The following is a 230686-nucleotide window of genomic DNA, read 5'->3' as shown; positions in this document are numbered from 1 at the left end:
TGGCCATGTTTGTGGCCACGGAAACGGGCGAGCTGCGCTCGGTTGAACACTTTATCAAACGTGTCGCGGGCGCAGAGCTGAACGTAGCAACCGGCCTGGCGCGCCTGGGACTCAACGTTGGCTGGGTCAGCCGCGTGGGCGACGACAGTTTTGGCCACTTTGTGTTGGATTCGCTGAAAAAAGAGGGGATCGACGCGGCGGGCGTCACTCTCGACAACCGTTTCGCGACCGGCTTTCAGCTCAAATCTAAAGTCGAAAATGGAACCGATCCCATTGTGGAGTATTTCCGCAAAGGTTCTGCCGCCAGCCATCTTTCCACGCAAGATTTTCATCCTGCTTACTTTTCTTCAGCGCGTCACCTGCATTTGAGTGGCGTCGCAGCGGCGCTATCGGCCAGTTCATACGATCTGCTCGATCACGCGGCCAGTTCCCTGAAAGCCCAGGGTAAGACGATCTCTTTCGATCCGAACCTGCGCCCGGTGCTGTGGAAAAGCGAAGCCGAGATGGTTGAAAAGCTCAATCACCTGGCCTTCCAGGCAAACTGGGTTCTGCCCGGTCTGAAAGAGGGCATGATCCTCACCGGGCAGAAAACCCCGGAAGGGATCGCCGATTTTTATCTGGCGCACGGCGTGCAGGCCGTGGTGCTGAAAACAGGCGCTGACGGAGCATGGTTCAAAACCGCCAGCGGCGAGAAAGGTGCTGTCGCTGCGGTGAAAGTCGATAACGTTGTCGACACCGTCGGCGCAGGAGATGGATTCGCAGTCGGGGTGATTAGCGCCCTGCTGGAAGGCAAAACGCTACAACAGGCCGTCGCACGCGGGAATAAGATCGGATCGCTGGCCATTCAGGTGCAAGGCGACAGCGAAGGATTGCCGACCCGCGCACAACTGTCCGAGTAACAATAATCAGCCACCGTGTACCCTACAGACAACGGCGGTATAAACCTCAACAACAGAGGCAAGCCCATGAACACATCGACCAATGCAGTTAAACGCTGGTGGTACATCATGCCTATCGTGTTTATCACGTACAGCCTGGCGTACCTTGATCGCGCGAACTTCAGCTTCGCGTCTGCCGCAGGGATCACCGAAGATTTGGGGATCACCAAAGGCGTTTCGTCCCTGTTAGGCGCCCTGTTCTTCCTTGGCTATTTCTTCTTCCAGATCCCTGGAGCGATTTACGCCGAACGCCGCAGCGTGCGCAAACTGATCTTTGTCTGCCTGATTTTGTGGGGCGCCTGCGCATCCCTCACCGGGATGGTCAATAATATCCCCGCACTGGCCGCCATTCGCTTTATTCTCGGGGTCGTTGAAGCCGCCGTGATGCCTGCGATGCTGATTTACATCAGCAACTGGTTTACCAAATCTGAACGCTCACGCGCCAATACGTTCCTGATCCTCGGTAACCCGGTGACGGTCCTGTGGATGTCCGTGGTTTCGGGTTATCTGATTCAGTCATTCGGCTGGCGTCACATGTTCATCATCGAAGGATTCCCGGCGATCATCTGGGCATTCTGCTGGTGGGTGCTGGTGAAAGATAAACCGTCGCAGGCGACCTGGCTTTCCACCAGTGAAAAAGCCGCTCTGCAGGCCGAGCTGGATAAAGAACAGCAGGGGCTGAAAGCGGTGCGTAACTACGGTGAGGCTTTCCGTTCGCGCAACGTTATCCTGCTGTGTATGCAATATTTCGCGTGGAGCATCGGGGTGTACGGTTTTGTGCTGTGGCTGCCGTCGATTATTCGCAGCGGTGGCGAAAACCTCGGCATGGTGGAAGTGGGCTGGCTGTCGTCGGTGCCGTATCTGGCGGCAACGATCGCGATGATCGTGGTGTCGTGGGCCTCGGATAAGCTGCAAAACCGTAAATTATTCGTCTGGCCGCTGCTGTTGATTGCCGCTTTCGCCTTTATCGGTTCATGGGCGGTAGGCGCAAACCATTTCTGGGTCTCTTACACGCTGCTGGTGATCGCTGGTGCGGCCATGTACGCGCCATATGGTCCGTTCTTTGCCATCATCCCGGAAATGCTGCCGCGTAACGTAGCCGGTGGCGCGATGGCGCTGATCAACAGCATGGGAGCGTTAGGTTCGTTCTTCGGCTCGTGGTTTGTTGGCTATCTCAACGGCGCCACCGGCAGCCCGTCGGCCTCGTACATATTTATGGGGGTGGCACTTTTCGCTTCTGTGTGGCTTACTTTGATTGTTAAGCCTGCTAATAATCAACAAATTCCTGCTGGCGCACGTCACGCCTGAACCTTTTAAAATCAACGGAGATTAGCATGAAGCCGTCCGTCATTTTGTATAAAGCACTGCCCGACGATCTACACAAACGTCTTGAGGAACATTTCACCGTCACGCAGGTGAAAAACCTGAGCCAGGAGACCGTGGCGCAGCACGCGGAAGCCTTTGCCAGCGCGGAAGGGCTACTGGGCTCAAGCGAAAAAGTGGATAGCGCATTGCTGGAGAAAATGCCGAAGCTTCGTGCGACCTCGACGATCTCTGTCGGCTACGACAACTTTGACGTCGAGGCGCTTAACGCACGCAATGTTCTGCTGATGCACACGCCAACCGCACTCACCGAGACGGTTGCGGATACGCTGATGGCGCTGGTGCTGAGCACTGCGCGTCGCGTTGTGGAAGTGGCTGAGCGCGTGAAAGCAGGCGAATGGACTAAAAGCATCGGTCCCGACTGGTTTGGTGTGGACGTTCACGGCAAAACGCTGGGGATTGTCGGCATGGGCCGGATCGGGCTGGCGCTGGCTCAGCGCGCGCATTTCGGCTTTAACATGCCGATTCTCTACAATGCACGCCGTCAGCATAAAGAAGCTGAAGAGCGTTTCAATGGCCGTTACTGTGAGTTAGATACACTGCTGCAGGAAGCGGATTATGTCTGCCTGATCCTGCCGCTGACGGATGAGACGCATCATCTGATCGGTAAAGCTGAGTTTGAGAAAATGAAAAAAACGGCCATTTTCATCAACGCAGGCCGTGGGCCAGTGGTGGATGAGAAGGCGTTGATTGAAGCCTTGCAACAGGGTGAGATCCACGCGGCGGGTCTGGATGTGTTCGAGCAGGAGCCGCTGCCGATCGATTCGCCGCTGCTGACATTGCCTAACGTGGTTGCGCTGCCGCATATCGGTTCGGCCACTCATGAGACGCGATACAATATGGCGTCCACGGCGGTGGATAACCTGATCGATGCGCTGAACGGGAAAGTTGAGAAGAACTGCGTGAACCCGCAGGTAAAATAATCACAAAGCCTGAAACGAAAAAAACCCGCCAGAGGCGGGTTTTTAAATTCTTGTGCTGCTGGGTTGGAAGCTTACAGGCTTACAACGTTACCAGCTGCTGGGCCTTTAGCGCCGCTTTCGATGGTGAAGGAAACTTTCTGACCTTCGTCCAAAGATTTGTAGCCTTCGTTCTGGATAGCAGAGAAGTGTACGAATACATCTTTAGAGCCATCGTCAGGAGTGATGAAGCCGAAGCCTTTATCAGCGTTGAACCATTTTACCAGACCAGTCATTTTACCAGACATAGAAATTACCTTTTTAAAATACGTTTTGCCTTCCGGCGCGATGATGGAATGTGTTACAGATTTTTAAGCGATGAAGGAAGGGTCACTACGAAGGTATCTTTGGATAACTCATCTGGACTACTTAACTAAACTGCTTTAGGTCTGTGTAACAAACCGACAGGAATAGTTATACCGATGTGGTAGATGAATGACAAGCATTATTTTTATCAGCTTGTAAAAAACCCCGCACCAGGCGGGGTTTTCTTTTATTCCGTCGCGGTGACTGCCGCGCTCCACGCCTGGCTAAAGGCCTGGTGCTGAGAGGCAAGCGGCCCAATCAGCGTGTTGTACTGGCTGGCTTGCTGAGACGTTGGGAACTGAATGCCGTTAGAGACAAAGCTCACCTGCGTCCCCTGCTGGGAGATAAAATCGCCCACCTGCACCAGTTGCTGGCTAAAGATCTGCGCGGCTGGGATCAGCGGCTGCATTGCATCTGAAGGTTTGGTGACAACTTTCTCGTACACCTGATCAAACACAGGTTTCAGATCTTCACCCTGTTTCAGCGCAGAACGCGCCGCATCAGCCTGCATTTTCGCATTCTGTAGCTGCTGGCTCAGCACCCCGAGCGCACCATTAGACTGGCGCAGCGGTTCACGCTGAGTCATATAGTCCTGTGGAACGCGGATTGCGTTAACGCTGTCCACAACCGGACGCAAACCGGAATCCATCGCCTGATTCACCTGCTGTGAATAACCATAAAGGATGGCGTAATCGGAAACGAAGGGACCAAACTGTTTTTTCTGATCCGCAGTCAGCGTCGGCAGATGCTCGCCACTGCGCATCACGGTATTTTGTAGAAAATCGATAAACGCTTTACGCTGATCGCCTTCTTTATCGAAACACCCACTCAGGCTAACTACCATCAACAACGCCGCAATAGGCGCAAACCAGCGAGAGCAGGACTTTCCTGTCGCCATTTTAATACTCCTTTCACCCAAAAAACGCACACCGGCACACGCGTGCCCGACGCTGATTAGGATAGTCCAGGTCAGGCCGTCAGGATACTCTTTTCATGCAAAACGGCTATTGCCGGTTTATTTCTTACGATTTACAAAAAAATACTGCGCAAAGCCTGTTTCGATTAATCAGGTAATTAGCGTCACGCTCTCTTTTGCTGAAACGAATAAGGCAATCGTTACCGCACGATTAATCACAGACGTGACAATCTTTTGCACTCTTTTGAGGCTATCCTTAATTGGCTCTCTGATGTTCACGATCCCGCTGTGTGATTTAAGAGGAGTTCTTAATGGAATCTAAAGATCCTATGCTTGAGCTGTTAAGCAGCCTGGAACAAATTGTTTTTAAAGATTTATCGCAGACCGTTACCCCGTCCCAAAAGACGAATCCCTTTACTGAATTTGAGCGATTACGCAAAGGGACAGGGTTAAAAATTGATGATTTCGCCCGAGAGATGGGCGTCAGTGTGGCCTTGGTCCATGAGTGGGAATCAAAACGTGTAAAACCCTCCACGACCGAGCTGAAACTGATGCGCATGATTCAGGTCGCTCGAACAGTCAGTACGCAGTAAGTTAATACGTTCATCTTATCGCCCCCGCAATTGCGGGGGTTTGTATTCTAGAGCCCTTCACAACGCCATCCTTTCTCATCCCACACCATCTCATGGGTCAGCTGGAGTCCATTAAGGAAAGCCTGATCGTGGGACACCACCAGCAGCGCACCGGGAAAACCGGCCAGCGCCGCTTCAATCGCCTGTACAGAGGCCAAATCCAGATGGTTCGTCGGTTCATCCAGCAGCAACAGTTGAATAGCCTCTTCCCGCCACAGGACGCATGCCAACGCCGCTTTCAGACGCTCGCCGCCGCTCAGCTCCCTCAGCGGCAGGGAGACTTTATCCGCACCCAATTGAAGCTGCGCCAGACGACTGCGCAGCACGCCCTCTTCCAGCGGCGTGTCATGCAGGTTGAGATGCGTCATGACGGACTGTGTAAGATCCAGCTGCGACAGGTGCTGATCGAGATACGCACTTTGCACCGACACGCGACAGGTTCCTGAAACAGCTTCCAGCTCACCGAGAATAATCTTCAATAATGTCGATTTCCCGCAGCCGTTTGGCCCGCGTAGCGCCACGCGCATCGGACCGTCCATGCGCCAGTTAACAGGGGGCATGTTCACGTACGGAAGAACCAGCTCCTGCAGGACGATCGCCTGTTTGCCCTCGGCAATGCGACTGCCCGGCAGGGTAAACATCACCGGATTCTCTTCCTCCACCCGCTCACGAGCCTGTTTTACGGCAGTATTCAGGGCGTCAGTTTGTTCATGATGCTGCTTGCGCCACGTACCGGGCCGCTCTTTCGCCGCCATTTTATATTTAATCCGTTCAAAGGAGGCGATGTTCATGGAATCAACCGTGCGCAGCGTTTGCGCCGACCGCCGCTGGCTGGCGTCATGCTCTTTGTGCATACGGGCGCGGGTGCGTTTGCGCTCTGTGGCAGCATGGTCCAGCGCCGCACGCGCCGCCTGCTGTTCGGCATCCCGCTGGCGTTCATAGTCGTCGTAATTGCCGCCATAAACGCGTAGCCCGGTACCGCTAAGTTCCAGTATGCGCGGCACCTGCGCCAGTAATTCGCGATCGTGAGTCGCGACCATCACGCCGCAGCTACAACGCGCGAGCTGGGCGTAAAACCATTCACGCCCCTGTCTGTCGAGGTGGTTCGTCGGCTCATCAAGCAGCAGATAATCGGCATTAGCGGTAAAAGCCCCGCACAGCAAAGCCCGCACGCGTTCGCCGCCGCTAAGGGAAGACGCGAGGTGTTCGGGATCAAAAGGAGGAAGATTGGCCGTGAGAAACGCCGCGGTTAACCGTTCAGCTAAGTCCCAGTAACCGTCGAGACGTTCCAGATCGTCTGGCTGATAGTCACCGCTGTCGATGCGTCGGCGGGTCGCGAAAATGTCGTCGTAGCCAAGCAGTTCCGCCAGGGTGGTCTGCGCAGAAATATCATGCTGCTGCGCGACGTAAACATGCGACGCGCGACGCTCGATATGACCACTCGTCGGGGAGTCCAGCCCGGCCAGCAGGCGTAAAAGGCGTGTTTTGCCGCTGCCGTTACGCCCGACCAGCGCACAAAGCGACGGTTCCAGCGCTAAATTCAGCGGACCAAAAAGGGTATCGCCCGTCGCAAACTGACAGGTGACCTGATGCAAAATAAAAGAGGGGGATTGCGCACAAAAATGAGCCATAAGCACTCCTGAATGAAATCAAAACATCCCCTGCCGACGCACAAGCGTTTAGCAAGGATCGAAATTCATCAGTCGTGATTGTTCATTTTTCGTTATGTGCTCCAGAAATGACGAGGGGTTCGTCGCGACAAAGGATAGCCGCATTCGGGCCAAGGTTTCAAGGTTAAAAGTTAGGCAGTGATTAACCGGTTTCTTCCGGGGTTAGAGATCCAGCCGATTGGCAACCTGCAACAGCAAGAAAGAGTGAAAGAAAGAACCGTTTGCCAGATTTCATTTATTGCCATCCAAGGAGTTAAACGTGAGTTCACAGCCTCACCAGTTGCCGTAAGGGTAGGTTTTGTCTTTGATAAAGTCTTTTGTATCCTGATCATATCCCTCCGGAATTTTGTAAGACATATCAAGCCGACTTATCCCTTTACATCCCTCCAGTTTATCGCCTGACAGCGTTGTGATTTTTTAGGCTCTATCGGCAGGTTGTTTCCCCCGCCGCTGTTTTGCAACCAGACTCTAACCTTCCCCTCGGGAGCCAGACCAAACAGAATTGTACTGTACCAGGCCTCCTTACCCAGCCAGTTGAGGTGTTCATTTTTTCCCTCATGGACGCCGGGAAAATAATACGCGTTTCATAGGTTTTTTTATCGATAATAGAATCCCAGCAAAAAAGCATAGCCACCGGTGGATGGCGCGCTTTGTTAAATTGCGCGAAATTCATGTAGCGGTTATTCCATAACCCGATGCTTGAAGCATCATCCTCAACCCGATCAAGCGTTCTAAATGAGTAGAGAACTTTTTTATCATCGATGATGCCAACATAATTGACAAAAGCCGGAAGCGCTTTCGGCGTAAAAAACACAAATCCCCATAGCCCATAAGGCATCTCACCGGTTTCTTCTGGGGTTATAGGTCTAGCCGAGTGGCAGCCTGCAACTGCAAGTAAGAGTAAAAGAAAAATCCGTTTGCCAGATTTCATTTATTGCCATCCATGGTGTTAAACGTGAGTTTCCAGACTCACCAGTTGCCATATGGGTAGGTTTTGTCTTTGATAAATTCCTGCGTCGTCTTCGAAGAACGATATCCTTTTGAATGTTTGGTGATGCCTTTACAACCATCCAGTTTGTCGCCTGACAGCGTTGTGATTTTTTTAGGCTCTACCGGCAGGTTGTCTCCCCCGCCACTGTTTTGTAACCAGACTTTGACCTTCCCCTCGGGAGCCAGACCAAACAGGATGGTGTTGTACCATGCCCTTTCTCCTAAGCGGTCTATCCCTGTAGATATCCTCATTTTTTCCCTCATGAATGCTGGAAAAATAATACGCGTCTCATAGGTTTTTTTATCAATACTGGAATCCCAACAAAAAAGGATGGCTACAGGCGGATGACGCGCTTTGTTAAATTGCCCATGCCGACCGACCTTGTCATTCCATGTGCCGACGGTCAGGTAGCTATCCTGAGTACTGTCCAGCGTTCTGAATGAGTAGAGAATATTTTTATCATCGATAATGCCGACATATGTCACGAGGGCCGGAAGTGCTTTCGGCGTAAAAAATGCAAACTCCCACAGCCCATAAGGCATTTCACCGGTTTCTTCCGGGGTTAGAGATCCAGCCGAGTGGCAGCCTGCAACTGCAAGTAAGAGTAAAAGAAAAATCCGTTTGCCAGATTTCATTTATTGCCATCCATGGTGTTAAGCGTGAGTTCACAGTCTCACCAATTGCCGTAAGGGTACGTTTTGCCTTTGATAAATTCCTGCGTCGTCTTCGAATACCGATACCCTTTTGAATGTTTGGTGATGCCTTTGCAACCATCCAGTTTGTCGCCTGACAGCGTTGTGATTTTTTTAGGCTCTACTGGCAGGTTGTCTCCCCCGCCACTGTTTTGTAACCAGACTTTGACCTTCCCCTCGGGAGCCAGACCAAACAGGATGGTGTCGTACCAGGCCCTTTCTCCTAAGCGGTCTATCCCTGTAGATATCCTCATTTTTTCCCTCATGAATGATGGAAAAATAATACACGTCTCATAGGTTTTTTTATCAATACTGGAATCCCAACAAAAAAGCATGGCTACAGGCGGATGACGGGCTTTGTTAAATTGCCCATGCCGACCGACCTTATCATTCCATGTGCCGACGGTCAGGTAGCTATCCTGGGTACTGTCCAGCGTTCTGAATGAGTAGAGAATATTTTTATCATCGATAATGCCGACATATGTCACGAGGGCCGGAAGCGCTTTCGGCGTAAAAAATGCAAACTCCCACATCCCATAAGGCATTTCACCGGTTTCTTCCGGGGTTAGAGATCCAGCCGAGTGGCAGCCTGCAACTGCAAGTAAGAGTAAAAGAAAAATCCGTTTGCCAGATTTCATTTATTGCCATCCATGGTGTTAAGCGTGAGTTCACAGTCTCACCAATTGCCGTAAGGGTAGGTTTTGCCTTTGATAAATTCGGGTGTTTCACCAAAATACACATAACCATTTGGATGTTGGGTTATCCCCTTACAACCATCCAACTTATCGTCTGATAATGTGGTGATTTTTTTTGGCTCCACTTCGATGCTTCCATTACCCCCAACGGTATTTTGCAACCAGACCTTTACTTTTCCCCCGGGCGCAAGCCCAAACAACAGAGTGTCATACCATGCTTTTTCGCCATAGCGATCAACTCCTGTCGAAACACTCATTCTGCTCCTAAGTGATTCAGGAAATATAATGCGCGTTTCATACGTCTTTTTATCGATTATTGAGTCCCAGCAAAACAGCATAGCGACAGGGGGATGGCGGGCTTTGTTGAATTGTGCATGCCGTCTTACCTTATTATTCCATGTGCCAACTGTTACCCAACTATCCTTAGTACTGTCCAGCGTTCTGAATGAGTAGAGAATATTTTTATCATCGATAATGCCGACATAAGTCACATCAGCAGGTAATGCCTTGGGCGTAAAAAATGCAAATTCCCACATCCCATAAGGCATTTCACCGGTTTCTTCGGGGGTTATGGCTCCGGTCGAATGGCAACCTGCAACTGCAAGCAAAAGTGAAATAAAGAACCGTTTGCCCATTTTCATTTTTTATTCCCATCCATGTCATAGGTTGTCCGTTTCCATCCCTCATCAGGGCGATTTACAAAACCAATTATCTTCGAGGGTGACATACCACCATAAATCTTCCTGTGTGAGTCGAGCGTGATGCTGTTCCAGTTTGCCGAGCAGTGGATATACTTCTCAGCAATAATATCGATTTCAGTCGGCGTAAAGTGAATGAGTGATAAACCAAGACGTGCTGCTTTTCCTGACTTTATCGCTGTTTCACAGAGAGAAGATAATTCTTGGGGAAGTGCCAGTCCCGGTTTATTTGAGTCAAGTGGATCAAACACGACTCCCGCCTCCTGCGCCGCATCGAGCATGACCCGTAGTACCACTTTGGACCAGTCGTTCTTCACCAGTCTTTGCTTCATGGTCAGCGCAGCAAATGCCCGTTTTTGCATCCCCTCGATGTGATGGGCTGGCATTCGCTCGTCTTCCCACACATCCGCGCTAATGTCGTTGGTGCGGATAAGCGGGGCCACTACTGCGGAAGCCTCAAGTACAGACAATTGTGCTACGGCATGACGGTACGCCCGCGACTTTTGAGGAGGTGTGTTGAGTGGCACCGTTTCACCCTCGGGGCGTGTAAGGAAGATATTTTCGCGCACCACTGGCAAATAACCTCCGCCGATATCGGAGTGAGCGCCGGGCAGCGCCAGTTCAGGCCAGGCGGGCTGGACACTGTTCAGCGCAAAGTTAAAGCGGCATTCGTTCTGTGCCGTGATATGAAAGACTTTTTCCGCCACGCCAGGACGCAGCATGATATTGACCTCGCCGGTGTTCGCCGTGTGCGGGTTCAGGCCGTTCTGTGGCGTGCCGATGGCGGCGACAGTATCGAAAATGCCGATGAAACGCGTTTTCCCGGCTGGCGCACCGACATAATTGACCTCTCCCATTCCGTAGCGAATGGCATTGGCGATCACTCTGTCTTTATCCTGAATACGGTTGGCAAAATGGCGTGCGGCGGCGGCTCCACGGCTAAAACCAAAGATATCAAACCTCAGCTCTGTGACCTTAAGTGAAGGAACCGAAATAAATTCGCTCAAATCATTGAAGAATTTTCTTAAGCCCACCGCAATCTGCTTCACCGCAAGGTCCGTCTTCGCAATCACCCCGGTATCCGCCACGCCTAAGGTCAGGCCAAGCATACTGTCCGGTTTGCCCGCTTCGGTACCAATCCCTTCCACATAAATTGCTGCCTGCACTTGCCCTGTATCAATGGGGATATCCGTTTTGTACAACGTATTTAACCAGTGAATATTTGTATAGCCCCCGATATAGCTGGTAGCGCTGGTACCTGAAATGCCCATCTTTTCCTCGGCAGTACGGGCCAGAATAATTTCAGCATCCGGATCGGAGAGTTCGAAATGGGCAGCGGTACAGGCAGCTAACATATTCTGCGTGTTCACGGCATTATTACCGGTTCCATCAAAAAAGACGCCCAGTGTCAAAATAATATGACGTATTTCTGGCTGCGGCTTTTCATTCGGCGGAAACAGCTGTTTATAGTTATCCGGTAGGATCAGGTCACTGTATTCCGTGTTAGCGCTAAGATGTTTGCTGCGAATATATTCATAACTCACAGTGATATTTTCACTATCGAGAACACCCGGATTTATAGAATGCATAATCCCCTGAACAGATGCCCCACGGAGTTCTATCTGATAGTATTTCTCCTGTCGCCCGTAGCGATTGGTGCGATAAAAATCGAAGATCAGCTGCAGCTTTTCATTCTCATTAATCGCGGTCGTCAGTAATGGCGTGCTTTTATCTATCGGTTTAGTAAATCGCAGGCCCGGGTGGTTCATGCCATATGCGGTGCTCGTCATACTGGAGGCAAGCTGGTAAACAAGAATTTCATCCCGATGCTGATACTGGTAGCGATTACCAATGGATTTTTCTGTTCCGCAGCCTGAAGATATTTCACCCTGACGTTCGCCTTTCATCCTTAAATAAACGGTATTACTCATATGTTGATGTCCTTATCTGGCAACATTCCCTGAGCCAATTAAATGAGCATCATTATATTACTCTTTCTCACACTGAATAGTGTCTGACAGATCATATATTCTTTAAAAGAGAACACGTTTAGAAAATAAAAAACCCGCCTTTCAGCGGGTTTTTTTATATCGATAACCGATTACTGCAGCAGCGAAATATCCGCCACGCGCAGGAACAGTTCACGCAGTTTTTCGAGCATCGAGAGGCGGTTAATACGCAGCTCTTTATCCTCTACGTTTACCATCACTTTTTCGAAGAAGGCATCGATCACTTCACGCAGTTCTGCCAGTTCCACCAGCGCTTCCTGGTAGCGGCCTTCCGCGAAGAACGGCTCCAGCTTGTCGCGCAATACCACAACCTGCATCGCCAGCGCGATCTCTTCTGGTTCTTTCAGGGTGGCAGCGTTGACACGTTCGGTGAGCTGTTCATCGGACTTCGCCAGGATATTGGAAACACGCTTGTTAGCCGCAGCCAGCGCAGACGCGGCTTCCAGCGTACGGAAGTGCGAAACCGCCTTCATGCGTGCATCAAAATCTGCCGGACGCGTTGGACGGCGTGCCAGAACGGCCTGAATGGTATCGACGGTGTAGCCTTCGTCCTGATACCAGGCGCGGAAACGGCCAAGCATAAAGTCGATAACGTCATCCACTACTTTGGCGTTGGTCAGCTTGTCGCCGTACAGACGTACCGCTTCTTCAGTCAGCGTCTGCAGATCCAGATTCAGGTTCTTCTCAACGATGATACGCAGCACGCCGAGCGCCGCACGACGCAGTGCAAACGGGTCTTTGTCGCCTTTTGGATGCTGACCGATACCAAAGATCCCCGCAAGGGTATCCATTTTATCGGCAATCGCGACGGCACAGGCCACCGGATTAGACGGCAGTTCATCGCCCGCAAAGCGTGGCTGATACTGCTCATTCAGCGCAACCGCGACATCTTCCGCTTCGCCGTCATGACGTGCGTAGTGCATGCCCATAACGCCCTGGGTGTCGGTAAATTCGAACACCATGTTGGTCATCAGGTCGCACTTGGAGAGCAGGCCCGCGCGAGTCGCGTGGTTAACATCAGCACCGATTTCACGGGCGATCCAACCAGACAGCTCCGCGATACGATCGGTTTTGTCGCGCAGCGTGCCGAGCTGTTGCTGGAACAGAACGGTTTGCAGGCGCGGCAGGTGATCTTCCAGACGTTTTTTACGGTCGCTATTGAAGAAGAACTCAGCATCCGCAAGACGTGGACGAACCACTTTCTCGTTACCGGAGATAATCTGGCTCGGATCTTTCGACTCAATATTCGCCACAAAGATAAAGTTTGGCAGCAATTTGCCGTCCGCCGCGTAAACCGGGAAGTACTTCTGGTCACCCTTCATGGTGTAAACCAGCGCTTCAGCCGGAACGGCGAGGAATTTCTCTTCGAACTTAGCCGTCAGGACCACTGGCCATTCCACCAGCGAGGTCACTTCTTCCAGCAAGCTTTCGCTCAGATCGGCATTACCACCAATTTTGCGTGCCGCTTCTTCCGCGTCTGCTTTGATTTTGGCTTTACGCTGCTCGTAATCGGCAATGACTTTGCCGCGTTCCAGCAGGATCTGCGGATACTGATCGGCGTGCTCGATGGTGAACTCAGGCTCGCCCATAAAGCGATGGCCACGGATCACGCGATCGGACTGAATACCCAGGATTGTCGCAGGGATCAGCTTATCGCCCAGCAGCAGGGTCACGGTGTGAACCGGACGTACAAAGTGCACGTCGCTCGCGCCCCAGCGCATCAGTTTCGGGATTGGCAGTTTAGCCAGCGACGTGGCAATCATGTTTGGCAGCAGCGCTTCTGCGCTTTCGCCTTTCACATGGGCGCGATACAGCAGCCATTCACCTTTGTCGGTCGCCAGACGCTCAGCCTGGTCAACGGTGATACCGCAACCACGCGCCCAGCCTTCGGCGGCTTTGCTCGGTTTGCCTTCCGCGTCGAACGCCTGGGCAATGGCCGGGCCGCGTTTTTCGACTTCGCGGTCTGGCTGGGAGGCTGCGAGATTTGCAACTTTCAGCGCCAGACGGCGTGGAGCCGCAAACCATTCGATTTTGCCGTGCGCCAGGCCAGCGTTATCCAGCTCAGCCGTGACATTTGCAGCGAAGGATTCCGCCAGGCTGCGCAGGGCTTTTGGTGGCAGCTCTTCAGTGCCGATTTCCACCAGGAAAGTATTCTCAGACATGGCCGCCTCTTATTTATTTCGATTGCACATCGGGAAGCCAAGAGCTTCACGGGACGCGTAGTAAGCTTCTGCAACGGCTTTGGTCAGCGTGCGAATGCGCAAAATATAGCGCTGACGTTCAGTCACGGAGATGGCTTTACGGGCGTCGAGCAGGTTAAAGCTATGGGCGGCCTTCAGAATACGCTCGTAGGCTGGCAGCGGCAGCGGAGTTTCCAGCGCCAGCAGCTGCTGCGCTTCTTTCTCGTACTGCTCGAAGCAGGTGAACAGGAAGTCCACATCCGCGTATTCGAAGTTATAGGTGGATTGCTCCACTTCGTTCTGATGGAACACGTCGCCGTAAGTGGTTTTACCCAGCGGGCCGTCGCTCCAGACCAGGTCGTAAACGCTGTCTACGCCCTGAATGTACATCGCCAGACGTTCCAGACCGTAGGTGATCTCACCGGTGATTGGCTTACACTCAAGGCCACCAACCTGCTGGAAGTAAGTGAACTGCGTCACTTCCATGCCGTTCAGCCACACTTCCCAGCCCAGACCCCAGGCACCCAGCGTTGGGTTTTCCCAGTTATCTTCCACGAAGCGAATGTCATGAATGGTTGGATCCACGCCCAGCTCTTTCAGGGAACCGAGGTACAGCTCCTGGATATTATCCGGAGAAGGCTTAATCACCACCTGGAACTGGTAATAGTGCTGTAAGCGGTTCGGGTTTTCGCCATAGCGGCCATCGGTCGGACGACGGGATGGTTGCACATACGCGGTTGCCATAGGTTCAGGCCCCAGCGCACGCAGGCTAGTCATCGGGTGTGAAGTGCCGGCGCCAACTTCCATGTCCAAAGGTTGAACAATGGTGCAGCCCTGACGAGCCCAGTAATCCTGTAACGTCAGGATCAGGCCCTGGAAGGTCTTGGTATCAAACTTTTGCATAGTATTTCGTGCTGGATACGTGTGGTTTTAAATGGAAGGGATCAGTATACCCGCTGACTGCAAGATATACAGTACGAAACGGGTTTGTTTAGGGAAAATTGGGGAAATAAGGCGCTTAGCGCATTGAGAGATGCAAAAACTGCCCGTCTGCGTCAAAAGAGCAGACAAAGCCCTCTTTACGTGCCGTAGACCCGCGCATCTCATAGCTGCCCTGAAATTGCTCAAAGCCTGTCACATCAATTTTCTGAGTGCCGGTATTATAGCGATGGGCGGCCTGATCCTTACACAGCTGCTCCATATTTAACGAGCGTTCCGGGCTGACTTTGCTTTTTTGCGCCCGCTGTGCCGGAGCGTCTTCCTGTGAGCTGCACCCTGCAAGTAAAACCAGCAGAATCAGTGACGCAGCGCGCGTGATCATCATTTTTATTACCGCCCTATTTTCTGGCTGTTATTTTTAGTATTAAAACTTTATAGATTATGGCCCGGCATTCTGCGAATCTCGCGACTTTCGTTCAAGCGCGCCCAAGCAAACTCAGAATTATCCAGTGAGAGGCTAGCACACAATGACAGTCAGACCGTATTTACCACCAACACAGAGGAACTGATGCAGTCAAAAATTAGCTGGATTGATAATTTGCGAGGGATAGCCTGTTTGATGGTCGTGATGATTCATACCACGACCTGGTACATCACCAATGCCCACAGCATCAGCCCAATGAACTGGGATATCGCCAATATCCTCAACTCGGCATCGCGCGTCAGCGTCCCGCTGTTTTTCATGATTTCCGGTTATCTGTTTTTCGGTGAGCGCAGCGCACAACCGCGCCATTTCCTGCGCATTGGCCTGTGCCTGCTGTTTTACAGCGCCGTGGCGTTGCTTTATATCAGCCTGTTTACGTCGATAAACGCCGAACTGTCGCTGAAGAATTTGCTGCAAAAACCCGTTTTCTACCATCTGTGGTTTTTCTTCGCCATCATCGTAATTTATCTCGTCTCCCCGCTGATTCAGGTCAAAAACGTCGGTGGGAAGATGCTACTGGCGCTGATGGTGGTGATTGGCCTGCTTGCCAATCCTAATACCGTTTCGCAGAAAATAGGCGGCTTCGAATGGCTGCCGATCAATCTCTATATTAACGGCGACACGTTTTACTACGTGATTTACGGAATGCTCGGGCGAGCAATCGGTATGCTGGATACGCGCAAGCCCTGGCTGACGTGGCTTTGCGCCGCGCTGTTCATCGGGGCGGTGTTTGTGATCTCACGCGGAACCCTCTATGAGCTGCGCTGGCGCGGGAACTTTGCCGACACCTGGTATGTGTACTGCGGCCCGATGGTCTTTATCTGCGCCGTTTCGCTGTTGACGCTGGTCAAAAACACTCTAAACACGCGCCCACTTCCGCTACTGGGGCTGATTTCACGCCACTCCCTCGGGATTTATGGCTTTCACGCATTGGTGATCCACGCCCTGCGCACGCGGGGACTTGAGCTGAAAAGCTGGCCGTTGCTGGATATCGTCTGGATTTTCACCGCGACGTTGCTCATCAGCCTGCTGCTGTCGATGCTGCTGCAGCGCGTGGACACGCGCCGGTTTGTCAGTTGATTGCACGCTGCTTTGCCCGGTGAAACTGGCGTGGAGACGAAAACCCTGCGGCGATGGACGCCTGCTCCACGCCGCGCCCCTGCAACAGCCATTGCTGTGCAATCGCCAGCCGCAGCTGCTCCAGATAATCGCGCACGCTGATCCCCAGATGTTCCTGAAAAAGACGTGTTAAATGCCGGGGGCTGACATGCGCCAGAGCCGCAATATCGGCCAGTTGCCAGCCTTTTTGCGGTTCGGCGGTCAGCGCATCCTGCGCGCGATGGATGGCCGGGTGCAGATGATTGCGATAACGCAACCACGGCGAGAGCTGAGGATCGTCGCCCGAACGTCGGAACCACACCACCATTTCTCGGGCTACAGCCAGCGCCTTTTCCGGCCCACACAGGCGGCTCATCAGGCGCAGAGCGAGATCAATCCCTGAGGTGATCCCGGCACTGGTCCAGATGTTACCGTCCTGCACAAAAATACGATTCTCTTTGATTAGCGCACCGGGGGCCGCGTCGCGAAGACGCCCGATAACATCGTGATGCGTTGTGCACTGCTTGCCATTGAGTAAACCCGACTTCGCCGCCAGCAGTGCTCCGGAGCAAACGCACATAACCGTGATGGCCTGACGGTGAATTTCGGGCTGCAGGCGCATCAGCCAGTGCTGAACGCTCTGTGCCTGAGGCGTCGAAAACTGATGGCGCGAATCACTCACGCCCGGTAAAACCAGCAAACTGCCTTCGGGCAGCGTCTCGGGAAGAGGCGCAATTCCGCCCATCGTCAGGCCAATCGAGGTGGGGACCTCCGGCTGCGGGCCGATGTAGTGCAGGCGAAACGCATCGCCTGCCAGCACAAAGGTTTCTGCCGGGCCGGACATATCCAGCGCGAGTACTCCCGGCAACATCACAAACCAGACGTCGATACTCATCAGAGCGACTCCAGCGTCTCCGCCACAGTTTTAATTTCTGCAAAACGCCCGGCCAGAACCGTTTCGGTACGATGGCGCAGCTCGTGGGTATCGAGCGTGATGCCCTTCCAGGTCATCGGGAAGGTCAGCGTCGCTTCACTGACGAAGGTCACCGCATAGCCCAAATCCGAGGCCACTCGCGCGGTGGTTTCGCAGCACTGTTCCGTACGCAGACCACAGATGATCAGACGATTAATATCCCGTTCGCGCAACCAGTGGTCAAGGCCCGTATCGGTAAAGGCATTATGCACATGCTTCTGGAAAGCGACCGCAGGCTGATGACGTAAAAAGGACATCGGGGTGACATAACCGCTTTGCAGTGAGAACGGCCCGGCATCGTCGACATGAAAGATATCCACAACGGGGATATCGCGCGATTCACAGGCTTCAATCAGCCCCAGCATGGCCTGTTGAAATGCCTCAAAACCCTCTTCCTGCCAGTATTCACGGTGATGGAACGACTGCTGAGTATCGATATTGATTAATGCGGTGCGCGACATGGTGATTCTCCTCGCCAGTGGGTATAACCCTATACTGACGAGGAGACGGCTCCACGAGAAGACCAAAAAAGGACATCCTCATGTTCCATTGGGACAACGTCGCCTTACGACATTAACGGCAAGAGCTGCTGATAGATTTTGCGGAACACTTCGCGCCGTTCGGCGTAGCGGCTATGACGCGCCGCATCCGGCTTATGTTCCTGCTCAAGCGTGAGCTGCGGAAGTAGCTGCGAAAGCGGTTGGTCCGGGTTCAGCGCAATCTGCGCCAGACGAGCTGCGCCCAGTGCAGGCCCAACGTCGCCACCGGTGCGGTAATCAAGCTGCAAGCCGCTGATATCCGCCAGCATCTGCCGCCAGTAGCTGCTTCTCGCGCCTCCGCCGATGAGGGTAATGCTGGTCGGTTTAAGGCCGCAGTCATGAACCACATCCATCCCGTCTGCCAGCGCATAACCAACACCCTCCAGCACCGCACGCGCCAGCTCGGCTGGGCCATGCTGATGCGTCAGACCAAAGAACACGCCTTTCGCCTCTGGGTTGTTGTGCGGTGTGCGCTCACCGGAAAGGTAGGGTAAAAACCACACGGCACCGGCATCCTCATTGGCCTGCTGGGCCGCCGCGATCAGCGCCGGAACGTCCTTAAGACCCGTTAGATTTGCCGCCCAGTCAAGGCATGACGCGGCGCTGAGCATCACCGACATCAGATGCCATTTCCCCGGCAACGCATGGCAGAAACTGTGTACGGCGCTTACCGGATTGCTGCGATACCCGTCGCTGACGGCAAAATAGACGCCCGAGGTGCCTAACGACAGCATTGCCTGCCCGGCATCCACCATTCCCACGCCCACCGCCCCCGCCGCATTGTCGCCACCGCCCGCCACTACCGGCACGGCAGGCATATTCCAGCTTTCCGCAATCGACGGATTCAGCACGCCGGTGATTTCACTGCCTTCGAAGAGCGCAGGCATGTGATCGCGTGTCAGCTGGCAGGCATCCAGCATCGCCTCGCTCCAGTCGCGTTTAGCGACATCGAGCCACATCGTCCCTGCGGCGTCCGACATGTCGCTGGCGAAATCACCCGTCATGCGAAAACGCAGATAATCTTTTGGCAGCAAGACCTTCGCCACCTGCTTAAAAACGTCCGGCTCATGACGCTGGACCCACAGCAGCTTCGGTGCCGTAAAGCCCGGCATCATCAGGTTACCGGTAATTTGCCGTGACGTCGGCACCCGTTCTTCGAGGATGGCACACTCTTCGGCGCAGCGGCCGTCATTCCACAAAATCGCCGGACGCAGCACACGGTGCGCGCTATCCAGCAGCGTGGCGCCGTGCATCTGCCCGGCAATCCCCAGCGCTTTTACCTCACGCAGACTGTGCAGTTCGCCCAGCGCTTTAATCACGCGATCCGTCGCCTGCCACCACTGTTCGGGGTCTTGTTCTGACCATAGGGGATGTGGGCGCGAAACGTGCAGCTTCTCAGTGTGTGAGGCCAGTACGTCGCCCTGCTCGTTTAACAGGATGGCTTTCACACCCGATGTGCCAAGATCAATCCCGATATACATTGCGGTGACTCCTTTAACAGAAACGCCCGGTGGCGCGAAGCGTACCGGGCCTACAATACCAATATTTTCCGTAGGCCGGGCAGGCTCAGCACCGCCCGGCGACACTGACTATTTATCGAACAAATAGTGATTGACCAGGTTTTCCAGCAGTTCCTGGTGGCCACTCTGATGGCTCGGCGCCAGGCTATGTTGTTCAGCGTACTTCGCGATCTCGGCAAGGGATAACTGCCCTTTCAAAATTTGCTGGCCGAGTTCACTGTTCCAGCCGGAATAGCGCTTCGCAACGCGTTTATCCAGTTCACCGTCTTCAATCATGCGGGCCGCCACTTTCAGCGCCAGCGCCATGGTGTCCATCGCGCCGATATGGCCGTAGAACAGATCGTACTTATCGGTACTCTGACGGCGCACTTTGGCGTCAAAGTTCAGGCCGCCGGTAGTAAACCCGCCTGCTTTGATGATTTCGTACATCACCAGCGCATTCTCTTCCACGCTAATTGGGAATTGGTCGGTATCCCAGCCGAGCTGCGGATCGCCACGGTTGGCATCGACAGAGCCAAAGATGCCCAGCGCGATAGCAGAGGCAATTTCATGATGGAAAGAGTGCCCCGCCAGCGTGGCGTGGTTGGCTTCGATATTCACTTTGATCTCTTTTTCCAGACCAAATTGTTTGAGGAAGCCGTAGACCGTCGCCACGTCGTAATCGTACTGGTGCTTGGTTGGCTCCTGTGGCTTCGGCTCAATCAGCAAGGTGCCACGGAACCCGATTTTGTGTTTGTGATCGACCACCATCTGCATGAAACGGCCAATCTGCTCACGCTCCTGACGCAGGTCAGTGTTAAGCAGGGTTTCATAGCCTTCGCGACCGCCCCACAGCACGTAGTTTTCACCACCCAGCTGATGGGTGGCGTTCATAGCCGTTACCACCTGAGTGGCAGCCCAGCTGAACACTTCAGGATCAGGGTTGGTCGCCGCACCGGCACCATAGCGCGGGTTCGTGAAGCAGTTCGCCGTCCCCCAAAGCAGCTTGACGCCACTTTTCTGCTGCTTCTCGCCCAGATATTCCACCATCTGCGCAAAGTTGTTCAGATACTCCTTCAGCGAGGCCCCTTCCGGCGAAACGTCCACATCGTGGAAGCAGTAGTACGGGACGTTCAGCTTGTGGAAAAACTCGAATGCCACATCGGCTTTGCGCTTCGCCAGTTCCAGCGCTTCGCCAGGCTGCTGCCATGGGCGGTCAAACGAGCCGACACCAAACATATCCGCGCCATTCCAGCAGAAGGTGTGCCAGTAGCAGGCAGCGAAACGCAGGTGATCTTCCATGCGCTTACCGAGTACCAGCTCATCCGGGTTGTAATGACGAAATGCTAAAGGATTGGTGGATTTTGGGCCTTCGTAGCGAACGCGATCGAGTTGGTCGAAATAAGCTTGCATATTGAACTCCATAATCAAGAGGTGCGGCGAGTAATCGATAATGGAGTAATAGTGAATACTCATTGCAGCTTGCTCAATTACGTTATTTCACACTGCTATTGAGAGAATGCACAAACGTGCGCTGGCTCGCAAAAATAATACGCAAGCAAACGATTTTTCGGCGCTTATTCCAGAATCATGTGTAATTAATAAGTTGCACATTTTAAAATCAGATCACGGTCATAAATTCGCAAATAAACCAAATATCGTAATGAGAAGATAAAAATCTGTAATTGCCAGTTTGCCTTTCCCCGTTAAGAATTTGCTGCGTATCTGGCAGTGAATGATTCTTTTGTCTCAGCCTTACCACCCTACAGAAAAAGGTAAAATAATTATGACGATAAGAAACCTGTGCCTTACTCTCTGTGCTTCGCTACTGCTAACCAGCTTTGCGGGGCATGCAAAAGAAGTCAAAATCGGAATGGCCATTGACGACCTGCGCCTGGAGCGCTGGCAAAAAGACCGCGATATTTTTGTGAATAAAGCGGAATCTCTCGGTGCAAAAGTGTTTGTTCAATCTGCGAATGGCAATGAAGAAACGCAAATGTCGCAAATCGAAAATATGATTAACCGCGGCGTAGATGTGCTGGTGATAATTCCTTACAACGGCCAGGTGTTAAGTAATGTGGTAAAAGAGGCCAAACAAGAAGGAATTAAAGTCTTAGCCTATGACCGAATGATTAATAACGCTGACATTGATTTTTATATTTCCTTCGACAACGAAAAAGTCGGTGAAATTCAGGCGCAAAGTCTGGTCGATAAAGTGCCGCAGGGGAATTATTTCCTGATGGGCGGCTCCCCTGTTGATAACAACGCCAAATTATTCCGTGAAGGGCAAATGAAAGTCCTTAAGCCGTATATCGACGACGGTAAAATTAAAGTGGTGGGCGATCAGTGGGCCGACGGCTGGCTGCCGGAAAATGCGCTGAAAATTATGGAAAACGCGTTAACCGCGAACAATAACAAAATTGACGCTGTGGTCGCTTCCAACGATGCCACTGCGGGCGGTGCAATTCAGGCGCTGAGTGCGCAAGGTCTGGCCGGTAAAGTCGCGATTTCCGGTCAGGATGCGGATCTCGCGGGCGTAAAACGTATTATTGCCGGCACCCAGACCATGACGGTCTACAAACCTATCACCGAACTGGCCACTACTGCTGCGGAAATCGCCGTTGAGCTGGGCAACGATCAGCAGCCTAAGGCCGATTCCAAACTGAATAACGGCCTGAAAGATGTCCCTGCCCGTCTGCTGACGCCAATCGAAGTCAACAAAGAGAACATTGATTCCACCGTCGTGAAAGACGGTTTCCACAAGAAAAGCGAACTGTAATCCCGCATCGCCCCTGCTTTGCGGGGGCATGTCGACTTGTACGATTTGACTCGGGTCATGTGGAGCAGTTATGCCGTATTTACTTGAAATGAAAAGCATTACCAAAGCTTTTGGCGCGGTGAAAGCCGTCGACAACGTGAGCCTGCGCCTGAACCCTGGCGAGATTGTCTCGCTGTGCGGTGAAAACGGATCTGGCAAATCCACGCTGATGAAAGTGCTGTGCGGCATCTACCCGCACGGCAGCTATGACGGTGAAATCGTCTTTGCCGGTGAAACGCTGCAAGCCACGCACATTCGCGACACGGAGCGCAAAGGGATCGCCATCATTCACCAGGAGCTGGCGCTGGTGAAGCATCTCACGGTGCTGGAGAATATTTTCCTCGGTGCCGAAATCTCACGCTTCGGCGTGCTGGACTACGACACCATGACCCTGCGCTGTGAAAAGCTGCTGGCTCAGGTCAGCCTTCAAATTTCGCCCAATACCCGCGTCGGCGATCTGGGGTTAGGGCAGCAGCAACTGGTCGAAATTGCCAAAGCACTGAACAAACAGGTGCGCTTGCTGATCCTCGATGAACCTACCGCATCGCTGACTGAGCAAGAAACCGCGGTCCTGCTGGATATCATCCGCGACCTACAGCATCACGGCATCGCCTGCATTTATATTTCTCACAAACTCAATGAAGTGAAAGCCATCTCGGACACCATCTGCGTTATCCGCGATGGGCAACACATCGGCACACGAGAAGCTGCCGGGATGAGTGAAGACGACATCATTACCATGATGGTGGGCCGCGAACTCACCGCGCTCTACCCAAACGAGCCGCACACCACCGGGGACGAAATCTTAAGAGTCGAAAACCTGACCGCCTGGCATCCGGTTAACCGCCATATCAAACGCGTCAACAATGTCTCCTTCTCGCTGCGGCGCGGGGAGATCCTCGGCATTGCCGGTTTAGTCGGTGCAGGGCGAACCGAAGCGGTCCAGTGCCTGTTTGGCGTCTGGCCGGGCCGCTGGGAAGGCAGCATTTATCTCGACGGCCAGCTCGTACAGATCAACAGCTGTCAGCAGGCCATCGCCAAGGGCATCGCGATGGTCCCGGAAGACCGTAAAAAAGACGGCATTGTGCCGGTCATGGCAGTGGGGAAAAACATCACTCTCGCGGCCCTCAACCAGTTTTCGGGTGCGCTAAGCAGCCTGGACGATGCGGCGGAACAGCAGTGCATTCTCCAGTCTTTAGCGCGCCTGAAAGTTAAAACATCATCATCTGAGCTGGCCATCGGGCGGCTGAGCGGGGGCAATCAGCAGAAAGCGATTCTGGCGCGCTGCCTGCTTTTGAATCCACGCATCCTGATTCTGGATGAGCCGACGCGTGGAATCGACATCGGCGCAAAATATGAAATCTACAAACTCATTAACCTGCTGGTGCAACAGGGCATCGCGGTCATTGTTATCTCGTCCGAACTGCCCGAAGTGCTCGGCCTGAGCGATCGCGTTCTGGTCATGCATGAAGGCAAACTGAAAGCCAATTTGATCAACCAAAACCTGACCCAGGAACAGGTGATGGAAGCCGCCCTGAGGAGCGAACGTCATGTCGAAAAGCAACCCGTCTGATATCAAAGTCCCTGTGTCTGCGCCAGGTTTGTTCTCGGGATTTAAAGCGTTGAACCTACAGGTTTTCGTCATGATCGCAGCCATTATCGCCATCATGCTGTTCTTCACCTGGATGACCGACGGTTCGTATTTAAGCGCGCGCAACATCTCCAACCTGCTGCGCCAGACGGCGATTACCGGCATTCTGGCAGTCGGAATGGTGTTCGTCATTATCTCTGCCGAAATCGATCTGTCGGTCGGTTCGATGATGGGGTTACTGGGCGGTGTCGCCGCAATCTTTGACGTCTGGCTCGGCTGGCCGTTGCCGTTGACGGTGGCTGTCACGCTGGTGCTCGGCCTGCTGCTCGGCACCTGGAATGGCTGGTGGGTGGCGTATCGTAAGGTGCCTTCATTCATCGTCACCCTGGCGGGGATGCTCGCATTTCGTGGCATTCTGATCGGCATCACCAATGGCACAACAGTTTCACCCACCAGCGCGTCGATGTCGCAAATTGGTCAAAGTTATCTCTCCGATGGCGTTGGTTTTACCTTCGGCGCTATCGGCCTGATGGCATTCATCGCGTGGCAGTGGCGCGCCAGAATGCGCCGTCAGGCGCTGGGACTCGCCTCAACACCTTCAACGTCGGTCGTCGGGCGGCAGGCGCTGACCGCCGTCATTGTGCTGGGCGCGATCTGGCTCCTGAATGATTATCGTGGCGTGCCGACGCCCGTGCTGATTCTGACCCTGCTGTTGCTGGCCGGTATGTTTATGGCGACTCGCACCGCTTTTGGCCGACGCATTTACGCCATCGGCGGCAATATAGAGGCCGCACGTCTTTCAGGGATCAATGTGGAGCGCACCAAACTCGCCGTGTTTGCGATTAATGGTCTGATGGTGGCCATCGCCGGGCTGATTTTAAGCTCGCGCCTCGGCGCCGGTTCTCCCTCTGCCGGTAACATTGCCGAGCTGGATGCTATCGCCGCGTGCGTCATTGGTGGAACCAGCCTCGCAGGAGGCATCGGGAGCGTTGCGGGCGCAGTAATGGGGGCATTTATTATGGCGTCGCTGGATAACGGAATGAGTATGATGGACGTTCCGACCTTCTGGCAGTATATCGTTAAAGGCGCCATTTTGTTGCTGGCGGTCTGGATGGACTCCGCGACCAAGCGACGGGCATGAGTCACTGATTTGGGAAAGATAAACCATGTTTGAGAAGCGTCACCGCATTACGTTGTTATTCAACGCCAACAAAGCCTATGACCGTCAGGTAGTTGAAGGCGTGGGTGAATATTTGCAGGCGTCGCAATCGGAGTGGGATATTTTTATTGAAGAAGATTTCCGCACCCGCATTGAAAACATCAAAGACTGGCTGGGCGATGGCGTGATCGCCGATTACGACGATCCCGTGATCGAGCAGTTGCTGACCGACGTCGACGTCCCGATTGTGGGCGTCGGCGGCTCATATCACTCGCCCGAAAAGTACCCTCCGGTCCACTACATCGCAACGGACAATCACGCGCTGGTCGAGAGCGCCTTTTTGCATTTAAAAGAAAAAGGCGTACACCGCTTCGCCTTTTACGGCCTGCCCTCCTCCAGTGGCAAAGGCTGGGCGATGGAGCGCGAATATGCGTTTTGCCAGATCGTCGCGCAGGAGAAATACCGGGGCGTGGTCTATCAGGGGCTGGAGACCGCACCAGAGAACTGGCAGCACGCACAAAATCGACTGGCCGACTGGCTGCAAACCCTGCCGCCGCAAACGGGCATTATTGCCGTCACGGATGCCCGCGCGCGCCACGTGCTGCAGGTCTGCGATCATCTGCACATTCCGGTTCCTGAGAAACTGTGCGTCATTGGCATCGATAACGAAGAGCTGACGCGCTATCTGTCGCGCGTGGCCCTGTCGTCGGTGGCACAAGGGACGCGTCAGATGGGCTATCAGGCCGCGAAATTACTTCATCGTCTTCTGGATAACGAATCCTTGCCTCTTCAGCGCCTGCTGGTGCCGCCGGTTCGCGTAGTGGAGCGCCGCTCCACGGACTACCGCTCGTTAAACGATCCGGCGGTCATTCAGGCCATGCACTACATCCGTAACCATGCCTGTAAAGGCATCAAAGTGGATCAGGTGCTGGACGCGGTCGGTATTTCTCGCTCAAATCTGGAGAAGCGCTTTAAAGAAGAGGTCGGGGAGACAATCCACGCGGTGATTCACGCCGAAAAACTGGAGAAAGCCCGTAGCCTGCTGATCTCAACTTCTCTGTCGATCAACGAAATTTCACAGATGTGCGGCTATCCGTCACTGCAGTATTTCTATTCGGTATTTAAGAAAGAGTACGACACCACGCCGAAAGAGTATCGGGAGCGGTATAGCGAAGTGTTGGTATAACGCTGTTGTAGCGCTGATTCAGCAAAGAAAAACGCCTTCCGATGGAAGGCGTTTTTTAGAGAAGGCTTACATGTGTGCGGCAATTAAGCGCTGGTTATCCTGGTACATCGCAAACAGGTAGTTGTTGTAGCTCTGCCCCTGCGTTGAATACCCTTTTAGCTTGTGAATCATGGTACTCGCCGTCACTTCCTGGTCCGCTTTACGCAGCTGAGCGCGTGACTTACGGAACGAAGAGTAGGCCGGATGCGTGTTCAGGTTTACCACGTAGGCATTCACGGAATCTTTAACCGATTCGAACTGCGAATAGCCTTTCACTTTGCCTGGCGCGTTGTTACAGCGGCCTTTGGCGCACTTCATGCCGAAGAGATTGTTGTTGTTACGCGCCAGTTTTGACGTGCCCCAACCACTCTCTGCGGCTGCCATGGTCGCGACCATGCTGCCTGGAATAATATCCACGCGCTCAAGCAGTGAGTTCCACGGCACGCGGCGGGTATTACCATTCCAGCTCACCTTGTAGCGCTTCGCGATGTCTTTAAGACGTGCGCGTTCGCTGGGTGACCAACGGCTTTCGTACTGTTTTGAAACCAGCCAGTTACGATCTGCAGTAATTGCAGAATTTTGGCTTGTAATATAAGGCATTACCGTCCGGAGAAACGCTTTTTTCCTTGGTGTCCCGGAAGGGTATTTTCGCAAATCAGGAAGTGAACTGCTCTTTACACTATTGCGAGAATACTCTTGTTTACTGCTAACCTTAATCTTACTGCTACTGCTGGTCGTCTTTATGACGTGGGCTTTTTTACTCGTTGTATCCGTGTGCGTCTTCGCAAGCACCTCACCTGAAAACGTCACGGTGAGCAACATGAGTATCGTAGCCCCAAATCGTCGTATGGGAGTCGATATCATTAGTTCTCCTGGTCGGATATATGCATTCCAACACCTTATTTTTTTCACAAAATTGAGAGCGGAATCTCAAATCATATCAAAAATAGTCTTCAAGAGCATCCAAAGAAATAGTCTAATTCCGAAACTATGTCACCTGAAACTTGCTCACTTAACCATCATTTCTACAAATTTGTGTGCGATATCGCAGATAAACGCCTAATTTTGCGCGAGATCACTCACCCTTTCGACTCATCCCGCCATAAAGCTCAGAGGGAGGAGTCAGCGCGATAAACCTGATGGCACACTGGTTAAAATTGCCGCGACAGGAAAATGGAATGAAACGCTCCGCTTTAGCTCTTTTGCTACTGCCCGCGATAGCGAATGCAGACTGGTCATCTCCCGGCTTTTCTACCTTTAACGCCGAAGGCGCTGGGGTGTTCACAAGCCATGCAAAGCTCGCGAAGGGTACTCGTCCTCTGACCCTCAATTTTGACAATGCGTGCTGGCAGCCCACAAATCCCATTAAACTCAATGAGATGATGTCGCTTAAGCCCTGCGAGGGAACGCCACCTCAGTGGCGCCTGTTCCGCGAGGGTGATTATCAGATGCGCATTGATACGCGCTCTGGCACGCCAACGGTGATGTTGACGGTGCAAAGTGCCGCAGAGAAACCCATCGCAGAGGTCACTCGCCAGTGCCCGAAATGGGACGGTAAACCGCTCACCATTGAGGTGAAAGACACTTTCCCGGAAGGCTCCGTGGTACGGGATTTCTACAGTCAGCAGACGGCCACGGTGCAGCAAGGGAAAATCACCCTGCAACCCGCCGCGAACAGCAACGGTCTGCTCCTGCTAGAACGGGCAGAAACAGATAAAGCCGCGCCATTCAGCTGGCAAAACGCCACCGTCTACTTTGTGCTGACAGACCGCTTCGTGAATGGCGATCCGTCTAATGACAACAGCTATGGCCGTCACAAAGACGGCATGCAGGAAATTGGCACCTTCCACGGCGGCGATCTTAAAGGACTCACCAGCAAGCTCGATTATCTCCAGCAGCTTGGCGTCAACGCCCTGTGGATTAGCTCGCCGCTGGAGCAAATTCACGGCTGGGTAGGCGGCGGCACCAAAGGCGATTTCCCGCACTATGCCTATCACGGCTACTACACGCAGGACTGGACAAAACTCGACGCCAACATGGGCAGCGAAAACGATCTCCGCCACCTGGTCGACGAGGCGCACAAGCGCGGTATCCGCATTCTGTTTGACGTCGTGATGAACCACGTCGGCTACGCCACGCTTGCGGATATGCAGGAGTATCAGTTTGGCGCATTGTACCTGCAGGGCGATGAGTTGAAAAAAACGCTGGGCGAACGCTGGACCGACTGGAAACCCGCGCCCGGGCAAAGCTGGCACAGCTTTAACGACTACATCAATTTCAGCGACAAAGCCGGGTGGGAAAAGTGGTGGGGCAAACACTGGATCCGCACCGATATCGGCGATTATGACAATCCTGGGTTTGACGATCTGACCATGTCGCTGGCCTTTTTACCCGATCTCAAAACCGAATCGACCACCCCTTCCGGTTTACCGAATTTCTACCGCCATAAGCCGGACAGCCACGCCGAAGCGATCGCCGGTTATACCCCGCGCAATTATCTTACCCACTGGCTCAGTCAGTGGGTGCGCGACTACGGCATTGACGGTTTCCGGGTGGATACGGCTAAACACGTTGAACTGCCCGCCTGGCAAGAGCTGAAGGATAAATCCACTCAGGCACTGAAAGCGTGGAAGCACGCTAATCCGGACAAAAAGCTGGATGATGCCCCGTTCTGGATGACGGGTGAATCATGGGGCCATGGCGTGATGCAAAGCGACTATTACCGCCATGGTTTCGATGCGATGATCAATTTTGACTATCAGGAGCAGGCCGCCAAAGCCGTCGATTGTCTGGCGGATATTGATGTTACCTGGCAGCAGATGGCGGAAAAGTTACAGAGCTTCAACGTCCTGAGCTATCTCTCGTCTCACGACACGCGCCTGTTCCGCGAAGGTGGCCAGCGCGCGGCAGAACTGCTGCTGCTCTCTCCGGGGTCGGTGCAGATCTATTACGGTGACGAATCAGCACGGCCATTTGGCCCAACCGGTTCCGATCCGCTGCAAGGCACACGCTCAGACATGAACTGGCAGGACGTCACCGGCAGCCAGGCTTCGGGCGTCAAACACTGGCAAATTCTCGGGCAGTTCCGGGCGCGCCATCCGGCTATTGGCGAGGGTACGCAAACCACCCTCTCCCTCGCGCAAGGCTACGCTTTTGTGCGCCAGCACCAGGACGATAAAGTGATGGTGGTCTGGGCCGGAAATCACTAACGCCTGCGGCGTCCCCTTCAAGCGGAGGGGACGATCTTCAACCAGAATAATTCACCAAACAAATACAAATCAGCAAAACAAAACAACGATCCTCCCCTCTTCCCTCGATTTGCACCCGCACGATGCTAGCGTTATGGTTACCCACTTTCATTATAAGAATGCCAGATCACCTGTTATGACGTTTTCACTTTTCGGCGATAAATTCACCCGCCATTCAGGCATTACCCGCCTGATGGAGGATCTCAACGACGGGCTGCGCACACCGGGCGCCATCATGCTCGGCGGGGGAAATCCGGCCCAAATCCCGGCCATGAACGACTACTTCCACAACCTGCTGGCGGAGATGCTGCAAAACGGCAAAGCCACTGATGCGCTGTGCAATTACGATGGCCCGCAAGGCAAAACTGAGCTACTGACGCTGCTGGCAGATATGCTGCGCGACGAACTGGGTTGGGATATCGAACCACAGAATATTGCACTGACAAACGGCAGCCAGAGCGCATTTTTCTACTTGTTTAACCTTTTTGCAGGACGTCGCGCCGATGGCAGCACCAAAAAAGTGCTGTTCCCGCTGACGCCGGAGTACATCGGCTATGCCGACTCCGGGCTGGAAGAGGATCTGTTCGTCTCCGCTCGCCCTAATATTGAGCTACTGCCCGAAGGCCAGTTCAAGTATCACGTCGATTTTGAACACCTGCACATCGGCGAAGAGACCGGCATGATTTGCGTCTCACGCCCGACCAACCCGACGGGCAACGTCATCACTGACGAAGAGCTGATGAAGTTGGACGTGCTGGCCAATCAGCACGGTATTCCACTGGTGATCGATAACGCCTACGGTGTGCCGTTCCCCGGCATTATCTTTAGCGAAGCCCGTCCGCTGTGGAATCCGAACATCGTCCTGTGCATGAGCCTCTCGAAACTGGGCCTGCCGGGCAGCCGCTGCGGCATCATCATCGCCAATGAAAAAATCATCAGCGCCATCACCAATATGAACGGCATCATCAGCCTGGCGCCGGGCGGAATGGGCCCGGCCATGATGTGCGAAATGATTAAGCGCAACGATCTGCTGCGCCTGTCGAATGACGTGATAAAGCCGTTTTACTACCAGCGCGTGCAAGAAACTATCGCGACAATTCGCCGCTATTTGCCCGAAGATCGCTGCTTGATCCACAAACCTGAAGGGGCGATTTTCCTCTGGCTGTGGTTTAAGGATCTGCCGATCACCACCGAGCTGCTGTATCAGCGCCTGAAAAAGCGCGGCGTGTTGATGGTTCCGGGGGATTACTTCTTCCCGGGGCTTGATAAGCCGTGGCCGCATACGCATCAGTGTATGCGAATGAACTACGTGCCAGACCCAGAGAAAATCGAAGCCGGGGTGAAAATCCTGGCCGAAGAGATCGAGCTGGCCTGGAGTGAAGGCGGCCACTAACCGCGTACCCGCAGAACAACAAAAAAAGGCCAGATTCTACATCTGGCTTTTTTTTAGCACTTATCCGCGCACGGTGAACCCAAGCTCTTGTGAAATCGCTTCAGCGGTTTCGCGCAGCGGTTTAAGCAGATTCTTTTCCCCCACCTGCTTCATGCGCGAGGTCGAAAGGGAAATAGAAATGGCATACGGCACCCGCCCGTGAATATCGAACACCGGGACCGCAATGCAGGACACGCCCAGTTCGTTCTCTTCTTTATCCATCGCCATGCTGCGGGAGCGGATCTCCTCCAGCTCGTCGTACATCGCGCTCAGCTCGGTGATGGTATTACGGGTCAGAGGCTGAATCTGCTCCTGATGGCTCTGCCAGTAGCTCGCCACGTAATCCTGATGGCCGAACGCCATGTAGATTTTCCCCATTGCAGAACAGTAGAGCGGCATGTGCTGGCCGATATAAGCGCGCGTGCGCAGCATTCCGGTCGTCGGTTCCAGCTTGTAGATCAGAATCGCATGGTCGTCTTCCCGGCTGGAGAAGTTCACCGTTTCGCCCGTCACGATATTCAGATTTTCCAGATGGGGCGCCGCCACGTGAATAATATTGAGCGACGACAGCGCTTTTTGCCCCACGGCGATAAATTTCGTGGTCAGACGATAGCTGCCCGCCGCAGGCGCGGGGGTAACGTAGCCGCACGACTGCAAACCCTGCAGTAACCGATGCACGGTGCTTTTATTCAGGCCGGCAAGTTCAGATAAATGCGCAAGCGGACACCCGTTCGGATAGTTACTGAGAATTTCAATCAGCATCAGGCCGCGAAACAAGCTCTGGCTGCCTGCTGGCCTCTCTTTTTCTTGCGTCATCTCGCTCTCTTTCATGCTCATTACATCGTTCTCCGTTAATCGCGTCCTGATGGTAGCGCAAAGTGTGGTTCAGTTCACGATCTCAGCATTAAAAACACAATTCGTTGATTTTACTACATTTTGAAAAACATGAATGTCGTTGATCTGACAAAAATTGATCGCTATATTTGAAATCAGATTTCGCAATGTGAAATTTAGAGATAAAAAAGCACTCACACGCGCCCCTCATACGAACAGGAGAACAGGGATGAAAGTGACCTTTGACGAGTTGAAAGCGGCATTCAATCAGGTGCTGCTCAACCGTGGCGTCAAGGCAGAAACCGCCGATGCCTGCGCAGAGATGTTTGCGCGCACCACCGAATCAGGCGTCTATTCACATGGCGTTAACCGTTTTCCGCGTTTCATTCAGCAGCTGGACGCCGGGGACATCATTCCTGACGCGCAGCCGAAGCGCATCACCACGCTGGGAGCCATTGAGCAGTGGGACGCCCAGCGCTCCATCGGCAATCTGACGGCCAAAAAAATGATGGATCGCGCAACCGAACTGGCCTCGGATCACGGAATTGGTCTGGTGGCACTGCGCAATGCCAACCACTGGATGCGCGGCGGCAGCTACGGCTGGCAGGCCGCTGAAAAGGGCTATATCGGAATTTGCTGGACCAACTCTATCGCCGTCATGCCGCCGTGGGGCGCGAAAGAGTGTCGCATCGGCACCAACCCGCTGATCGTCGCCATTCCATCAAATCCCATCACCATGGTGGATATGTCGATGTCGATGTTCTCCTACGGCATGCTCGAAGTGAACCGTCTGGCAGGGCGCGAACTGCCGGTAGACGGCGGGTTTGACGACGAAGGCAATCTGACCAAAGAGCCGGGAGTGATCGAGAAAAACCGCCGCATTTTACCAATGGGCTACTGGAAAGGTTCGGGTCTGTCTATCGTGCTGGACATGATCGCCACCCTGCTGTCCAACGGTTCGTCCGTGGCGGAAGTGACGCAGGACAATAGCGATGAATACGGTGTGTCGCAGATCTTTATCGCCATCGAAGTGGACAAGCTGATCGACGGCAAAACCCGTGATGCCAAACTGCAGCGCATTATGGATTTCATCACCACCGCTGAACGCTCTGACGACGACGTCGCCGTGCGCCTGCCGGGGCATGAATTTACCCGTCTGCTGGAAGAGAACCGTCGCAATGGCATCACCATTGATGACAGCGTATGGGCGAAGATCCAGTCGCTGTAAGGAGTGACGTATGATATTCGGACATATTTCACAGCCCAATCCTTGCCGTCTGCCGCAGGCGATAGAACGGGCGCTCGCGTTTTTACGCACCACGGATTTCACCACGCTGGAACCCGGCGTGGTGGAGATCGACGGGCGCGCTATCTTCGCGCAGGTTCTCGATCTCACCACCCGGCCGCATCACGAAAACCGCCCGGAAGTCCATCGCCGCTATCTGGATATTCAATTTCTGGCGTGGGGCGAAGAGAAAATAGGTTTTGCGATCGACACCGGTAATAACGAAATAAGCGAATCATTACTGGAACAGCGCGATATTATTTTTTATCACCAGATGGAAAATGAATCGCTGATTGAAATGATTCCAGGCAGTTACGCCATATTTTTCCCGCAGGATGTTCATCGCCCGCAATGTCATAAACACAAGGAGTCGGCCATTCGTAAAATTGTCGTCAAAGTGGCTGTCAGCGAATTAATGTAATTTTTCTGAATTAGACAGGAAAGCCAAATGACTCACACCGGTTTTATTATTGGTGCGTACCCCTGCGCACCCTCGTTTCACCAGAAAGGGGAACAGGAGGAGCGCGATTTCTGGCGTCAGTTAGCTGATACACCCGATATTCGCGGTCTTGAACAACCGTGCCTGGATAACCTCCACCCGCTGGGGGATGAGTGGCTGTTTCGCCACACGCCGGGGGACTGGCAAATCGTGGTCACGGCGGTGATGGAAACCATGCGTCGGCGCGGCGCCAACGGCGGGTTTGGCCTGGCCTCCGCCGATGAAGATCAGCGTCGTGAAAGCGTGACATTTTATCGTCACCTACTTGAGAAAATTGTCGCCGTTAACACCCGCTTCCCCGGGAAAGTGATCGCCCTGGAAATGCAGGCCGCGCCGCAGTCTGGCAACCCCTGCGTAGCGCAAGCCACCGAGGCGTTCTCTCGTTCGATGAAAGAAATCGCCGCCTGGTACTGGCCATGCGATCTGGTGCTGGAACACTGCGATGCCATGACAGGCCGCGCGCCACGAAAAGGGTTTCTCCCTCTTGAAAACGTTCTGGAGGTGCTGGACGACACAGATATCAGCGTTTGTATTAACTGGGCGCGCTCAGCCATCGAAGGGCGCGACACTGCACTGCCTGTCGCGCATGTTCAGGCCGCGCAGAAGGCAGGAAAGCTCGGCGCACTGATGTTTTCTGGCACCACGGCGACGGGCGATTACGGCGACTGGCAGGATCTTCACGCGCCATTTTCGTCGTTCTGCCCCGACAGTTTAATGACGCCTGAAAAAGTCACTGAGCTATTTACTGCGGCGAGCGCCGCAACATTGAAATTCTCCGGTATCAAATTACTGGAAATAAATGCTAATGCTGACGTCAGCCATCGCATTGCCATTTTGCGCGACGGTATTAGCGTTATAAAAAAAGCAGCACAATAAAAATAAAAACCTGTATTCCCGAGCCGATTACCTTAATGAGACATTAATTATGACTATTTCTTCTCGTGCTCTACATGCGGATATTCCGCGCCAACGCTGGTTAAGAATAATTCCGCCTATTCTTATCGCCTGTATTATCTCTTATATGGACCGTGTCAATATTGCCTTCGCCATGCCAGGCGGTATGGATGAGGAATTAGGGATTACCGCCACCATGGCGGGGCTGGCAGGCGGAATATTCTTTATCGGGTATCTGTTCCTGCAAGTTCCCGGCGGCAAAATCGCGGTGCACGGCAGCGGTAAAAAATTCATCGGCTGGTCGCTGGTGGCCTGGGCGGTGATCTCCGTGCTGACGGGCATCGTCACCAATCAGTATCAGCTGCTGGCACTGCGCTTTTTACTCGGTGTCGCCGAAGGCGGAATGCTGCCGGTGGTGCTGACCATGATCAGCAACTGGTTCCCGGACGCCGAGCGCGGTCGCGCCAACGCGATCGTGATTATGTTCGTGCCCATTGCCGGGATCATTACCGCCCCGCTCTCCGGCTGGATCATTACGGCTCTCGACTGGCGCTGGCTGTTCATCATTGAAGGCCTGCTGTCCCTGGTGGTGCTGGTTCTCTGGACGCTGACCATCTATGACCGCCCGCAGGAGGCGAAATGGATTTCCGCCGCCGAGAAAAACTATCTGGTTGAAACGCTGGCCGCCGAGCAGCGCGCCATCGCAGGCAAAGAGGTGAAAAATGCCTCGCTCGGTGCGGTGCTGTCGGACAAAACCATGTGGCAGCTGATCGCCCTTAACTTCTTCTACCAGACCGGTATTTACGGCTACACCCTCTGGCTGCCAACCATTCTGAAGGAGCTAACCCATTCGACGATGGGCCAGGTGGGGATGCTCGCCATTCTGCCGTATGTCGGCGCGATTGCCGGGATGTTCCTGTTCTCTTCCCTCTCTGACCGCACCGGCAAGCGCAAGCTGTTCGTCTCCCTGCCGCTGATCGGTTTTGCTCTGTGCATGTTCCTCTCCGTGGCGCTGAAAGAAAACATCTGGCTGGCCTACGCCGCGCTGGTGGGCTGCGGTTTCTTCCTGCAGTCGGCAGCGGGCGTCTTCTGGACCATTCCGGCACGTCTGTTCAGTGCAGAAATGGCCGGTGGTGCGCGCGGTGTGATCAACGCGCTTGGCAATCTTGGCGGCTTCTGCGGCCCTTACGCTGTCGGCGTGCTGATCACCCTTTACAGCAAAGATGCCGGGGTTTACTGCCTGGCGATCTCCCTGGCACTGGCCTCGTTGTTAGCGCTGCTGCTGCCGGCGAAATGCGATGCCGGCGCACAGCCCAATCCAACGGTGAATCCGCACAAACGTGTGGCCTGAAAACGCCGGGTGGGCTGCGCTCACCCGGCAACGACAGAGAATCGCAAAGATGAGTGAAAAAGAGCCCTTCTGGCTGGGTATCGATTGTGGCGGTACTTATCTGAAAGCCGGTCTGTACAACAGCCAGGGTAAAGAACAGTGCATCGAACGATGTGCGGTCGCCACCCTTAGCCCGCGTCCGGGCTATGCGGAGCGCGATATGTCCCTGCTCTGGCAGCGCTGCCACGAAACCGTCGCCGCACTGCTCAAACGCACGGGTGTCCGTGGCGATCAAATCAAAGGCGTAGGCATTTCTGCGCAGGGTAAGGGGCTGTTTCTGCTGGATAAACAGGATCGCCCCCTGGGCAACGCCATTCTCTCCTCCGACCGACGGGCGCTTGCGATCGTGCAACGTTGGCAGCAGGACGAGATCCCCGAAAAGCTCTACCCGCACACGCGGCAAACCCTGTGGACCGGGCACCCGGCCTCGTTGCTGCGCTGGGTTAAAGAGCACGAGCCGAAGCGCTACCAGCAAATCGGCTGCGTAATGATGGCGCATGACTATCTGCGCTGGTGCCTGACGGGCAAAAAGGGCTGCGAAGAGAGCAACATTTCCGAATCCAATCTCTACAACATGAACACGGGCGCCTACGACCCGCAACTGACGCACTGGCTTGGGATCGCTGAAATCGACGGCGCCTTGCCGCCTATCGTCGGTTCAGCAGAAATTTGCGGTGAAATCACCTCTCAGGCAGCCTCCCTGACCGGTCTTGCGGCGGGTACGCCCGTCGTGGGAGGCCTGTTTGATGTGGTTTCCACCGCGATCTGCGCCGGGCTGCACGACGAGCACACGCTCAATGCGGTGATGGGCACCTGGGCTGTCACCAGCGGTATTGCGAATGGTATTCGCGATAACGAACCTTTCCCTTACGTCTATGGCCGCTACGTTCATCCGCAGCAGTACATCGTTCACGAAGCCAGCCCGACCTCCTCCGGCAATCTTGAATGGCTCACGGCACAGTGGGGCGAACTCTCTTTTGACGAGATCAACCAGGCCGTCGCCAGCCTGCCGAAAGCGGCAAGCGACGTGTTTTTCCTGCCGTTTCTCTACGGCAGCAACGCCGGGCTTGAGATGACCAGCGGCTTCTACGGCATGCAGGCGATCCATACCCGCGCCCACCTGCTGCAGGCGGTTTATGAAGGAGTGGTGTTCTGTCATATGACCCACCTCAACCGCATGCTGGAGCGCTTTACCGATGTGTCTGCCCTGCGCGTCACCGGCGGCCCGACCCATTCCGATGTCTGGATGCAGATGCTGGCAGACGTCAGCGGCCTGGCGATTGAGCTGCCTCAGGTCGAGGAGACCGGCTGCTCCGGCGCGGCGCTGGCCGCCCTCGTCGGCACCGGGGTTTATCCCGACTTCTTTACCGCGCAGCAAAATATCAAACACGCCATCCGCGTCGTTGAGCCGGATATGCAGGCTCACGCCGCCTATCAGCATAAATATCACCGCTATCAGCAACTGATTTCAGCATTGCAGGGTTATCACGCCCGAATTAAGGAGCACGACCTATGAGCCGACCATTACTGCAGCTGGCGCTCGACCACACCAGCCTTCAGGCCGCCCAGCGCGATGTCTCGCTGCTGCACGACCACGTCGATATCGTCGAAGCGGGCACCATTTTGTGCCTGACGGAAGGCCTATCAGCCGTCCGCGCGTTGCGCCAGCAGTGCCCGGACAAAATCATCGTCGCCGACTGGAAAGTGGCTGACGCCGGTGAAACGCTGGCGCAGCAGGCCTTTGATGCGGGCGCAAACTGGATGACCATCATCTGCGCCGCACCGCTGGCAACCGTTGAAAAAGGCCACGCGGTGGCTGCCGCACGCGGGTGCGAAATCCAGATGGAGCTGTTTGGCAACTGGACGCTGAACGATGCGCGCGCGTGGTACCGCGTTGGAGTTAAACAGGCGATTTATCACCGTGGGCGCGACGCCCAGGCCAGCGGCCAGCAGTGGGGAGAAGAGGATCTCGCGAGAATGAAAGCCCTGTCGGATATCGGCCTGCAGCTTTCTATCACCGGCGGCATCACCCCAGCGGATTTAACGCTGTTCCGGGAGATTAACGTCAAAGCCTTTATCGCCGGACGGGCGTTGGCAGGGGCCGCTAACCCACCACAGGTGGCACAGGCGTTCCACACGCAACTCCGCGAAATCTGGGGAGAATAACCATGCGTCAGCATCCGTTAGGGATTTATGAGAAAGCGCTGTCGAAGGATCTCTCCTGGCCGGAGCGTCTGGTGTTAGCCAAAAGCTGCGGCTTTGATTTCGTCGAAATGTCGGTGGATGAAACCGACGAGCGCCTCTCACGGCTTGAATGGAGCACCACGCAGCGCGCCTCGCTGGTCGAAGCCATGCTGGAAACCGGCGTCGCCATCCCGTCCATGTGCCTGTCGGCGCACCGCCGCTTTCCGTTTGGCAGCCGCGATGAAACCGTGCGCCAACGCGCCCGCGAGATCATGACTAAAGCGATCAAACTAGCGCGGGATCTGGGGATCCGCACCATCCAGTTGGCGGGTTACGACGTCTATTACGAAGAGCACGACGCGGGCACGCAGCAGCGTTTTGCCGAAGGGCTGGCGTGGGCGGTGGAACAGGCCGCCGCCGCGCAGGTGATGCTGGCAGTGGAGATCATGGATACCGCGTTCATGAACTCCATCAGCAAGTGGAAAAAGTGGGATGAGATGCTCGCCTCGCCGTGGTTTAGCGTCTATCCGGATGTGGGCAACCTGAGTGCCTGGGGCAACGATGTCACCGCCGAGCTGACCCTCGGCATCGACCGAATCGCCGCCATCCACCTGAAAGACACGCAGCCCGTTACCAAACAAAGCCCGGGACAGTTTCGCGATGTGCCGTTTGGCGAGGGCTGCGTCGATTTTGTCGGCGTGTTCAACACCCTGAATCAGCTCAACTATCGCGGGGCATTTTTAATCGAAATGTGGACCGAAAAAGCGAAAGAGCCGGTCCTGGAAATTATCGAAGCGCGGCGCTGGATCGAAGCCCGCATGCAGGAAGGAGGCATGACATGCTAGAGCAACTCAAAGCGGAGGTCCTGGCCGCTAACCTGGCGCTGCCCGCCCACCAGCTGGTGACATTTACCTGGGGCAACGTCAGTGCAGTCGATCGCGAAAGCGGTCTGATGGTCATCAAACCCTCTGGCGTCGAGTATGACGTCATGACCGCAGACGACATGGTGGTGGTGGAGATCGCCACCGGCAAAGTGGTGGAAGGCAGCAAAAAGCCATCGTCCGACACGCCGACGCATCTTGCGCTCTATCGCCGCTACCCGGAGATTGGCGGCATCGTCCACACCCACTCGCGTCACGCGACTATCTGGTCCCAGGCCGGGCTGGATCTCCCCGCCTGGGGCACCACGCATGCGGACTATTTCTATGGCGATATTCCCTGCACGCGGCTGATGACGCCCGCAGAAATTGCGGGCGAATATGAGTATCAGACCGGGGAGGTGATCATCAAAACCTTTGAAGAGCGCGATCTAAGCCCGATGCAGATCCCCGCGGTACTGGTCCACTCCCATGGTCCGTTTGCCTGGGGTAAAGATGCCGCCGATGCGGTCCACAACGCCGTGGTGCTGGAGGAGTGCGCTTATATGGGCCTTTTCTCGCGCCAGCTGACGCCGCAGTTGCCGGTCATGCAACAAGAGCTGCTGGATAAACACTATCTACGCAAGCACGGGGCGAATGCCTATTACGGCCAGTGATCAGCCGGAATTGATATGCTCCTTACAATACCGCCGTTTCCAGACGGCGGGTGTTAGTCCGGTGTGTTTGCGAAAGATCTGGCGAAAATACCCGACATCATTAAAGCCGCAGCGATTGGCCACCTCCGTGAGTGAGGACGCGTCATCAAGCAGCAGTTTCTCCGCTGAGCGGACGCGCTGGCGATGGATCGCCTCGGTCAACGTTAAATGAAAGGTGCGACGAAACACGCGCCCCAGATAATCCGCATTACAGTGCAGCTCTTTTGCCAGCTGCGAGGTCGAAAGGGGGAGATGAAATTGCGTGCGGATAATTTGTTTGGCTCTCCACGCGATCGACGTGCCTGCTTCGTCCTGAATTTCCTCGTTTCCCACCGAAAACGAAATTTGCTGCAAAATCAGCAGCAGCATTAATTCCAGCGCCACGCTTCGCTGTAATTTCTCCTGCTCCGTCAGGAACTGACGGAAAAGAGACACCACATAAGAAGCCTCGCGAACACGGCAATGTTGTTCGATGGCGAGCTGCGCAAAAGCGTCTGGTCTGTGCGGCTCAGCCTCAACGTCAAAATGCAGCCAGTAAAACCGCAGATCGGCCGGGAAATCTTCGGTTCCCACGTGGCGACGGTTCGGCCATAAAACCAAACTCTCCCCCGCTTTCACCTCGAAAACCGTATTTTCCTCCTGAATCGTTAACGTCCCTTTTTCGACAAAGATGATTTCCCACGAGGTTAATTTACGGGCGGGATGACGCCCAACGCCCCGGGAAATAAATAACCCGCCGTTTTGAACGTGAATCGGAAGCGCTATGGATAATTCGAGCATCGGTATTCAATTTCCCGCTTTAAATCATATTAATATTCATCTTGCACGTTGATTATTAATGAATAATTGTATTTACGCCCGATCGAAATCACATTTTCATCATCAGGTCGGAATCGTCATCTTTTTATACTTTTCCCTTCCCTTGTTGGCGCTGACTTTCAGTGCAGAATGAATTGGGTACCTTGCAGAACATAATAAAATCCCCTTCACGAGGAGTTATCGAATGACTTCCACTCCGATTACGCAAACCGATGTCGTACAACAGGCCGCCGACGAGCGCCTGTCAGTGCGCGAGAAGATTGGCTACGGCCTGGGTGATGCTGGCGGGACGGTAATTACCTGCCTGATCATGAACTTCCTTACCTTTTTCTATACCGATGTCTTTGGCCTGACGCCAGCGCTGGTCGGTACGTTGTTTATTGCCCTGCGCGTATTTGATGCCGTTTCTGACCCCATCATGGGGGTGATTGCCGACCGTACCCAGAGCCGCTGGGGGCGCTTTCGCCCGTGGCAGCTGTGGATCGCCTTCCCGATCGGGATTATCGGCGTCCTGACGTTCACCGTGCCGGAAGCCAGTATGGGGGTGAAAATCGCCTGGGCGTTCGGCACCTATCTGCTGCTTTCCGTCGGCTATACCGCCATCAACGTGCCCTACTGCGCGCTGATCAACACCATGACCACCCGCCACAGCGAGGTGATCTCCTGCCAGTCCTGGCGCTTTGTGCTGTGCGGCGTGGCAGGCTTTTTGGTCTCCGTGGGCCTGCCGTGGCTGGTCGCGGCGCTGGGCCAGGGCAACGTTGCGCAGGGCTATCAGCTGGGTGTCGGCGTGCTGTGCGCCATCGCGGTGGTGATGTTCCTGTGCTGTTTCTTCTGGGTACGCGAGCGCGTCCCGCTGGCCCTGATGGGGCGCTTTACCCTGCGCGAACATCTGGCCGGGCTGCGTAACAACGATCAACTGCTATTGATGCTGGTGATGTCTTTCCTGCTGATTAACGTCTTTAACATTCGCGGCGGCGGGTACATGTACTTCATCACCTACGTGCTACAGGGCAGCACTGCCTATACGTCGCTGTTCTTCACCATGGTGACCTTTGCCGCCATTCTCGGTGCGGTGATCGTCAGCCCGCTTACCCGTCGTATTGATACGGTGAAACTGTACTACACCACCAATCTGGTGCTGGCCGCACTGGCATTCGCCATGTGGTTCCTGCCAACTGGCCCGGCGTATCAAACCCTGTGGCTGGCAGTGATTTTGGGCAACGGCGTGATCCTCGGCTTTACGCTGCCGTTGCACTTCTCGCTGATGGCCTTCGCCGACGACTACGGCGAATGGAAAACCGGCGTGCGCTCGTCAGGGATGAACTTCGCCTTTAACCTCTTTTTCATCAAGCTGGCGTGGGCCTCAAGTGCCGGAATTATCAGCCTGGTGTTTATCTTCGTCGCCTATCAGCCCGGTGCGGGCAACCAGACCCCGGCTTCGCTTTCTGGCATTACAACCATGGAAACGCTGCTGCCCGCCCTTTTCCACCTGCTGCTGGCCGTTTCAATACGCTGGTGCAGACTCACTAATCCGATGATGTCGCGCATCTCTACCGATCTGCGCCAGCGTCACGTTCAGTCCTGAGGAGAACAACATGTCCATCATGGAACCCGACCTGCATAAGCTCAAAATTAACGATCCGTTCCTCGGCCAGTATCAACAGCTGGTACGGGATGTGGTCATTCCCTATCAGTGGGATGCGCTGAACGACCGCATCGCCGAAGCGGAGCCGAGCCACGCCATCACCAATTTCCGGATCGCTGCCGGGCAGGAAGAAGGGGAATTTTACGGCATGGTTTTCCAGGACAGCGATGTCGCCAAATGGCTCGAAGCCGTGGCGTGGTCCCTGTGCCAGAAACCCGACCCTGAACTTGAGAAAACCGCCGACGAGGTCATTGAACTGGTGGCCGCTGCCCAATGCGACGATGGCTATCTGAATACCTATTTCACCGTGAAAGCACCTGGCGAACGCTGGACTAATCTCGCAGAGTGCCATGAACTGTACTGCGCCGGGCATATGATCGAGGCGGGCGTGGCGTACTTCCAGGGCACCGGAAAACGCGCGCTGTTAGACGTGGTCTGCAAACTGGCAGATCATATCGACCGCGTGTTTGGACCCGGAGAAAACCAGCTGCACGGCTATCCCGGCCATCCGGAAATCGAGCTGGCGTTAATGCGCCTGTATGACGTCACCCAGGAGCCACGCTATCTGGCGCTGGTGAAATATTTCGTCGAAGAGCGCGGCGCGCAGCCGCATTTTTACGATATCGAATACGAAAAGCGCGGCAGAACATCGCACTGGCACAACTACGGCCCGGCGTGGATGGTCAAAGACAAAGCCTATAGTCAGGCGCATCAGCCTCTCGCGGAGCAGCAAACCGCCATCGGGCACGCCGTGCGTTTTGTCTATCTGATGACCGGCGTTGCGCACCTTGCGCGGCTGAGCGGTGACGAAAGCAAACGTCAGGACTGCCTGCGTCTTTGGAATAATATGGTGCAACGGCAGCTCTATATTACGGGCGGAATTGGCTCGCAGAGCAGCGGCGAGGCCTTCAGCAGCGACTACGATTTGCCCAATGATACGGTCTATGCCGAAAGTTGCGCCTCGATTGGTCTGATGATGTTTGCCCGCCGGATGCTGGAGATGGAAGCGGATAGCCAGTATGCCGACGTCATGGAGCGCGCGTTATATAACACCGTGCTGGGCGGCATGGCGCTGGACGGTAAACACTTTTTCTACGTGAACCCGCTGGAGGTCCATCCTAAAACACTGGCCTTCAACCATATCTATGATCACGTCAAACCGATTCGTCAGCGCTGGTTTGGCTGCGCCTGCTGCCCGCCGAATATCGCCCGCGTGCTGACTTCGCTTGGGCACTACATCTATACCGCACGCCCCGAGGCGCTGTTTATCAACCTCTACGTTGGCAACAGCGCGGCCATTCCGGTCGGAAATCACGAGCTGCAACTGCGTATTAGCGGCAACTATCCGTGGCAGGAGCAGGTGAAGATCGACATCACCTCGCCGGTTGCGGTTGAGCACACTCTCGCCCTGCGTCTACCGGACTGGTGCGCCAGCCCGCAGATAGCGCTGAACGGTGAAGCGATAACAGGCGACGTGCGTCAGGGATATTGTTATCTCACCCGTCGCTGGCAGGAGGGGGATTCTGTGACCCTCACGCTGCCGATGCCGGTGCGCCGCTTATACGGCAATCCACAGGTGCGCCAGCAGGCAGGCAAAGTAGCGTTGCAGCGCGGCCCGCTGGTCTATTGTCTGGAAGAGGCGGATAACGGCGCGGGGTTACATAACCTGTCGCTGCCCGCCGACAGCACCTTCCGCGTGTTCGAAGGGAAAGGATTGTTCTCGCATAAGATGCTAATTCAGGCTGACGGCATCTCACAACGCGCCGTTGAGACCGAGCCGCAACCGCTCTGGCAATATGACCGCACGCCCACTGCGCCACACACTCAGACATTAACGTTTATTCCGTGGTTTAGCTGGGCCAACCGCGGCGAGGGCGAGATGCGGATATGGGTGGATGAGGTGTAAATCCTGACCATCTTCCAGGCAGCACACGCCGTGCTGCCTCGGCAAGAAAGGCGCTTCGGGTGCTGAACTGCGGATGCTCGCTAATAAATGCGTCAATTTTCACTAATAAACGGCGGGGGAGCGTGATATTGATGCGCTCTGCTCTGCCGTCAAATTGCTGCATATTGATCTCCACCAGCATAAGAACACCCCGGCACATCCGGGAAAAAGCCGCTCGCACGGCCATCGCGGTCGGTATGAATATAAGCCGGGTAGAACATTACCCCTCCTGCAAATTGACTGTTTGATATCCCTCGACTGTGACACACCCAGCCAGGTGCTTGAGATCACGATAACGTATTGGCTAAGCGACTTCAGTGGCAAAAAATCAAAGCGGGAAAGGAGATCGCAAAGAGAACAGGCAAAGGAGAGAGTTACAGCAGATTGTGGAGGCAGGCTCGTAATACCCGACGACGCTAAACCTGCCCGGCCTGACTACCGCAGGCCGGGCAAGCACAGCACCACCGGGAAAAGAGGTGAAGCAGCCTCATCCTTGAGGACCGCTTTTTGAACTCAGAAGCGCCAGCTCATGCCGGTCATCAGCACGAAACTGTCTTCACGGTCGATCATTGGGCTGTTTTTAACGTCATCCGGCAACACGGTATAAACCGCGCTGGCATTCAGGAAAAGGTTATTGGTCAGTTTGTATTTCGCGACCAGTCCCACGTACGGGTTCCAGCTATCGCCCGCGGTGTATTCGTTCATACCACTGTGGCGAGACTCTTTGCCGGAAACACCGTAGTAGTAGTCGTTGAAGCTTTCGTCATAGTAAAACACACCCACGGACGGAATCAGGGTCAGGCGCTCCATGCGGATCGGGTGGAAATAGGAAATTTCACCCACCACGCCGCCACTTTCGTCCATGGCATCCGCCGCGACGCCAAACTTCAGGCTACCCCAGCGCTCGTGGCGATAGTAGGCGCCTCCCAGGAATGCGGATGCTTTGCGCTCATCGAGCTGCTTCATCGCGTGGTCGTCATTGTCATCGGGATCAAAATGCAGCGGCATCCAGGACGCCGTCAGGCTCAGTTCATTCTTACTGTCTTTCCACAACGCCCAACCGGCGGTGGTCTGGCGCACGTAGAAATTATCGCCTTCATAACTAATGAGTGGAACCGCAGTCGTATTTTCGTTATACCCTTTGTAAGGCGATTCATTGAAAACAGCGCCCGCACCCAATGAAAATTCACCCGCCATTGCTGATGAAGCGAAAAATAAGGCTGTGGTGATGAGCAAATTCTTTTTAGTAATCATTCCCTGTATCCATTAAATGCCTAACAAACGAGGCGAATAATAATGGTTACAAATTTGCCGATGCAATGAATGTGTTTATATAATATTATATATGAAATCATATAGATGAGCGTACGTGATGAATAATTTACAGATTAAGCCGCGTGAGTTAAAAATCATTTCTGTTATTGCCGCCACCGGCAGTATCGGAGACGCCGCCGCGTTGTTAGGCATGGCGCAGGCCAATGTCAGTAAATATCTCGCAGATTTTGAAACCCGCGTGGGTTTGAAAGTTTTTGAACGTACCACCCGTCAACTGGCGCTCACGCAGTTCGGCGAGGTGCTGCTCCCTTATATCAACGCATCACTTGATAAAAATAATCAACTCATTAATTTTATTGCCGATTATAAACATGAAAAAAGCGGACGCGTCACGATTTACGCGCCTACAGGGATCAACACCTATCTCGCTCGCCATGTGATCCATCTTCTCGAAGAGATCGGCGATATTCGTATTTGTTTAAAAACCTATAATCCTAATCGTAATGAATTATCTGAAGGCGTCACCTTTCCTGACGACTGCGATATCTTAATTACCTATGCACAACCCAAAGATGAAAGCCTGGTTGCTTATCAGCTAACAAAATATTCCGTTACCGCCTTCGCTACGCCAGAATATATCAAAAAGCGTCCCATTAACGGACCCGATGATTTAATTAAACACTCCTGTATTTTGCTGGATTCCATATTAGTGGATGATGCTAACATCTGGCGCTTTCGCGTTCATGGCAGCGACGAAGTGCGCGATTATAAAGTCACCGGTAATTATATTTGTGATAATACACAAACTGCGCTGGAGCTGGCGCGCAACCACCTTGGTATCGTGTTTGCGCCAAAAGAGAGCCTGAAAAGCGAGATTGAGCAGGGCATCTTAATGCCCTGTTTTTCTCATCAGGAGGAGTGGTGGCTGGATCTGACGGCTATTTTCCGCAAGCGCGAATATCAGCCGTGGCGGGTTCAGTACATTCTGGATGGCGTGCTGAACAGTCTGCGAGAGCGAATTAAGCAGGCCGTCCCAGGGGCGACCCGCTCTGATTAATTAGAACAGTCCCAGCGGCTTGTCGGAATAACTCACCAGCAGGCATTTCGTCTGTTGATAGTGATCCAGCATCATCTTATGGGTTTCACGTCCGATGCCCGATTGTTTATATCCCCCAAATGCCGCGTGGGCCGGATAGGCGTGATAACAGTTAGTCCAGACACGCCCGGCCTGAATACCGCGTCCCATTTTGTACGCCAGATTACCGTTGCGACTCCAGACCCCGGCACCCAGCCCGTATTGCGTATCGTTGGCCAGCTCAAGCGCGTCCTCCATGGTTTTAAAGGTTGTCACCGCCAGCACCGGGCCGAAAATCTCTTCCTGGAAAACGCGCATGTTGTTTTGACCAAACAGAATGGTCGGCTCCAGGTAATAGCCTTCTTTCAGATCGCCTTCCAGCACTTTGCGTCGGCCACCCGTCAGGACATCCGCGCCCTCTTTTTTGCCGATATCGATATAGTTCAGAATGGTTTCCAGCTGCCCATGAGAAACCTGCGCGCCCATCTGCGTCACGCTGTCCAGTGGGTTTCCGCTGCGAATGGATTCCACACGCCGAATAGCGCGTTCCATAAAGCGTTCATAAATCGATTCCTGAACCAGCGCGCGGCTCGGGCAGGTGCAGACTTCGCCCTGGTTGAAGGCAAACAGCGCAAAGCCTTCCATCGCTTTATCAAAGAAGGCGTCCTCTTCGTCCATCACATCGGCGAAGAAGATGTTCGGCGATTTACCGCCCAGCTCCAGCGTCACTGGAATGATGTTCTGCGTGGCGTACTGCATGATCTGCTGGCCGACTTCCGTGGAGCCGGTAAACGCCACTTTCGCGATACGTTTTGAGGTCGCCAGATATTCACCGATTTCGCCGCCCGCGCCGTTCACCACGTTTATCACCCCTGGCGGCACCAGATCGCCGATGATTTCCATCAGCAGCAAGACCGACAGCGGCGTTAAGCGCGCCGGTTTGAGCACCACGCAGTTACCCGCCGCCAGCGCGGGGGCCATTTTCCAACTCGCCATCAGCAGCGGGAAGTTCCACGGAATGATTTGCCCGACCACACCCAGCGGCTCCTGGAAGTGATAGGCCACGGTGTCGCTGTCCACTTCGCTGATCCCGCCCTCCTGGGCGCGAATACAGGAGGCAAAATAGCGGAAATGGTCAATTGCCAGCGGGACATCCGCGGCGGTGGTTTCGCGGATCGGTTTACCGTTATCCCAGGTTTCTGCCGCAGCCAGCAGCTCGAGATTTTGCTCCATTCGGTCGGCGATTTTGAACAGGATCGCGGCGCGGTCCTGAACGGAGGTGTGCGCCCATTTCTCTTTCGCTTTGTGGGCCGCATCGAGCGCCAGATCGATATCTTTTTTGCCGGAACTGGCAATTTCGCACAGCGGCTGCCCGGTCACCGGGGTCAGGTTGGAGTAGTATTCGCCGTCGACCGGCGCGACCCAGCCGCCGCCAATGAAGTTGTCATACCGGGGTTTTAGCTTGAGAGGATAACCATACTCGCCAGGCTGCATACGCGTTGAGGGAGGATTGTTCGTCATGACCGTCTCCTTGCTGTTGGTGTCTAACAAGGGTAGTCACAGCTGGCGATTTTCTCGCCAGCCGCTTACAGCTTTACGACAGGTATCACGGATTATTTGCGCGGTTATTTTTCGATCTGCGGGAACAGCAGCGAATCGCGTAACAGGTGGTCATTACCCCGACGGCGCGTGAAGCCAATACGATTGAAATACTCCAGAATTTGTATCGCCAGTTTGCGGCCCACGTTCAGGCGATCGCGGAAGTCGGCAGCACAGGTCGATCCCTTTTCCTGATGCAGATCGCGGATCAAACTGGCAAAGGTGACGATGCGATCGTTACGGTAATAGCGATCTTTGACGATCGCGGTAATCAGCCCCTGCTGCGCGGCGTGGCGCAATACCTGACGCATCACCACTTCATCCGTCGCAGTTTCGCGGGCTAAATCGCGCAACCACCAGGGTTCATCGCCAAACAGCGGGGCGGCTTTTTGCCAGATGGCGTCCTGTTCCGGGGTAAATCCGGCTTTGTGATCCGGCAGATGCAACCAGCCGTGATGGCTGTGGATCATGCCGCTTTCGCGCATCTTTTCTATCAGCAGCAGCACCAGCGCGTCGTCTTCCATCGGCAGCGCCATACGGCGCAGGCGTTCGCGGCCTGGGCCTGGCTCGTCCTGATGCTGTTCGTGGTAGGTCGCAAGCGTAGAGAGCACCTTGCGCTGCCAGTGGGCGGCAACCGGTGCGTTAAGCAGGCTGTATCCGGCCTGAATAAAGCCCGGCTGCTGCGTGAGCTGGCGCAAACCGTCACCGCTCAGCTGACGCCCCCAGGCGAAATCAGCGAGATTCACCGCACCGCGCTCGAGATGCACCGCCAGCGCAGCCTGGTCGTCTTCTGCCTGTGCCAGCGCCGCCAGCCACTGCAGATATTCAGGCTTACGTTTTCCGCGACGCGGCGGATTGAGCGTCACCACGCGGGCACCCGCCAGGGTGACGCGCGCAGAGATATCGCGCAGCACCAGCCGGTCGTTATCCGCCAGCCACAAAGGGGTATCCAGCACCAGCTCAGCCAAATCGTTTTCCAGCAAAGAGACACGGCCCGTCACGTGGCTGGCGGCGTGGTGGATATGCAGCGGCTGCCACTGGGTGAGCGGCGCGTGGGTGTGCAGAGAGACAATCACCCGCGTGGAAGGCTCCGGCGGCGCGTCGGCCAGCAGCCAGTCACCGCGATTGAGCTGCTCTTTTTCCGCATCACCGGCGATATTCAGGGCGATACGCTGCCCGGCATGGGCCTGTTCCGTGGGCTGGTTCTGTGCGTGCAGCCCGCGCACGCGCATCGGTTTATTCACGCCCGTCAGCCACAGGCTATCGCCCACCTTCACTTCACCGCTGAGTGCCGTCCCGGTCACGACCAGTCCAGCCCCTTTCACGGTGAACGCGCGATCAATTGCCAGACGGAAGCTGTGATCGCTGGCCGGTTCGCGGGAGGAAAGATGCTGTAAATGGTCGCGTAGTTCGTCGATTCCGCGCCCTTCTGTCGCTACAGTGACAAACACCGGCGCATCGAAGAAACCGTACTCCAGCAGAGTGGAGCGAATCTCTTCGCGCACTTCGTCAATGCGGCTCTCGTCGACGCGATCCGCTTTGGTGAGCGCCACCGTCAGCTGCGGCTGGCCCGTCAGCTGTAAAATCGCCAGATGCTCACGCGTTTGCGCCATCACGCCGTCGTCGCAGGCCACCACCAGCAGAGCGTGATCGATACCGCCGACCCCGGCCAGCATATTGGCGAGAAACTTTTCATGGCCTGGCACATCGATAAAGCCGAGTACCCGACCGTCTGGCAGCGGCCAGTAGGCGTAGCCAAGATCGATGGTCATGCCGCGCTTTTTCTCTTCCGGCAGACGATCGGCATTCACGCCGGTAATGGCATGTAACAGCGTCGTTTTTCCGTGGTCAACGTGACCGGCAGTGGCAATAATCATTTCAACAACATCTCCAGAAACCGTTCTTCATCTTCAAGGCAGCGCAGATCCAGCCACAGGCGACCATCGTAAATGCGCCCAATAATCGGCGTAGGCAGCGCACGCCAGCGCGCAGACAAGGCGTCGAGCTGGCTTCCGCGCCCGTCGCGCGGCGTCAGAGTCAGCGCGGCGCTGGGCAGGCGGTCAACGGGCAGCGATCCGCTGCCAATCTGCGACTGACAGGATTCCACGCGCACGTCGAAATCGGGGAAGTGTGCGGTGACTTGCGGCAGTAGCAGTTCCGCCTGAGCGCGAATCGAGGCCGCATCGCGCGCCAGCAGACGCAGCGTTGGCAGGCGTTCGGCCAGTTTCTCCGGATGGAGATAGAGCCGCAGCGTGGCGTCCAGCGCAGCGAGGGTCATTTTATCAGCGCGCAGGGCGCGTTTCAGCGGGTGCTGCTGGAGCTTCGCAATCAGTTCACGTTTACCGACCACAATTCCGGCCTGTGGGCCACCGAGCAGTTTGTCGCCGGAGAAGCTCACCAGGCTCACGCCTGCGGCGATCATCTCCTGTGGCATCGGCTCTTTCGGCAGACCGTAGAGACTCAAATCCACCAGCGAACCGCTGCCCAGATCGGCAATGACCGGTACGTTCAGTTCGCGGCCAATCTCCGCCAGCTCCGCCTCTTCCACCGTTTTGGTAAAGCCTTCAATGTGATAGTTGCTGGTGTGGACTTTCATCAGCAGCGCGGTGTTTTCGTTAACTGCCGCGCGATAATCTTTCGCATGCGTGCGGTTGGTGGTCCCGATTTCATGCAGCTCGCAGCCCGCCTGACGCATCACGTCAGGAATGCGGAACGCGCCGCCAATCTCCACCAGCTCGCCGCGCGACACCACCACCTCTTTGCCGCTCGCGGTGGCCGCCAGCATCAGCAGAACCGCCGCCGCGTTATTGTTCACAATGCAGGCATCTTCCGCGCCCGTTATCTGGCACAAAAGATCAGCCAGCGCGCGGTCGCGGTGTCCACGTCCGGCACCGTCCAGATCGTACTCCAGCGTCACCGGGGATCGCATCGCCTGCGTGACCGCCGTTATCGCCTCTTCCGCCTGTAGCGCGCGGCCTAAATTGGTGTGCAGCACCGTTCCCGTCAGGTTGATCACCGGGCGCAACGCGCTTTGCGTATGCGCAGTCAGCCGTTTCTCCACCTCGTTCGCCCAGTCCTCGCACCACTGCGGCAGCGTATTTTGCGTCTGAATGTGCAGGCGGGCTTCATCCTGCATCACATTCAGGAGCGCCACCATGCGGGTGTGCCCGGACCGTTCAAGAAGAGAAGTGAATCGCGGATCGCGCAGCAGGCGATCGGTCGCAGGGATCTGGCTGTAGAGGGAACGATGAGTAGTCATTAACATGCCTGGCGGTTGGAGTTCTACCCCCCTCCCGACGGGAGAGGGAGTCAACGTGCAGAGGGATTGTACAGCGTACAGAGGTGAAGTGTTATAACCCGCGTCAAGCCTTTGGTGGTTCGGTGCGGGCAAAGCTTTCGCGGCTAAAGAGCGTTTCGGCCAGTTTGACCAGCAGCGGGCGATCCACGCACCAGCCGGGAGAAACGCGGCGGAAATTGAGATAGCCAATCGCGCAGGCGATGGCGATGGTCGCCAGATTGAGCGCGTCGGTTTTGAGTTTTCCGTCCTGAAGCAGCTGTTCGCACATATCAAGACTGCGGCTGATTTTTTCCCGCTGACGCACCAGCTCCGCTTCGGATTGCTGCGCGGCAGGTCGCGCCTGTTCACGCACCGACACCAGCGCCGCATCCATGATGCCGTCGGCCAGCGCTTCGATCTGTTTAATCGCCAGTGCCGCTTTCGGCTCACGGGGCACCATCGCTGGGGCAATCCCAAGCAGCTCGATGTACTCGGCAATAATCGGAGAATCAAACCAGGTTTCGCCATCATCGGTTACCAGCGCCGGCACTTTCCCGAGCGGATTGTACTGTGCCACGCCGGTTTCCGCGTGATAGGGCTGTTCGTTCACAAACTCGAACGTGATGCCTTTTTCCAGCAGGAGAATCGAAATCTTACGTACGAAGGGGCTGGTGTAGCTGCCGATGAGTTTCATTGCCTGATCCTTTACGCCAACAAAAGTGTAAGTATGGATCAGGCAACAAAAAAAGCAGAACGTTAATGGTCGAGATACAGGTAATGCATCCAGCTGGTCATGCGCAGCAGCACTTTCCTCATGACGGAGACGTGCGCGAAGTGGTCGGAATAGACCGCCACCTGGGCATAAATACCGTCAGGGAGGGCATCGACGTCCGCGCTAGGGTCCAGATCGATAGTGGCAAGCACGCCGTCTGTGCCAGGTACCACCGTCAGGGATTGCAGCGAACCTTGCGCCTGGTAGGAACCGCCCGGTACGACCGGCAGAATGCTGCTCAGTTTGCCGTGGAATACTTGCCCCGGTAGCGCGTTAAAGACCACTTCCGCGTCATCGCCCGGTTTCAGGCGCAGCAGAGAGTTCTGGCGGAACTGAGCGACAATCTGGCGTTTTTGGTCAGGAATAAAGACCATCACCGGGCGCAGCGGAAGTGCAGCGGCATAGGTGCCGGGGCGAATCAGCACCTGAGTGACATAACCATCGCTCGGCGCACGCACCACCGTTTGTTCGAGGTTGTACTTCGCCTCGGTCAGCTGTGCCCGCAGGCTGGCAATCTGCGACTGCTCGCCGTTGACCATGCTGTCTAACTGGCTTTTGATTTGTGCCTGATCGGCCACCGAGGCTTTCACCATCGCATCCTGCGCCAGATAGTTTTGCTGTGCGTTGTCGATATCGCTTTCAGAAAACGGGTTTACCTTCGCCTGGCTGCCTTTCAGATAGCGCTGGTAATCCTTATACAGGCGGTCGCGCTCTGCAGAGACGCGGGTGGTATTGGCCTGCGCTTCCGACAGCTGGCCTTTCAGCACGTCAATATTGTAGGTGGCGGTGACCAGATCAGCCTGCAGTCTGTCGACTCGGGCCTGATAGCGAACCGGATCGATTTTAAATAACACGTCGCCTTTTTTAATTAGCTGGTTATTTTTATCCGTGACTTCACTCACCACCCCGGTCACTTGCGGCGTGATCGGAATAGAAATCACCGCTTTTTGCGCCGTAAATGTATAAGGGTGGTTATAGTTCATTAATAAGATCAAACCGGCGACGATAAATACCCCACCTAATGCGGCGGTGGCGAGCGTCCATTGGTTAACCGGAATACGGAAGATTTTAAAGATCGCCCAGGCAAACGCGACATAGGTCAGAATAATTAGCAGATCCATGATTAGCTCTCCGGCGTATTTTTTTCTGCGGGCGTTGGCTCCGCGCCTAGCCGGTGTTCCAGCTCGGTAACGCGTCTGGTGAGGGCATCAATATCGGGTTGCTGCGGGGGCTGCGCAATGTGATTTTGCATCCCCCATCCGCGCTCGGGCTGGTACAGCGTGGCCCAAATCCACAGAAATGGCCAGATGATATGCAGCGTAAACAGGCTGACCCAGCCCGCTGTATGGATCGCATCGGCATGGGGATGATTACGCTTTTTCGCCATCAAATAGGGGATATCATGAATCGCAATGATCCCATAAAAAATGACCAGAAAAACGAAAATCAATACGCCCAGCGCGAAATAGTTAAGGAACATATTTGCCTCACTAAAATAGCTTCAACTCTTTAAAAATATTAAATGGTAAGCAACCAAATTAATTTCTTACAGTGCAATTTCTTTGCACATATAAATTAGAGCCGTGGAGTATTATTATTAAAATATCTCCGCGCAAGTTTAATAGCGTGACAAAATATATCCTGACTAATAATCTACTTAATCTTACATTAGCAGATTAATCCTCATTACGCTTTTTCTCCATAACACTAAGGGATGAAACCATGTTGAGGAAAATCAGTGACTGGATTACAGCCTGGCTGAATTGACAAAACAGAAGTGGGCGGCGATCACACCTGGAGAATTCTGCCTTCAAATTTATTGTGAAGATGATCACAAACATCCAACAAACCCGCCAACACAAAATGTGATTATGATCACATAAAAGCGTCAATCCTGGCGGATTTTTCCCCTGTGTATTTTTTTTACACACCACATTTGTGACGAAGATCACTTCAATTTTAGCCCCACCCCCTACATTTACGTGATTGAGATCACACAAAATTTCGCTGTCTGGACAGTTGAACGATTCAGTGCCAGATTTCACAGCATCAGAACAGGGCTCGGCTACCTCTGCCGCCGCACATTAACGATAAACCTCGGGCCGCAAGCCTAAGCGTAAACAGAAGAAGGGGTGTTTTATGTCATCCGATATCAAGATCAAAGTGCAAAGCTTTGGTCGTTTCCTGAGCAACATGGTGATGCCAAATATCGGCGCGTTTATCGCGTGGGGTATCATCACTGCGTTATTTATTCCGACAGGGTGGTTGCCGAACGAAACGCTGGCGAAACTCGTTGGCCCAATGATTACCTATCTGCTGCCACTGCTCATCGGTTATACCGGTGGTCGTCTGGTTGGCGGCGATCGCGGCGGTGTGGTCGGTGCTATCACCACCATGGGCGTTATCGTCGGTGCGGATATGCCGATGTTCCTCGGTGCGATGATTGCAGGTCCTTTAGGCGGCTGGGCAATTAAGAAATTTGACGTCTGGGTTGATGGCAAGATCAAATCCGGCTTCGAAATGCTGGTGAACAACTTCTCCGCTGGCATCATCGGTATGATCCTGGCGATTCTGGCGTTCCTGGGTATCGGCCCTGCGGTTGAAGTGCTGTCGAAAGTGCTGGCTGCGGGCGTTAACTTCATGGTCGTTCACGACATGCTGCCGCTGGCCTCTATCTTTGTAGAACCAGCGAAAATCCTGTTCCTGAACAACGCGATCAACCACGGTATCTTCTCACCGCTGGGTATTCAGCAGTCCCATGAACTGGGCAAATCCATCTTCTTCCTGATCGAAGCTAACCCAGGTCCGGGTATGGGTGTTCTGCTGGCGTACATGTTCTTCGGTCGCGGTAGCGCTAAACAGTCTGCTGGCGGCGCGGCTATCATCCACTTCTTGGGCGGTATCCACGAAATTTACTTCCCATACGTGCTGATGAACCCACGTCTGATCCTGGCCGTTATCCTCGGCGGTATGACTGGCGTGTTCACTCTGAGCGTGCTGGGCGGCGGTCTGGTTTCTCCTGCATCTCCGGGTTCTATCCTGGCGGTTCTGGCGATGACGCCAAAAGGTGCCTACTTCGCTAACATCGCGGCAATCTGCGCGGCAATGGCTGTCTCCTTCGTGGTTTCCGCAATCCTGCTGAAAACCAGCAAAGTGAAAGAAGAAGACGATATCGACGCTGCGACCCGTCGTATGCAGGATATGAAAGCCGAATCCAAAGGCGCTGCAACGCCGCTGGCTGCGGGTGACGTCTCTAACGACCTGAGCCACGTGCGTAAAATCATCGTAGCCTGTGATGCCGGTATGGGTTCAAGCGCAATGGGTGCTGGCGTGCTGCGTAAAAAAGTCCAGGATGCGGGCCTGACCAACATCTCCGTAACCAACAGCGCAATCAACAGCCTGCCACCGGATGTCGACCTGGTCATCACGCACCGCGATCTGACGGAACGTGCAATGCGTCAGGTTCCACAGGCACAACACATTTCACTCACGAACTTCCTCGACAGCGGCCTGTACTCTAGCCTGACCGAGCGTCTGGTGGCGGCACAGCGTCACACCGACAACGAAGTGAAAGTCCGTGATAGCCTGAAAGACAGCTTTGATCCAAACGACAGCCACCTGTTCCGTCTGGGCGCTGAAAACATCTTCCTCGGCCGCACCGCGAGCCACAAAGAAGAAGCGATCCGCTTTGCAGGTGAGCAGCTGGTGAAAGGCGGTTACGTCGAGCCAGAATATGTTGATGCGATGCTGGCGCGTGAGAAACTGACGCCAACGTATCTGGGTGAATCCATCGCGGTGCCACACGGTACGGTTGAAGCGAAAGATCGCGTTCTGAAAACCGGCGTGGTGTTCTGTCAGTACCCGGCAGGCGTGCGCTTCGGTGAAGAAGAAGACGACATCGCCCGTTTGGTGATTGGTATCGCCGCTCGCAACAACGAGCACATCCAGGTGATTACCAGCCTGACCAACGCTCTGGATGATGAATCCGTCATCGAGCGCCTGGCGCAGACCACCAGCGTTGAAGAAGTGCTGGCGCTGCTGAACAAGTAACAGCGTCCTATCCCCTCTCCCTTTCGGGAGAGGGTTAGGGTGAGGGAAATGCCTCACCCCAGCCCTCTCGGGTAAAAACATTGATGAAGGTTAATACTATGAAAGCATTACATTTTGGCGCAGGTAATATCGGTCGTGGCTTTATCGGCAAACTGCTGGCAGACGCGGGCATTACGCTGACATTCGCCGATGTGAATCAAGTGGTGCTCGACGCCCTGAATGCCCGTCATAGCTACCAGGTTCACGTCGTGGGCGAAAACGAGCTGGTTGAAACCGTCTCGGGTGTGAATGCCGTCAGCAGCATTGGCGACGACGTTATTGATCTGATCGCCAGCGTTGATCTGGTGACCACCGCCGTCGGTCCGGTTGTGCTTGAGCGTATCGCCCCTGCCGTCGCGAAAGGTCTGGCAAAACGTAAAGCCCAGGGCATCACCACGCCACTGAATATCATCGCCTGTGAAAACATGGTGCGCGGTACCACGCAGCTGAAAGGCCACGTTCTCGCCGCCATCGCCGATGAAGATAAAGCCTGGGTCGAAGAGCACGTTGGCTTTGTCGATTCCGCCGTGGACCGTATCGTCCCGCCGTCTGAATCCGCCACTCACGATCCGCTGGAAGTAACCGTTGAAACCTTCAGCGAGTGGATTGTTGATAAAACTCAGTTCAAAGGCCCGCTGCCGACGATCCCGGGTATGGAATTAACCGATAACCTGATGGCATTTGTCGAACGCAAACTCTTCACGCTGAACACCGGGCATGCTATAACCGCGTACCTCGGAAAATTGGCCGGTCATCAGACCATTCGTGATGCGATTCTCGATGAGAAAATCCGTGCGGTGGTAAAAGGTGCGATGGAAGAGAGCGGCGCGGTCCTGATTAAACGCTACGGTTTCGATGCCGAGAAGCATGCGGCATACATTCAGAAAATCCTCGGTCGTTTTGAAAACCCGTATCTGAAAGATGACGTTGAGCGCGTCGGTCGTCAGCCGCTGCGTAAACTGAGCGCCGGCGATCGCCTGATCAAACCGCTGCTGGGCACGCTGGAGTACGACCTGCCGCACGCCAACCTGGTAAAAGGGATTGCGGGCGCCATGCACTATCGCAGCGAGCAGGACCCACAGGCGCAGGAGCTGGCTCAATTGATCGATACCAAAGGCCCGCAGGCGGCACTTGCCGAGATTTCAGGGCTTGAGGCCAATAGTAGCGTGGTTGTGGAGGCGGTTAACGCATATAACGCAACCAAATGATTCAGGATCAGGCGCAGGTTCTCCTGCGCCCGAACGACAGATTGTCAGATATGCAGGCAATAATGGAACAAACCCAGGCCTTTGAAAACCGTGTGCTTGAGCGTCTGAATGCTGGCAAAACCGTACGAAGTTTCCTGATTGCCGCCGTCGAGTTACTCACCGAGGCGGTGAATATTCTGGTACTTCAGGTGTTCCGCAAAGACGACTACGCGGTAAAATATGCTGTAGAACCGTTACTGGACGGCGACGGACCGCTGGGCGATCTGTCGGTGCGCCTGAAGCTCATTTATGGCCTCGGCGTCCTCAGCAGGCCCGAGTATGAAGACGCGGAACTGCTGATGGCCCTGCGCGAAGAGCTAAATCACGACGGTAATGAGTACGCTTTTACCGACGATGAAATTCTCGGGCCGTTTGGTGAATTACACTGCGTCACCGCCCTGCCGCCGGCCCCGCATTTCGATAACAGCGATCCTGAACTGTATGCGATGCAAAAGCTTCGTTATCAACAGGTTGTGCGTTCTACGATGGTCCTTTCCCTGACTGAGCTGATTTCACGAATCAGCTTAAAAAAAGCGTTTCAGAAGTAACCCTGCGCACATTGGTGTATCCTTCCCTTAATTCCCCCGTTTTTAGAGCTATATGTGATGAAAGAAGTCGAAAAGAACGAAATTAAACGCCTGAGCGATCGCCTGGATCTGATCCGCCACCAGCAGGCTGATATGTCGCTGGTTGAGTCCGCTGAGAAATACGCTGAGCTGGAAAAAGAGAAAGCGACGCTGGAAGCGGAAATCGACCGTCTGCGTGCCGTAAAAGGCCACAAGCTGAGCAAAGAAGCGCAGAAGCTGATGGACATGCCGCATCGCCGTGCGATCACCAAAAAAGAACAGGCCGACATGGGCAAGCTGAAAAAAAGCGTGCGCGGCCTGGTGGTTGTGCACCCGATGACCGAGCTGGGCCGTGAAATGGGCCTGAAAGAGATGACCGGCTTTTCGAAGACGGCGTTCTGATTTAGCTGCCGGGTGGCGCCATGCTTACCCGGCCTGCCCCCCTCCCCTTAAAATTGGCCCAACCAATCCCCTGACCAATACTTCCCTGGTTCACACTTCCATTATTTCTGCTCACAAAATCATTGCCCATCCATAACATTTGATTAACCATTTGTTGTCATTACCCCTACATCACACTATTGGCAGGACCACTTTTACACAGACTGTGACGCCGAGATGAGCGCAGACTCACCGCGAAGCGGAATGTGTGGTCCTCAGGAGACCTGCAATGAGCCTCTGGCAACAAAACTACGATCCGGCCGGAAACATCTGGCTGTCGAGCCTGATCGCATCGCTACCGATTCTGTTCTTCTTCTTCGCGCTGATTAAGCTCAAGCTGAAGGGCTATCTCGCCGCAACCTACACCGTCGCGATTGCGCTGGTGGTGGCGCTGTTCTTCTACAAAATGCCGGTCGATCACGCGCTGGCGTCGGTGGTGTATGGTTTCTTCTACGGATTGTGGCCAATCGCCTGGATCATCATCGCGGCGGTGTTTGTTTATAAAATCTCGGTGAAGACCGGGCAATTCGACATCATTCGCTCGTCGATTCTCTCCATTACCCCGGATCAGCGCCTGCAAATGCTGATTGTCGGTTTCTGCTTCGGCGCGTTCCTCGAAGGGGCGGCGGGCTTTGGTGCGCCGGTGGCGATCACCGCTGCGCTGCTGGTGGGTCTCGGCTTTAACCCGCTGTATGCTGCGGGCCTGTGTCTGATCGTCAATACCGCGCCGGTAGCCTTCGGCGCGATGGGGATTCCCATTCTGGTCGCCGGGCAGGTCACCGGTTTAGACAGCTTCGAAATCGGCCAGATGGTGGGCCGTCAGCTGCCGTTCCTGACCATTATCGTGCTGTTCTGGATCATGGCGATTATGGACGGCTGGCGCGGTGTGAAAGAGACCTGGCCTGCGGTGGTGGTTGCAGGTGGTTCGTTTGCTATCGCCCAGTATCTCAGCTCGAACTTTATCGGCCCGGAACTGCCCGACATCATCTCGTCGCTGGTATCGCTGGTCTGTCTCACCCTGTTCCTGAAGCGCTGGCAGCCGGTGCGCATCTTCCGCTTTGGCGATATGGGCGCGGCGCAGGTCGATCAGACTCTGGCACGCACCCATTACAGCGTCGGCCAGATTGTGCGTGCCTGGTCGCCGTTCCTGTTCCTGACCGCGACGGTCACCCTCTGGAGCGTCCCGCCGTTCAAAGCGCTGTTCGCCCCTGGCGGTGCGCTCTACGACATGGTGATTAACATCTCCGTGCCGTTCCTCGACAAAATGGTTGCCCGCATGCCGCCGGTCGTTCACGAAGCGACGCCGTATGCTGCGGTCTATAAATTCGACTGGTTCTCTGCAACCGGCACGGCGATCCTGTTTGCGGCGATTCTTTCAGTAGTGTGGCTGCGCATGAAACCGGCGGTGGCTATTCAGACCTTTGCCAGCACGCTGAAAGAGCTGGCGCTGCCGATTTACTCTATCGGTATGGTGCTGGCGTTCGCGTTTATCTCGAACTACTCCGGTTTGTCATCGACGCTGGCGTTAGCCCTGGCCCATACGGGGCACGCCTTCACCTTCTTCTCGCCGTTCCTCGGCTGGCTGGGCGTGTTCCTGACCGGTTCCGATACGTCATCCAACGCCCTCTTTGCCGCGCTTCAGGCAACCGCCGCGCAGCAGATTGGTGTTTCGGACGTGCTGCTCGTCGCGGCGAACACCACCGGCGGCGTGACCGGCAAAATGATCTCCCCGCAGTCCATCGCCATTGCCTGTGCAGCGGTGGGACTGGTGGGTAAAGAGTCGGACCTGTTCCGATTTACCGTCAAACACAGCCTGATTTTCACCTGCATGGTGGGCGTGATTACCACGCTTCAGGCCTACGTCTTAACCTGGATGATTCCATGATAGTGATGCCCAGACGCCTGTCCGACGAGATTGCCTCTCGCGTGCGGGCGCTGATTGAAGAACAACAGCTGGAAGCGGGCATGAAATTGCCCGCAGAACGCCAGCTGGCGGCGCTGCTTGGCGTGTCGCGTAATTCACTGCGCGAAGCGCTGGCGACGCTGGTCAGCGAAGGCGTGCTGCTCAGCCGTCGCGGCGGCGGGACCTTTGTCCGCTGGCAGCATGACGACTGGTCCGAGCAAAACATCGTTCAGCCTCTTAAAACGCTGATGGAGAACGATCCGGATTACAGTTTCGATATCCTCGAAGCCCGCCATGCCATTGAAGCCAGCACCGCCTGGCACGCGGCGATGCGCGCGACGGACGCCGACAAAGAGAAGCTGAAAGCCTGCTTCGAGGCGACGCAGAGCGATAACCCGGATATCGCCTCGCAGGCGGACGTGCGTTTTCATCTCGCCATTGCCGAGGCCTCACACAACGTGGTGCTGCTGCAAACCATGCGCGGCTTTTTCGATCTGCTGCAATCCTCTGTTAAGCAGAGCCGCCAGCGCATGTATCTCGTCCCACCGGTCTTTGCCCAGCTCACGGAGCAGCATCAGGCCGTGCTCGACGCCATTCTGAAAGGCGACGCCGACGCCGCGCGTAAAGCGATGATGGCCCATCTCGGTTTCGTCCATACCACCATCAAACGATTCGATGAAGATCAGGCCCGACAGGCGCGCATTACCCGCCTGCCCGGCGATCATGATATTTCCAGGGAGAACAAAGCATGATTATTTCCGCAGCCAGTGACTATCGCGCAGCGGCGCAGCGCATCCTGCCCCCATTCCTGTTCCACTACATCGACGGCGGCGCGTATTCCGAATACACCCTGCGCCGCAACGTGGAGGACCTGTCCGAAGTGGCGCTGCGCCAGCGTGTGCTGAAGAACATGTCCGATCTGAGTCTGGAAACGAAGCTGTTCAACGAGACGCTGTCGATGCCTGTGGCTCTGGCACCCGTTGGCCTGTGCGGCATGTACGCTCGTCGCGGTGAGGTGCAAGCGGCGGCGGCGGCTGATGCCAAAGGTATCCCGTTTACGCTTTCGACAGTCTCCGTGTGTCCGATTGAAGAGGTGGCACCGACCATTAAGCGCCCGATGTGGTTCCAGCTGTACGTCCTGCGCGACCGTGGCTTTATGCGTAACGCCCTGGAGCGTGCCAAAGCGGCGGGCTGTTCAACGCTGGTGTTTACCGTCGATATGCCGACGCCGGGCGCCCGCTATCGCGATGCCCACTCAGGTATGAGCGGCGCGAACGCGGCCATGCGTCGCTACTGGCAGGCGGTTACCCATCCGCAGTGGGCGTGGGATGTGGGCGTCAACGGTCGGCCACACGATCTGGGGAATATTTCGGCGTACCTCGGTAAACCGACCGGGCTGGAGGATTACATCGGCTGGCTGGCGAATAACTTCGATCCGTCGATCTCGTGGAAAGATCTGGAATGGATCCGCGAGTTCTGGGACGGCCCGATGGTCATCAAAGGCATTCTCGACCCGGAAGATGCACGCGATGCGGTGCGTTTTGGCGCAGATGGCATTGTGGTGTCGAACCACGGCGGGCGTCAGCTTGACGGCGTGCTCTCCTCCGCGCGCGCGCTGCCGGCCATCGCCGACGCGGTGAAAGGCGATATTGCGATTCTGGCCGACAGTGGCATCCGCAACGGGCTGGACGTGGTGCGCATGATTGCCCTCGGCGCTGACAGCGTGCTGCTGGGCCGGGCGTATCTGTATGCGCTGGCGACGCATGGCCAGGCGGGCGTGGCGAATCTGCTGAACCTGATCGAAAAAGAGATGAAAGTGGCGATGACGCTGACCGGGGCTAAAACCATCGGTGAGATCAGCAAGGATTCGCTGGTGCAGGAGCTGAGTAAATTACCGGCGGCGCTGGCACCATTGGCGCGAGGGGACGCGGCGTAGGGAAAGTGGTATCCTGCCCCCGCATTTTAAGGGGGCAGCATGCTTAACATCGTTTTATTCGAACCAGAGATTCCACCGAATACCGGAAATATCATCCGCCTGTGCGCCAACACCGGTTTTCGTTTGCATATTATCGAGCCAATGGGTTTTGCGTGGGATGACAAACGCCTGCGCCGTGCCGGGCTGGATTATCACGAATTTACCGCCGTGGTCCGCCATCACGATTACGCCGCGTTTGTGGAAGCCGAAAAGCCGCAACGTATGTTTGCCCTGACGACGAAAGGCACGCCTGCACACAGTGCGGTGAGCTATCAGGAAGGCGATTATCTGATGTTTGGTCCGGAGACGCGCGGGCTGCCTGCCACTATTCTTGACGCCCTGCCTGCTGAGCAAAAAATCCGTATTCCGATGATGCCGGACAGCCGGAGCATGAACCTGTCGAATGCAGTGTCGGTAGTGGTATACGAAGCCTGGCGCCAGCTGGGATATGCTGGCGCGATATTACGAAGCTGATGTTGTCGGGAAGCGTTTAAATCCCGTCGCCATACTCAAAGGTATGGTGGATACCGTTGAAGTGCTGATCCATATCCATCGCGGGTTTATCGCTCTCTGGCTTGCCAACGATACGCGCTGGCACGCCAGCGGCGGTGGTATGCGGTGGAACAGGTTGCAGCACCACGGAACCGGCGCCGATTTTCGCGCCGCGCCCCACTTCGATATTGCCGAGAATTTTCGCGCCCGCGCCAATCATCACCCCTTCACGGATCTTCGGATGGCGATCGCCGCTGGTTTTACCGGTACCCCCGAGGGTGACGGACTGCAGAATCGACACGTCATCCTCGATCACCGCCGTCTCCCCGACGACAATCCCCGTGGCGTGGTCGAGCATGATCCCGCGACCAATTTTCGCCGCCGGGTGGATATCGACCTGGAAAGTGACGGAAACCTGGTTCTGCAAGAAGATCGCCAGCGCGCGGCGGCCCTCATTCCACAGCCAGTGGCCGATACGGTAGGCCTGCAAGGCGTGGAAGCCTTTCAGATACAGCAGCGGCGTTGAATATTTATCGACGGCAGGGTCACGCGTGCGCACGGCCTGAATATCACAGGCGGCGGAGGCGATCATTTCAGGGTCAGCGGCATACGCCTCTTCCACCACTTCGCGAATAGCGATCGCGGGCATAATGGAGGACGCCAGTTTATTGGCGAGCATATAGCTCAGGGCGCTGCCGAGGTTTTCATGCTTGAGTAGCGTCGCGTGGTAGAAACTGGCCAGCATTGGCTCGCAGTCGGCCAAAGCCCGGGCTTCGGCTTTAATATTGTTCCAGACGATATCCAGTTCTTCACACGGCATTGCATACTCCAGGCGGTATCATAATGACCGGCCAGTTCTGCGCCAGCCGGGTCATTCAGGTGACTAAGGTTCCCTGCGATTAACTACTACTGCGCTCGTCCTTGCGTGAGCGACCTAACAGCGTTAATGCTGCCTCGCGCGCATTTTTTCCGCAATACAATACCTGATAAATTTCCTCGGTTATTGGCATTTCGACACCAAAACGGTGCGCCAATTCCCGAACTTCCTTGGTATTGCGATAGCCTTCAACCACCTGACCAATCTTCTCCTGCGCGCCGATCACGTCCATGCCCTGTCCAAGCATCATGCCGAAACGGCGGTTGCGAGACTGGTTATCAGTGCAGGTCAGCACCAGATCGCCTAAACCGGCCATCCCCATAAAGGTGGCAGGATCGGCGCCCAGCGCGGTCCCGAGACGGGACATTTCAGTCAGCCCACGGGTGATCAGCGCTGTACGCGCATTGGCGCCAAAGCCGATACCGTCGGACATCCCGGCACCAATCGCGATGACGTTTTTCACCGCGCCGCCCAGCTGAACACCGATAAAATCGGGATTGCTGTAGACGCGGAAGCTCTTACCGCAGTGCAGCAAATGCTGGAGATCGTCGGAGAAGGTCTGATCGGTCGATGCCAGAGAGATGGCCGTTGGCAGGGCTGCGGCCAGCTCTTTGGCAAACGTCGGCCCGGAGATCACCGCGAGCGGAATGTCATCACCCAGAATTTCGCGGGCGACATCCTGCAAGAGACGTCCGGTTTCCGCTTCCAGCCCTTTCGTCGCCCACACAATGCGCGCATCCGGGCGCATCAGCGCCTTGATCTGGTGCAGTACCTGGCCAAAGACATGGCTCGGCACAACCACGAGAATATTGCGGCTGGCGGCAAGCGCGGTGGCAAGATCGCTTTCGAGATGCAGCGAATCAGGGAAAGGCACGTCAGGAAGAAACGCCACGTTGCAGCGGTCGTGTTGCAACGTCGCGATATGTTTGGGATCGTGGCCCCAGAGAACCACTTCGTGACCATTTCTTGCCAGAGTGATGGCAAGAGCGGTGCCGTAAGAGCCGGCACCGATCACAGTCATTGACGCATTAACTGTACTCATCAGGCATCCTGATGTTGGTCAGTACCTTCGCCAGCTTGCTGCTGCAGATAGTTCATGAACAGCGCATCAAAGTTTACTGGCGCAAGGTTCAGTTGCGGGAATGTACCGCGGGATACCAGGCTGGTGATGCATTCGCGAGCATACGGGAACAGGATGTTCGGGCAGTATGCACCCAGGCAATGCGCCAGCTGATTACCTTCGATACCGCCAACGGAGAAGATACCGCCCTGCTGTACTTCGCACAGGAATGCAGTTTCTTCGCCCAGCGCAGCGGTAACGGTCACGCGCAGCACAACTTCATACACGTCTTCTGCCAGTTGGGTAGAAGCAGTATCAAGATCAAGTTTAACCTCTGGCTGCCAATCTTTCTGGAAAACGTGTGGCGCATTTGGAGCTTCGAAAGAGACATCTTTGGTGTAGATGCGCTGGATCTGGAAACTCATTTCGTTGTTGTTTTGTTCTGACATGGAAATACCCTTTTTAATTGTCCTAAAACGCTATCACAGCAGGGGATCGAGCCCGCCGCGTGCATCCAGCGCATACAAGTCATCACAGCCGCCAATGTGCTGCGCATCAATAAAAATCTGCGGAACCGTCGTGCGGCCACTACGTTTGATCATCTCTTCACGTTTTGCCGCATCGCCATCAATGGGCAGTTCCTGGAAAGTTACCCCTTTGCTGTTTAGCAGCGCTTTTGCACGATGGCAAAACGGGCAGGTCGCTTTGGTGTAGATTTCAATATTGGCCATCACGTCGTTCCTCTTATTTACCGCGAACTAAAGGCAGATTCTCACCGCTCCAGCCAGAGACGCCGTCTTTCAGTACGAAGACTTTATCGAAGCCAGCTTTGGTGAGTGCGCTCGCTGGGTCCTGAGCCTGCATGCCGGTACCGTCAACCACGATAATCGGTTTGTCTTTATGCTTTTCCAGTTCGCCAAGATTGTTGGCTTTGATTTCTGTTGGCAGCAAGTTAATAGACCCTGCAATGTGCCCTTTACGGAAATCATCACGCTGGCGCAGATCCACAACGACCGCGTCTTCTTTGTTGATGAGGCGCGTTGCTTCGCCACGGGTAATAACCTTAACTTTAGACGTAAGGCCTTTAAACGTGGTGAACAGCACAGCGGCCAGTAAACCAATCCACGCGATACTGAGTACTGGGTGGCGGCTAACAAATTGCATAATTTCTTGCATGGGGGGTAACAACTCCCGACGTAGTGATTAAAAAAACCAGGACAGGAGTATACCTGTGCGTTGTGGCAAATACAGCCAGCGAGAATAAGCTAATCCATTTTCTGCGGCATGCCACGAAAAAAAAGCGTCAAAATGAGCATACCCGCCGCCTGTCCCCTCCCTTTCTTTGATCTTCTGCGGCTATTTTATCGATTCAGCTGTAGTAAAATTACGCAAATTTTTTGTCTCTTGAGCATGAGGTTGTCGCAATGTCGGTTTCTAAAAAACCTATGGTACTGGTGATTCTGGATGGTTATGGCTATCGTGAGGACAGCCAGGATAACGCCATTTTCAACGCTAAAACCCCGGTCATGGATGCGCTGTGGGCAAAACGTCCGCATACCCTGATTGACGCTTCTGGCCTGGAAGTTGGCCTGCCAGACCGTCAGATGGGCAACTCCGAAGTGGGACACGTCAACCTGGGCGCCGGTCGTATCGTCTATCAGGACCTGACCCGCCTGGACGTTGAAATTAAAGAACGTACTTTCTTCACCAACCCGGTGTTGACCACCGCCGTTGATAAAGCAGTCAACGCGGGCAAAGCCGTCCACATCATGGGCCTGCTCTCTGCCGGTGGTGTTCACAGCCACGAAGATCACATCCTGGCGATGGTTGAGATGGCCGCCGAACGCGGCGCAGAAAAAATCTATCTGCACGCTTTCCTCGACGGCCGCGACACCCCACCGCGCAGCGCGAAATCCTCCCTCCAAACCTTTGAAGAGAAATTTGCTGAACTGGGCAAAGGCCGCGTGGCGTCTATCATTGGCCGCTACTTCGCCATGGACCGCGACAACCGCTGGGACCGCGTTGAGAAAGCCTACGACCTGATGACCCAGGCAGCAGGCGAATTCCAGTTTGATACCGCTGTTGCCGGTCTGGAAGCCGCTTACGCGCGCGATGAAAACGACGAATTCGTAAAAGCGACCGTGATCCGTGCTGAAGGCCAGGCCGATGCCGCAATGGAAGACGGCGATGCGCTGATCTTCATGAACTTCCGCGCTGACCGTGCGCGCGAAATCACCCGCGCTTTCGTGAACGCGGATTTCGACGGTTTTGCCCGTAAAAAAGTCGTGAACCTCGACTTCATCATGCTGACCGAATACGCCGCAGACATCAAAGTCCCTTGCGCGTATCCACCGGCATCGCTGGCAAACACCTTCGGCGAGTGGATGGCGAAGAACGACAAAACGCAGCTGCGTATTTCTGAAACCGAAAAATATGCGCACGTGACCTTCTTCTTCAACGGCGGTGTTGAAGAGCCGTTCAAAGGCGAAGACCGCATTCTGATCAACTCTCCGAAAGTAGCGACCTACGATCTGCAGCCAGAAATGAGCTCTGCTGAACTGACCGAGAAACTGGTTGCGGCAATCAAAAGCGGTAAATACGACACCATCATCTGTAACTACCCGAACGGCGATATGGTCGGGCATACGGGCGTGATGGAAGCCGCGGTGAAAGCGGTTGAAGCGCTGGACCACTGCGTTGACGAAGTGACCAAAGCGGTCGAATCCGTCGGTGGCCAACTGCTGATTACAGCTGACCACGGTAACGCAGAACAGATGCGCGATCCGTCTACCGGACAGGCGCACACAGCACATACCAACCTGCCTGTTCCGCTGATTTACGTGGGTGAGAAATCTCTGAAAGCAGTGGAGGGCGGCAAGCTTTCTGACATCGCACCAACCATGTTGACGCTGATGGGTATTGAAATCCCGCAAGAGATGACTGGCAAGCCGCTGTTCATCGTGGAATAATCCCTCCCCATGAGGGGAAAGGCGATTTTTTCAATCACATGGGTCGTGAAGCCGTTACGGTTATCAGTCAGGCCTCTGCTTTACGCCAGCGCACTCAGCGCTGGCGTATTGCTGTGCGCCGCATCCGCCCACGCTGACGATCGCGATCAGCTCAAATCTATTCAGGCCGATATCGCCGCCAAAGAGCGCGCGGTACGCCAGCAGCAACAGCAACGCGCCTCACTGCTTGCACAGTTAAAGCAGCAGGAGGAAGCGATCTCTGCCGCCGCGCGCAAACTGCGCGAAACGCAGAACACCCTTTCCGTGCTGAACAAGCAAATCGATGAGATGAATGCGTCGATTGCCAAACTGGAACTCCAGCGAGCCACTCAGGAACGTAACCTTGCAGCACAGCTCGACGCTGCGTTTCGTCAGGGCGAGCACACCGGCATTCAGCTGATCCTCAGCGGGGAAGAGAGCCAGCGCGGGCAGCGCCTGCAGGCCTATTTCGGCTATCTGAACCAGGCTCGTCAGGAGACCATCGCGCAGCTTAAACAGACGCGCGAAGAGGTCACCTCGCAGAAAGCCGAGCTGGAAGAGAAGCAAAGTCAGCAGCAAACCCTGCTTTACGATCAGCAGGCGCAGCAGGCGAAGCTGGAACAGGCGCGGAACGAACGTAAGAAAACCCTCTCCGGGCTGGAATCTTCCATTCAGGAAGGCCAGGCGCAGCTGGGTGAAATGCGCGCCAACGAATCAAAACTGCGCAACAGTATTGCTCGCGCAGAAGCCGCCGCCCGGGCACGCGCCGAGAAAGAGGCCCGCGAAGCGCAAGCCGTAAAAGACCGTCAACAGGAAGCCTCTCGCAAAGGCTCGACCTACAAGCCAACGGAAAGCGAGCGCTCGCTTATCTCACGTACCGGCGGATTAGGCGCCCCACGCGGACAAGCCTATTGGCCCGTGCGCGGCTCTATTTTGCATCGCTATGGCGAACAGCTGCAGGGTGAGCTACGTTGGAAGGGTATCGTGATTGGCGCGTCGGAAGGGAGCGAAGTCAAAGCGATCGCCGATGGCCGCGTGATCCTCGCCGACTGGCTGCAAGGCTACGGCCTGGTGGTGGTGGTTGAGCACGGGAAAGGCGACATGAGTCTTTACGGCTACAACCAAAGCGCGCTGGTCAGCGTCGGCACTCAGGTCCGTGCAGGACAACCCATCGCCCTTGTGGGCAGCAGTGGCGGTCAGGGCCGCCCGTCACTCTATTTCGAAATTCGTCGCCAGGGTCAGGCGGTCAATCCACAGCCGTGGTTGGGAAGATAAGTTTTGCTTCAATTTCGTCGTATTGTTCTCTCCGTCGTCAGTGCACTGGCGCTGGCTTCACCGGTTTACGCAGGCAAATTAGCCATCGTCATTGATGACTTTGGCTATCGTCCGCACAACGAGAATCAGGTGCTGGCGATGCCGTCGGCCATCTCCGTCGCCGTTTTACCCAATGCGCCGCACGCGCGTGAAATGGCGACCAAAGCCCACAACAGCGGGCATGAAGTGCTCATCCACCTGCCGATGGCGCCGCTGAGCAAACAACCGCTGGAAAAAGACACCCTCCGTCCGGAGATGAGCAGCGACGAGATCGAGCGCATCATTCGCGACGCCTACGGCAAAGTGCCGTTTGCGGTCGGGCTAAATAACCACATGGGCAGCGCCATGACCTCGAGCCTGTTCGGGATGCAGAAAGTGATGCAGGCGCTGGAGCGCTACAACCTCTATTTTCTCGACAGTATGACCATCGGCAATAGCCAGTCTATGCGCGCCGCGCAGGGCACGGGCGTGAAAGTGATTAAGCGCAAAGTGTTTCTTGATGACACCCAGAACGAAGCCGATATTCGCTTCCAGTTTAATCGCGCCGTCCAGTTGGCTCGCCGCACGGGCTCCGCGATCGCCATTGGTCACCCGCACCCGTCCACGGTGCGTGTCTTGCAGCAAATGCTGCCGACGCTGCCCTCAGACATCACGCTGGTCCGCCCAAGCAGTCTGCTGAACGAACCGCAGGTTGATACGTCACGGCCAGACACTTCCACGCCAGGCAGCAAGCCACGCACGGAGCCTAAAAATCCATTCCGTGGCGTACAGATTTGCAAACCGAAACAGCCGCCTGAGCCGGTCTATGCGACCCGATTCTTCACAGTTATTGGTGAGAGCGTCAGCCAAAGCTCGCTGGTGACTTACTTCCAGCACCAGTGGCAGGGCTGGGGTAAGAAAGCGTAATTATTCTGTGAGATGAGAGTCCGCTGGCTTTTTCGCCACGGACTCTTTTTGATCCTGGTGCTGATACCAGGCTTTGAAATATTTCAGGAAGCTGTACGAACTGGCATACAACCCCGTCACGATCCCCACTTTTCCCTGCCGCCATGCGCCACTCAGCAGATACCATTTGAAGAACGCGCCGATACCGCTGACCACACCGCGCACGATAGAAGGCCGCACATTCTGATATTTCACCAGCCGGGACGTATAGCTATTCAGCTTATTGAACACTTCATGAAGAGTGTAAAACGTGTCGTGACGAACCCGTCCTGGCATTTTGATTGCCTTAAGCGTGCCTTCCACTTTGTCATCGACCGGACGGTGATTAAACCGGCCATGTGTACGATTGAACAGACGCACCGGGAAGTCTGGTGAAGAGACGGGATAAATGGTCCGGACTTCTTCACCCAGTACGTGCCAGTAGCGCGGAATACGCCAGGCCTGATCAGCGGCAGGTTCATCGCCCGCTTTGAGCGCCAGAATGAAATCAACCAGCTCAGCGTCGAGGATCTCATCGCTGTCCATGCACAGCACCCAGTCGTTTGTCGCCAGATCAATCGCATGATTCATCTGCGCGCCGTGCATTGCATAGGGGTGGTAGTGGGTGGTAAGGCCGTATTCACGGCAGATATCCAGCGTGGCATCCGTACTCCCGGAATCAACCACGACGAATTCATCCGCCACGGTGAGCAGCGGTGGCAGGACTTCACGCAGCAGACGCGCTGAGTTACAGGTCAATAAACAAACGGTAAGCTTGAACATAGGCACTGTAAAAGTAAATGAAACCTAAACAAACTTTATAAGCGTGTGGTTAAAAAAGCGAAGTAAAAATCGAAATAATCTGATTGCGGATACAAGAAGTGTGAATGAGTCGAAAAAAAAGCGCCCGCAGGCGCTTTCATGGTTAATCCCAGCTCAGGATCACTTTCCCGGACTGGCCCGAGCGCATCGCGTCGAAACCTTTCTGGAAATCATCGATGCCGAAATGGTGCGTAATGATTGGCGTCAGGTCCAGACCGGACTGGATCAGCGCGGCCATTTTGTACCAGGTTTCAAACATCTCACGGCCATAAATACCTTTGATGAACAGACCCTTAAAGATGACTTTGTTCCAGTCGATAGACATATCTGACGGCGGAATACCCAGCATCGCGATACGGCCACCGTGGTTCATGGTATCGAGCATGGTGCGAAACGCAGGCGGTGCGCCGGACATCTCCAGTCCCACATCGAAGCCTTCGGTCATGCCAAGCTCGGTCATCACGTCGCTCAGGTTCTCTTTCGAGACATCCACTGCGCGAGTCACGCCCATTTTGCGCGCCAGAGACAGGCGGTATTCGTTCACATCGGTGATCACGACGTTACGCGCACCCACATGTTTCGCCACCGCTGCGGCCATAATACCGATCGGGCCTGCGCCTGAGACCAGCACATCCTCGCCCACTAAATCAAACGACAGCGCTGTGTGAACCGCGTTGCCGAACGGGTCGAAGATCGAAGCCAGGTCATCAGAGATGTTGTCCGGAATTTTGAAAGCATTAAACGCCGGGATCACCAGATATTCAGCGAAACAGCCCGGACGGTTAACACCTACGCCCACGGTGTTGCGGCACAGATGGGTGCGTCCACCGCGACAGTTACGGCAGTGACCGCAGGTGATATGGCCTTCACCGGAGACGCGATCGCCGATTTTGAACCCCTTCACTTCCTGGCCGATACCGACCACTTCGCCGACGTACTCATGACCAACCACCATCGGAACCGGAATGGTTTTTTGCGACCACTGATCCCAGTTGTAGATGTGAACGTCGGTACCGCAAATGGCGGTTTTACGAATTTTGATCAGCAGATCGTTATGACCGACTTCCGGCTCCGGCACGTCGGTCATCCAAATCCCTTCTTCCGCTTTCAGTTTGGATAACGCTTTCATCACACGTCCTCAGGCAATCACGCCCAGTTGTTTGCCGATGCGGGTAAAGGCTGCCACCGCACGCTCGATTTGCTCAGGTGAGTGCGCCGCAGACATCTGGGTGCGGATACGCGCCTGACCTTTTGGCACCACCGGGAAGAAGAACCCAGTGACGTAAATCCCCTCTTTTTGCAGCTCGCGGGCAAAGTTTTGCGCCACAACCGCGTCGCCTAACATCACCGGGATAATCGCGTGGTCGGCACCTGCCAGCGTAAAGCCTGCAGCGGTCATTTTTTCGCGGAAAAGACGCGCGTTAGACCACAGGCGATCGCGCAGCTCAGCGCCCGATTCCACCATCTCCAGCACTTTAATGGAGGCAGAGACAATCGCCGGTGCCAGAGAGTTAGAGAACAGATACGGACGGGAGCGCTGGCGCAACCATTCGACCACTTCCTTGCGCGCTGCGGTATAGCCGCCGGACGCGCCGCCGAGCGCTTTGCCCAGCGTACCGGTGATGATGTCCACGCGACCCATCACGTCACAATATTCGTGGGAACCGCGACCGTTTTCACCGACAAAACCGACCGCATGAGAGTCATCAACCATCACCAGCGCATCGTATTTGTCTGCCAGGTCGCACACGCCTTTCAGGTTGGCGATCACGCCGTCCATGGAGAACACGCCGTCGGTGGCGATCAGCACGTGACGCGCACCGGCTTCACGCGCCTCTTTCAGACGCGCTTCCAGCTCCTGCATATCGTTGTTGGCATAGCGGAAACGCTTCGCTTTACACAGACGCACGCCGTCGATAATCGAAGCATGGTTCAGGGCGTCAGAGATAATCGCGTCTTCCGCACCCAGCAGGGTCTCAAACAGACCGCCGTTGGCGTCGAAGCAGGAAGAGTAGAGAATTGCATCTTCCATCCCGAGGAACGCCGCCAGCTTGCTCTCAAGCTGTTTGTGGCTGTCCTGCGTGCCACAGATAAAGCGCACGGAGGCCATACCAAAACCGTGGGTGTCCATGCCGTTTTTGGCAGCGGCAATCAGCTCAGGGTGATTCGCAAGACCTAAGTAGTTGTTCGCGCAAAAGTTGATCACCTTGCTGCCGTCAGCGACGGTGATATCCGCCTGCTGCGCAGAAGTGATAATACGTTCTTCTTTGAACAACCCTTCCGCGCGGGCGGTCTCCAGGTCGTTGTTTAACTGTTTGTAAAAATCACCACGCATTGCAATTCTCCAGACTCGGCAAATTTCGGCACATATTACCCAAACCTATACGTCGATACGAGATGACGCATCATCAGTTATCGTTTTTGCAGCATAAATCACGTGTACCCCTGCTGCATATCGGTGAATGGCTGAAGGGGCGCCATACTAATGATATGATATGAATATTAGTGTTCGGGACTGGCCCCGAACTCCACACTACAAAGGTTACCGTTATGATCATCGTTACCGGCGGCGCGGGCTTTATTGGCAGCAATATTATCAAGGCCCTCAATGACAAAGGCATCACCGACATTCTGGTCGTGGACAACCTGAAAGACGGCACCAAGTTCGTGAACCTGGTCGATCTGAACATCGCCGACTACATGGATAAAGAAGATTTCCTGATCCAGATTATGGCAGGTGAAGAGTTCGGCGAGATCGAAGCCATCTTCCACGAAGGTGCCTGCTCCTCCACCACCGAGTGGGACGGCAAGTACATGATGGATAACAACTATCAGTACTCCAAAGAGGTTCTGCACTACTGCCTTGAGCGTGAAATTCCGTTCCTGTACGCCTCTTCTGCGGCGACCTACGGCGGCCGTACCTCCGACTTTATTGAATCACGCGAATACGAACAGCCGCTGAACGTATACGGCTACTCCAAATTCCTGTTCGACGAATACGTGCGTCAGGTTCTGCCGGAAGCCAACTCCCAGATCGTGGGCTTCCGCTATTTCAACGTCTACGGACCGCGTGAAGGCCATAAAGGCAGCATGGCGAGCGTGGCGTTCCACCTGAACACGCAACTGAACAACGGCGAAAGCCCGAAACTGTTCGAAGGCAGCGACGGCTTCAAACGCGATTTCGTCTATGTGGGCGACGTGGCGGCAGTCAATCTGTGGTTCTGGGAAAACGGTGTCTCCGGCATCTTCAACCTGGGTACCGGCCGTGCGGAATCCTTCCAGGCGGTAGCTGACGCGGCGCTGGCCTACCATAAAAAAGGCAGCCTCGAGTACATTCCGTTCCCGGAAAAACTGAAAGGCCGTTACCAGGCGTTCACTCAGGCCGATCTGACCAACCTGCGTGCTGCGGGCTACGATAAGCCGTTCAAGACCGTTGCCGAAGGCGTAACGGAATATATGGCCTGGTTAAACCGCGATTCACAAACACATTAAGCGGTAACAAGGCTGCATCTGAGTGCATCCCCAGGAACATAGGATAACTATGTGACTGAGGTGAAGAAGGCAGCCAACGCTGAGACCGTTTGAAGGATGAAGTGAATGAAAATACTGGTGATTGGTCCGTCATGGGTGGGCGACATGATGATGTCGCAAAGTCTCTATCGCACGCTCAAGGCGCGCTATCCCCAGGCGATAATCGACGTGATGGCACCCGCGTGGTGCCGTCCGTTATTGTCGCGGATGCCGGAAGTGAACGAAGCGATCCCCATGCCGCTCGGCCACGGGGCGCTGGAAATTGGCGAGCGTCGCAAGCTCGGGCATAGCCTGCGCGAGAAACGCTACGACCGCGCGTTTGTTCTGCCGAACTCTTTTAAATCTGCCCTGGTGCCTTTCTTTGCGGGCGTTCCACACCGCACCGGCTGGCGCGGCGAGATGCGCTACGGTCTGCTCAACGATGCCCGTGTGCTGGATAAAGAGGCCTGGCCGTTAATGGTCGAGCGTTACGTGGCGCTGGCGTATGACAAAGGCGTGATGCGCACAGCGAAAGATCTGCCGCAGCCGCTCCTGTGGCCGCAGTTGCAGGTGCACGACGGCGAAAAATCGCAAACGTGTAATGCGTTTGACCTTTCGGCGGAACGCCCGATGATCGGCTTCTGCCCTGGGGCAGAATTCGGCCCGGCAAAGCGCTGGCCGCACTATCACTACGCCGAGCTGGCAAAACAGCTGATCGACGAAGGCTATCAGATCGTGCTGTTCGGTTCGGCGAAAGACCACGAAGCGGGCAACGAAATTCTCGCCACCCTGAGTAACGAACAGCAGGCCTGGTGCCGCAATCTGGCAGGGGAAACTCAGCTGGAGCAGGCGGTTATCCTGTTGGCGGCCTGTAAAGCGGTCGTCACCAACGATTCGGGGCTGATGCACGTCGCCGCCGCGCTAAACCGCCCGCTGGTCGCGCTGTACGGCCCAAGCAGCCCGGATTTCACGCCGCCTCTGTCCCATAAAGCGCGTGTGATTCGCCTGATCACCGGCTATCACAAGGTCCGCAAAGGCGATGCGGCAGAAGGCTATCACCAGAGTCTGATCGACATTACGCCCCAGCGTGTCCTCGATGAACTCAACGATCTGCTGTTGAACGATGAAGGATAACGAATGCGGGTGTTGATCGTGAAAACTTCTTCTATGGGCGATGTCCTGCACACGCTGCCGTCTCTGACGGACGCGATGCGCGCCATCCCCGGTATTCGTTTTGACTGGGTGGTGGAAGAGGGGTTCGCGCAAATCCCCACCTGGCACGAGGCGGTAGACCGCGTTATCCCGGTGGCGATTCGCCGCTGGCGCAAAGCCTGGTTCTCCGCACCGATTAAAGCTGAACGTAAAGCCTTTCGCGAGGCGGTGCAGGCGCAGCGCTACGATGCAATCATCGACGCCCAGGGCCTGGTTAAAAGCGCCGCGCTGGTGACGCGCCTGGCGCATGGCGTCAAACACGGTATGGACTGGCACAGCGCCCGCGAACCGCTGGCGAGCCTGTTCTACAACCGCCGCCACGCCATCGCTAAACAGCAGCACGCCGTTGAGCGCACGCGCGAGCTGTTCGCTAAAAGCCTCGGCTACGCCAAGCCTGAAATCCAGGGCGATTACGCTATCTCGCAGCACTTCTTAACGGGATCGCCCCATGACGCTCAGCCCTACCTGATCTTCCTCCACGCCACAACACGCGACGACAAGCACTGGCCAGAATCTCACTGGCGGGAACTGATCGGGCTGCTCGGCCACACAGGCTTGCGCATAAAACTCCCGTGGGGCGCGCCACACGAAGAGGCGCGGGCCAAACGGCTGGCGGAAGGGTTTGATTACGTCGAGGTTCTGCCACGCATGAAACTCGATGGCGTCGCACAACAGCTGGCGGGGGCGACCGCGGTGGTTTCCGTGGATACAGGGCTAAGTCACCTGACGGCGGCCCTCGATCGTCCTAATATTACGCTTTACGGCCCAACCGATCCGGGCCTTATCGGCGGCTACGGAAAAAATCAAACTATCTGCCGCCCGGAACATTCATTGCAGCTGAGCGACCTCAGCGCCGCTGCGGTTTTTGCGCAATTAGAGCCTTTGCTGGCAGCAGAGAGAGCCTATGTCTGATTTTTTCTCAGCGGAGCGTCCGCCAAAACGCGTGCTGATCATTAAGCTGCGTCACCACGGTGACGTCCTGCTGACCTCACCGGTCTTTACCGTATTGAAAAAAAACTGGCCGGACGTGGAAGTCGATGCCCTGGTGTATGACGATACCCAGGCGATGCTCACCAGCCATCCGTACATCGACCAGGTGCATACCATTGGCCGCAACTGGCGCAAGCAGGGGTGGTTTGCCCAGCTCCGTCTGTACCGTGCGCTGCTCAAAACGCTGAAGGCGCGCCACTACGACGTGCTGATTAACCTCACCGAACACTGGCACGGCGCGCGTCTGGCGCGTCGTCTGAAACCGCGCGTCTCCGTGGGCTTTAAGCCGGAGAAACGCAGCGGGCTGGCGCGTCGTCGCTGGGTGAAATCCTTCACCACGCTGTATCCGGCGATTCAGGACAACAGCCGTCACATGGTGGAGGTGAACCTCGACGCCCTGCGCCGGATCGGAATTCATCCGCAAAACGATGACGATAAACATACGCTGTTTGTGCCAGGCGACGCGGCGGAAGCCTCAATCGCGGAAAAACTGGCCGGTTTTGGCCTTGCCAGCAAATCCTATATTCTGGTGCATCCAACCTCCCGCTGGATGTTCAAAGCCTGGGATATCAAAAAGCTGGCGGCCACCATCGACAACCTCGCCTCGCGCGGGCTGCCGATTATCCTCTCGGCTGCACCGTCGAAAGAGGAGTCGGCCTATATGGATGAGCTGCGGGCTGCGCTCAGACAACCGGTGTTTGATTTAAGCGGGCAGCTGAATCTGAAAGAGCTGGGCGCCCTGATGAAACATGCGCGGATCTACTTCGGCGTCGACTCAATGCCGATGCACCTCGCGAGCGCCGTTGGCACGCCAACCGTGGCGATTTTCGGCCCGACAGGGGCGATCAAATGGGCGCCGTGGGGCGTGAACTATCGCGTCATCACCGCCGGAATGACTTGCCAGCCGTGTGGCAAAGCAGGCTGTGGCGATGGCGGCGTGTCGGACTGTATTACGGCGATTACGCCTCAACAGGTCCTGAGCGCCATTGATACGCTGCTGCTGGACTCTCCGGCATGAAACTGGCGATCGTCCGACAAACCTATAACCCCAACGGCGGCGCAGAGCGTTTTGTCTCCCGTGCGCTGAACGTCCTGGCGCAGGATACGGCGCTGGATGTGACGCTGATTGCCCGCCAATGGGAAGACGCTGCTGGCTGGAACACGCTAACGGTAAATCCGCCGTTTCGTAACCGTCTGACCCGCGAATCCGGCTTTGCTGACGCCGCCGCCGCGCAGTTTGCGATGTTCGATATCGTGCAAAGCCATGAGCGCATTCCGGGCGCGACGATTTTCCGCGCGGGCGATGGTGTTCACGCCACCTGGCTTGAGCAATACAGTCGCATTTTGTCGCCGCTGGCGCGCTGGGCGCAGTCCCTGAGCCGCTATCATCGCTATATTTTGCAGGCAGAAACGCAGATGTTTACCCATCCGCAGCTGCGCAAAGTGATCTGCAACTCGAAGATGGTGCGCGACGATATTGCGCGCCGCTTTGCGCTGCCGGACGATAAATTGACGGTGATTTATAACGGCGTCGATACCCAACATTTCTCGCCCGACGTGCGCGCGCTGTCTCAGCGTGATGCGTGGGGCATTCCGCGCCATGCACCGGTGCTGGCGTATGTGGGGTCCGGCTTCAGTCGCAAAGGGGTGGCTACTGCCCTGCGGGCCATTGCGCCGCATCCTGACGTCTGGCTGGTGATCGCCGGGCGCGATAAACATGCCCGTAAATTCGAAAAGCTAGCCCAGACTCTTGGCGTGGCATCCCGCGTACGTTTTCTGGGACCGGTTGCCGATGTTCGCCAGGTGTACGGCACCGCCGATGCGCTGATCCTGCCGACCCTTTACGATCCATTCCCTAATGTCTGCGTCGAAGCGCTGGCCTGCGGTCTGCCGCTGATGACCAGCCACGGCTGCGGTGCGGCGGAATGGATCGAAGAGGGCATTAACGGCTGGGTACGTGATGCCCTCGACAGTAACGGCTATCAGCAGGTCGTCGGCAAATGGCTTAAAGGGCGAGAACTCGGACGGGATTATTCAGCAGCGGCGCGCGCCACTGCTGAACCCTACACTCTTGAGAGAATGGCGAAAGAGCTACAGTCGCTCTATCACGATTTGCTGCGCTGAGCGGCATTAGAGAAAACTTTCTCCATCGCATCCAGCATGCATTCGCGCGTAAAATGGGCGCACAGGTAGTCATATCCCTGCTGCGCCAGCGTCTCGCGAAGATTCGCGTCGTTATACAGTTTCTCAATCGCCCCTTGCAGTGCAGACTCATCACGCTGAGCAATCAATAATCCCGTTTTGCCGTCGATCACCGCATCCGCTGTACCACCCGCATCGGTGGCTATGGTCGCGATACGTGAGGCCAGCGACTGCAATACTCCCTGCGGCACCCCTTCCATATCGTGCGATGGGCTAAGGGCAATATCAAATGCCGGGAACCAGCGCTCCGGGTCGCTGCGATGCCCGGCCATGAGCACGCGCTGCTGCAACCCCAACGCGGTGATTTCCTGCTCCAGCGTCGCCTTGTGTGGCCCCTCACCGACGATCGCCAGTTTAATACGCGGGTTATCGATCTTCGCCAGAGCGCGCAGCAACACGCTGTGGCCTTTGTTCGGGCGCAGATGCGAGACCACACCGAGCCAGAAATCATTCTGCGTCAAACCGCAGTGCTCACGGGCCTGCTGTTTATCAGCAGGATGAAAACGCTGAGTATCTACCCCACTGGGCACCGACGTGCTCTGTGCCATCGGCACACCAATATCAGCCACCTGATGGCGAAGCGCCTCGCCCGTGGTCACAATATGGGCGCAGGCTTTGCGAAACAGCCAGCGGGTCGTCCAGTTGTTACGTGGAACACCCGATGCATGGCGAGTACGTACCAGCGGGACGGGATTCGAGAGAGTCAGGTTGGCGAGCGCCACCAGCCAGGTATCGGCAGAATTGTGACTATTGATGACATCTATAGATTTTCGGTTATCTTTCAACCAGCGGCGCAGCAACTGCAGATTTTTGAAATTTTTGCGCTTCAGCGGCATTGTCACTACCGTCAGCCCAGCTTCACGGGCCAGGGCGTGCAGCGGCGCTGTTTCCGGGCAGAGAATGATCACCTGATGGCCGCGATGAATAAGCCCTAACGATTCGTTGATGATGCGCAGCGGCTGCCCGCCTTTGCCACCATCTGCTTCAGTGTGAACAATATGCATACATTTCCTGTGAATGGGCTGTAACCGGACTCATACGGGCATTATATACATTGCCAGCAACGGAATGCACAAAGTCAGCATTAAGCGGGAAATCACGGATTATTCTTGCTTACAAACATAGTCCTTCTGTAGTTAAGGTATTTGTGGTACTTTTCCCACGCTTTTATTCCCATCGGATATCCGTGGAATTATCGTATAGCATTGTTAACTAACCGGTATAAAAGCCTAAATCCTTAACCAGTACCATAAATATGACAAATATTCGCAACATCCTGACGGGCCTTTTAGTACCGGCTGTACTGGCTTTGTGTTTTGTCTGGCCAATCCCGAATGACCAGCTTCCTTTTCACCGCAATGGCCTGATCTATCCCATCATCGCTGTGACCCTGGGTCTTTTTTTTAGCTCAACCTCGGCGAAGAAAAACCTTGACGTCAGCAAAATCAAGTTCGTTCTCATCGCGATATGGATATTAACGTTCTATATCTTGATTAACGGCTTTTTTGTCGCGCCTGATATTAAAGAGATGGTGTCGACGTGGGATGGGCAATGGTTGCGCCCGGTATTACTTTTCTGCGCAGGTCTGGTGTTAATCCCGGCCATTCAAACCCAGTATCCTTCTATTTCAGCCGCCCGCTATTTCACGCTGATCGTTCTCTTTTTCTGGGGCGTAGTCTGTATTCATTTACTGGATACACTCTGGCTCTACTGGCGCGACGGTGTGATCCATTGGGGCGAAACGCGGATTGTATACAACCGCACGCGTATGAGTTTCCAGGTGAACATGATCACTGGATTCCTGATTGCGGAACTGTTAGCGCGCGGCTTACTGCATCAGCGTTTCTTACGCCTGAAAACGCCGTTCCTGGCCTTCATGCTGATCTGCAACCTGATCTGCACAGCGCTGGTTGATACACGTTGGGGCACCATCGGCCTGGTCGGCAGTCTCTTCTCGACCTTTGTCCTGCTGAGCCTGCACAGCATGCGTCGTAGTCGGGTGATAATCACCGCTGGTGTGTTATTTATTATATTCATCGCGTCATTGTTGCTAGGTTACACATCCTGGAAAACCGACCCACGCTGGCAGAATCTTGAAACCGATGCTATTACGGGCTGGAACGCCCCTTTAACAAGTTTCTGTTATAACAAAACAAACGGTAGCGTTCCTCGCAACGATGAAGGCCGTGCAATGAACCATTCCAATGGTTGCCGCGCCAGTTATTTCCATCAGGGCTGGAAACTGATTGCAGAACATCCCGCAGGGATGGGGCCGCGCAAAGAAGCGTTCCGCTACGTGCTGCGCCGCGATACCCAGGACAATCGCATTAACATTCCGCACAGCCACTACGGCCTGATTGAATTCGGCATCCAGAACGGGATTGCCGGGATTGCGGGCTGGCTGATTCTGCTGGCGGGCTGCTGGTACGTTGGCTGGCGTGAGTTCCGTCATGGCAATACCATGGTCGGGATGTTCCTGCTGCTGTTTACTATCGGTTTCTTCTCCCGAACCATGGTCGATCACAACCTGAAAGACCACTATCTGGAGCAGTATCTACTCTTGACCGGGCTACTTATCGGGATGTGCGCACTGCGTACGACTAAAGGCACAGAGCCCCTCTCCTGAGTACAAATACCGTGCGCCAGTGCCAGTCCGCATCGGCGCACGTATTTCCACCCGAACTCTTTAGCCTGTCGGCTGTCGAATTGCCATCGCACGTTACGGTTGAATACGCTGATCGCTGCAGCACCGCAGAATAATACGGAGTAAGCATGTCTGGAACGCCTCAATTAAGCCTCATTGTCGCCGTATATAATGGTGAATCTTTCCTGAGCGCTTTTTTTGACAGCATTAAGAAACAGAATCTGGAAAGCCTGGAATTGATCGTGGTGAATGACGGCTCCACTGATAATTCTGCGGACATTATCACGCGCTACTCCAGTGAATTTAGCGATTTTCAGGTCATCGATCAGCCCAACGGCGGCGTCTCTGCCGCCCGTAATACTGGTCTTGCGGTCGCGAAAGGCGAGTATGTCGCTTTCCCGGATATCGACGATGTAATCTATCCCGGCATGTATCCGCGACTGCTGGAGCTCGCCTTTGCCGGAAACCTCGACGTTGCCACCTGTAACGGCACCTACATTTACGATGATGGCCGCCCGTCGAAGAAGATTTTTCCGTCCGATAAGCTCGCATCCACGGGCGTTCTCGATGGCCCTACATGGCTACAAATGGCGCTGGAATCGCGTAAATTCCTGCACGTCACCTGGCTGAATATCTATCGCCATGCCTTTATCAAAGAGCAAGGGTTTACATTCGAGCACGGTCTGCGCCATCAGGATATTCCGTGGACCACGGAAGTGCTGCTGACCGCCAAACGCGTTCAGTATGTGGATGAAGTCTTTTACGATTATCTGATTCACTCAGCGTCGGTTTCCCATACGCCGGGCACCGACGATACGCGGATGCGATCATCTCGCCATTACATGAAAATACTGGAGATGCTGGAGGCAATTAATCAGCGCCATCCAGAACAGGTTAAGCGCGTCCCGGCCTGTCACTGGCAAATCGCCAAAGAGGGTTTAGGCATTCTGCACAGTATTAACAACATCGAAGACAAAGCGAAAAAGCGCGAGATCACCCAGGAGCTGTTCGATCGCGGTATCTGGTCAATGATCTGGAAAAACGCGCGCGGCTTGCGTCAACGCTGGCGTCTGGGACGTCGCTACTTCCGTCTTAAAAAAATTCTCGGCTAACGGACATTATGAGCAAACTCAAACTACACGCGGTTTCCCGCGCTGATTTTATTGCTAAAAATTACGCAGATTTCCAGACATTGCTGGATAACCGCGTAAACCCGGACAGCATCCCTGAGCGTTTTTATTGTGGTGGCCGCGGCGGATGGACTTTCCAGACGACGCTGGCGCTGAAACACTATTACGGCGATGAGATTGAGTGCTCGTTTGGCTCAGAGTGTCGGGCAGATGCCATCAACCTGATGCATAACGATGACTTTGGCTCACGCGTAAAACCGTGGCGCGGTGTGACCGTGGTAGCGCGTGCCGACCGTCCGCCGGTCATCGGTGCTGATGTCGTGGTGGATCAGAACCCGGAGGTCGACGGTCACAGCAATCGTATTTTCGTACCGTACTGGCCGCAGCCCGGTGTAAAACCTCGCGAACGCACGGATGAAACCGTCAAAACCGTGGCCTTCTTTGGTCGCGTCGACAGCTTCCCGGAGGCGTATCGCGAAGGCAATTTCAAACAGCGTCTGGCGGAACAGGGTATCGAACTGCGCATTTCATTCGATAACTGGACGAACTACCAGGACGTGGATGTGTGCATCAGTTTCCGCAAATCGCACGACCACAAACTCGCCCGCAAACCTGCCAGTAAGCTCATCAACAACTGGCTGGGTAAAACGGTCATGGTCTGTGACGACGAGCCCTCTTACCGCGCTATCCGTGAGTCTGAACTGGACTACCTGATCGCTAAAACCCCGGACGAAGCATTCGAGGCCATTATGCGCTTAAAAAATTCTCCTGAGCTGTATCGTCAGATGCGTGAACAGGGTGATAAACGTCTGCAGGTCTATTCCCGCGAAGCGGTTGCCGCCCGCTGGTATGCCCTGTTTGAGGATATCTGGCGTAAAGGATTGCACAATCGCCCCACACTGGTTCGCGCACTGCGCTTTGGATTTGGTAAAGCCATTCGTCCGCTGACTAAAAAGTTCTGAGTTAGATTGAGTCTGAACATGTTTAAAACATCTACACAATCATCACTCACACCGCGCCGCAATCTCCTGCGCACGCTGGTGTTGACGCTGGCTTTCCTGGTGCTGTTTTCGCTTTCCGAAATCATCATTCTGTTAAAAGACCACGTTTACCAACCCAAAGCCGGGGATATCTCGCTTTATCTGATCATTTCGCTGTTAGCGGCGGTGAGCGCTCGATTCTTCCTCACGCGCCTGCTGCTGGCGGTGACGTTTATCGTGCAGATCTCAGAAGCGGTCTACTATCAGTTCTACGGTCAATTCTATGGCCCAAGCGAAGTCTGGCTGGCGTTCGTTGAAACGAAAGATATCGCCAGCGGGATCACCGACAGCCTCGGCTCGCTGGGCATCTACTTTGCGATCATGATCGTGGCGGTTGTGTTTGCTCTGGTCTTTACCCGCCGGATGGCACCGCAGTGGCATAAATGGCTGGCAATGCCGTGCCTGCTGGCTATCGTGGTGATGTTCGCGGGCCAGTTCTACAAAGCGATCGACGGGCAGATGTATAAATTCAACCCGGATCTCCGCCACTCGCTGCTGCGTAATGGTCTGTCTGCCATGAGCTTCAGCGCCATACGCCTGATACCGGAAGCCCTTTCCGGTGAAAACCAGAGCGTCACCCATTATGAGCCGTACCAGGTTAAACCGGTAGAAGGCACCCAGGCGGGCAAATACTCCATCATTCTGGCGATTGGCGAGAGCCTGAACCCGCACCACGTTAGCGCGCTGGGTTACGATCGTGATACCACGCCGGAACTGAAAGCGCTGATGCAGCAGTATCAGGGGTCTGGTCGTCTGATCGTCTCTAACGCCGTCTCGACGCGCGTCGCCATTCCGATGCTGGTGAATAACCTGCGCGAGCCAGATAACTACGGTGCGTATAAATCGAAATCGACCAATATCTTTGCCAATGCGAAGAAACAAGGTTATCAGACCGCATTCATCTCCGCGCAAGGTCTGGAGGGGCTGAGTAACTGGATCGGCATCCACGATATTGATCTGTGGGAAGACACGCAGATCCGCCCGGCTCCTGATGTCGGTGCAGACGTTGTGCTCACACCGTCAGTGGAAAAAGCGACGCTGGACTGGAACAAACCCTTCCTGATGGTACTTAACAGTCGCGCGCCGCATATTCCTTACGAGCGCAACATTCCTCAGGGCTTCGCCAAATTCTCTTCGCCGCGCCTGAACGATGATGTTGCACAGAAGAAAAATGAGTACGACGACGCCGTTCGTTTGTACGATAAAGAGTTGGCCTCTGCAATTCGCACTACCATGGCAAAATCCAAACTGCCGGTGCTGGTGTTTATCACCTCGGATCACGGGGAGCGCGTGGGCGATGGCGGATTGTTCGGCCACTCCGTCGTTGAGATGCCGATCGCTCAGGTGCCGTTCCTCTATTTCAGCAACGACCCGGCCTATTCCATGAAGGCGATTAGCCCGCAGATCCCGCTGAACCACTTCCAGGTGGCGACGCTGATCAACAAAATGCTGGGCTACTCGGTGAGCAACCCGAATCAGAAAGACGACAGCTTCTTTATCACCGGCGGCGATATTCGCGGCCTGTCGGAGCGGGTGACCTATCATCTGAATGCGCTCCCTGAAGCAGAGCGTTAATTCGCAAGAGACAAAACGGGCAAGCAATTGCCCGTTTTTTTTTGGGAAAATGAACGTAACACAGCCAAATGCACGAGCAAAAACGCCAAAGAGATAGCTTTAAACCGCCTAAATGCTTAGAATTTGCCCGCCGAAACTAAAAAACGGATAATCGCTTGGAATTGTTGTATACCGCCCTGCTTTACCTCATTCAGCCACTGGTGTGGCTGCGACTGCTGCTTCGTAGCCGTAAGGCGCCTGCGTATCGAAAACGCTGGGCTGAACGTTATGGCTATTGCCGCAATAAAGTCGCCCCGGACGGTATTTTACTGCACTCCGTATCCGTCGGTGAGACGCTGGCGGCAATCCCGCTGGTACGCGCTCTGCGCCACCGCTATCCGTCATTGCCCATCACCGTCACAACGATGACCCCGACTGGCTCCGAACGCGCCATGTCGGCCTTCGGCAAAGACGTGCATCACGTCTACCTGCCGTATGATTTACCCTGCGCCATGAACCGCTTCCTCAACACCGTGCGTCCAAAGCTGGTGATCGTGATGGAAACCGAACTGTGGCCAAATATGATTTCCGCCCTGCATGCCCGTAAAATTCCGCTGGTCGTGGCGAACGCCCGTCTGTCGGAGCGTTCTGCGAAGGGCTACGGCAAGCTGGGCAGCTTTATGCGCCGCCTGCTGTCAAAAATCACGCTGATCGCCGCGCAAAACGAAGAAGATGGCGCGCGCTTTATCTCCCTTGGGCTGAAGCGCAATCAGCTCGCTGTCACCGGCAGCCTGAAATTTGATATTTCCGTCACACCGGAACTCGCCGCCCGCGCAGTCACGTTACGTCGCCAGTGGGCGCCGCGTCGTCAGGTGTGGATTGCCACCAGTACTCACGACGGCGAAGAAGAGATTATCCTGCAGGCCCATCGCCAGCTGCTGGCGAAATTCCCGGACCTCCTGCTGATTCTGGTCCCTCGCCATCCGGAGCGCTTCAAAGATGCCCGTGAAATGGTGCAGAAAGCCGGATTTAGCTTCACCCTGCGTAGCAGCGGTGAGATCCCGTCTGGCAGCACTCAGGTGGTGATTGGCGATACGATGGGCGAACTGATGCTGCTGTACGGAATTGCCGATCTGGCCTTCGTCGGCGGAAGCCTGGTGGAGCGCGGCGGTCACAACCCGCTGGAGCCGGCCGCACACGCGATTCCGGTGCTCATGGGTCCGCATATTTTTAACTTCAAAGATATCTGCGCTAAATTGCAGCAAGCCGACGGCTTAATTACCGTAACGGATGTGGATTCTGTCGTGAAAGAGGTTTCTACTCTGCTCACCGACGAAGATTACCGCCTGTGGTATGGCCGCCATGCCGTCGAAGTGCTGCATCAGAATCAGGGCGCCTTGACCCGTCTGCTGCAACTTCTGCAACCTTATCTGCCTCAGCGGAGCCACTAATGTCGACGCGTCTGTCGGTCGTCATGATCGCCAAAAACGCCGCTGACCTGCTTCCGGACTGCCTGGCGTCTGTCGCCTGGGCCGACGAGATTGTCCTCCTCGATTCAGGCAGCGAGGACAACACCACGGAAATCGCCCGCGCTGCGGGAGCGAAAGTCTTTGTCGATACGGACTGGCAGGGTTACGGCATTCAGCGCCAGCGCGCGCAATCTTTTGCCACCGGTGACTACGTGCTGATGATCGATACCGACGAGCGCGTCACACCGGAACTTCAGCAATCCCTGTTATCTGTTCTGGCTGCGCCCCAGCCTGGCGCCGTTTACAGTATCGCCCGCCAAAACTATTTCCTTGGTCGTTTCATGCGCCACAGCGGCTGGTATCCAGACCGCGTGATGCGCCTGTATGAGCGCGAGCGCTACCAGTACAACAGCAATCAGGTGCACGAGTCGCTGGAGTGCGCGAGCGCGAAGGTCATCCCGCTGGCAGGCGATTTACGCCATCTCACCTGCCGGGACTTTGCCAGCTTCCAGCGCAAACAGCTCAGCTACGCAACCGCATGGGCGCAGGAGCGTCATCAGCGCGGCAAGAAAGCCTCGATTGCCGGAATCTTCGCCCACACGCTGGGGGCGTTTCTCAAAACGCTGATACTGCGTGCAGGTGTGCTGGATGGTAAACAGGGCTGGCTACTGGCGGTGGTGAATGCGCAGTATACTTTCAACAAATACACCGAGCTGTGGGCTTTGAACCGCGGCTACTCAGAGAAAGCGTGAGCCATGAGCACAAAAGCGATTTATCCGGGTACCTTCGATCCGATCACTAACGGTCATCTTGATATCATCACCCGCGCAGCGAGCATGTTCGATCGGGTGATTCTGGCCATTGCCGCCAGCCCAAGTAAAAAGCCGATGTTCGATCTGGATGAACGCGTCGCGCTGGCGACCGCTGCGATTGCGCATCTGCCAAATGTGGAAGTGGTGGGTTTTAGCGATCTGATGGCGAACTTCGCCCGCGCACAGCAGGCTACTATCCTGATTCGCGGGCTTCGCGCCGTGGCCGATTTTGAATATGAAATGCAGCTGGCGCACATGAACCGTCATCTGATGCCGGAACTTGAAAGCGTGTTCCTGATGCCGTCAAAAGAGTGGTCGTTTATCTCATCGTCTCTGGTAAAAGAGGTGGCGCGCCACGGGGGCGATGTGACGCACTTCCTGCCAGCGAACGTCCATCAGGCGTTGATGGATAAGCTCAAATAATTCACTTCTGGCACTGGCGGCAGTAAAACGTCGCCCGCTGCGCATGTTTCGATGCCACTATCGGCGTGCCACACACTCTGCACGGCTCCCCTTTTCGGCCATACACCTGCAGCTCCTGCGCAAAATAGCCCGGTTTACCGTCGCTTTGCAGGAAATCCTTCAGCGTGGTTCCTCCTTGCTCGATCGAGCGCAGCAGGACCGCTTTAATCACCTTCACCAGCAATGTGAACTCTTGATCGGAAAGCGAAGAGGCGAGCCGATCGGGATGGATCCCGGCAGCAAACAGGGATTCACTGGCATAAATATTACCGACACCCACCACCAGCTTGTTATCCATCAGCCAGGGTTTAATCGGGGTTTTCTTCTTCGCGCACTTCGCCTTCAGGTAGTCGGCGTTGAAATCCGAACTGAGCGGCTCAGGGCCAAGATGGGCCAGCACGTTGTGCCCTTCCAGCTCTTTGGTCCATAGCCATGCGCCAAAGCGGCGGGGATCTGTGTAACGCAACACTTTGCCGTTGCTCATCACCAGATCGACGTGGTCGTGTTTTTCGGCGGGTAATTCTTCAGTGAGAATTCGCAGGCTCCCGGACATCCCCAGGTGGATAATGATCCAGCCATCGGGTAATTCCAGCAGCAGATACTTGGCGCGACGCTGCACGCTGAGCACAGGCTTATCACTGAGGGCGTGGATCTCATCGGAAACGGGCCAGCGCAGGCGGCCATTACGGACGACAGCGTGAAGAATGGTTGCACCCACCAGATGAGGCTCAATTCCACGGCGGCTGGTCTCTACCTCAGGTAATTCAGGCATGTTTCCTCCATTGAGATACACAGAATGCAAAAAACCCCGCTATTGCGGGGTTTTTCTTCAAAGAAAACTAAAATTATTTGATTTTAGCTTCTTTGTACAGCACGTGCTGACGGACAACTGGATCGAACTTTTTCAGTTCCAGTTTTTCCGGCTTAGTACGCTTGTTCTTCGTGGTGGTGTAGAAGTGACCTGTACCAGCAGAAGAAACCAGCTTGATTTTCTCACGAATACCTTTAGCCATGATTTATTTCCTCGTTAAGTACTTAGTACTTTTCGCCACGGGCACGCAGTTCGGACAGAACTGTATCGATGCCTTTCTTATCAATAACACGCATACCTTTAGCAGATACACGCAGGGTGACAAAACGCTTCTCGCTCTCAACCCAAAAACGGTGAGAGTGCAGGTTCGGCAGGAAACGGCGTTTAGTCGCGTTCAGTGCGTGGGAACGGTTGTTACCGGTCACCGGACGCTTGCCAGTAACTTGGCAGACTCGGGACATGTCTATTCTCCAAAAATCAAATTAGCTCGAGCTTCGTATGGGGTATCGGCGCCTCGTCAGGCTTTACAGCCCGGTCATCGCGGTTCTAAGCGAACTCTCGATTGCCAGGCCCAAATGCCAAACCCGAGATTCTCAAAGGTGGCGTAGTATACGCTGACTCGACGATGTGCTCAAGTCCCGAACAGACAAAGATCCCGATGGATCGCGCGAAATGGTCTAAATCCAACCATATTCGGCAAAAGAAACATACTCTCCCCGACCGATAACTAAATGGTCAAGCACACGAATGTCCATGAATTGACAGCATTTGATGATACGCTCAGTGATCTCTTTGTCGGCTTGACTTGGTTTAGCGCAACCCGAGGGGTGATTATGCGCGAGGATCACGGCGGCTGCATTCACTTTTATCGCTTCACGCACAATTTCTCGCGGATGCACCTCCACATGACTCAAGGTACCCGAGAATAAACGGCAATGTTTTAGCACCCGGTTTTGGTTATCGAGGAAGATCACCATAAAGATCTCGCGCTCAACATCAGAAAGCTGGCTCTGCAAAAAATCCCGCGTCATTTCAGGGCTTATCAAGGGATTATCTTCAAGCATCCGCACGCTGTGATAGCGCCTCGACAGCTCGGCAATCCCTTTTAGCTGGGCAAATTTAGCCAAGCCTATTCCCTCGACATGCTTAAATTCTGCAAGCTCGGCGTTGAGCAGGCCGTAGAGAGAGCCAAAATGCTCAAGCAGCTGCTGCGCCAGTACAAAAACAGTCTTCCCGGATGTGCCGGTGCGTAAAAAGAGTGCCAGCAGCTCGGTATCCGTCAGAGACGTAATGCCGGAGTGCAGCATTTTTTCTCGCGGCAAGAGCGGCAATGTGAAATCCATATCCCTTCTCCTTTTTTCTTTCATCCTGACACAGGATTCGTGGCCGCTCGACAGGCTCTTTTCGTTCTTGCGTAGCGCCTCGCAAAGGGAGGCACGCACAAAATCACGCCACTTTTGGGATTGTGATAAAATGCCCGCTCTCTGGTGAAACCCAACAGGAAAGAATCATGATGAGCCTGGCCGGTAAAAAAATCGTTCTTGGCGTGAGCGGCGGCATTGCCGCCTATAAAGCGCCAGAACTGGTGCGCCGTTTGCGCGAGCGCGGGGCCGATGTGCGGGTCGCGATAACCGAAGGCGGCAAAGCCTTTATCACGCCCCTGAGTTTGCAGGCAGTTTCTGGATACCCGGTCTCTGACAGCCTGCTGGACCCTGCGGCAGAAGCCGCCATGGGCCATATTGAGCTTGGCAAATGGGCAGACCTGGTGATCCTCGCCCCCGCGACGGCTGATTTAATCGCCCGCGTCGCCGCCGGTATGGCAAACGATCTGGTCTCTACCATTTGCCTGGCCACACCCGCTCCGGTCGCCGTGGTGCCTGCCATGAACCAGCAGATGTATCGCAACGCCGCTACCCAGCATAATCTTGACGTGTTGGCCTCTCGCGGCCTGTTGATTTGGGGCCCGGACAGCGGCAGTCAGGCCTGCGGTGATATCGGCCCAGGCCGTATGCTGGACCCTCTTGCTATTGTCGATATGGCGGCGGCCCATTTTGCCCCTGTCAACGACCTGCAACATCTCAACATCATGATTACCGCGGGCCCCACGCGTGAACCCCTGGATCCGGTGCGTTATATCACCAATCACAGCTCCGGTAAGATGGGCTTCGCTATCGCCGCAGCGGCGGCAAAACGCGGGGCGACGGTCACACTGGTGAGCGGGCCAGTCTCGTTGCCCACGCCATCATCTGTGCAGCGAATCGACGTAACCACAGCGCTGGAAATGGAAGCCGCTGTCCAGGCGCACGCGCAAAAACAGCACATATTTATCGGCTGCGCCGCCGTTGCGGATTACCGCGCAGAAACCATTGCTGATGCAAAAATTAAAAAGCAAGGCGATGAATTAACGATAAAAATGGTGAAAAACCCGGATATCGTTGCGGGCGTTGCTGCATTAAAAACCCATCGACCTTACGTCGTTGGATTTGCCGCAGAAACGAATAATGTGGAAGAATACGCCCGGCAAAAACGTACCCGCAAAAATCTCGATTTGATTTGTGCGAATGATGTATCGCTGGCGACACAAGGATTTAATAGCGACAGCAATGCACTGCACCTTTTCTGGCAGGATGGAGAGAAAGTCTTACCGCTTGAGCGCAAGGAACTCCTGGGCCAACAATTACTGGACGAGATCGTTACCCGTTATGATGAAAAAAATCGACGTTAAGATTCTGGACCCGCGCGTTGGCCAGCAATTTCCGCTGCCAACTTACGCCACCACCGGCTCTGCTGGTCTTGACCTGCGTGCCTGTCTCGATGACGCCGTAGAGCTGGCACCGGGTGCCACTACGCTTATCCCAACTGGTCTGGCGATTCACATTGCCGACTCGTCACTGGCGGCGGTGATCCTCCCTCGCTCAGGTCTTGGTCATAAGCATGGTATCGTGCTGGGCAATCTGGTTGGGCTTATCGATTCTGACTACCAGGGTCAGCTGATGGTCTCTGTCTGGAACCGTGGCCAGGATAGCTTCACCATTGAGCCGGGCGAACGTATCGCGCAGATGGTTTTTGTGCCAGTGGTTCAGGCGGAATTTAACCTGGTGGAAGATTTTGATGCCACCGATCGCGGCGAAGGCGGCTTCGGCCACTCAGGGCGCAAATAAGCCTAACAGTACGCATCTCACAGCGTAATAACGCGATAACACACCGCAAACAACAGTTTGCGGTCGCTGTGTGGATGCCAGCCGTAAAAGCGCGTATTTTCAGGGGTATTTTGTAACATGGCAGAAAAACAAACCGCGAAAAGGAATCGTCGCGAAGAAATACTTCAATCTCTGGCTCTGATGCTTGAATCCAGCGATGGCAGCCAACGCATCACCACCGCGAAACTGGCCGCCTCTGTTGGCGTATCAGAAGCGGCGCTCTATCGTCATTTCCCCAGCAAAACGCGGATGTTTGACAGTCTGATCGAATTTATCGAAGACAGCCTAATCACCCGCATCAATCTGATTTTAAAAGACGAAAAAGACACGACCGCGCGCCTGCGTCTGATTGTGCTGCTGATTTTGGGTTTTGGTGAACGCAATCCGGGTTTAACCCGCATTCTGACCGGTCATGCTCTCATGTTTGAGCAGGACAAACTTCAGGGGCGCATCAACCAGCTGTTCGAGCGCATTGAAGCGCAGCTGCGGCAGGTTTTGCGTGAAAAGAAAATGCGTGAAGGCGAAGGTTACGTTACTGACGAAACCTTGCTGGCCGGGCAACTTCTGGCTTTCTGCGAGGGGATGCTTTCCCGCTTTGTGCGCAGCGAGTTCAAATATCGCCCGACGGACGATTTCGACACTCGCTGGCCGTTAGTGGCTGCTCAACTGCAGTAAATCTTATCCGGCCTACGTGATGCGTAGGCCCGGTAAGCACAGTGCCACCGGGCAATTCACTCAAACGCCAAACGCTTCCCGATACGCCTGCACTGACGCCAGGTGATCCGCCATTTCAGGCTTCTCTTCCAGATAGGCAATCAGGTCTTTCAGCGTGATGATCGACGTCACTTTGCAGTGGTAATCGCGCTCCACTTCCTGAATCGCCGAGATTTCGCCACGGCCACGCTCCTGACGATCAAGAGAGATCAGCACGCCAGCAAGCGTTGCGCCGTTAGCCTGAATGATCTCCATGGATTCACGGATCGCGGTTCCTGCGGTGATCACGTCGTCCACCAGCATCACCCGACCCTGCAACGCGCTGCCGACCAGGTTGCCGCCTTCACCGTGCGTTTTGGCTTCTTTACGGTTGAAGCAGTACGGCAGGTCACGATCGTGGTGTTCCGCTAACGCCACCGCCGTCGTGGTCGCAATCGGAATCCCTTTATAAGCCGGACCAAACAGCAGATCGAAATCAATCCCGGAATCCACCAGCGCTTCGGCGTAGAAACGGCCTAACAAAGCCAGATCGCGCCCGGTATTAAACAGGCCGGCATTGAAGAAATAGGGGCTTTTGCGCCCGGATTTCAGCGTAAATTCGCCGAACTTAAGAACCTGCTTGTTAAGCGCAAACTCAATAAACTGGCGCTGATAGGGTTTCATGGATTTGCTCCTCATCTTACTTATCATCATTTTGGTTTACGCTACATCATTCACGCCCTATCGGCAGCCGACAAAGAGACGGCGCTCAGGATGAAGCATAAAAAAAAGGGCGACAACGTCGCCCTTACATCAATTTTCTAACGCCGCTTTCTGCGCCGCGACAATGGATTCGATTCCCCCTCGGGCTAACGCCAGCAAGGTAAGAAGCTCTTCGTGGGTGAACGGCTCGCCTTCTGCCGTGCCCTGCACCTCAATAATGCGACCGTCTTCGGTCATCACGACGTTCATGTCGGTTTCTGCGGCGGAGTCTTCAACATACTCAAGATCGCAAAGGGCTTCGCCTTTTACAATACCAACGGAGACAGCGGCCACCATCCCTTTCATTGGGTTGATTTTCAGTTTACCGGCGGCAACCAGTTTGTTCAGCGCATCGGCAAGCGCCACGCAAGCGCCGGTGATGGACGCCGTACGCGTGCCGCCATCAGCCTGAATCACGTCGCAGTCCAACGTGATGGTGAATTCGCCCAATGTTTTCAGATCCACCGCCGCACGAAGTGCGCGAGCAATCAGACGCTGAATTTCCATCGTGCGGCCACCCTGCTTCCCTTTTGCCGCTTCGCGAGCGTTACGGGTGTGGGTCGCACGAGGAAGCATGCCATATTCGGCAGTGATCCAGCCTTGGCCCTGACCTTTCAGAAAACGCGGAACGCCTTCATCGATAGAGGCGGTGCACAGCACTTTGGTGTTACCGAATTCAACAAGCACGGAGCCTTCAGCGTGTATTGTATAGTTACGGGTCAGGGTGACGGGGCGCACCTGATTGGCGCTACGGCCTGCTGGACGCATGATGATATCTCCGGCTTGAAACGAATGTGGCTGCGCATTATACGGATTAAACGCGCTTATTCCTATCCTGAGAAAGCCCCGAAAGCTATAATCCCCCCATCTCTCCTCTAAAAACGGACATGTTTATGATTCGCAGTATGACCGCCTACGCCCGGCGTGAAATCAAGGGTAGCTGGGGTAGCGCTACCTGGGAAATGCGCTCGGTAAACCAGCGCTATCTGGAAACGTATTTCCGTATGCCGGAGCAGTTTCGCAGCCTCGAGCCGGTTGTTCGCGAACGCATTCGGGCTCGCCTGACGCGCGGTAAAGTGGAATGCAACCTGCGTTTTGAACCCGACGCGAGCGCGCAAGGGGAGCTGATCCTCAATGAAAAACTGGCCAAACAGCTGGTGAATGCCGCGAACTGGGTCAAGATGCAGAGCGACGAAGGCGAAATCAATCCTGTTGATATCCTTCGCTGGCCAGGCGTGATGGCCGCAGGAGAGCAGGATCTGGATGCAATTACCACTGAAATTCTGGGTGCGCTTGATGGCGCATTAGATGATTTTATCGTCGCCCGTGAAACCGAAGGTCAGGCGCTGAAAGCGATGATTGAGCAGCGTCTGGAAGGTGTCAGCGCAGAAGTTCTGAAAGTACGCGCACACATGCCTGAAGTCCTCCAATGGCAGCGCGAGCGCCTGCTTGCCCGACTCGAAGATGCAGAAGTTCAGCTGGAAAATACCCGTCTGGAGCAGGAACTGGTCCTGATGGCCCAGCGTGTTGACGTGGCCGAAGAACTGGATCGTCTGGAAGCGCACGTCAAAGAGACCTACAACATTCTGAAGAAAAAAGAAGCCGTGGGTCGTCGTCTCGATTTCATGATGCAGGAATTCAACCGCGAGTCGAACACGTTGGCGTCCAAATCAATCAACGCCGAAGTGACCACATCTGCGATTGAGCTGAAAGTGCTGATTGAGCAAATGCGCGAGCAGATTCAGAACATTGAATAATCGCCAGGGTAGCTCAACGTGAGCTACCCATTATTTTTTCTCATGCTGTTAGCGCTTTCTCATTCAAAAAAACCTTTCATCCCACTGATAAAAAACTCAGCGATTAATTAGTTTAACTAAGCCAAATCGCTTCACTTTAGAAAATATCAATCGTGATCTAAGCCACAAAAGGCTACTCTGCCACCAGTTTCTCTGGAGGCGATAATGCTTTTACACATTCTCTATCTGGTCGGTATCACCGCTGAAGCCATGACCGGTGCGCTGGCTGCTGGGCGCCGTCGTATGGACACCTTCGGTGTCATCATTATCGCCACCGCTACGGCACTCGGTGGAGGATCTGTCCGTGATATCTTGCTGGGACACTATCCACTCGGTTGGGTCAAGCATCCTGAGTATGTTGTGATCGTAGCTGTCGCCGCGGTTCTGACGACGATTGCCGCCCCAGTGATGCCTCATCTGCGCCGTCTGTTTTTGGTACTGGACGCATTAGGGCTGATCGTGTTTTCCATTATTGGTGCGCAAATTGCGCTGGATATGGGTGAAGGCCCGATCATTGCCATCATCGCCGCTGTGGTCACGGGCGTGTTTGGCGGCGTGCTGCGCGATATGTTCTGTAAACGCATTCCGCTGGTGTTCCAGAAAGAGCTCTACGCTGGCATTTCGTTCGCCTCAGCCGTGCTGTACATTGCGCTACAGCATTATGTGTCGAGCCATGATGTCGTCGTCATCGCCACCCTGCTGTTTGGTTTTACCGCGCGCATGTTGGCGTTGCGCCTAAAACTTGGACTTCCGGTGTTTCATTACACCCATGACTCGCACTAAGTAACGTAATAGAGAGGCAACAAGTATTAATCAGCACGTTTCGTAGGCTTATATTAAATCGAAAAACGATTACAATAACCGCCTGTAACCATCCTGGAAATATGCGTTAAGAACCGATGTCACTTGCTAAAGCCTCTGCCCTCATCCTGGATAAAAAACTCAGCAGTCATTTTTTAATCCTGTTGATGATCTCTGTATTGATACAAGTGTGGCCAGTGTACTTCACGCAGCCTGCACGCTTTGTTGTGCGCATTGCGATTTGCAATGGCCTGCTTTTACTTGGCGCGTCAGCCCTTTATCGCTACCTTCCCGGTAAAATTATTGCCTTTCTTCTTACGGCCCTCCTGACGCTTAATTTTGCGATCGCATTCAGTACCTGGAATGTTTATCAGAGCGAATTCAACACCGTTTTTGCGATGAGTATTCTGGCGACCCACCTGGCCGAAGCAAAAAGTATGTCCGGGCTGTATTTAAACAGCTTCCCTGTCATCGCGGCCTATTTTGTTATCACCTGGTATGCCATTAAGTCACTGAGCGAAAACCTGTCAGACAGGGCAAAAATCATCAGCATTGTGTTGTTGGTTGGCTATATAGGCTGGTATTCAACTGCTAACTGGTTGAAAAAACGTAAAGACCTGGAAGTTTATTACCCATTGAGTGCACGCATCCTGACGAACACGCCATTTTACACAGGCTCGGAATTTATTATTGCCCACCGAGATAGCGCACTGGCTGAAAAAATTAGCCAGAAGCAAGTGCACTATCCCGCCCTGCAGTACCATCAGACGGGTATCGAAAACTATGTGGTGATCGTTGGAGAATCTGCTCGCCGCAGTAATATGCAGCTTTATGGTTTCAACCAGGAGACCACGCCAGTTGAATCAGCGTATGCAAAGAATGCTCTGATCTTTACCCACGCTATTGCTCCGGCGTCAGCCACGGTGCTGGCAGTCCCAATGATACTGAGTAAAGCCGATCCTGATAACTTTACGGTCGACAAACTCGCCGACAATATCGTCAGCATTGCCAAAAAATCTGGTTATTACACGGAATGGATCAGCGCGCAGGGCAACTCAGGAAAGAGTAATAATTATATTGTCGCGATTGCCTCTGCGAGCCATAAAGCTCAGTGGATTAACACGCAGTATGACACCGAACTTTTACCTGCACTGGATGAAGCGCTGAAAAAACCGGGTAAGAAATTCATCGTATTGCATATTAATGGCAGTCATGAGATGGCGTGTGACCGCTATCCCGCGTCCGCTCAGGTACTAAACACGGGAAATAAGTACGAAGATTGCTACAACAATGCGATTCGCTTTACCGACGCCTTTATTGGTGAGGTGGGAAAACGCCTGCAAAATAGCGCCTCTTCTCTTCTCTATTTCTCCGACCATGGGCTGGAAAAAAACCCACAGCTGGAATCCCTTTACATGCATGGCTCACGTAATCCTAGCAAAGAGGCGTACGAAGTCCCGCAGTTTATCTGGTACAGCCAGCCAGCGCTCTCCAGCCAGCAACGTCAACTGGGCTGGGTACCAGGATTCTGGTCCACCGCAAACAATTATTGGCTTATGCTGAGTTGGCTTGGCATCTCCACGGGCGCTGAGAACTGCCGTTCGGTTCTGGAAACCTGCTATCAGGAATCAACATTGCTTCCGGTAATGGATGGTGGTCGACATATCTTCGATTACGACCAGCTACGGGATACTTTTAGTTCACCAGACAAAAAAACACCATGGCGTAAGGCTAAGGCCGGTTCGCTCTAAAACCCCTGGATGCCTTGCGTTCGCAGCCAGGATGCCATGGCCGCGATAGCTGGATCGTGAAAAAATTCGACCAGCTTTCGCGCTTTCTCCGGGCCGATACCGGGAAGCAGGCGCCAGCTCACCGCCTCTTTGTCGCGTAATTGCTGCCATGAATGTTCTGTCAGCGCTTTTGCTGCAGCTTGCGGCAGCGGCACACTTAGCGCACCAATCCATCGCATAAAAGGCTGATGACGCACCCGCTCAAAACGATGCCATAGCTGTAATCCCCGCGAAGCATTTAAGCCTGGCGTATTCTGGAGCTGCTCCTGAGTCAGCGACAGCCAGGAGAAAATATGTTCGAAATGATGAGCCTGATGTAATAGCCGCCAGCCTGACTCACCCAGTCCTTCGATATCGAGTATTTGCTTCGAACTCAGCCAGACTAACCGGGCAAAAAACTGTTCCAGACATTCTGGCGACGCATAAAAGCAGGTCAGCGGGCTAAAATGTGAGGACGGTGGCGTCGGTTTTACACGGTCAAAACCCCGCCACACAACCTTATCCAGCCGGGGTATGCCCTGCCCCGCCAGACTCACCAGTACCTGATCGCCAGGCGCGATATCAAGCGTCCGCCAGCGCCCTACGGAACCGAGACTCACTCGCTGTACCCGTTTGTCATCCAGCTGTACAGGTTCAAGAGAGGCGACAACAGAGATCTTGCCCGTTCGCCCAACGGCAAACTGAATGGCTTTAACTTCTGCAAGCTGTGAGACGGGCGAATACTTCCATGCAACCACCCAGTCTCCTGCTCCAGGCTGCCAGTGCTCACCCGCAGGTTCGATTGCGGAACGCACCACAATGCCGTCAGTGGCAAAGGGCAAAACGGATGTCAGCCATTCGGTTTTGTTTTGCTCCACCTCTTCTACGGTTCGGACTGCGCGCGTATAACGCCTGGTCAGAGAAAACCCCGCTTTCGCCAGTTCAGCGACACGCTGCGGCATTGAAGAGGGGCCATCGGGCCAGGCCCAGATAAAAACGCCGATATTATCCAGCGTCGGCTTGCCACTCTGGCGCATCATCATGCCAGCGACTTTAGCGCGCGCATTCATTCCCCCTTTTTGCTGTTGGATATGCCCTTCGCTGCGTAAAAACAGTTCGCCCTGCAAAACACTGTCCGCCAGTGCTCCCTGCAGAGTTAACGGAATCGACGGTATTTTTTGCACCTGCGTCGTCCAGTCCTCTCCTTTCATTCCATCGCCACGACTAATCGCCTGCACTAACTTGCCCTTGCGATAGACCAGCGTCACCGCCACACCATCTACTTTCGGCTGCACCCACAGATCGTGGTGCGCTTTCATCCACTGGCGTAACTCATTAATCCCCACAACCTTATGCACACCCGTATGCGCAATAGGGTGTTTCACCGTCCCACTGGCAGGTGGGATATCATCGGAAGTGGGTTCGTTGTTGAAGCAAAAGCGCCATTGCGCGAGCCGCGCACTAAGCTGATCGTAAACCTCATCGCTGACCTCGCTTTTCCCCTCCTGCCAGTACGCCTCACTCCAGCGGGCGATCTGCGCACTCAGTTTTGCCATTTCCTGATCTGCTTTAGCATGCGACCAGGCGGGGCAAACCGCCATCACGCAGCCATTCCACAGCATCAACACCAATCCAGCCCATTTCCACATCGCGATACCTCCCTGTTTTGCGAAAGGTATAACCCTGCTGTTTTAACCTGGCTAGTGGCAAAACCACGATTTACGAGCCTGCTTCCGCGTTATGTTCTGGTTGCAGCAAACGGCGGGTAAAACCGGAAAACGGTACTCAAAAATCAACAATCCCGAGGAAAAAGTGTGACAAAGGCTACGTCACAGAGCAGTGACGTGTATAATAAGCCCGTATGTAGGACTTCTTCGCTAACACATACAAAAGACTCTCATGGCTCAAGGCACGCTTTATATTGTTTCTGCCCCTAGTGGCGCGGGTAAATCCAGCCTGATTCAGGCGCTGTTAAAAACCCAACCGTTGTACGATACGCAAGTTTCGGTTTCTCACACCACGCGGGCACCGCGTCCGGGTGAAGTACACGGTGAACACTATTTCTTTGTGAATCACGATGAATTCAGAACGATGATTGGCAGAGACGCGTTCCTTGAACACGCTGAAGTATTCGGAAATTTCTACGGGACATCCCGTGAAACCATCGAGCAGGTCCTGGCAACCGGCGTCAATGTGTTCCTGGATATCGACTGGCAGGGCGCACAGCAGATTCGTGCGAAGATGCCGCAAGCGCGGAGCATCTTTATTCTGCCGCCGTCGAAGGATGAGCTTGACCGTCGCCTGCGTGGCCGCGGCCAGGACAGCGAAGAAGTTATCGCAAAACGTATGGCGCAGGCAGTTGCAGAAATGAGCCATTACGCCGAATATGATTACCTTATTGTGAATGATGATTTTGATACTGCCCTGGGCGATCTGAAAACCATTATTCGCGCAGAACGTCTGCGTATGAGCCGCCAGAAGCAGCGACATGACGCATTAATCACCAAACTGTTGGCAGACTGAACCCACATTCAGTATCATGCCCAGTCATTTCTTCATCTGTGGAGCATTTTAAGTATGGCACGCGTAACTGTTCAGGACGCTGTAGAGAAAATTGGTAACCGTTTTGACCTGGTACTGGTCGCCGCGCGTCGCGCTCGTCAGATGCAGTCCGGCGGCAAAGATCCACTGGTACCAGAAGAAAACGATAAAACCACCGTGATCGCACTGCGCGAAATCGAAGAAGGTCTGATCAACAACCAGATCCTCGACGTACGTGAGCGCCAGGAGCAGCAAGAGCAGGAAGCCGCAGAACTGCAGGCCGTAACCGCCATTGCTGAAGGCCGTCGTTAATTAAACCTGCGGGTCGCCCTTGTATCTGTTTGAAAGCCTGAATCAACTGATTCAAACCTACCTGCCTGAAGACCAGATTAAGCGTCTTCAGCAGGCGTATCTCGTTGCACGTGACGCTCACGAGGGCCAAACACGTTCAAGCGGTGAACCCTATATCACGCACCCGGTAGCGGTGGCCTGTATTCTGGCCGAGATGAAACTCGACTATGAAACGCTGATGGCCGCGCTGCTGCATGACGTGATCGAAGATACCCCCGCCACCTACCAGGATATGGAACAGCTGTTTGGTAAAAGCGTTGCCGAACTGGTGGAAGGGGTCTCTAAGCTTGATAAGCTGAAATTCCGCGATAAGAAAGAGGCGCAAGCCGAAAACTTTCGCAAGATGATAATGGCGATGGTGCAGGATATCCGCGTCATTCTCATCAAACTCGCTGACCGTACTCACAATATGCGCACGCTGGGCTCATTACGCCCCGATAAACGTCGCCGCATCGCCCGTGAAACCCTCGAAATTTATAGCCCGCTGGCACACCGTTTAGGTATCCATCACATTAAAACCGAGCTTGAAGAGCTGGGTTTTGAAGCGTTGTACCCAAACCGCTATCGCGTGATTAAAGAGGTGGTTAAAGCCGCGCGCGGCAACCGTAAAGAGATGATTCAGAAGATCCTTTCTGAAATCGAAGGGCGTTTGCAGGAAGCGGGAATTCCGTGTCGCGTCAGCGGCCGCGAAAAGCATTTGTACTCCATCTACTGCAAAATGGTGCTGAAAGAGCAGCGTTTTCACTCGATCATGGATATCTACGCGTTCCGTGTCATCGTTCATGATTCTGACACCTGCTATCGCGTACTCGGTCAGATGCACAGCCTCTACAAACCGCGTCCGGGGCGCGTTAAAGACTATATTGCCATTCCAAAAGCGAACGGCTATCAATCTTTGCACACCTCGATGATCGGGCCGCACGGCGTACCTGTTGAGGTACAAATCCGTACCGAAGACATGGACCAGATGGCGGAAATGGGTGTTGCTGCGCACTGGGCTTATAAAGAGCACGGCGAAACCAGTACCACCGCGCAAATCCGCGCCCAGCGCTGGATGCAAAGCCTGCTTGAACTTCAACAGAGCGCCGGTAGTTCGTTTGAATTTATCGAGAGCGTTAAATCCGATCTCTTCCCGGATGAGATTTACGTTTTCACGCCAGAAGGGCGCATTGTCGAGCTGCCTGCTGGCGCAACGCCGGTCGACTTCGCTTATGCGGTGCATACCGATATTGGTCATGCCTGCGTGGGCGCACGTGTCGACAGACAGCCGTATCCGCTGTCTCAGCCGCTCACCAGCGGCCAGACGGTCGAAATTATTACCGCACCGGGCGCTCGCCCAAATGCCGCATGGCTTAACTTCGTCGTCAGTTCGAAAGCACGCGCGAAGATCCGTCAGTTGCTGAAAAACCTCAAACGTGACGACTCCGTTAGCCTGGGCCGTCGCCTGCTCAACCATGCGTTGGGTGGCAGCCGCAAGCTGGCCGAAATTCCGCCAGAGAACATACAGCGAGAGCTGGAGCGCATGAAGCTCGCCTCGCTTGACGATCTGCTGGCAGAAATCGGCCTGGGTAATGCGATGAGCGTCGTCGTGGCGAAGAACCTCCAGCAGGGCGAAGCCTCCGCTGTGCAGCCGACCACGCAGGGGCACGGTCATCTGCCGATCAAAGGTGCGGATGGGGTGCTTATCACCTTCGCTAAATGCTGCCGACCGATTCCTGGCGACCCAATCATCGCCCACGTCAGCCCAGGTAAAGGTCTGGTTATCCATCACGAGTCCTGCCGTAACATCCGTGGCTATCAAAAAGAGCCAGAGAAGTTCATGGCCGTTGAGTGGGATAAAGAGACTGAGCAAGAATTTATCACCGAAATTAAGGTCGATATGTTCAACCACCAGGGCGCGCTGGCAAACCTGACGGCGGCGATCAACACGGCTTCTTCCAACATTCAAAGCCTGAATACGGAAGAAAAAGATGGCCGCGTTTACAGCGCCTTTATTCGTCTGACCGCGCGCGATCGTGTGCATCTGGCGAATATCATGCGCAAAATCCGCGTGATGCCGGACGTCATTAAAGTCACCCGTAACCGAAACTAGGCTAATGAATTCAGAACGTTATGCACGTATCTGTGAGATGCTCGCCAGACGCCAGCCCGATCTGACGGTCTGCATGGAGCAGGTCCATAAACCTCATAACGTCTCCGCCATCGTCCGCACCGCGGACGCCGTTGGCGTGCATGAAGTTCACGCAGTCTGGCCGGGTAAAAATATGCGCACCATGGCCTCCAGCGCGGCAGGCAGCAACAGCTGGGTGACGGTAAAAACTCACCCCACGATTGCGGATGCTGTCACGCAGCTGAAAAGCAGCGGGATGCAAATCCTGGCGACCCACCTTTCCGATAAAGCCGTCGATTTTCGCGACATTGATTACACCCGCCCGACCTGCATTCTGATGGGTCAGGAGAAAACCGGGATCACGCAAGAAGCATTAGATCTGGCGGATCAGGACATCATTATCCCGATGATTGGCATGGTGCAGTCGCTGAATGTCTCTGTCGCCTCTGCGCTGATTCTGTATGAAGCCCAGCGCCAGCGTCAGAACGCCGGGATGTACGAACGCGAAAACAGCATGCTTCCTGAAGTTGAACAGCAGCGTCTGCTGTTTGAAGGTGGCTATCCGGTGCTGGCTCGCGTGGCTAAACAGAAGCAATTACCTTATCCCCACGTCAATGCGCAGGGCGAAATCGAAGCCGATGCCGCATGGTGGTCCACCATGCAGTTTGCAGGCTAAACCATGAACGGCCACCTGCTTGATGCCGTTCCGCTCAGCTCATTAACGGGCGTAGGTGCGGCGCAAAGCAACAAGCTGGCTAAAATTGGCCTGCACACTGTACAAGATTTGCTCCTGCACCTTCCTCTGCGTTACGAAGATCGCACCCAGCTTTACGCGATTGGCGATCTGCTGCCTGGCATCTACGCCACCGTGGAAGGCGAAGTCCTGAACAGCACTATTACCTTTGGCGGCCGTCGCATGATGACCTGTCAGATCAGCGACGGCTCCGGCATTCTCACCATGCGTTTTTTCAATTTCAGTGCTGCGATGAAAAACAGCCTGGCCGCCGGACGACGCGTGCTGGCCTATGGCGAAGCCAAACGCGGGAAATATGGCGCGGAGATGATCCACCCGGAGTACCGTGTGCAGGGCGATCTGAGTACGCCTGAACTGCAGGAGACGCTGACGCCGGTGTACCCCACTACCGAAGGTATCAAGCAGGCGACGCTGCGAAAACTGACGGATCAGGCGCTGGAGTTGCTTGATACCTGCGCCATCGCCGAACTGCTTCCGCCTGAGCTGGCACAGGGCATGATGAGCCTGCCGGAAGCCATTCGCACCCTGCACCGCCCACCGCCGTCTTTACAGCTGAGCGAGTTAGAAAACGGGCAACATCCGGCGCAGCGGCGGCTTATCCTTGAAGAATTACTGGCACATAACCTGAGCATGCTGGCGCTTCGCGCGGGTGCACAGCGTTTTCACGCACAACCTCTGCCTGCCCGTGATGATTTAAAAGATAAGCTGCTGGCCTCATTGCCCTTTAAACCGACGAATGCCCAGGCACGCGTGACTGCCGAGATCGAACGCGATATGGCGCTCGATATTCCGATGATGCGTCTGGTACAAGGTGACGTAGGCTCCGGTAAAACGCTGGTCGCCGCCCTCGCGGCCCTGCGCGCTATCGCGCACGGCAAACAGGTGGCGCTGATGGCCCCAACCGAACTGCTCGCCGAGCAGCACGCCAATAACTTCCGCAGCTGGTTTGCGCCGCTGGGCGTGGAAGTGGGCTGGCTTGCCGGCAAGCAAAAAGGCAAAGCACGTCTCGCGCAACAGGAAGCCATCGCCAGCGGTCAGGTACAGATGATTGTCGGTACCCACGCCATTTTTCAGGAACAGGTGCAGTTTAACGGCCTTGCCCTGGTGATCATCGATGAGCAACATCGCTTTGGCGTACATCAGCGGCTGGCCTTGTGGGAAAAAGGGCTGCAGCAGGGCTTCCACCCGCATCAGTTGATCATGACCGCCACGCCTATCCCGCGCACCCTGGCGATGACCGCCTATGCCGATCTGGATACCTCAACGATCGATGAACTGCCACCCGGCCGAACGCCGGTCACCACCGTGGCCATTCCGGATACGCGCCGCAGCGAGATCATCGATCGCGTGCGCAACGCCTGCACTCACGAAGGCCGTCAGGCGTACTGGGTTTGTACATTGATTGAAGAGTCCGACCTGCTGGAAGCGCAGGCCGCAGAAGCAACGTGGGAAGAGCTAAAACTGGCGCTGCCCGAGCTGAATATTGGGCTGGTGCATGGCCGAATGAAACCCACTGAAAAACAGGCTGTTATGCACTCATTCAAGCAGGGCGAGTTGCATTTGCTGATTGCCACAACGGTTATCGAAGTGGGCGTGGATGTGCCGAATGCCAGCCTGATGATTATCGAAAACCCGGAGCGGCTGGGCCTTGCGCAACTTCACCAGCTGCGGGGCCGCGTTGGCCGTGGTGCGGTAGCTTCCCACTGCGTTTTGCTCTTCAAATCCCCGCTTTCTAAAACGGCGCAAATGCGACTCCAGGTGCTGCGCGACAGCAATGACGGCTTTGTGATTGCGCAAAAGGATCTCGAGATCCGCGGCCCCGGCGAACTGCTGGGCACACGCCAGACCGGTAACGCCGAATTCAAAGTGGCCGATCTGCTTCGTGACCAATCGATGATTCCGGAAGTCCAGCGCCTTGCCCGCCACATTCACGAGCGTTATCCGGCACAGGCCGCCGGGCTGATTCAACGCTGGATGCCAGAAACCGAGCGCTATTCCAACGCCTGATCACTGTGCTCATCCCTGTTTTAATAAATATATAAATGCAATCGTTTGCTTTTACCATCCGGTCAGCTAAAATGCCCGCTTTTCACCCGTGGGATTGCCGCCGATGTCCGTTAACGCCGTAGAGTCTCAAGATGCGCAACCGATTGCGCACGCTCAACATAATAGTGAACTCATCTACCGTCTTGAAGATCGTCCGCCGCTGGCGCAAACGCTGTTCGCCGCGTGTCAGCACCTGCTGGCGATGTTCGTGGCCGTTATCACGCCTGCCCTGCTGATTTGCCAGGCGCTCGGCTTACCGGCTCAGGACACGCAGCACATCATCAGCATGTCCCTGTTTGCATCCGGCGTGGCGTCTATTATTCAGATTAAAGCCTGGGGCCCGGTCGGTTCAGGGTTGCTGTCAATTCAGGGCACCAGCTTTAACTTTGTTGCCCCGCTGATTATGGGTGGCACTGCGCTGAAAACCGGCGGGGCCGATGTCCCGACGATGATGGCTGCGCTTTTCGGCACCCTGATGCTGGCCAGCTGTACGGAAATGGTCATCTCCCGCGTGCTGCATCTGGCGCGCCGCGTCATTACCCCGCTGGTTTCCGGCGTGGTGGTGATGATTATCGGTCTGTCGCTGATTCAGGTGGGCCTGACCTCTATCGGCGGCGGGTATGCGGCGATGAGTGACCACACTTTCGGCGCACCGAAAAATCTGCTGCTGGCGGGCGTGGTGCTGGCGATTATTATTTTGCTCAACCGTCAGCGTAACCCGTACCTGCGCGTCGCCTCGCTGGTGATTGCCATGGCGACCGGTTATCTGGTGGCGTGGGCGATGGGCATGCTGCCGGAAAACACCGCGCCGACCAACAGCGCGCTGATTATGGTGCCGACACCGCTCTATTATGGCCTCGGCATTGACTGGAGCCTGCTCCTGCCGCTGATGCTGGTATTCATGATCACCTCGCTGGAAACCATCGGCGACATCACCGCCACGTCTGACGTCTCCGAACAGCCGGTCTCTGGTCCGCTGTACATGAAACGCCTGAAAGGCGGCGTGCTGGCGAACGGTCTGAACTCGTTTGTCTCTGCCGTGTTCAACACCTTCCCGAACTCCTGCTTTGGCCAGAACAATGGCGTGATCCAGCTGACCGGCGTCGCCAGCCGCTACGTGGGCTTTGTCGTGGCGCTGATGCTGATCGTGCTCGGCCTGTTCCCGGCGGTGAGTGGCTTTGTGCAGCACATTCCGGAACCGGTGCTGGGCGGCGCAACGCTTGTGATGTTCGGTACGATTGCGGCCTCTGGCGTGCGCATCGTGTCGCGTGAGCCGCTGAACCGTCGTGCCATCATGATTATCGCGCTGTCCCTGGCCGTCGGTCTGGGCGTTTCCCAGCAGCCGCTGATCCTGCAGTTCGCCCCTGACTGGGTGAAAAACCTGCTCTCCTCCGGCATCGCCGCAGGGGGTATCACGGCGATTGTGCTGAACCTCGTCTTCCCGCCAGAAAAGAACTGATCCCCCGTCACGGCAGGCATCACGCCTGCCGTGAAACCGAATTACACCATTCCTGCCTTGAGGATTGCGCATAAATCGTGCATAACTCCCTTATGTGCGTTTGATGGGATGGAAGACCATGAAATTTATTGGAAAGCTGCTGATCTGGATTTTGATTGCGGTGCTGCTCGCAATCCTGGCACTTTATATCCTCGTGCAGACCCGCTGGGGCGCGGCTCAGGTGAGCAGCTGGATTACGGTTAACACCGACTACGAACTCAATTTCGACCTGATGGATCACCGTTTTTCTTCCCCGTCGCACATCATTCTGGAAAACGTCACCTTTGGCCGCGATGGCAAACCCGCCACCCTGGTCGCGAAAAAAGTGGATATTGGTCTGAGCAGCCGACAGCTCACCGATCCGCTGCACATGGATACCATCACCCTGCACGACGGGACACTTAACCTCTCCCCCCAAACCGCGCCGCTTCCGTTCCAGGCCGACCGCCTGCAGCTGAACAACATGGCGTTCAACAGCCCGAATATGGAATGGGATCTGAGCGCGCAAAAAGTGACAGGCGGCGTCAGCCCCTGGCAGCCGGAAGCGGGCAGCGTGCTGGGCAAAAAAGCGCAAATTCAGATGAGCGCCGGATCGCTGACGCTCAACGGCGTGCCCACCAGCAATGTGCTGATTCAGGGCGAGCTGAACGGTAAAGAAGTGGTGCTGAGCACCATCGGCGCAGATATGGCGCGCGGCTCGCTGACCGGTACCGCGCGGCGTAACGCCGACGGCGGCTGGGTGATCGACAATCTGCGCCTGAACGACATTCGCCTGCAAAGCGACAAATCATTGATGGATTTCTTTGCGCCGATCACCACCCTGCCGTCGCTGCAGATTGGCCGCCTGGAGGTCACCGATGCCCGCCTGCAAGGGCCGGACTGGGCCGTAACCGATCTCGATTTAAGCCTGCGCAATCTGACCCTCAGCCAGGGCGACTGGCAAAGCCAGGACGGACGTTTATCGATGAATGCCAGCGAGTTTATCTACGGCTCGCTGCATCTTTTTGATCCGATTCTGAATGCAGAGTTTGCACCGCAGGGCGTGGCGCTGCGCCAGTTCACCTCCCGCTGGGAAGGCGGTATGGTGCGCACCTCCGGCAACTGGCTACGCAACGGTAAAGCGCTGATACTGGACGATGTCGCGGTGGCCGGTCTGGAGTACACCCTGCCACCGAACTGGAAAACCCTGTGGATGGAGCAGCTCCCGGAATGGCTCCACGGCGTGACCCTGAAAAAATTTGGCCTGAGTCGCAACCTGGTGATCGATATCGATCCCGCCTTCCCGTGGCAGATCACCTCTCTCGACGGATATGGTGCCAACCTCCAGCTGGCGAAAGATCGTCAGTGGGGCGTGTGGGGCGGCAATGCGACCCTGAACGGTGCCGCCGCCACCTTTAATCGTGTAGACGTGCGCCGTCCGTCACTGGCGCTGGCGGCCAACGCGTCGACGGTGAATATCACGGAACTGAGCGCCTTCACCGAAAAAGGTATTCTTGAAGCCACGGCGACCGTATCACAGTTACCGCAGCGCCAGACCACGGTTAGCCTGAAGGGGCGCGGCGTGCCGGTGAATGTGTTGCAACAGTGGGGCTGGCCTGCACTGCCAATTAACGGCGACGGCAATATCCAGCTGACCGCCAGCGGCAGCGTGCAGGACAAAGCGCCGCTGAAACCGTCGGTAAATGGGAAGTTGAACGCGGTAAATATGGATAAACAGCAGGTGCAGCAGACGATGACGGGCGGCCAGGTATCGACAAGCCCTGCGGTCGCGCCATCTGTAACACCCCAGCCCTGAAATGTTAATGGCATAAAAAAGCCGGGTGGCGGCTACGCTTAACCCGGCCTGCAAACCAAAGCTGACACCGTAGGCCCGGTAAGCGTAGCGCCGCCGGGCCATTTCAGGCACATCACTTCAGGTGAATCACCACTTCACTCCCCTGCGCTTTCACCACCACACCCCATTCGCTACCGGCATGGGAACCGCCTTTAACACCCGCGATCTGCTGCACATTGCGCAAACAGACCGACCAGTCCTGGGCGTTTCCTTCGCCTTTTAAGGTCACCGTATCGCCCTGGCGAGAAGCCGTCAGTGTAAACACGACCGATCCGTCCGCCGCCGGGACTTCGCTCACCGCCGAGCAACCGTCTGCCAGGCTAAACAGCTGGAATGCCGTGCCCGCGTTCCACGCGTAATCCGGTTTCTGGCTGTTGTTGCCGAGCGCCAGCAGGGTGTTCTCGCGTACATACACCGGCAGACTCTGGAAGTCGTGCTGCTGTTTATGCCAGCGGCTGCCCTGCACTTCGTCGTTATGCCACAGGTGTGTCCAGCGACCTTCCGGCAGATAGAACTGCACGTCACCCGCTTCGCTAAACACCGGTGCCACCATCATCGCGTCGCCGAGCATGTACTGACGGTCCAGATAATCACACGCCGGATCGTCCGGGAATTCGAGCATCATCGCGCGCAACATCGGTGTGCCGACCTCGCGGGCCAGCGCCGCCTGGCGATACAGATACGGCATCATCCGGCATTTCAGCTGGGTGAAGTGGCGCACCACATCGCAGGACTCATCATCGTACGCCCACGGCACACGGTAGGATTTGCTGCCGTGCAGGCGGCTATGGCTGGAGAACAGCCCGAACGCGCACCAGCGTTTGTAAACATGGGCAGGCGCGGTATTCTCGAACCCGCCGATATCGTGGCTCCAGAATCCAAAGCCCGACAGACCAATCGACAGCCCACCGCGCAGGCTTTCCGCCATGGATTCGTAATTGGCGTAACAGTCGCCGCCCCAGTGAACCGGGAACTTTTGCGCACCGACGGACGCGGAGCGCGCAAACAGCACCGCCTCCTCTTCACCAACGGTCTCTTTCAGCACGTCCCACACCAGCTCGTTATAGATATAGGCGTAGTGGTTGTGCATCTTCTGCGGATCGGACCCGTCATGCCACACCACGTCGGTCGGGATGCGCTCGCCGAAGTCGGTCTTGAAGCAGTCCACGCCGATATCAACCAGCCCTTTCAGCTTATCGGCGTACCACTGGCAGGCTTCCGGATTGGTAAAGTCATAAATTGCCAGCCCCGGCTGCCACTTATCCCACTGCCATACGGAGCCATCCGCGCGCTTGAGCAGATAGCCTTTCTCTTTCAGCTCCTTGAATAGCGGCGATTTCTGGCCGATATACGGGTTGATCCACACGCAGACTTTCAGCCCTTTGTCCTTCAGGCGGCGAATCATCCCTTCCGGGTCCGGGAAAGTCACCGGGTCCCATTCAAAATCACACCACTGGAAGGCTTTCATCCAGAAGCAGTCGAAGTGGAAGACGTGCAGCGGCAGATCGCGCTCGGCCATGCCGTCGATAAAGCTGTTCACCGTCGCTTCGTCGTAGTTGGTGGTGAACGAGGTGGTGAGCCACAGGCCGAACGACCATGCAGGCGGCAGCGCCGGGCGACCGGTAAACTGGGTATAGCGGTTCAGCACCTCTTTCGGCGTCGGGCCGTCGATAACGAAATATTCCAGATACTCGCCCGCCACGCTGAACTGCACTTTGGAGACTTTCTCCGAGCCAACTTCAAACGACACATTTTCCGGATGATTCACCAGCACGCCGTAACCACGGTTTGTCAGGTAGAACGGAATATTTTTGTAGGACTGCTCGGTGCTGGTGCCACCGTCACGGTTCCAGGTTTCGACCGTCTGGCCGTTACGCACCAGCGCGGTAAAGCGCTCGCCGAGGCCATACACCGCTTCGCCGACGCCCAAATCCAGGCGCTCGAACATGTAGTTGCTGTCGGTATTGCCATCCTGCACGTAGCCGTTATTTTTCAGCTGACTGCCGGTGATGCGCTGGCCATCACGCAGGAAATCCAGCGCCCAGAACTCCCCTTTGGTAACGCGCACGCTAAGACTGCCGCTTTTCAGCTCGGCAAATTCCGCCGTGTTTTCAATCTGTACTTTCACGTCTTTCAGAACGTTCAACGGATAGTGCGGGCCGTTGTCCAGCGCGCCCTGGAAGTGCTCGATGCGTACACCGACAATGCCTTCCTGCGGCGAGAACAGGCGAACCGTAAACATCAATGTGTCGAGCTGCCAGGTGCGTTCACGCACGTCGCGCGGCGCAACGTACACCACCAGGTCGTTGCCCTGCTGCTCCACGTCGAACACCTGCACCGGGTACGTCACGTTCAGGCCCGGTTGAATTAGCCAGTTTCCGTCACTGATTTTCATACTTTTATCCTCTTAGTTCTGCATTTCTTTGCTGACCGGCAGGGTTTCAAACTCCTGCTGGTTGCGGCGCGCGCCTTGCGCCAGCTCGCCCATAATTTTTGTCAGGAACGGGGTTTTCAGCGTGTAATAGCGTTTGGCGACGATGGCACTCAGCACATAGCACGCCGCCGGGGCCAGCGTGAACAGGCCAATAATGATGTTGATGGTGGTGCCGTTCTGGGTTTTGGCTGCGGCATCGTAGCCACCGCCGGCCAGCATCCAGCCGATCAGCGCGCCGCCCAGCGCCAGGCCCAGCTTCAGCACAAACAGCGTGCCCGCAAAGCTGATCCCCGTCAGGCGTTTGCCGTTGGTCCATTCGCCGTAATCGACGGTATCGGACATCATCACCCACTGGATTGGCGTCACCAGCTGGTGCAGCACGCCAATCACGAAGATAAAGCTGAACATCATTATCGTGGCATGCATCGGCACGAAGAACATCGCCACGCTCGCTACCGCCAGCAGGGCGTTGGTCCACCAGAAGATACTGACTTTGCATTTCCAGTCGGTGAGCGGCTTGGCGAGCGCGGAGCCAATCAGGTTACCGACGCAGTAGGTGGTGAGGAACGCGACGAACACTTCCGGCGTGCCCATAATCCAGGTGCAGTAGTACATCATCGCGCCGCCGCGCACGCAGACGGCGAGGATGTTGAGAATGGTGAGCACACCGACGATGCGCCACTGGTCGTTTTGCCAGATATCGCGCAGATCTTCACGCATGGAGGTGGTGCTTGGCGGCACCTGGATGCGCTCTTTGGTGGTGAAGAAGCAGAACGCCAGCATCAGGAACGCGACCACCGACAGCACAGCGATCCCGCCCTGGAAGCCAAAAGCTTTGTCTTCGCCGCCAATGAGATTCACCAGCGGCATCATCAGTACCGTGGAGAGCATGCCGCCCGCCGTCGCCAGCACAAAGCGCCAGGACTGCAGGGAGATGCGCTGCGTCGGGTCATTAGTAATGACGCCGCCGAGGGCGCAGTAAGGGATATTCACTACGGTATAGAGCAGGGTCAGCAGCGTGTACGTGATGGCGGCATAAACCATTTTACCGTTCAGGCTAAGATCTGGCGTGGTGTACGCGAGCACGCAGACGATGCCAAACGGAATTGCACCGAACAAAATCCACGGACGGAATTTCCCCCAGCGGCTGCGGGTGCGGTCGGCGAGTAGCCCCATGCACGGGTCGGAAATCGCATCCAGCGCACGCGCCAGCAGGAACATGGTGCCGACAAATCCGGCGGGGATACCGAAAATATCGGTATAGAAAAACATCATATACAACATGACGTTATCAAAAATGATGTGGCTGGCGGCATCTCCCATGCCATAGCCAATCTTTTCCTTCACAGACAATATTTCGCTCATTATCTTTATCCTTGACGCTGTAGGGGCGCTGAGACCGGTTTCAGATGTTGTAAACCATCGCCGGGAGAGCGGATATTCTGTTTTCTGGTTAGCTGGTTACGATTCTTCTCTTTTGTGATCGCCGTAGAAGTTGGAGAAAAAACCTAACCTCAGGATTTTCTTAAGATTTAAGTAAGAGGGGTTAATGCAGGTCAAAGCAGGGGTGAAAAAACTCTGCGAAATGATGTGGTAAATGCCTGAAAGTAGCTATAATGCGCACCGCCTCCATGTAGCAATCGAGGCGCGGAAGATCGTCATCTCCGGTGAGGTGGCTGGATTTCAAATCCAGTTGGGGACGCCAGCGTTCCCGGGCAGGTTCGACTCCTGTGATCTTCCGCCAAAACATGTTATGTTTTCAGTTTAATAACTAATTATCATAAGACTTCTGGTTTAATAAAATTCTATATAAGAATTGAGATACTTATTTATCTAAACGAGGTAAACATGTCTAGCTTCTTTTCTGAGAGAACAGCAGTATACTCCCTAATACCCAATTTAATGAATTGCAAAAAGATTTTCATTTTGTAACTCCCATTTACTTCTGGAAAACAAGGGAAGGAAAATTAACATCTAAGGATACTCTCAAACTTAAAAAAAAAGATATTATCTTTTTTGCAAGAAGACCGAAATTAACCAGTGATAACTCACACTTGAGTGGAAAAATTAATCATCAATTATTTAAATATGCATCGACGGCAAGAGAGTAAAACTTACCAAGTATAGCAAGTTTCATATCCTCATTGAATATATTTGATAACTACAATCCTAAAAAACATTTTTTATTTAATATCACTAATTCATGCTGTGAAGATGATTTTTATTTTCTCTTGCAAAGGAATAGAACAAAGCATATTGATGGTGAATTTTCGACACATAATATTGAACTACTTGAAATATCCAAAATTTCTAAACTTGTTAGATCGAATGACAACTTCGCATGGAACGATGCTATTGATATTATTTATGATCTAAATTTATCAATGATAGATAATTATGGATATCATTTCATTAGAGGTGGGCACAAGCCAGTATATTTTATAATAATGGAATAGCACCCACAAAATAAAAAATATTGATGTAAAAATAATCACTCAATTTGAACAGTTACTTTTGTTACACTTACTTGCCTGGTTGAAGACGGAGTGGCCATATTAGGATAAAACAATGCTAAATTTATACCTTCACTTACAGAACTATTGTATATCACACCGTGAAAACCAATCTTTTTAATAAATTCGCAAAGATACTGGCTTGGAATATAATCGAGCGCAGCACTTTTAGGTAATACAGGCTGAGTAAGTTCTTGTCCAAGTTTTTCTAAAAAAGGTATGTCAGCTCTCATTTTTCCGATATCAATTGTGTCAGACAAAACGAATGGAGAAACATGCTGCCTTGGTTGCCTTAAATCTGCCATTATAAGCCCATCAGGCAAGGAAAACTCCGCAATTGTAGCTGTTTCACCAGTGTGAGGTCTTATCTCTGCAACCGCAGTTTCAGGTATTGAACCCAAGTATAGATAAGGGATACCAGGCGGATTAGCTCGGCCATGTGATGTAATTCGTTTAGGGGGAGCACCCATTGAGTCAAGTTCATAAGGTACATCATCTTGATTTATTCTTGCGCGGAACCATTTTCTAGGTAGGTGGCGGGCTTTCAAATGATTCAGAAGCTCTTTCAATCTTAACGTATTAATTTGCCCATCCAGGAAATATCGATTCCTATAAAGAAGCTCATCCCTAAACTCATCCCACTGAGCCAAAGCAATACTTTTATAAGATTCTGAAGGTGAAAAATTTCGTCTTACTATATCTCCATTATCTAACACTTCAGCTAAAAGTTCTCTAGCATGAGCATTATCCATAACTTTATGATTAAACAAGCCCCAATCTTCTCTTAATAACTCAACAATATTTCTTCCGTTAGGATCTAATTCGTAAACATTAATCACTAACTCAAAATAAATGTTTAATGCGGCGGGTTCAATCACATCCACATCATGGCTACCACAAAAGGAACAAATACCTTTTTGAGGGTTAAGGCTGGGGATAATATTTTCTCGCAATCCATTATCACCAAAACATTCAGGACAACATTTTCGACTCATTTTATTATCCCATAAAATTAGCTAATGTCTCAATATGATGTTTCATTGACAGTTTCTTAACAGTGCCTAAACCCGGGAAGTGCCCGTTCGCATGAAGAACTCTAAACTCTATAATAGCGGAACTCTCAAAGAACTGTGTTTGGGAATGATTTAGTTTATTAATTAATTTCGTTAATGCTTGTCCAAATTTTCCAGCAGGATCAGTAGGTGTATCATTTGTTGTAGAAATAAAATGGTTTATATACATAATATTTTCTTTGTTCTTATCCAAGAAAGTTAAATGTATTGCAACAGCATACGCTGGTCCACCACCTTCGCTGTATTCATCACCTACAATTAAAAAATCTCCAAACCCGTCCATTCCTTCTTCTGGATAAGTAATGTGTAAATCTGAGAAGATTTCAAGTGGAGGATAATCGGCATTCTTCTTCTTTTTAAATCCATCCCTAAGTAAAATTCTTTCTGCATCAGAAAAATATTTTCTATAGATTTTCCCGCAGTAATTTTCTATGAATACATGCTTGGAAACCAAACCTTTCGATTTTTCTGAAAGTGAGTAGGGTTCAGCATAACCCGAGTGTATAAAGCATGGATTATGTGATTTATGTTCAAAAAGTAATTTTATTATTAATCCTTCATCCATATCTTCTCGCAGCAAGATTCCGGCTGAAATATTATCTCGATCACTAAAACTATCTTTAAGCAATTGAGATATATTATAGCCGTTCGCTGAATGATCTCCATATGACGGATTAACTATTACAATTGCCTTACCATTAACATCACATATTGTTTTCAACGCCTTATCTAATCCATTAAGTGTCTCTCTAACTGGTTCTATAATTGGTGTAATACGAGCTTTAGCCATTATTTCAGCTGTTTCACGTATTGCAATTAACTCAAACTGTTTACCTCTAAAATATGGATGATACATTGTCATTAAACCCATTTAAGAGCTTCGTCGAGAGGCTTACCTAATGTCTCAACTAAGCGTTCACGGTCCTTATTGCGTAATTGTGTAATCAAAGCTACGCTTTGTAACGCGTTAGGCAAATTTGAAATCAAATTGCTTAGTGGCGAGAGATTACGCGTCCTTTTTAACGTTTTTATCATGCATTTTTGAACTTCTATCGGATTCAGTTCTTCAAAAACACTCCTTATCGCGCTCCGAAGTAATGTATTAGGTAATACAGGCGGTTCAATTTTAAATTGTTTTAAAATATCTTTTGCTTCACTAATCCTTAATGAATCAAACATAGTGGCAGGACATAAGAAATCATTATTTTCCTTCGCATCCCTCACAACACTTATCCTATTCCATCGAACTAGACTCAACACACCGATATCTTCTGATGTTTTGCATAAAACATCATCAATATGAGAATCCCCAGCTATTACATAGATTTTACTAAACGCTTTCCTATAATTTGCTATTTGACTTTCTAATCTAGCTAATGAGTCTCTATCAGACTTAATTTCATAAACAGTTCCGGATCCATTTAAGATAATCATATCCGCTTTGCTAGTTCCAATTCTGAACTCAGCTAGCATACTAGCAGTACGCAACGAATGCCGACCTAGCAAAACATTATGGACTAATGCTGACCTGAATACATACTCATTTCTAATTCCGGCTCTCCGTATTAGTGAGAAAGCCACATCGAAAACATCACCGATTGTTGCATTCTCATTTTGTTGATTTTCAAAGGCGCAGGACTCAACCATTAGCCTCGAGAACAAAGGAGACTTGCCTTTTTTTGCTATCTCAGAAATAACTGAGATGGAAAACATTCTGGATAGCGCTGAGAGTTGAGCAGGACTTAACACTTCTATCCTCAAAATATTTAATTCGTAACTATAAACTAATTTTCTAGTCACTTCAGTGTGATACATACCAAAAATAATAATATCTTATAGACTCTTCTTTGTCACTTTTAATCAAAGTTGCCATAAGTTTATTATTAAGCATTTGATATTTATTAATTATATTTTTTAGATTAGATTTATCCTTTGGGCTCAATACCCTTTTGCCTAAGGGCCTCTCTTGCCAGCTCCTTCAACCAACTAGCGAGACTCACCCCCTCTTCAGCTGCGACAGCATCCAACTGCTCCTTCAATGCCGGATCAATACGCATTTTAAACTGCGGAGATTGTCCGCCGCCTTTTGGTTTTTTTTCGCGCGCTATGATTGACATGGGGCCACCTATCCATTTAATCTGAATCATATTAGGAGGCCACCTAACCTCCTTTAGGCAACGCCTCCGCTGTGCAGGAACACAACAGGAGCGTCTAACCTCACCAACTATCAAGGAGTTGATTATGGCTGATTCGCATTCTAACCCAGACATTACCGCCACCGGAACTGAGCGCTCGATAATTGTGGGATATCGCCCGAATGTTCACGACAAAACAACGCCGAATATCATTCTTTCGGGCAAGTGGCTGCGCGCCGCCGGGTTTGATACCGGGCATCAGGTGACGGTTAAAGTCATGGACGGGTGCATTGTTCTGATGGCGTACAGCGAGCAGGAACAGCGGTTGCTGGACGAATTAAAACAGGCACAGGCGAAGCTGAAAGGGATTGAAGGGGCGTTATTACAAAAACATTAATCTCACCCGTGAAATATCCCTGAAGACGGCTCGCAATATCACCCTTGCCTTATCAGGTGGGTTGCCTGTCTCTGTCATAATCATTCATCGGAGATGCAATGGCCGTTACAGGCAGCCATTGCAATTATAAATTACAGCTTATATCCTTCTGGGTATAAGCTACAGCTTATCATGGACGATTGCATGTGGACGGTACTTTTAGGGAAGGTATTTGAACAATGGCTGCATGAGCAAGAAGAAGGGCTACAGGAAAGGGTATTGGCAGAATTATTAACTCTGCAAAACTACGGACCGCATCTTACAAGACCCTGGGCCGATACCGTAAAAGGATCGCGGTATAACAATATGAAAGAGCTACGGATTAACTATCTGGCCGTCCTATTCGTGCGTTCTTTGCTTTCGATCCCGTCCGCCAGGCGATCGTGCCTTGTGCGGGTGACAAGAGTAACGACAAAAAAATATTTTATAAGCGGTTAATCCGTATTGCAGATAAAGAATTTTCGTTTCATCTGGCAGCCCTGGAGACAGCAAATTGAAAACCTTAAATGACGTGATTGCTTCCCGTTCGCCTGAAAGCCAGCAGCGTATCAAAGAGATGGCTGACGAGATGATTCTCGAAACCGGGCTACAGATGATGCGCGAAGAACTGAAACTGTCTCAACAGGCGGTGGCGACAATAATGGGAATCAGCCAACCCGCAGTTACCCAGCTTGAACAGCGCGGTAATGAACTGAAAATTGCCACGCTAAAACGCTACATCGAAGCGATGGGTGGAAAACTGAGCCTGGATGTTGAACTGCCGAATGGGAAACGCGTGGCATTTCATATTTAGATTTTCTCGGCATCTGTGTCTCAAGCCCTCTCCCCTCAGGTTGAGGGGCGGATCGAGCAAATTCAACGCGGTATCATCGCCGGGTTTGTCGGCCGGGTAAGCGAAGCGCCACCCGGCATTGCAGAAGCCCCACATCAAACCCTAACCTCCATCACCGCGTACACCCCATCTTTCGGCACAATCACCGTCACGTTCTCCGCAGGTATACCCGCCGCAAGATGGATATCCTGCAACTGCTGCAAGGTGCGCGGGTAGATGTGCGCCCAGCCGATGCAGCGCAAAATAAAGTCGATTTGCGGGCTGGTGGTGAGCATATTCGACACAATCACTGCCCCGCCGGGCTTCACCAGTCGTACGGCGCGTTGCAGGAAAATCACCGCATCGGTGTCGTTGAAATATTCGAAAATCCCCAGCGCGTCGACCAGTTCGGCCTGATGTTCACCCAGCTCGAGCAGTAAATCGTCACTGCGGATGAAATGATGAATCAGATGGCGCTTGAGCAACGTCAACTGTTCCCCCACCACCAGCCCCTCCTGCGCCGCCATGGTTTCTGCCCAGCGCAGGGCGACGGGGTCATCGTCCACCAGCGAGAGATGCACCTTCTGCCCGTCCAGTTTTGCCGTGCGAAGCGCCTCCAGCACCGGGATCGCCGCGCCGCTCGCCAGGCTTATCCAGTCGCTTTCCAGCTCATTGTGAATGTATTTCTCCACCAGCGCGCCCAGCACCTGCGCGCGGGAGCGCACGCCGATGGCGTCGTTGGCGTGGATAAACCACTGTCGGCTTTCGCTGTCCATCCGCGTGCCTTCGGGCAGGCGTTCCTCCAGCGGGTTTTGCACCACAAACAGCGCCAGCGCGGAGGGCACCAGCCGCGCGCGCCAGGCCGCCATCGCCGGGCGTGTGCGGAACGCTCGCTCGGAATGAACATGCTGCGGGATAAGCCTCGGCAGGCCGTTTTCGCCCTCTTCCAGTAGCGGGGGCAGCAGCTCAGGGTCAGCTTTCATGGCCAGATTGAGCGCGTTAATCTCCCGCGTGACATCGTCTTTCATCGGCCATTGATCGCTGATATCAGGAAACGATGCGCTGTAAATTGTCATATTTGCCGGTGCATCACCGCGAAAAGAGTGCCAGTTCATCTCGTAAACCCCCGTTCGACCCTAAACGGAAGTCTATGCAAACGGTACGGCATTGCCCTACGAAAAATGCACGATATGCCTTAATTTTCAGCTCACCTGTGCCGCTTTGAATCGCTATACATGAAGGAGCGATCGGGATGAGAAAACAGGTTTGGCGGCTGCTGCTGCCGTTGATGCTAACGGGCTGCGCCAGCATTGTCGGCAGCAACGAAGAGACGCTGTATATCGACAGCACCCCGACGGAGGCATATTACGCGGTCATCGATCGCAACGGCGACCTGATCGCCACCGGTAAAACGCCGCAATCCGTGGTGCTGAAAAAATCCGACGGCAGTTATTTCGGCAAACGGGAATACACCCTCACGCTGAAACAGGAGGGCTATTACTCGACGATGATGCCGCTCGAGTACCGCTTCAGCCACTGGTACACCTTCGGGAATATCCTCTTCTTCGGCGTGCCGGGCTGGCTTATCGTAGACCCGTTCTCGGGCGGCATGTACACGCTCAAAGAGGACCATATTCACGCCATATTGCGCCCCTGCCCGCCGGGGCCGTTCAATCACATGTGCTCGTAACGAGCGGAATTCGTAGTATATTGAGAGTTAACTTGGTCATCAGGCGCACTCCATGTCTTACTCCATCGGCGAATTCGCCCGACTTTGCGGCATCACCGCGACCACGCTGCGCGCGTGGCAGCGTCGCTATGGTTTGCTGAAACCGCTTCGCACCGATGGCGGACACCGTCTTTACAGCGATGACGACGTACAACAGGCGCTGAAAATTCTCGACTGGGTGAAAAAGGGCGTACCAGTCAGCCAGGTAAAACCGCTGCTGGCGCGGCCTGGCGCACGGCGCACCAATAACTGGCTCACCCTGCAGGAGAGCATGTTGCAGCGTCTGAAAGAGGGGAAAATCGAATCCCTGCGCCAGCTGATTTACGACTCAGGCCGCGAATCGCCACGGCCAGAACTGGTGACCGAAGTCCTGCGCCCGCTGCGCAGCCAGGTCTCCGCGAATATCCCGGCGATCATGACCCTGCGGGAAATCCTCGACGGCATCATCATTGCCTACACGTCGTTTTGCCTCGAAGGGGATAAACGCGCGCCGGGCGATAACTGTCTGATCACCGGCTGGCATCTTAACGACCCGTGTGAAATCTGGCTCGAAGCGCTAAAACGCACGGGGCAAGGCCACCGCATCGACGTCCTCCCGATACCGCCCGCAACCCTGGCACCGGAAATTTTCCCGGACCGCAAATGGCTGCTGGTGACAACCGGCAAATTAACCGTCGCGCGTAAAAAACAGATCGCGCAGTGGCAGGAACAGGGTATTTCTCTGGAAATCATCACCCTGTAAAGGCTATTTCCCGCGCCAGTTATCACAAAAGATTGAATATTTTCCTGCCGCCATAATGCTAACGTTTTCCTGTATTCATCACTCAACAGGAAAACAACATGAATAAATTCTCCGGCCTGCTGCTTTTATCCTCCCTCGCCTTTGCCCCGGTCGCGTTTAGCGCCCCGGTGGGTACGTTGAGCGTCCATATCCTTAACCAGCAAACGGGCACACCGCCGCCGGATGTCACGGTCACGCTGGAAAAACAGCAGCAGGGAAAATGGACCACGCTGGCGAGTGGCAAAACCGATCACGACGGGCGTATTAAATCCCTGTATCCGCAGGATCAGGATATGCAGCCCGGCGTGTATAAAGTGACCTTTAAAACCGGTGAATACTTCCAGAGCCAGAAATTATCCTCATTTTTCCCTGAGATCCCGGTGCTCTTTACTGTCACCACCACCAACGAAAAACTGCATATTCCACTGCTGCTGAGCCAGTACGGCTACTCCACTTACAAGGGCAGCTGATTCGTCCTGCGCTCCTGCCCCGCTATCGGGAGCGCATTAATCCCCGCAAAAATCACCTTTCCTATCCAATTGAAATAAATCACTAATTAAAAATAATCCAAATCAAACTTGGACAAATATCATTGTTTGTGTAAGTTTTAATTATTGGGTTTTTTCAGGATCGTCAACCGCAAAGGTGAGTCAATGAGCGCCGTGCATACCGTCATCGATCGGTTCGTGAGTTACTACGCCGAGCTGGACAATCAGCCGCCATCGGCGCTGCCTGCGCTCTTTCATCCTGAAGCCGTGCTGATTGATCCTTTCGGTGAGCATCAGGGGTTGTTCGCGATCCAGCGTTACTTCACCCATCTGCTGGCCAATGTGGACCAGTGTCATTTCTCCATCGATAAGCCATTTACCGACGGTGATCGTTTCGCGCTCACCTGGACCATGCACTGGTCGCATCCCCGTTTAACGGAGGGTAATACGCTGGCTCTGCCAGGCTGTTCCGTGGTGGACGTGCAGGACGGCACAGTGAAACGCCAGCGGGATTATTACGATGCCGGGGAGATGATTTACGAACACCTGCCGGTGCTGGGCTGGGCGGTTCGCGGTGTGAAAAGGAGGGTGCGCCCATGATGACTGTCCTCATCACCGGCGCAAGCTCAGGGATTGGCGAGGGGCTGGCGAAGTCCTGGGCGGATGACGGCTGCCGCGTCATCGCCTGCGGCAGGGATGCTGCCCGCCTTGAGGCCCTGCGCCAGTACAGCCCGCTGATCTCCCTGCGTCAGTTTGATATGACCGACGCGCAGGCCTGCCGCGACGCGTTGGCCGATTGCCCCGTGGATCTCGCCGTTTTGTGCGCCGGAACCTGTGAATATCTCGATCACGGGTCGATCGACATCGATCGCGTCTCGCGTGTCATGCGCACCAATTTTCTCGGCCCGGTGAACTGCCTGGCCGCGCTTCAGGATCAACTCGCGCCCGGTAGTCGCGTGGTGCTGGTCAGCTCCATGGCGCACTGGCTGCACTTCCCACGCGCCGAGGCGTACGGCGCATCCAAAGCAGCGCTGACGTGGTTTGCCAACAGCCTGCGTCTGGACTGGGAGCCTAAAGGCGTGGCCGTTACGGTCGTCTCACCAGGCTTTGTCGACACCCCGCTCACCCGTAAAAATGATTTCCCGATGCCCGGCAAAGTCAGCGTAGAGCAGGCCGTTGCCGCCATCCGCCGTGGCGTGGCGAAAGGCAAAACGCACATCGCGTTTCCTGCCGGATTTAGCGTGATCCTGCGGCTGCTGGCGTCCCTGCCGCCGTTTGTGCAAAACGCGCTGCTGCGCAGGATGGTGCGCTCATGAACATCGCCATTATCGGCAGCGGGATCGCCGGGCTGACCTGCGCCTGGCGGCTGGCCGGGCACCATCAGGTGACGCTGTTCGAAGCGGCCCCCACCGTCGGCGGCCATACCGCCACGGTCGATGTCACCACGCCGTCGGGAGATTTTTCCATCGACACCGGTTTCATCGTTTACAACGACCGCACCTATCCCCGGTTTATGGGCCTGCTGGGCGAGCTGGGTATTAGCGGGCAAAAAACGCAGATGAGCTTTTCTGTGCATAACCCGGCCAGCGGGCTGGAATACAACGGCCACACACTCTCCAGCCTGTTTGCCCAGCGGCGCAATCTGCTGAACCCGACCTTCTGGCGGCTGCTGAAATCCATCGTGCGGTTTAACAAACTGGCGAAACAGACGCTGATTAAGGGCACCAGTAATAACGACACGCTGCAAACGTTTCTGGAACAGCACCACTTCAGCCCTTTCTTCGCCAGGCACTACATCCTGCCGATGGGCGCGGCGATCTGGTCCTCGTCGTTGCAGGAGATGCGCCGTTTTCCGCTCGCCCTGTTTTTACGCTTTTTTGAGAATCACGGGCTGCTGGACATCACCCATCGTCCCCAGTGGTACGTGGTGCCCGGCGGATCGCGCGAATATGTCCGCGCACTCGTTACGCAGCTGGGCACTCGCCTGACGCTGCGCACGGATGCACCGGTACAGAAGGTGATCCGCCACCCCCACCAGGTTGACATTGAACTTGCCGACGGAACTCACACCTTCGATCAGGTCATTTTCGCCTGCCACTCCCGTCAGGCACTGGCGCTACTGGCTAACCCCTCGCTCGCGGAAAAACAGATCCTCGGCGACATCGGCTGGCAGCGTAATGAGGTAGTGCTGCACAGCGACAAACGCTGGCTGCCGGTGCGTGAACGAGCCTGGGCAAGCTGGAACTATCGTCTGAACGATCGGGAACAAAACAGCGCCTGCGTGACCTACAACATGAACATTTTACAGGGGCTGCCAGAGGGCGCGCCGCTGTTCTGCGTGACCCTGAATCCGGATGCTCCCATCGACGAGCGTTACGTCTGGCAACGCTTTGTGTATGAACATCCGCAGTTCAACCCAAAAAGCTGGCGTGCCCAGACGCGCCGCGCCGAGATCAACGGCCAGCAGCGAAGCTGGTTCTGCGGTGCCTACTGGTACAACGGATTTCATGAGGATGGTGTGCGCAGCGCGCTCGACGTGGTAACGGGGATCGCAGGAGTGGGAGGGGCGGGAACATGAACAGTTGCCTCTATCAGGGCGTGCTTCGTCACCGCCGTCTGCTGCCGCGAGCGCACCATTTCCGCTACAGCATTTTTTTGGCATGGCTCGATCTCGACGAGCTGGCGCGCCTGCCGTCGCTGGGCATTCGCCGTAACCGCTTTGCCGCCGCGTCGTTTTACGATCGCGATTATCCGCTGGGCGAGCCGCTCAAAGAGCAGGTGCTCACCAGGCTGGAGACGCTGACCGGTGAGCGCACCGATGGCCGGGTGATGCTGCTCACCCAGCTGCGCTATTTCGGTATTCATTTTAATCCGGTCAATTTTTATTACTGCTTTGACCAGCAGGACGTCCTGCGCTGGGTGCTCGCGGAAGTGCGCAACACGCCGTGGAACGAGCGGCATTACTACGCAGTAAACGGGCAGGAGGCGCGCCCGATGGCGAAAGCCTTCCACGTTTCGCCGTTTAATCCGATGAATATGGTATACCACTGGCGCTTCAATCGCCCGGCAAAAACCTTATTCATGCACATTGAGAACCATCAGGAAGCCAAAGTGTTTGATGCCACGCTGATGCTCACTCGTCAGCCTCTGACACGTGCGGCGCTGAGTTCGCTGCTGTGGCGCATTCCGCTCATGACGCTCAAAACCGTCCTCGCCATTTACTGGCAGGCGCTGCGGCTGTGGCTCAAACGCGTACCCATCCATCCCCATCCCACCAGCAGGAGTGAACGCTCATGACCGATCCCGTTTATGCGCTTGAGCCAGACTATCCGCGCAACGCGCGCATGGCGCGCTGGCTGCTGTTCCGCCTGCTGGGGGACTTACAACAGGGTTCGCTGACCGTACGCGAGGGCAACCAGACGTTCCATTTTGGCGACGCCAGTGCGGCCCTGCATGCCGACGTGGAGGTTCTCTCCTCCTCCGTTTACCGGCGACTGCTGACGGGCGGAAGTCTGGCCGCCGCCGAAGCCTGGATGGACGGCGAGTGGGAGACGCATCAGCTCACCACGCTGCTGCACATCCTCGCCCTTAACGGTAAAACGCTCGGGCGGCTGGAGAGCGGTTTTCGACTGCTGGGCAAGCCCGTCGAACGGCTACGCCACTGGATGCGCCGCAACCATCGCCAGCAGGCGCGGGAAAATATTGCCGCCCATTACGATCTGGGGAACACCTTTTATGCCCAGTTTCTCGACGAAGAGCTGCTCTATTCCAGCGCCCTGTTTACCTCGCCGGATCAGGATCTCACTACTGCGCAAAAGGCAAAAATGGCCCGCTTGTGCGATCAGCTTTCGCTGACGCCGGACGATCATCTGCTGGAGATTGGCACCGGCTGGGGAGCAATGGCCGAATTCGCCGCGCGCCACTACGGCTGTCGGGTCACCACCACCACGCTCTCTTACGAGCAGTTTTGCTGGGCGCAGGCACGGATCAACCGCGCCGGGTTACAGGATAAAGTCCAGGTTTTGCTGTGTGATTACCGCGACTTAACCGGGGAGTACGACAAGCTGGTGTCCGTCGAGATGATCGAAGCGGTCGGCAAAACCTTTTTGCCGGAGTTTTTCCGCACCTGCCAGGCCCGCCTGCGCCCCGGCGGCAAAATGGCGCTTCAGGCGATCACCATTCAGGACCAGCGCTACCGCGACTACAGCAAAAGCGTCGATTTCATTCAGCGCTACATCTTCCCCGGCGGCTTTTTGCCGAGCATTACGGCGATGAACGAACTGATGACGCGCCACACGGATTTCGTGGTACGCAATCTTTTCGACATGGGACCGGACTACGCCCGCACCCTGACACACTGGCGCACGCGCTTCCTCCACGCCTGGCAGGAGATCGAAAAACTCGGCTTTGACGAGCGTTTTCGCCGCATGTGGCTCTACTACCTGGGCTACTGCGAAGCCGGGTTCAACGCCCGCACCATCAGCGTGGTGCAACTGACGGCAGAGCGCGTATGAACCGCCATGTGCAGGTCTTCGTGCTCGCCATCGCGTTCGATCTCTACTGGACGCTGGTGGTGATGTTTCGTGAGCGGGGAGTGATGGTGTGGCTCGCGCTGGCGCTGCTGGCCTGCCTGATGCTGAAACCGGTCCAGCGACTCTTCGCCCTTATGCTGGCGGTCGCCGGGAGTTCTCTGGACACCCTCTGGTCGCTGACCGGTCTGCTGCGCTTCAACGGCGAAGGGATTTTGCCTCTCTGGATGATGGCACTTTGGCTGATGTTCGCCTGCGTCTGGACCCAGCTCACGACGACCACCGCGCTGCCGCGCTGGCTGCTGGTTCTGATGGGCACCGCTGGCGGTCCGGTGGCCTATTTTCTCGGCGAGCGGCTGGGCGCGATCACCTTTCAGGCACCGTCATTCATAGTCCTGAGCTGGATGACGATGGGCTGGCTGGTACTGATTCTCTTTTTCCATCTGCTGGTGGGGAGGCAACGATGAGATCCGCTTTGCTGCTTTTGCTCTGGCTGGCTGCCGCGCTGCCTGCGGCGCACGCCGCCGACTGGCTCACCTGGCGCAAAGTGGGCGAGGCGACATTGACCTGGGGCCCGTTTGACGTTTATCGCTCTCAGCTGAGCACCCCGGATGGGCGTTACACCGGCCTGCAACAGGATCAGGCATTGCTGATTACCTATCAGCGCAGTATCAGCCGTGACGAACTGGTCGACGCCACCCGCGAGCAGTGGCAGGCGCAGGGCATTCTGGACAGTGAACCCAACAGCGCCGAATGGCTGCGCAGGCTGCAGGCAATTTGGCCCGATGTGAATCAGGGAAGCCAGCTGGCGTTTGTCGTGAATAACGGGCAGGGGCAATTCTGGTATCGCGCCCCGACCGCCCGTTCGGCGTTCACACCGCTCGGCCCACCGCAATCGGCGACCTTCAGCGAGCGCTTTCTGGCGATCTGGCTCGGTCCTCGTACGCAATATCCCGAACTACGACTGCAGTTGCTCGGAGGTAAACCATGAAACGTTTTCTGACTCTCGGCCTGGTGCTGATGACGCTGCTGGCGGGCTGTAGCGCCGACATTAATGATTACCGCGATCAGCAGCCGCGGCTCGATATCTTCCACTATTTTCAGGGCCAGACCGAAGCCTATGGGATGGTGCAGGATCGCAGCGGGAAGCAAATTCGCCGCTTCCACGTCGATCTCAAGGGCGAGGTCAGCGGCGATACGCTGACGCTCAGCGAGCAGTTTGTGTATGACGATGGCGAAAAACAGCAGCGCGTATGGCATATCCGGCGCGTCAGCGCCGATCGCTTTGAAGGCCGTGCGGGGGATATCGAGGGCGTGGCGACCGGCCAGGCGGCGGGAAACGCCTTCAACTGGCGCTACAGTATGAACGTCAAAGCCGACGGCAAAACCTGGCTACTGCACTTCGACGACTGGATGTATTTGCAGGACGGCAAACACCTCTTTAATAAAACCGCGATGACGAAGTTTGGCTTTAACGTCGGAACGGTGACCATTTTCTTCACCCGCAACGAGCAGTAAGGGGACAACACCATGAACAATAAACCCATTCTCGGTATCAGCGGATGTCTGACCGGCTCAGCCGTACGGTTCGACGGCGGACATAAACGCATGAGCTTTTTGATGGATGCGCTGGCGCAATGGGTAACGTTTAAACCCGTATGCCCGGAAATGGCGGTGGGCTTGCCCGTCCCTCGCCCGGCGCTGCGGCTGGTCAAAACGCCCGACGGTGAGATGCACATGCGTTTTACCCAGGCCCCCCATGAAGACATCACGCACAAAATGGCCGAGTTTGCCGGGCACTATTTGCCGGGTATTGCCGAGTACGCCGGCTTCATCGTCTGCGCCAAATCGCCAAGCTGCGGCATGGAGCGCGTGCGCATCTACGACGAAGCGGGAAATCCTGGCCAGAAAGAGGGGAACGGCCTCTTCACCGCCGCGATGCAGGAAAAATATCCGTGGCTGCCGGTGGAGGAAGACGGGCGGTTGCACGATCCGGTACTGCGGGAGAACTTTATCGCGCGGGTATTTGCCCTGCACGAGCTGAACATGCTTCGCGCCAGCGGCCTGACGCGCGGTGCGCTGCTGGCCTTTCACAGCCGCTACAAGCTGCAACTGCTGGCGCACAATCAGGCGGGTTATCGTGAGATCGGGCCTTTTGTGGCGTCGCTTCACGAATGGGACGATCTGGAGGCCTTTTTTGCGGTCTATCGCGAGAAACTGATGGCGATTTTGAAACAGCCCGCCTCGCGCAAAAACCACACCAACGTGCTGATGCACATTCAGGGCTATTTCCGTAAACAGCTCAATACCCGCCAGCGCGTGGAGTTGCGTGAAGTTATCCTCAACTACCGCGCCGGTCAGCTGCCGATCCTCGCCCCGCTCACGCTGTTGAAACATTATCTGGCTGAGCACCCGGACCGCTATCTCATGACGCAAAACTACTTCGACCCGTACCCGCAAGACTTAGGCCTGCGGCTGGCGATCGCTTGATTTAACAACGAGAGACCTTTAGCCCAAAGGGTCCTTACACGCACCCCGTTTTAGACGACAAACCTCACTGTCGTCTTTTTTTTGGCCCGCGGCATGGGTTATTGGCTGGTAGAATGAGTGGGTTGACCCCGTTTTGCATTACTCAGGTAACCACGATGATCCGCGCCCTGCACATTGAAAACTACCGCTCGATTCGCCAGCTCTCGCTCGGGCTGGAACAGCTCAATATCGTTTTTGGGCCGAACGGCACCGGTAAATCGAATATTTACAAGGCGATCCATCTGATGCACAGCGCGGCGCAGGGCCAGTTTTCGCAGGCTCTGGCGAACGAAGGCGGGATTTTAAAGGTGTTCTGGGCCGGGAAAACGCGAAGCGATCAGCTGCGCCGCGTCAATCTGGCGGTGGAAACCGAAACCTACGAGTACGAGCTACAGGTGGGGTTTGTCGAGAAGCTGCCCTATCCTTCACAGTTCCAGCTCGACCCGGTGATCAAAGAAGAGACCCTCTGGCTGAGCGATCACCATCGCCGCCCGTCGTCGCGGCTGATGCAGCGTAAAAACCAGACCGTATTTCTGAACAACATTCACCACGAGAAAGTGACCCACAGCGGCACGCTGTATGAGAACGAATCGGTGTTCGGCCAGTTGGGCGAGCCGCATCTCTATCCTGAGGTGTCGCAGATGCGCGAGTCCCTGCGCAACTGGCGCTTTTACCACGAATTTTCCGTCTCGTCTGGATCGGCGATGCGCGCCCCGCAGGTGGGTTTTCGGTCGCCGGTTTTAGCCAGCGACGGGGCAAACCTCGCGGCAGCGTTCCAGACGATTGTGGAGATTGGCGACGAGCTGCTATTGATGCGGATCCTCGACCAGGCCTTCCCCGGCTGCGTATTTTACAGCGATAACAGCGGGGGACGTTTTCGCATGATGATGCAGCGCGAAGGGTTAAGTCGCCCGCTGGAACCGGCAGAATTCTCGGACGGCACGCTGCGATTCCTGTGCCTGGCCGTCGCACTGCTCAGCCCGCGACCACCCGCGTTTATTGCCCTCAACGAACCGGAAAACAGCCTGCACCCACAGATGCTGCCCGCCCTTGCCAGCCTGATCGCCGAAGCGAGCCACTACTCGCAAATCTGGCTGACCAGCCACTCACCGGAACTGGCCAATTTAATCGAAAAACACCGCTCGTTTTCGCTGTATCAACTGTCGATGGTGGACGGAGAGACAAGGATGGAGCGGCTGGCGATGACTTAATTTAACAATGCGAGACCTTTAGCCTAAAGGGTCCTTACACTCACCCCGCTTTAGACGACAAACCTCACTAAGGCTTAGAGCATGCAAGAAGGCCATTCATCGCTTAAATGGCCTTCTTGAGATCACCAGCCTGGAACCGCGCCGCCGTTAAAGATTTTTTCTGCCGCTTTCGCCACTTCTGGCGACTGGTACGACTGAATAAATTCCTTCACGTTTTCTGCGTCTTTATTCTCTTCGCGGGTTACCACAATATTCACGTAAGGCGAGTTTTTATCTTCGATAAACACGCCGTCATGTACCGGCGACAGCCCGGTTTGCTGGAGGTAAGTGGTGCTGATGATCGCCACATCCACTTTTGGGTCGTCAAGCACGCGCGGCAGCTGCGCACCTTCCAGCTCCATGATGTTCAGCTTTTTCGGGTTAGCGGTAATATCAAGAGCCGTTGGCAGCAGGCCGACGTCGGGTTTAAGCGTAATCAGCTTCTCTTTTTGCAGCAGCAACAGCGCGCGGCCAAGGTTGGTGGGATCGTTTGGAATTGCAACGGTCGCACCATCCTTCAGTTCCGAAACCGATTTGATTTTGCGCGAGTAGCCTGCCATCGGGAAGACAAACGTATTTGCCACCGCGACCAGCTTATAGTTGTGAGCTTTGTTATCTTCCGCCAGGAATGGGCGATGCTGGAAGACGTTCGCATCCAGTTCGCCGTGGTTCGTCGCATCGTTGGGCAGCAGCGAGCCGCTGAAACCGACCAGCTCCACATCCAGCCCGTACTTCTCTTTCGCCACTTTTTTGGCGACTTCCGCCACATCCTGCTCTGCGCCGTTAATCACGCCGACTTTAATATGTTTGGCATCGCTGCCGCTTTGATCACAGCCCGCAAGCAGAACGCCCGCCAGAAGTAATGCACCACATCGAGGTAAAGAGAGTTTCACGAGACAGATCCTTTTGAAAAACGTTTGAACGACTATATCGACAACGAAGCGGTACGCTAAAAACCGAAAAAGAATCAACCAGAAGGAAAAGTTATATATCGGTACTGTCTGAATGGCAGGCCCGGTCACACCGCGCCACCGGGCATCCGCCGTTACAGATCTTTTGCCAGATAGTGCCGCTGCATGCCCTGATAAGGGAAATCCTCCAGCGTCATCTGCAGTGTGTACCCCTTCTTTTCATAAAATGGACGCGCCTGAAAGCTGAACGTATCCACCAGCGCATGGCGGCAGCCCTGGCGGCGGGCTTCTTCTTCGGCGGCATTCATCAGCTGACTCCCCAGCCCGCTACCGCGCGCGTCATTGCTCACCCACAGGTACTGAATATTCAGCCATTCGCCTTTGCGATTGCCGATCAATCCGCCCGTCATCACGCCACTGTCGTCGCGCGCATAAACGGCGATATCGCCTCCGACCGCAGAAAAATCGATATACTGCCGGTTATAGGATCGTAATCCATTCAGGAGTTCTTCTTTATCGGCTTCAGTAATGGTATCCGTAAGGCTCAAGTGCATGTGGTTCTCCTTATTTTCAGCGCAATCTGAATATCGCACACCTTTATCTTCATAAAAACTCCTTATTCTCTCCTTTATTTCTCAGTAGAAATATTCTTTCAATATGAAAATAAAAAAATCGCTTTCCTGTACCTTCCTGAAACGTATAATAACCAAAAATGAGAACGATCATTCTCACTCTCAGCGCGGCGGGAAACGATGAGTACAACGCTTGAAGAACGGCAGAAACTACGGCAGGACGAGATCATCACCGCGGCGCGACGCTGCTTTCGCGCGAGCGGCTTTCACGGTGCCAGCATGTCGCAAATCGCCAGCGAGGCGAAGCTGAGCGTCGGGCAGATCTACCGCTATTTCAGCAATAAAGATGCCATTATCGAAGAGATGATCCGCCGCATTATCGACTACCGCATCGCCGAGATGGAAGGCAAAACCCAGACCGACCGCATGCCGCAGATCCTTGCCTGGCGCCAGACTCTGAGCGAAGACGACGATGCGCTGATGCTGGAAATGTCCGCCGAAGCGACCCGCAATCCACTGGTTGCGGCAATGCTGGTGGAAGCCGACGCGCGCATGTTTGCCAACGCCTGCGAGCACCTGAAAAAACAGTGCCCGCACCTGAGCGACGAGCGCATTCGCTGCTGCGTGGAAATTATCGCCGTGATGATGGAAGGCTCCATCTATCGTCGATTAACCCCACAAAAAGTATCAGCAGAAGAATTAGAAAAAATTTATCGGGAAATACTCAATATGCTTCTCATTGTGAATTAATTAAACCTGAACTCATCACCGGGAAATAGCTATTTCCCGTTTTTTCATTTCCGCGAATCGCGGAGATGCGGCATCGCTGTGCCTTAAAACCTCCTCATCTCGTTAAGCCATTAACGGGACAGGCGTCGTTCACCCTGGAAAAAAGTATGAAAACCCTAACAACCGCCATCGCGGCATTATTTCTCCTGACCGGTTGCGATAATGCACAAATATCCGCGCCAGAAGGCGCACTCCCGCAAGTGGGGATCGTCACCCTCATGAGCCAGCCCGTTCCGGTGGTCAGTGAACTTACCGGGCGGACCAGCGCCGCTCTGAGCGCGGAGGTGCGTCCGCAGGTGGGCGGCATCATCCAGAAGCGGCTGTTTAATGAAGGCGATACGGTGAAAGCCGGGCAGGCTCTGTATCAGATCGATCCGGCCAGTTTCAGGGCGAGCTACGACGAAGCCGCCGCCGCGCTGAAACAGGCCCAGTCGCTGGTGCAGGCTGACTGCCAGAAAGCCAGGCGCTATGCGCAGCTGGTGAAGGACGATGGCGTTTCGCGTCAGGATGCAGAAGATGCACAGGCCACCTGTGCGCAGGACAAGGCCAGCGTCGAATCCAAAAAAGCCGCGCTGGAGAGCGCACGCATCAGCCTGAACTGGACCACTGTCACCGCGCCGATTAGCGGGCGCATCGGTATTTCGTCCGTCACGCCGGGCGCACTGGTGACCGCCCAGCAGGAGACGGCTCTGGCGACCATTCGCGGGCTGGACAGCATGTACGTCGATCTCACCCGTTCGAGCGCCGATCTGCTGCGATTACGCAAGCAAACGCTGTCCACCAACAGCGATACCCTGAGCGTTTCTCTGATCCTCGAAGACGGCAGCACTTACAGCGAAAAGGGCCGTCTGGCCCTGACGGAAGTGGCCGTTGATGAATCCACCGGCTCCGTCACCCTGCGGGCGATTTTCCCCAATCCAAAGCAGCAGCTTCTGCCGGGCATGTTCGTTCGCGCCAACGTGGACGAGGGCATCATGGATGACGCGATTCTGGCACCGCAGCAGGGCATTACCCGCGACGCCAAAGGCAACGCCACCGCGCTGGTTGTGAACGGCAGCAACAAAGTCGAACAGCGCACGCTGCAAACAGGGGAAACCTACGGCGACAAATGGCTGGTGCTGAGCGGGCTGAAAGCGGGCGATAAGCTGATCGTAGAAGGCACCGGAAAAGTAGCCACCGGGCAGGAAGTGAAAGCCGAAGAGATCAAAACCGCCGGAGGAGACGCCTGATGTTTTCCCGTTTCTTCGTGCGTCGCCCGGTGTTTGCGTGGGTGATCGCCATTCTGATTATGCTCGCCGGGATGCTGGCGATCCGCACCCTGCCGGTCGCGCAGTACCCGGACGTTGCGCCGCCGTCGGTGAAAATCTCCGCCACCTACACGGGGGCCTCCGCCCAGACCCTGGAAAACAGCGTCACCCAGGTGATTGAGCAGCAGCTGACGGGCCTGGATAACCTGCTCTATTTCACCTCCACCAGCAGCTCCGACGGCTCTGTAAGCATCAACGTCACCTTTGAACAGGGTACCGACCCGGATACCGCCCAGGTGCAGGTGCAAAACAAAGTTCAGCAGGCCGAATCGCGCCTGCCGAGCGAAGTACAGCAGTCGGGCATCACGGTAGTGAAATCCCAGAGCAACTTCCTGTTGATCATGGGCGTGTACGACAAAACCGACAAAGCCAGCAGTTCAGATATTGCCGACTGGCTGGTGAGTAACGTGCAGGACCCGCTGGCGCGCGTGGAAGGCGTGGGCAGTTTGCAGGTGTTTGGCGCGGAGTACGCGATGCGCATCTGGCTCGATCCGGCGAAGCTGGCCTCGTACGCGCTGATGCCGTCCGACGTACAAACGGCGATTGAAGCGCAGAACGTGCAGGTCTCTGCCGGGAAAATTGGCGCGCTGCCGTCGTCGAATGCACAGCAATTGACGGCCACCGTACGCGCCCAGTCGCGCCTGCAAACCGTCGATCAATTTAAAAATATCATCATCAAGAGCCAGTCCAACGGCTCGGTGGTGCGCATCGGCGATGTCGCCCGCGTTGAGATGGGCAGCGAAGATTACACCGCTACTGCGAAGCTGAACGGCCACCCGGCGGCTGGCGTGGCGGTGATGCTCTCGCCTGGGGCTAACGCCCTAAGTACCGCGACCGCAGTGAAAGAAAAAATCGCCGAGTTCAAACGCGCGATGCCGGAAGGCTATGACGTCGCCTACCCGAAAGACAGCACCGAGTTCATCAAAATCTCCGTTGAGGATGTGATTCAGACGCTGTTCGAAGCCATCGTGCTGGTGGTGGTGGTGATGTATCTGTTCCTGCAAAACGTCCGCGCCACGCTGATCCCGGCGCTGGCGGTGCCGGTGGTGCTGCTCGGCACCTTCGGCGTGCTGGCGCTGTTCGGCTACTCCATCAATACATTGACCCTGTTCGCGATGGTACTGGCCATCGGCCTGCTGGTGGATGACGCCATCGTGGTGGTGGAAAACGTCGAACGTATTATGCGTGACGAGGGCCTGCCCGCCCGCGAAGCGACCGAAAAATCGATGGGTGAAATCTCCGGCGCACTGGTGGCGATTGCACTCGTGCTCTCGGCAGTGTTCCTGCCGATGGCGTTCTTCGGCGGCTCAACGGGGGTGATTTACCGTCAGTTCTCCGTGACCATTATCTCGGCGATGATCCTCTCGGTGGTGGTGGCGCTTACGCTCACCCCGGCCCTGTGCGGCACGGTTCTCAACCACACACCGCCGCACAAGAAAGGCTTTTTCGGCGCCTTTAACCGCTTTTACAGCAGAACAGAAAGTGGCTATCAGCACCGTGTCCTGCGCGTGTTACGCCGCTCCGGCAGCATGATGGCGATTTTCGTCGTCCTGTGCGGCGCAATGGCCCTGACCATGTGGAAACTGCCAGGCAGCTTCCTGCCGACGGAAGATCAGGGCGAAATCATGGTGCAGTACACCCTCCCCGCAGGCGCGACCGCCGTGCGCACCGCCGAGGTGAGCCGCAAGGTCACCGACTGGTTCCTCAGCGAAGAGAAAGACAACACCAATGTGATTTTCACCGTTGAGGGCTTTAGCTTTAGCGGCAGCGGTCAGAACGCCGGGATGGCGTTTGTGTCGCTGAAAAACTGGTCCGAACGTAAGGGCAGCGAAAACACCGCACAGGCGATTGCCCTGCGCGCCAGCAAAGAGCTGGGCGGCATTCGTGATGCCACCGTGTTCGCCATGACGCCGCCGTCCGTGGACGGTCTCGGCCAGAGCAACGGCTTTACCTTTGAGCTGATGGCGACGGGCAATACGGATCGCGATACCTTGCTGGCGTTTCGTAATCAGCTGATTGGTGAGGCGAATAAAAACGCGTCGCTGCAGGCGGTGCGCGCCAACGATCTGCCACAGATGCCGCAGCTGCAGGTCGATATCGACAACAACAAAGCCGTTTCCCTTGGCCTCGCGTTGAGCGATGTCACCAGCACCCTCTCCAGCGCCTGGGGCGGAACCTACGTGAACGATTTTATCGACCGTGGCCGCGTCAAAAAGGTCTATATCCAGGGCGATAGCGATTACCGCGCCGCGCCGTCGGATCTCAACAAATGGTACGTGCGCGGCAGCGATGACAGCATGACGCCGTTCTCTGCCTTCGCCACCACCCGCTGGGAATACGGCCCGGAAAGCCTGGTGCGCTACAACGGCTCTGCTGCGTATGAAATTCAGGGTGAGAACGCCAGCGGCTCCAGCTCTGGCAGCGCGATGACCACCATGGAACAGCTGGCAAACAAACTGCCCGCTGGCACCACCTGGGCGTGGAGCGGCCTGTCGTTGCAGGAAAAACTGGCCAGCGGCCAGGCGATGAGCCTTTACGCCCTGTCGATTCTGGTGGTGTTTCTGTGCCTGGCGGCGCTGTACGAGAGCTGGTCGGTGCCAATCTCGGTGATCATGGTCATTCCGCTTGGCGTGCTCGGTGCGGCGCTGGCCGCGACGATGCGCGGTCTGAACAACGACGTTTACTTCCAGGTGGCGCTGCTGACCACCATCGGCCTGTCGTCGAAAAACGCCATTCTGATTGTCGAGTTTGCCGAAGCCAAAGTGGCGGAAGGGTACTCCCTGACGCGCGCCGCCCTGCGCGCCGCCCAGACCCGCTTGCGCCCAATCATCATGACCTCGCTGGCGTTTATCGCAGGGGTCACGCCGCTGGCGGTCGCGACCGGCGCGGGCGCCAACAGCCGCGTGGCAATCGGCACCGGCATCATCGGCGGAACGCTTGCGGCAACGCTGCTGGCGATTTTCTTTGTCCCGTTATTCTTTGTACTGGTGAAGCGTCTGTTCTCCGGTAAGCACGCAAACCGGAGGTAATCATGTTTCGTGTTTCTGTTTTAGTGTTGGCGCTGATGAGCGCAGGCTGTGTCTCACTGGACCCGACCTATCAGCGCCCGGATGCGCCCGTCCCGGCGACGCTGCCGGGCAGCCACGGCGAGGCCAGCGCGGTCGTCAGCCAGTGGCAGCAGGTGGTGAACGATGCGCGGTTAAAAAGCGTGGTGACGATGGCGCTTAACAGCAACCGCGACGTGCAAAAAGCGATTGCCGATATCGACGCCGCCCGCGCCCAGTATGGCGAAACGCGCTCGTCCCTGTTCCCGACGGTCGATGCTGAGCTGAGCCATACCCGCAGCCGGACGCTGGCCGGTGGCGTCACCACCAGCGACGAAGCCAACGGCGCGGTGTCGAGCTTTGAGCTGGACCTGTTTGGCCGCAACCAGAGCCTCTCCCGCGCCGCGCGGGAAACCTGGCTCGCCAGCGAATTCACGGCGCAGAATACACGCCTGACGATGATTAGCGAGCTGACCACCGCATGGCTGACGCTGGCGGCGGATAACAGCAATCTGGCGCTGGCGAAATCCACCATGGAAAGCGCAGCCAATTCGCTGAAAATCGTGAAACGCCAGCAGGAAGTGGGCGTGGTGGCGGCGACGGATACCAGCGAAGCGATGGCGGTGTATCAGCAGGCGCGCGCCAGCGTGGCGAGTTATCAGACGCTGGTCGCGCAGGATAAAAACGCCCTTAATCTGCTGGCGGGCGATACGGTGCCAGACGCGCTGCTGCCGGGCACGCTGGAGAGTCTGAGCGACAACGCCATCACCCTGATCCCGGCGGGTGTCAGCTCCAGCGCGCTGCTGCGCCGCCCGGATATTCAGGAAGCCGAGCACAATCTGCTTAGCGCCAACGCCAGTATTGGCGCGGCGCGTGCGAATTTCTTCCCGACCATTTCCCTGACCGCCAGCGCCGGGGTTGGCAGCGATTCGTTGTCATCCCTGTTCAGCCACGGCCTCAAAGTGTGGTCGTTCGCACCGTCGATCACCCTGCCGCTGTTCAGCGGCGGGAGCAATCTGGCGCAGCTGCGCTATGCCGAAGCGGAGAAAAAGGGGCTGATCGCTACCTACGAAAAGACCATTCAGAGCGCGTTCAAAGACGTTGCCGACGCGCTTGCGCGGCGGGAAACGCTCAGCGAGCAGCTGGACGCCCAGCGGGAATACGTCGCGGCGGAGCAGAAAACGCTGGATGTGGCGACGCGCAGCTATCAGGCGGGTGCGGGGGATTATCTGACGGTACTGACCGCGCGGCGGTCTCTGTGGTCGGCGCAGACGTCGCTGATCGCCCTGCAACAGACGGACTTCACCAACCGCGTAACCCTCTGGCAATCGCTCGGCGGTGGCATCCAATAAATCTTTTGCCGGGCGCTGATGCCCGGCAAAAACTCCAGCTACGCTTAAAACGTCTCATACCTGTGTCTGTCCAGAATCATACTTTCGGCTTGAATCGCTTTGATGAATGTAACGATATATTTCAGAGAACAATGCGCGTTTTATTCCGGGGGTTTCAATGAAAGCTGCTCATCTGTTTTGTCTGGTCATCTGTTTGCTTTTCGCCGCCTTCGTCCACGCCAGGGAGACGCAAGACCCGGTAAAAACGGAGAAAATCCGCCAGGCCGTGATGAAAGATATCAAGAAAGTGTGCTCGCCTCAGGGCAAGCAGACGGACAAAGAGTGGCAGGCGATGATCATGTCATCCGAGGCTAACAAGCTGCTGGTGAAAAACGCCGTGCTGGCGATGGAGCGCGACAACCTGGATAACTACTGGGAAGCCGTCGGCAAAGTGGACTGCATGGAGGATTACTAAGCGTGAAGCGTGCTTCACGCTTTTTTTTGATTAGCGTTTGCGCATATCCGGGATAATCAGATCCCCGCGCAAGACGTAAGAGCCGAGCATCTGCGTTTTCTCATTCAGCCACGCCACAATCCGCGCCGCCATCGCATCCATGGAGTATTCGATGGCCGGAATGGTCGGAATTCCCGGAAGATGCAGCGATCCGGCGAGACTAAAGACCATGATGTCTTCCGGAACCGACTTATTAAACGCCTGCAATTGCGGGATCACGCGCTGCGCTTCCTGCTCATCCGCCACCAGCAACGCGTTGAAATTCAACGTGGTCGCGTTATTCAGTAGTTCCTGCAACGCCACGGACGACGAAGTGGCGTCCATAAACACCAGATTGCGGTTAAACGGCAGGAAGTTTTTCTCCAGCGCGTGTTTGTACCCGAGCAGCACCTGATCGGCAAAACCGCTGCCCTGTGGCTGAATTAAGGCAATCTGCCGACGGCCCTGGCTGGTGAGGTAGTTACAGGCGGTTTCGGCGGCAAAGGCGTGGTCAAACTGGATGCTGTTGGCGTTATCGGACTCCATGCAGTCCACCAGGATGACGTTATCCTGATCGATATGCAGCGGGAAACGCGCCCCGATAATCAGGATGTCGTCGCAAAGGCCGCAGGAGAGTTCATCGAGCGCGTTGAGCACCTCGCTTTTGGTGTTCGCGAAGCGCAGCAGCAGATGTTTTTGGTGCTGACTGAGCTGTTTTTCCAGCGCGTAAAGATACCCGGTGGTCTGGTTGATATTATCCTGCGCACAGATCACGCCGATACAGCCGGTGGACTGGCTCAACAGCGATTGCGCTATGACGTTGGGCCGATAGTTCAGCTCATCCACCGCTTTCAGTACGGCCTCACGGCTGGCTTCCTTCACGCCGCGCGACCCGCTCAACACCCGTGACACCGTGGCTTTGGACACCCCGGCCAGACGTGATACATCGTTGATTGTAGACATCATATTCCCCTGTCAGGACCCACGTAGCCCTGTAATTCCTGTTACCGCTTCGGCTCACATTATAGCCAATCCGGAGTATATCCGTTTCCGTTTACCATGGAAATCGATTTTCCGTTTCCACTCAATTTGATGTCAAAAACGCCAAATTTTGTGACCCACATCGTGATAACAAGCCCCATAAGCTGCGGATCTTGATGGTTATCACACTTCTGGGGTTTATAAATGGAAACCGGTTTCCATATGATATCCAATCATCCCCGCAATAACTTTTTACACTTTGAGGATGGTTGTCGATGTTCAAGATTATGCTGTGCTGCTCTGCCGGGATGTCCACCAGCCTGCTGGTGAGGAAAATGGTTGAAGTGGCAGAAGAACGCGGAGTTCCGGTCACGATTGATGCATACGGCGTGTCCGAATTTGACACGCAGTTTCCGCAATACCAGGTCGTTCTTCTCGGACCGCAAGTGAAATACATGTTAAAGACACTGGCAGACAAGGCCGCTACGCAGGGTATTCCGGTACAAGCCATCGACATGATGGACTACGGTATGCAGCGTGGTGATAAGGTACTGGACTATGCTCTGTCGCTCATCGAAGCGGCACACTAAGAAGGTGTTCTCATGAGTTCGTTATATCAATCAATGGTTGCCGTTATTGAGCAGTCCATTACCCCGCTGGCGGCAAAGCTCGGACAGCAAAAGTATGTGATTGCGATCCGTGACGGGTTTACCGCCGCCCTGCCGTTTATGATCATCGGCTCGTTTATGCTGGTGTTCATCTTCCCGCCGTTCTCGGCGGATACCACCAACAGTTTTGCCCGCGGCTGGCTCGATTTCTCCCAGACCTACCGCGAACAGCTGATGCTGCCGTTTAACCTCAGCATGGGCGTGATGACCTTCTTTATCTCGGTGGGGATCGGCGCGAGCCTGGGTCGCCAGTTTAATCTCGATCCGGTGATGTCCGGCCTGCTGGCGTTTATGGCGTTTCTGCTGGTGGCGGCCCCCTATGCCGACGGCAAAATCTCCACGCAGTATTTGTCCGGTCAGGGGATTTTCACCGCCCTGATTACCGCCATCTACTCCACCCGCGTTTACGCGTGGCTGAAGGAGAACAAAGTCACCATTCGCCTGCCGAAAGAAGTCCCGACTGGCGTGGCGCGCTCCTTTGAGATTCTGATTCCGGTGATGGTGGTGATCGGCACGCTGCACCCGCTGAACCTGTTCATCGAAGCGCAAACCGGGATGATTATCCCGCAGGCGATTATGCATCTGCTGGAGCCGCTGGTGTCCGCCTCTGACTCCCTGCCGGCGATTCTGCTCTCCGTGCTGCTGTGCCAGATCTTCTGGTTCGCGGGCATCCACGGCTCGCTGATTGTCACCGGCATCATGAACCCGTTCTGGATGGCGAACCTGTCGGCAAACCAGGCAGCACTGGCGGCGGGCGCAGCGCTTCCGCACGTCTATCTGCAGGGCTTCTGGGATCACTATCTGCTGATCGGCGGCGTTGGCTCGACCTTACCGCTGGCCTTCCTGCTGCTGCGCAGCCGCGTGACGCATCTGCGCACCATCGGCAAAATGGGCGTGGTGCCGAGCTTCTTTAACATCAACGAACCGATTCTGTTCGGTGCGCCGATCATCATGAACCCGATGCTGTTTATCCCGTTTGTGTTCGTGCCGCTGGTGAACGCCTGTCTGGCCTACGCCGCGACCAAACTCGGCTGGCTGGCGCAGGTGGTATCCCTGACGCCGTGGACCACCCCGGCACCCATCGGTGCCTCGTGGGCCGCAAACTGGGCGTTCAGTCCGGTAGTGATGTGCGTAATTTGTATGGTGATGTCAGCCCTGATGTATCTGCCGTTCCTGCGCGCCTATGAGCGCTCTTTGATGAAAACCGAAGAGCAAAAAGCCCAGGCAACCGTCGGTACTGCTGAAGCTGCACGTTAATAACGTCAAAGAGGAAGCATTATGAAATATTCATTTCCCGATAACTTTTGGTGGGGCAGCGCAAGCTCCGCGCTGCAAACCGAAGGGGAAAGCCTGGGCGGCGGCAAAGGAGTGACCACCTGGGATCACTGGTTCGCCAATGAGCCAAACCGTTTCCATCAGGGCGTGGGGCCGCAGGATACCTCAGCCTTTTATCAGAACTGGAAATCGGACATTCAGCTGCTGAAACAGCTGAACCATAACAGCTTTCGCACCTCGATTAGCTGGGCGCGCCTGATCCCCGACGGTGTCGGTGAAGTGAATCCGCAGGCGGTGGAATTCTACAATCAGGTGTTCGATGAACTGCTTGAGCAGGGCATTACGCCGTTCATCACCCTGTTCCACTTCGACATGCCGATGGCGATGCAGGAGATCGGCGGCTGGGAAAACCGTGACGTCGTGGCGGCGTACGCCCGCTACGCGCAGATCTGCTTCGAGCTGTTCGGCGATCGCGTGCTGCACTGGTTTACCTTTAACGAGCCGATTGTCCCGGTGGAAGGCGGTTATCTGTACGATTTCCACTATCCCAACGTGGTGGATTTCCGTCGCGCGGCGACCGTGGCGTACCACACGGTGCTGGCCCATGCGCAGGCGGTGCGCGCCTTCCGCGCCGGGCATCATGCGGGGGAGATCGGCATCGTGCTCAACCTGACGCCGTCCTATCCGCGCTCGCAGAATCCGCAGGATCTGAAAGCCGCGCATTATGCGGATCTGATGTTTAACCGCAGCTTCCTCGATCCGGTTCTGCGCGGGGAATATCCGGCGGATCTGGTGGCGCTGCTGAAAGCCTACGATCAGCTGCCTGCCTGTCAGCCCGAAGACAGCGCGCTGATTGCCGAAGGAACCATCGACCTGCTGGGCATCAACTACTATCAGCCGCGCCGCGTGAAGTGTCGCGACAGCGCGGTGAACCCTCAGGCGCCGTTTATGCCGGAGTGGTTCTTTGATAATTACGAGATGCCAGGGCGCAAAATGAACCCGTACCGCGGCTGGGAAATCTACGAGCCGGGTATTTACGATATTCTCGTTAATCTGCGTGAGAATTACGGCAACCCGCGCTGTTTTATTTCTGAAAACGGCATGGGCGTCGAAAACGAGCAGCGTTTTATTGAAAACGGTCAGATTAACGATCAATACCGTATCGACTTTATTTCTGAGCACCTTAAATGGGTTCACAAAGGAATTAGCGAAGGCGCAAATTGTCTTGGTTACCATATGTGGACATTTATTGATAACTGGTCATGGTGTAATGCGTATAAAAACCGCTACGGATTTATTCAGCTGGATTTAGCCACGCAGAAACGCACCATTAAGAAAAGCGGGGAGTGGTTCGCCGCCACCTCGTTAAATAATAGTTTTGATAAAGAGTAATGAATGATGATCGCATTAGAAGATGCCGTAATGGAAATTATCGTCAACGCCGGTCAGTCGCGTAGCCTGTGCTTTGAAGCCCTGCACGCGGCCCGGCAGGGCAACCTTGACGAAGCCAAAAGCCTGCTGCGCGAAGCCGATGGCTACGCGCGCCAGGCGCACCATATGCAGACCAAACTCATCGAACAGGACGCGGGCGAAGCCCGCCAGCCGATGACTTTAATTATGGTGCATGCCCAGGATCATTTAATGAATTCACTGTTGGCCCGTGAATTGTCCGAAGAGATTATCCATCTCTACCAGAGATAATAAAGGGAGATATCGTTACGCTAAATTAAACCCTCTGTACCTATAAAAATATAAATCAACTTTTTCTGATGATAGCGACATATTCTGTCAGATCGGAATGGGATGGTTATTGTCTGAATAAAATTTAAATTAATAGAGATGACAATGAATATCATAAAAAAACTTCCATTAACAATGGCGGTTATCGCCGCGCTTTGCCCAATTTCTGTGCTCGCACAAGAATTCACGCAGGAGCAAATTGACGCCATTGTCGCCAAAGCGGTGGATAAAGCCCTGACAGAACGTCAGGCAAAAATGGATGCGGCAGTCGCGAAAAAAGCGGACGTGGTGACGGAACCCCAAAGCGCCGCGCAGTCGCCGGATCTGGCGATTCCCTTTGGCATTAAATTTACCGGCTACGCCCGCTACGGCGCACACTTCCAGGCCGCCGACCAGAAATATGTGGCGGTCGATGGCTCGTATAACGGCGGCTCGGCGATTGGTCGTCTGGGTAACGAAGGCAACGGCGGTGAATTCCAGCTCTCTAAAGCGTTCAAAGGCGATAACGGCGCGATTTGGGACATCAACGTGATGATCGACCACTGGGGCGACGAAGTGAACCTGAAAAAAGCCTACGCGGGGGTGACCAACATTATGTCATCAAACCCGAACGCCTATTTCTGGGCCGGTCGAGACTTCCACCAGCGTCCACAGCAGGGCATCAACGACTACTTCTGGATGAACCACGATGGCCAGGGCGCCGGGGTGAAAAACTTCGACATCGGCGGCGTGCAGTTTGACGTGGCAACCGTTGCGGCGGTGGAGTCCTGTAATCCGGAAGTGGAAAACGACGGCTCTAACCCATCGCGCATCTCCTGTACCGGCGGCTCCGGCACCGGCGATAAAGGCAACTACGCGGCCACCTCCAAAATCCACGGCATGAAAATCGGGCCGCTGGATCTGGAACTGTACGCCAACTACGGTTTCGACTCGAAAGCCATCGAGAGCGACGATCGTCTGAACGCCTGGCAGGGTGGCGTGGTGCTGAGCCACACCAACGACAGCGGCGTGAACAAAGTGATCGCCCGTTACTCGGATAACTCAGACAACAGCGTGTTCAATAAAACCGAAGACCTGACCACGGTTTACGCCAGCTTCGAAGGGCTGCATAAATTCACCCAGCAGACGCAGGTGGAGTACATCCTCGCCTTCCACGATTACGACAACAGCCGTGACAGCACCGACAATCGCAAAAACTACAACGCGATTGTGCGCCCAATGCACTGGTGGAACGACGTTCACTCCACCTGGCTGGAAGCGGGCTGGCAGCACGTTGACTACGATAACGGCGGTGATAACAAAGGCTGGAAGCTGACCCTGTCGCAGAACATGTCTATCGCCATGGGCCCCGAGTTCCGCCCGATGCTGCGCTTCTACGTGACCGGCGGCAAGGTGGATAATGAACGTACCGCCCGCGTGAACGGCACCGACGACCAGACGCTCGACGATTTCAACGTCGGCGCAATGTGGGAAGCCTGGTTCTAAGGTAAAAGCAAAACGGCAACGCCCGTTGCCGTTTTCGTGTTTTCCCCTCTCCCTTTCGGGAGAGGGCGGAGCGAGGGCACCAGACCGCACCACCCGGCATTGCTCCCATGATATGCTAGAAAAAAACGAGCATGCAGGGGAGAACATGGGTTCCACAAAAAGAGGGATGCTGAATGTCCTGATCGCCGCCGTGTTATGGGGCAGTTCAGGGGTTTGCGCGCAGTACATTATGGAGAAGAGTCAGATTTCCTCGCCTTATCTGACCATGATTCGTCTGCTGTTCACCGGCGTGATTTTACTGACGCTCTCTTTCGTCCACGGCGACAAGATTTTCTCAGTCATCAAACATCGCAAAGACGCCATCAGCCTGCTGATTTTCTCACTGGTTGGCGCGCTCACGGTCCAGCTCACGTTCCTGCTGACGATTGAAAAATCCAACGCCGCTACCGCGACTGTCCTGCAATTTCTCTCCCCGACCATTATCGTGGCGTGGTTCGCGCTGGCGCGGAAAAAACGGCCTGGGATATTTGTCCTCTCGGCAATTTTGACCTCCCTGATTGGCACGTTTTTACTGGTGACGCACGGCGATCCGACATCGCTGTCGATCTCCCCTGCGGCGCTGTTCTTTGGCATCGCCTCGGCCTTCGCCGCCGCGTTTTACACCACCTATCCCTCAACGCTTATCGCCCGCTACGGCACGCTGCCGATTGTCGGCTGGAGTATGTTGCTGGCAGGGCTGATGCTGACGCCGTTCTACGCCGGGCGCGGCACCACCTTCGTGATTGATGGCAGCCTGCTGCTGGCCTTTTTCTATCTGGTGGTGATCGGCACCGCGCTGACCTTCAGCTTGTATCTGAAAGGCGCGCAGATGATTGGCGGGCCGAAAGCGAGCATTCTGAGCTGCGCCGAACCGCTGAGCAGCGCGTTGCTGTCGGTGCTGCTGTTAGGGGTGGCGTTTACGCTGCCGGACTGGCTGGGGACGTTGTTGATTGTGTCGTCGGTGGTACTGATTTCGATGGATTCACGCAGACGCGTTCAGGCTTCGGTGTAACCCGATATCCTCACCCGAAAGGGTGAGGATATGCCAGACTTACTGCGCCTTGACCTTCCCCGCCACCAGCAGTGCCGTCAGCAGCATCAGCGTGCCAGACAATACCAGCGGCGACAGCAGCCCCAGATTATCCAGCGCATAGCCGCCAATCGCCGCGCCGCAGGTGTTCGCCAGCTGAATCACTGCCACCTGAATCGACCCGGCTTTTTCCGCCTGATCGGCAAGGGAACGGGTGATCCACGTTGACCAACCCACCGGCACCAGCGCAAAAGCAAAGCCCCAGATAATCGCAATGGCCGACGCCACCCACTTGTCACTTCCCCACAAAATCAGCACTACGGCGCTGACTGCCAGCACCAGCGGTGCACCTGCCAGGGCGAATTTAAGAGAGCGCTTCAGGAACTGCGCCGACAGGGATGTGCCGACAAAACTCGCAATACCAAAACTCAGCAGTACCAGCGTCAGGCCATCCACATCAAAACCGGCCATAGTCATAAATACCGGACGGATATAGGTGAAAAAGGCAAACTGCCCGGCGAACGCCATAAAGATGGCGGTCATCCCCGCCAGCACACCGGGGCGTTTCAGCAGGCTGAACATATTCTGCTTATGATGCGCCGCTTCGCCCGGCAGGGACGGCAGTGCCTTCCACACCCAGAAAATGCACAGAATGCCCATGATCGCCGCGCCGTTAAAGACGTTACGCCAGCCGATAATGCCGCCCAAAAAACTGCCCAGCGGTGCGGCAATCACCAGTGCAATCGAGACGGCGCCGAAAATCACCGAGAGCGCTTTCGGCACTTTGCGCGCGGGCACCAGACGCATGGTCAGCGAAGCCGACATTGCCCAGAATCCACCCAGCCCCAGCCCCAGACAGGCGCGGCCCAGCAGCAGCAGGGTAAAGTTATCGGCAAAGGAGACCAGCACGCAGGAGAGCGTGAGCAGAACAGCAAACAGAATCACCACTTTGCGGCGGTCGATGGTGCCGATTATCTGGGTGATAAACAGGCTGGAGAACATGGCGACAAACGCCGTGACGGTGACGGACTGGCCCGCCACCCCTTCGGAAATCCCCAGATCCTGCGCCATCGGCGTCAGCAGGCTGACCGGCAGAAACTCCACGGTAATCAGGCAGGCGACGCAAAACGCCACGGAGAAAACCGCCGACCAGTTTGGTCGCAGGACCTCACTGGTATGGGCTGTGGGCGTGGAGTGGATCTGTTCTGTCATGGCGTCACCTGAGGATAAAACTGCGGGAAAGTCGCGCAGTTTATCATCAAAACTGTAACGGATTTAACGTTTTGACAACTTTTGTTGAAATCTGACCTTCACCGACAGACAGCCAGCATGGGGCTCAGTGCAGGAAAAAAACGCCCTCTTCAGGCAGGAACAGGCGGTTGTAGCGCAGCTGAAAAGCGTTGAACTCCTGCGGATCGGGGTCTATTTCGCGCATAAATCCCAGCGCCAGGCGGATCTGCGCGTCGGTAATCGGCGCGGCAAGACGCGCTTTTCGCAGTAGTCGATGCCAGGTATGCAGATTCTCTTCGCTGCCGTCGACGATGCAGACCTGCCAGATCAGCAGCACCTGCGCGGCATTTTGCAGATGGGCTTCGTCCGGGCGCTCCAGGTAGCGGATAAACTCAGTGCCTGCGGCTTTACCACACTGGTCAATCATCGACTCCAGCGGAACGGGCGTAATTCCTAAGCGTTCGCTCAGTCGTTTGATCGCCCGACGCGAATCAGACGTCAGAATGCGAAACCCGACAACAAACACCACAACCAGGGTGGCCAGCATTATCCAGACCATGCGTTCTCCTTAATAATAGCCGCTCATGATATCGGGAAACGCGCCGTTGTCGACAGCGTAAAACATGCTGAAAGGGATCGGAAAAACAGGGGCGGGAATGAAAAAAGCCCGGCACGTAGCCGGGCAAAAAGTTACCTGCACAATTACTCAAGCCATTAAGCCGCTTTCAGTCGTTGAATGCGTTTTTCACGGCGAATTTTGCGTTCTTCCATCACGGCGACCATCGCCATCAGGCAGATACAGGCGATAGCTGCGGCGTCCAGCGCGGCGAAGGTGCCCGCCCAACCGGTCAGGCCGAAGATCGGCGTGCCGTCGGCGATCATCCCGAGACCCAGTTTGGCGAAGCTGTCGCCGATCAAATAGGCGAAGGTGCCTTTAATCCCATCGGCAGCGCCGATCGCTTTTTTCGGCACAAATCCGACGGCCGCGACGCCAATCAGCAGCTGCGGGCCAAACACCAGGAAACCGAGCGCAAACAGGGAGGCGAGATAGACGTACTGGTTGCTGGCGTGCTGATACACACCCAGCGTAGCGATAATCAATGCCAGCGCAACGCAGGCCACCAGCGCCCGACGACCGTTAGCCAGATCCGACAGCCAGCCCCACAGCAGCGTTCCCACCAGCGCGCCCACTTCAAACAGGGTAAAGCCCTGGATCGCCACCTCTTTGGAGAGTTTCAGCTCCTGGAAGGCGTACACGGTTGACCACTGGTCGATGCCGATGCGCACTACGTACAGGAAGATGTTGGAGAAACAGAGCAGCCAGATGACTTTGTTTTTCAGCACATACTCAACAAAGATCTGCCATTTGGTCATCGACTCGTCTTCAGCGTCTTTGTCTTCTTCACTCAGCTCTTCGCCAAACAGCTCCTCCGCTTTGCCCAGACCGTAGGATTCCGGGGAGTCGCTGCCGTAGCGCAGGCCGATAAAGCCAACAATCAGCGCGATAATGGACGGGAAGATGAACATGCCGATCACATGGCCGTCGAACAGGGCATTCGCCCCGAACAATGCCACGCCTGCCGCACCCGCCCCGCCGAGGTTATGGGAGATGTTCCACATACCAAGATAAGTGCCGCGCTTGCGGCGTGGCGTCCACTTGGTGATGGTGGAATAGCTGCACGACCCGCCGGTGCTCTGGAAGAAACCGCTCAGGGCGTAGAAGGCGATCATCATAAACAGGCTGACGGAGCCTGCGCCCATGCTGGCGCTAAAGCCGAGCATACAGATGGCGGAGAGGATCAGCATAAACGGCAGGAACTGCTTGGTGTTTTTACCATCGGCGTAGTACGAAACCAGGGTTTTCCCCACCCCGTAGGTGATGGAGAAACCGAGGCCGATCATCCCCAGCTGCGTCATGCTCAGCCCGTAGGTGGAGATCATGTCGTTCTGGGCGATGTTGAAGTTTTTGCGGATCAGGTACATGGTCAGGTAGCCGATGAACACCACCAGATAGGACTGCATGAACGGCTTGAACCACATTTTGCGCCGCATCTCGAGCGGCAGATCCAGGGTCGGCTTGCGCACCTGGTTTAGAAAGGCCAGCATCAAAAACTCCTGATATGAATACCTGCGAATGGCAGGCATTGTAAAAATCAGCAGTCGCATTGGCCTGAGACAGCGTCCAGGCGAAACCGGGAAAATTTCCTAGTTTTGCCCCACTCGGGGCAAAAAGGTGAGGCGCATCACGCTTCGTTGACCTCACGCGGGGCCTGAGCGTTCAAAAACGGCAACAGCAGCAGGGCGGAAATCCCCGCCGCGATAGCGATCACCGCGAAAAAGCCGCTCCAGTGCCAGATGTCGATGACCCGCGCCAATGGCCAGCCGGACAGGGACGCGCCAAGATAGGCAAACAGGCCGACAAAACCGGTCGCCGCCCCCGCCGCCTCTTTGTGCGAGCACTCCGCTGCCGCCATGCCGATCAGCATTTGCGGGCCGAAAACGAAGAATCCGGTGGTGAAGAAGCACGCCGCCTGCATTACGTAGCTGGCAAAAGGCATCAGCCACAGCGAGCCAACGGAGAGCAAAATCCCGGCGGCGAAAATCAGGTTCATCGGGCCACGGTTGCCGTTAAACAGTTTGTCCGAGCCCCAGCCCGCCACCAGCGCGCCGATAAATCCCCCCAGCTCAAACATGGTCACCGCCGAGTTGGCGGTCACCAGATCGACGCCGAGCGTCTCGGACATATACAGATTTCCCCAGTCGTTGATCGCCGCACGCACCACGTACACCAGCACATAGCACAGGGACAGCAGCCAGATATACGGGTTCAGCAGCACATATTTGGTGAGGATCTCTTTGCGCGTCAGCCCCGCCCCTTCCTGCTGCTGGGCGATCTCCATCTCATCGTGCCGCCAGTCGCCCACCGGCGGCAGGCCGACGGTTTGCGGGCGGTCGCGCAGACGCCAGCAGAGAAACAGCCCGGCGAAAATCGCCAGGGTTCCGGCGATCATCATCCCGGCGCGCCAGCCGTAGTGCAGCGCCGCCGCTCCCACCACGATGGGGATCAGCGCCCCGCCGACGTTATGGGCTGTGTTCCAGATTGCCCACCAGCCGCCGCGCTCGTTGCGGGAGAACCAGGCGGTGAGCAGACGCGCGCAGACGGGCGCGCCCCAGCCCTGGAAAAAGGCGTTTAGCGCCCACAGCAGGGCGAAGGCCCACAGGGAGGTGGAGAAACCAAACAGGATATTGACCACTCCGGTTGCGATAAGCCCCATCCCCATAAAGTAACGGGCGTTCGAGCGGTCGCTGACGATGCCGGAGAAGAATTTCGACAGACCGTAGGTGATGTAAAACAGCGTCGCCAGCAGGCCGATGTCCGTGCGCGTCATCACGCCGCTGGCGAGGATTTCGGGCGCAGCGGCGTTAAAACTTTTGCGGGTGAAATAGAACAGCGCATAGCCCAGCCAGATGGTGGTCAGAATATGGCGTCGCCAGTAGCGGTAACGCGCATCTCTTTCGCGTTTATCGCCAATGGGTGCGGCATTCACTGGCGTTTTCAGAAAGGTAAACATGGTCGGTCCTTACGTATAACGCAGCGGCAAATTCACGCTGACGCGCGTGCCGTGGGTACAGGAGATCGTCAACGTTCCGCCGAGCGCCGTGACGCGCTCGCGCATTCCGGCCAGGCCAAACCCCTGCTGCCCGGAGCCAGGCGGCAGACCGCAGCCGTCGTCTTCGAGAACCAGCATCAGGCGCTCGTCCTGCTGCCAGCCCTGGAGCGTCACCGCGCTGGCACTGGCGTGTTTGACGATATTGTTCAGCCCCTCCTGACAGACGCGGAACAGGGTGACGCGCTGGCTTTCGCTCAGGAGTGTCTCGTCGATAGCCCAGTCGAGATGGCTGACGATCCCGCGATCTTCCAGCTCCATCTCACGCATCAGGGAACGCACCGCCTGCTCAAGGGATAAATCATCTAACTGGCGTGGACGCAGGCGTCCCAGCAGCCGTCGCACGGAATCGTACACCCCGAGAGAGAGCTGCTCGATGTGCGCGCCGCCCTGCCGGACGCCGGGATTTTCCGGAGCCAGCCGCTGAACGATACCCGCCTGAGTGCGGATGGCCGTGATGGTCTGGCCGATATCATCGTGCAGTTCGCGCGCCACTTCCTGCCGCACATTTTCTTCGGTTTCCAGTAACCGCTCCGCCAGGCGTCGATTGCGGGCCAACTCGTTTTGCAGCGACTGGTTTAGCTCGCGCAGACGCTGTATACCCGCGCCCAGCAGTAGCCCGGTCAGGCTTTGCGCCAGCAGCGAAAGGAGTAAATCAACGGGATGATCGTGCCACGTCTGGCTGGCAATCAGCGCGATGGCGTTCATCAGGGTGGCGATTAGCGCCCCCTGCCAGCCATAATGCCAGGCCAGCGCGATAATCGGCAGCGCCAGACAAAACGGCGTAAAGCGGGAGAGTTCCGCAGGCAGACCCAGTTGCAGCCACAGGCTGACCACAAACAGCAGCAGATACCAGATAAGGTGCCGCGCGCGCCAGTTTACCGGCTGGGAGACCAGCGCCGGACCGAGCGGCTGCCAGACAGTGCTGGTGAGGTAGTGCCAGATGACAAGGCACGTGGGTGCAAGCGTCAGGCCGCCGGTCAGCGTCAGCAGGAGCGCCGTCAGGGTGTCGGGTTTGCCGATCCACGGCAGGGATTGCAGCAGCGCAGCGGCAATCAGCGCCGCCCCCTGACGCAGCAGCGTGCGCCAGTCGCGCTGATGGCGGTAGCGGGAAATCAGCGCCACCGGCAGCAGCGTCAGTACGCCCCCGATCATCAATAAGGGGAGATGCGCCAGTGCCACTTCCTGCGCCAGCCAGACCAGCATGATCCACTCGGCCCCCAGCAAAACCGGCCAGTAGCCGCGCGGACATTGCAGCATCAGCCCCAGACGCAGGCCAAACGGGAACAGCAGCACCGCCAGCTCCGGGCGCTCGACCAGATGGAGGCTGATACTCCACAGACAAAACCAGGCGGCAGAGAAGATAAAAAAGCTGGCGACGACGGAGACCAGCCGCGAGAAGTACGGGCTCATTGCCAGCCGTCAAACATGCGGCGGGCCAGCTCGACATCGTTACTGACGCCGAGTTTTTCCATCAGATTGGCGCGATGAACGTGAACGGTTTTGGGCGACAGGCCCAGCTCGACGGCAATCTCTTTCACCGCCATCCCCTGAGCAAGCTTTTCCGCCACCTGACGCTCGCGTTTTGTCAGCGGGTCCTGGCGTCCGGCGGCCAGTTTAATGGCGATATCCGGCGTGAGGTAACATCCACCCGTCGCGACGGTGCGCACGGCGGAAATGAGTTCGTCGGGGCTACAACGTTTGGAGAGAAACCCGCGCGCGCCGGCGTTGAGCGCCTGTTCTACCAGCGCCGGGCTGTCGTGAACAGAGAGCATAATGGTCGCCATTCCTTTCGGCAGCTGGCTGAGCAGCTCAAGCCCGGAGAGATCCGGCATCGAGATATCGCAAATGCAGACCTGCACGCCCCGCCCCGGTAATCCGGCCAGCGCCTCGCGGCCTGAACCGAATTCAGCCACGACCTGAAAATCTGCCTCCAGGCTCAGCAACTGGGCAAAACCGGAGCGGACGATAAGGTGATCGTCGATAAGGGCAATGGTGGTCATGTGGCATTCCTGGCGGATAAAAAACGCGCTTACCTTAACGATAAGCGCGTTGCCGTTCAAGCCTTGAGCGATTTACTCAAAAAACACCGCAATTTTATTGAACATGGTCGGATCGGACTGGTTGCGGACCACTTGGGTGACATCTTCCAGTTTGTCGATTTGGGCAATCATCTGTTCGAGGCGCTGATCGTCATTCACGAGGAGCCAGATGCGGCTATGATCGCTGCCCTGAATCGGCAGACAAAGAATGCCTTCCACGTTAAATGCGCGGCGCGCGAACAGGCCGCAGACGTGAGTCATGACGCCAGGATGGTTGCGGACGGTGAGTTCGAGAATGACGTTATCATATTGTTTCTGCATGGCTTATTCTCCCACCATCTCAGTATTCGCCGCACCCGGCGGGACCATTGGATACACTTTTTGTTCAGGATCGATGCGCACGTGAATCAGCGCCGGGCCAGGGCGGGAAATCGCCTCCTGCAGGGCGGCTTGCGCGTCCTCGGCGGCGTTCAGATCGCAGGTGTGCAGGCCAAAACCGGCCGCAATCTGCATAAAGTTGATCATCCCCGGGTAGGTCGCCGCAAACACGCCCTGCTTGTAGAACAGGCTCTGCTGCTGATGCACCAGCCCCAGCGCTTCGTTGTTCATCAGAATGATTTTCACATCCAGCTGGTTTTCAGCCGCCGTCGCCATCTCCTGAATGTTCATCATCAGGCTGCCGTCACCGGAGAAGCAAATCACCTTCCGATCCGGATTCGCCAGCGCAGCGCCCACGGCGGCGGGCAGGCCAAAGCCCATGGTGCCTAAGCCGCCGGACGTCAGCCACTGACGCGGACGGTTCAGCGGGTAAGCCTGGGCGGTCCACATCTGATGCTGGCCGACGTCGGTGGTGATAATAGCGCTGTCGTCCACGCAGGAGGCGACGGCGTTAATCAGACCGTAGTGGCTCAGCGGGTCGCCTTCGGTCGGGATGGCGCTCGGGAACTCCTGCTGCAGCTGGGCAACCAAATCGCACCACTCGGCATTGTCGGTGGCGTGGGTTTGGGGGATTAACTGGGCCAGCACCTCGCCCACATCGCCCTGAATCGCCACATGTGGCTGCTTGATTTTGCCAAGCTCAGCGCGATCGATATCCACGTGAATGATTTTCGCGTTCGGGCAGAACTGCTCAGTTTTACCAATCGCCCGGTCATCAAAACGCGCGCCGAGAACGATCAGTAAATCAGACTCTTGCAAAATAAAGTTGGTGCTGCGCGCGCCGTGCATCCCCAGCATGCCCAGCGACAGCGGGTGCGCTTTCGGCAGCATTCCCAGCGCCATTAAGGTCATGGTGGTCGGCAGATTGGCTTTTTCGGCAAATTCACGCACCTGTTCAGCGGCGTTGATCGCCCCGCCGCCCAGATAGAGCACTGGCCGCTTCGCAGCGTTGATCATCGCGGCGGCGTCCTGCACGCTCTGGGCGCTGAATTCCGGTGCGGGGGCACGGCCACCCGGCTCCGGGAAGGTTTCGATGTCGATTTCAGCGGTTTGTACGTCCTTAGGAATGTCTATCCACACCGGGCCTGGGCGGCCGGATTGCGCAATGCGGAACGCATCGCTGATCACCTGAGGTAACTCGGCGATGTCGCGAACTAAATAGTTATGCTTGGTGATGGGGATAGAAATACCGTAGGTATCGACTTCCTGAAACGCATCGGTGCCGATCATCGACGAAGGAACCTGGCCGGTAATACAGATCAGCGGAATGGAGTCGAGGCGCGCGTCGGCAATCGCCGTGACCAGATTGGTGGCACCCGGCCCGCTACAGGCCATACAGACCGCAGGTTTGCCCTGCGTACGCGCCATGCCCTGGGCGATAAAGCCTGCGCCCTGCTCGTGGCGCGCCAGAACGTGGCGGATTTGCGTGCTTTGACTTAACGCGTCATACAGCGGCAGGACCGTACCGCCCGGGATCCCCGAAACGATGCTGATACCCTGACGTTCCAGTAAGTGAACGATTAATTGCGCGCCCGTAAAACGCGTCTTGCCTGATGTTGTGCCCGAACTTGCCATGCTCCAGTCCTTTTGTTCTGAGCCGACTTTCCGGGAGGTTTAAACTAAAAACCCCGCCGGTTTGCGCCGGCGGGGTTTTGGATTCGTGTGTTGATCCAGTCCCTACGGCGCATTGCCGACGACCACCACCACACGTACGACGACCACTGCGGCAGGTTGCGCAGTTTTTAGTAGGGTCGACGCCATCATGGAAGTTGTCATTGAGGACCTGTGTTTAGAATCATTGATAGAATTTATACAAACACAGGATTCGGTGCCTGACAATGGAAATATTTTCATCCACCCAAATTTGCGTCAGGGATCACGTTTCGTTTGTAAGAGAAATAAAAACAAAAAACCCCGCCGGAGCGAGGTTTTTTTTCAGGGTTTGCGGTTGGTTTCCGCGAACACACTGTGTTACGTCAACGCAAGAAGTATACGCGATCGGCCACGAACGCGCAATTTTAGCTCTCTTTTTTGACGAATATGAGTATGGATCAGCCTACCGAATTTGTCGACAAAATACTGTTCATGCATCCAGTGTTTATCTATACTGAGTTTGTTCGCAGTGCGTATTGGGGGCCGCAAGCAGTACACCGGCGCAAAGAAGTCCTGGCTGAAACGGGTGGTGCCGTCAGTGCCTTAACCCCCAAATGAGCACACTGTGTTACGTCAACAAAGGTGCTGGCAACAGGCGGCGGAGAGGTACGCCAGCATCGTGCTCCTTCTGCCAGAAGGAGGCGCGTATGGGCGTCGTGGATATGGTTATTCTTATCCTGAGACTCATTGTTGCGGTACTGCAACTGCTTGACGCTGTCCTGAAATACCTCCGGTGATTCAGGGTCAAGTCGCACCAAAGAGGGGCGGGCAACCGCCCCTCTTTAACATCTGCACACTGGCAACATAAGTTGCCGATATCGTTTACAAATCCTGCCTGCTTCTGCTCAATCATTCACCCCAGAGATGCTTAAATTGTCATCTCGTTGTGGTAGATTCCTCGCGCATTTATGGGAATGCGCAGTCACTTATTCTTTATTTCTCTCTTTTTGCAAAAGTATTCAGCGACATGAAAAAGCAAAGGAACGTTAATTTACTGTTGATGCTGGTGTTACTGGTGGCCGTCGGTCAGATGGCGCAGACCATTTATATTCCGGCGATTGCAGACATGGCGAAAGAGCTCAGCGTGCGCGAAGGTGCGGTGCAGAGCGTGATGGCCGCCTATCTGCTGACTTACGGCGTCTCGCAGCTGTTCTACGGTCCGCTGTCTGACCGCGTCGGGCGTCGCCCGGTGATCCTGGTCGGGATGACCATTTTCATGATCGCCACGGTGATCGCCATAACCACTCACAGCCTGACGATCCTGATTGCCGCCAGCGCCCTGCAGGGCATGGGGACCGGCGTCGGCGGGGTGATGGCGCGTACGCTACCGCGCGATCTGTACGAAGGGTCACAGCTACGTCATGCCAACAGCCTGCTGAATATGGGGATTCTGGTAAGCCCGCTGCTGGCACCGCTGATTGGCGGCGTGCTGGACAGCATCTGGTCGTGGCGCGCCTGCTACGCATTCCTGCTCGTTCTGTGCATTATCGTCACCTTCAGCATGGCGCGCTGGATGCCGGAAACACGCCCGACGGGCGCACCGCGCACCAGGCTTATTGCCAACTACAAAACGCTTTTCGGCAACGGCGCGTTCACCTGTTACCTGCTGATGCTGATTGGCGGCCTGGCAGGGATTGCGGTGTTTGAAGCCTGTTCCGGCGTGTTGCTGGGCGCAGGTCTGGGGTTAAGCAGCATGGTGGTGAGCATTCTGTTCATTCTGCCGATTCCGGCGGCATTCTTCGGCGCATGGTTTGCCGGTCGCCCGAACAAGCGTTTTTCCACGCTGATGTGGCAGTCGGTGATGAGCTGCCTGCTGGCAGGGGTGATGATGTGGGTCCCAGGCTTACTGGGCGTGATGACCGTCTGGACGCTGCTGATCCCGGCTGCCCTGTTCTTCTTCGGCGCGGGAATGCTCTTCCCGCTCGCGACCAGCGGCGCGATGGAGCCGTTCCCGTTCCTGGCAGGAACCGCAGGTGCGCTGGTGGGCGGCCTGCAAAACATCGGCTCCGGCGCGCTGGCCTGGCTCTCCGCCATGATGCCGCAGACGGGTCAGTCTAGCCTTGGCCTGTTGATGACCCTGATGGGGCTGCTGATTTTACTGTGCTGGCTGCCGCTGGCGTCGCGCGAGCCGCATCACGAGCAGACGATTTAATCACATGATGGCCCGGCTTCTCGTCGGGCTTTTCACACACCGGTGCAAGCATCGCCTGCAGCAGCGGTTCCGGCCCTGGACGCCACGCCCCCTCCTCGCCGTCATAAAACTGGAAATCCGCGTTAATGGCGTAAGGGATTTTGGCTTTTTGCAGTTCGCAGGCCATAAAGCTGGCGAAAGCCATCTGCGGTGCCGTCGGGGTAACGCGGCTGGATTCACCCACGCCCCAGCCGCCCACCCAGCTCACATGCCCGGTTTTTTGCTGCCAGCGCAACGCGGTAGTGATCCGGCTGCGAATCATCGATTTCTCCGCCGCCGTGCCTGATGTCCACGGGTATTTTCCGTTGTTCTTGAGCGGTCCCCACGGGAAGATGTGCCATTCGGCCAGCACGTAATTCTGGCTGTGGGCAGGCAGCTTAAGGCTGCCGAGATCTTCCGGTGCCGCGCGCAGGCGCGGAGCGACGAAAATCATGCGCTCGGCATCGATGGCATGAATGGCTTTGATCGCTTTTTCGTAGACGCGGTTAAGAGATGCGAGATTGTGATTGAGCTTGTCCGCCGGTTCGTAGATCAGGTCAAAACCGAGCAGCGGCGAGCTTTTCTCGAAGTAGTGCGCCACGGCAATCCACCAGTTCACCACCTCTTTTTCGTTATCCGCTTTCGGGTCGTTTTTGTATTCATCCGCCTGATAGGCAATCACCGGGATCACACCGTATTGCTCACAGGCTTCCACCAGCTTGCGCAGATGAATCAGGCGCGCTTCCGTCGGCTCGCCGGCCACGCGGATACGAACGTGGGTAAAACCTTTGGCCTTAAAATCACGCACTTCCAGCGGATCGAATTCGCGAATGCCGCGCTCGGTACGCGCCCAGTCCACGTCGATGCCCACCCCGAGCTGCTGCGCGTAGCGCGCAGCCGTCAGCGGTGGCTCAGCGGCAGACGCCCAGCCAGAGGAGATAATCAGCGCAGCGGCGATCAGGGGCTTTAACACGGTTAACCTTGCGAGAAATCGAAAGCAATATGCTGTATTTAGCACGCTTTTCGCGGTTTGGTGTAGAGGCTACGCGTAATAATTCTTCAACCCACCTGACTTTTCAGCCAGTCGATAAAGGCATCAATTTTTGGCCACTGCCTGCCCGAAAGGGTCGATATGTAGTAGTGCTGATGGCATTTCAGGGCTTTCTCGCCGAAGGGCGCAATCAGCTCCCCGCGATCCAGCCGCTTCTGCACCAGCCGCTGACGCCCCATGGCGACACCCACGTGGTTCATCGCGGCGATAACGGCTAAATCGGAACGATCGAAACCAATGCCCGACGATGGCGGCAAATTCACTGCAAAGTGCTGCGCCCAGCTAAACCACTCATCGGTTCCCGAGTCGTTACTCCACGCCTGTCTGTCATGCAGCAGCGTGCAATGGCGCAGATTGTCTGGGTTTTTAATTAACTCATGTTCGCGCGCGTATTCCGGCGTGCACACCGGCAGGATCGCCTCGTTCATCAGAAAATGATGGGCGAGCTGAGTGGGCGGCGTATCGTCGAAGTAGAGCGCCAGATCGATACCCGTTCGCTGCATGTTCGGGTAATCATTGCCGGTGAGAATGGTCAGGGAGATCGACGGATAGCGACGGGAAAAATCCCCGAGCATCGGTACCAGCCAGCACTGGGCGATGCTGGGGCGCGAATAGACGGTCAGGGTGCCGGAAAGCGCCTGATTCTTGATGTCGAGGATCTCCTGGTTCAGGGTATCCAGCGACGATTTGAGGGTCCAGAAAACCCGTTTTCCCTCCTGTGTCAGCTCCACTTTGCGGTGCGAGCGGACGAACAGCTGAATCCCCAGCTCCTCTTCCAGCAGGTTAATACGATGGCTGACGGCGCTCGGGCTGAGCGACAGCTCTTCCGCCGCCAGCGCGAAGGACTCATGCCGGGCCGCCACTTCAAAGGTGTACATTTTTGACAGTTGCCAGCCGTTCAACAGGCGATTGCCGACCTCATTCGCATCGTTCATGGCGGTTTTTTATCCCCTTAGTCTCGTATTTCTGCCCTCAGAATATCCGTTATGAATGAATTAATGTGAAGCAACGACGAATAAAGTGCGCTTTTTAGAGCAATGTCACTCACTTGATCCAATCTGCCTCACCTGAACGGCAATTTATATCGTTTGTCAGCAGGTGCCGTTTTTTCGTCCAATAGCCGCAGATAACTTAAGGGTGGGGTGAGATATGGGATCTCAGATGTGGGTTGTGGCGACGCTGCTGGCAAGCATCGTGTTGATTGTATTAACCATCGTAAAACTGAAGTTTCACCCGTTTCTGGCGCTGCTGCTTGCGAGCTTCTTCGTGGGCGCAATGATGGGCATGAGCCCGCTGGATATGGTCAATGCCATCGAGAGCGGCATCGGCGGCACGCTGGGATTCCTGGCGGCGGTGATTGGCCTCGGCACCATTCTCGGCAAGATGATGGAAGTTTCTGGCGCGGCGGAACGCATCGGACTGACGCTCCAGCGCTGCCGCTGGCTCTCCGCCGATGTGATTATGGTCCTGGTCGGGCTTATCTGCGGTATCACGCTGTTCGTTGAAGTGGGCGTGGTGTTGCTGATCCCGCTGGCGTTCTCAATCGCCAAAAAGACGCAGACTTCGCTGCTGAAACTGGCAATCCCTCTGTGTACGGCGCTGATGGCGGTTCACTGCGTGGTGCCTCCCCATCCGGCGGCGCTGTTTGTCACTAACAAACTGGGCGCGGATGTGGGAACGGTGATTGTATACGGCCTGCTGGTCGGGCTGATGGCCTCTCTGGTGGGCGGCCCGCTGTTCCTGAAAATCCTCGGCGATCGCCTGCCGTTTAAACCGGTTCCGGCGGAGTTCTCTGACCTCAAAGTGCGAGAGGAACATACGCTGCCTACGCTGAGCGCCACGTTGTTCACGGTGCTGTTACCGATTGGCCTGATGCTGGTAAAAACCATCGCCGAGCTGAACATGGAAAAAACCGGCTCGCTCTACACGCTGCTGGAATTTATCGGCAACCCTATCACCGCCATGTTTATCGCCGTGTTTGTGGCCTATTACCTGCTCGGCATTCGTCAGCATATCGGGATGAGCGCGCTGCTTAAGCACACAGAAACGGGCTTTGGTTCGATTGCCAACATCCTGTTGATTATCGGGGCGGGCGGGGCGTTTAACGCGATCCTCAAAACCAGCGGCCTGGCCGACACGCTGGCGCTGATTTTATCGAACATGCATATGCACCCGATTCTGCTGGCCTGGCTGGTGGCGTTAATTCTCCATGCGGCCGTCGGGTCTGCCACGGTTGCGATGATGGGGGCCACGGCGATTGTCGCGCCGATGCTGCCGCTCTATCCCAACGTCAGCCCGGAGATCATCGCCATTGCCATCGGTTCTGGCGCCATTGGCTGCACGATCGTCACCGATTCTCTCTTCTGGCTGGTGAAGCAATACTGCGGCGCGACCCTGAACGAGACCTTTAAATACTATACAACGGCGACATTTATCGCCTCGGTACTTGCACTTGGCTGCACGTTCCTGCTTTCTTTCATTATCTAAGCGCGAAGAGACGTACTATGGAAAACGCAAACATCACCACCTTAATCGCCCAATATCCTCTGGTAGAGGATCTGATGGCGCTGAAAGAGACCACCTGGTTTAACCCGCGCACCACCACGCTTGCCGAAGGGCTGCCGTATGTCGGGCTGACGCAGGCGGATGTGAAGGATGCTCACGCCCGCCTGGCCCGCTTTGCGCCTTATCTGGCGAAAGCGTTCCCGGAAACCGCGGCCAAAAACGGCATTATCGAATCAGACGTGGTGGCCATTCCCGCCATGCAGCAGCGCCTGGCGAAGGAGTTTACCACGCCGATCAACGGAAATTTACTGCTGAAAAAAGACAGCCACTTACCGATTTCCGGCTCTATCAAAGCGCGCGGAGGGATTTATGAAGTGCTGACCCACGCCGAAAAACTGGCGCTGGAAGCGGGGCTGCTGTCGCTGACAGACGATTACAGCATCCTGCTGGAACCGCGCTTTAAAGCATTTTTCAGCCAGTACAGCATTGCCGTTGGCTCAACGGGTAATCTGGGGATGTCGATTGGCATCATGAGCGCCCGCGTTGGCTTTAAGGTGACGGTACATATGTCTGCCGACGCCCGCGAGTGGAAAAAGGCCAAACTGCGCAGCCACGGCGTTGAAGTGGTGGAGTACGAACAAGATTACGGCGTGGCCGTGGAGCAGGGGCGCAAGGCTGCCGAGAGCGATCCCAACTGCTTCTTTATCGACGACGAAAACTCTCGCACCCTGTTTTTGGGTTATGCCGTGGCGGGTGAACGTCTGAAAGCTCAGTTTGCTGAACAAGGGCGCGTGGTGGATGCGGATCATCCCCTGTATGTCTATCTGCCGTGCGGCGTGGGCGGTGGCCCTGGCGGCGTCGCGTTTGGCCTCAAGCTGGCCTTTGGCGACCACGTTCACTGCTTCTTCGCCGAGCCAACCCATTCGCCGTGCATGTTGCTGGGCGTTTATACCGGTTTGCACGATGAAATTGCGGTGCAGGATTTGGGGATCGACAACCTAACGGCCGCAGACGGTCTGGCGGTGGGACGCGCGTCCGGGTTTGTCGGCCGCGCAATGGAGCGTTTGCTGGATGGGTTCTACACCCTGTCCGATCAGAGCATGTACGACATGCTGGGCTGGCTGGCGCAGGAAGAGGGCATTCATCTGGAGCCATCGGCACTGGCGGGTATGGCCGGGCCGGTGCGTGTCCCTTCTTCAGTCAATGCAACCCACCTCGTCTGGGCAACGGGCGGCGGGATGGTGCCGGAAGCGGAGATGGCAAAATATCTGGCGAAAGGCCGTCCATCACGTCTGCCGTAACAGCGTCATCAGCTCTTGCGTCGAACGGTTGTGCTTTTTCAAATCGCGCATCACTTTCATAAAGGGTGCGCTGTAGTCATAGAACGCCAGATAGCCCTGACACAGCACGTCGTCATTTGCCGACGTGCATAACCGCCGTCCTGCGCACGTCTGGCATTTCAGCAGCCCTTTCTTCTGGCACAGCGCGGTGCCACACCAGCCGTCCAGTGTGTCGTCGAACAGGCGCACCGAGATCTCCCCGATATCCTGCCGGACCCACATCGCAAAAATCTGCGTTAAGAACTCGCCCCACACCTCCGGCGTTACGGGCTTTTCACCCGCCGTCTGTGGCAAAAAATGGACGTTTTTGTTACCGCTGAGGCGTAACGCTTGATAAACCTTCCCTGGCTCGCGCGCGTTGCAGTTATCGACTACAACCACGCGGGTACTTCCGTGGCATCCTGTCATTCACGACCCTAGAAAAATCAGTATTTGCTGTAAGTGTGTTACAGCAAACAGTAATGCGAGGGAGAGAACTGCGAGAGAGATCAAGAATTTGTCACGCACTGCTTTGGGCTGCGCAAAATCGTTGTGATTCACGTCCATCAGGTTGCGGTTGCGGGTGTAGCGCCAGAGAAGAGCCGCTACCAGCGCCAGCACCACAATCGAGACCCAGAACGGCAGACCGGTGCGGTGCCAGTTGTGTTTAATCGCCAGTGCGATCAAAGCGCCGTAGCCCAGCAGCGTGCGTAGCCAGGCCAGCGATGTGCGCTCGGGCTGCAGGCCGGGGTCGGCTTCCCGTCGCGCTTTGCGGCTATCCGCCATAGAACACCAGCACCATGACCGCTGCCGCGACGGCCAGCAATATCACGCTGATCGCCAGCAGGCCGCGCGTGTAGGGCATATCCTGTTTCAGGCGCATCGCCTTTTCATTGCGCAGCCAGCGCAGATAGCCGTAGATCGCCAGCACACCGGCGAACAGACATAGCAGCAGCGCCAGCACTTCACGAATCAGCGGCGTGGCAAAATCCGGCGCGAGCTGGTCCAGCCCGACGCCTGCGGCGAGAAACCCCAGCGCGGTGCGGATCCATGCGAGAAATGTGCGCTCATTGGCGAGGGAAAACCGATAGTCAGGCGCTTCGCCCAGCTGGGAAATTTTCATGAAGGCTCCTTGTCGTACCGCAAGCAGGCTTCAGCATAGCGTAAATTGACCGGCATCTGGGATGCCGGTCGGCGGGATTAGTGCAATTCTGGCCAGTAATCTTTGTTGGCCTCAATCAGATCATCGAGGATGGCTTTGGCAACCGAAGCGCTTGGCACCGTTTTAGACAGGGTTATCGCCTGCCAGAGTTTGGTATAGGAGCGCTCTTCCCAGGCGTCGACCACCAGTTTTTCCACTGCCACCTGCTGGCCCATCAGCCCCTTCTGGAAGTGCGGAATATCGCCCACGGTCAGCGGCTCAGGGCCGTTTTTGCCAACCAGACAAGGGATTTCGACCATCGCATCGGCGTCGAAGTTATGAATCGCCCCGTTGTTCGGCACAATCAGCAGCATCCGCTCCTGAGTGTTGAACGCGATAGCCGTTGCCAGATCGACGATGTACGACGCATGCTCATCGATTTCCAGCTCACCGGCGGAAGATTTCCCCGCTTCGATGATGGCGCGGCAGGAGCTGAAAACATGCTTCTCGCGGTGATCCATCACTTCGTTCGCGCGGGTGCGCTCCGGGTTTGAGTGCGCCACCACGTAATCCGGGAAGAGGTAATATTTCAGGTAGGTGTTTGGCATGGTGTCTGGATCGAGCGCCTGCACGTCTTTCGCTTTCGCGAACGTGTCATTCCAGCTGGCTTCCGTATGGGCGTCGTCAGAAGGAGGTACATAGCCGTTTTTCGCCACGTATTCGCGCAGTTTCGGCATCAGATCGTTACCGTTCAGATCTTCAATCGACGTCCACCAGCCGAAATGGTTCAGGCCGTAGTAGCGCACGCGCATCTCTTTGCGGTCTTTCAGACCGACGATCTGCGCCATTCGCCCTTCAATGCCAATCGGCATATCGCAGATGTTGAGGATTTTGGCGTGAGGTCGCAGACGGCGGGTGGCTTCAGCAACGATCGCCGCCGGGTTGGAGTAGTTGAGCATCCACGCATTCGGGGAGTATTGCTCCATATAATCCACCAGCTCCAGCACGCCGCCAATGGAGCGCATACCGTAGGAGATCCCGCCCGGACCGCAGGTTTCCTGGCCCAGCACGCCGTGACGCAGTGGGATTTTCTCATCCTTCTCACGCATCGGGTATTTGCCGACACGGATATGCGCCATCACAAAGTCCACGTCGGTAAACGCGGCTTTAGGGTCGGTGGTGTAGCTGAATTCGATATCCGGCGCCTGCTCCTGCAGGATGATTTTGCATGCCTCGGCGATGGTCTCCTGACGTGCGCCGTCGTTGTCATAGAACTTGAGCGCACGCAGTGGGAAGCGGTCGCGATTCGCCAGCAACATCAGGACGATACCAGGAGTGAAGGTGCTGCCGCCGCCTGCGATAACAACTGAGAATTTTTTCATGATACAGCCTCTGTCATGGTGGATGATGGGTTTGTAGTAGAAGGGGTCATCAGGGATTCAAGCTGGTCGCGCACCTGTGGGACGTGCAGCCCAACAATCACCTGAATACCATTGCCGCGACGCACCACACCGTGGGCGCCAAGGGCTTTGAAAACGTCGTCACTTTGCGTTTTGCTCATATCAAACAGGGCGATACGCAGCCGGGTGGCGCAGTTGTTGATACTTTCGATATTGCCTGCTCCGCCCAGCGCCTGCAGATAGGCAGCCGCCTGGCCAGAGCTGGTGTTCGCCGCAACGGTAGTTTGCCCGCGCGCGGCCTGGTAATCCGCTTTGCTGTAGAGTTTGATTTCGCTCTCTTCACGGCCTGGGGTTTTCAGGTTGAAGCGTTCGATAAGCGTCTTAAAGACCAGGAAATAGAGGGCGGTGAAGCACAGACCGATACCAATCTGGGTGAACATCATGGAAGCATGATTGTGGAACATCGGGATCCAGTTCTGAGGGAGGAACTGGTCAAGCAGCCCGCCGCCCATGTTGCCGACCACGCCAAAGATATACATCACGGTCGCCATGGTCGCGGCGAGGACCGCGTGAACGGCAAACAGCAGTGGCGAGATAAACAGGAAGGTAAACTCCAGCGGTTCGGTGATCCCCACCAGCATCGCGGTCAGCGTCGCCGGGATCAGCAGCCCCGCCACTTTGACGCGATTTTCCGGCGAGGCGGTGTACCAGAGCGCCAGCGCAATCCCAACGGAGCCAAACACTTTCGAGTTACCGTGCAGCGCAAAGCCGCCTTCGGGGAACAGGGTTTTCAGCGGCAACGTGCTCTGGCTGAACGCCTGCAAATGCTGCGCCCAGTAAACCTGAATACCGCCCTCGACCGCCGCCGGGCCGAAAATAAATGGACCGTAGACGAAGTGGTGCAGGCCCGTTGGGATCAAAATGCGTTCCAGGAAGGTATACACCCACACGCCCAGCGCCCCGGCGGAGCGTAAAAATGCCTGCAACGACTCAATGCCCATCTGCACTTTTGGCCAGCCGAGCAGCGTCAGCCAGGCGCACGGAATCATCACGAAGAAGGCGATGATCACCACAAACGAGGTGCCCTGGAAGATGCCTAAAAATACCGGCAGCTGTTTATCGAAATAGCGGTTGTGGATGGCGGTCACCAGCCCGGAAATCACAATCGCGCCGATAATGCTGGTATCGAGGGTTTTGATCCCGGCAATCATCGCCAGCCCGCTTCCCGCGGTGGGTTCGGCCATAAAGTTCACGCCAAAGAACTGACCCCAGGTCATGCCCATTGCGTTGATAAAATAGTTCCAGGTCAGGAAGCTAATCAGCACCGCCAGACACGCCCGGCCCTGCGCCTGTTTGGCGAGGCCGATCGGTAAACCGACGGCGAAAATCAGCGGCATATTACGAAAGACCGCCCAGCCGCCCTCTTCAATGATGTGGACGATTTGGGCAAATAAATGATCGGGTGCCGTTAAGGCCTCGCCCACAAAAAGCGGATTGCGCAGCATGATGGCAATTCCGACCACCATGCCTGCGAAAGGGAACAACAGCACCGGGGTAAACATGGCGCCGCCAAAACGTTGTATTTGACTGAGCATCTTTAAATCCTCATGTAACAACCTGTAGGGGGTTTGGCCTTATTGGTTTTGTGCTGGCCTGAAATGAGAATAAAAATTTACCCAGCGGCTCACACCGCGCACCGCTGCGTTCCGTGATCGCATTCATGGTTTTAATTTGCCCACTCAGGTCTACTTTCAGTTCAAAATATGGACATGTTAAGACGCGATGCACGACTGAATACGCGCAGAGAGGTCTACAGGTGATCTACAAATCCATTGCCGACAGATTACGTCTGCGGCTCAATTCGTCGGATTACAATGTCGGCAGCCCTCTGCCCGGCGAAAAAGCGCTGGCGCAGGAGTTTGGCGTGGCGCGGATGACCATTCGCAAGGCCATCGATTTATTGGTCGGCTGGGGGCTGGTGGTACGCCGTCACGGCAGCGGCACCTTTGTCGCGCGTAAGGATGTTCACCATGAAACCACCAATCTGACCGGGCTGGTGGAGGTGTTGCGCCAGCAGGGCAAAGAGGTGCAGAGCAAGGTATTGCAGTTTGAAGTGATGCCCGCCCCGCCCGCCATCGCCAGCCAGCTGCGTATTCAGATTGACGAGCGGATCTACTTTTCGCGTCGGGTGCGTTACGTGGAGGGAAAACCGCTGATGCTGGAAGACAGCTTTATGCCCGTGAAGCTATTCCGCAACCTGTCGCTGGCACATCTTGAAGGGTCGAAGTTTGATTACATCGAGAAGGAGTGCGGGATCACCATCAGCGGAAACTACGAGAGCCTGACGCCGGTGCTGGCTGACCGGCAGCTGGCGAATCTGATGAATTTACCGGAACAGACGCCGCTGCTGCGCATTACGTCACTGTCCTACAGCGACAGCGGCGAGTTCCTGAATTACTCCGTGATGTTCCGCAATACCAGCGATTACCAGGTGGACTACCATCTGCGGCGTATCCACCCGGACGCGTTGTTAGCCTATCCCCCAGAACAGCACGGCCAGTAGCTGCGGCGTGATGATGCGCAGGAACATCACCAGCGGATAAACGGTGGCGTAGGAGAGTGCCGCCGCGCCGCTGGTGGCGTGCAGATTGTTAGCGAAGGCCAGCGCCGGAGGATCGGTCATGGAGCCGGCCAGCATGCCGCACAGGGTCAGGTAGTTCATCTTCGCGAAGATCCGCGCCAGAATCCCGACCGTCAGCAGCGGAACCGCCGTGATGATAATCCCGTAGCCGATCCAGCTTATCCCCTCGCCCTGCGTCAGAGTGTGGATAAAGTCGCCGCCAGATTTCAGCCCCACTACCGAGAGGAACAGCACAATGCCCAGCTCGCGCAGGGCCAGGTTGGCGCTTGGCGGCATGAACCAGTACAGCTTCCCGATACAGCCGATACGCCCCAAAATCAGCGCCATGATCAGCGGCCCGCCCGCCAGACCGAGCTTAAGCGCTACCGGGAATCCGGGCACGTAGAGGGGAATTGAGCCGAGCAGCACCCCCAGCCCGATACCGATAAACACCGGCAGCATCTGCACCTGCTGCAATTTTTGCTGCGCATTGCCGACCATATCGGCGACGGCGTCGATGGACGACGGGCGGCCAACCAGATTGAGGATATCGCCAAACTGCAGGCTGGCATCCGGGCTGGCGACCAATTCAACGCCCGCACGATTCAGGCGTGAGATCACTACGTCGTAACGCTCTTTTACCTGTAAATCGCGGATTTTTTTGCCCAATACCTGCTCGTTGGTGACCACAACGCGTTCCACGCGCATATCGGTGCCCCGCGTCGAGAGGGAGGTGTCTACCTCCTGGCCGATCACCAGTTGCGCGCTGTGCAGATCGCCGGGCTGGCCGACCAGGTGCAATAAGTCCCCGAGCTGAATCACAGTGCCGGGAGATGGGACCATCAGCATTTCGTCCCGCTTCAGGCGCGAGCAGATGATATTGACGCTGTTCAGAATCGGCACATCCTGAATCGCCATGTGGTTCAGATTGGGGTTTTCGACGCGAATGTTGATGGTTTTGATCAGCATGTGGCCATTGGTGATCGTGGATTCATGCTTTTTGGCTTCGTCGTCCACGTTGATACGAAACAGCACACGCACCAGCCACATGGTCAGCAGAATGCCGCAAATGCCAAACGGGTAAGCCATCGCATAGCTCATCCCCATCTGATCCACTACGCCGGGCGCAATACCCAGATCGCGCAGAATTTGCTGTCCGGCCCCCAGCGCAGGGGTATTGGTGACCGCGCCGGAGAAAATCCCCAGCACCACCGGGAGCGGAATATCAAAGATTTTATGCAGAATGGCGGTGACGAGGCCGCCCATGACGACAATGCCGAGAGCAAAGAGATTCAGCCGCAGCCCAGAGACGCGCAGCGAGGCGAAAAACCCAGGCCCGACCTGAATGCCGATGGTGTAGACGAAGAGGATCAGGCCGAATTCCTGAATGAAGTGCAGCATTTCAGCGCTGAGGGTTAACCCAAGCTGATCGGCGAAATGGCCGACAAAAATACCGCCGAAAAGCACCCCGCCAATGCCAAATCCGACACCGCGGATTTTGATATTGCCAATCCACAGCCCAACCACTGCAACCAGGGCCAACACGCTAACCGTTAACGCGATATCACTCATGACCTTTTCCCTGCGCATATCCTTAGTGATTAAGGGGATTCTCGCAGAGGTTATGGGGTTTGTATGGGCGATGGCGCACAAAAAAGCCCCGCGAAAGCGGGGCTTAGTCGTTTGCTTTGCCCGCAGGCACTGCCCTTGAGTAGGCCTGCGGGTTTTGTTGGCCGGGAAAGCGTAGCGCCTTCCGACACAAATTAGCTGTTCAGCGCCGGACGTTCGCTGATGGCGATTTTCTGCGGTGCCAGTGCTTCCGGCACGTTGCGCGTCAAATCAATGTGCAACAGCCCGTTGGTAAAGGTCGCTCCGGAGACTTCCATATGGTCAGCCAGGGTAAAGCTCAGGCTAAACGGCTGAGTCACCAGGCCCTGATGCAGCCACTGGGTCTCGGCTTGTGGTTTTTCCGGCGTCCCTTTCACCGTCAGGCGCGCGCCTTCGAGCTGGATATCGAGATCCTCCTGACGGAATCCGGCCAGCGCCAGCGTGATGCGGTAGTGGTTGTCATCGCTTTTTTCGATGTTGTACGGCGGAAAACTCTGTTGTTCAGCCGTGCTTTGCAGGGCGTTAGCCAGTTTGTCAAAACCAATCCACTGACGCAGCAGGGGGGATAAATCGTAGTTACGCATTGTTAATCTCCTTCTGAGAAGCGAGTTAAGCACTTTTTTTAGTGCGCAGTTGTTCCTGCAAATCCACATGGATTCGCACAGGCTCCCGTTTCGGCAAGCCACTCTGGATGGGCCGCGCGAGCGACCCGCTTAAATTAGTTGATCTCGATACGGCGCGGTTTTTTCTCTTCCGGAATCACACGTTCCAGATCGATAAACAGCAGACCGTTCACCAGGTTCGCACCGTAAACGTGGATGTTTTCGGCGAGCTGGAATTTGCGTTCAAAGTTGCGCTCAGCAATGCCCTGGTAGAGATAGGTACGTTCTTTCTGCTCTGCCGTGTGTGCGCCTTTCACCACCAGCAGGTTGTCCTGCGCGGTGATTTCCAGTTCGCTCTCAGCGAAACCGGCGACAGCAATGGCAATGCGGTAGTGGTTTTCGTCAACCAGCTCAACGTTGTATGGAGGGTAACCGTTACCCTGACTTTGGTTATTTTCTAAATGGTTGAACAGGCGATCAAAACCAATAGCAGAACGGTACAGCGGGGAAAAATCGAAATTACGCATAAATCAACGCTCCTGAAATCAGCGAGTAATGTTTGCCTTCCACCATGGACAGGCCGTTGTGCCACCAAACACCCATCAGGCGTGTTCGTTCTTCGGCTACACAGATAAAGTGGGTCTGATTCCGATCATTTCAAGAGGTTAAATGCGAGATTTTTTTGCACTTTGCTGGGTCTCGCATAGACTGGGACTACAGCACAAAGAGTGAAATTGCGATGGCTGCCACAGAGCGGCGCTTTCCAGCTATTCTTTTCGCACATGGCTCGCTATAACTCGATATTGCGGTTATGTCTCGCCATTAACATTGATTAACAGATGATGAATAATGTTCTGATAAAGCTGACAACATGCAGCGTAGTGGTATTACTTTGCGGGTGTTCGAGCGTGATGTCTCACACCGGCGGTAAAGAAGGAACATATCCGGGCACGCGCGCCAGCGCGAATATGATTTCGGATGATGAGACGAACTGGGGCACCAAATCCCTGGCGATTCTGGATCTGCCGTTTACAGCGGTGCTGGATACGCTGTTAGTCCCGTGGGATCTGTTCCGCACCGATAGCTCGGTGCGTTCACGCGTGGAAAAAAGCGAAAAGCAGAATATGGCCACCAACAGCGTTATCCCACCCGCTGAGATGACAGCGCCCTGATTACTTCCCGGTTTCCGTGACCCAAAGCTGACGGAAACCGGCCGTCTCTTCCATCCACGCCACATTACGGCCATCCGGCGAGAACACCACCGCATCACCCGAGGGCGGATTGCCGTGATCGGACGTCAAAAACGTCACCTCACCGCTTCGCACATCGCAGCAGGCAATGCGGTTGTCCAGCACAAATCCCAGCGCTTCCCCCGACGGATGCCAGTTAAACGCCGACTGAATATCGCGGGTGTTATGCGTCAGCTGGCGCGGCTCACCGCCCTCTGGCGCGATAAGCCACATCTGCACAATGCCACGCTCATCGCGCATCAAAAACGCGATTTCACCGCCCTGCGGATGGCTGCGCACCCAGTGGCGCGGCACGTTGACCAGCCCCGGATAGCGGTTTTCATGGGTAAACGTTAAACGCCGCTGCACCACGCCAGCAGGCGGTGCGGGCAGGGTCTGCTCCGTCCCTTCCAGCGGTTCGTCGCCCGCCCGTTTCCAGCCTGCCTCATCGTCTGGAAGATCGACGATAAACAGCTCCGGCACTTTTTCACCGCGTTCAGAGAGCGTGTCGCCGATAAAGGCCAGCTGGCGGTTACCCACCCAGCCCTCTTCATAGGCGCGGTTGATCTCATCGCTGCCGGGCCGTGGCGTAGGCGTCGTGCGGCTGATCAGTACGCTCCAGAACGTTCCGGCATATTCGCGCGGATGATTGCCCTGCGGCATCACCGGGCCGAACGGCACGGCGACGCCGACATTGCGCAGATCCAGCGTCACGTCGCGTTCGTGCATCACATGGTCGTTATAGGTAAAACTGACCCGTTGCCCGTTGGGGCTAAAAACGTGAACGTGGCTCCCGCCGCGCAGCGCGCCGGGGGTATAGGGCGCAGTGATATCCATGGCATCGAGATTACTGACTTCGCCGTTGCAGGCAATCACACCGCGACGATGGTGAAAGTCGTAGTGCCAGATCGCATCCGGGTTTTCCGGGCCGTGAATAAAGACGTACTGTTCCTCAAGAGGATGAACGGTCACCACGCCCACGTGCGCGCCATTTTTAGCGCGGTAGATCACCTCGGTTTCGCCCGTGTTCACGTTGACTCGCTCGATCGTCTCGCCCGTAAAGGACGCGCCGGACGGTCGCACGTCAAACGCCAGCCATTGGCTGTCAGGCGTCCAGGTATTGGTATTCGTGAGTTGGTGATGACGGGGAGCGAAGGTGATTTGTTTCATGGAGAGACCCTGATGCGCGGTTATCGCATCAGGGTAAAGCATCGCGAAGATTTAGCCTACTCGTTTAACATCGCCGACCAGCAGGATGTAGGAGAGCGCGCCAATCAGAGTGATGACGGAGATGTAGGTCAGAGCAGGTGCAAAGCCGTGCGCCTGCGCCAGATAGCCAATGACCAGCGGAACGGTGATACCGCCTAACCCGCCGGCAAAGTTAAACACGCCTCCGGTGAGGCCAATCAGACGCATCGGTGCCAGTGAGGAGACCAGCGACCAGGTGATGGACGCAAAACCGTTGCCGAAGAAGGCCACCGCCATCAGCACGGTGATCCACACCGGGTCATTGGTGTAGTTCGCGCCCATGATGCAGGTGGAGAGCAGCAGGCCGAAGATGATCGGCAGCTTGCGCGAGAATCCAATCGAGCAGCCTTTGCGCACTAACATATCGGCAATCCAGCCCGACAACAGGACGCCCACGAACGCTGCCAGGAACGGAACCGTGGTCATGAAACCGGCTTTCAGCGCGGTGATGCCTTTTTCCTGGGTCAGATAGTTCGGGAACCAGGTCAGGAAGAACCACAGGGTTGACGCAATCGCGAACTGCCCGAGATAAACCCCCACCAGTTTGCGGTGGAAAACCAGTTTCCAGTCACTTTTGGTCAGGCGGGTGCGCCCCTTGTTTTCAATCTGCGCATCGCCATCCACCAGACCACCGCCCTGCTCGATGTAATTCAGTTCAGCTGTGGTGATGCCTTTGGTTTTACGCGGTGACTGATAGACCTTAAACCAGACAAACGACCAGATAATCCCGACGCCGCCGGTGATGATGAACACCCAGTGCCAGCTTAGCGACTCCTGGATCCAGATCAGCAGCGGCGTGAGGAACGCCAGGCCTACAAACTGTCCGGAGGTGTAGAACCCCACCGCCGAGGCGCGTTCATGCTCCGGGAACCAGCTGGTCACCATGCGGTTGTTGGTCGGGAAAGCGGGCGCTTCGAAGATCCCGGTGATGGCACGCAGGCCAATCAGCGACAGCAGTCCGGTGGCAAAGCCCTGGAACAGGGTGGCAACGGACCAGCCAAAAATCGCGATGCAGTAGGTGGTGCGAGAGCCTAGGCGGTCCAGCACACGTCCACCTGGGATCTGGCACAGGGTATACATCCAGGCAAACGCCGAGAAGATGTAGCCCATCTCGGTTTTCGAAATGCCAAACTCTTCCTGAATATGCGCGGACGCTACGGCCAGGTTGGCGCGGTCAACGTAGCAAATCACCACGGTAATAAAAATCATCAGCAGCGTCAGGTAACGACGACGGCCTGTTTTTGCGGTAGTCACAGAAATATCCATTAATCTGTCTCCAGATTTTGGGCATAGCGATACACGTCACCATGCCCTGTAAGTTACAGAGGGTTATGTTTTTGTGGGTAAGAATTTTTGCCCGGGAATATGGCGCTGACCGGGCTTACGAAATGGTGATCACCACTCCGCTACGCTACCATCCGAATATCGCCACAGCGGGTTACGCCAGTCGGAGGCGTTTTTACTCAGCTCAATCACTTTGGCTTCGTCAATGTCCACGCCCAGACCCGGTTTGGTTAACGGTTTGAAGAACCCGCCTTCCATGTTGAAGTCTTCTTTGTTTTTCACAAAATCGAGCAGCTCAGCACCTTTGTTGTAATGGATGCCCATGCTCTGCTCCTGGAATACCGCGTTACGCGAGACGAAGTCCACGTGCAGACAGGCGGCCAGGGCAATCGGTCCCAGCGGGCAGTGCGGCGCCAGCGCCACGTCGTAAGCTTCGGCCATACCAGCGATTTTGTAGCATTCGGTGATACCCCCGGCGTGGGACAGATCCGGCTGCAGAATCGCCAGGCCGCCCGCTTCCAGCACGCGTTTGAATTCGAAGCGCGAGAACATACGTTCGCCCGCCGCGATCGGAATATGGGTCTGCGCCGCCAGCGTCGGATAGTACTCGGCCTGCTCCGCCAGTACCGGCTCTTCGATAAACAGCGGGCGGTACGGCTCCAGCTCTTTGATCAGCACTTTCGCCATCGGCGCGCTGACGCGACCGTGGAAATCGAGGCCAAACTCAATCTCATTGCCAAAGGCTTCGCGGATTTGCGCCACCGTATTCACGGCGTTATCCACCGCGCGGGAGCTGTCAATGACGCCCATCTCTTCGCAGCCGTTAAGCTTGAAGGTATCAAAGCCAATTTTGCGCAGCGTTTTGATGCCGTCGATCACCTCTGCCGGACGGTCACCGCCGACCCAGCTGTAGGCTTTAATTTTGTCGCGCACCAGACCGCCCATCAGCTGCCAGACCGGAGCGTTCAGCACTTTGCCTTTGATATCCCACAGCGCCTGATCGATACCGGCGATGGCGCTCATCAGGATCGGGCCGCCGCGATAAAATCCACCGCGATACATTACTTGCCACAGATCGTTAATACGCGCCGGGTCCTGACCGATCAGGAACTCTTTCAGCTCATGCACCGCCGCTTCGACGGTACGCGCGCGGCCTTCAATTACCGGCTCGCCCCAGCCGATGACGCCTTCGTCGGTTTCGATTTTTAGAAACATCCAGCGCGGGGGTAAACGGTACGTGGTGATGTTGGTAATTTTCATTTCACTGCCTCTCGATACGCCTTAACAAACGCGGCTGCCTGCGCTGCAGTACGCTCAACGGACTGCCCGGCGCGATAGAGATCGCTGCCAAGCCCTGCCCCTGCACAACCGGCATTCAGCCACTGCGTCAGGTTTTCCGGCGTCACGCCCCCCACGGCAAAGACCGGAACATCAGCCGGAAGTACCGCTTTCAGCGCTTTGATGTAATCCGGGCCGAAGGCCGACGACGGGAAAATTTTCAGCGCCTGCGCGCCCGCATCCAGCGCGGTAAACGCTTCGGTGGCAGTCGCACAGCCAGGGCAGACGGTCATGCCGTAACCTACCGCGCGGCGGATGACCTCGGGCTGAATGTTTGGCGTGACGATAAGCTTGCAGCCCATACTGGCGAGTTGCTCGACCTGCTCGGGTTTTAAGACCGTACCCGCGCCAATTAGCGCTCTGTCGCCAAACGCGTCCACCACTGCCGGGATGCTCTTTTCCCACTGCGGTGAATTGAGCGGGATTTCCACTGCGTCAAATCCGGCGTCGATGACTGCGCCCACGTGTGCGAGCGCGTCGTCCGGCGTAATGCCGCGCAAAATCGCGATGAGAGGGAGATTAGTTTGCCACTGCATTAGCGATGCTCCTTATACCTGCCTGGAATGCCACGTCGCCTTCAAGCGTTGAAACTTCGCGACCACAGGCGCGAAACGCCTGCTGGTAACGAGCGGTTAACGATGAACCCGCGACAAGGGTGATGTCCTGCTGCCCGGCGAACTGCTCGCCCAGGGTGGCGACTTCTGCGCCAATCAGCAGACCGGAGAGAAATTCGCTGACCTGTTCACGCGGGAGAGTCCCCAGCACGTGTGAAGCGCGAACTTCAAAAAGTTGTGGCAGAACGGCAGGCGAAGCGAGACCGCGTGCAAGCCCGGCAGCAAAAGCCTCAGGAGAGGGTTGCTGTTCCGGCAGGCCGGCGCCCACCAGCGAATGACGCAGCAGCACATGATGCAATTCGCCGGTCAGCACGGTCCGAAAATCGTGGATCTGCTCCGCGTCGGCATGCACCCATTTGCAGTGCGTGCCGGGCATAACATAGACAGAAGAAGGAGAAAGGGTGCGCGCGCCGAGGAGCTGTGTCTCTTCGCCACGCATCACGTTATGGTTATCGTCACGGGAAACGCAAAGTCCGGGAATAATCCAGATATTGTCGCCAACGGACGTTAACGTCTCACCAATGGCAGAGAAATGGGCAGGAACAGGCAAGTACGGCGCGACTTTCCAGCCCACGTTGCTGCCTACCATCCCAGCCATGACCACCGGTGTCGCGCCTTCGCGCCAGTTTTCAGTGACTTCTGCTAACACCGCCTGAGGGGATTTACCGTTCAGGCGCGTGACGCCTGCTTCTGATTGCCTGTTATCCAGGCATTTATCGCCTTCATAAAGCCAGGCGCGCAGATTGGTCGATCCCCAGTCAATAGCGATGTAGCGAGATGTCATGTGATTTCCTTTAACCTTCGTGTCGAGCTGGCGATCATGGCGAGCGCCGCTTGCTCTGCCGCATTGCTGTCCTGATGTCGTATCGCATCGAACAGCACTTTATGTTCCTGCAGGGTCTTGGGCATGTTGGCCTCATCCCCCATCCAGGTCCGTTCAAAAACTGCGCGCTGTAGCGAGCTGATCGCCACGCTAAGCTGCTGTAAAACCGGGTTATGCACTGATTCCAGCACCGCCTCGTGATAGCGGATATCCGCTTCGTTAAAAGCGTCCCTGTCCTGGTTGTTGGCGATCATGTCGTTGAGCGCCGCTTCGATCTGGGCCAGGTCCCCTGATGTCGCCCGCTCGGCTGCCCAGCGGGCAATTGCCGGCTCAACCAGGTTTCGTACCTCGCTCATCGCACCGATGAGCTGCGGGTCGTCGTCGTTTGCCAGCACCCACTGCAGAACGTCGGTGTCGAGGTAGTTCCACTGTTTACGCGGGGCGACAAAGGCGCCGCGATAACGCTTCATTTCGATCAGCCGTTTCGCCATTAGCGAGCGAAACACTTCGCGGATGATGTTGCGCGAGGTTTCAAACTCCTCGCACAGCTCGGCCTCGGCGGGAAGCGGCGAACCCGGTACGTACTTACCGCTGACAATCTGATTGCCCAGCGCGATGACGATGCGGTCGGTTTTGTTGAGAGTCATGGAGAATCCTTGTTTCTTTTGTCCATCACTACTTTACCGCGACCGATGAGTTTCACCTCACTTTTGCAGTACAAACGTGAGGTCGTTCGTCAATTCCATGGCCGTAATGTAGTACAATCATATTGTGTTGTACTACAATCCAGATCACAAAAAGAACAACCCATCGATCAACAGGCAAAAAAAAGCCCCGGTTAATCGCCGGGGCTGATGCGTTTGAGACGGTTTAGTTCAGCACGAACTTCTCGATCGCGTAAGCTACGCCATCTTCGAGGTTAGATTTGGTGACGAAGTTGGCCACTTCTTTCACCGACGGGATCGCGTTTTCCATTGCCACGCCCATACCCGCGTATTCGATCATCGCGATGTCATTTTCCTGATCGCCCAGGGTCATGATCTCTTCCGGCTTGATGCCCAGCGTATCGGCCAGCGATTTCACGCCGGTGCCTTTATTGACGCGTTTATCAAGGATTTCGAGGAAGTACGGCGCGCTTTTCAGCACGGTGTATTTCTCTTTCACTTCCGCCGGGATGCGGGCGATAGCCTGATCCAGAATCGCAGGCTCATCAATCATCATCACCTTCAGGAACTGCGTGGCCGGGTCCATATTTTCCGGCTCGCAGAATACCAGCGGAATGGTCGCCACGAAGGATTCATGTACGGTGTAGTAGCTGATGTCGCGGTTCGCGGTGTACAGCGTGTTGCGATCGAGCGCGTGGAAGTGAGAACCCACTTCGCGGGACAGTTTTTCCAGGTACAGGTAATCGTCATAGCTCAACGCCGTTTGCGCGACCGTGCTGCCATCGCTGGCGTTCTGCACCAGCGCACCGTTGTAGGTGATACAGTAATCGCCCGGTTGTTCCATGTGCAGCTCTTTCAGATAGCTGTGAACACCGGCATACGGACGCCCCGTAGTCAGCACCACGTTCACGCCTTTCGCACGAGCGGCGGCAATCGCATTTTTAACGGCAGGAGAGATAGTGTGGTCAGGCAGCAGCAGCGTGCCGTCCATATCGATTGCAATGAGTTTGATGGCCATGAGATCCCCGATTTAAATGAGTCTGTCCTCATGCTAACGCGATTCCGCACAGAAAACAGTAAAAGAGTCGTCGAGAAAGGGGGATGGGATTTAAAGAGGAGATTCCTCTTTTGCAGGCAAAGAAAAGCCCGGTGAGGCTACGCCTACCGGGCTTACAGAATCGACGGCCTGAATTAAATGTCGATATTCGCGGCTTTCAATGCGTTCTCTTCGATGAAAGCGCGGCGCGGTTCAACGGCGTCGCCCATCAGGGTAGTGAACAGCTGGTCAGCGGCGATCGCATCTTTCACGGTCACGCGCAGCATGCGGCGGCTTTCCGGGTCCATGGTGGTTTCCCACAGCTGATCCGGGTTCATTTCGCCCAGACCTTTATAACGCTGAATGGAGAGACCACGACGAGACTCTTTCACCAGCCACTCCAGCGCCTGCTCGAAGCTGGCAACCGGCTGACGGCGTTCGCCACGTTCGATAAACGCGTCTTCTTCGATCAGACCACGCAGTTTTTCGCCCAGCGTGCAGAGACGGCGGTATTCGCCACCGGTCACAAACTCGTGATCCAGCGGATAGTCGGTGTCTACGCCGTGTGTACGTACGCGGATGATTGGCTCGAACAGGTGCTGTTCAGCGTTCTCGCGAACGTCAAACTGCCACATGCTGCCGTGCTGCTCGCTTTCGTTCAGCTCAGTCACCAGGGCGTTCACCCAGCGCGTCACTTTCTGCTCGTCGCTGAGATCGGCTTCAGCCAGCGTCGGCTGATAAACAAGCTCTTTCAGCAGCGTGCGCGGGAAGCGACGCTCCATACGACCAATCATTTTCTGCGTCGCATTGTACTCAGAGACCAGTTTCTCCAGTGGCTCACCCGCCAGCGCCGGAGCGTGGGCATTCGCATGCAGGGTAGCGCCATCCAGAGCGATAGAGATCTGATACTGATCCATCGCTTCGTCGTCTTTAATGTACTGTTCCTGCTTGCCTTTCTTCACTTTGTACAGCGGTGGCTGTGCAATGTAGATGTGGCCGCGTTCAACGATTTCTGGCATCTGACGGTAGAAGAAGGTCAGCAGCAGCGTACGGATGTGTGAACCATCGACGTCCGCATCGGTCATGATGATGATGCTGTGATAGCGCAGTTTGTCCGGGTTGTACTCGTCGCGACCGATGCCGCAGCCGAGAGCGGTGATCAGCGTCGCCACTTCCTGAGAGGAGAGCATTTTGTCAAAGCGCGCCTTCTCAACGTTCAGGATTTTACCTTTCAGCGGCAGAATCGCTTGGTTCTTACGGTTACGGCCCTGCTTCGCAGAACCGCCCGCGGAGTCCCCTTCCACCAGGTACAGTTCGGAGCGAGCCGGATCGCGTTCCTGGCAGTCCGCCAGTTTGCCCGGCAGACCGGCCAGATCCAGCGCACCTTTACGACGGGTCATTTCACGGGCTTTACGCGCCGCTTCACGGGCACGCGCCGCATCAATGATTTTGCCGACAACGATTTTCGCGTCAGACGGGTTTTCCAGCAGGTATTCGCTCAGCAGCTCGTTCATCTGCTGTTCAACCGCAGATTTCACCTCGGAAGAGACCAGTTTGTCTTTGGTCTGAGACGAGAATTTCGGATCTGGCACTTTCACGGAAACCACAGCAATCAGGCCTTCACGGGCATCGTCACCGGTGGCACTGACTTTCGCTTTTTTGCTGTAGCCTTCTTTATCCATGTAGGCGTTCAGGGTACGGGTCATGGCGGTACGGAAGCCGACCAGGTGCGTACCACCGTCGCGCTGTGGAATGTTGTTGGTGAAGCAGTAGATGTTTTCCTGGAAACCGTCGTTCCACTGCAGCGCCACTTCCACGCCGATGCCGTCTTTTTCGGTAGAGAAGTAGAAGATATTTGGGTGGATCGGCGTTTTGTTCTTGTTGAGGTACTCAACAAACGCCTTAATGCCGCCTTCGTAGTGGAAATGATCTTCTTTACCGTCGCGCTTATCGCGCAGGCGGATGGACACGCCGGAGTTCAGGAACGACAGCTCGCGCAGACGTTTTGCCAGAATGTCGTATTCGAAGTCAGTCACATTAGAGAAGGTTTCGTGGCTCGGCCAGAAACGCACGGTGGTCCCGGTCTTTTCCGTTTCGCCAGTGACCGCCAGCGGTGCCTGTGGCACGCCGTGGGTATACACCTGGTGATGGATTTTACCTTCGCGGTAGATAACCAGCTCCAGCTTCTGCGACAGGGCGTTAACAACGGAAACGCCCACGCCGTGCAGGCCGCCGGACACTTTATAGGAGTTGTCATCGAATTTACCGCCTGCGTGCAGGACGGTCATGATCACTTCCGCAGCGGATACGCCCTCTTCCGGGTGAATGCCGGTCGGAATACCACGGCCATCATCCTGTACGGAAACGGAGTTATCGCCGTGGATGGTGACGATAATATCTTTACAGTGACCCGCGAGCGCTTCGTCGATAGCGTTATCCACAACCTCGAATACCATGTGGTGCAGACCGGTGCCGTCATCGGTATCGCCGATATACATACCTGGGCGCTTACGCACCGCATCCAGTCCTTTCAGGACTTTGATACTGGAGGAGTCATAAGAATTCGACATCAACGTTTCTCGCTCATTTAATCTTGGGTTAATCCGTTATTTTACCCTTTTCCACGGTGAACATCTTCGAATTTTTGTCCGACATGTCCATAACGTGTTCAGCGCTAATGGCGCTGACGAAAACCTGCGACTGCGTGGCTTTTAAGCGGCTGGCAAGCAGCCCGCGCCGTGCATCGTCGAGTTCCGAGGCAAAATCATCTATTAGATACAGGCAACGTCGCCCACTCTCGCGAGTTAAAAACTCACCCTGCGCCAGGCGCAGTGCGCACATCAAAAGCTTGAGTTGCCCGCGCGACAGCGTGTCTTCCACCGGCGCACCGTCGGCGCGAATGCGGAAATCCGCTTTGTGCGGGCCGTGTGCGGTGTAGGTCAGCATACGGTCACGCTCGAAGCCTTTCTCCAGTACCTCGGCATAATCCGTCTCTTTCTCCCAGCCACGCTGGAAGGAGAAGGTCAGAGAAAACTCGGGCAAAAACTGTTTACAGGTATCAGCCATATCTTCGGCGATACCTGCGCTGTATTCGGCACGCCAGCGGCTGATTTGTTCCGCAAGCGGAACCAATTCCATATCCCACGGGCGCAACTGGGCATAGCGGGTCACCTGACGCAGCGCGGCATTGCGCTGTTTAAGCAGCCGTTTCAGGTTGCTCCAGGCAGTAAAGAAACCCGCTTCGTTGTGAAAGCATCCCCAGTCGAGGAAGGCTCTTCGGTATTTGGGGCCGCCATTGAGTAATGTAAACCCCTCAGGCGTAATCAGCTGCATGGGCATCAGCAGCGCCAGTTCAGCCACTTTATGGCCGTCGGTGCCGTCGATACGCACTTTGCTGTCGCCCAGCTTGTCTTTCGTCAGGCCAATCGAGGTTTCACGCTCGCTGCCCTGAAGTCGTCCGTGCAGCACGAATGCGTCCTGCTCGTGACGAATAACGCGACCAATCTGCAGGCTGCGAAACGCACGACCATGGCCAAGCGTGTAGATGGCTTCCAGCACGCTGGTTTTGCCGCTACCGTTCGCGCCAACCAGGAAATTAAAGCCGGGGGATAAAGCGAGATCCGCGCTTTCGATGTTGCGAAAGTCGCGGATCAGCAAGCGGGTGAGCGACATTACAGTCTCATTGGCATGACAACATAAGCCGCGCTTTGGCTGGCAGCATCTTCAATCTGTACGCTTGAAACCGAATCGGTCAGCAGAATGCGCACGTTTTCGCATTTCAGTGCATTGAGCACATCCAGCACGTAGCTGACGTTAAAGCCGATTTCCATTTCGGTACCGGCGTAGGTGACGTCCAGAATCTCTTCTGCCTCTTCCTGCTCCGGGTTGTTGGCGGTGATTTTGATCTGGTTTTCACTCACATACAGGCGCACGCCGCGGAATTTCTCGTTAGAGAGGATCGCCGCACGGGCAAAAGCCTGTTTGAGGATATCGCAGCCCGCTTCCAGCGTTTTGTCAGGATTTTTCGGCAATACGCGACGATAATCCGGGAAACGACCGTCAACTAGCTTCGACGTGAAGATAAAATCGCCCACGTGAGCGCGAATATTATTGCTGCCAATCTGCACGCGCAGCGGAGTATCACCGCCGTCGAGCATACGCATCAGCTCAATCACACCTTTACGCGGGACGATCACCGAATGGTTTGGCAGCGTCACGCCAATCGGCATGGAACAGACTGCCAGACGGTGGCCGTCTGTCGCCACGGTACGCAGTTCTTCACCTTCGGTTTCGAACAACATGCCGTTTAAGTAATAGCGAACGTCCTGATGCGCCATCGAGAACTGGGTCGCTTCAATCAGACGTTTCATCGTCGCCTGCGGCAGGGTGAATTCGACTTCACTCTGCCAGTCGTCCAGATTCGGGAAGTCCGCGGCAGGCAGTGTAGAGAGTGAGAAACGGCTGCGGCCAGAGCGAACCAGAATACGGTCGCCTTCGAGCTGGACAGCAATTTCAGCGCCTTCCGGCAGCCCACGGCAGATATCAAAGAACTTACGCGCCGGAACGGTTGTGGCACCCGCATCATGCGGTTGAGAAAGTGTCACGCGCGCGACCATTTCCATTTCGAGGTCTGTGCCGGTCAGCGACAGCGTACCGTCAGCGACCTGAAGCAGCAGGTTTCCAAGAATAGGCAGCGTCGGGCGGCCACCTAATGGGCCACTCACCTGTTGCAGCGGTTTTAATAAATGTTCACGTTCAACGGTAAATTTCATAGCATCACGATGATAATGTTCTGATTAAATTGGAGAAATCTTCTTTTATGTCGTGGCTTTCTTCGCGTAACTGCTCGATCTTGCGACAAGCGTGCAGCACGGTCGTATGGTCACGGCCACCAAACGCATCGCCGATTTCCGGCAGACTGTGGTTGGTTAATTCCTTCGCCAGCGCCATCGCCATCTGACGCGGTCTCGCCACCGAGCGGGAACGACGTTTAGACAACAAATCTGCCACTTTGATTTTGTAGTACTCAGCCACTGTCTTCTGAATATTGTCGATAGTGACCAGTTTTTCCTGTAACGCCAGCAGATCGCGCAGCGCTTCACGCACAAAATCGATGGTAATCGCCCGGCCAGTAAAGTTGGCGTTGGCGATCACGCGGTTCAGTGCGCCTTCGAGTTCACGCACGTTTGAGCGCAGACGCTTCGCAATAAAGAACGCCACTTCACCCGGCAGGCGAATGTCGTTTTCATCGGCTTTTTTCATCAGGATCGCGACGCGGGTTTCCAGCTCCGGTGGTTCGATCGCCACGGTCAGGCCCCAGCCGAAGCGGGATTTCAGACGATCCTCAACTCCATTGATCTCTTTCGGGTAACGATCCGAGGTCAAAATGATCTGTTGATTACCTTCCAGCAGGGCGTTGAAGGTGTGGAAAAACTCTTCCTGGGATCGTTCTTTATTCGCAAAGAACTGAATGTCATCGATCAGCAGCGCATCAACAGAACGGTAGTAGCGTTTAAACTCTTCGATCGCGTTGTTTTGCAGGGCTTTTACCATGTCCTGAACGAAGCGCTCGGAGTGCATATACACCACTTTCGCATTGGGCTTACGCGCCACAATGCCGTTGCCCACCGCGTGTAACAGGTGAGTTTTACCGAGACCCGTGCCGCCATACAGGAACAGCGGGTTGTAGGCGCCGCCTGGGTTGTCCGCAACCTGACGAGCCGCCGCACGGGCCAGCTGGTTCGATTTACCCTCAACGAAGTTATCGAAGGTGTGCTTCACGTTAACGTTGGAGCGGTAGGTGGGTTCAGCCGGAGCCGGAACGTTGTCCCAGCCAGAACGCGCGGGCTGAATAATGCGCGGTGTCGGGACGTGAATCTGGGCCGGAGCCGCCACGTTTACCGTCTCTCTGACAGTTTGCGTGACCGGTTTAGTACCGACTTCAAAACGCAGCTGCGGGGCATCAGTGCCGCAGAAATCATTGAGCAATCCATTGATATTATTTAGGTATTTATCCCTTACCCAATCGAGCACGAAACGGTTTGGCGCATACAAAGCCAGCGTGTTATCGCTCAGTTCCGCCTGCAACGGGCGGATCCACATACTGAATTCTGTGGCTGGTAACTCATCCTGCAATCGGGCAAGACACTGCTGCCAAAGCGAAAGTGACACGGCGGACTCCACTCGAACAATAAAAGAAAGATACTGAATATTCGTGATTGTTGGCACACGTCGACAAGACCCTGTGCAAAGGGTGACGTGCGAATTGCTATCTGCAATTTTTACCTGACCAGACCCCTTTGGATCCCGATCAGGACCGCGGATCATAGCCTAAACTGAGCCAGAGATCTTCTGTTTCTCACAGATTCTTCCCGATTTATCCACAGGAAGATCCGAAACCGGGTAAGTGTAAACGATCCTGGAGGGAGTGCCCCACGATTTAGCCCGCATATTGGAAAAATTAATGAGCACAGACAATTTTTTGCTTAAAAGATCTAATGATGATCCTGGACGATCCTTGCGCTTTGGTTGGGAGGTCGTATAATCCCCCACCCGGCGCGTGATGCTCGTCCTCCGCGCGGGACGCTGCTCATTTTCCACACGAAATCGTGCGGAAATACGCGGGAAATAAGGAAAGAGAATTGACTCCGGAGTGTACAATTATTACAATCCGGCCTCTTTAATCACCCACGCTGAGGCGTTAGTCGTTCGATAATCGTTCGGGTATACGCGAAAGTCAGTGAATTTATTCAAGTTTAGGTAGAAATCGCCATGAAACGCACTTTTCAACCGTCTGTACTGAAGCGCAACCGTTCTCACGGCTTCCGTGCTCGTATGGCTAATAAAAATGGTCGTCAGGTTCTGGCACGTCGTCGTGCTAAAGGCCGTTCTCGTCTGACCGTTTCTAAGTAATAAAAGCTAACCCCTGGTGGTTAAGCTAGCATTTCCCAGGGAGTTACGTTTGTTAACTCCCACTCATTTCACTTTCGTCTTCCAGCAGCCACAACGGGCTGGCACGCCGCAAATCACCATCCTCGGCCGCCAAAATTCGCTGGGGCATCCCCGCATCGGTCTAACTGTCGCCAAGAAAAACGTTAAGCGTGCGCATGAACGCAATCGGATTAAACGTCTGACGCGTGAAAGCTTCCGTTTACGTCAACATGAACTGCCTTCAATGGATTTCGTGGTGGTGGCTAAAAAAGGGGTTGCCGACCTCGATAACCGTGCTCTCTCGGAAGCGTTGGAAAAACTATGGCGCCGCCATTGTCGCCTGGCTCAAGGGTCCTGATAGCCTGTATTCGGGTCTATCAGCGCCTGATCAGTCCGCTGCTCGGGCCGCATTGTCGTTTCACTCCAACCTGTTCCAGCTACGGAATTGAGGCATTGCGCAGGTTTGGAGTGATAAAAGGCAGTTGGTTGACGGTGAAACGCGTATTAAAATGCCACCCTTTACACCCTGGTGGTGACGACCCCGTCCCACCCGGACCATTTGATACCAGAGAACACTAACGATGGATTCGCAACGCAATCTTTTAGTCATCGCTTTGTTGTTCGTGTCTTTCATGATCTGGCAGGCATGGGAGCAGGATAAAAATCCTCAACCACAGCCGCAACAGACCACGCAGACAACGACCACCGTAGCGGGTAGCGCCGCCGACCAGGGCGTACCGGCCAGTGGCCAAGGGAAGCAGATTACGGTGAAAACCGATGTGCTTGAGCTGACTATCAACACCCGTGGTGGCGATATTGAGCAGGCACTGCTGCTGACTTACCCGAAAGAGCTGAAGTCAAACGAGCCTTTCCAGCTGCTGGAAACGACGCCTGAGTTCCTGTATCAGGCTCAGAGCGGTCTGACCGGTCGTGATGGCCCGGACAACCCGGCTAATGGCGCTCGTCCGCTGTATAACGTCGACAGTGACACCTTTGTACTGGCTGATGGTCAGAACGAACTCGCGATCCCGATGACTTACACTGACGCCGCGGGCAACACCTTCACCAAAACCTTCACCCTGAAACGCGGTGAGTATGCGGTGAATGTGGGCTATAACGTGCAGAACGCCGGTGAGAAACCACTGGAAGTTTCCACGTTTGGTCAGCTGAAGCAGTCCATCAATCTGCCGTCTCACCGTGACACCGGAAGCAGCAACTTTGCGCTGCATACCTTCCGTGGCGCTGCGTACTCCACGCCAGATACCAAGTACGAGAAATACAAATTCGACACCATCGCCGATAACGAAAACCTGAACGTCAGTGCTAAAGGCGGTTGGGTTGCGATGCTGCAACAGTATTTCGCGACAGCGTGGGTGCCAAATAACAACGGTACCAATAACTTCTACACTGCGAATCTGGGCAATGGCATTGCGGCTATCGGCTACAAATCGCAGCCGGTTCTGGTTCAGCCTGGTCAAACAGGTCAACTGGCCAGCACCCTGTGGGTCGGTCCTGAAATTCAGGACAAAATGGCAGCCGTGGCACCACATCTGGATCTGACCGTCGATTATGGTTGGTTGTGGTTCATCTCTCAGCCGCTGTTCAAACTGCTGAAGTGGATCCACAGCTTCCTGGGTAACTGGGGCTTCTCCATCATCGTTATTACCTTCATCGTTCGTGGCATCATGTACCCGCTGACCAAAGCGCAGTACACCTCCATGGCGAAGATGCGTATGCTGCAGCCGAAGATTGCGGCGATGCGTGAACGTCTGGGCGATGATAAACAGCGTCAGAGCCAGGAAATGATGGCCCTGTATAAAGCAGAGAAAGTAAACCCACTGGGTGGTTGCTTCCCGCTGCTGATTCAGATGCCAATCTTCCTTGCGCTGTACTACATGCTGATGGGTTCCGTTGAGCTGCGCCACGCGCCATTTGCTCTGTGGATCCATGACTTGTCTGCACAGGACCCGTACTACATCCTGCCGATCCTGATGGGCGTGACGATGTTCTTCATTCAGAAGATGTCGCCGACCACCGTGACCGACCCGATGCAGCAGAAGATCATGACCTTCATGCCGGTCATCTTCACCGTGTTCTTCCTGTGGTTCCCGTCAGGTCTGGTGCTGTACTATATCGTCAGCAACCTGGTGACCATCATCCAGCAGCAGCTGATCTACCGTGGTCTGGAAAAACGTGGCCTGCATAGCCGCGAAAAGAAAAAATCCTGATTCGGTAAGAGAACGCTAAAATAAGGGCGGTCATTTGACCGCCTTTTTTATTTGTATTTGACGAGACATCCCATGAGCCATAACGACACGATCGTCGCCCAGGCAACCCCACCGGGACGCGGTGGTGTAGGCATTCTGCGTATCTCCGGCCTCAAGGCGCGCGAGGTGGCCGAAGCCGTGCTGGGCAAACTGCCAAAGCCGCGTTACGCCGACTACCTGCCGTTTAAAGATGCAGACGGCACCGCGCTGGATCAGGGCATCGCGCTCTGGTTCCCAGGCCCAAACTCCTTTACCGGTGAAGACGTGCTGGAGCTGCAGGGCCACGGCGGTCCGGTGATCCTCGACCTGCTGTTAAAACGTATTCTGACCTTGCCGGGCCTGCGTATTGCTAAGCCGGGCGAGTTCTCCGAACGTGCGTTCCTCAACGACAAGCTCGACCTGGCGCAGGCCGAAGCCATTGCTGACCTGATCGACGCCAGCTCTGAACAGGCGGCACGTTCCGCCCTGAACTCCCTGCAGGGCGCGTTTTCCGCACGCGTGAACCATCTTGTGGAAGCACTCACTCACCTGCGAATCTACGTGGAAGCTGCCATCGACTTCCCCGATGAAGAGATCGACTTCCTCTCCGATGGTAAAATCGAAGCGCAGCTGAACAGCGTCATGTCCGATCTCGACGCCGTGCGCGCCGAAGCGCGTCAGGGCAGCCTGTTGCGCGAAGGGATGAAAGTGGTTATCGCCGGTCGCCCTAACGCCGGGAAATCGAGCCTGCTGAACGCCCTGGCTGGCCGCGAAGCGGCGATCGTGACGGATATTGCCGGCACGACCCGCGACGTACTGCGCGAACATATTCATATCGACGGTATGCCCCTGCACATTATCGACACCGCCGGTCTGCGCGACGCCAGCGACGAAGTGGAGCGCATCGGCATCGAGCGTGCGTGGCAGGAGATCGAGCAGGCTGACCGCGTGCTGTTTATGGTCGACGGAACCACCACCGACGCCGTTGATCCCGCTGAAATCTGGCCGGACTTTATCGCCCGTCTGCCCGCCAAACTGCCGATTACCGTGGTGCGTAACAAAGCCGATAAAACAGGTGAAACGCTGGGCCTGAGCGATGTGAATGGTCACTCACTAATCCGTCTGTCGGCGCGTACCGGCGAAGGCGTAGATGACCTGCGTAACCATCTCAAACAGAGCATGGGCTTTGATACGAGCATGGAAGGCGGTTTCCTGGCCCGTCGCCGTCACCTGCAGGCGCTGGAACAAGCGGCTAATCATCTCGATCAGGGCAAAGCACAGCTGCTCGGCGCCTGGGCGGGTGAACTGCTGGCGGAAGAGCTGCGGCTGGCGCAGCAGAGCCTGAGTGAAATTACCGGTGAGTTTACTTCCGACGATTTGCTGGGCCGCATTTTCTCAAGCTTCTGTATTGGCAAATAACCTCCCGCCTCAAAGGTGATTTCCTCCTGGGAAATCACCTTTGTCCAAATGGCAACTCGCTTCTTCCCGTTTCTCCCCCTATGCTTCCAGCCTGCCGATCATGGGGGGTTTATGGCGCGTTTTCTGTTTTGTAGTTTTGCACTGGTTCTGCTTTATCCATCGGGCATTGATATGTATCTGGTCGGTCTGCCGCACATCGCGCGGGATCTGGGGGCCAGTGAAGCGCAACTGCACATCGCGTTTTCCGCCTATCTCGCAGGGATGGCGTCGTCGATGGTGTTTGCCGGTAAGATTGCCGACAAAGCCGGGCGCCAGCCGGTGGCGATTACCGGTGCGGTGATTTTCGCCCTGGCTTCGGTACTCTGCTCAATGGCGCAGGACAGCACGCTGTTCCTGACCGGGCGCTTCATTCAGGGCATTGGGGCGGGCGGCTGTTATGTGGTCGCGTTTGCCATTTTGCGCGATACCCTGAGCGCGCAGCGCCGCGCGAAGGTGCTCTCGATGCTTAACGGTATCACCTGCATTATTCCGGTGCTGGCACCGGTGATCGGTTATCTGATTATGCTCAAACTGCCGTGGCAGAGCCTGTTCTGGACGATGGCGGTGATGGGCCTGCTGGTCTTCATCCTTTCTATCACCGTGCTGAAAGAGACGCATCCTGGCTCGCATCACGCGGGGAATGCCGCGACGATTCACCCGGCCGAAAAGCTCCTGAACCGCTTTTTCATCAGCCGTCTGCTGATCACAACCTTAAGCGTCGTGGTTATCCTCACCTATGTAAACGTTTCCCCAGTTTTACTGATGGAAACCATGGGCTTTGATCGCGGGGAATACTCCTCGGTTATGGCCTTAACGGCAATGGTCAGCATGGCGGTTTCGTTCTCGACACCGTTCGCCCTTAACGTCTTCAGCCAGCGCAGCCTGATGCTGACCTCGCAGATCCTGTTCCTGATAGCCGGCGTGGTGCTGGCGACCGCAAGTTCCCACGCCATTATGCTGGCGGGGATAACCCTGATCTGCGCCGGTTTCTCGGTAGGGTTTGGCGTCGCGATGAGCCAGGCGCTGGGGCCGTTCTCCCTGCGCGCCGGTGTCGCCAGCTCTGCGCTCGGTATCGCTCAGGTGTGCGGTTCGTCCCTGTGGATTTGGCTGGCGGCGGTGATAGGTCTTAATGCGCTGAATATGCTGATCGGGATTCTGATTGGCTGTAGCATGGTCTGCATTCTGTTAATCATGGCGATACGGCCCGCAGCGCACTATGAAGAAGCCCATCAGCAGTCTCGATCTTAACCTCCTGCTGTGCCTGCAGCTGTTGCTGCAGGAACGCAGTGTCACGAAAGCAGCAAAACGGATGAACGTCACGCCGTCTGCGGTCAGTAAATCGCTGGCGAAACTGCGCGACTGGTTTGACGATCCGCTGTTTGTGAAAACGCCGCTGGGCCTGCTGCCCACGCCGCTAACGGTGAGTCTTGAGCAAGATCTGACGGACTGGATGCAGATTGGCAATCAGATCCTGGATAAACCCCACCACGATTCCCCCTGCGGGCTGAAATTCGAGCTGGCGGCGGAAACGCCGCTGATGCTGATTCGCTTTAACGCTCTGTTAGAGCAAGTGAATCAGCGTTATCCTCAGGCCACCGTGCGGATGCGGCACTGGGATTACGACTCGCTGGATGCCATCACGCGCGGCGAGGTGGATATTGGCTTTACCGGGCGCGAAACGCATCCACGCTCGCGCGAACTGTTAAAGCTGCTCCCGTGGTTTATCGACCACGAAATCCTCTTCAGCGACCGCCCGTGCGTCTATCTGCGCGAAGACCATCCGGCGCTGCAGGAAGAGTGGAATCTCGACACCTTTTTACGCTACCCCCACATCAGCATCTTCTGGGAGCGTAGCGACACCTGGGCGCTGGACGAAGTGCTGAAAGAGATGGGCCGCGAGCGCAACATCGCCCTGAGCCTGCCGGGCTTTGAGCAGTCGATGTTTATGGCGGCGCAACCCGACCACAACTATATCGCCACCGCGCCGCACTACTGCCATCACTACAATCAGCTCCACCAGCGTAAGCTGGTGAGTCGCCCCATTCCCATCGACGAGGCGCTGGCCGAAAAGCTCAACGTGCCTTTCACCCTGATCTGGCATAAGCGCAACAGTCACAACCCGAAAATCATCTGGCTGAAAGAGACGATCAAAGCGTTGTACTGCGATTCTCTGCGCCAGAGATCCGATTTTTCCCTCTAAAAATGTAAAGTTCGGTCCCCGCGCTTCTCATTAGTGGATTTACCCATTAAAAGAGAGGCTCAGTTAAGCGATAATCATGTAACCGTTTAACCTGTCTCTGACCATTATCATGGAGCGAAAAATGGCAACGCATTTTGCAAGAGGGATCCTGACCGAAGGACGACTGGTGTCTGTCAGACTCTCCTCTTCCTGCCACAACGAGGCGCGCAAGCTTCCGGATCACCGACGCTCGCGCTTTTTGGCCTCCAGGGCGTTACTGTCCGAGCTGCTGTTTATGCTCTACGGCACCAGCGAACTGCCGGAGATGATCACCCAGCCTGAAGGCCGCCCTGTTTTTGCTGATCCGGCGCTACCGCGTTTTTCCATCGCCTACACGGGAAATATTGTTGGCGTGGCCCTTACAACGGAAGGCGATTGCGGACTGGATATGGAACTCCAGCGCGCGACTCGCGGTTTCCACGGCCCTCACGCGCACGACGCCTATCCTTTATCGAGCAATGAAAAGCTGTGGGTGCGTAATCAAAACGACCCCAATGAAGCCAAAGCGCAGCTCATCACCTTGCGTCAGAGTATTCAAAAGCTCTCCGGCTGTGCGGCAGACGACGCCAGCCTTCTCCAGCTGCTCCCCGGTTCAGGACGCCTGCGCGCAACCAAAGCGGCGCGCGTGGAAGCCCTCAGCGACGCCGAAGACGTGCTGATCTGGTCGATTGCTGTCACGCCTGCGATTGAGCGCCTGAAGATCTGGGAATTTGACAGCCGACACGGATGGCATAGCCTTCCTGATGTTCCCGCGCGCGCCAACGAACCCGCCGCGCGCCTGATGAGATTAACCAGTTTACCGGCAGAAAAAGCACTTACCCTTAACTGACCCGCTGATGGGCCATCATGATGAAAAAGGAGTAATCATGTCTGATACGTTGAAAGTTGTTACGTTACTGGGAAGCCTGCGCAAAGGTTCATTTAACGGGATGGTTGCCCGCACGTTGCCTAAGCTGGCACCGGCAGGAATGGAGGTCTCCGCGCTGCCATCGATCGGCGATATTCCTCTGTATGACGCCGATGTTCAGCAGGAAGAAGGGTTCCCGCAAAGCGTTGAAGCGCTGGCCGAGCAAATTCGCCAGGCCGATGGCGTGGTCATTGTGACGCCGGAGTACAACTATTCGGTGCCGGGCGGGTTGAAGAATGCAATCGACTGGCTTTCCCGTTTACCTGAGCAGCCGCTTTCCGGCAAGCCGGTGCTGATCCAGACCAGTTCCATGGGCGCGATTGGCGGCGCACGCTGCCAGTATCATCTGCGTCAGATTCTGGTGTTCCTGGATGCGATGGTGATGAACAAGCCGGAGTTTATGGGCGGCGTGATTCAGAACAAAGTGGATACGCAGACGGGCGAAGTGGTGGATCAGAGCACGCTGGATCATCTGACCGGTCAGTTGACCGCGTTTGGGGAGTATATTCAGCGGGTGAAAGCGTAAGGGAATCAGCCCTTTCCCGGCGGGAAAGGGCTTTTTGTTTATTTCGCGTCAATAAACACAATCTTCAGCACAAACAGCAGCGCCACCACGATCACGCATGGGCTGAGTTCGCGGAAACGACCGGTACCGATTTTCATCACGCAGTAGGAGATGAAGCCCAGAGCGATACCTTCGGTGATGGAGAAGCTAAACGGCATCATCACGGCGGTAATAAACGCCGGAACCGCTTCGGTTAAATCTTCCCACTTCACGCGCGACAGGCTCGACGTCATCAGCACGCCAACGTAAATCAGTGCGCCAGCAGCCGCGTACGGTGGAACCATCCCCGCCAGCGGAGAGAGGAAGATCACCAGCAGGAACAGCAGGCCCACGACGACGGCGGTCAGACCGGTACGGCCACCGACGGAGACGCCGGATGAGGACTCGATGTACGCCGTAACAGAAGAGGTCCCGATGAAAGAACCGGCAACAGACGAAATGCTATCCACATACAGCGCCTGTTTCATGCGCGGGAATTTGCCTTTCTCATCCGCCAGACCCGCTTTATCGGTCACACCGATAAGGGTACCGGAGGAGTCGAACAGGTTCACCAGCATGAAGGAGAAAATCACACCCGCCAGGCCCAGATTAAACGAACCTGCCAGATCGACGTGGCCAATCACCGTTGTCACACTTGGCGGTGCAGAAACGATGCCGTTGTAATGCACGTCACCCAGCATCCAGCCGAACAGGGTGGTCACGATAATAGAGACCAGCACCGCGGCGTGAATATTACGGGATGCCAGAATCGCGATGATGAAGAAGCCCAGCACGCCCAACAGCACGCTGTGTGAGGTCAGGTTACCGATGCTCACCAGGGTTTCCGGGTTAGCAACGATCACACCCGCGTTTTTCAGCCCCATCATGCCGATGAACAGTCCGATACCACTGGTGATGCCGACACGCAGACTCACCGGGATATTGGCAATCATCCAGTAACGTACGCGGAAAATGGTCAGCAGCAGCAAACCTACCGCGCCCCAGAAGATGGCGCCCATACCCACTTGCCACGGCAGTCCCATCGCCTGCACAACCACGAATGCGAAGAAAGCGTTCAGACCCATTGCCGGTGCCAGTGCAACCGGAAGGTTAGCGAACACGCCCATCAGGATGCTGCCGAGTGCAGCGATCAGACAGGTGGTCACGAAGACCGCGCTGGTGTCCATGCCAGCCACGCCCAGAATCTGCGGGTTAACAAAAACGATATAAACCATCGTCAGGAAGGTGGTAAAACCGGCGATCACTTCAGTGCGTGCCGTTGTGCCGTGCTCGCGCAGTTTAAACACGCGCTCAAGCAGACCCTGACCAGATGTCTGGGTAGTGTGTTGTTGGCTCATCATCAGTTTCCGAACAAGGAGGGAAAAATCCGTCGCTATCCTATACCAAAATGCGACAATAGGCGCGTTTGCGAGCGACTTTTTTTCATTGATTTTGCTTATACGGCAACGATTGCGTCCCGCAAATTGCATTACGTAAACGTTAAACTTGTTAAAAGGGAAAGGCATGTCCGGAATTGAAGCGGTATTTTTCGACTGCGACGGTACGCTGGTCGACAGTGAGGTCATTTGTTCCCGTGCGTATGTCAGCATGTTCCAGGAATTCGGCATTACGCTCGATCTTGAAGAGACGTTCAAGCGCTTCAAAGGCGTCAAACTCTACGAGATCATCGACATTATCAACGCTGAGCACGGCGTCAGTCTGGCGAAGGCCGACTTAGAACCCGTTTACCGCGCCGAGGTCGCACGCCTTTTCGACTCCGAACTGGAGGTCATCGCCGGGGCAAACGCCCTGCTGGATTCGATGGCTGTGCCGATGTGCGTGGTGTCCAACGGCCCGGTCAGCAAAATGCAGCACTCCCTCGGCAAGCTTGAAATGTTGCATCACTTCCCGGAAAAACTGTTCAGCGGCTACGATATTCAGCGCTGGAAGCCCGATCCGGCCCTGATGTTCCACGCCGCGAAAGCGATGAACGTGAACGTTGAAAATTGCATTCTGGTGGATGATTCCAGCGCAGGCGCGCAGTCCGGGATTGATGCAGGGATGGAGGTGTTTTACTTCTGTGCCGATCCGCATAACAAACCGATCAGCCACCCAAAAGTGACGACCTTTACCGATCTGGCGCAGTTGCCGGAATTGTGGAAAGCGCGTGGGTGGGATATTACGCGTTAATGAAAAAAGCCGGACAGCGCTCGCGCTTATCCGGCCTACAAATCCGTTGTTTTGCAGGCCCGGTAAGCGTCGCGCCACCGGGCTTTTTACTGCGGATCACTCTTTCGGGTCTTTCCCCGCCAGCAGCTTGTCCAGCTCATCCCCGCCCACGTGACGGAAATCCTGTCCCTTCACGAAGTAGAAGATGTATTCACAAATGTTCTGGCAGCGGTCGCCGATACGCTCGATAGAACGTGCGCAGAACAGGGCGGTCAGGACGCTCGGAATGGTGCGCGGATCTTCCATCATGTAGGTCATCAGCTGACGCACGATGCCTTCATACTCCTGATCGACCTTCTTGTCTTCACGGTAGATACGCACCGCTTCATCGAGATCCATACGCGCGAACGCATCCAGCACGTCATGCAGCATCTGCACCGTATGACGGCCCAACGATTCCAGGCTCACCAGCAGCGGCTGGTGCTGGTGGGAGAACTTTTCAAGCGCGGTGCGGCAGATTTTGTCCGCCACGTCGCCAATGCGTTCCAGCTCGGCGATGGTTTTGATGATCGCCATCACCAGACGCAGGTCGCTCGCCGTCGGCTGACGTTTCGCGATGATACGAACGCAGGCTTCGTCGATCGCCACTTCCATCATGTTGACGTTTTTGTCGCCTTCAACAACGCGCTTTGCCAGCTCGCTGTCCTGGTTGTGCATGGCGGTGATCGCATCAGACAGTTGCTGCTCGACCATACCGCCCATCGTCATCACCTGGGTGCGGATACTTTCCAGCTCTGCGTTGAACTGGCCGGAAATGTGTTTATTTAGATTGAGGTTATCCATGGTTTCTCCACATGCACTAAGGCAAATCAACCGTAGCGGCCAGTAATATAATCTTCGGTTTGTTTCTTCGCGGGCTTGGTGAACAGATCGTCCGTGTTACTGAACTCAATCAACTCGCCCAGATACATAAACGCCGTATGGTCGGAACAACGCGCAGCCTGCTGCATGTTGTGGGTCACAATCACCACGGTGTAATCCTGTTTCAGCTCGGTGATCAGCTCTTCAATACGACCGGTGGAGATCGGGTCCAGGGCTGAGCACGGCTCATCCAGCAGCAACACTTCCGGGCGAATGGCAATACCGCGCGCAATGCACAGACGCTGCTGCTGACCACCGGAGAGAGAGTATCCGCTCTGGTGCAGTTTATCTTTGGTTTCGTTCCATAATGCGGCTTTGGTCAAGGCCCACTGCACGCGCTCGTCCATATCGGCACGGGAGAGTTTTTCGAACAAACGCACGCCAAACGCGATGTTGTCGTAGATCGACATCGGGAACGGCGTCGGTTTCTGGAACACCATCCCCACTTTGGCACGCAGCAGGGCGATATCCTGGGTATTGGTCAGAATGTTGTCGCCATCCAGCAGAATTTCGCCTTCCGCGCGCTGCTCCGGATACAGCTCAAACATCTTGTTAAAGGTGCGCAGCAGCGTGGATTTGCCACAACCTGATGGACCGATAAATGCCGTGACCTGGTTCTTGGCGATATCCAGGTTGATGTTTTTCAGGGCATGGAATTTACCGTAGTAGAAGTTCAAATCACGAACCTTGATCTTACCCGGTGCAGTATCAACCATACTCATTGACTCATTTCCTCATTCGGCGCCGCGTGATGCCGCGCCGTCAAAATTAACCGTGTTTCTGCTTCGCGAAGATGACGCGCGCCAGAATGTTCAGCAACAGTACGCAAAGGGTAATAATCAGCACGCCGGCCCAGGCCAGTTGCTGCCACTCCGCGAACGGGCTCATCGCAAATTTAAAGATGGTGACCGGCAGGTTGGCGATGGGCTGCATCATGTCCGTGCTCCAGAACTGGTTGGAGAGCGCGGTGAACAGCAGCGGCGCGGTTTCACCCGCAATACGCGCAATTGCCAGCAGGATACCGGTCATGATCCCCGAGACCGACGCTTTCAGCGTGATCGCCGAAATCATTTTCCATTTCGGTGTGCCGAGTGCGTAAGCCGCTTCGCGCAGGCTGTCCGGCACCAGTTTCAGCATGTTCTCGGTGGTACGAATAACGATAGGCACCTGCAGCAGCGCCAGCGCAATCACGCCCGCCCAGCCGGAGAAGTGCTCCATCTGCGCAACCACAATGGTGTAAACGAACAGACCGACAACGATAGACGGCGCAGAGAGCAGGATGTCGTTAATGAAACGAATCACTTCCGCGACCCAGGATTTACGGCCATATTCCGCCAGATAAATCCCCGCCATGATGCCGAGCGGCGTACCGACTGCGGTAGCCCACAGGATCAGCAACCCGCTGCCCGCCAGGGCGTTCGCCAGGCCACCGCCCGCCGTATTCGGCGGCGGCGTCATTTCGGTGAACAGGGCAATCGACATCCCGTCGATGCCGCGCGTAATGGTAGAAAACAGGATCCACACCAGCCAGAACAGGCCAAACGCCATCGTTGCCATCGACAGCGTCAGCGCCAGACGGTTCTTCATGCGGCGGCGCGCCTGCATTTTGCGGCGAGATTCAGCCAGTTCAGCGGTGGATTGCATTTCGAGAGTCGTCATTAGCGTGCCCCCTCACTTTTTGCGAGGCGCATGATCATCAGCTTGGAGATCGCCAGAACAATAAAGGTGATAACAAAGAGAATCAGGCCCAGCTCCATCAGTGCGGCCACGTGCAGCCCAGATTCCGCTTCGGCGAACTCATTCGCCAGCGCAGAGGTGATGCTGTTGCCCGGCATGTAGAGCGAAACGCTATCGAGCTGGTAGGTGTTACCGATGATAAAGGTCACGGCCATGGTTTCCCCCAGCGCGCGCCCGAGGCCCAGCATGATGCCGCCAATAACACCATTTTTGGTGAACGGCAGGACGATACGCCAGATCACTTCCCAGGTGGTGCAACCGATCCCGTAGGCCGACTCTTTCATCATCACCGGGGTTTGTTCGAAGACATCGCGCATGACCGCCGCAATGTACGGAATAATCATGATGGCGAGAATTACGCCTGCCGCCAGAATACCAATCCCGAAAGCCGGACCTGAGAACAGCGCGCCCACAAATGGAATGTTGGAGAGGATATTCCCCACCGGCTCCTGGAAGTAGGTCGCGAACAGCGGCGCAAAGATGAACAGGCCCCACATGCCGTAAACGATACTCGGGATCGCCGCCAGCAGTTCAATCGCGATACCCAGCGGACGTCGCAGCCAGCCAGGCGCCAGCTCCGTCAGGAACAGGGCGATACCGAAGCTCACCGGAACGGCAATCAGCAGGGCGATAAACGAGGTCACGAGTGTGCCGTAAATCGGCACCAGCGCACCGTAGATATCGTTTGGCGCGTCCCACTCTTTGGTCCACAGGAAGGAGAAACCGAATTTCTGGATGCTCGGCCAGGAGGAGAAAATCAGGGACACGATAATGCCGCCCAGCAGCAATAGCACAATCAGCGCAGCCAGTCGGACCAGCGCGCTGAAAATCTTGTCACCATGTTTCCCCGGAGGGCTAAAAGCAGGCTTGGTTGCAGCCATAAATCACTCTTCTGTTAAATACGTTTTACGAATAAGGGCGGGTGAAATCACCCGCCATTTTCGTCAGAATGCTGAATCAGTACAATGCTTTACCGCTGCTATCTTTTACGTTGGTTTTCCATGCAGCACGAATCTGCTCAACCACGCTGTCTGGCAGGCTGGCGTAATCCAGGTCATTAGCCTGTTTGCCGCCGTTTTTGTACGCCCAGTCGAAGAACTTCAGCACTTCGGCGCCCTGCTCAGGTTTCTTCTGATCTTTGTGGATCAGGATGAAAGTGGTAGAGGTAATTGGCCACGCCTCATCACCTTTCTGGTTAGTCAGGTCCTGCGCGAAGGATTTGCTCCAGTCTGCGCCTTTGGCAGCGTTCGCAAAGTTCTCTTCAGTCGGGCTAACCGGTTTGCCGTCGGCAGAGATGAGCTTGGTGTAAGCCAGGTTATTCTGCTTAGCATAAGCGTACTCTACGTAGCCGATTGAGCCAGGCAGACGCTGTACGAACGCGGCGATACCGTCGTTACCTTTGCCGCCCAGACCCGTCGGCCAGTTCACGGTAGAGCCAGAACCGACTTTGGATTTCCACTCTTCGTTCACTTTCGCCAGGTAGCTGGTGAAGACGAAGGAGGTGCCGGAACCGTCAGCGCGACGAACCACAGCGATGTTCTGCGATGGCAGTTTTACACCTGGGTTCAGTTTGGTGATGGCTTCGTCATCCCATTTTTTGATTTTGCCGAGATAGATATCGCCTAGCGTTTTGCCATCCAGCACCAGTTCGCCAGATTTCAGGCCAGGGATATTCACGGCCAGCACAACACCACCGATCACGGTCGGGAACTGGAACAGACCTTCCTGAGCCAGTTTGTCATCAGACAGCGGAGCGTCTGATGCGCCGAAATCAACGGTATTCGCCGTAATTTGTTTAACGCCACCGGAGGAGCCGATACCCTGATAGTTAACCTTGTTGCCGGTTTCTTTCTGGTAAGTATCAGCCCATTTGGCATACACCGGCGCAGGGAATGTTGCACCAGCGCCAGTCAGGCTTGCTTCTGCGAATACAGAGAAAGCGCTCAGAGATAAGGTCGCGGCGACAACAGTTGCGACAGTGGTACGCATAACTTTCATAATGTCTCCTGCAAGATTTCGTAAATCATTGTTTGAGTGGCTACGATGAGCAAAATAGGACAAACAGGTGACAGATAAATGTACGAATTATGACAGTTTTATGACACTGAAAGTTTGACTTAAAATTTCACAAAATTAGACTTAATAATCATCGCGTTAGCTACTTATGTGACAGTGGGATTTCAGAAAAATTTTCTTTCTGTGACACAGTAATATGTAGCTGAAGATGACAGATTGTCATAAATAAAAAAATAAGAATGGATGAAAAACGAACCGGGAAGGGATAAAAAAGCTCCACCCGAAGGTGGAGCCTGAAGGGATTATTCTACGGTGACGGACTTCGCCAGGTTACGCGGCTGGTCAACGTCGGTGCCTTTGATCAGCGCGACGTGATACGCCAGCAGCTGCAGCGGAACGGTGTAGAAGATCGGGGCAATGACCTCTTCCACATGCGGCATCTCAATGATGTGCATGTTGTCGTTGCTGACGAACCCGGCATCCTGATCGGCGAAGACGTAAAGCTGGCCGCCACGGGCACGCACTTCTTCGATGTTCGATTTCAGTTTTTCCAGCAGTTCGTTGTTAGGTGCAACGACGATGACCGGCATGTCTGCGTCAATCAGCGCCAGCGGGCCGTGTTTCAGCTCGCCTGCGGCGTAGGCTTCCGCATGAATGTAAGAGATCTCTTTCAGCTTCAGCGCGCCTTCCAGCGCGATAGGGTACTGATCGCCACGACCGAGGAATAGCGCGTGGTGTTTGTCAGAGAAATCTTCCGCCAGCGCTTCGATGCGTTTGTCCTGGGACAGCATCTGCTCGATACGGCTCGGCAGCGTCTGCAGCCCGTGAACGATATCGTGCTCGATAGACGCATCCTGGCCTTTCAGACGCGCCAGTTTCGCCACCAGCATCAACAGCACGGTCAGCTGGGTGGTGAACGCTTTGGTCGATGCCACGCCGATTTCGGTGCCGGCTTTGGTCATCAGCGCCAGATCCGATTCACGTACCAGAGAAGAACCCGGCACGTTACAGATCGCCAGCGAACCGAGATAACCCAGCTCTTTCGACAGACGCAGTGCTGCCAGGGTATCCGCCGTTTCACCGGACTGGGAAAGGGTGATCATCAGGCTGTTACGGCGCACCGCTGATTTGCGGTAGCGGAATTCCGAGGCGATTTCAACATCGCACGGTACGCCCGCCAGCGCTTCAAACCAGTAGCGCGACACCATCCCCGAGTTGTAAGAGGTGCCGCAGGCCACAATCTGAATATGCTCGACGTTGGCCAGCATTTCGTTGGCGTTAGCGCCCAGCTCGCTGAGATCCACCTCGCCGTGGCTGATACGCCCGGTCAGGGTGTTCTTGATCGCGTTCGGCTGCTCGTAGATCTCTTTCTGCATGTAGTGACGATACGCGCCTTTGTCGCCCGCGTCGTACTGCAGGTTGGATTCAATCTCCTGACGCTTCACCTGTGCGCCGGATTTATCAAAGACCGTCACACTGCGACGGGTCACTTCCGCGATATCGCCCTCTTCCAGGAAGATAAAGCGACGGGTCACCGGCAGCAGCGCCAGCTGATCGGAAGCAATGAAGTTTTCGCCCATCCCCATGCCGATCACCATCGGGCTACCGGAACGTGCCGCCAGCAGGGTGCTCGGATCACGGGAATCCATAATCACTGTACCGTACGCACCGCGCAGCTGAGGAATGGCGCGCAGCACTGCTTCACGCAGCGTACCGCCCTGTTCCAGCTCCCAGTGAACCAGATGAGCGATAACTTCGGTGTCAGTTTCAGAGACAAAAGTGTAGCCACGCGCTTTCAACTCTTCGCGCAGCGGTTCGTGGTTTTCGATAATGCCGTTATGCACCACCACAATGTGTTCAGACACATGCGGGTGGGCGTTACCTTCAGACGGTTCACCGTGCGTTGCCCAGCGGGTGTGCGCGATGCCTGTTCCGCCGTGCAGCGGCGTTTCTTCCGCGGCTTGCGCCAGCATTTGCACTTTACCGAGACGGCGCAGGCGGGTCATGTGACCTTCTGCATCAACCACTGCCAGACCGGCAGAGTCATAGCCACGGTATTCCAGACGGCGTAAACCTTCGAGAAGGATTTCAGCAATATCACGCTGCGCAACTGCGCCAACAATTCCACACATAGTTAGATTTCCTGATAATGGCGATTTGCCATGCGTTGTCGCTGACCTGTATTACTCTTCGTCTTTTACGCTGTGACTGTATTGGCGGGCATGTTTTCCGCCGGGTCACAACGCAAAATCCTTTGAGTAATGCCCGTTAGGGCGCCCCGAGCCTTGTAGAGAGTGGGGTTATATTTATAGGTACTGCCTTTGGGCGGGGGATTATGTTATCCCCTCATCCCCTGTCCACCGGCAATGCCGACAGACAAATTCGTCGGGCGAGTAAGCGAAGTGCCACCCGCCCTGGTTTTACTTTTTCTTCACCGGACGCTGCCAGCCTTGCTTGTGAACCTGCGGTACGCGGCTGAGCACCAGCTCATTGTCCGCCACATCGCGCGTCACGGTCGTTCCGGCGGCGATGGTCACACCGTTACCGACGGTGACCGGAGCCACCAGCTGCGTATCGGAGCCGACAAACACATCGTTACCGATAATGGTTTTAAACTTGTTCGCGCCATCGTAGTTACAGGTGATGGTACCCGCACCGATATTGACGTTATCGCCAATTTCCGCGTCGCCCAGATAGGTCAGATGACCGGCTTTGGAGCCTTTACCCAAGCGCGCTTTTTTCATCTCGACGAAGTTACCGACGTGAGCGCCTTCCAGCAGCTCAGCGCCAGGACGCAGACGCGCGAACGGGCCGATAGTGCAAGCCGCTTCCAGATGCGCATCTTCCACCACGCTATACGGGCTGATTTCGCAGTCATCGCCAATCACGCTATTTTTGATCACGCAGCCGGTACCGATTTTGACGCGATTCCCCAGCGTGACCTGACCTTCAATAATAACGTTAGTGTCGATTTCCACATCACGCCCGTGAATCAACGCCCCGCGCAGATCAAAACGCGCCGGATCGCGCAGCATGACACCTGCCAGCAGCAGCTTTTCAGCCTGCTCAGCCTGGTAAACGCGCTCAAGACGGGAGAGCTGCAGACGGTTGTTCACGCCCTCAACTTCGCTCAGGCGATCGGGATGAACCGCCACGATCTCGTTACCTTCCTGGTGCGCCAGGGCAATGATATCGGTGATGTAGTATTCACCCTGGGCATTGTTGTTGTTCAGTTTAGCCAGCCAGCGCTTCATGTCTGCGCCGTTGGCGATCAGGATTCCGGTATTGATTTCCTGAATCTGACGCTGTTCGTCAGAGGCATCTTTGTGCTCAACGATACCGGTCACTTTGCCGTTTTCACGCGTGATACGACCATAGCCTGTCGGGTCGTCCAGTTTAACGGTCAGTAAACCGATGCCGCCCTGCGGTTTGGCTTCACGCAGGCGAGTCAGGGTTTCCACCGCGATCAGCGGGACATCACCGTAGAGCATCAGAATGTCTTCGTCATCGGCAAAGAACGGCGCGGCCTGCTGCATCGCATGGCCCGTTCCAAGCTGTTCTGCCTGAAGTACCCAATTGAGTTTGTCATCGCGCAGCGTTTGCTTAAGCAGATCGCCGCCGTGGCCGTACACCAGATGCACTTTGCTGGCGCCTAATTCGCTTGCGGCATCAATGACATGCTGCACCATTGGCTTTCCTGCCAGGGTGTGAAGCACCTTAGGAAGATCGGAATACATGCGGGTACCTTTGCCTGCGGCAAGGATGACCACGCTCATCGTATTGTTCAACATACGCGTCCTGACTGTAATTTGAGTGAGAAGTAAAACCCTTTGACGTTGAAAATTCTACATATTTTGCGCCATAAAATGGACTGCTGGTAAAACGCTCAACATCGGCTGCTTATCGCTATTTGAGGATAGATTTAAGGCCAGAGTAAATCACTTTTTCTCTGGAAAATAGCTTTCTTGCGGCAAGTCGTAAGCGTTCACAACAGGTTAGCTATTTTTTCGCCTCAAGAATAAAGATCGATCTAAAGCAAAACAGCGTTTTAATTATTCAATATTGTGACATCTAAAAAAGAAACACTGTTTCATCTTGATGATAATGGCGCTCAATTATCAATCAGGAGAATAAAATGAATTATAAAATACCTCTGGCCCTAATGATGTGTAGCTCCTTTGCTGTCTCGGCTGCTGAGCAGCACGTCTGGAAAGCCATTGCCTTTGGGCAGTCTACGGATCTGAATTTTTCCTCGAACGTCCTGCCGGAAAAAATCGGCGTCAACGATGTCACCATTGATGGCAAAAAACTTACGCCGCAGGACACTGCGGATCTCACGAAACCCGTCACCCTTGAAAGCCGGGGCGGTAAGATCGCCAACTCTCACGATGGATTAACTTTTTTCTATACCGAACTGCCCACCAGCGACAATTTCGAGCTGCAGGCTACCGTTCGGGTTGAGCAGTTTGGGCCGGAGAATGGCGCAAAACCCGCCGCGCAGGAGGGGGCTGGCCTGCTGGTGCGTGATGTGATCGGTGTGCCGCGCCAGCAGCCGCTCAAGGAGGGCTATGAAGAGTTTCCTGCCGCCTCCAACCTGGTGATGAACGCCATCATGACGCAGGATAAAAAGGACAATGTGCGGGTAAAAATGCAGGCGATCACCCGCGAGGGGATTTCTCAACCCTGGGGCAATGCGGGTGCAGGAATCAAAAAGCAAAGCTACAAAGAGGAGATCGACCTGAGCCAGACGCCGGAATTCCGTCTGAAACTGCAACGAACCAACGACGGATTTATTACAGCCTGGTCGCCCGTCGGCAGCGATGTCTGGGTGAGCCAAAGCGTGCCACGCGCGGACCTTATTTCAGTGCAGAAAAGGGACCATTATTACGTCGGCTTCTTCGCCTCACGTAATGCAAAAATAACGGTGTCAGATGCCTCTCTCACGACTTCAGCAGCAGAAACGGTCACCTCAAAACCCTGGCAGGCAAAAGCGCTGCCGGTGGTGGTGCAGCTGAATTCCGCAGCGAAAAGCACATCTGAGAAGTATCGGGTCCAGGCCCGGGCGAATAGCGACGGCGTGTTCAGCGTGCGTCAGAACGAAGTGGTGATCGGTAATGATAAAGCGGTTAAAGCCGGCGAGATGTACTCCCTGCCGACCACGCTGACAGAGACCAATGCCTTTAACCTGAGCTTTACGCCTGCGCAGGGTGATACGGTCCATCAGCAGTTCACTGTCGAAAAGGTCGATGGATTTACGGCAACGACACTCTACGCCGCACCTGACGGCACGGCCAACGGAAAGGGAACGATCGCCTCGCCGCTGGATTTGGCGAGTGCAATTAACCTGCTCGCACCGGGCGGTACTCTTATCCTGAAAGCCGGAGAGTATCCGCGCAGCGATATCCCACTGGCCGCCAGCGGTCATGCCGAACAGCGTAAAACGTTGCAGGCAGAAGGCAAAGCCGTGATCCATGGTCTGCTGGTGGACGCCAGCTACTGGAACATTAAAGGCGTCGATATTACGGACAAAAGTCTGCGCATCCAGGGCAGCCATAACCTGATTGAAAATGTGACTGCATACCGTAACGACGATACGGGCATTCAGATATCGTCCCCGGATAACGTGGGCCGACCGCTGTGGGCAAGCGATAACCGGGTGATCAACTCTGAGTCTTACGCCAACGTTGATCCCGGCAAAATCAATGCTGATGGGTTTGCGGTGAAGATGCGCGTGGGTGAGGGTAATCGTCTGGAGAACTGCTATTCCCACGACAATATCGACGATGGCTTTGACCTGTTTAATAAGATAGAAGACGGCGCAAATGGGGTTGTGGTGATCGAGAACTCTATCGCCCGCAATAACACCAGCAACGGCTTTAAACTGGGGGGAGAGGGGCAGCCGGTGGCGCATGAAGTGCGTAACAGCAAGGCGGAAGGGAATCAGCTGGACGGGTTTACCGACAACTTCAATCCCGGGAAACTGGTGGTGACGAACAATGTGGCGGTGGACAATCAGCGATTTAACTTTATCTTCCGTCCGAGTCCGTATGGAGATGCCTCAACGCAGGGTATTTTCAGCAGGAACAAATCCGTGCGGACAAAACCGGGCCGCTATGACGATGCCGTGGTCGGCAATATTGATGAGACGAATTATTTTATCGCGGACGGGAAAAGCGTGAATAACAGCGGGGAAGTGCTGCCAGATGGCGCTTCGCTTATCACACAACGGTAAGCGTGGCGCCACTCGGCATACAGCAGATTACAGATTGAACGTACCGAAAGAGACGTTCATATTGCTGAAAAGAGCGATGACTTTATTGATCAGTTTCATGTTGGTATCCCAATGTTGTTGGCGTTAATTATGTGACACACATCACAAAAAGAAGTCTACTCCTCAACATTTAACCGATCAATATTTTTGTGATGAAAATCACAAAAAATTAAAACACCTTTTCAGTTCCATAAAATCTGAAACGCAGCCATAAAAAAAGCCAGTCTGAAACCAGACTGGCTTTTGTGCTTTTCAAGCCGGTGTTACATCGCTTTTTTGGTCAACTCGATAACGCGCAGTTTCGCGATCGCTTTGGCCAGCTCAGCTGAGGCCTGTGCGTAATCCACGTCGCCGTGAGAGCTCTTAATGTGCTCTTCCGCTTTACGCTTCGCTTCCAGAGCTCGCGCTTCGTCGAGATCCTGGCCACGAATAGCGGTATCAGCAAGAACGGTCACACTGCCAGGCTGCACTTCAATCATGCCGCCGGACAGATAGATAAACTCTTCGTGACCGAACTGTTTCACGATGCGGATCATACCAGGCTTAATGGCGGTGAGCAGCGGTGCGTGCCCTGGGAAAATACCCAGTTCACCTTCACTACCCGTTACCTGGATTTTTTCGACCAGACCAGAGAACAGCTGTTGCTCTGCGCTGACGACGTCCAGGTGGTAAGTCATTGCCATATCACCCTCCGATTAAGGCGTTAAAGTTTTTTGGCTTTTTCCACGGCTTCGTCGATGGAACCAACCATGTAGAACGCCTGCTCTGGCAGGTGATCGTATTCGCCTTCCATGATGCCTTTAAAGCCACGGATGGTGTCTTTCAGGGAAACGTATTTACCCGGGGAACCGGTGAATACTTCCGCAACGAAGAACGGCTGGGACAGGAAGCGCTGAATCTTACGCGCGCGAGCTACCACCAGTTTGTCTTCTTCAGACAGCTCATCCATACCCAGGATGGCGATGATGTCTTTCAGTTCCTGGTAACGCTGCAGCAGGGACTGTACGCCACGCGCGGTGTCGTAGTGTTCCTGACCAACAACCAGTGGATCCAGCTGACGGCTGGTGGAGTCCAGCGGGTCAACGGCTGGGTAGATACCCAGAGACGCGATCTGACGGCTCAGTACCACGGTTGCATCTAAGTGAGCAAAGGTGGTGGCTGGTGATGGGTCAGTCAAGTCATCCGCAGGTACGTATACCGCCTGTACGGAGGTGATAGAACCGGTTTTGGTTGAAGTGATACGTTCCTGCAGAACGCCCATCTCTTCCGCCAGAGTCGGCTGATAACCTACCGCTGAAGGCATACGACCCAGCAGTGCAGATACTTCAGTACCGGCCAGGGTGTAACGGTAGATGTTATCGACGAACAGCAGTACGTCACGACCTTCGTCACGGAACTTCTCAGCCATAGTCAGGCCGGTCAGTGCCACACGCAGACGGTTTCCTGGTGGCTCGTTCATCTGGCCGTAAACCAGGGATACTTTATCCAGAACGTTGGAATCGGTCATTTCGTGGTAGAAGTCGTTACCCTCACGAGTACGCTCACCCACGCCTGCAAACACGGAGTAACCGGAGTGCTCGATCGCGATGTTACGGATCAGCTCCATCATGTTTACGGTTTTACCTACACCCGCACCACCGAACAGACCGACTTTACCGCCCTTAGCAAACGGACACATCAGGTCGATAACTTTGATGCCGGTTTCCAGCAGTTCCTGAGAGCTTGACAGCTCTTCGTAGGAAGGTGCTGCACGGTGGATTGCCCAACGGTCTTCTTCACCGATGTCGCCTTTCATATCGATCGGCTGACCCAGCACGTTCATGATACGACCCAGCGTTGCTTTACCAACCGGGACTTCGATCGGGTGCTCGAGGTCTTTTACTTCCAGACCACGACGCAGACCGTCGGAAGAACCCATGGCGATGGTACGCACGATACCACCACCGAGCTGCTGCTGAACTTCCAGCACCAGGCTCTCATTACCATTCATAACCTCAAGAGCATCGTACACGCGCGGTACGGCATCCTGAGGGAATTCGACGTCAACCACGGCGCCGATTACCTGGACAATTTTTCCAGTAGCCATCTTGAATCCTCTACGAATTAACCTGGTTATACCGCGGATGCACCACCGACGATTTCGGTGAGTTCCTGAGTAATGCTGGCCTGACGAGCTTTGTTGTATACCAACTGCAGCTCTTTAATCAGGCTGCCGCCATTGTCGGTCGCGGCTTTCATCGCCACCATACGTGCGGCCTGCTCGCTGGCCAGGTTTTCTACCACGCCCTGATAAACCTGAGATTCAACGTAACGACGCAGCAGGGTATCCAGCAGCGGTTTCGGATCAGGTTCATACAGATAATCCCAGGCTTTATGTTTTAACTCTTCATCTTCTGATGCCGGCAATGGCAGCAGCTGAGTGAGTGTCGGAACCTGAGACATGGTATTAATAAATTTGTTGCTGACAACGTACAGCCTGTCCAGACGGCCTTCATCATAGGCCTGCAACATCACTTTAACCGGGCCGATCAGTTCGGACAGGGACGGGTTATCACCCATGCCGGTCACCTGAGCGACAATATTGCCACCCACTGAATTAAAGAAAGAAACGCCCTTAGAGCCGATCATCGCGATATCGCTCTGAACGCCTTTATCAGACCAGACTTTCATATCCGCTAGCAGCTTTTTGAACAGGTTAATGTTCAAGCCACCGCACAGACCACGGTCGGTAGACACCACCAGGTAGCCCACGCGTTTAACGTCGCGTTCTTCCAGGTAAGGATGCTTATATTCCAGATTACCGTTCGCAAGGTGACCAATCACTTTGCGCATGGTATCTGCATAAGGACGGCTGGCCGCCATGCGATCCTGCGATTTACGCATTTTGGAAGCGGCGACCATTTCCATCGCTTTAGTGATCTTCTGCGTGTTCTGGACGCTTGCGATCTTACTACGTATCTCTTTTGCGCCGGCCATGAGCTTCTCCTCAATGCCTTGCGGCCTGTCCTAAGACAAGCCGCCGGACGTTACCAGGACTGGGTTGCTTTGAAGGAATCGAGGATAGCTTTCAGCTTGCCTTCGATTTCGTCGTTATAGCCACCGGACTGGTTGATCTCTTGCATCAGCGGAGCGTGATCACGGTCAACGTAAGCCAGCAGTGCGGCTTCGAAGCTACCGATTTTCGCCAGTTCCACATCTTCGAGGTAACCGCGTTCAGCCGCGAACAGCACCAGGCCCTGTTGTGCAACAGACATAGGGGCATACTGTTTCTGTTTCAGCAGCTCGGTCACTTTCTGACCATGGCTTAACTGCTTACGGGTCGCTTCATCCAGATCGGAAGCGAACTGAGAGAACGCAGCCAGTTCACGATACTGTGCCAGAGCGGTACGAATACCACCGGACAGTTTCTTGATGATCTTGGTCTGAGCAGCACCACCCACACGGGATACGGAGATCCCTGGGTTAACCGCAGGACGAATACCGGAGTTGAACAGGTTGGTTTCGAGGAAGATCTGACCATCGGTAATGGAAATTACGTTGGTCGGAACGAACGCAGAAACGTCACCCGCCTGGGTTTCGATAATCGGCAGAGCAGTCAGGGAGCCGGTTTTACCTTTAACTTCACCATTGGTGAATTTCTCAACGTATTCCGCGTTAACGCGGGATGCGCGCTCCAGCAGACGGGAGTGGAGGTAAAATACGTCGCCCGGGAATGCTTCACGTCCTGGTGGACGACGGAGCAGCAGGGAAACCTGACGGTAAGCAACAGCCTGTTTAGACAGGTCATCGTATACGATCAGCGCATCTTCACCGCGGTCACGGAAGTATTCGCCCATTGCGCAACCGGCATATGGCGCCAGGTATTGCAGTGCAGCAGATTCAGAAGCGGTTGCAACCACAACAATGGTGTTTGACAGCGCGCCGTGCTCTTCCAGTTTACGAACAACGTTAGAAATGGTGGACGCTTTCTGGCCGATAGCCACGTACACACATTTGATGCCGGAATCGCGCTGGTTGATGATCGCATCGATTGCCATCGCGGTTTTACCGGTCTGACGGTCACCGATGATCAGTTCACGCTGACCACGACCGATTGGGATCATGGCATCAACGGATTTGTAACCCGTCTGCACTGGCTGATCAACGGACTGACGTTCGATAACGCCCGGTGCGATAACTTCGATTGGCGAGAAGCCATCGTTATCAACAGGACCTTTACCGTCGATTGGTGCACCCAGGGTGTTCACCACGCGACCCAGCAGGCCACGGCCAACTGGAACTTCAAGAATACGACCAGTACATTTGACTTTCATGCCTTCGGCAAGGTCAGCGTACGGGCCCATAACTACAGCACCTACGGAGTCGCGCTCCAGGTTCAGTGCGATAGCGTAACGGTTACCCGGCAGGGAAATCATCTCACCCTGCATACAATCGGCAAGGCCGTGGATGCGGATAACACCGTCACTTACAGAAACAATAGTACCTTCGTTGTGAGCTTCACTCACAACACTGAACTGAGCAATGCGCTGCTTGATCAGTTCGCTGATTTCGGTGGAATTCAGTTGCATGCTCCAGTCCCCTTAAGACTGCAAGACGTCTGCAAGGCGTTCAAGACGGCCGCGTACGCTGCCATCAATGACCATATCACCCGCTCGGATGATTACGCCTGCCATTACAGACTTATCGATTTTGCAATTCAGCTTAACTTTGCGTGACAGACGTTTTTCCATCGCGGCGGTGATCTTCGCAAGCTGTTCTTGGCTCAGTTCATTCGCAGAGGTTACTTCAACTTCGGCGGTAGCTTCACTGAGGGCACGTAAGTGCTCAAACTGCTCGAGAACATCCGGGAGCACTCGCAGACGACCATTCTCAGCCATGACCTTAATCAGGTTCTGGCCGTTGTCATCCAGTTGCTCACCACAAATGGCGATAAACGATGCAGCAAGGGTTTCAGGTGCTAAGGCACCGGAAAGCATCTCAGCCACTTGCTCGTTTTTCGTTACCTCAGCGGCAAACGCCAGCATATCCTGCCAGCGATCGACATTTTGGTGTTCGACAGCAAAGTCAAAAGCTGCTTTGGCGTAGGGGCGAGCTACCGTAACAAATTCAGACATCAGCCCCTCCCTCCTTACAGTTCAGCGACAAGTTTGTCCACGATGTCGCTGTTAGCAGCTTCATCCACGGAACGTTCGATGATCTTCTCGGCGCCAGCAACAGCCAGAATCGCAACCTGCTTACGCAGTTCTTCACGAGCACGTTTACGCTCAGCATCAATTTCAGCCTGAGCTTGTGCAACGATCTTAGTACGTTCCTGTTCTGCTTCAGCTTTGGCTTCGTCCAGGATCTGAGAACGGCGCTTGTTAGCCTGTTCAATGATTACCTGAGCTTCAGCTTTCGCTTTTTTCAGCTGGTCTGTCGCGTTGGCCTGTGCAAGGTCCAAATCTTTCTTAGCGCGCTCTGCGGAAGCCAGACCGTCAGCAATTTCTTTCTGACGTTTCTCGATGGCTGCCATTAAAGGCGGCCATACATACTTCATGCAGAACCAGACAAAGAGAATAAACGCGATGGCCTGGCCGAGGATTGTTGCGTTCATGTTCACAGCACAATACCTCTTAAATTTCTGTGGCTTGGGTTTTTAAAAACGACTTACGCGACAGCAAACATCACGTACAGACCCAGACCTACAGCGATCATCGGGATTGCATCCACCAGACCCATAACGATAAAGAACTGAGTACGCAGCAGAGGAATCAGATCCGGTTGACGCGCAGCGCCTTCCAGGAATTTGCCCCCGAGGATGCCGATACCGATCGCAGCACCGATAGCCGCCAGACCCATCATCACAGCGGCAGCCATGTACAGCAGATCCATATTCAGGTTTTCCATGACAGTCTCCAGTTTGTTTCAATAAAAACGTAGTAGTGGTGGTTAAAAAATCAGTGCTCTTCAGACGCCATCGACAGATAGACGATCGTCAGAACCATGAAGATAAAGGCTTGCAGCGTAATGATCAGGATGTGGAAAATGGCCCATGGCACATTCAGAACCCACTGTGACCACCACGGCAGAAGACCCGCGATCAGAATGAAAATCAGCTCACCCGCATACATGTTACCGAACAGTCGCAGACCAAGTGAAACCGGTTTGGACAGCAGGCTTACGCCTTCCAGGATCAGGTTGACCGGAATGAACGCCCAGTGGTTGAACGGCTGCAAGGTAAGCTCTTTCACAAAGCCGCTTACGCCTTTCATTTTGATGCTGTAGAAAAGAATCAGGATGAACACGCCCAGCGCCATGGACAGGGTGATGTTCACGTCAGCAGACGGAACCACACGCAGTGCCGGCAGGCCGAGAACATGCTCACCGATGTACGGCAGCAGGTCGATAGGCAGAAGGTCCATCAGGTTCATCAGGAAGACCCAGACGAAGACAGTCAGCGCCAGCGGAGCAATCAGCTTGCTCTTACCGTGGTACATGTCTTTGACGCTGCCATGAACGAAGCCGATGACTAATTCGATAGCCGTCTGGAATTTCCCTGGAACACCGCTGGTCGCCTTTTTAGCAACGCTACGGAACATGGCCAGGAACAACAGACCCAACACCACCGAGAAGAACATGGAGTCAATGTTGAGCGTCCAGAAGGTGGCCGGGGGGTTATGCGGATCCACCAGCGAGAATGTACGCAGGTCCATCTGAAGGTTCGTCAGATGGTGACCTATGTAATCCTGCGGCGTCATATTTTCTGAAGCCATGATGCCTTTTACCCTTTGTTGTTGATTACAGCTGGCGCCAGAACTTGTACCACCAGCACCAAAACCCACGTCGCGATCAGCGGCAAAAATACCACTTTGAAAACAGCCAGCGCCAACACCAGGAAGGCAAAGGTTAGCAACACCTTACACACTTCGCCAAGAGCGAAGGACCAGGCCACGCGGCCTTTGGCAGGTGTATGCGCCTGATGACGCCAGGCAAAAATCATAAACAACATGTTTGGCAAAACCACTGCCAAACCTCCACACACTGCGGAGATGCCCCAGAAGGGGTCTTTGAGGCAGAACAGCAGTCCACTTGCTATCACCGCCAGAAACTGAATGAACAGAAGCTTACGAGCAACGTTTCGACTCAAGAGCGACACAGACATCACGTTTTTACTCCTGCTCCCTTCGAGGTATGTCGCGTGTCGTATAAAACGTCCTTTAAGGCTCAGAGTCAAGCATCAAAAAGCGGTCAAATTATACGGTGCCCCCCCGTGATTTCAAACATTAAGTAGCGAAAAGGTGAATAAATGTTTAAATAATTTTCCCTACCGCTATTTTTTAACTTTTCGCCAAACCACGACCTATCCGATAAAACTGCAAACTGCGCAGAAACATTGATGATAAAGCGTGCACGAGATCACAAAATGCACATTTACGATAAGGTCTTATTTATCAAATCAATAATTTGGTTTAATTCATCTTTATGATATTAAAGACAAATGACAGCAACTATTTTCAAAACAGCCCCGTACACAACAAAAACCTTTCATTGACATTTTTAATAAATAATTAACATCACCAACTCATCACTGAATTCCACTTTTAGCAGACTGATATTTTCAATGTTGACTATATTTGGTGTTAACGAGATAAATCAGGTTAACACCAAGAAAAACCTCGGTAACAACAAGGTTAAATGCAGTCCGGTGAGGTTCCTTCCTTAGGGCCGTTTTTTAACACTTTAAGAACCGCACGAATTCCACATTTTTTATTTAATTTTTAAAATTAGTTTGCCTTAATTATCACCAAATGGCGTTCGCCATCGAGCTGTGGAACCTGTAACTTCACAATCGACTCGACCACATAGCCAACCGGGAGCTGGGCGATTTCATCCTCAGGCACCAGGCCTTTTAGCGCGTAAAAACGCCCTTCCTGCGCTGGCAGGTGATTACACCAGCTGACCATATCGTTGAGAGACGCAAACGCACGGCTAATCACGCCGTCAAACGGCGGCTCGGACGGAAACGCCTCTACTCTGCTCTGAACCGGCTCGATATTGTTGATTTTCAGCTCATGCTGCACCTGACGCAGGAAGCGCACGCGCTTGCCCAGGCTGTCCAGCAGCGTGAACTGGCACTCAGGCCGCACGATGGAGAGCGGAATGCCTGGCAGACCAGGGCCGGTCCCCACATCGATGAAACGCTCACCCTGCAGGTAAGGCGCAACCACAATGCTGTCGAGAATATGGCGAATCAGCATCTCGTTGGGATCGCGTACCGACGTGAGGTTGTACGCTTTGTTCCATTTGTTCAGCATATCGACATAGGCCACCAGCTGATTTTTCTGGTGATCGGTGAGCGAAATACCTGCTTCATCCAGCAGACGAGAGAGTTTGTTGAGCACGGTGAATACCTGTCTGAAATAATGAGCCCGGTGGCGTTAACGCTTACCGGGCCTACGATACGTACTGTAGCGGGTCAGCGAAGCACCCCCCGCCAAAATGGCAAAGATCGCCTGATGTTAAGCGCTGCGGCGCAGCATACCTTGTTTTTTCAGCCATACCAGCAGAATAGAGATGGCTGCTGGCGTCACGCCGGAGATGCGAGATGCCTGGCCGATCGACACCGGTTTGTGATCGTTCAGTTTCGCGATCACCTCGTTTGACAGCCCTGTTACCTGACGGTAATCCAGCATCGCAGGCAACAAGGTGTTCTCGTTACGCTGCTGCTTTTCGATCTCATCCTGCTGACGCGCGATGTAACCTTCGTATTTGACCTGGATTTCGACCTGCTCGGCCGCTTCGGCATCGTCGAGACCCGGCGCGAACGGCGTCATCTGCACCAGTTGCTCGTAAGTCATCTCCGGACGACGAAGAAGATCTTCCCCGCTGGCTTCGCGTGAGAGCGGCGCGGTCAAGTGAGCGTTCACTTCGGCTGCGGATTCCGCCAGAGGATTCACCCATGAGGTTTTCAGGCGCTGACGCTCGGTCTCAATGCGCTCCAGCTTCTGGTTGAAACGCGCCCAGCGTTCGTCATCCACCAGGCCCAGCTCGCGGCCCATTTCGGTCAGGCGCAGATCGGCGTTGTCTTCACGCAGCATCAGACGATATTCCGCGCGAGAGGTGAACATACGGTACGGCTCTTTGGTACCAAGCGTGCTGAGATCGTCCACCAGCACACCAAGGTAGGCCTGATCGCGACGCGGTGACCAGCCCTCTTTTTCCGCAGAGAAGCGGGCGGCGTTCAGACCGGCCAGCAGGCCCTGGGCTGCCGCTTCTTCATAACCGGTGGTGCCATTAATTTGTCCCGCGAAGAACAGGCCCTGGATAAATTTGCTCTCCAGCGTCGGTTTCAGATCGCGCGGGTCGAAGAAATCGTACTCAATAGCGTAACCTGGACGAACGATTTTTGCGTTCTCCATGCCCTGCATCGAGCGAACAATTTGCATCTGGACATCGAACGGCAGGCTGGTGGAGATGCCATTCGGATAAATTTCGTTGGAGGTGAGTCCTTCCGGCTCCAGGAAGATCTGGTGCTGGTTACGATCGGCAAAGCGCATGACTTTGTCTTCGATCGACGGGCAGTAACGTGGACCGATCCCTTCGATCACGCCTGCGTACATCGGGCTACGATCGAGGTTATTGCGGATCACGTCATGGGTTTTCTCATTGGTGTGCGTGATGTAACACGGCACTTGCTGCGGATGCTGCGCCGCAGAACCCATGAACGAGAAGACCGGCATCGGGTTGTCGCCGTGCTGCTGTGCCAGCACGCTAAAATCGATGGTGCGGGCATCAATACGCGGCGGTGTCCCGGTTTTCAGGCGGCTGACGCGCAGCGGCAGCTCGCGAAGACGACGAGAAAGTGGAATGGACGGCGGATCGCCAGCACGGCCACCGCTGTAGTTATCCAGACCAATATGAATTTTTCCATCGAGGAAAGTCCCGACCGTCAGCACCACGGCTTTGGCACGGAACTTCAGTCCCATCTGGGTGACGGCACCGACGACACGATCGTTCTCAACGATAAGATCTTCAACCGCCTGCTGGAAGATCATCAGGTTCGGCTGGTTCTCCAGCGCCGTACGAACGGCCTGGCGGTAAAGCACACGGTCTGCCTGAGCACGTGTGGCGCGAACGGCAGGTCCTTTGCTCGCGTTTAGTATCCTAAACTGAATGCCTGCCTGATCGATCGCTTTCGCCATCAAGCCGCCCAGAGCATCCACTTCTTTTACCAGGTGTCCTTTCCCAATGCCGCCAATCGCCGGATTACAGGACATTTGTCCCAGCGTGTCGATATTGTGTGTCAAAAGCAGGGTCTGTTGACCCATACGCGCTGCGGCCATTGCGGCCTCAGTGCCTGCGTGACCCCCGCCAATGATGATGACGTCAAAAGGATCCTGATAAAACATGCTTTCCTGCCTTGCGTAAAGCGGTTTGAAAATGGATTTAAGCCCGGGCCGTGGATTCTACTCAAGTTTAGTCTTTCGAGGAAGCATTGGGATCTTGGCTATTAAAAAGAAGATCTTCTTATTTAGAGATCTGTTTTACTATGATCTCTTATTAGGATCGCCTTCTCGTGTGGATAAGTCGGATCCGGTCATAAAGATCATAAGGATAGAAAGGATCGTTTGCTGTGAATGATCGGTGATCCTGGACCGTATAAGCTGGGGTTAGATCCGCTACTTATGCACAGGTCAAAAACCAGCCAACGGTTATACCTTGGATAACTACCGGTTGATCCAAGGTTTTGACCAGACTTATCCACATCTGATCGCACGATCTTTAAGCGTTATTGAGTAAATTTTTCCATTCACCCAGCCATTCTTCGGCTGGATCCTCCGGAATATCGTGATCGAGGATGTTGATCTTCAGCGTTTCGCCGATCTGTTTTGCTCCACACGACGCGATCGCCGCTTCTACTTTCTCTACTGCACCACAAAAGGTGTCGTATTCGCGGCTACCTATCCCAATCGCGCCAAAACGCACGGCTGACAGATCGGGACGTTGCTCGAGAAGCTCATCATAGAAAGGTTGCAGGTTATCAGGGATATCGCCCGCACCATGCGTGGAGGTGATCAGCAGCCAGATCCCATCAGCAGGGAGATCTTCCAGTAACGGTCCATGCAGGGTTTCGGTCGAGAAACCTGCGTCTTCCAGCTTTTCCGCGAGATGTTCTGCAACATATTCCGCGCCGCCAAGAGTACTGCCACTGATAAGAGTAATATCTGCCATGATCGCTCGCTCATATAAAGAGGGGATCATTGTACGCTGTGAGCGAGCTGGGATCTACCTGTGGAAAATGTGGTAATTAAATGGCGCCGCTAGGGCCGGATGGTGCGCATAATCGGGTTCTGCAGGGAGATCAGCGTCTCGGTGGACTGAATTTCATCAATTGTTTGGATCTTGTTGATAAGTACCTGCTGCAGGGCATCGATCGATTTACACATGACCTTAATAAAGATGCTGTAGTGGCCAGTGGTGTAATAGGCTTCGGTCACCTCTTCCAGACTTTCGAGCCGGGCCAGCGCAGAGGGGTAATCTTTTGCGCTTTTCAGAATGATGCCAATAAAGCAGCAGACGTCATACCCCAGCTGTTTTGGACTGACGTCAATCCGCGCCCCGGTGATAATCCCCGCTTGCTTCATCTTCTCCACGCGAACGTGAATCGTCCCTGGGCTGACGCCAAATTGTTTAGCCAGTTCGGCATACGCCGTGCGCGCATTGGCCATTAACGCTTCGAGGATGCCGCGGTCCAGATTATCGATCTGATAATTTTCCATAGTATTTTCTTATGAAGATTGAGTAATCACTCTATTCTAGCGCCATATTTTAACGAATCAAAAGTGAAGCAGGCTTTTTGTTGTTGGATTATTGAATTCGGTGCCGTTTTTGTTGCTTAATCAATATCAACAGGACGCAGGAGTATAAAAATGAAAACCGCTTACATCGCAAAACAACGCCAGATCAGTTTCGTTAAATCCCATTTTTCACGTCAGCTTGAAGAGAAACTTGGCCTCATTGAAGTCCAGGCTCCGATTCTGAGCCGCGTCGGCGATGGGACGCAGGACAACCTGTCTGGTTGCGAAAAAGCGGTACAGGTAAAAGTGAAAACCTTGCCAGACGCCCAGTTCGAAGTGGTTCATTCACTCGCGAAATGGAAGCGTCAGACACTGGGACAACACGACTTCAGCGCGGGCGAAGGGCTTTACACGCACATGAAAGCCCTTCGCCCCGATGAAGACCGCCTGACGGCCATCCACTCCGTTTACGTTGACCAGTGGGACTGGGAGCGTGTAATGGGTGATGGTGAACGTCACTTAGGGACGCTGAAATCCACCGTAGAGGCCATCTACGCGGGGATCAAAGCAACCGAAGCGGCGGTGAGTAAGGAGTTCGGACTGGCACCGTTCCTGCCAGACTCGATCCACTTTGTTCACAGCCAGGATCTGCTGAGCCGTTTCCCGGATCTCGATGCCAAAGGCCGTGAGCGCGCGATCGCTAAAGAGCTGGGCGCGGTATTCCTGATCGGTATCGGTGGCAAACTTTCTGACGGACAGCGCCATGACGTGCGTGCCCCGGATTACGACGACTGGAGCACCCGCGACGAGCGAGAATTAGCCGGTCTGAACGGCGATATTCTGGTGTGGAACCCGATTCTGGAAGATGCGTTTGAGCTTTCTTCCATGGGGATCCGCGTGGATGCCGACGCCCTGAAGCGCCAGCTGGCGGTGACGGGAGATGAAGATCGCCTGAAACTTGAGTGGCACCAGGCCCTGCTGCGCGGCGAAATGCCGCAAACTATCGGCGGCGGTATCGGCCAGTCACGCCTGACAATGCTGCTGCTGCAGTTGTCCCATATCGGGCAGGTTCAGTGTGGGGTGTGGCCGCATCAGGTGCGTGAAAGCATCGGCTCTCTGCTTTAATTAACGCCGCCAGCGCCTGACCAGGCGGCTGCGTAACCCGGTATCAAAGCGCCAGATATGATCGAAAATGCGCATGATGCCGGGCTTTCCATGTTGCGACATCGCCACCGCATGAAAGCGGTGCTGGTGATCCCGCTGTAATGATTTCACCTTTGTGACCACGTCGTCCGGCAGTCGCTGGGCAATAAAATCGGAAATGACCACCGCATCCGCGTCATACCAGTCTCCGCCCTGCATGCGTTCTGCGATAGCGCGAAAACAGCTGGCGATATCGGTTCCGCCGCGAAAACGCTGGCTCAAAAAGCGGATCGCCTGTTCGATACCCTGCTCTCCCGTCAGTTCGTATCCCACCACTTCGCTGGAAAACAGCATGATATAACAGCGACGCCGATCGGCGAGGGCAACGCGCATCAGTGCCAGGCAAAACGCTTTGGCACACTGTTCGTTAAAGCCGCCCATCGAACCGGATGTATCTACGCAGACAATGAAGGGCCCGCGCGGCTGTTCGTCGAAATCCTGATGAACGACCGGACGATGGCTGATTTTTTCGCGCCAGGATTCGCCGTGCAGGCGATAGGTAAGCAGCTGTTTCTCCACCAGCCGCCGGTAGAACTCATACTCCAGCTCGGTGATCCCAAGCGTCGCCAGCTCTGTCGGCAGCAGGCGCAGGATGTCATCACTTTGCTGTAAACCGTCGACCTGTTCCGGCACGGTTGCCGGTTCACGAACCAGCGTGCGGAAGGTTTCCATTGGCGCGTCTTTTTTCGGCACCGACTTCGCCTCCCGCGAGCGGCCAAGCTGCTCCGCGAGCTGCATTATCTCGGGCTGTTGCGCCAGAAAATCGCCATATTTAACGATCAGCTGATAGTCGCCGCGCCGGATCTGCCCGGCACTCATATCCCAAAGTCTTCCGGCGGCGTTTTCGTTCTCCACTAGCACTTGCTCCAGCTGCCCGCTCAGCGTCATCCGCTCCTGAACTTCACTGAGCAGCTGATCGCGCTCCTCCTCCAGCAGCTGCTGGTTGAGCGACGTGGTCTGCACCACCAGGCTGAGTCGCCATCGCTGCAGGAAAAGCGTATGCAGCGCCGGAGTAAAGGTGGCGTTGTCCGAGACCAGCTTGCGGGCCTGGGCGGCGTACGGCGAGTGCACTTTATCGAGCAGCGTCAGGATCTGGGGAAGCTGAACGATAAACTGCGGTGTGGATAACCGCTGGCATTGCTGGTAGCAGGCCACTTCTTCCGTAAGCTCTGGCGGGACTTCGGTCTCTTTTAGCCGCTGGCGCAGGCTATCTCGCCAGCGCGGAATATCGTCGGTGACGGCTTTTTTAATGCGCGGAAACTTTTCAAAGAACGCAGCCAACTGGGGAGAGGCGAGTAAGGTCAGGACGACCTCTTCAATCAGCCCCTCTTCACCAACCGCCAGCATCACATTGAGCGTATCCAGCGTTAGCATTGACGCGCCTGTTTGATCTGCGCGCTGACATCCTGCAGGCTGGCTTCGATGCGACCCAACCAGTCGCTATGTATAAAGAGGCATTTTTGCTGTTCGCTGAAGCGCGTGTGCTGCTGATGCCATTCTGTATCGAGCGCGTCGAGCTGCTGTTTGATCTCTTCCGGCACGTTATCCGAGGCATTTCCCGGCAGGGCGAGGCGTGAACCCTGCAGGCTCACATCGCGGATCACCAGATGCATGCTGGTATCCACTTCCAGGTTCAGCACCTGGGCAAAGCCGATGCCGTTGAGTTTTCCACGGATTTCGCCATTTTTATCCAGCCACTGCGACAGCGCTTCGCGCTCAATGGTGATGTGAACCACCTGCATATCGTGCAGTTTTAACGGCTGCTGGAGTAAGAGCGTCAGGGTCGTGTCCGTCAGCTCTGTGGGCAACTCGTAGTGCGGTTTACGTGAGAACATCCCGCCGAGACGGCTCACTTTCAGTGCCGTTTTGTCGCTTTGTTGCTGCTGAAGCTGGATGCGTCGCTGGGTGATGGCGCCCAGCTGGTTGAGCATCGCCTGCTGCCCCCACGCGTGTCCGGTCATCAAAACATCCAGCTGTTGTTCCATCAGATGCATCCCTTCCGCATCGTGCCACAGGCAGTCTTTCAGCAGGATCAGATCGATGGGGGCGACGGAATCCCGGCCGCTGAACAAAGCACTGGACTGCAACAGGCGGATCGCCTTTTTCCAGCGCCGATCCGAGACATACGGCGCGGCCGGCAATAAATCCAGCTGCTGGCGCAGCATAAAGATCAGTTCAAAAACGGCGTCCGGCAGTTTGATTTTGCCGATATCCTGCTGCCACTGCTGGTACTCGTCGTCAGTCACCTGCAATGATGGCGCCACCGGGTTTTCGTTTTCGTCCTGCTGGCTCACCAGCATCGAGCGGAAATTCGACTTGTCCTGCACTTTATCCAGCCACAGACGAATCAGCATGCGGTCATACAGCGCTTCAAGGCTGCTGTCGGCTTCAGGCAGTTCGTTGGACGCAGCCACCAGCAGGCGCATCGGGATTTTTTCTTCATACGCGCCGTTACGAAAGCGACGTTCGTTGATGGCGGTAAGCAGGGTATTCAGGATCGCCGGGCCGGCTTTCCAGATCTCATCCAGAAAGACAATTTCAGCCTCGGGCAGATACCCTGCCGTTAATCGTTGATAGCGGCCTTCATCTTTCAGGGCCTGAATGGAAAGCGGGCCAAAAACCTCTTCCGGGGTGGAGAAACGGGTCATCAGATATTCAAAGGCGCGTGCGTTCTGGAAGGCAAATTTCAGTCGACGCGCAATCAGGCTTTTGGCGATGCCGGGCGGGCCGAGCAGGAACACACTTTCGCCACTGAGCGCTGCCAGCAAACAGAGCCTGATCGCATGGCTGCGTTCGAAAAGGCCTTTCTCCAGCGCACCGCTGAGACGGGAAATTCTTTCTGCTAATAAATGTGAGTGAGCCATAATTGTGTTGCGTCCTTTCGGCGTCGTCGCAGCTAATTGATGCGAGTATAGACGTTTCAGCATGGGCTGGTAATAGACTGAAGTGCGGCGTTATTTTCTTTGCGCTACATTAATAGGGTTGCATTTAGGGGTACGATCTTGCGATTAATCGTGCATACTGTGCGCCTTTTTGTGGGCCAAGGGACTAAGCACACATTTGTTATACAACGAAAAGACTAGTCTATGAGCACTGATAATAAGCAATCATTAAGCGCTATAACGCTTGCGGCCATTGGGGTTGTGTACGGTGATATCGGTACCAGCCCGCTCTATACGCTTCGCGAATGTCTGTCCGGTCAGTTTGGTTTTGGTGTTGAACGTGACGCCGTTTTTGGCTTTTTGTCACTCATCTTTTGGCTGCTGATCCTGGTGGTTTCCGTTAAGTATCTCTCCTTTGTCATGCGCGCGGATAACGCCGGTGAGGGCGGGATCCTGACCCTCATGTCTCTTGCCGGGCGTAATACATCGGCAAAAATGACCTCGTTCCTGGTGATTATCGGCCTGATCGGTGGCAGCTTCTTCTATGGAGAAGTGGTGATTACCCCGGCGATTTCGGTGCTCTCAGCAATTGAGGGGCTGGAGATTATTGCTCCGCAGCTGGATACGTGGGTCGTTCCGCTCGCCATCATTGTACTGACGCTGTTGTTTGCTATTCAGAAGCACGGTACGGGGCTGGTGGGTAAACTCTTTGCACCCATTATGCTGGCATGGTTCCTGATTCTGGCGGCACTCGGTCTGCGCAGTATTATCGCCAACCCGGAAGTGCTGCAGGCGCTGAACCCAATGTGGGCGGTCCACTTCTTCCTGGAGTACAAAACGGTTTCGTTCGTCGCGCTGGGCGCCGTGGTGCTGTCGATCACCGGTGTGGAAGCGCTGTATGCGGATATGGGGCACTTCGGTAAGCTGCCGATTCGTCTGGCCTGGTTCACCGTGGTTCTGCCGTCTCTGGTGCTGAACTATTTCGGTCAGGGCGCGCTGCTGCTCAAACATCCGGAAGCGATCAAGAACCCGTTCTTCCTGCTAGCGCCTGACTGGGCGCTGGTGCCGATGCTTATCCTTGCCACTCTGGCCACGGTCATTGCCTCTCAGGCGGTAATCTCCGGCGTCTTCTCCCTGACGCGCCAGGCGGTTCGTCTGGGCTATCTGTCGCCGATGCGCATCATTCATACCTCGGAGATGGAGTCCGGCCAGATCTACATTCCGTTCATCAACTGGCTGCTCTACTTCGCCGTGGTGATCGTGATTGTCAGCTTTGAGCACTCCAGCAACCTGGCTGCGGCGTACGGTATTGCGGTGACGGGTACGATGGTGCTGACTTCGATTCTCTCGACCACCGTGGCGTACCGGAACTGGCACTGGAATAAATTCCTGGTCGCACTGATTCTGGTGGGCTTCCTTTGCATCGATGTGCCGCTGTTCTCAGCGAACCTCGACAAAATCGTCTCCGGCGGCTGGCTACCGTTGACCCTGGGGTTAGTGATGTTCCTGGTGATGACCACCTGGAAGAGCGAGCGCTTCCGCCTGCTGCGCCGTATGCACGAGCACGGTAACTCTCTGGAAGCGATGATTGCTTCTCTGGAGAAATCTCCGCCGGTGCGCGTGCCTGGCACCGCAGTTTATATGTCACGCGCGCTGAACGTGATTCCGTTTGCCCTGATGCACAACCTCAAGCACAACAAAGTGCTGCACGAGCGCGTGATCCTGCTGACGCTGAGAACCGAAGATGCGCCATACGTCCACAACGTGCGCCGTGTGCAGATCGAACAGCTTTCTCCGACCTTCTGGCGCGTGGTGGCGAGTTACGGCTGGCGCGAAACGCCGAACGTGGAAGAGGTGTTCCACCGCTGCGGTCTGGAAGGGCTGAGCTGTCGAATGATGGAAACCTCGTTCTTTATGTCGCACGAGTCGCTGATTGTCGGCAAACGCCCGTGGTATCTACGTCTGCGCGGCAAGCTGTACCTCATCCTGCAGCGTAACGCCCTGCGCGCACCTGACCAGTTTGAAATCCCGCCTAACCGCGTGATTGAGTTAGGGACGCAGGTCGAGATTTAACCTCCGTAACACCTTCTCCCGGTGACGCTTCGCTTGCACGGCCCTACGAAACCGTAGGCCGGATAAGCGAGGCGCTACCAGGAAAAACACGCCCTAAAATGCCCCCACATTTCACTTAGCGAAACGTTTCGACGTTGATCACAATTCTGTTACGTCATGATGGTTTTCTGAACACTCTTGCGGCTACACTTCTTTTAGCGAAACGTTTCGCTAGTGGAGCAAGAAAATGAAGAAAGGCACGGTACTCAATTCTGAAATCTCGTCGGTTATTTCCCGTCTTGGGCATACCGATACGCTGGTAGTTTGCGATGCAGGCTTACCGGTTCCGCGCAGCACAACCCGTATTGATATGGCGTTAACGCAGGGCGTGCCCTCGTTTATGCAGGTACTGGGCGTGGTGACGTCGGAGATGCAGGTTGAGGCAGCCATTCTCGCGACGGAGATCAAACAACATAATCCGCAACTTCACGAAACGTTGCTCAGCCATATTGAGCAACTGCAACAACACCAGGGAAACACCATAGAAATTCGTTACACAACGCACGAGCATTTCAAACAACAAACCGCAGACAGTCAGGCGGTGATTCGCAGCGGGGAGTGTTCCCCGTATGCGAATATCATTCTCTGTGCTGGCGTCACGTTCTGAGGCCATCATGGACGCATTATTGCAACTCAAAGGGATCGATAAATCGTTCCCGGGCGTAAAAGCCCTCTCCGGCGCCGCGTTAAACGTTTACTCCGGTCGCGTCATGGCGCTGGTGGGTGAAAACGGCGCTGGCAAATCCACAATGATGAAAGTGCTCACCGGCATTTATGCCCGTGACGCCGGAACGTTGCTGTGGCTGGGGAAAGAGACGACCTTCACCGGACCTAAATCCTCTCAGGAAGCCGGGATTGGCATTATCCATCAGGAGCTGAACCTGATCCCGCAGCTCACCATTGCGGAAAACATCTTCCTGGGCCGTGAATTCGTTAATCGCTTTGGCAAAATCGACTGGAAAAAGATGTACGCCGAAGCCGACATTCTGCTGGCGAAGCTGAATCTGCGCTTTAAAAGCGACCGTCTGGTAGGCGACTTGTCTATTGGCGATCAGCAGATGGTGGAAATCGCCAAAGTGCTGAGCTTCGAGTCGAAAGTCATCGTTATGGATGAACCGACCGACGCCCTGACCGATACGGAAACTGAATCCTTGTTCCGCGTGATCCGCGAGCTGAAATCTCAGGGGCGCGGGATCGTCTATATATCCCACCGCATGAAAGAGATCTTCGAGATTTGCGATGACGTGACGGTATTCCGCGACGGGCAATTTATTGCCGAGCGCGAGGTCTCCTCGCTGACCGAAGATACGCTGATTGAGATGATGGTGGGGCGCAAGCTGGAAGAACAGTATCCGCGTCTCGACAAAACGCCGGGCGCTGTCCGCCTGAAAGTCGACAATCTGTGTGGGCCGGGCGTAAACGATGTCTCCTTCACGCTGCGTCAGGGCGAAATCCTTGGCGTGGCCGGGCTGATGGGGGCCGGGCGTACCGAGCTGATGAAAGTGCTGTACGGCGCGCTGCCGCGCACCAGTGGTTACGTCACCCTCGACGGCCATGAAGTTGTCACCCGCTCTCCACAGGATGGGTTGGCGAACGGCATCGTCTATATCTCCGAAGACCGTAAGCGCGATGGCTTAGTGCTCGGGATGTCGGTGAAAGAGAATATGTCCCTGACGGCGCTGGGCTACTTCAGCCGCAGCGGCGGCAGCTTGAAGCACAAAGACGAACAGCAGGCGGTCAGTGATTTCATTCGCCTGTTTAACGTGAAAACGCCGTCGATGGAACAGGCAATCGGCCTGCTTTCCGGTGGTAATCAGCAGAAAGTGGCGATTGCCCGCGGCCTGATGACGCGTCCAAAAGTGTTGATCCTCGACGAGCCAACCCGTGGCGTTGACGTGGGCGCCAAGAAAGAGATTTATCAGCTGATCAACCAGTTCAAGGCTGACGGTCTGAGCATCATTCTGGTCTCTTCCGAGATGCCAGAAGTATTAGGCATGAGCGATCGCATTATCGTCATGCATGAAGGGCATCTCGGCGGTGAATTCACTCGCGAGCAGGCCACCCAGGAAGTTCTGATGGCTGCCGCTGTGGGCAAGCTTAATCGCGTGAATCAGGAGTAAGAAGATGACTACCCAGGCTGTTTCTGGTCGCCGCTATTTCACCAAGGCATGGCTGTTGGAACAAAAATCACTGATTGCGCTGCTGGTGCTGATCGCGATTGTGTCGACCATGAGCCCGAACTTTTTTACCGTCAATAACCTGTTCAATATTCTCCAGCAGACGTCCGTGAACGCCATAATGGCGGTCGGCATGACGCTGGTGATTCTGACGTCGGGGATCGACCTGTCCGTCGGTTCCCTGCTGGCGCTCACCGGCGCGGTAGCGGCTTCAATTGTTGGGATTGAGGTTAACGCGCTGGTGGCTATCGCCGCTGCCCTGGCGTTAGGCGCCGCAGTGGGTGCAGTCACCGGGATGATTGTGGCTAAAGGCCGCGTGCAGGCGTTTATCGCCACGCTGGTGATGATGCTGCTGCTGCGCGGTGTCACGATGGTGTACACCAACGGCAGCCCCGTGAATACCGGCTTTACCGATAACGCCGATCTGTTTGGCTGGTTTGGTATCGGTCGTCCGCTGGGTATCCCGACGCCGGTGTGGATTATGGGGATCGTCTTCCTGGCAGCCTGGTACATGCTGCACCACACGCGCCTCGGTCGTTATATCTATGCGCTGGGCGGTAACGAAGCGGCGACGCGTCTCTCCGGTATTAGCGTCAATAAAGTCAAAATTATCGTCTATTCCCTGTGCGGTTTGCTGGCATCGCTGGCAGGTATCATCGAAGTGGCGCGCCTCTCTTCTGCGCAGCCGACAGCGGGAACGGGCTATGAGCTGGATGCGATTGCCGCCGTGGTACTGGGTGGTACGAGCCTGGCGGGGGGTAAAGGTCGCATTGTTGGGACATTGATCGGCGCACTGATTCTTGGCTTCCTGAATAATGGTTTGAATTTGTTAGGTGTTTCCTCCTATTACCAGATGATCGTTAAAGCAGTGGTGATTTTGCTGGCGGTTCTGGTAGACAACAAAAAACAGTAACTGACGACACTACAGGACATCTCTGATATGAACATGAAAAAACTGGCTACCCTGGTTTCTGCTGTGGCACTGAGCGCGACCGTTAGTGCGAACGCAATGGCGAAAGACACCATCGCGCTGGTCATCTCGACCCTGAATAACCCGTTCTTCGTTTCCCTGAAGGATGGTGCGCAGAAAGAAGCCGACAAACTGGGTTATAACCTGGTGGTTCTCGACTCTCAGAACAACCCGGCGAAAGAGCTGGCTAACGTTCAGGACTTAACCGTTCGTGGCACCAAAATCCTGCTCATCAACCCAACCGACTCTGATGCGGTCGGTAACGCCGTGAAGATGGCCAACCAGGCGAAAATCCCGGTGATCACTCTTGACCGTGTGGCGACAAAAGGTGACGTCGTTAGCCATATCGCGTCTGATAACGTGCTGGGCGGCAAAATCGCGGGTGATTACATCGCGAAGAAAGCAGGTGAAGGCGCCAAAGTTATCGAACTGCAGGGTATCGCAGGGACTTCCGCAGCGCGTGAGCGTGGCGAAGGTTTCCAGCAAGCCGTGGCAGCCCACAAATTTAACGTCCTGGCCAGCCAGCCTGCTGACTTCGACCGTACTAAAGGCCTGAACGTTATGCAGAACCTGCTGACGGCGCACCCTGAAGTGCAGGCTGTCTTCGCACAGAACGATGAAATGGCACTCGGCGCGCTGCGTGCGCTGCAGACTGCCGGTAAGTCTGACGTAATGGTGGTTGGTTTTGACGGCACGCCAGACGGTGAGAAAGCCGTAAATGATGGCAAACTGGCGGCAACCATCGCTCAGCTGCCAGAGCAGATTGGCGCGACGGGCGTTCAGACTGCGGATAAAGTGCTGAAGGGCGAGAAAGTCCAGGCGAAATATCCGGTTGACCTGAAGCTGGTCGTTAAGCAGTAATAGGCGATTCAGGCGGTCGTCTGACGGCCTGAGGGACTACAAATAAAGAAAAGTGTGGCATACGCCACCGGGTAAAACCGGTGGCGATCTTTACTGGACAGCTCAAACATGAAAACCGCAGTTAATCTCGTCGTCCTTGGCAGTATTAATGCCGATCACATTCTTAACCTTGATGCTTTCCCCACGCCTGGCGAAACCGTCACCGGTAATCAGTATCAGGTGGCTTTCGGCGGTAAAGGCGCGAACCAGGCGGTGGCCGCCGGTCGCAGCGGCGCTGATATTGCATTTATCGCCTGTACCGGCGATGACGATACGGGCGAGCGCGTGCGTAAACAGTTGGAGAGCGACCATATCGATATCTCACCCGTAAGTGTGGTGGGCGGGGAATCGACGGGCGTGGCGCTGATTTTTGTCAACGCAGAAGGTGAGAATGTCATCGGTATTCATGCGGGTGCCAATGCGGCGCTGACCATCGAACGCGTGGAAGCGCAGCGAGGATTGATCTCCAGCGCCGAAGCGCTGCTGATGCAGCTCGAATCGCCGGTCGAAAGCGTGCTGGCGGCCGCGAAAATTGCACATGAAAATCATACCACTGTTGTACTTAACCCTGCTCCAGCGCGTCTATTATCAGACGAGTTGCTGGCGCTGGTGGACATCATCACCCCGAACGAAACGGAAGCCGAAAAGCTGACGGGCATTCGCGTGGAAAATGATGACGACGCGGCGCGTGCCGCTCAGGCGCTGCACGATAAAGGTATCGGTACGGTCATCATTACGCTCGGAAGCCGTGGCGTATGGGCGAGCTTCAACGGCGAAGGCCGTCGCGTTCCCGGCTTTAAGGTCAAAGCGATTGATACGATCGCGGCGGGAGATACCTTTAACGGTGCGCTGGTTACGGCGCTGCTGGAAGGTGGCTCGCTGGACAATGCCATCCGCTTCGCTCATGCCGCTGCCGCGATTGCGGTGACACGCAAAGGAGCACAGCCTTCCGTTCCATGGCGCAAAGAGATCGATGAATTTTTGAGTCAGCAGAGGTAACGCTTGGCCACAATGAAAGATGTCGCCCGCATGGCGGGCGTTTCTACTTCGACGGTTTCCCACGTCATCAATAACGATCGCTTTGTCAGCGAGGCGATACGGGAAAAAGTCGACGCTGCCATTAAAGACCTCAACTACGCTCCTTCGGCGCTCGCACGCAGTCTTAAGCTTAATCAGACGCACACCATCGGCATGTTGATCACCGCCAGTACTAACCCGTTCTATTCAGAGCTGGTGCGTGGCGTTGAGCGTAGCTGCTTTGAGCGGGGTTACAGCCTGGTGCTGTGTAACACCGAGGGCGACGAACAGCGTATGAACCGTAATCTGGAAACGCTGATGCAAAAACGCGTCGATGGATTATTGCTTCTGTGCACCGAAACGCACCAGCCCTCCAAAGAGATCATGCAGCGCTATCCTTCGGTTCCAACGGTGATGATGGACTGGGCGCCCTTCGACGGGACCAGCGATCTGATTCAGGATAACTCGCTGCTGGGCGGGGATATGGCGACGCAGCATTTGATTGATAAAGGCTACAGCCGCATCGCCTGCATTACCGGGCCGCTGGATAAAACTCCGGCGCGTTTACGTCTCGAGGGATTTCTCGCTGCCATGGAACGCGCGGGGCTGCCCGTTCCGGACGGATATCGCATCACCGGCGATTTTGAATTTAACGGTGGTTTTGAGGCGATGCAAAAACTACTGGCGCAAGACGTGCGTCCGCAGGCGGTATTTATCGGTAACGATGCGATGGCTTTTGGTGCGTATCAGGCGTTGTATCAGGCGGGATTACGCGTTCCCCAGGATATGGCGGTGATTGGTTACGATGATATCGAGCTGGCTCAGTTTATGACGCCGCCGCTGACCACCATTCATCAGCCGAAAGATGAGCTGGGCGAGCTGGCGATCGATGTGTTGATTCATCGTATGGCACAGCCCGCACTTCAGCAACAACGTTTGCAGCTTACTCCTGTTCTGATGGAACGCGGTTCTGTTTCGGCTGGTGGCGATCTTTAATCAGATTGCGGCCATCTTTGGGTTTGAGCAGCATGAACACCAGCGCCGAGACCACCGTCAGTGCGCCCATCGTGATAAAGGTGTAATGGAACTGCTCAACCGTGTTCGTCCCTTCCATCCCTTCATAGACGCGCAGCACCGCTGCGCTCACCGCCACGCCTAAACTGATCGACAGCTGCTGCGTCACAGCCAGCACGCTGTTGCCGCCACTGGCATTTTCGTCGGTGAGATCCGCGAGGCTGATGGTATTCATCGACGTAAACTGGATAGACATCGCCATACCCAGGATAAAGAGCGGGAGCAGCAGCATCCACGCCGGGAAGGCGGCGGACTGAAGCGAAAACTGCGCAATCATCAGACCGATAAAGACCGTGACGCCCACCAGCGTTTTACGATAGCCCAGCCGACGCAGAATCTGCGTCACCATCGATTTCGCCAGAATTGATCCGACGGCGGTCGGGGCCATCATGCACCCGGCTATCAGCGCCGGATAGCCAAACCCTACCTGTAGCATCAGCGGCATCAGAAAGGGCACGCAGCCGGTTCCCAGACGCGAAGCGATGTTTCCGGCAATCCCCACCGAGAAAGTTCGGGTTTTGAACAGCAGCAATGAAATCAGCGGCGTCGGGTGACGACGCGCGTGACGTATATAGAGAAGGAAAAGCAGGATGCCGCTCAGGATGATAGAAAGGGCGATCCAGGTGGCGACGATTTTCTCGCCAAATAACTCCATGCCGGTGGAGAACAACACCAGGCTCAGGCCGAACAGGAAAAAGCCGCCCATATCAAAGCTGCGTTTTGGCGTGGTGAAGTTCGGCATATATTTGCGGGCGTAGCAAAGGCCAGCCACGCCAATCGGAATATTGATCAGGAATATCCAGTGCCAGCTCGCCCAGGTGACCAGCACGCCGCCAAGAACCGGCCCGATAATGGGGCCGACCAGACCGGGCATGGTCACAAAGTTCAGTACCGGCAACAGCTCGCTGCGCGGGTAAGCACGTAACAGCGCCAGGCGTGCGACCGGCATCATCATTGCGCCGCCGATGCCCTGCAGGATACGGAAGACAACCAGCTCCGCCAGGGATGTCGAAAGTGCGCAGGCCAGCGAACCAAGCGTAAACAGAGTGACGGCGAGCATGAAGATTCGACGTGTACCGAAGCGGTCCGCCAGCCAGCCGCTAACCGGGATCAGCATCGCGACGGTCAGCGTATAGCTGATGATGGCGGATTGCATCGCCAACGGGGAGCGGTTGAGACTTTCGGCAATGGCCGGGAGGGCCGTGTTAAGAATGGTGGCATCCAGCGCCTGCATAAAGAAAGCCATTGCCGCAATCCATGGCAATCCCGCCATGCTGCGTGCTTTTTTCTCAGTCATTGATTGTCCGGTTGTTGGTGTGGTGTTGCTAATAAAACCTGGCAGGCGAGTAAAGCGCGCTGTCCGTCGCTCTCCTGAATGGCATCGACAATGGCCTGGTGCTGGTCCAGCTTCACCACGTCATTCTGAGTAATAGAAGCAAAGTAGGTGTGATACACCGAATGGAACAGGGAGGCAAAGGAGGTCAGGAAAGGGTTTCCGCTCATCGCGTAAATTTGCTCGTGCCAGGACATATCCACTTCAATCCAGCGCTGGCGGTTGAAATGCTGCTTCAGGAAGGTCATTTCGTCCATCAACGTATTAAGCTGCGCTTTTTGCTCGGCGCTGCCTTGCACGGCGGCGAGCAGACATGCCTGAGGTTCGAGGCTGCCACGCATAACCAGGAAATGCTCCACAACCTGATGGAAGTTCTCTTCGGTCATCCACCACGAGAGCAGCTCCTGGTCGAGGAAGTTCCAGTTGCTCTGAGGCATCACGCGAGTTCCGATACGCGGGCGCGGGAGTACCATGCCTTTCGCGGTTAAGGTTTTTACCGCTTCACGCACGGCGGTGCGGCTCACGCCAAACTGTTCACCCAGCTCCATTTCACCGGGAAGAATGCTTCCGGGCATATATTTTCCTGCCAGAATGCGTTGGGCCAGTTTCTCTGCCAGCACGTAAGAGAGGTTTTTTTGGGCGGCCAGCTGTTGCGCGCTTAAGGGCATCGCTCTTATTCCTTAATAGTACATGCTGTTAAGTATGCCATCAGGCGTGTGTTTGTGATTGCAAAAACAGCAAATAGGACAGTTTGTGGCTTGTTAACCAGCGTTTTGGCGAAAAAAGATACGGTCAGAAAGTTTTTTTACATTTCCTCTTGTCACCTCAGAATAACTCCCTATAATGCGCCTCCACTGACACGGAACAACGGCACGCAAGCCGCCGGGACAGCAGGGGTTCAGCGATGAACGCCGACAG

Annotated in this window: 214 protein-coding genes, 1 tRNA gene, 4 pseudogenes and 1 other annotated feature (1 of these 220 cut by a window edge); of the genes and pseudogenes, 112 read left to right on the top strand and 107 right to left on the bottom strand. The window is 55.2% G+C overall.

All coding sequences use genetic code 11. The features are described 5' to 3' along the window. From ABIE11_RS17020 to ghrB, 3 genes are all read left to right on the top strand, one after another. Nucleotides 1-899, top strand: partial view of a sugar kinase gene (locus ABIE11_RS17020; RefSeq protein ID WP_409256284.1) — the 3' portion only. 40 nt of this gene lie to the left of the window's left edge; only the last 899 of its 939 coding nucleotides appear in the window; the start codon falls outside the window, past its left edge; it ends in the stop codon at nt 897-899. 66 nt (nt 900-965) lie between these two features. Next, entirely contained in the window at nt 966-2246 is a 1281-nt protein-coding gene (locus ABIE11_RS17015) for an MFS transporter (RefSeq protein WP_123429660.1), read from the top strand. A gap of 26 nt (nt 2247-2272) precedes the next feature. After that, the gene (gene ghrB / locus ABIE11_RS17010; protein ID WP_102105019.1) at nt 2273-3244 is read left to right on the top strand and encodes a glyoxylate/hydroxypyruvate reductase GhrB; all 972 of its coding nucleotides are present in this window, start codon (nt 2273-2275) and stop codon (nt 3242-3244) included. 71 nt (nt 3245-3315) lie between these two features. On the opposite strand, the gene cspE is transcribed toward ghrB, so the two are convergent. Next, the gene (cspE, locus tag ABIE11_RS17005; protein WP_006177792.1) at nt 3316-3528 is read right to left on the bottom strand and encodes a transcription antiterminator/RNA stability regulator CspE; all 213 of its coding nucleotides are present in this window, start codon (nt 3526-3528) and stop codon (nt 3316-3318) included. A 245-nt stretch (nt 3529-3773) separates the two neighbouring features. Continuing rightward, entirely contained in the window at nt 3774-4484 is a 711-nt protein-coding gene (locus ABIE11_RS17000) for a DUF3053 domain-containing protein (RefSeq protein ID WP_100778130.1), read from the bottom strand. A 329-nt stretch (nt 4485-4813) separates the two neighbouring features. Here ABIE11_RS17000 and ABIE11_RS16995 point away from each other — a divergent pair, with 329 nt between their 5' ends. Continuing rightward, nucleotides 4814-5095 carry an HTH-type transcriptional regulator gene (locus ABIE11_RS16995; protein WP_100778131.1) on the top strand — a complete coding sequence of 94 codons (282 nt, stop codon included), beginning with the start codon at nt 4814-4816 and terminating at the stop codon, nt 5093-5095. Between the two features lie 47 nt (nt 5096-5142). On the opposite strand, the gene ABIE11_RS16990 is transcribed toward ABIE11_RS16995, so the two are convergent. The 9 genes and pseudogenes from ABIE11_RS16990 to ABIE11_RS16950 all read right to left on the bottom strand — a co-directional run bounded on the left by ABIE11_RS16990 (nt 5143) and on the right by ABIE11_RS16950 (nt 15393). Then, nucleotides 5143-6765, bottom strand: a complete 1623-nt coding sequence (locus ABIE11_RS16990; protein WP_429184939.1) for an ABC-F family ATP-binding cassette domain-containing protein — start codon at nt 6763-6765, stop codon at nt 5143-5145. Nucleotides 6766-7172: 407 nt separating this feature from the next. Then, nucleotides 7173-7642: pseudogene (locus tag ABIE11_RS16985) on the bottom strand (DUF2931 family protein). Nucleotides 7643-7773: 131 nt separating this feature from the next. After that, nucleotides 7774-8430 (bottom strand): DUF2931 family protein, encoded by a 657-nt coding sequence (locus ABIE11_RS16980; protein ID WP_429184937.1) that lies wholly within the window; start codon nt 8428-8430, stop codon nt 7774-7776. Between the two features lie 38 nt (nt 8431-8468). Further along, nucleotides 8469-9125 carry a DUF2931 family protein gene (locus tag ABIE11_RS16975; protein WP_429184936.1) on the bottom strand — a complete coding sequence of 219 codons (657 nt, stop codon included), beginning with the start codon at nt 9123-9125 and terminating at the stop codon, nt 8469-8471. 38 nt (nt 9126-9163) lie between these two features. Then, on the bottom strand, nt 9164-9823 hold the full coding sequence (locus ABIE11_RS16970; protein ID WP_429184934.1) for a DUF2931 family protein: 660 nt from the start codon (nt 9821-9823) through the stop codon (nt 9164-9166). Continuing rightward, nucleotides 9820-11811: a type VI secretion system tube protein TssD gene (tssD, locus tag ABIE11_RS16965; protein WP_429184933.1), complete on the bottom strand. Its 1992-nt coding sequence runs from the start codon at nt 11809-11811 to the stop codon at nt 9820-9822. Before tssD ends, ABIE11_RS16970 begins: the two co-directional genes overlap by 4 nt. Before the next feature lie 170 nt (nt 11812-11981). Then, nucleotides 11982-14051 (bottom strand): glycine--tRNA ligase subunit beta, encoded by a 2070-nt coding sequence (gene glyS / locus ABIE11_RS16960; RefSeq protein WP_100778136.1) that lies wholly within the window; start codon nt 14049-14051, stop codon nt 11982-11984. Nucleotides 14052-14060: 9 nt separating this feature from the next. Next, nucleotides 14061-14972: a glycine--tRNA ligase subunit alpha gene (glyQ, locus tag ABIE11_RS16955; protein ID WP_011915428.1), complete on the bottom strand. Its 912-nt coding sequence runs from the start codon at nt 14970-14972 to the stop codon at nt 14061-14063. A gap of 115 nt (nt 14973-15087) precedes the next feature. Continuing rightward, nucleotides 15088-15393 (bottom strand): YsaB family lipoprotein, encoded by a 306-nt coding sequence (locus ABIE11_RS16950; protein WP_429184932.1) that lies wholly within the window; start codon nt 15391-15393, stop codon nt 15088-15090. Between the two features lie 183 nt (nt 15394-15576). Between ABIE11_RS16950 and ABIE11_RS16945 the strand changes: the two genes are divergently transcribed. Beyond that, nucleotides 15577-16572: an acyltransferase gene (locus ABIE11_RS16945; RefSeq protein ID WP_429184931.1), complete on the top strand. Its 996-nt coding sequence runs from the start codon at nt 15577-15579 to the stop codon at nt 16570-16572. Here ABIE11_RS16945 and ABIE11_RS16940 read toward each other — a convergent pair. The 4 genes from ABIE11_RS16940 to xylA form a co-directional block, all read right to left on the bottom strand. Continuing rightward, nucleotides 16565-17485, bottom strand: coding sequence for a GlxA family transcriptional regulator (locus ABIE11_RS16940; protein ID WP_429184930.1), 921 nt, complete (start codon nt 17483-17485; stop codon nt 16565-16567). The two genes, ABIE11_RS16945 and ABIE11_RS16940, sit on opposite strands and share 8 nt — an antisense overlap. Then, complete coding sequence (locus ABIE11_RS16935; protein ID WP_429184929.1) at nt 17485-18024, bottom strand: isochorismatase family protein; 540 nt, start codon at nt 18022-18024, stop codon at nt 17485-17487. The genes ABIE11_RS16940 and ABIE11_RS16935 overlap by 1 nt, the downstream gene beginning before the upstream one ends. 104 nt (nt 18025-18128) lie before the next feature. Continuing rightward, a complete protein-coding gene (xylB, locus tag ABIE11_RS16930) occupies nt 18129-19583 on the bottom strand; it encodes a xylulokinase (protein ID WP_429184928.1) in 1455 nt (484 codons plus the stop codon). Nucleotides 19584-19691: 108 nt separating this feature from the next. Then, nucleotides 19692-21014, bottom strand: coding sequence for a xylose isomerase (gene xylA, locus ABIE11_RS16925; protein WP_102105140.1), 1323 nt, complete (start codon nt 21012-21014; stop codon nt 19692-19694). A gap of 373 nt (nt 21015-21387) precedes the next feature. Between xylA and xylF the strand changes: the two genes are divergently transcribed. From xylF to xylR, 4 genes are all read left to right on the top strand, one after another. Continuing rightward, entirely contained in the window at nt 21388-22380 is a 993-nt protein-coding gene (gene xylF / locus ABIE11_RS16920; RefSeq protein ID WP_100778142.1) for a D-xylose ABC transporter substrate-binding protein, read from the top strand. 70 nt (nt 22381-22450) lie between these two features. Next, nucleotides 22451-23992, top strand: coding sequence for a xylose ABC transporter ATP-binding protein (locus tag ABIE11_RS16915; RefSeq protein WP_429184927.1), 1542 nt, complete (start codon nt 22451-22453; stop codon nt 23990-23992). Then, nucleotides 23970-25151 carry a xylose ABC transporter permease XylH gene (gene xylH / locus ABIE11_RS16910; protein ID WP_102105030.1) on the top strand — a complete coding sequence of 394 codons (1182 nt, stop codon included), beginning with the start codon at nt 23970-23972 and terminating at the stop codon, nt 25149-25151. The genes ABIE11_RS16915 and xylH overlap by 23 nt, the downstream gene beginning before the upstream one ends. A 25-nt stretch (nt 25152-25176) precedes the next feature. Beyond that, nucleotides 25177-26355, top strand: a complete 1179-nt coding sequence (gene xylR, locus ABIE11_RS16905; RefSeq protein WP_100778145.1) for a D-xylose utilization transcriptional activator XylR — start codon at nt 25177-25179, stop codon at nt 26353-26355. 66 nt (nt 26356-26421) lie between these two features. On the opposite strand, the gene ABIE11_RS16900 is transcribed toward xylR, so the two are convergent. Continuing rightward, a complete protein-coding gene (locus tag ABIE11_RS16900) occupies nt 26422-27258 on the bottom strand; it encodes a protein bax (protein ID WP_102105031.1) in 837 nt (278 codons plus the stop codon). A gap of 314 nt (nt 27259-27572) precedes the next feature. On the opposite strand from ABIE11_RS16900, the gene ABIE11_RS16895 reads away from it, so the two are divergent. Both ABIE11_RS16895 and avtA read left to right on the top strand, forming a co-directional pair. Further along, entirely contained in the window at nt 27573-29603 is a 2031-nt protein-coding gene (locus ABIE11_RS16895) for an alpha-amylase (protein ID WP_429184926.1), read from the top strand. A 175-nt stretch (nt 29604-29778) separates the two neighbouring features. Continuing rightward, the gene (gene avtA, locus ABIE11_RS16890) at nt 29779-31035 is read left to right on the top strand and encodes a valine--pyruvate transaminase (protein ID WP_100778148.1); all 1257 of its coding nucleotides are present in this window, start codon (nt 29779-29781) and stop codon (nt 31033-31035) included. A 60-nt stretch (nt 31036-31095) separates the two neighbouring features. Here the strand turns inward: avtA and yiaJ are convergent, their stop codons facing one another. Next, the gene (yiaJ, locus tag ABIE11_RS16885; RefSeq protein ID WP_100778149.1) at nt 31096-31911 is read right to left on the bottom strand and encodes an IclR family transcriptional regulator YiaJ; all 816 of its coding nucleotides are present in this window, start codon (nt 31909-31911) and stop codon (nt 31096-31098) included. 226 nt (nt 31912-32137) lie between these two features. Here yiaJ and yiaK point away from each other — a divergent pair, with 226 nt between their 5' ends. Genes yiaK through araD form a run of 8 tightly spaced genes read left to right on the top strand, consistent with a single transcriptional unit; the run spans nt 32138 to nt 39694 of the window. Next, on the top strand, nt 32138-33136 hold the full coding sequence (gene yiaK, locus ABIE11_RS16880; RefSeq protein WP_314521172.1) for a 3-dehydro-L-gulonate 2-dehydrogenase: 999 nt from the start codon (nt 32138-32140) through the stop codon (nt 33134-33136). Nucleotides 33137-33146: 10 nt separating this feature from the next. After that, on the top strand, nt 33147-33614 hold the full coding sequence (locus ABIE11_RS16875; protein WP_102105034.1) for a YhcH/YjgK/YiaL family protein: 468 nt from the start codon (nt 33147-33149) through the stop codon (nt 33612-33614). A 27-nt stretch (nt 33615-33641) separates the two neighbouring features. After that, entirely contained in the window at nt 33642-34568 is a 927-nt protein-coding gene (locus ABIE11_RS16870) for a DUF4862 family protein (RefSeq protein WP_429184925.1), read from the top strand. A 49-nt stretch (nt 34569-34617) separates the two neighbouring features. After that, entirely contained in the window at nt 34618-35937 is a 1320-nt protein-coding gene (locus ABIE11_RS16865) for an MFS transporter (protein ID WP_100778153.1), read from the top strand. A 49-nt stretch (nt 35938-35986) separates the two neighbouring features. After that, nucleotides 35987-37492 (top strand): FGGY-family carbohydrate kinase, encoded by a 1506-nt coding sequence (locus ABIE11_RS16860; RefSeq protein WP_429184924.1) that lies wholly within the window; start codon nt 35987-35989, stop codon nt 37490-37492. Continuing rightward, complete coding sequence (gene ulaD / locus ABIE11_RS16855) at nt 37489-38142, top strand: 3-keto-L-gulonate-6-phosphate decarboxylase UlaD (RefSeq protein ID WP_429184923.1); 654 nt, start codon at nt 37489-37491, stop codon at nt 38140-38142. The genes ABIE11_RS16860 and ulaD overlap by 4 nt, the downstream gene beginning before the upstream one ends. 2 nt (nt 38143-38144) lie before the next feature. After that, on the top strand, nt 38145-39005 hold the full coding sequence (locus tag ABIE11_RS16850) for an L-ribulose-5-phosphate 3-epimerase (RefSeq protein WP_429184922.1): 861 nt from the start codon (nt 38145-38147) through the stop codon (nt 39003-39005). Next, a complete protein-coding gene (gene araD, locus ABIE11_RS16845; RefSeq protein ID WP_100778157.1) occupies nt 38999-39694 on the top strand; it encodes an L-ribulose-5-phosphate 4-epimerase in 696 nt (231 codons plus the stop codon). The genes ABIE11_RS16850 and araD overlap by 7 nt, the downstream gene beginning before the upstream one ends. Here the strand turns inward: araD and ABIE11_RS16840 are convergent, their stop codons facing one another. Then, nucleotides 39695-40513: an AraC family transcriptional regulator gene (locus ABIE11_RS16840; RefSeq protein ID WP_107702511.1), complete on the bottom strand. Its 819-nt coding sequence runs from the start codon at nt 40511-40513 to the stop codon at nt 39695-39697. Nucleotides 40514-40736: 223 nt separating this feature from the next. Between ABIE11_RS16840 and ABIE11_RS16835 the strand changes: the two genes are divergently transcribed. After that, nucleotides 40737-42137: an MFS transporter gene (locus ABIE11_RS16835; RefSeq protein WP_100778159.1), complete on the top strand. Its 1401-nt coding sequence runs from the start codon at nt 40737-40739 to the stop codon at nt 42135-42137. A 10-nt stretch (nt 42138-42147) separates the two neighbouring features. Further along, complete coding sequence (locus ABIE11_RS16830) at nt 42148-44103, top strand: glycoside hydrolase family 127 protein (RefSeq protein WP_429184921.1); 1956 nt, start codon at nt 42148-42150, stop codon at nt 44101-44103. 16 nt (nt 44104-44119) lie between these two features. Here ABIE11_RS16830 and ABIE11_RS16825 read toward each other — a convergent pair. Beyond that, nucleotides 44120-44363, bottom strand: a pseudogene (locus tag ABIE11_RS16825) (type II toxin-antitoxin system HicB family antitoxin); the annotation flags it as partial. Between the two features lie 292 nt (nt 44364-44655). After that, on the bottom strand, nt 44656-45396 hold the full coding sequence (locus tag ABIE11_RS16820; RefSeq protein WP_429184920.1) for a MipA/OmpV family protein: 741 nt from the start codon (nt 45394-45396) through the stop codon (nt 44656-44658). A 118-nt stretch (nt 45397-45514) separates the two neighbouring features. On the opposite strand from ABIE11_RS16820, the gene ABIE11_RS16815 reads away from it, so the two are divergent. Further along, complete coding sequence (locus tag ABIE11_RS16815; protein ID WP_100778162.1) at nt 45515-46474, top strand: LysR family transcriptional regulator; 960 nt, start codon at nt 45515-45517, stop codon at nt 46472-46474. Here the strand turns inward: ABIE11_RS16815 and aldB are convergent, their stop codons facing one another. The 6 genes from aldB to ABIE11_RS16785 all read right to left on the bottom strand — a co-directional run bounded on the left by aldB (nt 46475) and on the right by ABIE11_RS16785 (nt 53620). Then, complete coding sequence (gene aldB / locus ABIE11_RS16810) at nt 46475-48013, bottom strand: aldehyde dehydrogenase AldB (protein ID WP_429184919.1); 1539 nt, start codon at nt 48011-48013, stop codon at nt 46475-46477. Between the two features lie 104 nt (nt 48014-48117). After that, nucleotides 48118-49968 carry a selenocysteine-specific translation elongation factor gene (selB, locus tag ABIE11_RS16805; RefSeq protein ID WP_429184918.1) on the bottom strand — a complete coding sequence of 617 codons (1851 nt, stop codon included), beginning with the start codon at nt 49966-49968 and terminating at the stop codon, nt 48118-48120. Further along, complete coding sequence (selA, locus tag ABIE11_RS16800; protein ID WP_429184917.1) at nt 49965-51350, bottom strand: L-seryl-tRNA(Sec) selenium transferase; 1386 nt, start codon at nt 51348-51350, stop codon at nt 49965-49967. The genes selB and selA overlap by 4 nt, the downstream gene beginning before the upstream one ends. A 103-nt stretch (nt 51351-51453) precedes the next feature. Continuing rightward, on the bottom strand, nt 51454-52062 hold the full coding sequence (locus ABIE11_RS16795; protein ID WP_102105046.1) for a glutathione S-transferase: 609 nt from the start codon (nt 52060-52062) through the stop codon (nt 51454-51456). Between the two features lie 62 nt (nt 52063-52124). Further along, the gene (locus ABIE11_RS16790) at nt 52125-53261 is read right to left on the bottom strand and encodes an HlyD family secretion protein (RefSeq protein WP_429184916.1); all 1137 of its coding nucleotides are present in this window, start codon (nt 53259-53261) and stop codon (nt 52125-52127) included. A gap of 2 nt (nt 53262-53263) precedes the next feature. Continuing rightward, on the bottom strand, nt 53264-53620 hold the full coding sequence (locus ABIE11_RS16785; RefSeq protein ID WP_312155842.1) for a DUF3302 domain-containing protein: 357 nt from the start codon (nt 53618-53620) through the stop codon (nt 53264-53266). Between the two features lie 659 nt (nt 53621-54279). Here ABIE11_RS16785 and ABIE11_RS16780 point away from each other — a divergent pair. The 8 genes from ABIE11_RS16780 to trmL all read left to right on the top strand — a co-directional run bounded on the left by ABIE11_RS16780 (nt 54280) and on the right by trmL (nt 62835). Then, nucleotides 54280-56190 (top strand): PTS mannitol transporter subunit IICBA, encoded by a 1911-nt coding sequence (locus ABIE11_RS16780; protein WP_312069788.1) that lies wholly within the window; start codon nt 54280-54282, stop codon nt 56188-56190. An 83-nt stretch (nt 56191-56273) separates the two neighbouring features. Then, nucleotides 56274-57437, top strand: coding sequence for a mannitol-1-phosphate 5-dehydrogenase (gene mtlD, locus ABIE11_RS16775; protein WP_429184915.1), 1164 nt, complete (start codon nt 56274-56276; stop codon nt 57435-57437). Next, nucleotides 57434-58024 carry a mannitol operon repressor MtlR gene (mtlR, locus tag ABIE11_RS16770; RefSeq protein WP_102105052.1) on the top strand — a complete coding sequence of 197 codons (591 nt, stop codon included), beginning with the start codon at nt 57434-57436 and terminating at the stop codon, nt 58022-58024. Before mtlD ends, mtlR begins: the two co-directional genes overlap by 4 nt. A 57-nt stretch (nt 58025-58081) precedes the next feature. Then, complete coding sequence (locus ABIE11_RS16765; RefSeq protein ID WP_100778172.1) at nt 58082-58444, top strand: YibL family ribosome-associated protein; 363 nt, start codon at nt 58082-58084, stop codon at nt 58442-58444. Nucleotides 58445-58712: 268 nt separating this feature from the next. Next, nucleotides 58713-60368 carry an L-lactate permease gene (gene lldP, locus ABIE11_RS16760; protein ID WP_429184914.1) on the top strand — a complete coding sequence of 552 codons (1656 nt, stop codon included), beginning with the start codon at nt 58713-58715 and terminating at the stop codon, nt 60366-60368. After that, nucleotides 60365-61138, top strand: a complete 774-nt coding sequence (gene lldR, locus ABIE11_RS16755) for a transcriptional regulator LldR (protein WP_100778174.1) — start codon at nt 60365-60367, stop codon at nt 61136-61138. The genes lldP and lldR overlap by 4 nt, the downstream gene beginning before the upstream one ends. Beyond that, entirely contained in the window at nt 61135-62322 is a 1188-nt protein-coding gene (gene lldD / locus ABIE11_RS16750; RefSeq protein ID WP_100778175.1) for an FMN-dependent L-lactate dehydrogenase LldD, read from the top strand. Before lldR ends, lldD begins: the two co-directional genes overlap by 4 nt. A 39-nt stretch (nt 62323-62361) precedes the next feature. After that, nucleotides 62362-62835 carry a tRNA (uridine(34)/cytosine(34)/5-carboxymethylaminomethyluridine(34)-2'-O)-methyltransferase TrmL gene (trmL, locus tag ABIE11_RS16745; protein WP_429184913.1) on the top strand — a complete coding sequence of 158 codons (474 nt, stop codon included), beginning with the start codon at nt 62362-62364 and terminating at the stop codon, nt 62833-62835. A gap of 16 nt (nt 62836-62851) precedes the next feature. Here trmL and cysE read toward each other — a convergent pair whose 3' ends face one another. From cysE to ABIE11_RS16720, 5 genes are all read right to left on the bottom strand, one after another. Further along, a complete protein-coding gene (cysE, locus tag ABIE11_RS16740; protein WP_059180464.1) occupies nt 62852-63673 on the bottom strand; it encodes a serine O-acetyltransferase in 822 nt (273 codons plus the stop codon). A gap of 79 nt (nt 63674-63752) precedes the next feature. After that, entirely contained in the window at nt 63753-64772 is a 1020-nt protein-coding gene (gene gpsA, locus ABIE11_RS16735; RefSeq protein WP_429184912.1) for an NAD(P)H-dependent glycerol-3-phosphate dehydrogenase, read from the bottom strand. Continuing rightward, nucleotides 64772-65239 (bottom strand): protein-export chaperone SecB, encoded by a 468-nt coding sequence (gene secB / locus ABIE11_RS16730; protein WP_100778178.1) that lies wholly within the window; start codon nt 65237-65239, stop codon nt 64772-64774. The genes gpsA and secB overlap by 1 nt, the downstream gene beginning before the upstream one ends. Before the next feature lie 33 nt (nt 65240-65272). Further along, the gene (gene grxC / locus ABIE11_RS16725) at nt 65273-65521 is read right to left on the bottom strand and encodes a glutaredoxin 3 (protein WP_100778179.1); all 249 of its coding nucleotides are present in this window, start codon (nt 65519-65521) and stop codon (nt 65273-65275) included. A gap of 13 nt (nt 65522-65534) precedes the next feature. Then, the gene (locus ABIE11_RS16720) at nt 65535-65966 is read right to left on the bottom strand and encodes a rhodanese-like domain-containing protein (protein ID WP_095280187.1); all 432 of its coding nucleotides are present in this window, start codon (nt 65964-65966) and stop codon (nt 65535-65537) included. A gap of 248 nt (nt 65967-66214) precedes the next feature. Between ABIE11_RS16720 and gpmM the strand changes: the two genes are divergently transcribed. Genes gpmM through ABIE11_RS16705 form a run of 3 tightly spaced genes read left to right on the top strand, consistent with a single transcriptional unit; the run spans nt 66215 to nt 69997 of the window. After that, nucleotides 66215-67759, top strand: a complete 1545-nt coding sequence (gene gpmM, locus ABIE11_RS16715; protein ID WP_429184911.1) for a 2,3-bisphosphoglycerate-independent phosphoglycerate mutase — start codon at nt 66215-66217, stop codon at nt 67757-67759. A gap of 33 nt (nt 67760-67792) precedes the next feature. Beyond that, a complete protein-coding gene (envC, locus tag ABIE11_RS16710) occupies nt 67793-69052 on the top strand; it encodes a murein hydrolase activator EnvC (RefSeq protein WP_231275396.1) in 1260 nt (419 codons plus the stop codon). A 3-nt stretch (nt 69053-69055) separates the two neighbouring features. Beyond that, the gene (locus ABIE11_RS16705; protein ID WP_129035867.1) at nt 69056-69997 is read left to right on the top strand and encodes a divergent polysaccharide deacetylase family protein; all 942 of its coding nucleotides are present in this window, start codon (nt 69056-69058) and stop codon (nt 69995-69997) included. Here the strand turns inward: ABIE11_RS16705 and ABIE11_RS16700 are convergent, their stop codons facing one another. The 3 genes from ABIE11_RS16700 to kbl form a co-directional block, all read right to left on the bottom strand. Next, nucleotides 69998-70798 (bottom strand): glycosyltransferase family 2 protein, encoded by an 801-nt coding sequence (locus ABIE11_RS16700; protein WP_429184910.1) that lies wholly within the window; start codon nt 70796-70798, stop codon nt 69998-70000. A gap of 142 nt (nt 70799-70940) precedes the next feature. Then, nucleotides 70941-71966, bottom strand: coding sequence for an L-threonine 3-dehydrogenase (gene tdh / locus ABIE11_RS16695; protein ID WP_095280179.1), 1026 nt, complete (start codon nt 71964-71966; stop codon nt 70941-70943). A gap of 9 nt (nt 71967-71975) precedes the next feature. Next, nucleotides 71976-73172, bottom strand: coding sequence for a glycine C-acetyltransferase (gene kbl, locus ABIE11_RS16690; RefSeq protein ID WP_107702526.1), 1197 nt, complete (start codon nt 73170-73172; stop codon nt 71976-71978). 215 nt (nt 73173-73387) lie between these two features. Between kbl and rfaD the strand changes: the two genes are divergently transcribed. The 5 genes from rfaD (at nt 73388) to ABIE11_RS16665 (ending at nt 78673) form a co-directional block, all read left to right on the top strand. Continuing rightward, a complete protein-coding gene (gene rfaD / locus ABIE11_RS16685; protein WP_102105062.1) occupies nt 73388-74329 on the top strand; it encodes an ADP-glyceromanno-heptose 6-epimerase in 942 nt (313 codons plus the stop codon). Between the two features lie 105 nt (nt 74330-74434). After that, nucleotides 74435-75481, top strand: a complete 1047-nt coding sequence (rfaF, locus tag ABIE11_RS16680; RefSeq protein WP_102105063.1) for an ADP-heptose--LPS heptosyltransferase RfaF — start codon at nt 74435-74437, stop codon at nt 75479-75481. A 3-nt stretch (nt 75482-75484) separates the two neighbouring features. Further along, nucleotides 75485-76471 (top strand): lipopolysaccharide heptosyltransferase RfaC, encoded by a 987-nt coding sequence (rfaC, locus tag ABIE11_RS16675; RefSeq protein ID WP_123429698.1) that lies wholly within the window; start codon nt 75485-75487, stop codon nt 76469-76471. Further along, nucleotides 76464-77567 carry a putative lipopolysaccharide heptosyltransferase III gene (gene rfaQ / locus ABIE11_RS16670; RefSeq protein WP_100778189.1) on the top strand — a complete coding sequence of 368 codons (1104 nt, stop codon included), beginning with the start codon at nt 76464-76466 and terminating at the stop codon, nt 77565-77567. Before rfaC ends, rfaQ begins: the two co-directional genes overlap by 8 nt. Continuing rightward, a complete protein-coding gene (locus ABIE11_RS16665; protein WP_429184909.1) occupies nt 77564-78673 on the top strand; it encodes a glycosyltransferase family 4 protein in 1110 nt (369 codons plus the stop codon). The genes rfaQ and ABIE11_RS16665 overlap by 4 nt, the downstream gene beginning before the upstream one ends. Here the strand turns inward: ABIE11_RS16665 and ABIE11_RS16660 are convergent. Then, nucleotides 78655-79755: a glycosyltransferase family 4 protein gene (locus ABIE11_RS16660; RefSeq protein WP_429184908.1), complete on the bottom strand. Its 1101-nt coding sequence runs from the start codon at nt 79753-79755 to the stop codon at nt 78655-78657. The genes ABIE11_RS16665 and ABIE11_RS16660 overlap by 19 nt on opposite strands. A 251-nt stretch (nt 79756-80006) precedes the next feature. Here ABIE11_RS16660 and ABIE11_RS16655 point away from each other — a divergent pair, with 251 nt between their 5' ends. From ABIE11_RS16655 to coaD, 7 genes are all read left to right on the top strand, one after another. Further along, the gene (locus tag ABIE11_RS16655) at nt 80007-81377 is read left to right on the top strand and encodes an O-antigen ligase family protein (protein WP_429184907.1); all 1371 of its coding nucleotides are present in this window, start codon (nt 80007-80009) and stop codon (nt 81375-81377) included. A gap of 146 nt (nt 81378-81523) precedes the next feature. Next, nucleotides 81524-82507 (top strand): glycosyltransferase, encoded by a 984-nt coding sequence (locus ABIE11_RS16650; RefSeq protein ID WP_429184906.1) that lies wholly within the window; start codon nt 81524-81526, stop codon nt 82505-82507. A gap of 8 nt (nt 82508-82515) precedes the next feature. Continuing rightward, nucleotides 82516-83487 (top strand): glycosyltransferase, encoded by a 972-nt coding sequence (locus tag ABIE11_RS16645; RefSeq protein ID WP_429184905.1) that lies wholly within the window; start codon nt 82516-82518, stop codon nt 83485-83487. 18 nt (nt 83488-83505) lie between these two features. Continuing rightward, nucleotides 83506-85140: a sulfatase-like hydrolase/transferase gene (locus tag ABIE11_RS16640; protein ID WP_429184904.1), complete on the top strand. Its 1635-nt coding sequence runs from the start codon at nt 83506-83508 to the stop codon at nt 85138-85140. Nucleotides 85141-85295: 155 nt separating this feature from the next. Further along, complete coding sequence (gene waaA / locus ABIE11_RS16635; protein ID WP_100778195.1) at nt 85296-86570, top strand: lipid IV(A) 3-deoxy-D-manno-octulosonic acid transferase; 1275 nt, start codon at nt 85296-85298, stop codon at nt 86568-86570. Then, nucleotides 86570-87340 carry a glycosyltransferase family 2 protein gene (locus ABIE11_RS16630; protein WP_429184903.1) on the top strand — a complete coding sequence of 257 codons (771 nt, stop codon included), beginning with the start codon at nt 86570-86572 and terminating at the stop codon, nt 87338-87340. The genes waaA and ABIE11_RS16630 overlap by 1 nt, the downstream gene beginning before the upstream one ends. A 3-nt stretch (nt 87341-87343) precedes the next feature. Further along, entirely contained in the window at nt 87344-87823 is a 480-nt protein-coding gene (coaD, locus tag ABIE11_RS16625; RefSeq protein ID WP_123429704.1) for a pantetheine-phosphate adenylyltransferase, read from the top strand. 1 nt (nt 87824) lies between these two features. Here coaD and mutM read toward each other — a convergent pair whose 3' ends face one another. The 4 genes from mutM to radC form a co-directional block, all read right to left on the bottom strand. After that, nucleotides 87825-88634, bottom strand: a complete 810-nt coding sequence (gene mutM / locus ABIE11_RS16620) for a bifunctional DNA-formamidopyrimidine glycosylase/DNA-(apurinic or apyrimidinic site) lyase (RefSeq protein ID WP_429184902.1) — start codon at nt 88632-88634, stop codon at nt 87825-87827. Nucleotides 88635-88707: 73 nt separating this feature from the next. Then, nucleotides 88708-88875, bottom strand: coding sequence for a 50S ribosomal protein L33 (gene rpmG / locus ABIE11_RS16615; protein WP_003024094.1), 168 nt, complete (start codon nt 88873-88875; stop codon nt 88708-88710). A 22-nt stretch (nt 88876-88897) separates the two neighbouring features. Then, nucleotides 88898-89134 carry a 50S ribosomal protein L28 gene (gene rpmB, locus ABIE11_RS16610; RefSeq protein ID WP_002436699.1) on the bottom strand — a complete coding sequence of 79 codons (237 nt, stop codon included), beginning with the start codon at nt 89132-89134 and terminating at the stop codon, nt 88898-88900. A gap of 216 nt (nt 89135-89350) precedes the next feature. Then, complete coding sequence (radC, locus tag ABIE11_RS16605) at nt 89351-90016, bottom strand: RadC family protein (protein WP_429184901.1); 666 nt, start codon at nt 90014-90016, stop codon at nt 89351-89353. A gap of 170 nt (nt 90017-90186) precedes the next feature. Here radC and coaBC point away from each other — a divergent pair, with 170 nt between their 5' ends. From coaBC to slmA, 3 genes are all read left to right on the top strand, one after another. Beyond that, entirely contained in the window at nt 90187-91398 is a 1212-nt protein-coding gene (gene coaBC, locus ABIE11_RS16600; RefSeq protein WP_194513257.1) for a bifunctional phosphopantothenoylcysteine decarboxylase/phosphopantothenate--cysteine ligase CoaBC, read from the top strand. Continuing rightward, nucleotides 91376-91834, top strand: a complete 459-nt coding sequence (dut, locus tag ABIE11_RS16595; RefSeq protein ID WP_164971809.1) for a dUTP diphosphatase — start codon at nt 91376-91378, stop codon at nt 91832-91834. The genes coaBC and dut overlap by 23 nt, the downstream gene beginning before the upstream one ends. Nucleotides 91835-91951: 117 nt before the next feature. After that, on the top strand, nt 91952-92548 hold the full coding sequence (gene slmA / locus ABIE11_RS16590) for a nucleoid occlusion factor SlmA (protein ID WP_100778201.1): 597 nt from the start codon (nt 91952-91954) through the stop codon (nt 92546-92548). 60 nt (nt 92549-92608) lie between these two features. On the opposite strand, the gene pyrE is transcribed toward slmA, so the two are convergent. Both pyrE and rph read right to left on the bottom strand, forming a co-directional pair. Further along, complete coding sequence (gene pyrE, locus ABIE11_RS16585) at nt 92609-93250, bottom strand: orotate phosphoribosyltransferase (RefSeq protein WP_129035847.1); 642 nt, start codon at nt 93248-93250, stop codon at nt 92609-92611. A gap of 129 nt (nt 93251-93379) precedes the next feature. After that, entirely contained in the window at nt 93380-94096 is a 717-nt protein-coding gene (gene rph, locus ABIE11_RS16580; RefSeq protein ID WP_429184900.1) for a ribonuclease PH, read from the bottom strand. A 125-nt stretch (nt 94097-94221) separates the two neighbouring features. Between rph and ABIE11_RS16575 the strand changes: the two genes are divergently transcribed. From ABIE11_RS16575 to ABIE11_RS16565, 3 genes are all read left to right on the top strand, one after another. Next, complete coding sequence (locus ABIE11_RS16575) at nt 94222-95085, top strand: YicC/YloC family endoribonuclease (protein ID WP_102105075.1); 864 nt, start codon at nt 94222-94224, stop codon at nt 95083-95085. Nucleotides 95086-95289: 204 nt separating this feature from the next. After that, nucleotides 95290-95907, top strand: a complete 618-nt coding sequence (locus ABIE11_RS16570) for a trimeric intracellular cation channel family protein (protein WP_123429706.1) — start codon at nt 95290-95292, stop codon at nt 95905-95907. 116 nt (nt 95908-96023) lie between these two features. Further along, entirely contained in the window at nt 96024-97676 is a 1653-nt protein-coding gene (locus tag ABIE11_RS16565) for a phosphoethanolamine transferase (protein WP_429184899.1), read from the top strand. Here ABIE11_RS16565 and ligB read toward each other — a convergent pair. Beyond that, the gene (gene ligB, locus ABIE11_RS16560; protein WP_429184898.1) at nt 97673-99343 is read right to left on the bottom strand and encodes an NAD-dependent DNA ligase LigB; all 1671 of its coding nucleotides are present in this window, start codon (nt 99341-99343) and stop codon (nt 97673-97675) included. The genes ABIE11_RS16565 and ligB overlap by 4 nt on opposite strands. A 250-nt stretch (nt 99344-99593) precedes the next feature. On the opposite strand from ligB, the gene gmk reads away from it, so the two are divergent. From gmk to ABIE11_RS16525, 7 genes are all read left to right on the top strand, one after another. After that, a complete protein-coding gene (gmk, locus tag ABIE11_RS16555; protein WP_100778209.1) occupies nt 99594-100217 on the top strand; it encodes a guanylate kinase in 624 nt (207 codons plus the stop codon). 54 nt (nt 100218-100271) lie between these two features. Continuing rightward, the gene (gene rpoZ, locus ABIE11_RS16550) at nt 100272-100547 is read left to right on the top strand and encodes a DNA-directed RNA polymerase subunit omega (protein WP_032615688.1); all 276 of its coding nucleotides are present in this window, start codon (nt 100272-100274) and stop codon (nt 100545-100547) included. A gap of 19 nt (nt 100548-100566) precedes the next feature. Continuing rightward, entirely contained in the window at nt 100567-102678 is a 2112-nt protein-coding gene (spoT, locus tag ABIE11_RS16545) for a bifunctional GTP diphosphokinase/guanosine-3',5'-bis pyrophosphate 3'-pyrophosphohydrolase (RefSeq protein ID WP_107702540.1), read from the top strand. A 4-nt stretch (nt 102679-102682) separates the two neighbouring features. Next, nucleotides 102683-103372 (top strand): tRNA (guanosine(18)-2'-O)-methyltransferase TrmH, encoded by a 690-nt coding sequence (trmH, locus tag ABIE11_RS16540; protein WP_102105079.1) that lies wholly within the window; start codon nt 102683-102685, stop codon nt 103370-103372. Nucleotides 103373-103375: 3 nt separating this feature from the next. Beyond that, nucleotides 103376-105457 carry an ATP-dependent DNA helicase RecG gene (gene recG / locus ABIE11_RS16535; RefSeq protein ID WP_429184897.1) on the top strand — a complete coding sequence of 694 codons (2082 nt, stop codon included), beginning with the start codon at nt 103376-103378 and terminating at the stop codon, nt 105455-105457. A gap of 103 nt (nt 105458-105560) precedes the next feature. Then, a complete protein-coding gene (locus tag ABIE11_RS16530; RefSeq protein WP_100778213.1) occupies nt 105561-106955 on the top strand; it encodes a nucleobase:cation symporter-2 family protein in 1395 nt (464 codons plus the stop codon). 118 nt (nt 106956-107073) lie between these two features. Further along, the gene (locus ABIE11_RS16525) at nt 107074-108789 is read left to right on the top strand and encodes an AsmA family protein (protein WP_429184896.1); all 1716 of its coding nucleotides are present in this window, start codon (nt 107074-107076) and stop codon (nt 108787-108789) included. Nucleotides 108790-108901: 112 nt separating this feature from the next. On the opposite strand, the gene yicI is transcribed toward ABIE11_RS16525, so the two are convergent. Continuing rightward, entirely contained in the window at nt 108902-111223 is a 2322-nt protein-coding gene (gene yicI, locus ABIE11_RS16520) for an alpha-xylosidase (protein ID WP_429184895.1), read from the bottom strand. A 12-nt stretch (nt 111224-111235) separates the two neighbouring features. Then, entirely contained in the window at nt 111236-112630 is a 1395-nt protein-coding gene (locus tag ABIE11_RS16515; protein WP_319424381.1) for a glycoside-pentoside-hexuronide family transporter, read from the bottom strand. Between the two features lie 281 nt (nt 112631-112911). On the opposite strand from ABIE11_RS16515, the gene ABIE11_RS16510 reads away from it, so the two are divergent. Then, a tRNA-Sec gene (locus tag ABIE11_RS16510) sits at nt 112912-113006 on the top strand. Between the two features lie 747 nt (nt 113007-113753). On the opposite strand, the gene ABIE11_RS16505 is transcribed toward ABIE11_RS16510, so the two are convergent. The 4 genes from ABIE11_RS16505 to ABIE11_RS16490 form a co-directional block, all read right to left on the bottom strand. Continuing rightward, nucleotides 113754-114770: an RES domain-containing protein gene (locus ABIE11_RS16505; RefSeq protein ID WP_429184894.1), complete on the bottom strand. Its 1017-nt coding sequence runs from the start codon at nt 114768-114770 to the stop codon at nt 113754-113756. A gap of 4 nt (nt 114771-114774) precedes the next feature. Then, the gene (locus ABIE11_RS16500) at nt 114775-115719 is read right to left on the bottom strand and encodes a sce7725 family protein (RefSeq protein WP_429184893.1); all 945 of its coding nucleotides are present in this window, start codon (nt 115717-115719) and stop codon (nt 114775-114777) included. Continuing rightward, on the bottom strand, nt 115710-116663 hold the full coding sequence (locus ABIE11_RS16495) for a sce7726 family protein (protein WP_429184892.1): 954 nt from the start codon (nt 116661-116663) through the stop codon (nt 115710-115712). The genes ABIE11_RS16500 and ABIE11_RS16495 overlap by 10 nt, the downstream gene beginning before the upstream one ends. Before the next feature lie 110 nt (nt 116664-116773). Beyond that, nucleotides 116774-116965, bottom strand: a complete 192-nt coding sequence (locus ABIE11_RS16490) for a toxin-antitoxin system HicB family antitoxin (protein WP_429184947.1) — start codon at nt 116963-116965, stop codon at nt 116774-116776. Nucleotides 116966-117089: 124 nt separating this feature from the next. Between ABIE11_RS16490 and ABIE11_RS16485 the strand changes: the two genes are divergently transcribed. From ABIE11_RS16485 to ABIE11_RS16475, 3 genes and pseudogenes are all read left to right on the top strand, one after another. Then, complete coding sequence (locus tag ABIE11_RS16485; RefSeq protein ID WP_194513124.1) at nt 117090-117380, top strand: SymE family type I addiction module toxin; 291 nt, start codon at nt 117090-117092, stop codon at nt 117378-117380. A gap of 183 nt (nt 117381-117563) precedes the next feature. Further along, nucleotides 117564-117916, top strand: a pseudogene (locus tag ABIE11_RS16480) (type II toxin-antitoxin system RelE/ParE family toxin). After that, nucleotides 117913-118212, top strand: a complete 300-nt coding sequence (locus ABIE11_RS16475; RefSeq protein ID WP_100778220.1) for a helix-turn-helix domain-containing protein — start codon at nt 117913-117915, stop codon at nt 118210-118212. Before ABIE11_RS16480 ends, ABIE11_RS16475 begins: the two are co-directional and overlap by 4 nt. 134 nt (nt 118213-118346) lie before the next feature. Here the strand turns inward: ABIE11_RS16475 and ABIE11_RS16470 are convergent, their stop codons facing one another. Continuing rightward, a complete protein-coding gene (locus ABIE11_RS16470; RefSeq protein ID WP_181827092.1) occupies nt 118347-119345 on the bottom strand; it encodes a class I SAM-dependent methyltransferase in 999 nt (332 codons plus the stop codon). A 137-nt stretch (nt 119346-119482) separates the two neighbouring features. Here ABIE11_RS16470 and ABIE11_RS16465 point away from each other — a divergent pair, with 137 nt between their 5' ends. The 13 genes from ABIE11_RS16465 (at nt 119483) to ABIE11_RS16405 (ending at nt 129497) form a co-directional block, all read left to right on the top strand. Then, nucleotides 119483-119920, top strand: coding sequence for a hypothetical protein (locus tag ABIE11_RS16465; RefSeq protein WP_429184891.1), 438 nt, complete (start codon nt 119483-119485; stop codon nt 119918-119920). 52 nt (nt 119921-119972) lie between these two features. Beyond that, nucleotides 119973-120701, top strand: coding sequence for a MerR family transcriptional regulator (locus ABIE11_RS16460; protein ID WP_100778223.1), 729 nt, complete (start codon nt 119973-119975; stop codon nt 120699-120701). A 98-nt stretch (nt 120702-120799) separates the two neighbouring features. Then, nucleotides 120800-121210 carry a hydroxyisourate hydrolase gene (gene uraH / locus ABIE11_RS16455; RefSeq protein ID WP_429184890.1) on the top strand — a complete coding sequence of 137 codons (411 nt, stop codon included), beginning with the start codon at nt 120800-120802 and terminating at the stop codon, nt 121208-121210. Nucleotides 121211-121393: 183 nt separating this feature from the next. Next, nucleotides 121394-121828, top strand: coding sequence for a nuclear transport factor 2 family protein (locus ABIE11_RS16450; RefSeq protein WP_429184889.1), 435 nt, complete (start codon nt 121394-121396; stop codon nt 121826-121828). Continuing rightward, entirely contained in the window at nt 121825-122544 is a 720-nt protein-coding gene (locus ABIE11_RS16445; RefSeq protein ID WP_429184888.1) for an SDR family NAD(P)-dependent oxidoreductase, read from the top strand. The genes ABIE11_RS16450 and ABIE11_RS16445 overlap by 4 nt, the downstream gene beginning before the upstream one ends. Then, nucleotides 122541-123806, top strand: a complete 1266-nt coding sequence (locus tag ABIE11_RS16440) for an NAD(P)/FAD-dependent oxidoreductase (protein WP_194513112.1) — start codon at nt 122541-122543, stop codon at nt 123804-123806. Before ABIE11_RS16445 ends, ABIE11_RS16440 begins: the two co-directional genes overlap by 4 nt. Beyond that, on the top strand, nt 123803-124525 hold the full coding sequence (locus ABIE11_RS16435; protein ID WP_429184887.1) for a DUF1365 domain-containing protein: 723 nt from the start codon (nt 123803-123805) through the stop codon (nt 124523-124525). The genes ABIE11_RS16440 and ABIE11_RS16435 overlap by 4 nt, the downstream gene beginning before the upstream one ends. Further along, nucleotides 124522-125742 carry a class I SAM-dependent methyltransferase gene (locus tag ABIE11_RS16430; RefSeq protein ID WP_429184886.1) on the top strand — a complete coding sequence of 407 codons (1221 nt, stop codon included), beginning with the start codon at nt 124522-124524 and terminating at the stop codon, nt 125740-125742. Before ABIE11_RS16435 ends, ABIE11_RS16430 begins: the two co-directional genes overlap by 4 nt. Continuing rightward, entirely contained in the window at nt 125739-126224 is a 486-nt protein-coding gene (locus ABIE11_RS16425; protein ID WP_319424260.1) for a DUF2878 domain-containing protein, read from the top strand. Before ABIE11_RS16430 ends, ABIE11_RS16425 begins: the two co-directional genes overlap by 4 nt. After that, the gene (locus tag ABIE11_RS16420) at nt 126221-126748 is read left to right on the top strand and encodes a hypothetical protein (protein ID WP_319424261.1); all 528 of its coding nucleotides are present in this window, start codon (nt 126221-126223) and stop codon (nt 126746-126748) included. The genes ABIE11_RS16425 and ABIE11_RS16420 overlap by 4 nt, the downstream gene beginning before the upstream one ends. Next, nucleotides 126745-127275: a DUF3833 domain-containing protein gene (locus tag ABIE11_RS16415; RefSeq protein WP_107702556.1), complete on the top strand. Its 531-nt coding sequence runs from the start codon at nt 126745-126747 to the stop codon at nt 127273-127275. Before ABIE11_RS16420 ends, ABIE11_RS16415 begins: the two co-directional genes overlap by 4 nt. A gap of 12 nt (nt 127276-127287) precedes the next feature. After that, complete coding sequence (locus tag ABIE11_RS16410) at nt 127288-128247, top strand: YbgA family protein (RefSeq protein ID WP_429184885.1); 960 nt, start codon at nt 127288-127290, stop codon at nt 128245-128247. Nucleotides 128248-128402: 155 nt separating this feature from the next. After that, nucleotides 128403-129497, top strand: coding sequence for an AAA family ATPase (locus tag ABIE11_RS16405; RefSeq protein ID WP_102105098.1), 1095 nt, complete (start codon nt 128403-128405; stop codon nt 129495-129497). A 122-nt stretch (nt 129498-129619) separates the two neighbouring features. Here ABIE11_RS16405 and nlpA read toward each other — a convergent pair whose 3' ends face one another. Then, nucleotides 129620-130429 carry a lipoprotein NlpA gene (gene nlpA / locus ABIE11_RS16400; protein WP_100778235.1) on the bottom strand — a complete coding sequence of 270 codons (810 nt, stop codon included), beginning with the start codon at nt 130427-130429 and terminating at the stop codon, nt 129620-129622. 152 nt (nt 130430-130581) lie between these two features. After that, nucleotides 130582-131001: a GNAT family N-acetyltransferase gene (locus ABIE11_RS16395; RefSeq protein WP_429184884.1), complete on the bottom strand. Its 420-nt coding sequence runs from the start codon at nt 130999-131001 to the stop codon at nt 130582-130584. Between the two features lie 198 nt (nt 131002-131199). On the opposite strand from ABIE11_RS16395, the gene ABIE11_RS16390 reads away from it, so the two are divergent. The 5 genes from ABIE11_RS16390 (at nt 131200) to ABIE11_RS16370 (ending at nt 137965) form a co-directional block, all read left to right on the top strand. Further along, nucleotides 131200-131769, top strand: a complete 570-nt coding sequence (locus ABIE11_RS16390; RefSeq protein WP_102105101.1) for a TetR/AcrR family transcriptional regulator — start codon at nt 131200-131202, stop codon at nt 131767-131769. Nucleotides 131770-131915: 146 nt separating this feature from the next. Beyond that, on the top strand, nt 131916-133037 hold the full coding sequence (locus ABIE11_RS16385) for an efflux RND transporter periplasmic adaptor subunit (protein WP_429184883.1): 1122 nt from the start codon (nt 131916-131918) through the stop codon (nt 133035-133037). Then, nucleotides 133037-136144, top strand: a complete 3108-nt coding sequence (locus ABIE11_RS16380) for an efflux RND transporter permease subunit (protein WP_429184882.1) — start codon at nt 133037-133039, stop codon at nt 136142-136144. Before ABIE11_RS16385 ends, ABIE11_RS16380 begins: the two co-directional genes overlap by 1 nt. Nucleotides 136145-136146: 2 nt before the next feature. After that, nucleotides 136147-137511 (top strand): efflux transporter outer membrane subunit, encoded by a 1365-nt coding sequence (locus tag ABIE11_RS16375; RefSeq protein WP_429184881.1) that lies wholly within the window; start codon nt 136147-136149, stop codon nt 137509-137511. Nucleotides 137512-137668: 157 nt separating this feature from the next. Next, nucleotides 137669-137965: a YicS family protein gene (locus ABIE11_RS16370; RefSeq protein ID WP_100778241.1), complete on the top strand. Its 297-nt coding sequence runs from the start codon at nt 137669-137671 to the stop codon at nt 137963-137965. A gap of 30 nt (nt 137966-137995) precedes the next feature. On the opposite strand, the gene ABIE11_RS16365 is transcribed toward ABIE11_RS16370, so the two are convergent. Continuing rightward, a complete protein-coding gene (locus ABIE11_RS16365) occupies nt 137996-138946 on the bottom strand; it encodes a LacI family DNA-binding transcriptional regulator (protein ID WP_100778242.1) in 951 nt (316 codons plus the stop codon). A 293-nt stretch (nt 138947-139239) separates the two neighbouring features. Here ABIE11_RS16365 and ABIE11_RS16360 point away from each other — a divergent pair, with 293 nt between their 5' ends. The 6 genes from ABIE11_RS16360 to ABIE11_RS16335 all read left to right on the top strand — a co-directional run bounded on the left by ABIE11_RS16360 (nt 139240) and on the right by ABIE11_RS16335 (nt 145183). Next, nucleotides 139240-139554 carry a PTS sugar transporter subunit IIB gene (locus tag ABIE11_RS16360; protein WP_102105105.1) on the top strand — a complete coding sequence of 105 codons (315 nt, stop codon included), beginning with the start codon at nt 139240-139242 and terminating at the stop codon, nt 139552-139554. Nucleotides 139555-139566: 12 nt separating this feature from the next. Further along, nucleotides 139567-140889, top strand: a complete 1323-nt coding sequence (locus ABIE11_RS16355; protein ID WP_100778244.1) for a PTS sugar transporter subunit IIC — start codon at nt 139567-139569, stop codon at nt 140887-140889. Nucleotides 140890-140910: 21 nt separating this feature from the next. Continuing rightward, nucleotides 140911-142299 carry a glycoside hydrolase family 1 protein gene (locus tag ABIE11_RS16350; RefSeq protein ID WP_100778245.1) on the top strand — a complete coding sequence of 463 codons (1389 nt, stop codon included), beginning with the start codon at nt 140911-140913 and terminating at the stop codon, nt 142297-142299. A 6-nt stretch (nt 142300-142305) separates the two neighbouring features. Continuing rightward, nucleotides 142306-142608, top strand: coding sequence for a PTS lactose/cellobiose transporter subunit IIA (locus ABIE11_RS16345; RefSeq protein ID WP_142503674.1), 303 nt, complete (start codon nt 142306-142308; stop codon nt 142606-142608). 144 nt (nt 142609-142752) lie between these two features. Further along, a complete protein-coding gene (locus tag ABIE11_RS16340) occupies nt 142753-144132 on the top strand; it encodes a carbohydrate porin (RefSeq protein ID WP_100778246.1) in 1380 nt (459 codons plus the stop codon). Nucleotides 144133-144277: 145 nt separating this feature from the next. Further along, nucleotides 144278-145183: an EamA family transporter gene (locus ABIE11_RS16335; protein ID WP_100778247.1), complete on the top strand. Its 906-nt coding sequence runs from the start codon at nt 144278-144280 to the stop codon at nt 145181-145183. A gap of 39 nt (nt 145184-145222) precedes the next feature. Here the strand turns inward: ABIE11_RS16335 and nepI are convergent, their stop codons facing one another. The 9 genes from nepI to ivbL all read right to left on the bottom strand — a co-directional run bounded on the left by nepI (nt 145223) and on the right by ivbL (nt 154355). Further along, nucleotides 145223-146413, bottom strand: coding sequence for a purine ribonucleoside efflux pump NepI (gene nepI / locus ABIE11_RS16330; RefSeq protein WP_429184880.1), 1191 nt, complete (start codon nt 146411-146413; stop codon nt 145223-145225). Between the two features lie 124 nt (nt 146414-146537). Continuing rightward, on the bottom strand, nt 146538-146990 hold the full coding sequence (locus tag ABIE11_RS16325) for a DUF1198 domain-containing protein (protein ID WP_429184879.1): 453 nt from the start codon (nt 146988-146990) through the stop codon (nt 146538-146540). A 155-nt stretch (nt 146991-147145) separates the two neighbouring features. Further along, entirely contained in the window at nt 147146-148537 is a 1392-nt protein-coding gene (gene uhpT, locus ABIE11_RS16320) for a hexose-6-phosphate:phosphate antiporter (RefSeq protein WP_429184878.1), read from the bottom strand. A gap of 137 nt (nt 148538-148674) precedes the next feature. After that, on the bottom strand, nt 148675-150003 hold the full coding sequence (locus ABIE11_RS16315) for an MFS transporter (protein WP_420171551.1): 1329 nt from the start codon (nt 150001-150003) through the stop codon (nt 148675-148677). Between the two features lie 9 nt (nt 150004-150012). Then, nucleotides 150013-151512, bottom strand: coding sequence for a signal transduction histidine-protein kinase/phosphatase UhpB (gene uhpB / locus ABIE11_RS16310; RefSeq protein WP_100778252.1), 1500 nt, complete (start codon nt 151510-151512; stop codon nt 150013-150015). Continuing rightward, nucleotides 151509-152102, bottom strand: a complete 594-nt coding sequence (gene uhpA / locus ABIE11_RS16305) for a transcriptional regulator UhpA (RefSeq protein WP_095280027.1) — start codon at nt 152100-152102, stop codon at nt 151509-151511. Before uhpA ends, uhpB begins: the two co-directional genes overlap by 4 nt. Nucleotides 152103-152174: 72 nt before the next feature. Then, entirely contained in the window at nt 152175-152462 is a 288-nt protein-coding gene (gene ilvN, locus ABIE11_RS16300) for an acetolactate synthase small subunit (protein ID WP_100778253.1), read from the bottom strand. Nucleotides 152463-152465: 3 nt separating this feature from the next. Continuing rightward, on the bottom strand, nt 152466-154154 hold the full coding sequence (ilvB, locus tag ABIE11_RS16295) for an acetolactate synthase large subunit (protein ID WP_100778254.1): 1689 nt from the start codon (nt 154152-154154) through the stop codon (nt 152466-152468). Between the two features lie 102 nt (nt 154155-154256). Further along, nucleotides 154257-154355: an ilvB operon leader peptide IvbL gene (gene ivbL / locus ABIE11_RS16290; protein ID WP_100778255.1), complete on the bottom strand. Its 99-nt coding sequence runs from the start codon at nt 154353-154355 to the stop codon at nt 154257-154259. Nucleotides 154356-154879: 524 nt separating this feature from the next. On the opposite strand from ivbL, the gene tisB reads away from it, so the two are divergent. Beyond that, complete coding sequence (tisB, locus tag ABIE11_RS16285; RefSeq protein WP_100778256.1) at nt 154880-154969, top strand: type I toxin-antitoxin system toxin TisB; 90 nt, start codon at nt 154880-154882, stop codon at nt 154967-154969. 230 nt (nt 154970-155199) lie between these two features. Continuing rightward, a complete protein-coding gene (gene emrD / locus ABIE11_RS16280; RefSeq protein WP_129035798.1) occupies nt 155200-156384 on the top strand; it encodes a multidrug efflux MFS transporter EmrD in 1185 nt (394 codons plus the stop codon). On the opposite strand, the gene ABIE11_RS16275 is transcribed toward emrD, so the two are convergent. Both ABIE11_RS16275 and dsdC read right to left on the bottom strand, forming a co-directional pair. Next, on the bottom strand, nt 156287-157375 hold the full coding sequence (locus ABIE11_RS16275; protein ID WP_429184877.1) for a glycoside hydrolase family 5 protein: 1089 nt from the start codon (nt 157373-157375) through the stop codon (nt 156287-156289). The two genes, emrD and ABIE11_RS16275, sit on opposite strands and share 98 nt — an antisense overlap. Nucleotides 157376-157461: 86 nt before the next feature. Continuing rightward, nucleotides 157462-158388 (bottom strand): DNA-binding transcriptional regulator DsdC, encoded by a 927-nt coding sequence (dsdC, locus tag ABIE11_RS16270; RefSeq protein WP_100778258.1) that lies wholly within the window; start codon nt 158386-158388, stop codon nt 157462-157464. 214 nt (nt 158389-158602) lie between these two features. Between dsdC and dsdX the strand changes: the two genes are divergently transcribed. Both dsdX and dsdA read left to right on the top strand, forming a co-directional pair. Next, a complete protein-coding gene (dsdX, locus tag ABIE11_RS16265; RefSeq protein WP_429184876.1) occupies nt 158603-159940 on the top strand; it encodes a D-serine transporter DsdX in 1338 nt (445 codons plus the stop codon). Nucleotides 159941-159957: 17 nt separating this feature from the next. Further along, entirely contained in the window at nt 159958-161259 is a 1302-nt protein-coding gene (gene dsdA / locus ABIE11_RS16260; protein ID WP_429184875.1) for a D-serine ammonia-lyase, read from the top strand. On the opposite strand, the gene ABIE11_RS16255 is transcribed toward dsdA, so the two are convergent. From ABIE11_RS16255 to ABIE11_RS16235, 5 genes are all read right to left on the bottom strand, one after another. After that, nucleotides 161245-161706: a regulator gene (locus ABIE11_RS16255; RefSeq protein WP_129035795.1), complete on the bottom strand. Its 462-nt coding sequence runs from the start codon at nt 161704-161706 to the stop codon at nt 161245-161247. The two genes, dsdA and ABIE11_RS16255, sit on opposite strands and share 15 nt — an antisense overlap. After that, the gene (locus tag ABIE11_RS16250) at nt 161707-162063 is read right to left on the bottom strand and encodes a DUF202 domain-containing protein (RefSeq protein WP_312069746.1); all 357 of its coding nucleotides are present in this window, start codon (nt 162061-162063) and stop codon (nt 161707-161709) included. It lies immediately after the preceding gene. Further along, nucleotides 162053-162400 (bottom strand): YidH family protein, encoded by a 348-nt coding sequence (locus ABIE11_RS16245; RefSeq protein WP_100778263.1) that lies wholly within the window; start codon nt 162398-162400, stop codon nt 162053-162055. The genes ABIE11_RS16250 and ABIE11_RS16245 overlap by 11 nt, the downstream gene beginning before the upstream one ends. 77 nt (nt 162401-162477) lie before the next feature. Continuing rightward, nucleotides 162478-163800, bottom strand: coding sequence for a 6-phospho-alpha-glucosidase (locus ABIE11_RS16240; protein ID WP_100778264.1), 1323 nt, complete (start codon nt 163798-163800; stop codon nt 162478-162480). Beyond that, nucleotides 163797-165413 carry an alpha-glucoside-specific PTS transporter subunit IIBC gene (locus ABIE11_RS16235; RefSeq protein ID WP_184957400.1) on the bottom strand — a complete coding sequence of 539 codons (1617 nt, stop codon included), beginning with the start codon at nt 165411-165413 and terminating at the stop codon, nt 163797-163799. The genes ABIE11_RS16240 and ABIE11_RS16235 overlap by 4 nt, the downstream gene beginning before the upstream one ends. Nucleotides 165414-165634: 221 nt before the next feature. Here ABIE11_RS16235 and ABIE11_RS16230 point away from each other — a divergent pair, with 221 nt between their 5' ends. Beyond that, complete coding sequence (locus ABIE11_RS16230; RefSeq protein WP_102105112.1) at nt 165635-166381, top strand: GntR family transcriptional regulator; 747 nt, start codon at nt 165635-165637, stop codon at nt 166379-166381. Here ABIE11_RS16230 and ABIE11_RS16225 read toward each other — a convergent pair. The 3 genes from ABIE11_RS16225 to ibpA form a co-directional block, all read right to left on the bottom strand. After that, complete coding sequence (locus ABIE11_RS16225) at nt 166349-168010, bottom strand: putative transporter (RefSeq protein WP_102105113.1); 1662 nt, start codon at nt 168008-168010, stop codon at nt 166349-166351. The two genes, ABIE11_RS16230 and ABIE11_RS16225, sit on opposite strands and share 33 nt — an antisense overlap. A gap of 191 nt (nt 168011-168201) precedes the next feature. Then, nucleotides 168202-168630: a small heat shock chaperone IbpB gene (gene ibpB, locus ABIE11_RS16220; RefSeq protein WP_429184874.1), complete on the bottom strand. Its 429-nt coding sequence runs from the start codon at nt 168628-168630 to the stop codon at nt 168202-168204. A 134-nt stretch (nt 168631-168764) separates the two neighbouring features. Next, complete coding sequence (gene ibpA / locus ABIE11_RS16215; RefSeq protein ID WP_100778268.1) at nt 168765-169175, bottom strand: small heat shock chaperone IbpA; 411 nt, start codon at nt 169173-169175, stop codon at nt 168765-168767. Continuing rightward, nucleotides 169169-169241: a sequence feature (ROSE (Repression Of Heat Shock gene Expression) occurs in the 5'-region of heat shock genes and acts as an RNA thermometer to modulate expression.), on the bottom strand. It overlaps the preceding gene by 7 nt. A 246-nt stretch (nt 169242-169487) precedes the next feature. Between ibpA and ABIE11_RS16210 the strand changes: the two genes are divergently transcribed. After that, the gene (locus ABIE11_RS16210) at nt 169488-169820 is read left to right on the top strand and encodes a YceK/YidQ family lipoprotein (protein WP_100778269.1); all 333 of its coding nucleotides are present in this window, start codon (nt 169488-169490) and stop codon (nt 169818-169820) included. Here the strand turns inward: ABIE11_RS16210 and ABIE11_RS16205 are convergent, their stop codons facing one another. The 11 genes and pseudogenes from ABIE11_RS16205 to dnaA form a co-directional block, all read right to left on the bottom strand. After that, the gene (locus ABIE11_RS16205) at nt 169821-171047 is read right to left on the bottom strand and encodes a DUF3748 domain-containing protein (protein ID WP_429184873.1); all 1227 of its coding nucleotides are present in this window, start codon (nt 171045-171047) and stop codon (nt 169821-169823) included. Nucleotides 171048-171098: 51 nt separating this feature from the next. Further along, nucleotides 171099-172434, bottom strand: a pseudogene (locus ABIE11_RS16200) (MFS transporter). 86 nt (nt 172435-172520) lie between these two features. Beyond that, on the bottom strand, nt 172521-173669 hold the full coding sequence (gene dgoD, locus ABIE11_RS16195) for a galactonate dehydratase (RefSeq protein WP_429184872.1): 1149 nt from the start codon (nt 173667-173669) through the stop codon (nt 172521-172523). Further along, a complete protein-coding gene (locus ABIE11_RS16190; protein ID WP_100778273.1) occupies nt 173666-174283 on the bottom strand; it encodes a 2-dehydro-3-deoxy-6-phosphogalactonate aldolase in 618 nt (205 codons plus the stop codon). Before ABIE11_RS16190 ends, dgoD begins: the two co-directional genes overlap by 4 nt. Beyond that, nucleotides 174267-175145 (bottom strand): 2-dehydro-3-deoxygalactonokinase, encoded by an 879-nt coding sequence (locus ABIE11_RS16185; RefSeq protein WP_429184871.1) that lies wholly within the window; start codon nt 175143-175145, stop codon nt 174267-174269. Before ABIE11_RS16185 ends, ABIE11_RS16190 begins: the two co-directional genes overlap by 17 nt. After that, nucleotides 175142-175831: a D-galactonate utilization transcriptional regulator DgoR gene (dgoR, locus tag ABIE11_RS16180; protein WP_100778275.1), complete on the bottom strand. Its 690-nt coding sequence runs from the start codon at nt 175829-175831 to the stop codon at nt 175142-175144. Before dgoR ends, ABIE11_RS16185 begins: the two co-directional genes overlap by 4 nt. A gap of 223 nt (nt 175832-176054) precedes the next feature. Then, the gene (gene yidA / locus ABIE11_RS16175; protein ID WP_100778276.1) at nt 176055-176867 is read right to left on the bottom strand and encodes a sugar-phosphatase; all 813 of its coding nucleotides are present in this window, start codon (nt 176865-176867) and stop codon (nt 176055-176057) included. Between the two features lie 173 nt (nt 176868-177040). Then, nucleotides 177041-179455, bottom strand: coding sequence for a DNA topoisomerase (ATP-hydrolyzing) subunit B (gene gyrB, locus ABIE11_RS16170; RefSeq protein ID WP_100778277.1), 2415 nt, complete (start codon nt 179453-179455; stop codon nt 177041-177043). 28 nt (nt 179456-179483) lie between these two features. After that, the gene (gene recF, locus ABIE11_RS16165) at nt 179484-180557 is read right to left on the bottom strand and encodes a DNA replication/repair protein RecF (RefSeq protein WP_100778278.1); all 1074 of its coding nucleotides are present in this window, start codon (nt 180555-180557) and stop codon (nt 179484-179486) included. After that, the gene (gene dnaN, locus ABIE11_RS16160; RefSeq protein WP_100778279.1) at nt 180557-181657 is read right to left on the bottom strand and encodes a DNA polymerase III subunit beta; all 1101 of its coding nucleotides are present in this window, start codon (nt 181655-181657) and stop codon (nt 180557-180559) included. The genes recF and dnaN overlap by 1 nt, the downstream gene beginning before the upstream one ends. 4 nt (nt 181658-181661) lie before the next feature. Continuing rightward, a complete protein-coding gene (gene dnaA, locus ABIE11_RS16155) occupies nt 181662-183056 on the bottom strand; it encodes a chromosomal replication initiator protein DnaA (protein ID WP_100778280.1) in 1395 nt (464 codons plus the stop codon). A gap of 292 nt (nt 183057-183348) precedes the next feature. Here dnaA and ABIE11_RS16150 point away from each other — a divergent pair, with 292 nt between their 5' ends. The 10 genes from ABIE11_RS16150 (at nt 183349) to ABIE11_RS16105 (ending at nt 191191) form a co-directional block, all read left to right on the top strand. Then, entirely contained in the window at nt 183349-183429 is an 81-nt protein-coding gene (locus ABIE11_RS16150) for a hypothetical protein (protein ID WP_420171573.1), read from the top strand. 227 nt (nt 183430-183656) lie between these two features. Continuing rightward, a complete protein-coding gene (gene rpmH / locus ABIE11_RS16145) occupies nt 183657-183797 on the top strand; it encodes a 50S ribosomal protein L34 (RefSeq protein WP_003023858.1) in 141 nt (46 codons plus the stop codon). A 16-nt stretch (nt 183798-183813) separates the two neighbouring features. Continuing rightward, the gene (gene rnpA, locus ABIE11_RS16140) at nt 183814-184173 is read left to right on the top strand and encodes a ribonuclease P protein component (RefSeq protein WP_095284128.1); all 360 of its coding nucleotides are present in this window, start codon (nt 183814-183816) and stop codon (nt 184171-184173) included. Further along, on the top strand, nt 184137-184394 hold the full coding sequence (gene yidD / locus ABIE11_RS16135; protein WP_100778281.1) for a membrane protein insertion efficiency factor YidD: 258 nt from the start codon (nt 184137-184139) through the stop codon (nt 184392-184394). The genes rnpA and yidD overlap by 37 nt, the downstream gene beginning before the upstream one ends. 2 nt (nt 184395-184396) lie before the next feature. After that, a complete protein-coding gene (gene yidC / locus ABIE11_RS16130) occupies nt 184397-186043 on the top strand; it encodes a membrane protein insertase YidC (RefSeq protein ID WP_102105120.1) in 1647 nt (548 codons plus the stop codon). 72 nt (nt 186044-186115) lie between these two features. Continuing rightward, nucleotides 186116-187480 (top strand): tRNA uridine-5-carboxymethylaminomethyl(34) synthesis GTPase MnmE, encoded by a 1365-nt coding sequence (gene mnmE, locus ABIE11_RS16125; protein ID WP_095284122.1) that lies wholly within the window; start codon nt 186116-186118, stop codon nt 187478-187480. 111 nt (nt 187481-187591) lie between these two features. Further along, nucleotides 187592-188767 (top strand): MFS transporter, encoded by a 1176-nt coding sequence (locus ABIE11_RS16120; protein ID WP_102105122.1) that lies wholly within the window; start codon nt 187592-187594, stop codon nt 188765-188767. Beyond that, the gene (yidZ, locus tag ABIE11_RS16115) at nt 188736-189719 is read left to right on the top strand and encodes an HTH-type transcriptional regulator YidZ (RefSeq protein ID WP_319424280.1); all 984 of its coding nucleotides are present in this window, start codon (nt 188736-188738) and stop codon (nt 189717-189719) included. The genes ABIE11_RS16120 and yidZ overlap by 32 nt, the downstream gene beginning before the upstream one ends. A 121-nt stretch (nt 189720-189840) precedes the next feature. Continuing rightward, nucleotides 189841-190587 (top strand): 4'-phosphopantetheinyl transferase family protein, encoded by a 747-nt coding sequence (locus tag ABIE11_RS16110; protein WP_100778285.1) that lies wholly within the window; start codon nt 189841-189843, stop codon nt 190585-190587. 37 nt (nt 190588-190624) lie between these two features. Continuing rightward, complete coding sequence (locus ABIE11_RS16105) at nt 190625-191191, top strand: NADPH-dependent FMN reductase (RefSeq protein WP_102105123.1); 567 nt, start codon at nt 190625-190627, stop codon at nt 191189-191191. A 38-nt stretch (nt 191192-191229) separates the two neighbouring features. Here the strand turns inward: ABIE11_RS16105 and adeP are convergent, their stop codons facing one another. After that, on the bottom strand, nt 191230-192567 hold the full coding sequence (gene adeP, locus ABIE11_RS16100; RefSeq protein WP_142503673.1) for an adenine permease AdeP: 1338 nt from the start codon (nt 192565-192567) through the stop codon (nt 191230-191232). A 166-nt stretch (nt 192568-192733) separates the two neighbouring features. On the opposite strand from adeP, the gene yieH reads away from it, so the two are divergent. Next, nucleotides 192734-193399: a 6-phosphogluconate phosphatase gene (gene yieH / locus ABIE11_RS16095; protein ID WP_123429750.1), complete on the top strand. Its 666-nt coding sequence runs from the start codon at nt 192734-192736 to the stop codon at nt 193397-193399. Between the two features lie 96 nt (nt 193400-193495). On the opposite strand, the gene phoU is transcribed toward yieH, so the two are convergent. From phoU to glmU, 7 genes are all read right to left on the bottom strand, one after another. Next, nucleotides 193496-194221, bottom strand: a complete 726-nt coding sequence (phoU, locus tag ABIE11_RS16090; RefSeq protein WP_095284109.1) for a phosphate signaling complex protein PhoU — start codon at nt 194219-194221, stop codon at nt 193496-193498. Between the two features lie 26 nt (nt 194222-194247). Further along, nucleotides 194248-195021, bottom strand: coding sequence for a phosphate ABC transporter ATP-binding protein PstB (gene pstB, locus ABIE11_RS16085; protein ID WP_100778288.1), 774 nt, complete (start codon nt 195019-195021; stop codon nt 194248-194250). Between the two features lie 46 nt (nt 195022-195067). Beyond that, the gene (gene pstA, locus ABIE11_RS16080; RefSeq protein ID WP_100778289.1) at nt 195068-195958 is read right to left on the bottom strand and encodes a phosphate ABC transporter permease PstA; all 891 of its coding nucleotides are present in this window, start codon (nt 195956-195958) and stop codon (nt 195068-195070) included. Beyond that, complete coding sequence (gene pstC / locus ABIE11_RS16075) at nt 195958-196917, bottom strand: phosphate ABC transporter permease PstC (RefSeq protein WP_100778290.1); 960 nt, start codon at nt 196915-196917, stop codon at nt 195958-195960. The genes pstA and pstC overlap by 1 nt, the downstream gene beginning before the upstream one ends. Before the next feature lie 76 nt (nt 196918-196993). Beyond that, entirely contained in the window at nt 196994-198034 is a 1041-nt protein-coding gene (gene pstS / locus ABIE11_RS16070) for a phosphate ABC transporter substrate-binding protein PstS (protein ID WP_102105125.1), read from the bottom strand. A 320-nt stretch (nt 198035-198354) separates the two neighbouring features. Then, a complete protein-coding gene (gene glmS, locus ABIE11_RS16065; protein ID WP_100778292.1) occupies nt 198355-200184 on the bottom strand; it encodes a glutamine--fructose-6-phosphate transaminase (isomerizing) in 1830 nt (609 codons plus the stop codon). A 288-nt stretch (nt 200185-200472) separates the two neighbouring features. Further along, complete coding sequence (gene glmU / locus ABIE11_RS16060; protein WP_107702581.1) at nt 200473-201843, bottom strand: bifunctional UDP-N-acetylglucosamine diphosphorylase/glucosamine-1-phosphate N-acetyltransferase GlmU; 1371 nt, start codon at nt 201841-201843, stop codon at nt 200473-200475. 344 nt (nt 201844-202187) lie between these two features. Here glmU and ABIE11_RS16055 point away from each other — a divergent pair, with 344 nt between their 5' ends. After that, a complete protein-coding gene (locus ABIE11_RS16055) occupies nt 202188-204284 on the top strand; it encodes a right-handed parallel beta-helix repeat-containing protein (RefSeq protein ID WP_429184870.1) in 2097 nt (698 codons plus the stop codon). Between the two features lie 302 nt (nt 204285-204586). Here the strand turns inward: ABIE11_RS16055 and ABIE11_RS16050 are convergent, their stop codons facing one another. The 13 genes from ABIE11_RS16050 to asnC all read right to left on the bottom strand — a co-directional run bounded on the left by ABIE11_RS16050 (nt 204587) and on the right by asnC (nt 216082). Beyond that, nucleotides 204587-205006, bottom strand: coding sequence for a F0F1 ATP synthase subunit epsilon (locus tag ABIE11_RS16050; RefSeq protein WP_100778295.1), 420 nt, complete (start codon nt 205004-205006; stop codon nt 204587-204589). Nucleotides 205007-205026: 20 nt separating this feature from the next. Beyond that, a complete protein-coding gene (atpD, locus tag ABIE11_RS16045; RefSeq protein ID WP_100778296.1) occupies nt 205027-206409 on the bottom strand; it encodes a F0F1 ATP synthase subunit beta in 1383 nt (460 codons plus the stop codon). Nucleotides 206410-206435: 26 nt separating this feature from the next. Beyond that, nucleotides 206436-207299 (bottom strand): F0F1 ATP synthase subunit gamma, encoded by an 864-nt coding sequence (atpG, locus tag ABIE11_RS16040; protein WP_100778297.1) that lies wholly within the window; start codon nt 207297-207299, stop codon nt 206436-206438. Between the two features lie 50 nt (nt 207300-207349). Next, entirely contained in the window at nt 207350-208891 is a 1542-nt protein-coding gene (atpA, locus tag ABIE11_RS16035) for a F0F1 ATP synthase subunit alpha (RefSeq protein ID WP_100778298.1), read from the bottom strand. A 12-nt stretch (nt 208892-208903) separates the two neighbouring features. Further along, entirely contained in the window at nt 208904-209437 is a 534-nt protein-coding gene (atpH, locus tag ABIE11_RS16030; RefSeq protein ID WP_100778299.1) for a F0F1 ATP synthase subunit delta, read from the bottom strand. Nucleotides 209438-209451: 14 nt separating this feature from the next. After that, nucleotides 209452-209922 (bottom strand): F0F1 ATP synthase subunit B, encoded by a 471-nt coding sequence (atpF, locus tag ABIE11_RS16025; protein ID WP_015961084.1) that lies wholly within the window; start codon nt 209920-209922, stop codon nt 209452-209454. A gap of 47 nt (nt 209923-209969) precedes the next feature. Further along, nucleotides 209970-210209 carry a F0F1 ATP synthase subunit C gene (gene atpE / locus ABIE11_RS16020; RefSeq protein WP_000429386.1) on the bottom strand — a complete coding sequence of 80 codons (240 nt, stop codon included), beginning with the start codon at nt 210207-210209 and terminating at the stop codon, nt 209970-209972. Nucleotides 210210-210259: 50 nt separating this feature from the next. Then, on the bottom strand, nt 210260-211075 hold the full coding sequence (gene atpB / locus ABIE11_RS16015; protein ID WP_100778300.1) for a F0F1 ATP synthase subunit A: 816 nt from the start codon (nt 211073-211075) through the stop codon (nt 210260-210262). Nucleotides 211076-211083: 8 nt separating this feature from the next. After that, nucleotides 211084-211464 (bottom strand): F0F1 ATP synthase subunit I, encoded by a 381-nt coding sequence (gene atpI / locus ABIE11_RS16010; RefSeq protein ID WP_100778301.1) that lies wholly within the window; start codon nt 211462-211464, stop codon nt 211084-211086. A 622-nt stretch (nt 211465-212086) separates the two neighbouring features. After that, a complete protein-coding gene (gene rsmG, locus ABIE11_RS16005; protein WP_429184869.1) occupies nt 212087-212704 on the bottom strand; it encodes a 16S rRNA (guanine(527)-N(7))-methyltransferase RsmG in 618 nt (205 codons plus the stop codon). Nucleotides 212705-212821: 117 nt separating this feature from the next. After that, nucleotides 212822-214711 carry a tRNA uridine-5-carboxymethylaminomethyl(34) synthesis enzyme MnmG gene (gene mnmG, locus ABIE11_RS16000; protein ID WP_123429752.1) on the bottom strand — a complete coding sequence of 630 codons (1890 nt, stop codon included), beginning with the start codon at nt 214709-214711 and terminating at the stop codon, nt 212822-212824. 373 nt (nt 214712-215084) lie between these two features. After that, nucleotides 215085-215534 carry an FMN-binding protein MioC gene (gene mioC / locus ABIE11_RS15995; RefSeq protein WP_107702584.1) on the bottom strand — a complete coding sequence of 150 codons (450 nt, stop codon included), beginning with the start codon at nt 215532-215534 and terminating at the stop codon, nt 215085-215087. An 89-nt stretch (nt 215535-215623) separates the two neighbouring features. Then, on the bottom strand, nt 215624-216082 hold the full coding sequence (gene asnC / locus ABIE11_RS15990; RefSeq protein WP_088221282.1) for a transcriptional regulator AsnC: 459 nt from the start codon (nt 216080-216082) through the stop codon (nt 215624-215626). Between the two features lie 150 nt (nt 216083-216232). Between asnC and asnA the strand changes: the two genes are divergently transcribed. Beyond that, nucleotides 216233-217225, top strand: coding sequence for an aspartate--ammonia ligase (gene asnA, locus ABIE11_RS15985; RefSeq protein WP_102105131.1), 993 nt, complete (start codon nt 216233-216235; stop codon nt 217223-217225). Here asnA and viaA read toward each other — a convergent pair whose 3' ends face one another. Then, nucleotides 217226-218677, bottom strand: a complete 1452-nt coding sequence (gene viaA / locus ABIE11_RS15980; protein WP_429184868.1) for an ATPase RavA stimulator ViaA — start codon at nt 218675-218677, stop codon at nt 217226-217228. Then, nucleotides 218671-220167, bottom strand: a complete 1497-nt coding sequence (ravA, locus tag ABIE11_RS15975) for an ATPase RavA (protein WP_100778307.1) — start codon at nt 220165-220167, stop codon at nt 218671-218673. The genes viaA and ravA overlap by 7 nt, the downstream gene beginning before the upstream one ends. 222 nt (nt 220168-220389) lie before the next feature. Between ravA and kup the strand changes: the two genes are divergently transcribed. The 7 genes from kup (at nt 220390) to rbsR (ending at nt 228357) form a co-directional block, all read left to right on the top strand. Then, nucleotides 220390-222258 carry a low affinity potassium transporter Kup gene (gene kup, locus ABIE11_RS15970; RefSeq protein WP_100778308.1) on the top strand — a complete coding sequence of 623 codons (1869 nt, stop codon included), beginning with the start codon at nt 220390-220392 and terminating at the stop codon, nt 222256-222258. Nucleotides 222259-222484: 226 nt separating this feature from the next. After that, on the top strand, nt 222485-222904 hold the full coding sequence (gene rbsD, locus ABIE11_RS15965; protein WP_429184867.1) for a D-ribose pyranase: 420 nt from the start codon (nt 222485-222487) through the stop codon (nt 222902-222904). 7 nt (nt 222905-222911) lie between these two features. Next, the gene (rbsA, locus tag ABIE11_RS15960; protein ID WP_107702587.1) at nt 222912-224417 is read left to right on the top strand and encodes a ribose ABC transporter ATP-binding protein RbsA; all 1506 of its coding nucleotides are present in this window, start codon (nt 222912-222914) and stop codon (nt 224415-224417) included. A 4-nt stretch (nt 224418-224421) separates the two neighbouring features. Beyond that, a complete protein-coding gene (rbsC, locus tag ABIE11_RS15955) occupies nt 224422-225387 on the top strand; it encodes a ribose ABC transporter permease (protein ID WP_100778311.1) in 966 nt (321 codons plus the stop codon). 27 nt (nt 225388-225414) lie between these two features. Beyond that, complete coding sequence (gene rbsB / locus ABIE11_RS15950; RefSeq protein WP_100778312.1) at nt 225415-226305, top strand: ribose ABC transporter substrate-binding protein RbsB; 891 nt, start codon at nt 225415-225417, stop codon at nt 226303-226305. Nucleotides 226306-226413: 108 nt separating this feature from the next. Beyond that, the gene (gene rbsK / locus ABIE11_RS15945; RefSeq protein ID WP_429184866.1) at nt 226414-227343 is read left to right on the top strand and encodes a ribokinase; all 930 of its coding nucleotides are present in this window, start codon (nt 226414-226416) and stop codon (nt 227341-227343) included. Nucleotides 227344-227346: 3 nt separating this feature from the next. Then, nucleotides 227347-228357: a ribose operon transcriptional repressor RbsR gene (gene rbsR, locus ABIE11_RS15940; RefSeq protein WP_100778314.1), complete on the top strand. Its 1011-nt coding sequence runs from the start codon at nt 227347-227349 to the stop codon at nt 228355-228357. On the opposite strand, the gene mdtD is transcribed toward rbsR, so the two are convergent. Both mdtD and ABIE11_RS15930 read right to left on the bottom strand, forming a co-directional pair. Further along, nucleotides 228305-229732, bottom strand: coding sequence for a multidrug transporter subunit MdtD (mdtD, locus tag ABIE11_RS15935; protein WP_429184865.1), 1428 nt, complete (start codon nt 229730-229732; stop codon nt 228305-228307). The two genes, rbsR and mdtD, sit on opposite strands and share 53 nt — an antisense overlap. After that, the gene (locus ABIE11_RS15930) at nt 229729-230436 is read right to left on the bottom strand and encodes a FadR/GntR family transcriptional regulator (RefSeq protein WP_107702591.1); all 708 of its coding nucleotides are present in this window, start codon (nt 230434-230436) and stop codon (nt 229729-229731) included. Before ABIE11_RS15930 ends, mdtD begins: the two co-directional genes overlap by 4 nt. Between the last annotated feature and the right edge of the window lie 250 nt (nt 230437-230686).

The sequence above is a fragment of the Lelliottia sp. 489 genome, assembly GCF_050435885.1.
Classification (GTDB): Bacteria; Pseudomonadota; Gammaproteobacteria; order Enterobacterales; family Enterobacteriaceae; genus Enterobacter; species Enterobacter nimipressuralis.
The sequence above is the reverse complement of the archived record's forward strand: the minus strand, read 5'-3'. Positions and strand labels throughout refer to the sequence as shown.

Bases quoted from the DNA above. Each gene is read 5' to 3' on its own strand.
- ABIE11_RS17015 (WP_123429660.1), top strand. From the start codon at position 966: ATGAACACATCGACCAATGCAGTTAAACGCTGGTGGTACATCATGCCT.
- ghrB (WP_102105019.1), top strand. From the start codon at position 2,273: ATGAAGCCGTCCGTCATTTTGTATAAAGCACTGCCCGACGATCTACAC.
- cspE (WP_006177792.1), bottom strand. From the start codon at position 3,528: ATGTCTGGTAAAATGACTGGTCTGGTAAAATGGTTCAACGCTGATAAA.
- ABIE11_RS17000 (WP_100778130.1), bottom strand. From the start codon at position 4,484: ATGGCGACAGGAAAGTCCTGCTCTCGCTGGTTTGCGCCTATTGCGGCG.
- ABIE11_RS16995 (WP_100778131.1), top strand. From the start codon at position 4,814: ATGGAATCTAAAGATCCTATGCTTGAGCTGTTAAGCAGCCTGGAACAA.
- ABIE11_RS16990 (WP_429184939.1), bottom strand. From the start codon at position 6,765: ATGGCTCATTTTTGTGCGCAATCCCCCTCTTTTATTTTGCATCAGGTC.
- ABIE11_RS16980 (WP_429184937.1), bottom strand. From the start codon at position 8,430: ATGAAATCTGGCAAACGGATTTTTCTTTTACTCTTACTTGCAGTTGCA.
- ABIE11_RS16975 (WP_429184936.1), bottom strand. From the start codon at position 9,125: ATGAAATCTGGCAAACGGATTTTTCTTTTACTCTTACTTGCAGTTGCA.
- ABIE11_RS16970 (WP_429184934.1), bottom strand. From the start codon at position 9,823: ATGAAAATGGGCAAACGGTTCTTTATTTCACTTTTGCTTGCAGTTGCA.
- tssD (WP_429184933.1), bottom strand. From the start codon at position 11,811: ATGAGTAATACCGTTTATTTAAGGATGAAAGGCGAACGTCAGGGTGAA.
- glyS (WP_100778136.1), bottom strand. From the start codon at position 14,051: ATGTCTGAGAATACTTTCCTGGTGGAAATCGGCACTGAAGAGCTGCCA.
- glyQ (WP_011915428.1), bottom strand. From the start codon at position 14,972: ATGCAAAAGTTTGATACCAAGACCTTCCAGGGCCTGATCCTGACGTTA.
- ABIE11_RS16950 (WP_429184932.1), bottom strand. From the start codon at position 15,393: ATGATGATCACGCGCGCTGCGTCACTGATTCTGCTGGTTTTACTTGCA.
- ABIE11_RS16945 (WP_429184931.1), top strand. From the start codon at position 15,577: ATGCAGTCAAAAATTAGCTGGATTGATAATTTGCGAGGGATAGCCTGT.
- ABIE11_RS16940 (WP_429184930.1), bottom strand. From the start codon at position 17,485: ATGAGTATCGACGTCTGGTTTGTGATGTTGCCGGGAGTACTCGCGCTG.
- ABIE11_RS16935 (WP_429184929.1), bottom strand. From the start codon at position 18,024: ATGTCGCGCACCGCATTAATCAATATCGATACTCAGCAGTCGTTCCAT.
- xylB (WP_429184928.1), bottom strand. From the start codon at position 19,583: ATGTATATCGGGATTGATCTTGGCACATCGGGTGTGAAAGCCATCCTG.
- xylA (WP_102105140.1), bottom strand. From the start codon at position 21,014: ATGCAAGCTTATTTCGACCAACTCGATCGCGTTCGCTACGAAGGCCCA.
- xylF (WP_100778142.1), top strand. From the start codon at position 21,388: ATGACGATAAGAAACCTGTGCCTTACTCTCTGTGCTTCGCTACTGCTA.
- ABIE11_RS16915 (WP_429184927.1), top strand. From the start codon at position 22,451: ATGCCGTATTTACTTGAAATGAAAAGCATTACCAAAGCTTTTGGCGCG.
- xylH (WP_102105030.1), top strand. From the start codon at position 23,970: ATGTCGAAAAGCAACCCGTCTGATATCAAAGTCCCTGTGTCTGCGCCA.
- xylR (WP_100778145.1), top strand. From the start codon at position 25,177: ATGTTTGAGAAGCGTCACCGCATTACGTTGTTATTCAACGCCAACAAA.
- ABIE11_RS16900 (WP_102105031.1), bottom strand. From the start codon at position 27,258: ATGATATCGACTCCCATACGACGATTTGGGGCTACGATACTCATGTTG.
- ABIE11_RS16895 (WP_429184926.1), top strand. From the start codon at position 27,573: ATGAAACGCTCCGCTTTAGCTCTTTTGCTACTGCCCGCGATAGCGAAT.
- avtA (WP_100778148.1), top strand. From the start codon at position 29,779: ATGACGTTTTCACTTTTCGGCGATAAATTCACCCGCCATTCAGGCATT.
- yiaJ (WP_100778149.1), bottom strand. From the start codon at position 31,911: ATGAGCATGAAAGAGAGCGAGATGACGCAAGAAAAAGAGAGGCCAGCA.
- yiaK (WP_314521172.1), top strand. From the start codon at position 32,138: ATGAAAGTGACCTTTGACGAGTTGAAAGCGGCATTCAATCAGGTGCTG.
- ABIE11_RS16875 (WP_102105034.1), top strand. From the start codon at position 33,147: ATGATATTCGGACATATTTCACAGCCCAATCCTTGCCGTCTGCCGCAG.
- ABIE11_RS16870 (WP_429184925.1), top strand. From the start codon at position 33,642: ATGACTCACACCGGTTTTATTATTGGTGCGTACCCCTGCGCACCCTCG.
- ABIE11_RS16865 (WP_100778153.1), top strand. From the start codon at position 34,618: ATGACTATTTCTTCTCGTGCTCTACATGCGGATATTCCGCGCCAACGC.
- ABIE11_RS16860 (WP_429184924.1), top strand. From the start codon at position 35,987: ATGAGTGAAAAAGAGCCCTTCTGGCTGGGTATCGATTGTGGCGGTACT.
- ulaD (WP_429184923.1), top strand. From the start codon at position 37,489: ATGAGCCGACCATTACTGCAGCTGGCGCTCGACCACACCAGCCTTCAG.
- ABIE11_RS16850 (WP_429184922.1), top strand. From the start codon at position 38,145: ATGCGTCAGCATCCGTTAGGGATTTATGAGAAAGCGCTGTCGAAGGAT.
- araD (WP_100778157.1), top strand. From the start codon at position 38,999: ATGCTAGAGCAACTCAAAGCGGAGGTCCTGGCCGCTAACCTGGCGCTG.
- ABIE11_RS16840 (WP_107702511.1), bottom strand. From the start codon at position 40,513: ATGCTCGAATTATCCATAGCGCTTCCGATTCACGTTCAAAACGGCGGG.
- ABIE11_RS16835 (WP_100778159.1), top strand. From the start codon at position 40,737: ATGACTTCCACTCCGATTACGCAAACCGATGTCGTACAACAGGCCGCC.
- ABIE11_RS16830 (WP_429184921.1), top strand. From the start codon at position 42,148: ATGTCCATCATGGAACCCGACCTGCATAAGCTCAAAATTAACGATCCG.
- ABIE11_RS16820 (WP_429184920.1), bottom strand. From the start codon at position 45,396: ATGATTACTAAAAAGAATTTGCTCATCACCACAGCCTTATTTTTCGCT.
- ABIE11_RS16815 (WP_100778162.1), top strand. From the start codon at position 45,515: ATGAATAATTTACAGATTAAGCCGCGTGAGTTAAAAATCATTTCTGTT.
- aldB (WP_429184919.1), bottom strand. From the start codon at position 48,013: ATGACGAACAATCCTCCCTCAACGCGTATGCAGCCTGGCGAGTATGGT.
- selB (WP_429184918.1), bottom strand. From the start codon at position 49,968: ATGATTATTGCCACTGCCGGTCACGTTGACCACGGAAAAACGACGCTG.
- selA (WP_429184917.1), bottom strand. From the start codon at position 51,350: ATGACTACTCATCGTTCCCTCTACAGCCAGATCCCTGCGACCGATCGC.
- ABIE11_RS16795 (WP_102105046.1), bottom strand. From the start codon at position 52,062: ATGAAACTCATCGGCAGCTACACCAGCCCCTTCGTACGTAAGATTTCG.
- ABIE11_RS16790 (WP_429184916.1), bottom strand. From the start codon at position 53,261: ATGGATCTGCTAATTATTCTGACCTATGTCGCGTTTGCCTGGGCGATC.
- ABIE11_RS16785 (WP_312155842.1), bottom strand. From the start codon at position 53,620: ATGTTCCTTAACTATTTCGCGCTGGGCGTATTGATTTTCGTTTTTCTG.
- ABIE11_RS16780 (WP_312069788.1), top strand. From the start codon at position 54,280: ATGTCATCCGATATCAAGATCAAAGTGCAAAGCTTTGGTCGTTTCCTG.
- mtlD (WP_429184915.1), top strand. From the start codon at position 56,274: ATGAAGGTTAATACTATGAAAGCATTACATTTTGGCGCAGGTAATATC.
- mtlR (WP_102105052.1), top strand. From the start codon at position 57,434: ATGATTCAGGATCAGGCGCAGGTTCTCCTGCGCCCGAACGACAGATTG.
- ABIE11_RS16765 (WP_100778172.1), top strand. From the start codon at position 58,082: ATGAAAGAAGTCGAAAAGAACGAAATTAAACGCCTGAGCGATCGCCTG.
- lldP (WP_429184914.1), top strand. From the start codon at position 58,713: ATGAGCCTCTGGCAACAAAACTACGATCCGGCCGGAAACATCTGGCTG.
- lldR (WP_100778174.1), top strand. From the start codon at position 60,365: ATGATAGTGATGCCCAGACGCCTGTCCGACGAGATTGCCTCTCGCGTG.
- lldD (WP_100778175.1), top strand. From the start codon at position 61,135: ATGATTATTTCCGCAGCCAGTGACTATCGCGCAGCGGCGCAGCGCATC.
- trmL (WP_429184913.1), top strand. From the start codon at position 62,362: ATGCTTAACATCGTTTTATTCGAACCAGAGATTCCACCGAATACCGGA.
- cysE (WP_059180464.1), bottom strand. From the start codon at position 63,673: ATGCCGTGTGAAGAACTGGATATCGTCTGGAACAATATTAAAGCCGAA.
- gpsA (WP_429184912.1), bottom strand. From the start codon at position 64,772: ATGAGTACAGTTAATGCGTCAATGACTGTGATCGGTGCCGGCTCTTAC.
- secB (WP_100778178.1), bottom strand. From the start codon at position 65,239: ATGTCAGAACAAAACAACAACGAAATGAGTTTCCAGATCCAGCGCATC.
- grxC (WP_100778179.1), bottom strand. From the start codon at position 65,521: ATGGCCAATATTGAAATCTACACCAAAGCGACCTGCCCGTTTTGCCAT.
- ABIE11_RS16720 (WP_095280187.1), bottom strand. From the start codon at position 65,966: ATGCAAGAAATTATGCAATTTGTTAGCCGCCACCCAGTACTCAGTATC.
- gpmM (WP_429184911.1), top strand. From the start codon at position 66,215: ATGTCGGTTTCTAAAAAACCTATGGTACTGGTGATTCTGGATGGTTAT.
- ABIE11_RS16700 (WP_429184910.1), bottom strand. From the start codon at position 70,798: ATGTTCAAGCTTACCGTTTGTTTATTGACCTGTAACTCAGCGCGTCTG.
- tdh (WP_095280179.1), bottom strand. From the start codon at position 71,966: ATGAAAGCGTTATCCAAACTGAAAGCGGAAGAAGGGATTTGGATGACC.
- kbl (WP_107702526.1), bottom strand. From the start codon at position 73,172: ATGCGTGGTGATTTTTACAAACAGTTAAACAACGACCTGGAGACCGCC.
- rfaD (WP_102105062.1), top strand. From the start codon at position 73,388: ATGATCATCGTTACCGGCGGCGCGGGCTTTATTGGCAGCAATATTATC.
- rfaF (WP_102105063.1), top strand. From the start codon at position 74,435: ATGAAAATACTGGTGATTGGTCCGTCATGGGTGGGCGACATGATGATG.
- rfaC (WP_123429698.1), top strand. From the start codon at position 75,485: ATGCGGGTGTTGATCGTGAAAACTTCTTCTATGGGCGATGTCCTGCAC.
- rfaQ (WP_100778189.1), top strand. From the start codon at position 76,464: ATGTCTGATTTTTTCTCAGCGGAGCGTCCGCCAAAACGCGTGCTGATC.
- ABIE11_RS16665 (WP_429184909.1), top strand. From the start codon at position 77,564: ATGAAACTGGCGATCGTCCGACAAACCTATAACCCCAACGGCGGCGCA.
- ABIE11_RS16660 (WP_429184908.1), bottom strand. From the start codon at position 79,755: ATGCATATTGTTCACACTGAAGCAGATGGTGGCAAAGGCGGGCAGCCG.
- ABIE11_RS16655 (WP_429184907.1), top strand. From the start codon at position 80,007: ATGACAAATATTCGCAACATCCTGACGGGCCTTTTAGTACCGGCTGTA.
- ABIE11_RS16650 (WP_429184906.1), top strand. From the start codon at position 81,524: ATGTCTGGAACGCCTCAATTAAGCCTCATTGTCGCCGTATATAATGGT.
- ABIE11_RS16645 (WP_429184905.1), top strand. From the start codon at position 82,516: ATGAGCAAACTCAAACTACACGCGGTTTCCCGCGCTGATTTTATTGCT.
- ABIE11_RS16640 (WP_429184904.1), top strand. From the start codon at position 83,506: ATGTTTAAAACATCTACACAATCATCACTCACACCGCGCCGCAATCTC.
- ABIE11_RS16630 (WP_429184903.1), top strand. From the start codon at position 86,570: ATGTCGACGCGTCTGTCGGTCGTCATGATCGCCAAAAACGCCGCTGAC.
- coaD (WP_123429704.1), top strand. From the start codon at position 87,344: ATGAGCACAAAAGCGATTTATCCGGGTACCTTCGATCCGATCACTAAC.
- mutM (WP_429184902.1), bottom strand. From the start codon at position 88,634: ATGCCTGAATTACCTGAGGTAGAGACCAGCCGCCGTGGAATTGAGCCT.
- rpmG (WP_003024094.1), bottom strand. From the start codon at position 88,875: ATGGCTAAAGGTATTCGTGAGAAAATCAAGCTGGTTTCTTCTGCTGGT.
- rpmB (WP_002436699.1), bottom strand. From the start codon at position 89,134: ATGTCCCGAGTCTGCCAAGTTACTGGCAAGCGTCCGGTGACCGGTAAC.
- radC (WP_429184901.1), bottom strand. From the start codon at position 90,016: ATGGATTTCACATTGCCGCTCTTGCCGCGAGAAAAAATGCTGCACTCC.
- coaBC (WP_194513257.1), top strand. From the start codon at position 90,187: ATGAGCCTGGCCGGTAAAAAAATCGTTCTTGGCGTGAGCGGCGGCATT.
- dut (WP_164971809.1), top strand. From the start codon at position 91,376: ATGATGAAAAAAATCGACGTTAAGATTCTGGACCCGCGCGTTGGCCAG.
- slmA (WP_100778201.1), top strand. From the start codon at position 91,952: ATGGCAGAAAAACAAACCGCGAAAAGGAATCGTCGCGAAGAAATACTT.
- pyrE (WP_129035847.1), bottom strand. From the start codon at position 93,250: ATGAAACCCTATCAGCGCCAGTTTATTGAGTTTGCGCTTAACAAGCAG.
- rph (WP_429184900.1), bottom strand. From the start codon at position 94,096: ATGCGTCCAGCAGGCCGTAGCGCCAATCAGGTGCGCCCCGTCACCCTG.
- ABIE11_RS16575 (WP_102105075.1), top strand. From the start codon at position 94,222: ATGATTCGCAGTATGACCGCCTACGCCCGGCGTGAAATCAAGGGTAGC.
- ABIE11_RS16570 (WP_123429706.1), top strand. From the start codon at position 95,290: ATGCTTTTACACATTCTCTATCTGGTCGGTATCACCGCTGAAGCCATG.
- ABIE11_RS16565 (WP_429184899.1), top strand. From the start codon at position 96,024: ATGTCACTTGCTAAAGCCTCTGCCCTCATCCTGGATAAAAAACTCAGC.
- ligB (WP_429184898.1), bottom strand. From the start codon at position 99,343: ATGTGGAAATGGGCTGGATTGGTGTTGATGCTGTGGAATGGCTGCGTG.
- gmk (WP_100778209.1), top strand. From the start codon at position 99,594: ATGGCTCAAGGCACGCTTTATATTGTTTCTGCCCCTAGTGGCGCGGGT.
- rpoZ (WP_032615688.1), top strand. From the start codon at position 100,272: ATGGCACGCGTAACTGTTCAGGACGCTGTAGAGAAAATTGGTAACCGT.
- trmH (WP_102105079.1), top strand. From the start codon at position 102,683: ATGAATTCAGAACGTTATGCACGTATCTGTGAGATGCTCGCCAGACGC.
- recG (WP_429184897.1), top strand. From the start codon at position 103,376: ATGAACGGCCACCTGCTTGATGCCGTTCCGCTCAGCTCATTAACGGGC.
- ABIE11_RS16530 (WP_100778213.1), top strand. From the start codon at position 105,561: ATGTCCGTTAACGCCGTAGAGTCTCAAGATGCGCAACCGATTGCGCAC.
- ABIE11_RS16525 (WP_429184896.1), top strand. From the start codon at position 107,074: ATGAAATTTATTGGAAAGCTGCTGATCTGGATTTTGATTGCGGTGCTG.
- yicI (WP_429184895.1), bottom strand. From the start codon at position 111,223: ATGAAAATCAGTGACGGAAACTGGCTAATTCAACCGGGCCTGAACGTG.
- ABIE11_RS16505 (WP_429184894.1), bottom strand. From the start codon at position 114,770: ATGAGTCGAAAATGTTGTCCTGAATGTTTTGGTGATAATGGATTGCGA.
- ABIE11_RS16500 (WP_429184893.1), bottom strand. From the start codon at position 115,719: ATGGGTTTAATGACAATGTATCATCCATATTTTAGAGGTAAACAGTTT.
- ABIE11_RS16495 (WP_429184892.1), bottom strand. From the start codon at position 116,663: ATGTATCACACTGAAGTGACTAGAAAATTAGTTTATAGTTACGAATTA.
- ABIE11_RS16490 (WP_429184947.1), bottom strand. From the start codon at position 116,965: ATGTCAATCATAGCGCGCGAAAAAAAACCAAAAGGCGGCGGACAATCT.
- ABIE11_RS16485 (WP_194513124.1), top strand. From the start codon at position 117,090: ATGGCTGATTCGCATTCTAACCCAGACATTACCGCCACCGGAACTGAG.
- ABIE11_RS16470 (WP_181827092.1), bottom strand. From the start codon at position 119,345: ATGAACTGGCACTCTTTTCGCGGTGATGCACCGGCAAATATGACAATT.
- ABIE11_RS16465 (WP_429184891.1), top strand. From the start codon at position 119,483: ATGAGAAAACAGGTTTGGCGGCTGCTGCTGCCGTTGATGCTAACGGGC.
- ABIE11_RS16460 (WP_100778223.1), top strand. From the start codon at position 119,973: ATGTCTTACTCCATCGGCGAATTCGCCCGACTTTGCGGCATCACCGCG.
- uraH (WP_429184890.1), top strand. From the start codon at position 120,800: ATGAATAAATTCTCCGGCCTGCTGCTTTTATCCTCCCTCGCCTTTGCC.
- ABIE11_RS16450 (WP_429184889.1), top strand. From the start codon at position 121,394: ATGAGCGCCGTGCATACCGTCATCGATCGGTTCGTGAGTTACTACGCC.
- ABIE11_RS16445 (WP_429184888.1), top strand. From the start codon at position 121,825: ATGATGACTGTCCTCATCACCGGCGCAAGCTCAGGGATTGGCGAGGGG.
- ABIE11_RS16440 (WP_194513112.1), top strand. From the start codon at position 122,541: ATGAACATCGCCATTATCGGCAGCGGGATCGCCGGGCTGACCTGCGCC.
- ABIE11_RS16435 (WP_429184887.1), top strand. From the start codon at position 123,803: ATGAACAGTTGCCTCTATCAGGGCGTGCTTCGTCACCGCCGTCTGCTG.
- ABIE11_RS16430 (WP_429184886.1), top strand. From the start codon at position 124,522: ATGACCGATCCCGTTTATGCGCTTGAGCCAGACTATCCGCGCAACGCG.
- ABIE11_RS16425 (WP_319424260.1), top strand. From the start codon at position 125,739: ATGAACCGCCATGTGCAGGTCTTCGTGCTCGCCATCGCGTTCGATCTC.
- ABIE11_RS16420 (WP_319424261.1), top strand. From the start codon at position 126,221: ATGAGATCCGCTTTGCTGCTTTTGCTCTGGCTGGCTGCCGCGCTGCCT.
- ABIE11_RS16415 (WP_107702556.1), top strand. From the start codon at position 126,745: ATGAAACGTTTTCTGACTCTCGGCCTGGTGCTGATGACGCTGCTGGCG.
- ABIE11_RS16410 (WP_429184885.1), top strand. From the start codon at position 127,288: ATGAACAATAAACCCATTCTCGGTATCAGCGGATGTCTGACCGGCTCA.
- ABIE11_RS16405 (WP_102105098.1), top strand. From the start codon at position 128,403: ATGATCCGCGCCCTGCACATTGAAAACTACCGCTCGATTCGCCAGCTC.
- ABIE11_RS16395 (WP_429184884.1), bottom strand. From the start codon at position 131,001: ATGCACTTGAGCCTTACGGATACCATTACTGAAGCCGATAAAGAAGAA.
- ABIE11_RS16390 (WP_102105101.1), top strand. From the start codon at position 131,200: ATGAGTACAACGCTTGAAGAACGGCAGAAACTACGGCAGGACGAGATC.
- ABIE11_RS16385 (WP_429184883.1), top strand. From the start codon at position 131,916: ATGAAAACCCTAACAACCGCCATCGCGGCATTATTTCTCCTGACCGGT.
- ABIE11_RS16380 (WP_429184882.1), top strand. From the start codon at position 133,037: ATGTTTTCCCGTTTCTTCGTGCGTCGCCCGGTGTTTGCGTGGGTGATC.
- ABIE11_RS16375 (WP_429184881.1), top strand. From the start codon at position 136,147: ATGTTTCGTGTTTCTGTTTTAGTGTTGGCGCTGATGAGCGCAGGCTGT.
- ABIE11_RS16370 (WP_100778241.1), top strand. From the start codon at position 137,669: ATGAAAGCTGCTCATCTGTTTTGTCTGGTCATCTGTTTGCTTTTCGCC.
- ABIE11_RS16365 (WP_100778242.1), bottom strand. From the start codon at position 138,946: ATGTCTACAATCAACGATGTATCACGTCTGGCCGGGGTGTCCAAAGCC.
- ABIE11_RS16360 (WP_102105105.1), top strand. From the start codon at position 139,240: ATGTTCAAGATTATGCTGTGCTGCTCTGCCGGGATGTCCACCAGCCTG.
- ABIE11_RS16355 (WP_100778244.1), top strand. From the start codon at position 139,567: ATGAGTTCGTTATATCAATCAATGGTTGCCGTTATTGAGCAGTCCATT.
- ABIE11_RS16350 (WP_100778245.1), top strand. From the start codon at position 140,911: ATGAAATATTCATTTCCCGATAACTTTTGGTGGGGCAGCGCAAGCTCC.
- ABIE11_RS16345 (WP_142503674.1), top strand. From the start codon at position 142,306: ATGATCGCATTAGAAGATGCCGTAATGGAAATTATCGTCAACGCCGGT.
- ABIE11_RS16340 (WP_100778246.1), top strand. From the start codon at position 142,753: ATGAATATCATAAAAAAACTTCCATTAACAATGGCGGTTATCGCCGCG.
- ABIE11_RS16335 (WP_100778247.1), top strand. From the start codon at position 144,278: ATGGGTTCCACAAAAAGAGGGATGCTGAATGTCCTGATCGCCGCCGTG.
- nepI (WP_429184880.1), bottom strand. From the start codon at position 146,413: ATGACAGAACAGATCCACTCCACGCCCACAGCCCATACCAGTGAGGTC.
- ABIE11_RS16325 (WP_429184879.1), bottom strand. From the start codon at position 146,990: ATGGTCTGGATAATGCTGGCCACCCTGGTTGTGGTGTTTGTTGTCGGG.
- uhpT (WP_429184878.1), bottom strand. From the start codon at position 148,537: ATGCTGGCCTTTCTAAACCAGGTGCGCAAGCCGACCCTGGATCTGCCG.
- ABIE11_RS16315 (WP_420171551.1), bottom strand. From the start codon at position 150,003: ATGTTTACCTTTCTGAAAACGCCAGTGAATGCCGCACCCATTGGCGAT.
- uhpB (WP_100778252.1), bottom strand. From the start codon at position 151,512: ATGAGCCCGTACTTCTCGCGGCTGGTCTCCGTCGTCGCCAGCTTTTTT.
- uhpA (WP_095280027.1), bottom strand. From the start codon at position 152,102: ATGACCACCATTGCCCTTATCGACGATCACCTTATCGTCCGCTCCGGT.
- ilvN (WP_100778253.1), bottom strand. From the start codon at position 152,462: ATGCAGAAACAATATGATAACGTCATTCTCGAACTCACCGTCCGCAAC.
- ilvB (WP_100778254.1), bottom strand. From the start codon at position 154,154: ATGGCAAGTTCGGGCACAACATCAGGCAAGACGCGTTTTACGGGCGCG.
- ivbL (WP_100778255.1), bottom strand. From the start codon at position 154,355: ATGACAACTTCCATGATGGCGTCGACCCTACTAAAAACTGCGCAACCT.
- tisB (WP_100778256.1), top strand. From the start codon at position 154,880: ATGGGCGTCGTGGATATGGTTATTCTTATCCTGAGACTCATTGTTGCG.
- emrD (WP_129035798.1), top strand. From the start codon at position 155,200: ATGAAAAAGCAAAGGAACGTTAATTTACTGTTGATGCTGGTGTTACTG.
- dsdC (WP_100778258.1), bottom strand. From the start codon at position 158,388: ATGAACGATGCGAATGAGGTCGGCAATCGCCTGTTGAACGGCTGGCAA.
- dsdX (WP_429184876.1), top strand. From the start codon at position 158,603: ATGGGATCTCAGATGTGGGTTGTGGCGACGCTGCTGGCAAGCATCGTG.
- dsdA (WP_429184875.1), top strand. From the start codon at position 159,958: ATGGAAAACGCAAACATCACCACCTTAATCGCCCAATATCCTCTGGTA.
- ABIE11_RS16255 (WP_129035795.1), bottom strand. From the start codon at position 161,706: ATGACAGGATGCCACGGAAGTACCCGCGTGGTTGTAGTCGATAACTGC.
- ABIE11_RS16250 (WP_312069746.1), bottom strand. From the start codon at position 162,063: ATGGCGGATAGCCGCAAAGCGCGACGGGAAGCCGACCCCGGCCTGCAG.
- ABIE11_RS16245 (WP_100778263.1), bottom strand. From the start codon at position 162,400: ATGAAAATTTCCCAGCTGGGCGAAGCGCCTGACTATCGGTTTTCCCTC.
- ABIE11_RS16240 (WP_100778264.1), bottom strand. From the start codon at position 163,800: ATGAAAAAATTCTCAGTTGTTATCGCAGGCGGCGGCAGCACCTTCACT.
- ABIE11_RS16235 (WP_184957400.1), bottom strand. From the start codon at position 165,413: ATGCTCAGTCAAATACAACGTTTTGGCGGCGCCATGTTTACCCCGGTG.
- ABIE11_RS16225 (WP_102105113.1), bottom strand. From the start codon at position 168,010: ATGAGTGATATCGCGTTAACGGTTAGCGTGTTGGCCCTGGTTGCAGTG.
- ibpB (WP_429184874.1), bottom strand. From the start codon at position 168,630: ATGCGTAACTACGATTTATCCCCCCTGCTGCGTCAGTGGATTGGTTTT.
- ibpA (WP_100778268.1), bottom strand. From the start codon at position 169,175: ATGCGTAATTTCGATTTTTCCCCGCTGTACCGTTCTGCTATTGGTTTT.
- ABIE11_RS16210 (WP_100778269.1), top strand. From the start codon at position 169,488: ATGATGAATAATGTTCTGATAAAGCTGACAACATGCAGCGTAGTGGTA.
- ABIE11_RS16205 (WP_429184873.1), bottom strand. From the start codon at position 171,047: ATGAAACAAATCACCTTCGCTCCCCGTCATCACCAACTCACGAATACC.
- dgoD (WP_429184872.1), bottom strand. From the start codon at position 173,669: ATGAAAATTACCAACATCACCACGTACCGTTTACCCCCGCGCTGGATG.
- ABIE11_RS16190 (WP_100778273.1), bottom strand. From the start codon at position 174,283: ATGCAGTGGCAAACTAATCTCCCTCTCATCGCGATTTTGCGCGGCATT.
- ABIE11_RS16185 (WP_429184871.1), bottom strand. From the start codon at position 175,145: ATGACATCTCGCTACATCGCTATTGACTGGGGATCGACCAATCTGCGC.
- dgoR (WP_100778275.1), bottom strand. From the start codon at position 175,831: ATGACTCTCAACAAAACCGACCGCATCGTCATCGCGCTGGGCAATCAG.
- yidA (WP_100778276.1), bottom strand. From the start codon at position 176,867: ATGGCCATCAAACTCATTGCAATCGATATGGACGGCACGCTGCTGCTG.
- gyrB (WP_100778277.1), bottom strand. From the start codon at position 179,455: ATGTCGAATTCTTATGACTCCTCCAGTATCAAAGTCCTGAAAGGACTG.
- recF (WP_100778278.1), bottom strand. From the start codon at position 180,557: ATGTCGCTCACCCGCTTGCTGATCCGCGACTTTCGCAACATCGAAAGC.
- dnaN (WP_100778279.1), bottom strand. From the start codon at position 181,657: ATGAAATTTACCGTTGAACGTGAACATTTATTAAAACCGCTGCAACAG.
- ABIE11_RS16150 (WP_420171573.1), top strand. From the start codon at position 183,349: ATGAGCACAGACAATTTTTTGCTTAAAAGATCTAATGATGATCCTGGA.
- rpmH (WP_003023858.1), top strand. From the start codon at position 183,657: ATGAAACGCACTTTTCAACCGTCTGTACTGAAGCGCAACCGTTCTCAC.
- yidD (WP_100778281.1), top strand. From the start codon at position 184,137: ATGGCGCCGCCATTGTCGCCTGGCTCAAGGGTCCTGATAGCCTGTATT.
- yidC (WP_102105120.1), top strand. From the start codon at position 184,397: ATGGATTCGCAACGCAATCTTTTAGTCATCGCTTTGTTGTTCGTGTCT.
- mnmE (WP_095284122.1), top strand. From the start codon at position 186,116: ATGAGCCATAACGACACGATCGTCGCCCAGGCAACCCCACCGGGACGC.
- ABIE11_RS16120 (WP_102105122.1), top strand. From the start codon at position 187,592: ATGGCGCGTTTTCTGTTTTGTAGTTTTGCACTGGTTCTGCTTTATCCA.
- yidZ (WP_319424280.1), top strand. From the start codon at position 188,736: ATGAAGAAGCCCATCAGCAGTCTCGATCTTAACCTCCTGCTGTGCCTG.
- ABIE11_RS16110 (WP_100778285.1), top strand. From the start codon at position 189,841: ATGGCAACGCATTTTGCAAGAGGGATCCTGACCGAAGGACGACTGGTG.
- ABIE11_RS16105 (WP_102105123.1), top strand. From the start codon at position 190,625: ATGTCTGATACGTTGAAAGTTGTTACGTTACTGGGAAGCCTGCGCAAA.
- adeP (WP_142503673.1), bottom strand. From the start codon at position 192,567: ATGAGCCAACAACACACTACCCAGACATCTGGTCAGGGTCTGCTTGAG.
- yieH (WP_123429750.1), top strand. From the start codon at position 192,734: ATGTCCGGAATTGAAGCGGTATTTTTCGACTGCGACGGTACGCTGGTC.
- phoU (WP_095284109.1), bottom strand. From the start codon at position 194,221: ATGGATAACCTCAATCTAAATAAACACATTTCCGGCCAGTTCAACGCA.
- pstB (WP_100778288.1), bottom strand. From the start codon at position 195,021: ATGAGTATGGTTGATACTGCACCGGGTAAGATCAAGGTTCGTGATTTG.
- pstA (WP_100778289.1), bottom strand. From the start codon at position 195,958: ATGACGACTCTCGAAATGCAATCCACCGCTGAACTGGCTGAATCTCGC.
- pstC (WP_100778290.1), bottom strand. From the start codon at position 196,917: ATGGCTGCAACCAAGCCTGCTTTTAGCCCTCCGGGGAAACATGGTGAC.
- pstS (WP_102105125.1), bottom strand. From the start codon at position 198,034: ATGAAAGTTATGCGTACCACTGTCGCAACTGTTGTCGCCGCGACCTTA.
- glmS (WP_100778292.1), bottom strand. From the start codon at position 200,184: ATGTGTGGAATTGTTGGCGCAGTTGCGCAGCGTGATATTGCTGAAATC.
- glmU (WP_107702581.1), bottom strand. From the start codon at position 201,843: ATGTTGAACAATACGATGAGCGTGGTCATCCTTGCCGCAGGCAAAGGT.
- ABIE11_RS16055 (WP_429184870.1), top strand. From the start codon at position 202,188: ATGAATTATAAAATACCTCTGGCCCTAATGATGTGTAGCTCCTTTGCT.
- ABIE11_RS16050 (WP_100778295.1), bottom strand. From the start codon at position 205,006: ATGGCAATGACTTACCACCTGGACGTCGTCAGCGCAGAGCAACAGCTG.
- atpD (WP_100778296.1), bottom strand. From the start codon at position 206,409: ATGGCTACTGGAAAAATTGTCCAGGTAATCGGCGCCGTGGTTGACGTC.
- atpG (WP_100778297.1), bottom strand. From the start codon at position 207,299: ATGGCCGGCGCAAAAGAGATACGTAGTAAGATCGCAAGCGTCCAGAAC.
- atpA (WP_100778298.1), bottom strand. From the start codon at position 208,891: ATGCAACTGAATTCCACCGAAATCAGCGAACTGATCAAGCAGCGCATT.
- atpH (WP_100778299.1), bottom strand. From the start codon at position 209,437: ATGTCTGAATTTGTTACGGTAGCTCGCCCCTACGCCAAAGCAGCTTTT.
- atpE (WP_000429386.1), bottom strand. From the start codon at position 210,209: ATGGAAAACCTGAATATGGATCTGCTGTACATGGCTGCCGCTGTGATG.
- atpB (WP_100778300.1), bottom strand. From the start codon at position 211,075: ATGGCTTCAGAAAATATGACGCCGCAGGATTACATAGGTCACCATCTG.
- atpI (WP_100778301.1), bottom strand. From the start codon at position 211,464: ATGTCTGTGTCGCTCTTGAGTCGAAACGTTGCTCGTAAGCTTCTGTTC.
- mnmG (WP_123429752.1), bottom strand. From the start codon at position 214,711: ATGTTTTATCAGGATCCTTTTGACGTCATCATCATTGGCGGGGGTCAC.
- mioC (WP_107702584.1), bottom strand. From the start codon at position 215,534: ATGGCAGATATTACTCTTATCAGTGGCAGTACTCTTGGCGGCGCGGAA.
- asnC (WP_088221282.1), bottom strand. From the start codon at position 216,082: ATGGAAAATTATCAGATCGATAATCTGGACCGCGGCATCCTCGAAGCG.
- asnA (WP_102105131.1), top strand. From the start codon at position 216,233: ATGAAAACCGCTTACATCGCAAAACAACGCCAGATCAGTTTCGTTAAA.
- viaA (WP_429184868.1), bottom strand. From the start codon at position 218,677: ATGCTAACGCTGGATACGCTCAATGTGATGCTGGCGGTTGGTGAAGAG.
- ravA (WP_100778307.1), bottom strand. From the start codon at position 220,167: ATGGCTCACTCACATTTATTAGCAGAAAGAATTTCCCGTCTCAGCGGT.
- kup (WP_100778308.1), top strand. From the start codon at position 220,390: ATGAGCACTGATAATAAGCAATCATTAAGCGCTATAACGCTTGCGGCC.
- rbsD (WP_429184867.1), top strand. From the start codon at position 222,485: ATGAAGAAAGGCACGGTACTCAATTCTGAAATCTCGTCGGTTATTTCC.
- rbsA (WP_107702587.1), top strand. From the start codon at position 222,912: ATGGACGCATTATTGCAACTCAAAGGGATCGATAAATCGTTCCCGGGC.
- rbsC (WP_100778311.1), top strand. From the start codon at position 224,422: ATGACTACCCAGGCTGTTTCTGGTCGCCGCTATTTCACCAAGGCATGG.
- rbsB (WP_100778312.1), top strand. From the start codon at position 225,415: ATGAACATGAAAAAACTGGCTACCCTGGTTTCTGCTGTGGCACTGAGC.
- rbsK (WP_429184866.1), top strand. From the start codon at position 226,414: ATGAAAACCGCAGTTAATCTCGTCGTCCTTGGCAGTATTAATGCCGAT.
- mdtD (WP_429184865.1), bottom strand. From the start codon at position 229,732: ATGACTGAGAAAAAAGCACGCAGCATGGCGGGATTGCCATGGATTGCG.
- ABIE11_RS15930 (WP_107702591.1), bottom strand. From the start codon at position 230,436: ATGCCCTTAAGCGCGCAACAGCTGGCCGCCCAAAAAAACCTCTCTTAC.